At 41.9% G+C, this 230,686-nt stretch carries 198 protein-coding genes, 3 tRNA genes, 2 rRNA genes and 1 other RNA gene (2 of these 204 cut by a window edge); 76 read left to right on the top strand and 128 right to left on the bottom strand.

Going from position 1 to position 230,686, the window contains the following annotated elements:
* Positions 1–66: transfer RNA gene (locus PP2015_RS02090), tRNA-His, on the top strand (it extends 10 nt beyond the left edge of the window).
* Between the two features lie 319 nt (positions 67–385).
* On the opposite strand, the gene PP2015_RS02085 is transcribed toward PP2015_RS02090, so the two are convergent.
* Positions 386–2,578 (bottom strand): bifunctional diguanylate cyclase/phosphodiesterase, encoded by a 2,193-nt coding sequence (locus tag PP2015_RS02085; protein WP_058028698.1) that lies wholly within the window; start codon positions 2,576–2,578, stop codon positions 386–388.
* Between the two features lie 257 nt (positions 2,579–2,835).
* Between PP2015_RS02085 and PP2015_RS02080 the strand changes: the two genes are divergently transcribed.
* Together PP2015_RS02080 and PP2015_RS02075 are read left to right on the top strand one after the other, a co-directional pair.
* Positions 2,836–3,354 carry a hypothetical protein gene (locus PP2015_RS02080; RefSeq protein WP_058028697.1) on the top strand — a complete coding sequence of 173 codons (519 nt, stop codon included), beginning with the start codon at positions 2,836–2,838 and terminating at the stop codon, positions 3,352–3,354.
* Positions 3,351–4,226, top strand: coding sequence for a TIGR03899 family protein (locus PP2015_RS02075; RefSeq protein WP_058028696.1), 876 nt, complete (start codon positions 3,351–3,353; stop codon positions 4,224–4,226). Before PP2015_RS02080 ends, PP2015_RS02075 begins: the two co-directional genes overlap by 4 nt.
* A 345-nt stretch (positions 4,227–4,571) precedes the next feature.
* Here the strand turns inward: PP2015_RS02075 and PP2015_RS02070 are convergent, their stop codons facing one another.
* The 9 genes from PP2015_RS02070 to PP2015_RS02030 form a co-directional block, all read right to left on the bottom strand.
* Positions 4,572–5,333, bottom strand: coding sequence for a TIGR04219 family outer membrane beta-barrel protein (locus PP2015_RS02070; protein ID WP_058028695.1), 762 nt, complete (start codon positions 5,331–5,333; stop codon positions 4,572–4,574).
* Between the two features lie 3 nt (positions 5,334–5,336).
* A complete protein-coding gene (locus PP2015_RS02065) occupies positions 5,337–6,323 on the bottom strand; it encodes a DUF2333 family protein (protein WP_058028694.1) in 987 nt (328 codons plus the stop codon).
* 9 nt (positions 6,324–6,332) lie between these two features.
* Positions 6,333–6,836 carry a copper chaperone PCu(A)C gene (locus PP2015_RS02060; protein ID WP_058028693.1) on the bottom strand — a complete coding sequence of 168 codons (504 nt, stop codon included), beginning with the start codon at positions 6,834–6,836 and terminating at the stop codon, positions 6,333–6,335.
* A gap of 77 nt (positions 6,837–6,913) precedes the next feature.
* Positions 6,914–7,237: a hypothetical protein gene (locus PP2015_RS02055; protein WP_058028692.1), complete on the bottom strand. Its 324-nt coding sequence runs from the start codon at positions 7,235–7,237 to the stop codon at positions 6,914–6,916.
* A gap of 38 nt (positions 7,238–7,275) precedes the next feature.
* Positions 7,276–7,476, bottom strand: coding sequence for a PspC domain-containing protein (locus PP2015_RS02050; RefSeq protein WP_058028691.1), 201 nt, complete (start codon positions 7,474–7,476; stop codon positions 7,276–7,278).
* Positions 7,477–7,556: 80 nt separating this feature from the next.
* Entirely contained in the window at positions 7,557–8,246 is a 690-nt protein-coding gene (locus tag PP2015_RS02045) for a PspA/IM30 family protein (protein WP_058028690.1), read from the bottom strand.
* A gap of 404 nt (positions 8,247–8,650) precedes the next feature.
* Positions 8,651–9,628: a tRNA dihydrouridine(20/20a) synthase DusA gene (dusA, locus tag PP2015_RS02040; protein ID WP_058028689.1), complete on the bottom strand. Its 978-nt coding sequence runs from the start codon at positions 9,626–9,628 to the stop codon at positions 8,651–8,653.
* Positions 9,629–9,805: 177 nt separating this feature from the next.
* The gene (galE, locus tag PP2015_RS02035) at positions 9,806–10,816 is read right to left on the bottom strand and encodes a UDP-glucose 4-epimerase GalE (RefSeq protein ID WP_058028688.1); all 1,011 of its coding nucleotides are present in this window, start codon (positions 10,814–10,816) and stop codon (positions 9,806–9,808) included.
* Between the two features lie 75 nt (positions 10,817–10,891).
* On the bottom strand, positions 10,892–11,758 hold the full coding sequence (locus PP2015_RS02030) for a hypothetical protein (protein ID WP_058028687.1): 867 nt from the start codon (positions 11,756–11,758) through the stop codon (positions 10,892–10,894).
* A gap of 224 nt (positions 11,759–11,982) precedes the next feature.
* Between PP2015_RS02030 and PP2015_RS02025 the strand changes: the two genes are divergently transcribed.
* The 3 genes from PP2015_RS02025 to yjjG all read left to right on the top strand — a co-directional run bounded on the left by PP2015_RS02025 (position 11,983) and on the right by yjjG (position 14,214).
* Entirely contained in the window at positions 11,983–12,882 is a 900-nt protein-coding gene (locus PP2015_RS02025; RefSeq protein ID WP_058028686.1) for a phosphoribulokinase, read from the top strand.
* Positions 12,883–12,983: 101 nt separating this feature from the next.
* Entirely contained in the window at positions 12,984–13,520 is a 537-nt protein-coding gene (gene yjjX / locus PP2015_RS02020) for an inosine/xanthosine triphosphatase (protein WP_058028685.1), read from the top strand.
* 7 nt (positions 13,521–13,527) lie between these two features.
* Entirely contained in the window at positions 13,528–14,214 is a 687-nt protein-coding gene (gene yjjG / locus PP2015_RS02015) for a pyrimidine 5'-nucleotidase (RefSeq protein WP_058028684.1), read from the top strand.
* Positions 14,215–14,515: 301 nt separating this feature from the next.
* On the opposite strand, the gene rlmB is transcribed toward yjjG, so the two are convergent.
* The 5 genes from rlmB to PP2015_RS01990 all read right to left on the bottom strand — a co-directional run bounded on the left by rlmB (position 14,516) and on the right by PP2015_RS01990 (position 21,935).
* On the bottom strand, positions 14,516–15,253 hold the full coding sequence (gene rlmB, locus PP2015_RS02010) for a 23S rRNA (guanosine(2251)-2'-O)-methyltransferase RlmB (protein ID WP_058028683.1): 738 nt from the start codon (positions 15,251–15,253) through the stop codon (positions 14,516–14,518).
* A gap of 5 nt (positions 15,254–15,258) precedes the next feature.
* Entirely contained in the window at positions 15,259–17,805 is a 2,547-nt protein-coding gene (rnr, locus tag PP2015_RS02005) for a ribonuclease R (protein WP_058028682.1), read from the bottom strand.
* Between the two features lie 112 nt (positions 17,806–17,917).
* Entirely contained in the window at positions 17,918–20,092 is a 2,175-nt protein-coding gene (locus tag PP2015_RS02000) for an ATP-binding response regulator (protein ID WP_058028681.1), read from the bottom strand.
* A gap of 137 nt (positions 20,093–20,229) precedes the next feature.
* Positions 20,230–20,832 (bottom strand): response regulator transcription factor, encoded by a 603-nt coding sequence (locus PP2015_RS01995; RefSeq protein ID WP_058028680.1) that lies wholly within the window; start codon positions 20,830–20,832, stop codon positions 20,230–20,232.
* On the bottom strand, positions 20,829–21,935 hold the full coding sequence (locus PP2015_RS01990; RefSeq protein WP_058028679.1) for a sensor histidine kinase: 1,107 nt from the start codon (positions 21,933–21,935) through the stop codon (positions 20,829–20,831). Before PP2015_RS01990 ends, PP2015_RS01995 begins: the two co-directional genes overlap by 4 nt.
* A 147-nt stretch (positions 21,936–22,082) precedes the next feature.
* Between PP2015_RS01990 and PP2015_RS01985 the strand changes: the two genes are divergently transcribed.
* The 3 genes from PP2015_RS01985 to PP2015_RS01975 all read left to right on the top strand — a co-directional run bounded on the left by PP2015_RS01985 (position 22,083) and on the right by PP2015_RS01975 (position 24,921).
* The gene (locus tag PP2015_RS01985) at positions 22,083–22,946 is read left to right on the top strand and encodes a DMT family transporter (protein ID WP_058028678.1); all 864 of its coding nucleotides are present in this window, start codon (positions 22,083–22,085) and stop codon (positions 22,944–22,946) included.
* Complete coding sequence (locus PP2015_RS01980) at positions 22,946–23,638, top strand: glycerophosphodiester phosphodiesterase (protein WP_058028677.1); 693 nt, start codon at positions 22,946–22,948, stop codon at positions 23,636–23,638. The genes PP2015_RS01985 and PP2015_RS01980 overlap by 1 nt, the downstream gene beginning before the upstream one ends.
* Positions 23,639–23,712: 74 nt before the next feature.
* Entirely contained in the window at positions 23,713–24,921 is a 1,209-nt protein-coding gene (locus PP2015_RS01975; protein WP_058031517.1) for a methyl-accepting chemotaxis protein, read from the top strand.
* Positions 24,922–25,077: 156 nt separating this feature from the next.
* Here PP2015_RS01975 and epmA read toward each other — a convergent pair whose 3' ends face one another.
* Positions 25,078–26,052, bottom strand: coding sequence for an elongation factor P--(R)-beta-lysine ligase (gene epmA / locus PP2015_RS01970; RefSeq protein ID WP_058028676.1), 975 nt, complete (start codon positions 26,050–26,052; stop codon positions 25,078–25,080).
* 86 nt (positions 26,053–26,138) lie between these two features.
* Entirely contained in the window at positions 26,139–26,705 is a 567-nt protein-coding gene (gene efp, locus PP2015_RS01965) for an elongation factor P (protein ID WP_058028675.1), read from the bottom strand.
* A gap of 42 nt (positions 26,706–26,747) precedes the next feature.
* Here efp and epmB point away from each other — a divergent pair, with 42 nt between their 5' ends.
* Positions 26,748–27,761, top strand: coding sequence for an EF-P beta-lysylation protein EpmB (gene epmB / locus PP2015_RS01960; protein ID WP_058028674.1), 1,014 nt, complete (start codon positions 26,748–26,750; stop codon positions 27,759–27,761).
* A 15-nt stretch (positions 27,762–27,776) separates the two neighbouring features.
* Here epmB and PP2015_RS01955 read toward each other — a convergent pair whose 3' ends face one another.
* Positions 27,777–27,986 carry a hypothetical protein gene (locus tag PP2015_RS01955; RefSeq protein ID WP_058028673.1) on the bottom strand — a complete coding sequence of 70 codons (210 nt, stop codon included), beginning with the start codon at positions 27,984–27,986 and terminating at the stop codon, positions 27,777–27,779.
* 72 nt (positions 27,987–28,058) lie between these two features.
* On the opposite strand from PP2015_RS01955, the gene PP2015_RS01950 reads away from it, so the two are divergent.
* On the top strand, positions 28,059–28,352 hold the full coding sequence (locus PP2015_RS01950) for a hypothetical protein (RefSeq protein WP_058028672.1): 294 nt from the start codon (positions 28,059–28,061) through the stop codon (positions 28,350–28,352).
* A 71-nt stretch (positions 28,353–28,423) separates the two neighbouring features.
* Here PP2015_RS01950 and PP2015_RS01945 read toward each other — a convergent pair whose 3' ends face one another.
* From PP2015_RS01945 to secA, 5 genes are all read right to left on the bottom strand, one after another.
* Positions 28,424–30,637, bottom strand: a complete 2,214-nt coding sequence (locus PP2015_RS01945; protein ID WP_058028671.1) for a YgiQ family radical SAM protein — start codon at positions 30,635–30,637, stop codon at positions 28,424–28,426.
* A 211-nt stretch (positions 30,638–30,848) separates the two neighbouring features.
* On the bottom strand, positions 30,849–32,177 hold the full coding sequence (gene nagP, locus PP2015_RS01940) for an N-acetylglucosamine MFS transporter NagP (RefSeq protein ID WP_227009199.1): 1,329 nt from the start codon (positions 32,175–32,177) through the stop codon (positions 30,849–30,851).
* A 321-nt stretch (positions 32,178–32,498) separates the two neighbouring features.
* Positions 32,499–35,090, bottom strand: a complete 2,592-nt coding sequence (locus tag PP2015_RS01935; RefSeq protein WP_058028670.1) for a family 20 glycosylhydrolase — start codon at positions 35,088–35,090, stop codon at positions 32,499–32,501.
* 348 nt (positions 35,091–35,438) lie between these two features.
* A complete protein-coding gene (gene mutT / locus PP2015_RS01930) occupies positions 35,439–35,831 on the bottom strand; it encodes an 8-oxo-dGTP diphosphatase MutT (protein ID WP_058028669.1) in 393 nt (130 codons plus the stop codon).
* A 61-nt stretch (positions 35,832–35,892) separates the two neighbouring features.
* A complete protein-coding gene (gene secA / locus PP2015_RS01925) occupies positions 35,893–38,601 on the bottom strand; it encodes a preprotein translocase subunit SecA (RefSeq protein ID WP_058028668.1) in 2,709 nt (902 codons plus the stop codon).
* 350 nt (positions 38,602–38,951) lie between these two features.
* Here secA and PP2015_RS01915 point away from each other — a divergent pair, with 350 nt between their 5' ends.
* A complete protein-coding gene (locus PP2015_RS01915; protein WP_058028666.1) occupies positions 38,952–39,437 on the top strand; it encodes a DUF721 domain-containing protein in 486 nt (161 codons plus the stop codon).
* 35 nt (positions 39,438–39,472) lie between these two features.
* Here PP2015_RS01915 and lpxC read toward each other — a convergent pair whose 3' ends face one another.
* The 16 genes from lpxC to mraZ form a co-directional block, all read right to left on the bottom strand.
* Positions 39,473–40,384: a UDP-3-O-acyl-N-acetylglucosamine deacetylase gene (gene lpxC / locus PP2015_RS01910; RefSeq protein ID WP_058028665.1), complete on the bottom strand. Its 912-nt coding sequence runs from the start codon at positions 40,382–40,384 to the stop codon at positions 39,473–39,475.
* An 84-nt stretch (positions 40,385–40,468) separates the two neighbouring features.
* Positions 40,469–41,704, bottom strand: a complete 1,236-nt coding sequence (ftsZ, locus tag PP2015_RS01905) for a cell division protein FtsZ (RefSeq protein WP_058031515.1) — start codon at positions 41,702–41,704, stop codon at positions 40,469–40,471.
* Positions 41,705–41,725: 21 nt separating this feature from the next.
* On the bottom strand, positions 41,726–42,958 hold the full coding sequence (gene ftsA, locus PP2015_RS01900; protein WP_058028664.1) for a cell division protein FtsA: 1,233 nt from the start codon (positions 42,956–42,958) through the stop codon (positions 41,726–41,728).
* Complete coding sequence (locus PP2015_RS01895) at positions 42,955–43,734, bottom strand: cell division protein FtsQ/DivIB (RefSeq protein WP_058028663.1); 780 nt, start codon at positions 43,732–43,734, stop codon at positions 42,955–42,957. The genes ftsA and PP2015_RS01895 overlap by 4 nt, the downstream gene beginning before the upstream one ends.
* Position 43,735: 1 nt before the next feature.
* Positions 43,736–44,644: a D-alanine--D-alanine ligase gene (locus PP2015_RS01890; protein ID WP_058028662.1), complete on the bottom strand. Its 909-nt coding sequence runs from the start codon at positions 44,642–44,644 to the stop codon at positions 43,736–43,738.
* Positions 44,641–46,098, bottom strand: coding sequence for a UDP-N-acetylmuramate--L-alanine ligase (murC, locus tag PP2015_RS01885; protein WP_058028661.1), 1,458 nt, complete (start codon positions 46,096–46,098; stop codon positions 44,641–44,643). Before murC ends, PP2015_RS01890 begins: the two co-directional genes overlap by 4 nt.
* A complete protein-coding gene (gene murG, locus PP2015_RS01880) occupies positions 46,099–47,160 on the bottom strand; it encodes an undecaprenyldiphospho-muramoylpentapeptide beta-N-acetylglucosaminyltransferase (RefSeq protein WP_058028660.1) in 1,062 nt (353 codons plus the stop codon).
* Positions 47,157–48,329, bottom strand: coding sequence for a cell division protein FtsW (ftsW, locus tag PP2015_RS01875; RefSeq protein WP_405127330.1), 1,173 nt, complete (start codon positions 48,327–48,329; stop codon positions 47,157–47,159). The genes murG and ftsW overlap by 4 nt, the downstream gene beginning before the upstream one ends.
* Positions 48,329–49,654: a UDP-N-acetylmuramoyl-L-alanine--D-glutamate ligase gene (gene murD, locus PP2015_RS01870; RefSeq protein WP_058028658.1), complete on the bottom strand. Its 1,326-nt coding sequence runs from the start codon at positions 49,652–49,654 to the stop codon at positions 48,329–48,331. Before murD ends, ftsW begins: the two co-directional genes overlap by 1 nt.
* A complete protein-coding gene (gene mraY, locus PP2015_RS01865; protein ID WP_058028657.1) occupies positions 49,655–50,737 on the bottom strand; it encodes a phospho-N-acetylmuramoyl-pentapeptide-transferase in 1,083 nt (360 codons plus the stop codon). It abuts the gene before it with no gap.
* The gene (locus PP2015_RS01860) at positions 50,731–52,134 is read right to left on the bottom strand and encodes a UDP-N-acetylmuramoyl-tripeptide--D-alanyl-D-alanine ligase (protein ID WP_058028656.1); all 1,404 of its coding nucleotides are present in this window, start codon (positions 52,132–52,134) and stop codon (positions 50,731–50,733) included. Before PP2015_RS01860 ends, mraY begins: the two co-directional genes overlap by 7 nt.
* Positions 52,131–53,615, bottom strand: coding sequence for a UDP-N-acetylmuramoyl-L-alanyl-D-glutamate--2,6-diaminopimelate ligase (locus tag PP2015_RS01855; RefSeq protein WP_058028655.1), 1,485 nt, complete (start codon positions 53,613–53,615; stop codon positions 52,131–52,133). Before PP2015_RS01855 ends, PP2015_RS01860 begins: the two co-directional genes overlap by 4 nt.
* Positions 53,605–55,422, bottom strand: coding sequence for a peptidoglycan D,D-transpeptidase FtsI family protein (locus PP2015_RS01850; RefSeq protein WP_058028654.1), 1,818 nt, complete (start codon positions 55,420–55,422; stop codon positions 53,605–53,607). The genes PP2015_RS01855 and PP2015_RS01850 overlap by 11 nt, the downstream gene beginning before the upstream one ends.
* A complete protein-coding gene (gene ftsL, locus PP2015_RS01845) occupies positions 55,419–55,742 on the bottom strand; it encodes a cell division protein FtsL (protein ID WP_058028653.1) in 324 nt (107 codons plus the stop codon). The genes PP2015_RS01850 and ftsL overlap by 4 nt, the downstream gene beginning before the upstream one ends.
* Positions 55,742–56,677: a 16S rRNA (cytosine(1402)-N(4))-methyltransferase RsmH gene (rsmH, locus tag PP2015_RS01840; protein ID WP_058028652.1), complete on the bottom strand. Its 936-nt coding sequence runs from the start codon at positions 56,675–56,677 to the stop codon at positions 55,742–55,744. Before rsmH ends, ftsL begins: the two co-directional genes overlap by 1 nt.
* A gap of 24 nt (positions 56,678–56,701) precedes the next feature.
* The gene (gene mraZ, locus PP2015_RS01835) at positions 56,702–57,160 is read right to left on the bottom strand and encodes a division/cell wall cluster transcriptional repressor MraZ (protein ID WP_058028651.1); all 459 of its coding nucleotides are present in this window, start codon (positions 57,158–57,160) and stop codon (positions 56,702–56,704) included.
* A gap of 480 nt (positions 57,161–57,640) precedes the next feature.
* On the opposite strand from mraZ, the gene PP2015_RS01830 reads away from it, so the two are divergent.
* The gene (locus PP2015_RS01830; protein ID WP_227009200.1) at positions 57,641–60,637 is read left to right on the top strand and encodes an EAL domain-containing protein; all 2,997 of its coding nucleotides are present in this window, start codon (positions 57,641–57,643) and stop codon (positions 60,635–60,637) included.
* 191 nt (positions 60,638–60,828) lie between these two features.
* Here the strand turns inward: PP2015_RS01830 and PP2015_RS01825 are convergent, their stop codons facing one another.
* Positions 60,829–63,570: an ATP-binding protein gene (locus PP2015_RS01825; protein ID WP_058028650.1), complete on the bottom strand. Its 2,742-nt coding sequence runs from the start codon at positions 63,568–63,570 to the stop codon at positions 60,829–60,831.
* Between the two features lie 231 nt (positions 63,571–63,801).
* Here PP2015_RS01825 and PP2015_RS01820 point away from each other — a divergent pair, with 231 nt between their 5' ends.
* From PP2015_RS01820 to PP2015_RS01805, 4 genes are all read left to right on the top strand, one after another.
* Positions 63,802–65,004: a hypothetical protein gene (locus PP2015_RS01820; RefSeq protein WP_058031514.1), complete on the top strand. Its 1,203-nt coding sequence runs from the start codon at positions 63,802–63,804 to the stop codon at positions 65,002–65,004.
* Positions 65,005–65,184: 180 nt separating this feature from the next.
* On the top strand, positions 65,185–66,048 hold the full coding sequence (locus tag PP2015_RS01815; RefSeq protein WP_083496487.1) for an alpha/beta hydrolase: 864 nt from the start codon (positions 65,185–65,187) through the stop codon (positions 66,046–66,048).
* Positions 66,045–66,644 (top strand): TetR/AcrR family transcriptional regulator, encoded by a 600-nt coding sequence (locus tag PP2015_RS01810; RefSeq protein ID WP_058028648.1) that lies wholly within the window; start codon positions 66,045–66,047, stop codon positions 66,642–66,644. The genes PP2015_RS01815 and PP2015_RS01810 overlap by 4 nt, the downstream gene beginning before the upstream one ends.
* A gap of 162 nt (positions 66,645–66,806) precedes the next feature.
* Positions 66,807–71,078 carry a PAS domain-containing protein gene (locus PP2015_RS01805; protein WP_058028647.1) on the top strand — a complete coding sequence of 1,424 codons (4,272 nt, stop codon included), beginning with the start codon at positions 66,807–66,809 and terminating at the stop codon, positions 71,076–71,078.
* A 70-nt stretch (positions 71,079–71,148) separates the two neighbouring features.
* Here PP2015_RS01805 and PP2015_RS01800 read toward each other — a convergent pair whose 3' ends face one another.
* From PP2015_RS01800 to PP2015_RS01790, 3 genes are all read right to left on the bottom strand, one after another.
* On the bottom strand, positions 71,149–73,134 hold the full coding sequence (locus PP2015_RS01800) for a flavohemoglobin expression-modulating QEGLA motif protein (RefSeq protein WP_058028646.1): 1,986 nt from the start codon (positions 73,132–73,134) through the stop codon (positions 71,149–71,151).
* Positions 73,118–74,164, bottom strand: a complete 1,047-nt coding sequence (gshB, locus tag PP2015_RS01795; protein WP_058028645.1) for a glutathione synthase — start codon at positions 74,162–74,164, stop codon at positions 73,118–73,120. Before gshB ends, PP2015_RS01800 begins: the two co-directional genes overlap by 17 nt.
* 137 nt (positions 74,165–74,301) lie before the next feature.
* Positions 74,302–74,646, bottom strand: a complete 345-nt coding sequence (locus PP2015_RS01790; RefSeq protein WP_058028644.1) for a MaoP family protein — start codon at positions 74,644–74,646, stop codon at positions 74,302–74,304.
* A gap of 218 nt (positions 74,647–74,864) precedes the next feature.
* On the opposite strand from PP2015_RS01790, the gene PP2015_RS01785 reads away from it, so the two are divergent.
* The 5 genes from PP2015_RS01785 (at position 74,865) to PP2015_RS01765 (ending at position 79,549) form a co-directional block, all read left to right on the top strand.
* Positions 74,865–75,695 (top strand): LysR family transcriptional regulator, encoded by an 831-nt coding sequence (locus PP2015_RS01785; RefSeq protein WP_058028643.1) that lies wholly within the window; start codon positions 74,865–74,867, stop codon positions 75,693–75,695.
* Between the two features lie 125 nt (positions 75,696–75,820).
* On the top strand, positions 75,821–76,525 hold the full coding sequence (locus PP2015_RS01780; protein WP_058028642.1) for a spondin domain-containing protein: 705 nt from the start codon (positions 75,821–75,823) through the stop codon (positions 76,523–76,525).
* A 10-nt stretch (positions 76,526–76,535) separates the two neighbouring features.
* Complete coding sequence (locus PP2015_RS01775) at positions 76,536–77,246, top strand: spondin domain-containing protein (RefSeq protein ID WP_058028641.1); 711 nt, start codon at positions 76,536–76,538, stop codon at positions 77,244–77,246.
* Between the two features lie 93 nt (positions 77,247–77,339).
* On the top strand, positions 77,340–78,074 hold the full coding sequence (locus PP2015_RS01770) for a response regulator transcription factor (RefSeq protein WP_058028640.1): 735 nt from the start codon (positions 77,340–77,342) through the stop codon (positions 78,072–78,074).
* Positions 78,071–79,549, top strand: coding sequence for a sensor histidine kinase (locus tag PP2015_RS01765; RefSeq protein ID WP_058028639.1), 1,479 nt, complete (start codon positions 78,071–78,073; stop codon positions 79,547–79,549). The genes PP2015_RS01770 and PP2015_RS01765 overlap by 4 nt, the downstream gene beginning before the upstream one ends.
* Here the strand turns inward: PP2015_RS01765 and PP2015_RS01760 are convergent.
* Together PP2015_RS01760 and PP2015_RS01755 are read right to left on the bottom strand one after the other, a co-directional pair.
* Positions 79,546–80,556, bottom strand: coding sequence for an AraC family transcriptional regulator (locus PP2015_RS01760; RefSeq protein ID WP_058028638.1), 1,011 nt, complete (start codon positions 80,554–80,556; stop codon positions 79,546–79,548). The genes PP2015_RS01765 and PP2015_RS01760 overlap by 4 nt on opposite strands.
* Positions 80,553–81,464 (bottom strand): GGDEF domain-containing protein, encoded by a 912-nt coding sequence (locus tag PP2015_RS01755; RefSeq protein ID WP_058028637.1) that lies wholly within the window; start codon positions 81,462–81,464, stop codon positions 80,553–80,555. The genes PP2015_RS01760 and PP2015_RS01755 overlap by 4 nt, the downstream gene beginning before the upstream one ends.
* A 323-nt stretch (positions 81,465–81,787) precedes the next feature.
* Here PP2015_RS01755 and PP2015_RS01750 point away from each other — a divergent pair, with 323 nt between their 5' ends.
* Both PP2015_RS01750 and PP2015_RS01745 read left to right on the top strand, forming a co-directional pair.
* Positions 81,788–84,574, top strand: coding sequence for a TonB-dependent receptor (locus tag PP2015_RS01750; RefSeq protein WP_058028636.1), 2,787 nt, complete (start codon positions 81,788–81,790; stop codon positions 84,572–84,574).
* A 46-nt stretch (positions 84,575–84,620) separates the two neighbouring features.
* Entirely contained in the window at positions 84,621–85,913 is a 1,293-nt protein-coding gene (locus tag PP2015_RS01745; protein WP_083496485.1) for a metallophosphoesterase, read from the top strand.
* 75 nt (positions 85,914–85,988) lie between these two features.
* Here PP2015_RS01745 and PP2015_RS01740 read toward each other — a convergent pair whose 3' ends face one another.
* The 5 genes from PP2015_RS01740 to PP2015_RS01720 all read right to left on the bottom strand — a co-directional run bounded on the left by PP2015_RS01740 (position 85,989) and on the right by PP2015_RS01720 (position 90,592).
* Positions 85,989–87,650 (bottom strand): H-type lectin domain-containing protein, encoded by a 1,662-nt coding sequence (locus PP2015_RS01740; protein ID WP_128724197.1) that lies wholly within the window; start codon positions 87,648–87,650, stop codon positions 85,989–85,991.
* Positions 87,651–87,863: 213 nt separating this feature from the next.
* A complete protein-coding gene (locus PP2015_RS01735) occupies positions 87,864–88,553 on the bottom strand; it encodes a substrate-binding periplasmic protein (protein ID WP_128724196.1) in 690 nt (229 codons plus the stop codon).
* 118 nt (positions 88,554–88,671) lie between these two features.
* Positions 88,672–89,097 (bottom strand): group I truncated hemoglobin, encoded by a 426-nt coding sequence (locus PP2015_RS01730; protein ID WP_058028633.1) that lies wholly within the window; start codon positions 89,095–89,097, stop codon positions 88,672–88,674.
* A gap of 2 nt (positions 89,098–89,099) precedes the next feature.
* Positions 89,100–89,933 (bottom strand): DUF3034 family protein, encoded by an 834-nt coding sequence (locus PP2015_RS01725; protein ID WP_058028632.1) that lies wholly within the window; start codon positions 89,931–89,933, stop codon positions 89,100–89,102.
* Positions 89,930–90,592, bottom strand: a complete 663-nt coding sequence (locus PP2015_RS01720; RefSeq protein ID WP_058028631.1) for a methylamine utilization protein — start codon at positions 90,590–90,592, stop codon at positions 89,930–89,932. Before PP2015_RS01720 ends, PP2015_RS01725 begins: the two co-directional genes overlap by 4 nt.
* Before the next feature lie 196 nt (positions 90,593–90,788).
* Between PP2015_RS01720 and PP2015_RS01715 the strand changes: the two genes are divergently transcribed.
* Both PP2015_RS01715 and PP2015_RS01710 read left to right on the top strand, forming a co-directional pair.
* A complete protein-coding gene (locus PP2015_RS01715; protein WP_058028630.1) occupies positions 90,789–91,844 on the top strand; it encodes a YjgN family protein in 1,056 nt (351 codons plus the stop codon).
* A gap of 4 nt (positions 91,845–91,848) precedes the next feature.
* Positions 91,849–92,874 carry a M48 family metallopeptidase gene (locus PP2015_RS01710; RefSeq protein WP_058028629.1) on the top strand — a complete coding sequence of 342 codons (1,026 nt, stop codon included), beginning with the start codon at positions 91,849–91,851 and terminating at the stop codon, positions 92,872–92,874.
* Positions 92,875–93,019: 145 nt separating this feature from the next.
* Here PP2015_RS01710 and PP2015_RS01705 read toward each other — a convergent pair whose 3' ends face one another.
* Positions 93,020–100,186 (bottom strand): LamG-like jellyroll fold domain-containing protein, encoded by a 7,167-nt coding sequence (locus PP2015_RS01705; RefSeq protein ID WP_058028628.1) that lies wholly within the window; start codon positions 100,184–100,186, stop codon positions 93,020–93,022.
* A 378-nt stretch (positions 100,187–100,564) separates the two neighbouring features.
* Between PP2015_RS01705 and PP2015_RS01700 the strand changes: the two genes are divergently transcribed.
* Both PP2015_RS01700 and PP2015_RS01695 read left to right on the top strand, forming a co-directional pair.
* Complete coding sequence (locus tag PP2015_RS01700; RefSeq protein ID WP_058028627.1) at positions 100,565–103,885, top strand: MHYT domain-containing protein; 3,321 nt, start codon at positions 100,565–100,567, stop codon at positions 103,883–103,885.
* Between the two features lie 9 nt (positions 103,886–103,894).
* Entirely contained in the window at positions 103,895–104,881 is a 987-nt protein-coding gene (locus PP2015_RS01695) for a response regulator (protein ID WP_193330494.1), read from the top strand.
* Between the two features lie 45 nt (positions 104,882–104,926).
* On the opposite strand, the gene rnpB is transcribed toward PP2015_RS01695, so the two are convergent.
* Positions 104,927–105,287: RNase P RNA component class A (gene rnpB, locus PP2015_RS17340), an RNA gene on the bottom strand.
* Between the two features lie 49 nt (positions 105,288–105,336).
* Entirely contained in the window at positions 105,337–106,197 is an 861-nt protein-coding gene (gene rsmI, locus PP2015_RS01690) for a 16S rRNA (cytidine(1402)-2'-O)-methyltransferase (RefSeq protein ID WP_058028625.1), read from the bottom strand.
* A gap of 64 nt (positions 106,198–106,261) precedes the next feature.
* Between rsmI and PP2015_RS01685 the strand changes: the two genes are divergently transcribed.
* The 4 genes from PP2015_RS01685 to dolP are packed head-to-tail and all read left to right on the top strand — an operon-like array spanning position 106,262 to position 109,697.
* Positions 106,262–108,148, top strand: a complete 1,887-nt coding sequence (locus tag PP2015_RS01685; RefSeq protein WP_058028624.1) for a penicillin-binding protein activator — start codon at positions 106,262–106,264, stop codon at positions 108,146–108,148.
* A gap of 27 nt (positions 108,149–108,175) precedes the next feature.
* Entirely contained in the window at positions 108,176–108,541 is a 366-nt protein-coding gene (locus tag PP2015_RS01680; RefSeq protein WP_058028623.1) for a YraN family protein, read from the top strand.
* Between the two features lie 2 nt (positions 108,542–108,543).
* On the top strand, positions 108,544–109,131 hold the full coding sequence (locus PP2015_RS01675; RefSeq protein WP_058028622.1) for an SIS domain-containing protein: 588 nt from the start codon (positions 108,544–108,546) through the stop codon (positions 109,129–109,131).
* Positions 109,131–109,697 carry a division/outer membrane stress-associated lipid-binding lipoprotein gene (gene dolP / locus PP2015_RS01670; RefSeq protein WP_058028621.1) on the top strand — a complete coding sequence of 189 codons (567 nt, stop codon included), beginning with the start codon at positions 109,131–109,133 and terminating at the stop codon, positions 109,695–109,697. Before PP2015_RS01675 ends, dolP begins: the two co-directional genes overlap by 1 nt.
* 365 nt (positions 109,698–110,062) lie before the next feature.
* Here the strand turns inward: dolP and PP2015_RS01665 are convergent, their stop codons facing one another.
* From PP2015_RS01665 to zapE, 8 genes are all read right to left on the bottom strand, one after another.
* Positions 110,063–110,488, bottom strand: a complete 426-nt coding sequence (locus tag PP2015_RS01665; RefSeq protein ID WP_058028620.1) for a ClpXP protease specificity-enhancing factor — start codon at positions 110,486–110,488, stop codon at positions 110,063–110,065.
* A complete protein-coding gene (gene sspA, locus PP2015_RS01660) occupies positions 110,488–111,114 on the bottom strand; it encodes a stringent starvation protein SspA (protein ID WP_058028619.1) in 627 nt (208 codons plus the stop codon). The genes PP2015_RS01665 and sspA overlap by 1 nt, the downstream gene beginning before the upstream one ends.
* A 100-nt stretch (positions 111,115–111,214) precedes the next feature.
* Positions 111,215–111,952, bottom strand: coding sequence for a cytochrome c1 (locus PP2015_RS01655; RefSeq protein ID WP_058028618.1), 738 nt, complete (start codon positions 111,950–111,952; stop codon positions 111,215–111,217).
* Positions 111,949–113,247, bottom strand: a complete 1,299-nt coding sequence (locus PP2015_RS01650) for a cytochrome b (protein WP_058028617.1) — start codon at positions 113,245–113,247, stop codon at positions 111,949–111,951. The genes PP2015_RS01655 and PP2015_RS01650 overlap by 4 nt, the downstream gene beginning before the upstream one ends.
* Positions 113,247–113,834, bottom strand: coding sequence for a ubiquinol-cytochrome c reductase iron-sulfur subunit (gene petA, locus PP2015_RS01645; protein WP_058028616.1), 588 nt, complete (start codon positions 113,832–113,834; stop codon positions 113,247–113,249). Before petA ends, PP2015_RS01650 begins: the two co-directional genes overlap by 1 nt.
* Before the next feature lie 499 nt (positions 113,835–114,333).
* The gene (gene rpsI, locus PP2015_RS01640; RefSeq protein ID WP_058028615.1) at positions 114,334–114,723 is read right to left on the bottom strand and encodes a 30S ribosomal protein S9; all 390 of its coding nucleotides are present in this window, start codon (positions 114,721–114,723) and stop codon (positions 114,334–114,336) included.
* 11 nt (positions 114,724–114,734) lie between these two features.
* Positions 114,735–115,163 (bottom strand): 50S ribosomal protein L13, encoded by a 429-nt coding sequence (gene rplM / locus PP2015_RS01635; protein ID WP_058028614.1) that lies wholly within the window; start codon positions 115,161–115,163, stop codon positions 114,735–114,737.
* A gap of 245 nt (positions 115,164–115,408) precedes the next feature.
* Entirely contained in the window at positions 115,409–116,497 is a 1,089-nt protein-coding gene (gene zapE, locus PP2015_RS01630; RefSeq protein WP_058028613.1) for a cell division protein ZapE, read from the bottom strand.
* 155 nt (positions 116,498–116,652) lie between these two features.
* On the opposite strand from zapE, the gene PP2015_RS01625 reads away from it, so the two are divergent.
* The 3 genes from PP2015_RS01625 to PP2015_RS01615 all read left to right on the top strand — a co-directional run bounded on the left by PP2015_RS01625 (position 116,653) and on the right by PP2015_RS01615 (position 119,844).
* Positions 116,653–117,111, top strand: coding sequence for a Z-ring associated ZapG family protein (locus PP2015_RS01625; protein WP_058028612.1), 459 nt, complete (start codon positions 116,653–116,655; stop codon positions 117,109–117,111).
* A 160-nt stretch (positions 117,112–117,271) separates the two neighbouring features.
* Positions 117,272–118,624, top strand: coding sequence for a Do family serine endopeptidase (locus PP2015_RS01620; RefSeq protein WP_058028611.1), 1,353 nt, complete (start codon positions 117,272–117,274; stop codon positions 118,622–118,624).
* Positions 118,625–118,758: 134 nt separating this feature from the next.
* The gene (locus tag PP2015_RS01615) at positions 118,759–119,844 is read left to right on the top strand and encodes a trypsin-like peptidase domain-containing protein (protein ID WP_058031512.1); all 1,086 of its coding nucleotides are present in this window, start codon (positions 118,759–118,761) and stop codon (positions 119,842–119,844) included.
* Positions 119,845–120,123: 279 nt separating this feature from the next.
* Here the strand turns inward: PP2015_RS01615 and murA are convergent, their stop codons facing one another.
* From murA to PP2015_RS01580, 7 genes are read right to left on the bottom strand one after another with little or no spacing between them, the layout of a single operon-like run.
* Positions 120,124–121,383, bottom strand: a complete 1,260-nt coding sequence (gene murA, locus PP2015_RS01610; protein WP_058028610.1) for a UDP-N-acetylglucosamine 1-carboxyvinyltransferase — start codon at positions 121,381–121,383, stop codon at positions 120,124–120,126.
* A 10-nt stretch (positions 121,384–121,393) separates the two neighbouring features.
* A complete protein-coding gene (gene ibaG, locus PP2015_RS01605) occupies positions 121,394–121,651 on the bottom strand; it encodes a BolA family iron metabolism protein IbaG (RefSeq protein WP_058028609.1) in 258 nt (85 codons plus the stop codon).
* Between the two features lie 5 nt (positions 121,652–121,656).
* Positions 121,657–121,953: an STAS domain-containing protein gene (locus tag PP2015_RS01600; RefSeq protein ID WP_058028608.1), complete on the bottom strand. Its 297-nt coding sequence runs from the start codon at positions 121,951–121,953 to the stop codon at positions 121,657–121,659.
* On the bottom strand, positions 121,943–122,617 hold the full coding sequence (locus PP2015_RS01595) for an MlaC/ttg2D family ABC transporter substrate-binding protein (protein WP_058028607.1): 675 nt from the start codon (positions 122,615–122,617) through the stop codon (positions 121,943–121,945). Before PP2015_RS01595 ends, PP2015_RS01600 begins: the two co-directional genes overlap by 11 nt.
* A 2-nt stretch (positions 122,618–122,619) precedes the next feature.
* Positions 122,620–123,165: an outer membrane lipid asymmetry maintenance protein MlaD gene (gene mlaD / locus PP2015_RS01590; RefSeq protein WP_058028606.1), complete on the bottom strand. Its 546-nt coding sequence runs from the start codon at positions 123,163–123,165 to the stop codon at positions 122,620–122,622.
* A gap of 15 nt (positions 123,166–123,180) precedes the next feature.
* A complete protein-coding gene (gene mlaE / locus PP2015_RS01585; RefSeq protein WP_058028605.1) occupies positions 123,181–123,960 on the bottom strand; it encodes a lipid asymmetry maintenance ABC transporter permease subunit MlaE in 780 nt (259 codons plus the stop codon).
* On the bottom strand, positions 123,957–124,763 hold the full coding sequence (locus PP2015_RS01580; protein ID WP_083496624.1) for an ATP-binding cassette domain-containing protein: 807 nt from the start codon (positions 124,761–124,763) through the stop codon (positions 123,957–123,959). The genes mlaE and PP2015_RS01580 overlap by 4 nt, the downstream gene beginning before the upstream one ends.
* A gap of 189 nt (positions 124,764–124,952) precedes the next feature.
* Between PP2015_RS01580 and PP2015_RS01575 the strand changes: the two genes are divergently transcribed.
* The 12 genes from PP2015_RS01575 to mgtE all read left to right on the top strand — a co-directional run bounded on the left by PP2015_RS01575 (position 124,953) and on the right by mgtE (position 134,202).
* Entirely contained in the window at positions 124,953–125,912 is a 960-nt protein-coding gene (locus tag PP2015_RS01575; RefSeq protein WP_058028603.1) for a calcium/sodium antiporter, read from the top strand.
* A 14-nt stretch (positions 125,913–125,926) separates the two neighbouring features.
* The gene (locus PP2015_RS01570; RefSeq protein WP_058028602.1) at positions 125,927–126,898 is read left to right on the top strand and encodes a KpsF/GutQ family sugar-phosphate isomerase; all 972 of its coding nucleotides are present in this window, start codon (positions 125,927–125,929) and stop codon (positions 126,896–126,898) included.
* Complete coding sequence (kdsC, locus tag PP2015_RS01565) at positions 126,899–127,450, top strand: 3-deoxy-manno-octulosonate-8-phosphatase KdsC (protein WP_058028601.1); 552 nt, start codon at positions 126,899–126,901, stop codon at positions 127,448–127,450.
* Positions 127,447–128,001, top strand: a complete 555-nt coding sequence (lptC, locus tag PP2015_RS01560) for an LPS export ABC transporter periplasmic protein LptC (protein WP_058028600.1) — start codon at positions 127,447–127,449, stop codon at positions 127,999–128,001. Before kdsC ends, lptC begins: the two co-directional genes overlap by 4 nt.
* Positions 127,991–128,515 carry a lipopolysaccharide transport periplasmic protein LptA gene (lptA, locus tag PP2015_RS01555; protein ID WP_058028599.1) on the top strand — a complete coding sequence of 175 codons (525 nt, stop codon included), beginning with the start codon at positions 127,991–127,993 and terminating at the stop codon, positions 128,513–128,515. Before lptC ends, lptA begins: the two co-directional genes overlap by 11 nt.
* 2 nt (positions 128,516–128,517) lie before the next feature.
* Positions 128,518–129,243 carry an LPS export ABC transporter ATP-binding protein gene (lptB, locus tag PP2015_RS01550; protein WP_058028598.1) on the top strand — a complete coding sequence of 242 codons (726 nt, stop codon included), beginning with the start codon at positions 128,518–128,520 and terminating at the stop codon, positions 129,241–129,243.
* Positions 129,244–129,290: 47 nt separating this feature from the next.
* A complete protein-coding gene (locus PP2015_RS01545; RefSeq protein WP_058028597.1) occupies positions 129,291–130,811 on the top strand; it encodes an RNA polymerase factor sigma-54 in 1,521 nt (506 codons plus the stop codon).
* Positions 130,812–130,839: 28 nt separating this feature from the next.
* Positions 130,840–131,127, top strand: a complete 288-nt coding sequence (gene hpf / locus PP2015_RS01540; RefSeq protein WP_058028596.1) for a ribosome hibernation promoting factor — start codon at positions 130,840–130,842, stop codon at positions 131,125–131,127.
* 2 nt (positions 131,128–131,129) lie between these two features.
* Positions 131,130–131,582 (top strand): PTS IIA-like nitrogen regulatory protein PtsN, encoded by a 453-nt coding sequence (gene ptsN, locus PP2015_RS01535; RefSeq protein WP_058028595.1) that lies wholly within the window; start codon positions 131,130–131,132, stop codon positions 131,580–131,582.
* A 17-nt stretch (positions 131,583–131,599) separates the two neighbouring features.
* Positions 131,600–132,448 (top strand): RNase adapter RapZ, encoded by an 849-nt coding sequence (gene rapZ / locus PP2015_RS01530; RefSeq protein ID WP_058028594.1) that lies wholly within the window; start codon positions 131,600–131,602, stop codon positions 132,446–132,448.
* Position 132,449: 1 nt separating this feature from the next.
* Positions 132,450–132,725: an HPr family phosphocarrier protein gene (locus PP2015_RS01525; RefSeq protein ID WP_058028593.1), complete on the top strand. Its 276-nt coding sequence runs from the start codon at positions 132,450–132,452 to the stop codon at positions 132,723–132,725.
* 118 nt (positions 132,726–132,843) lie between these two features.
* Entirely contained in the window at positions 132,844–134,202 is a 1,359-nt protein-coding gene (mgtE, locus tag PP2015_RS01520) for a magnesium transporter (protein ID WP_058028592.1), read from the top strand.
* Between the two features lie 58 nt (positions 134,203–134,260).
* Here the strand turns inward: mgtE and pmbA are convergent, their stop codons facing one another.
* Entirely contained in the window at positions 134,261–135,610 is a 1,350-nt protein-coding gene (gene pmbA / locus PP2015_RS01515) for a metalloprotease PmbA (RefSeq protein WP_058028591.1), read from the bottom strand.
* 130 nt (positions 135,611–135,740) lie between these two features.
* On the opposite strand from pmbA, the gene yjgA reads away from it, so the two are divergent.
* A complete protein-coding gene (gene yjgA, locus PP2015_RS01510) occupies positions 135,741–136,262 on the top strand; it encodes a ribosome biogenesis factor YjgA (protein ID WP_058028590.1) in 522 nt (173 codons plus the stop codon).
* A 987-nt stretch (positions 136,263–137,249) separates the two neighbouring features.
* Here yjgA and PP2015_RS01495 read toward each other — a convergent pair.
* The 3 genes from PP2015_RS01495 to PP2015_RS01485 are packed head-to-tail and all read right to left on the bottom strand — an operon-like array spanning position 137,250 to position 139,612.
* Positions 137,250–137,576: a hypothetical protein gene (locus PP2015_RS01495; protein WP_058028587.1), complete on the bottom strand. Its 327-nt coding sequence runs from the start codon at positions 137,574–137,576 to the stop codon at positions 137,250–137,252.
* A 14-nt stretch (positions 137,577–137,590) separates the two neighbouring features.
* On the bottom strand, positions 137,591–139,078 hold the full coding sequence (locus PP2015_RS01490) for a DEAD/DEAH box helicase (RefSeq protein ID WP_058028586.1): 1,488 nt from the start codon (positions 139,076–139,078) through the stop codon (positions 137,591–137,593).
* Positions 139,079–139,081: 3 nt separating this feature from the next.
* Entirely contained in the window at positions 139,082–139,612 is a 531-nt protein-coding gene (locus tag PP2015_RS01485) for a hypothetical protein (protein ID WP_058028585.1), read from the bottom strand.
* Between the two features lie 165 nt (positions 139,613–139,777).
* On the opposite strand from PP2015_RS01485, the gene PP2015_RS01480 reads away from it, so the two are divergent.
* Positions 139,778–139,957, top strand: a complete 180-nt coding sequence (locus tag PP2015_RS01480) for a helix-turn-helix domain-containing protein (protein WP_128724216.1) — start codon at positions 139,778–139,780, stop codon at positions 139,955–139,957.
* 36 nt (positions 139,958–139,993) lie between these two features.
* On the opposite strand, the gene PP2015_RS01475 is transcribed toward PP2015_RS01480, so the two are convergent.
* From PP2015_RS01475 to PP2015_RS01465, 3 genes are read right to left on the bottom strand one after another with little or no spacing between them, the layout of a single operon-like run.
* The gene (locus tag PP2015_RS01475; protein WP_058028583.1) at positions 139,994–142,903 is read right to left on the bottom strand and encodes a type III restriction-modification system endonuclease; all 2,910 of its coding nucleotides are present in this window, start codon (positions 142,901–142,903) and stop codon (positions 139,994–139,996) included.
* Positions 142,903–144,873 (bottom strand): site-specific DNA-methyltransferase, encoded by a 1,971-nt coding sequence (locus PP2015_RS01470; RefSeq protein ID WP_058028582.1) that lies wholly within the window; start codon positions 144,871–144,873, stop codon positions 142,903–142,905. Before PP2015_RS01470 ends, PP2015_RS01475 begins: the two co-directional genes overlap by 1 nt.
* A 27-nt stretch (positions 144,874–144,900) precedes the next feature.
* Positions 144,901–145,188, bottom strand: coding sequence for a hypothetical protein (locus PP2015_RS01465; protein ID WP_206646019.1), 288 nt, complete (start codon positions 145,186–145,188; stop codon positions 144,901–144,903).
* A 312-nt stretch (positions 145,189–145,500) separates the two neighbouring features.
* Here PP2015_RS01465 and PP2015_RS01460 point away from each other — a divergent pair, with 312 nt between their 5' ends.
* Both PP2015_RS01460 and PP2015_RS01455 read left to right on the top strand, forming a co-directional pair.
* Positions 145,501–146,325: a hypothetical protein gene (locus tag PP2015_RS01460; RefSeq protein WP_058028580.1), complete on the top strand. Its 825-nt coding sequence runs from the start codon at positions 145,501–145,503 to the stop codon at positions 146,323–146,325.
* A gap of 184 nt (positions 146,326–146,509) precedes the next feature.
* Complete coding sequence (locus PP2015_RS01455) at positions 146,510–146,866, top strand: low molecular weight phosphatase family protein (RefSeq protein ID WP_058028579.1); 357 nt, start codon at positions 146,510–146,512, stop codon at positions 146,864–146,866.
* 294 nt (positions 146,867–147,160) lie between these two features.
* On the opposite strand, the gene PP2015_RS01450 is transcribed toward PP2015_RS01455, so the two are convergent.
* From PP2015_RS01450 to gmtY, 4 genes are all read right to left on the bottom strand, one after another.
* Positions 147,161–147,871 (bottom strand): metallophosphoesterase, encoded by a 711-nt coding sequence (locus tag PP2015_RS01450; protein ID WP_227009202.1) that lies wholly within the window; start codon positions 147,869–147,871, stop codon positions 147,161–147,163.
* Between the two features lie 191 nt (positions 147,872–148,062).
* Positions 148,063–148,746, bottom strand: a complete 684-nt coding sequence (gene gmtX / locus PP2015_RS01445; protein WP_058028578.1) for a gamma-mobile-trio protein GmtX — start codon at positions 148,744–148,746, stop codon at positions 148,063–148,065.
* The gene (locus PP2015_RS01440) at positions 148,739–151,627 is read right to left on the bottom strand and encodes a VPA1269 family protein (protein WP_058028577.1); all 2,889 of its coding nucleotides are present in this window, start codon (positions 151,625–151,627) and stop codon (positions 148,739–148,741) included. Before PP2015_RS01440 ends, gmtX begins: the two co-directional genes overlap by 8 nt.
* Complete coding sequence (gene gmtY / locus PP2015_RS01435) at positions 151,620–153,128, bottom strand: gamma-mobile-trio recombinase GmtY (RefSeq protein WP_058028576.1); 1,509 nt, start codon at positions 153,126–153,128, stop codon at positions 151,620–151,622. The genes PP2015_RS01440 and gmtY overlap by 8 nt, the downstream gene beginning before the upstream one ends.
* Positions 153,129–153,498: 370 nt before the next feature.
* On the opposite strand from gmtY, the gene PP2015_RS01430 reads away from it, so the two are divergent.
* The 5 genes from PP2015_RS01430 (at position 153,499) to PP2015_RS01410 (ending at position 156,245) form a co-directional block, all read left to right on the top strand.
* Positions 153,499–154,170: a YiaD family glycine zipper/OmpA-like lipoprotein gene (locus PP2015_RS01430; protein ID WP_058031510.1), complete on the top strand. Its 672-nt coding sequence runs from the start codon at positions 153,499–153,501 to the stop codon at positions 154,168–154,170.
* Between the two features lie 164 nt (positions 154,171–154,334).
* Positions 154,335–154,706 (top strand): rhodanese-like domain-containing protein, encoded by a 372-nt coding sequence (locus PP2015_RS01425; RefSeq protein WP_058028575.1) that lies wholly within the window; start codon positions 154,335–154,337, stop codon positions 154,704–154,706.
* A 142-nt stretch (positions 154,707–154,848) separates the two neighbouring features.
* Positions 154,849–155,283 (top strand): transcriptional repressor, encoded by a 435-nt coding sequence (locus PP2015_RS01420; protein WP_058028574.1) that lies wholly within the window; start codon positions 154,849–154,851, stop codon positions 155,281–155,283.
* Between the two features lie 69 nt (positions 155,284–155,352).
* Positions 155,353–155,820: a chemotaxis protein CheX gene (locus tag PP2015_RS01415; RefSeq protein WP_058028573.1), complete on the top strand. Its 468-nt coding sequence runs from the start codon at positions 155,353–155,355 to the stop codon at positions 155,818–155,820.
* The gene (locus PP2015_RS01410) at positions 155,817–156,245 is read left to right on the top strand and encodes a secondary thiamine-phosphate synthase enzyme YjbQ (protein ID WP_058028572.1); all 429 of its coding nucleotides are present in this window, start codon (positions 155,817–155,819) and stop codon (positions 156,243–156,245) included. The genes PP2015_RS01415 and PP2015_RS01410 overlap by 4 nt, the downstream gene beginning before the upstream one ends.
* Positions 156,246–156,282: 37 nt before the next feature.
* On the opposite strand, the gene alr is transcribed toward PP2015_RS01410, so the two are convergent.
* From alr to orn, 17 genes are all read right to left on the bottom strand, one after another.
* Positions 156,283–157,371, bottom strand: a complete 1,089-nt coding sequence (gene alr / locus PP2015_RS01405; RefSeq protein WP_058028571.1) for an alanine racemase — start codon at positions 157,369–157,371, stop codon at positions 156,283–156,285.
* Positions 157,372–157,417: 46 nt separating this feature from the next.
* On the bottom strand, positions 157,418–158,797 hold the full coding sequence (dnaB, locus tag PP2015_RS01400; RefSeq protein WP_058028570.1) for a replicative DNA helicase: 1,380 nt from the start codon (positions 158,795–158,797) through the stop codon (positions 157,418–157,420).
* Positions 158,798–158,987: 190 nt separating this feature from the next.
* Positions 158,988–159,926, bottom strand: a complete 939-nt coding sequence (locus PP2015_RS01395; protein WP_058028569.1) for a DUF4097 family beta strand repeat-containing protein — start codon at positions 159,924–159,926, stop codon at positions 158,988–158,990.
* A 10-nt stretch (positions 159,927–159,936) separates the two neighbouring features.
* Positions 159,937–160,413 (bottom strand): hypothetical protein, encoded by a 477-nt coding sequence (locus tag PP2015_RS01390; RefSeq protein WP_058028568.1) that lies wholly within the window; start codon positions 160,411–160,413, stop codon positions 159,937–159,939.
* A complete protein-coding gene (locus PP2015_RS01385; RefSeq protein WP_058028567.1) occupies positions 160,406–160,969 on the bottom strand; it encodes an RNA polymerase sigma factor in 564 nt (187 codons plus the stop codon). Before PP2015_RS01385 ends, PP2015_RS01390 begins: the two co-directional genes overlap by 8 nt.
* Positions 160,970–161,142: 173 nt before the next feature.
* Positions 161,143–162,981: a DUF7305 domain-containing protein gene (locus PP2015_RS01380; RefSeq protein WP_227009203.1), complete on the bottom strand. Its 1,839-nt coding sequence runs from the start codon at positions 162,979–162,981 to the stop codon at positions 161,143–161,145.
* The gene (locus tag PP2015_RS01375; protein ID WP_058028566.1) at positions 162,978–163,514 is read right to left on the bottom strand and encodes a PilW family protein; all 537 of its coding nucleotides are present in this window, start codon (positions 163,512–163,514) and stop codon (positions 162,978–162,980) included. Before PP2015_RS01375 ends, PP2015_RS01380 begins: the two co-directional genes overlap by 4 nt.
* Positions 163,498–163,923, bottom strand: a complete 426-nt coding sequence (locus PP2015_RS01370; protein ID WP_083496483.1) for a type IV pilus modification PilV family protein — start codon at positions 163,921–163,923, stop codon at positions 163,498–163,500. The genes PP2015_RS01375 and PP2015_RS01370 overlap by 17 nt, the downstream gene beginning before the upstream one ends.
* The gene (locus PP2015_RS01365) at positions 163,914–164,378 is read right to left on the bottom strand and encodes a GspH/FimT family pseudopilin (RefSeq protein WP_058028565.1); all 465 of its coding nucleotides are present in this window, start codon (positions 164,376–164,378) and stop codon (positions 163,914–163,916) included. Before PP2015_RS01365 ends, PP2015_RS01370 begins: the two co-directional genes overlap by 10 nt.
* Positions 164,362–164,787, bottom strand: coding sequence for a type IV pilin protein (locus tag PP2015_RS01360; RefSeq protein WP_058028564.1), 426 nt, complete (start codon positions 164,785–164,787; stop codon positions 164,362–164,364). Before PP2015_RS01360 ends, PP2015_RS01365 begins: the two co-directional genes overlap by 17 nt.
* A gap of 268 nt (positions 164,788–165,055) precedes the next feature.
* Entirely contained in the window at positions 165,056–165,508 is a 453-nt protein-coding gene (gene rplI, locus PP2015_RS01355) for a 50S ribosomal protein L9 (RefSeq protein ID WP_058028563.1), read from the bottom strand.
* Positions 165,509–165,544: 36 nt separating this feature from the next.
* Positions 165,545–165,772 carry a 30S ribosomal protein S18 gene (gene rpsR / locus PP2015_RS01350; protein ID WP_010386263.1) on the bottom strand — a complete coding sequence of 76 codons (228 nt, stop codon included), beginning with the start codon at positions 165,770–165,772 and terminating at the stop codon, positions 165,545–165,547.
* Between the two features lie 11 nt (positions 165,773–165,783).
* Complete coding sequence (gene priB / locus PP2015_RS01345; protein WP_058028562.1) at positions 165,784–166,107, bottom strand: primosomal replication protein N; 324 nt, start codon at positions 166,105–166,107, stop codon at positions 165,784–165,786.
* Positions 166,108–166,136: 29 nt separating this feature from the next.
* Positions 166,137–166,478: a 30S ribosomal protein S6 gene (gene rpsF, locus PP2015_RS01340; protein WP_058028561.1), complete on the bottom strand. Its 342-nt coding sequence runs from the start codon at positions 166,476–166,478 to the stop codon at positions 166,137–166,139.
* Between the two features lie 189 nt (positions 166,479–166,667).
* Positions 166,668–166,743, bottom strand: a tRNA-Gly gene (locus tag PP2015_RS01335).
* Between the two features lie 132 nt (positions 166,744–166,875).
* Positions 166,876–166,951: transfer RNA gene (locus PP2015_RS01330), tRNA-Gly, on the bottom strand.
* Positions 166,952–167,141: 190 nt separating this feature from the next.
* Positions 167,142–167,687 carry an oligoribonuclease gene (orn, locus tag PP2015_RS01325; RefSeq protein ID WP_058028560.1) on the bottom strand — a complete coding sequence of 182 codons (546 nt, stop codon included), beginning with the start codon at positions 167,685–167,687 and terminating at the stop codon, positions 167,142–167,144.
* A gap of 202 nt (positions 167,688–167,889) precedes the next feature.
* Between orn and rsgA the strand changes: the two genes are divergently transcribed.
* The gene (gene rsgA, locus PP2015_RS01320; protein WP_058028559.1) at positions 167,890–168,948 is read left to right on the top strand and encodes a small ribosomal subunit biogenesis GTPase RsgA; all 1,059 of its coding nucleotides are present in this window, start codon (positions 167,890–167,892) and stop codon (positions 168,946–168,948) included.
* Positions 168,949–169,008: 60 nt separating this feature from the next.
* Positions 169,009–169,866 (top strand): archaetidylserine decarboxylase, encoded by an 858-nt coding sequence (gene asd, locus PP2015_RS01315; protein WP_058028558.1) that lies wholly within the window; start codon positions 169,009–169,011, stop codon positions 169,864–169,866.
* A gap of 143 nt (positions 169,867–170,009) precedes the next feature.
* Here the strand turns inward: asd and rpmG are convergent, their stop codons facing one another.
* The 3 genes from rpmG to radC form a co-directional block, all read right to left on the bottom strand.
* On the bottom strand, positions 170,010–170,165 hold the full coding sequence (gene rpmG / locus PP2015_RS01310; RefSeq protein ID WP_005493124.1) for a 50S ribosomal protein L33: 156 nt from the start codon (positions 170,163–170,165) through the stop codon (positions 170,010–170,012).
* An 11-nt stretch (positions 170,166–170,176) separates the two neighbouring features.
* A complete protein-coding gene (rpmB, locus tag PP2015_RS01305; RefSeq protein WP_058028557.1) occupies positions 170,177–170,413 on the bottom strand; it encodes a 50S ribosomal protein L28 in 237 nt (78 codons plus the stop codon).
* 272 nt (positions 170,414–170,685) lie between these two features.
* Positions 170,686–171,360 carry a RadC family protein gene (gene radC / locus PP2015_RS01300; RefSeq protein ID WP_058028556.1) on the bottom strand — a complete coding sequence of 225 codons (675 nt, stop codon included), beginning with the start codon at positions 171,358–171,360 and terminating at the stop codon, positions 170,686–170,688.
* Between the two features lie 132 nt (positions 171,361–171,492).
* Between radC and coaBC the strand changes: the two genes are divergently transcribed.
* The 3 genes from coaBC (at position 171,493) to PP2015_RS01285 (ending at position 176,772) form a co-directional block, all read left to right on the top strand.
* Positions 171,493–172,680: a bifunctional phosphopantothenoylcysteine decarboxylase/phosphopantothenate--cysteine ligase CoaBC gene (gene coaBC, locus PP2015_RS01295; RefSeq protein WP_058028555.1), complete on the top strand. Its 1,188-nt coding sequence runs from the start codon at positions 171,493–171,495 to the stop codon at positions 172,678–172,680.
* A gap of 181 nt (positions 172,681–172,861) precedes the next feature.
* Positions 172,862–173,452, top strand: coding sequence for a nucleoid occlusion factor SlmA (gene slmA, locus PP2015_RS01290; protein ID WP_058028554.1), 591 nt, complete (start codon positions 172,862–172,864; stop codon positions 173,450–173,452).
* A gap of 563 nt (positions 173,453–174,015) precedes the next feature.
* Positions 174,016–176,772, top strand: a complete 2,757-nt coding sequence (locus PP2015_RS01285) for a S9 family peptidase (protein ID WP_058028553.1) — start codon at positions 174,016–174,018, stop codon at positions 176,770–176,772.
* Positions 176,773–176,831: 59 nt separating this feature from the next.
* Here the strand turns inward: PP2015_RS01285 and PP2015_RS01280 are convergent, their stop codons facing one another.
* The 7 genes from PP2015_RS01280 to PP2015_RS01250 form a co-directional block, all read right to left on the bottom strand.
* A complete protein-coding gene (locus PP2015_RS01280) occupies positions 176,832–177,317 on the bottom strand; it encodes a DUF3016 domain-containing protein (RefSeq protein WP_058028552.1) in 486 nt (161 codons plus the stop codon).
* A gap of 156 nt (positions 177,318–177,473) precedes the next feature.
* Positions 177,474–180,527: an efflux RND transporter permease subunit gene (locus PP2015_RS01275; protein ID WP_058028551.1), complete on the bottom strand. Its 3,054-nt coding sequence runs from the start codon at positions 180,525–180,527 to the stop codon at positions 177,474–177,476.
* Positions 180,527–181,591: an efflux RND transporter periplasmic adaptor subunit gene (locus tag PP2015_RS01270; RefSeq protein WP_058028550.1), complete on the bottom strand. Its 1,065-nt coding sequence runs from the start codon at positions 181,589–181,591 to the stop codon at positions 180,527–180,529. The genes PP2015_RS01275 and PP2015_RS01270 overlap by 1 nt, the downstream gene beginning before the upstream one ends.
* 246 nt (positions 181,592–181,837) lie before the next feature.
* A complete protein-coding gene (locus tag PP2015_RS01265; protein WP_083496482.1) occupies positions 181,838–183,097 on the bottom strand; it encodes an endonuclease/exonuclease/phosphatase family protein in 1,260 nt (419 codons plus the stop codon).
* A 182-nt stretch (positions 183,098–183,279) separates the two neighbouring features.
* A complete protein-coding gene (groL, locus tag PP2015_RS01260) occupies positions 183,280–184,926 on the bottom strand; it encodes a chaperonin GroEL (RefSeq protein ID WP_058028549.1) in 1,647 nt (548 codons plus the stop codon).
* A gap of 46 nt (positions 184,927–184,972) precedes the next feature.
* Positions 184,973–185,260, bottom strand: coding sequence for a co-chaperone GroES (locus PP2015_RS01255; RefSeq protein WP_058028548.1), 288 nt, complete (start codon positions 185,258–185,260; stop codon positions 184,973–184,975).
* Positions 185,261–185,409: 149 nt separating this feature from the next.
* Positions 185,410–185,952, bottom strand: coding sequence for an FxsA family protein (locus PP2015_RS01250; protein ID WP_058028547.1), 543 nt, complete (start codon positions 185,950–185,952; stop codon positions 185,410–185,412).
* A gap of 188 nt (positions 185,953–186,140) precedes the next feature.
* Between PP2015_RS01250 and cutA the strand changes: the two genes are divergently transcribed.
* The 5 genes from cutA (at position 186,141) to accC (ending at position 190,769) form a co-directional block, all read left to right on the top strand.
* Complete coding sequence (gene cutA, locus PP2015_RS01245) at positions 186,141–186,461, top strand: divalent-cation tolerance protein CutA (protein WP_058028546.1); 321 nt, start codon at positions 186,141–186,143, stop codon at positions 186,459–186,461.
* Positions 186,461–188,227: a protein-disulfide reductase DsbD gene (dsbD, locus tag PP2015_RS01240; RefSeq protein WP_058028545.1), complete on the top strand. Its 1,767-nt coding sequence runs from the start codon at positions 186,461–186,463 to the stop codon at positions 188,225–188,227. The genes cutA and dsbD overlap by 1 nt, the downstream gene beginning before the upstream one ends.
* A gap of 231 nt (positions 188,228–188,458) precedes the next feature.
* Entirely contained in the window at positions 188,459–188,920 is a 462-nt protein-coding gene (aroQ, locus tag PP2015_RS01235) for a type II 3-dehydroquinate dehydratase (RefSeq protein ID WP_058028544.1), read from the top strand.
* Between the two features lie 17 nt (positions 188,921–188,937).
* Positions 188,938–189,402 carry an acetyl-CoA carboxylase biotin carboxyl carrier protein gene (accB, locus tag PP2015_RS01230; protein ID WP_058028543.1) on the top strand — a complete coding sequence of 155 codons (465 nt, stop codon included), beginning with the start codon at positions 188,938–188,940 and terminating at the stop codon, positions 189,400–189,402.
* A 23-nt stretch (positions 189,403–189,425) separates the two neighbouring features.
* Positions 189,426–190,769 carry an acetyl-CoA carboxylase biotin carboxylase subunit gene (accC, locus tag PP2015_RS01225; protein ID WP_058028542.1) on the top strand — a complete coding sequence of 448 codons (1,344 nt, stop codon included), beginning with the start codon at positions 189,426–189,428 and terminating at the stop codon, positions 190,767–190,769.
* Between the two features lie 75 nt (positions 190,770–190,844).
* Here accC and tldD read toward each other — a convergent pair whose 3' ends face one another.
* The 9 genes from tldD to PP2015_RS01180 form a co-directional block, all read right to left on the bottom strand.
* On the bottom strand, positions 190,845–192,284 hold the full coding sequence (gene tldD / locus PP2015_RS01220; protein ID WP_058028541.1) for a metalloprotease TldD: 1,440 nt from the start codon (positions 192,282–192,284) through the stop codon (positions 190,845–190,847).
* Complete coding sequence (locus PP2015_RS01215) at positions 192,277–193,101, bottom strand: carbon-nitrogen hydrolase family protein (RefSeq protein ID WP_058028540.1); 825 nt, start codon at positions 193,099–193,101, stop codon at positions 192,277–192,279. The genes tldD and PP2015_RS01215 overlap by 8 nt, the downstream gene beginning before the upstream one ends.
* Entirely contained in the window at positions 193,101–197,069 is a 3,969-nt protein-coding gene (locus PP2015_RS01210) for a YhdP family protein (RefSeq protein ID WP_058028539.1), read from the bottom strand. The genes PP2015_RS01215 and PP2015_RS01210 overlap by 1 nt, the downstream gene beginning before the upstream one ends.
* Positions 197,070–197,084: 15 nt before the next feature.
* On the bottom strand, positions 197,085–198,557 hold the full coding sequence (gene rng / locus PP2015_RS01205; RefSeq protein WP_058028538.1) for a ribonuclease G: 1,473 nt from the start codon (positions 198,555–198,557) through the stop codon (positions 197,085–197,087).
* Positions 198,550–199,128: a Maf family protein gene (locus PP2015_RS01200; protein ID WP_128724644.1), complete on the bottom strand. Its 579-nt coding sequence runs from the start codon at positions 199,126–199,128 to the stop codon at positions 198,550–198,552. The genes rng and PP2015_RS01200 overlap by 8 nt, the downstream gene beginning before the upstream one ends.
* Entirely contained in the window at positions 199,125–199,604 is a 480-nt protein-coding gene (mreD, locus tag PP2015_RS01195; RefSeq protein WP_058028536.1) for a rod shape-determining protein MreD, read from the bottom strand. The genes PP2015_RS01200 and mreD overlap by 4 nt, the downstream gene beginning before the upstream one ends.
* The gene (mreC, locus tag PP2015_RS01190) at positions 199,597–200,436 is read right to left on the bottom strand and encodes a rod shape-determining protein MreC (protein ID WP_058028535.1); all 840 of its coding nucleotides are present in this window, start codon (positions 200,434–200,436) and stop codon (positions 199,597–199,599) included. The genes mreD and mreC overlap by 8 nt, the downstream gene beginning before the upstream one ends.
* Positions 200,436–201,479: a rod shape-determining protein gene (locus tag PP2015_RS01185; protein WP_058028534.1), complete on the bottom strand. Its 1,044-nt coding sequence runs from the start codon at positions 201,477–201,479 to the stop codon at positions 200,436–200,438. Before PP2015_RS01185 ends, mreC begins: the two co-directional genes overlap by 1 nt.
* A 68-nt stretch (positions 201,480–201,547) precedes the next feature.
* A complete protein-coding gene (locus PP2015_RS01180) occupies positions 201,548–203,614 on the bottom strand; it encodes an SUMF1/EgtB/PvdO family nonheme iron enzyme (RefSeq protein ID WP_058028533.1) in 2,067 nt (688 codons plus the stop codon).
* Between the two features lie 213 nt (positions 203,615–203,827).
* On the opposite strand from PP2015_RS01180, the gene PP2015_RS01175 reads away from it, so the two are divergent.
* Positions 203,828–204,742 (top strand): 1-aminocyclopropane-1-carboxylate deaminase/D-cysteine desulfhydrase, encoded by a 915-nt coding sequence (locus PP2015_RS01175; protein WP_058028532.1) that lies wholly within the window; start codon positions 203,828–203,830, stop codon positions 204,740–204,742.
* Here PP2015_RS01175 and PP2015_RS01170 read toward each other — a convergent pair.
* The 4 genes from PP2015_RS01170 to PP2015_RS01155 all read right to left on the bottom strand — a co-directional run bounded on the left by PP2015_RS01170 (position 204,728) and on the right by PP2015_RS01155 (position 209,469).
* Entirely contained in the window at positions 204,728–206,383 is a 1,656-nt protein-coding gene (locus tag PP2015_RS01170) for an EAL domain-containing protein (RefSeq protein ID WP_083496481.1), read from the bottom strand. The genes PP2015_RS01175 and PP2015_RS01170 overlap by 15 nt on opposite strands.
* Before the next feature lie 176 nt (positions 206,384–206,559).
* Positions 206,560–207,222, bottom strand: coding sequence for a single-stranded DNA-binding protein (gene ssb, locus PP2015_RS01165; protein ID WP_058028530.1), 663 nt, complete (start codon positions 207,220–207,222; stop codon positions 206,560–206,562).
* Between the two features lie 17 nt (positions 207,223–207,239).
* Positions 207,240–208,607 carry an MFS transporter gene (locus PP2015_RS01160; RefSeq protein WP_058028529.1) on the bottom strand — a complete coding sequence of 456 codons (1,368 nt, stop codon included), beginning with the start codon at positions 208,605–208,607 and terminating at the stop codon, positions 207,240–207,242.
* A gap of 67 nt (positions 208,608–208,674) precedes the next feature.
* Complete coding sequence (locus PP2015_RS01155) at positions 208,675–209,469, bottom strand: substrate-binding periplasmic protein (RefSeq protein ID WP_227009204.1); 795 nt, start codon at positions 209,467–209,469, stop codon at positions 208,675–208,677.
* A gap of 113 nt (positions 209,470–209,582) precedes the next feature.
* On the opposite strand from PP2015_RS01155, the gene uvrA reads away from it, so the two are divergent.
* From uvrA to PP2015_RS01140, 3 genes are all read left to right on the top strand, one after another.
* On the top strand, positions 209,583–212,402 hold the full coding sequence (gene uvrA, locus PP2015_RS01150; RefSeq protein ID WP_058028528.1) for an excinuclease ABC subunit UvrA: 2,820 nt from the start codon (positions 209,583–209,585) through the stop codon (positions 212,400–212,402).
* Positions 212,403–212,543: 141 nt separating this feature from the next.
* Positions 212,544–213,656 (top strand): hypothetical protein, encoded by a 1,113-nt coding sequence (locus PP2015_RS01145; RefSeq protein ID WP_058028527.1) that lies wholly within the window; start codon positions 212,544–212,546, stop codon positions 213,654–213,656.
* 23 nt (positions 213,657–213,679) lie between these two features.
* The gene (locus tag PP2015_RS01140; protein WP_058028526.1) at positions 213,680–214,852 is read left to right on the top strand and encodes a hypothetical protein; all 1,173 of its coding nucleotides are present in this window, start codon (positions 213,680–213,682) and stop codon (positions 214,850–214,852) included.
* Here PP2015_RS01140 and PP2015_RS01135 read toward each other — a convergent pair.
* On the bottom strand, positions 214,833–215,222 hold the full coding sequence (locus PP2015_RS01135; protein WP_058028525.1) for an acyl-CoA thioesterase: 390 nt from the start codon (positions 215,220–215,222) through the stop codon (positions 214,833–214,835). The genes PP2015_RS01140 and PP2015_RS01135 overlap by 20 nt on opposite strands.
* A gap of 29 nt (positions 215,223–215,251) precedes the next feature.
* Between PP2015_RS01135 and PP2015_RS01130 the strand changes: the two genes are divergently transcribed.
* Complete coding sequence (locus PP2015_RS01130; RefSeq protein WP_058028524.1) at positions 215,252–215,968, top strand: 2OG-Fe(II) oxygenase; 717 nt, start codon at positions 215,252–215,254, stop codon at positions 215,966–215,968.
* 20 nt (positions 215,969–215,988) lie between these two features.
* Here PP2015_RS01130 and PP2015_RS01125 read toward each other — a convergent pair whose 3' ends face one another.
* Positions 215,989–216,360 carry a YacL family protein gene (locus tag PP2015_RS01125; protein ID WP_058031506.1) on the bottom strand — a complete coding sequence of 124 codons (372 nt, stop codon included), beginning with the start codon at positions 216,358–216,360 and terminating at the stop codon, positions 215,989–215,991.
* A 31-nt stretch (positions 216,361–216,391) separates the two neighbouring features.
* Here PP2015_RS01125 and PP2015_RS01120 point away from each other — a divergent pair, with 31 nt between their 5' ends.
* Positions 216,392–217,411 carry an AEC family transporter gene (locus tag PP2015_RS01120; RefSeq protein ID WP_319593338.1) on the top strand — a complete coding sequence of 340 codons (1,020 nt, stop codon included), beginning with the start codon at positions 216,392–216,394 and terminating at the stop codon, positions 217,409–217,411.
* On the opposite strand, the gene PP2015_RS01115 is transcribed toward PP2015_RS01120, so the two are convergent.
* Positions 217,394–217,633: a hypothetical protein gene (locus PP2015_RS01115; RefSeq protein ID WP_058028523.1), complete on the bottom strand. Its 240-nt coding sequence runs from the start codon at positions 217,631–217,633 to the stop codon at positions 217,394–217,396. The two genes, PP2015_RS01120 and PP2015_RS01115, sit on opposite strands and share 18 nt — an antisense overlap.
* Positions 217,634–217,924: 291 nt before the next feature.
* Between PP2015_RS01115 and PP2015_RS01110 the strand changes: the two genes are divergently transcribed.
* Positions 217,925–219,235, top strand: a complete 1,311-nt coding sequence (locus PP2015_RS01110) for a short-chain fatty acid transporter (protein ID WP_058028522.1) — start codon at positions 217,925–217,927, stop codon at positions 219,233–219,235.
* Between the two features lie 59 nt (positions 219,236–219,294).
* Here PP2015_RS01110 and PP2015_RS01105 read toward each other — a convergent pair whose 3' ends face one another.
* A complete protein-coding gene (locus tag PP2015_RS01105) occupies positions 219,295–220,308 on the bottom strand; it encodes a site-2 protease family protein (RefSeq protein ID WP_058031504.1) in 1,014 nt (337 codons plus the stop codon).
* A 139-nt stretch (positions 220,309–220,447) separates the two neighbouring features.
* Here PP2015_RS01105 and PP2015_RS01100 point away from each other — a divergent pair, with 139 nt between their 5' ends.
* Complete coding sequence (locus tag PP2015_RS01100; protein WP_058028521.1) at positions 220,448–221,656, top strand: EAL domain-containing response regulator; 1,209 nt, start codon at positions 220,448–220,450, stop codon at positions 221,654–221,656.
* On the opposite strand, the gene PP2015_RS01095 is transcribed toward PP2015_RS01100, so the two are convergent.
* Entirely contained in the window at positions 221,646–222,722 is a 1,077-nt protein-coding gene (locus tag PP2015_RS01095) for a hemolysin family protein (protein ID WP_058028520.1), read from the bottom strand. The two genes, PP2015_RS01100 and PP2015_RS01095, sit on opposite strands and share 11 nt — an antisense overlap.
* Positions 222,723–222,831: 109 nt before the next feature.
* Here PP2015_RS01095 and PP2015_RS01090 point away from each other — a divergent pair, with 109 nt between their 5' ends.
* Entirely contained in the window at positions 222,832–225,282 is a 2,451-nt protein-coding gene (locus PP2015_RS01090) for an alpha/beta hydrolase family protein (RefSeq protein WP_058028519.1), read from the top strand.
* 178 nt (positions 225,283–225,460) lie between these two features.
* On the top strand, positions 225,461–226,165 hold the full coding sequence (locus PP2015_RS01085; RefSeq protein ID WP_058028518.1) for a response regulator transcription factor: 705 nt from the start codon (positions 225,461–225,463) through the stop codon (positions 226,163–226,165).
* Here the strand turns inward: PP2015_RS01085 and PP2015_RS01080 are convergent.
* The 4 genes from PP2015_RS01080 to PP2015_RS01065 all read right to left on the bottom strand — a co-directional run.
* Positions 226,162–227,673 (bottom strand): YifB family Mg chelatase-like AAA ATPase, encoded by a 1,512-nt coding sequence (locus tag PP2015_RS01080; protein ID WP_058028517.1) that lies wholly within the window; start codon positions 227,671–227,673, stop codon positions 226,162–226,164. The two genes, PP2015_RS01085 and PP2015_RS01080, sit on opposite strands and share 4 nt — an antisense overlap.
* Before the next feature lie 18 nt (positions 227,674–227,691).
* Positions 227,692–228,300, bottom strand: coding sequence for a trimeric intracellular cation channel family protein (locus tag PP2015_RS01075; protein ID WP_058028516.1), 609 nt, complete (start codon positions 228,298–228,300; stop codon positions 227,692–227,694).
* 422 nt (positions 228,301–228,722) lie between these two features.
* Positions 228,723–228,836: ribosomal RNA gene (rrf, locus tag PP2015_RS01070) — 5S ribosomal RNA — on the bottom strand.
* Positions 228,837–228,930: 94 nt separating this feature from the next.
* Positions 228,931–230,686 (bottom strand): 23S ribosomal RNA (locus PP2015_RS01065); it runs 1,125 nt beyond the window's last position.

The following is a 230,686-nucleotide window of genomic DNA, read 5'->3' as shown; positions in this document are numbered from 1 at the left end:
CTCAGTTGGTAGAGCCCTGGATTGTGATTCCGGTTGTCGTGGGTTCGAGCCCCATCAGTCGCCCCATCTTTCCTTCTGTATTTCATATCACAAATCTAATTTAAAATTCCTAACTCACATCTTTTTAATTTTAATCGTCGTTAAAGTATTACACTGGTTTTCTTGTTGCCATAAATTACGTTCTTCAAAAGACTAAACCAAACACCCGTAGGTTATGCTTTAGTGCAACAAAATTTTGATTTGTCGTTGTGAGTGACGACAGAACTACAGATTGAGTATTCCATTGCAGCTGGTAAGATTACTCATTTCACCTTGCGCAAAAGTAACCTTGCTTCACAACGTGTATTTTGCACGGTAATTTGAAAGTTAGCGTTGGAAATAATACCTAAGAGCCAAGCTTATTCTGTGCAAATACCATCAGTTCATCAACCGGCATTGGTTTAGCAAGTAAGAAGCCTTGAATTTCATCACATCCCATTTGTTGTAAACGCTCCAATTGAACCTGTGTTTCAACACCTTCAGCAATCGTTTTTAAGCCAAGGTTCTTTCCAAGAGAAACGATTAATTCAGCTATCGCGCCTGTGTCGCTCTCTGGTATATCTTTGATAAAAGCCCTATCAATCTTAAGACGTGATAAAGGAAGTTTTTGTAAATAGCTTAATGAAGAAAAACCGGTACCAAAGTCATCTATGGCCACTTCAATGCCATAACGCTTTAGTTCATCTAATGTGTTTATTACACTGCTGATCTCGTCCATCACAACGCTCTCTGTTACCTCAAGCTCAATCTTGCTACTTGGTACCTGATACTTTTCTAGTGTACTCATCACTGTTTTAGCGTAATCTGGCGTTTTAAATTGAGGCACTGATACATTAACAGCAACACAAATATCCAGCCCTAGTTGAGCAAAACGTTTTTGCTGTTGGCAAGCTTGTTCAAGTACCCACTGCCCTATTTCCACAATTAGCCCTGAACTTTCAGCAAGGGGAACAAAAATGCCAGGGGAGATATAGCGGCCATTACCTGATGGCCAACGTAGCAAGGCTTCACAACCTATAATTTGTTGGGTCTTTAGAGAAAACTGCGGTTGATACCACACTTCTAATTTACTTTGCTCAAAGTCACTTCTTAATTGTCGTATCAGGCCTAAGCGCCATGCCATTTTTTCTTCTAGGTCTGATGTATACCAATCAAACACTTTATGGCTCTGCTTAGCTTGGTTAAGTGCTATATAGCCTTTCTTTAATGTCTCAAGGCCAGTCTCACTAAAATCTTCACACTTGCATAGGCCAATATGAAAATGAATGGATAGTAAGTGCTCTTTCAACTGGTAAGGTATTGTAAGCGCATCAACCAACAACTCTTCATTGAAAGAAGCTGTTGGTAATAAGAATGCAAACACATCAGCACCAATCCTGGCCAAAGCTTTAGCATTAGGAATGTCTTGATCCAGACGCTGCATCACAGCCATCAATAGTTGATTACCCACTTCTTGACCTAGACCATTATTGATATCTGAGAACTGAGCAATATCTAGCAAAATCAGAGATAAACCATCATCACATGGAGTCTTCTCTAAATGCTCTACAAAACTGGTGCGATTAGCTAATTTTGTTAGGGGATCTTTATATGCCACTTCTCTGATCTGGCTGAATAGCTTGATGTTATCTAAACCCACACTGACATTAGCTAAGAATATCTCAGCAAACTGAATTTGTCGCGGCATCGGAGGCAGAGCTAATTCGATAAAAATCGCCGCCTGTTCATTATTTTTTTCTAGGAACAGAGTAAGATCATGCTCTGTTTGCTGGTGACACTGCTGCTCAATACAAGTTTTAACTTGCATGATGGCGCGGCCATTATCGAGTTGTTCAACACCTTGTCCAATAAAGTCATGATATTGCGTTGAGCCGCCTAACAATACCAACGAATTCGTACCTGAAATCTGAGCACACACAAAGCCATTGGCATCATTAGCCAGAATGTTAGCCAGTTGCATTACAACAGCCTGACTAAAGCCACTGATATTGTTGTGGCCGAGAATAGCATTAGAAGCACTTAAAATATTAGTTAGCCCTTCGCTTTGTGCTTCTAACTCACAAATTTGTTGGAAGGAACGCAGAGCTGTCATTAAAGAAGTTACCAGCTTACTACGTGTAAGCTCTGTTTTCATTTTGTAATCATTGATGTCGTATTCACGTATGACCTGTTCTTCTGGCGCATGCCCTGGCTGACCAGTTCTTAAAATAATGCGGACATTGTGATTATCAAGCTCATCACGAACCGTTTTCACAACTTTCAATCCAGCATCATCAGATTCCATAACTACATCTAATAATAACAAGCAAATTTCTGGGTTATGGATTAACTCATGGATCGCTTCTTCACCAGAATAAGCGTGATGAAAGCGCAAAGCTTTACCCCAAAACTCAACGCCAGACAAAGCAAGTTTGGTCACAGAGTGTATTTCAGGATCATCATCCACAACCAGAATGTCCCAGAAACTCTGAGGTTGATTATTATCTGGTGTATCATCTTCATGATCTAAAAACAAAAAGTCATCTTGCTCAGACGCCATTCAAATTCCTTCAACTTCTACCGCTTTAGTTAAAGTTTTATTATTTTTTAATAAAACGTAAATGAAGTGGGTATGTTCGCTTGCTTTAAGATATAACTTAATTGTTAGCTGAGGTAAACCCTAATGACTTCAACATCAATTGCTTAATTGCAACTTATTTATTTAGGCCACTGAATTAGTATAGACTATCTTACCGAAATAAAAGTAAAACAAGTCAATATCATTCGAGGAGTACTATTATTTCTATTCGAGCAAAAATGCTAAAAACAAGCTTACTTTTTACGGTATCTGTACTCCTTTTATTGGTGTTTTTGCCGCGTCATTTTAATATTCAACAAACTAGCGAAATCAGTGGCTCTTACAAACAAATTAAACCTTTACTGTTTGACTTAACACACTGGCCCCACCTAATGGCTTGGCATACATTCAGTGAACAAAAAAGGATTGAGATTTCAACTCCGAGCAATGCCTTAGGCGCTAATGCATTTTTGCAAACTTCAAATGCCAATATTGAGATCAGTATTACTGAATTATCTCAAAACCATCTACAATACTCTGCCTTGGTTAATAATGAGCATACATTATTGGGTATCATCACATTAAATGACAATGGCATGTCATTTACTATTAGCCACTCACTTAAAGGGACTATTCACTCACCAATAAGTGGCGGTGTTGTTGTTTTATATATTCGCTCTTTAGCCGATAAAATGTTCACATCAAGTGTAAATAACTTACGCTCACACATTCGACTTGAATATAAGGACATACAATGACGGTGAAAAAAGCCAATTCAAAAGCAAGCTTGGCCTTACTCATAGAAGAAAAGCTTGGTTACCCTATGGTAAAAAAAGCCTCGTTTAAAAAAACATCTGAACAATCTGAATACTCTTCTCAAGGAAAACGCGCCGTTGAGTATTCAGTTCAATCAAATAACTCGGCACTTAAACGTGCTTTAAAACGAAAGCAGCTACAAAAAATACAGCGGCAGATTAATATTGAAGCCATTATGGCAGGAGCACTAAGCCTGTGCCCTGATGTAGTTAGTAAGGGACGTCCAGATCCCGATTGGCTTGATCACTTTATATCTCTCGCTGAGGATATTACTAACCAAGCAATGCAAACTCTGTGGGCCAAGATTTTAGTGGGTGAAACCTTGTCCCCCGGTACATTTTCAATAAAAAGCCTACAAACATTGAAACAGATGACACAAAAAGAAGCCAATGCATTGCAAAGATGTGCTCCTTTATGCGGTTTTGTTGAACATGAGGGTAGTTACCTTATTATGCTAGGTTATTACAAAAAACCATCTTTCTTTGACCTTTTGCGAAAAGGGAATAAGGAATCAGTGAATTTAGCTCAATCAGGTTTAAGCTTTCCCAATATTCTTACATTAATGGATATTGGTTTGATGTACAGGAAAGAAATCGAATCACCCAGCCTTAAACAAGGGCATAGCTTTAATTTAAGTTTTCAAAATCAGAAGTTAACACTAACAGCTAAGAGCAATGAACTGGTTTTAAGTTATTATAAACTGACTCAAACTGGAGAAGAGTTAAAACGCCTGATCACCGCACCTGTAAATAAACAATATAAGCAGTTGTTAGAACAAGCTATGCAGGAAGAGTTTAGCTTTGAGTGGAGTTAGGTTTTAGAGTCGTAAGCAGTAAGCGAGTGATAGTTTGCTAGCTGAAGGTCAAAGTATAATTTTAAAGATCGCTGTAAATAACGTCTTATACAACACTTAACTCAATCACCTGCAGGTTGTGCTTTAGCGCAACAAAATTTTTAAATTGACGCCATAAATAACGTCCTACAAAACTACAAATAGAGCACTCCATTGCGGCGGCTAAATTGCACATTTCACCTTGCGTAAAAGTAACCTTGCTTCACAACGAGTATTTTGCACGATTGTAGGCGTTGATTTTATGTCACGCATCAAAAACGCGGGATTAACCCGCGTATGAAATTTAGCTGCTCTTATTTACTAAGGTTAGAAGTGAACCTGAATACCCGCAAATGGGCCAGATACATCTAAATCTGTGCTAATGTCATCTACGTCATCTAACTCAATAATGAATGAACGGTAACCTGCACGGATTGCTACATCAACAGCTAAATTATCAATTACCTCCCAAGCAATACCCACTTGGTAATCTTGAATTTTACTATCATCAATAGCCAACAAATTACCTTCAGCAAATACACTCAAGCCTGTTAATGGTAAGCCTACTTCACCACGTAAGTAACCTAGTGGGATTGGCGCAGAGAAATCAATAGATTCTGTTCTCTCATCACCTTCTACAGTGCCTTTTACCGTCGCGTCACCATCAAAATGCTTAACTGTTACACCAAAATCAAGTGACACTAAGTCGTTGTCAAACAGTTCGTAGTACAAAGTGTAATCCATGTGACTGAAATCAGTCATTAGATCTGCCCTAGAATTAACGGTGAAGTTTTGACCATTGAACTCAAATGTTTCAGATAGCGTTGTGTAACCATCTAGCTCTAGCTGCGTATACTTCAGCTTGATATTTGGAATTAATGGCACTGGGTGCTCAAAAGCCGCATAATAACTTGAAAATGTCTTATCTTCGAAGTTAAAGTTTTCTGCTTGACCTTTACCTGCAAAGCTACCTGTGTTGTCGCTCTGCCAGCCATCAGCCCCTACGTATAAGCCTAACAACATATCTGCTTTTGCAACTGGTGCTAAGAAAGCCATTGATAATGCTGCAGCTAAACAGTACTTTTTCATTTTTTATCCTTGCGCTAAAAGTTCACTAAGTTCAATAAGAGCGGCATTTGCTCTTGATATATAGTTTGCCATTACCAACGAGTGATTAGCAACAAAACCAAAGCCACTACCATTTAAAATCATAGGACTCCATACTGTTTCTTGTGTTGATTCAAGCTCGCGAATAATTTGCTGTAAGCTAACTTTAGCATTCTTTTTATCAAGTACATCAGCAAAATCATGCTCAACAGCCTTTAAAAAGTGCAATAATGCCCAAGTAGCACCTCGCGACTCATAAAAAACGTCGTCAATCTTCCACCATGATGTCTTCACAACATGATGACTAGGCGCATAAGTTGCCTGGTTTGCAGCTGAGTCACCAGCTAGATCAGTGTTAACTCTATCTTGTCCTACACTGGCACTTAGTCTCTGACTTAAACTGCCTAGACGTTTTTCAGCTTCTTTTAACCAACTGCGCAAGTTATCTGCGCGTGCATAAAACTGACTCTCTCTGTCTTGTGGGTTCGCGATTTGTGTACGATAACGCTTTAAATGCTCAATCCCTACTTGATACTCACCTTCAGCACTTGGCCAAACCCATGCAGTTGAACTGATGTTAAATTGCGGTTGTGCTTTTTTTAGAGCTTGATGCTCAGTAGATTGAGATTGGGAACGGCTAAAGTCTTTTCGCATAGACAAAGCTAGATCACGCACCATTTCAAGGGCACCATATTCCCAAGCCGGCATATTATCCATCAACACGCTAGGCGGCATTTTATCATTTGATAGATACCCACCAGGCTTATTAAGTAAAGTTTCACTTACTTCAATAAGTGCTGTTGATGTGACATAGCCAGGTACCATTTTAACCTGTTCTTGCTCAGCAGTTTGCTTCGCTTTTTCAACAACATTAAATGCTGATGGCTCAATACTCCAATACACGGCAATGATATACCCGACTAGAAATAAACCGGCTACTCCGCCTGCAATTTTTCCAAAGTGCTGTTGCATAAACCCTCCTTAATGGTGGTTATGATGAGAATGTTTTGGCTTTTCAAAAGTATCCTTTAAAGATACGACTTCCACAAAACTATATAGCCTGTCACCATTATCAAAATATAAAGTTAGTTTACGTTTTTCACCGACCTTCAGTGTATTCTCTGGTTCGAAAGCCATCAAATGGAATCCACCTGGTTGAAAAACAACTTGTTGATTAGCTGGTATTTCTACCAAATCCACTTGCTGCATACGCATCATGCCATTTTTATGAACATGTTCATGGATTTCAACTCGACCAATACCTCGAATTGTTGCCTTCTTTAGAGAAACTAATTTATCCGTAGGATTATGAATGGTGAAATAAGCTGCGGTTGATTTAGCTGCAGGTAAGAATGTGCGAATTTGTGCCTCTGTCACCATGAGTTCTTTTTGTACGTGACTATGGTCGTGACTGTGGCCTTCATGCGCCTGCGATAAACCCGCAAATAACAGTGCTGCCGCCAGAGAAAGGGTTTTTAATAACATGCTTATTCCTTTGAAAAAAGTTTAACTTGCAACATCATAGCATGAAAAATCAAGAAACCCTTTGATCAGGTAGAGAACTAATATGCTGGAGACTCCTCTTTAAGTAACCAAGCTAGTCCAACTAACATAAGTAATGGCAGAGCAATAAAGATGGAATTAAATAATAATGCTAACACTAGCCCAATGAGCACAACTAACACCAATCCAATTACTCCGACACTCACTAATGCCACTAGCGCGATCACAGCAATAATTCCTGCTAAAAGCGCGAATAACTCGATACCAACCCAGCTTATTTCCCAAATAAATTCAGGCATAGCAAAGAACATAACAGGTGTTTGAACCCAGCTTAATGCGCTTATAAATAGTAATGCAGCTAATAAAATCAATGCTGTTTTCATAATTACCTCCTTCGCCTTTACAACTTAATATCTAGCAATTACTGCTTTGGCCACAGCACAGCGCATAATCCGTATGCCATCACCGTCAGCATTGGGAACTTTAAAAATACCAACAAAGTTAATACTCGAGTTAGCCATACTGGTAAATCAAAACGTTCTGCTAACCCAGCGCATACACCTGCAATTTTCTTTCTCGCTAAAATACGACGACATGTTTTCGTTGTTTGTTGCATATTCATAACCTTACTCCTGAAAAATTAGGGAGGCGCCTCGTTGCGCCGAGCCTGTCAAAACGAATTGGTACCAAGCAAACGTTTACTTACTGCGCAGAAGTCGATTGCTCTACAGTTTGCTTACCTGAGATTTTCTGCTTCAGTGCAGCAAGTTCTTCACTCAGTTTTTCGTCTTGTTCCATTTGTTTGAATTCTTGATAAACATCATTTTTACCAATGTCGTAGCTTTCAACTTGTGCTTCGATACGCTCTACTTTCTGTTCGAGTTGTGAAAAGCGTGCGCAAACATTTTGTACTTCTTCACTATTTAACGTGCTTCGCACTTTCAATCTTGCTACTGCACTATTTTGTGCTCTGTAAAATTGCTGCTGCTTTGCTTTCACTTCAGCAATTTTATTACTTAGCCTAGCTGCATCTTCATTAAGCTTGTGTAACGCATCTTCTAGTTGTGCCGCTTGTTTTTGATTTTCTTCCTGAGTATCTACAAGCTTTTGCTTTTCGATAAGAGCCGCTTTTGCTAAATCATCACGACCTTTACTTACGGCTAGCTCAGCTTGTTGCTGCCAATGTTCAATACCTTTTGCTAGATCTTCATGCTGCCTTGATAAGCCTTTTTGCTCTGCAATAATTTGTGCAGCAGTTGAACGACATTCAGCCAAGGCATCTTGTAACTCACTCTCAATCTGCGCAGTCATTTTTTGTGGATCTTCCGCTTTGTCTAAAAACGCATTAATTTCTGATTTTATAAGATCTTCAATTCTGTCGATTAAGGCCATTTTCTGCTCCTATGCATTTGGCAATTGGGTTACTAAAGCTATTCCAATCTTTGTGCCAAAATATAAAATCAACTAAAAACAATCACTTAACATTTTTAAGGAGTTTTTATAGAAGAGACAAATTTCATGATTTCGTTAAATAAACTAAAAAGTAGTCAATTTAGTTAACATGAAATTTTTTGTGGATTATTGTCGGGCTAAAGCCACGACCTATAGGTAAGACCCATCACGCTATTGTTGTAAGTCGTCGTTTACGGCGACAATCCAAGAACAGAAAACCCCTGATATGTAGGCGCGGGTTTACCCCGCGCATTTTCGCGCATTACGCAAAGTCATAATATATGAAAACAAAGAAGCCGCTTAGTTAAGCGGCTTCTCTTAGTATGTTTAAACTCTAGAAATTTTTACAGTTCAGGCACAAACGTTAGTGCTTTTTCCATTACCTCAATACCCGAGCCTTTCTTATGTCCATTCTCTGATAAGTGACGACGATATCCTCGCGCACCCGGTTGGTTTTGGAAAATACCTAACATGTGGCGAGCAATATGCCAGAAGTTCGCACCTTCGCTCATTTGCGCTTCAAAGTAATCATACATGCTGCGAACCACTTCATGGCGAGTCTGCGTAAACGCTTCACCACCGTACAAAAGCTCATCAACCTGCGATAACATAAATGGATTGCTGTAAGCTTCACGACCAACCATCACCCCATCAATATGCGTTAAGTGATGCTGACACTCTTCAATGGTTTTAACGCCACCATTTATACTGATGTGTAAATCTGGGTAATCTTTCTTCAACTGATAAACACGAGGATAATCAAGCGGTGGGATCTCACGGTTTTCTTTCGGGCTTAACCCCTGTAACCAAGCCTTACGCGCATGGATGATAAAGTCATCACAACCTACATCTTTAATCGCCTCAATCAACGTGGTTAAAAACTCATAACTGTCTTGCTCATCAATACCAATACGTGTTTTTACCGTAACAGGCACATTAGTTTGCGCTTTCATTGCTGCAATACACTCAGCCACCAGCTGAGGTTCAGCCATTAAACACGCACCAAAGCGACCGTTTTGTACCCGATCAGACGGGCAGCCTACATTTAGATTAATCTCGCTATATCCATATTCATCGGCTTTCTTCGCACACTTTGCCAATGCTTCAGGGTCTGAGCCACCTAGTTGCAGCGCCACAGGTAACTCATGTTCACCAAACGCCAAATAATCCCCTTTACCAAATAAAATGGCACCGGTCGTGATCATTTCTGTATACAACACAGCATGTTTAGACAATTTTCTATGGAAAGTTCTGCAATGACGGTCAGTCCAATCCAGCATAGGTGCAACAGAGAAACGGCGGTCTAGTGCTTGAGTCGTCACAAATTACCTCTAACTATATGATCTTAATGCAAAGCATTTAGCAGCTTTGATTGTATAAGGTTTGAATTAGGCATAGCCTAAAATTAGCGGCAAATTATACCATTCATTAATAGATATAAAAACGGCCACATAATATGGCCATTTTTATTTAGGTAGTAAGTTAACTCTAGCAAAACATTAATACCCATTAGGATTATTGCTTTGCCAGCGCCAAGTATCTTCCATCATTTCATCGATGCCACGCTCTGCTTGCCAACCTAGCTCACTGAGGGCTTTTTCTGGCGCTGCGTAACACGCAGCGATGTCACCAGGACGACGCGGTTTAACTTCGTAAGGTACTGGTTTGTCAGCCGCTTTCTCAAAAGCGGTAACCATTTCAAATACCGAATAACCATTACCTGTACCTAGGTTGTAGATATGCGCGCCAGCTTCTGCGTTGATTTTATTTAACGCTTTTAAATGCCCGATGGCTAAATCAACGACGTGGATATAGTCTCGAACACCAGTGCCGTCTTTAGTATCGTAGTCGTCACCAAAAACACCTAGCTGTGCAAGTTTACCAACCGCAACTTGTGAGATGTAAGGCAGTAAATTATTAGGGATGCCATTTGGATCTTCACCAATACGGCCTGACTTATGCGCGCCGACAGGGTTGAAGTAGCGTAAAATTGCAAACGCCCAACGTGGGTCAGATTTGGCAACATCTTGCAGTACCATTTCAACCATCAATTTAGACGTACCATATGGGTTAGTTGTGCCACCCACCGGGAAGTCCTCACGAATCGGTAGGCTTGCAGGGTCGCCATAAACGGTTGCTGATGAGCTAAATACCAACTTAAATACACCCGCATCACGCATAGCATCAAGTAAACTGAGCGTACCTTGAACGTTATTTTGGTAGTACTCAATAGGCTTTTGAACCGACTCACCGACCGCTTTTAAACCAGCAAAATGGATAACTTGCTCAATACTATGTTGTGCGAATACTGAATCTAAGAATGCTTTATCTAAAATATCACCTTGGTAAAAGCTTACTTCTTTACCTGTGATCTCAGCAACACGCTTCAATGATTCTGACGATGAATTACTTAAGTTATCGACAACAATCACTTCGTCGTCTTGGTTTAGTAGTTCTAAAACTGTGTGGGAACCAATATAACCCGCACCACCTGTTACTAAAATTGCCATCACTAGCCCTTAAAAATGTTTATCCTAAAAGTAATGCTTAATTGTAACTAACAACCAAAAAGATTGCTTTGAGAATTACAATTTTTGACAAACAAATGCCATCTTGCCTTGTTTGTAACTTAATCGGGTAATTTGCGAGTCACAATACGAAGTAAAGTTATGCCACTGAGACACTTGCTTTGGCTGCTCAATGTTGCGTGTATAAATGCGGTTATCAATGGCATAAGCAACGGTGTCTGAATCAATCCAGGTGTAATCTCGCACTTGCTGTGGCATCACAAAATGTTGTTTAACTTGCTGGGTGTTAGGCGAGAAAGTCGCAAACCAATGCTGGTTACCTTCTTGATACGTGAACGAGTAAAGCGAACGTTTTTCGTTAAACGCCAAACTTCTGCCAATATCACCCGCAACTACTTTCGGTAAATGACCAGTTAAATCTGTGTACTGCAATGTATGTGGCTCACCGAGGATAAACATCACTAAATCTTCAGTCTTACCCCATGCGTGGTAACCAACCGGTTCAATATGGTCAAAAATGCGTTTTGGTGCTTGGCTTTTATCGAATGGATAAAACCATAATTTCTGTTTGCCATCAGCTTCAACAACAATGCTAGATAAACCCGCTTCATGAGGATATAACGTCGGTGAGTACTCAGAAACCGGCGAGTTCGTTAAATTCTCAGCGCTGGCTTTATTAAAATCATAAAAGAACAAGTCCATCTGACTTTTATCACCGTCAGTGACCGATTGCGTAAAATATATGCCGTCTTCTGTCACTAAGGGTTGATTGTGGTAACCCTTTGCACCCGTGATTGGTTTCACCTTAATGCCATTTTCAAGTTCTGTCGCCAAATAAATCTGGCTACTTGGGAACGTATTTGCAAGTACTGAACCCGCGAAAACTAAACTGCAACTGACAGCTAAAGCCATTTTTTTATACATGGAAATCCCTTAATTGGTCATGCTTTTTTATTGCTCTTTTTAGTAAATGAGCGGCGTTATGCCTCTATCATAACGAGGCTTTTGCATTTCACCAAAAACAAAACACAACCAAAGCACTCTAATAACACTGAATTTGAAATGCTTGCTATCTCTTAACCTTCAGGTAACATCAAATGGGTAAATCACCTATTTGCGCTTATAATTACAATCATTAGCAGGTTAATATGTCTCAAAAACACCCGATCATTGCGATAACTGGTAGCTCAGGTGCTGGCACTACCACTACCACTAATGCGATTAAACATATTTTCCGCAGCCTTGAGGCGAATGCCGCTTTTGTAGAGGGTGATAGTTTTCATCGTTTCACTCGCCCAGAAATGGACAAGCTAAAGCGAGAAGCCTTACAAGAAGGCAAACACATCAGTTACTTTGGTCAAGAGGCCAATGACTTCGAAGGTCTTGAAACCTTATTTGCTGAATATGGTGAGCATGGTACCGGTAAACTAAGGCGCTATTTACACACCTTTGATGAAGCTGTGCCATATAATCAACTCCCCGGTACTTTCACGCCCTATCAGGACTTAGAGCCTAGCTCTGATATGTTGTTTTACGAAGGGTTACATGGTGGTGTGGTAACTGATGAACACGACGTTGCTAAGCATGTTGATTTACTGATCGGCATGGTGCCTATTGTTAACCTTGAGTGGATCCAAAAAATGATCCGCGATACTAATGAGCGTGGCCATTCTCGTGAAGCTGTGATGACCTCAATTGTTCGAAGTATGGATGATTACATTACCCATATTACGCCACAGTTTTCTCGCACACACATTAACTTTCAGCGCGTACCAACCGTTGATACCTCAAACCCATTTAGCGCGAAAGATATTCCTTCTCTCGATGAAAGCTTTGTGGTTATTCGCTTTCGTGGCATCGACAACGTAGATTTTCCTTATTACTTGCAAATGATCGATGGCAGCTTTATGTCTCGAGTCAATACTTTGGTTGTTCCAGGTGGAAAGATGGGTCTGGCGATGGAACTGGTCTTAACCCCGCTGATAAAAGATCTGCTGGTAAAAAAGCGTGCGCTGGAAAATATGGCACCGGTTGATTTACCCATTTAGAAATCAATTCAACGATTCATTATTTCTAACATTTAAAACATAGTTAAGTCGCTCATAAAGCATTAGACTAGCTGCTCAATTGATAAAAGGAGCACGGGATAATGCCTTCTTTAAAAATACTTGTTGGCTCACAAAATCCGGTCAAAGTAGCCGCTGCCAAAGAAATTTTCACACAGTACTTTCCTGAGCACACGCTTGATTGCCAAGGTATGCATGCCCCAAGTGGTGTACCCGATCAGCCTTTAGGAGAAAACGATACTCGTATCGGTGCTGAAAACCGCGTTAAACATCTTATAAAACATCATCAGGCAGACTTTTACTGTGCAATGGAAGGCGGTGCAAATCAGTTTAGCTACGGCCCCGCCACCTTTGCTTTTGTGGTTATTTCAAACGGAAAACACACCAGCATTGGTCGGAGTTGCAACTTGCCTCTACCACAATCGGTTTATGATAAATTGCTGGCGGGTGAGGAGTTGGGCCATGTGATGGATGATTTATTCAATACCGAAAACATCAAACAAAAAGGCGGTGCAATTGGTTTACTAACCAATCATCTAGCAACGCGCGAAAGTAGCTATACACAAGCTTTATTACTTGCGATGGCGCCATTTAATCACCCTGAACTCTACAATAAGTGATAGCACGATGCAGTACACACATATTTTATTTGATGCCGACGAAACCCTATTTAGCTTCAACGCCTACCTAGGTTTGAAAACCATGTTATTAAACTATGGTGTTGAATTCAGCGAGAAAGATTATCAGAGTTATAAAGACGATAACGCAGCACTCTGGGTGCAATATCAAAATGGTGAGATTAACGCTGAAACATTGCAAGTCTCTCGCTTCACAAAGTTAGCAGCAGAGCTTAATGTTAATCCTAAAGAATTAAACGACGCATTTTTGGATGCCATGGCGGAGATCTGTCAGCCATTATTAGGTGCTAAAGCCCTGCTTGAATCACTACATGGCAAAGTAAAGCTTGGGATCATCACCAATGGTTTTACCAAATTACAGCAAAAGCGTTTAGCCCATACCGGCTTTGCCGATTACTTTGAAGCTTTGATCATTTCTGAGCAAATAGGCAAGGCTAAGCCGGCACCTGAACCTTTCGCCGCAGCATTAGCAAAACTGGGTAATCCAGATAAAAGTAAAGTGCTAATGGTAGGTGATACTTTAGAAAGCGATGTGCTAGGTGCAAATCGTTTTGGCATAGATAGCTGTTGGTTACAACATGCGGGTGTTGAAGGTAAAGAAGGTATTAAACCAACCTATACGGTTAGCTCCTTGTATGAATTAGCAGAGCTATTAGCAGATAAGATTGTTGCATAGGTAAAGATATAAACACTGCGCGATATAAAATCGCGCCTACAAATCCACTGCAGAAGACTATCTGTAGTCTTGGCTTTATGCCACGCGCAGAAACACAAAAAGTCATTGTCGCCATAAATGACGACCTACATTAGAAATGTGATATAAAATCGCACATACGTTTCTAATGCCTGTTTTAAAATGTAGGTCGAGGCTTTAGCCCGACAAATTATATCGGGATAACTCAAATATTAACGCTACCAATGACGACACAAAAAAAGCACGATACCAATCGTGCTTTTTCATGTGGTTATCTGGCTTATTAAAGACTACGTTGACGTAGCACTTCAAATAAACAAATGCCCGTTGCTACTGATACGTTCAAACTTGATACCGTACCAACCATTGGGATTTTAACTAACACGTCGCAATGCTCGCGCGTTAAGCGGCGCATGCCGTCACCTTCGGCTCCCATAACAATCGCCATCGGGCCTGTTAGATTCGCATCGAACACATGGGTATCGGTTTCACCTGCGGTACCAACTACCCATACACCGGCTTCTTTAATGTCACGTAATGTACGCGCTAGGTTTGTCACTTGAATAAGAGGCACGGTTTCCGCTGCGCCACAAGCAACTTTACGGGCTGTGCCGTTAAGCTTTGCAGACTTATCTTTTGGCACAATCACGCCATGCACACCAGCCGCATCTGCACTACGCAAACATGCACCTAGATTATGTGGATCAGTAACACCATCTAATACTAAAAAGAAAGGCGTTGCTTCACGGGCAATGATCTCATCAAGATCTTTTTCGCTGTACTGACGCGCAGGTTTTACACGTGCCATGATGCCTTGGTGCTGCTCACCATTGGCTTTGTTATCTAATGCTTTACGCTGCATAAATTGCACTGAAATGCCAAATTTACGCGCTTCATTAATTACAGGGTTCAAACGCTTATCTTCACGACCTTTTAATGCAAAGATCTCTAAAAAGCGCTCAGGTTCATTCGCTAAAATTGCTTCGATAGAATGAAAACCAAAAATTAATTCACTGCTCACTGTCTTTATTCTCCTGCGCTCGGTTTATTACGCTTGCGGGCATTTTTACCTGGGCGCGTTTTCTTTGCTTTGGTCTTTTTAGACTTTTTAGCACCCGTTGGGTTATCGAGTGCTGCCTTTTTGGCTTTTTTTAGTTTGCCTTTAGGCGTCGTCTTTTTGCCTTTTTTAGGCTTTTTACCTTGTTCGTTACGTTTTGAGCTGCGCTTGGTATCATGGCTCTCGCCTCGTGTTTCACTCGCTTGCTCACCCGACTTAGTCGATTTACCCGGGATTTTACCTGCTTTAAGCTGCTCTCGCACGCTTGGTTTACGACTCGGTTTATCTGTCGATCGACTTGTTGAAGGCTTAGCTCTTCGGCGCGCATAGCGGTCTTGCACTAACTCACCCGCAAGCACCAGATTGATGCGGCGTTCGTCTAAACTGACTGACGACACTTGTACTTGTAACTTATCACCTAAGCGATAAACCTGATGACTGTGCTCACCCACAAGGCAATGTTTCGCGCCATCAAAATGGAAGAACTCATTACCCAGTGTCGACACATGGATCATGCCATCGATTTGTAACTCATCTAGACGAACGAATAAGCCAAAATTAGTGACAGATGAAACGACACCGCTAAACTCACTGCCAACATGATCTTGCATAAACTCACATTTCAGCCAGTCCGCTACTTCGCGAGTCGCATCGTCTGCACGACGCTCTGTCATTGAACACTGCTCGCCTAGTTGATCGGCTTCATCATTTTCATAGGCATATTCGCCAGATGTTTGCTGACCTTGAGATGCTAAAATAGCTTTGATCGCACGGTGCACAACCAGATCAGGATAACGACGGATTGGCGAAGTAAAATGCGCATAGGCTTTTAATGCCAAACCATAGTGACCGATGTTATCAGGCTGATAAACCGCTTGTTTCATTGAGCGGAGCAACATGGTTTGAATCAGCTCTTGCTCAGGGCGCTCACCCAATTGTGCAAGTGCTTCGGTCAGCTCTAACGGAGATGGATCGTTAGCAAGATTACTTTCAATACCCAAGTCATTTAAAAACTGTCTAAAGTGGCTCAATTTTTCTTGATCAGGCTCGTCATGCACACGATACAGCGCTGGCGCTTCGTGCTTTTCAAGCAGTTTAGCTGCAGCGACGTTTGCTAAGATCATACACTCTTCAATGAGTTTGTGTGCATCGTTACGAACAACAGGCACGATTGATTCAATCTTACGATGTGCATTAAACACAAAGCGTGTCTCAACCGTTTCAAATTCAATCGCCCCGCGCTGCTGACGAGAAGACTTAAGCGCCATATACATTTGATGCAAATCAGTGAGATGCGGCACTTGCTCTGCATATTGCTCACGTAGCGCTTCGTCGCCTTGCAAAATGCTGTGTACTTTGGTGTAAGTTAGTCGAGCATGTGAATTCATCACCGCTTCGTAAAAACGATAACCGGATAAATTACCGGCTTCTGACACAGTAATTTCTGCGACCATACATAAGCGGTCTACTTTCGGATTCAGTGAACACAGGCCATTTGATAACACTTTTGGCAACATGGGGATCACTTGCTCAGGGAAATACACTGAGTTACCACGCTCTATCGCTTCTTTATCAAGCGGGCTGCCTTTTGGCACATAGTGTGAGACATCAGCAATCGCGACCCATAAACGCCAGCCACCTGACTTTTTACGTTCACAATAAACTGCATCATCAAAATCTCGAGCGTCTTCACCATCTATGGTCACTAGCGGTAAATGACGTAAATCGACACGACCTTTTTTATCTGCTTCTTCTACAAATTCGCCATGCTTTGCAACTTGATCGACTACTTTGTCTGGCCATTCATGAGGAATATCGTGATTGCGAAGTGCCACTTCGATTTCCATGCCCGGTGCCATATGGTCACCCAGTACATCAGTCACACGACCTACAGCATTCATTTGACGACTTGGACGCTGCGTGATCTCCACTTGCACCATTTGGTTGTGACGTGCACCGCCTTCGGAGCCTGGCAGAATAATAATATCTTGCGTGATCCTTGGATCTTCTGGCACTACCACTGCAGAGCCATACTCAACGAAATAACGCCCTATAATAGGCGCGCGCTCACTCTCTAACACACGAACAATACGCGCTTCGACTTTACCACCACTGCCGCGACTGGCTGCTTTTGCAAGTACGATATCGCCGTGTAGTACCGAGTTCATCTGGTGCTTAGCAATAAACCAATCTTTTGGCTCACCCTCAACGACTAAAAAACCAAACCCATCACGATGCCCAATCACACGACCTTTCACTAATCCATCATCAGTTGGGATCACATAACGTTTAAATTTATTAAAATGCAGCTGACCGTCACGCTCCATTGCACGCAAGCGACGCTTAAATGCAATTTGACGGTCTTCTTCAAATACATTCAAACTGCTACAAAGATGGCTAAACGTCGTGGCTTTCGCTGGGGCTTTTTTGATGTGCTCTAAAATAAACTCGCGGCTTGGTACCGGGTTATCATATTTTTCTTGCTCTCGTTGGAGATGGGGATCCTGTTTTGTCATTCACTGCTATTTTCAAATAAAGTTACCTTTATTCTAACGCACTTCTGAATAATGACCTAACTATCAAGATGAAGCTTTTATAAACAATTTCTTTTTTCGAGAAATATTTTTATTATGCTGTGAATTGTTTTTGATAGTTTTGCAACGCAAGGGCGTTTTGCTTTGCATAATGATGTAAAGCACGCCAGTCAATCACTTGTTTTGCTTGCACAGCCTGTTTTGTCTCTTCAAGCGCCTGAGCAAGTGCTTTTAACCCCATCTCAATGCACTCTTGTGTCAAAGTTTGCAATTTCACTTCCAATTGATCGATCGCTTGAATGTCTGCCAAACCTTGTAACTGAGCAAACTCATAATCAAAGGTATCTGCCAAATACATCAATTTCGTATTTAAAAAATGACTGTCAAATTGCTGATTCAAACGATGTATTAAGGCTTCGTCTAATAACTGCAAAGGATTTATTTGTGTTGTCTGTGCAGTGCCTACATGCTCTAAAACAGATAACAATGTCGAACCTGATACTGGCTTTTCTAAACAATAAGCAATACCTTGTTGTAAATACCTTTGTTGTGCCTGTTCATCGGCATCTCCTGTTAACGCAATAACAGTTGGTGCTTGTGCTGGTTCAAATTGGCTTTGTAAACTTTGCCACCATTCAAGGCCATGGCCATCAGGCAAATGCATATCTAATAAAATCACATCAAACTGCTTATCAGCTATATAGCCACTCGCATCCTTAAGTGTTCTAACATACTCACATTGCATCTTAGTATCTTGCAGGTAGTGCTTTAGCACTTCTTGGTTCAACAAGTTATCTTCAACAATAAGAATACGATTCGATGCAAGTTGCTCAGGCGATTTCATTTTTTCTTCACCTAATTGAGACACAGGTGCATCACAGCTTGATAAAACTAAATCAAAAGTAAACACTGTGCCTTTACTCAACTCACTGCTCACTTCTAATTCTCCACCTAAGTTTTCGACTAATTGCTTACTTAAACTCAAGCCGAAACCTGCACTATTACTTATATTATGCTCAAATTGGCTGCTTGCGAACGGCTCGAAAATATAATCCAGCGCATTTTTGCTTAGTCCAACCCCTGTGTCTGAAACTGAGAACCTAACGACTTGCAGGGTATAGTCCTCTTTCACCTGCTGCTCATGTAGACTTGCAGATAAAATTACCTCACCATAATCGGTATATTTAATCGCATTTGAGACGAGATTTTTTAAAACCAATGGTAAAGATTCTTTATCAGTCAGAAAATAAAGCTCACTCAAACGCTCATCAATACGAAGTTTAAAGTCCAAATCTTTATTTTTAGCTAGCGGTAATAATAGTTCATGCACAGAATGAGCTTGCTCAGCAAGATTTGTCGGCTGAAGTTGTGAGCTAACTTGCTCTCCTTTTGCCTGCAGTAAAACTTGATTAGCCAGATCTGACAACGAAAGCGCAGCTTCACTAATCACATCGCACAATTGTGCATGCTTTTGCGGTTCGCGCGGAATGCGCTTTAACATATCTGCATGACCGACAATTGCATTTAATGGTGTTCTTAATTCATGGCTGAGCATGGTTAAGAAGCGTCCCTTTAATAAGCTTGCTTGCTTATTTTTTTGCGCAAGAACCGCCATTTTTTCAAGTTGCTGTGCACCACATAAAAGGCTAAAAGCCACACATAAAATAATTGGTAAGCACACAGTTGCTGCAATTACTAACACTTGAGCAGTATTTAAACTAGTCAACACAACGGTCTTTGGCTGCGCGTCTAATGTTAATAGGTGAATTGATAAAACGGCAAACACACACAAACATGATACCAAAAAGCCCCATCGCGATAAGTTAGTACGCTGATGTTGGCTAGGAGCACAAATCATCAATGAGCGAATTGATAGTCCCATAGCAACCGATACCAAAGAGTAGGACGCGATATAGCGCATCGCTCTATTCGAATCAACAAAGCTAAACCAACTACTCAATGCAAAGTAAATAACACCTATAACAACCCACAACCTATAGGAGTGCGCTAATCTAAAGAACTTTTCAGTACCGTTTACAAAGAAATAAAAAGAAGCGAATAAACTTGTTAAAGCGATAAAAGTAATGATTTCTGGTTGATAGCTAATGCCAATTAAGAGCAAACAGGTCAGTGCCATCAACTGCATAGAGTACATCCATTGCTTTACGCCATCGGCACTCTGATACATGAACCAATTCAGGGTCATTACACCGGCAGAAATGATCGCTGTTAGCGACATAATTGGCATCGCGAAATGTAGCTCTTGCATAATCCACTTATTTTGAACTAAGAAATTAGGATGAGTTTAATATTTAAAAATATGATTTTAAAGCTTTTTAATAGAGTAAACACATTACTCTAGATGACTTTTATTCATCTTTTAACAACGCTGTACATCGTCAATAATTATAGCCAGCCTTTTTGTCTAGCTATTCGGGCCGCGTCAACACGGTTTGTTGCATTTAACTTTGCAATCGCTTCTGACAAATAATTTCGAATTGTGCCTTCACTCAAGAACAGTTTTTCTGCAATTTCCGCTGTTTTTAATCCATCGCTGGCAAAACGTAATGCTTTACGTTCTTTCTCAGTGAGAGGATCTCTGTCTTCTAAAGCGCTCATTGCCAACTCAGGGTCAATTACTTTTTGTCCTACCATGACTTTTTTAAGGGTGTTTACTAAATACTCGCTGGGCGCTTCTTTAAGCACAAAACCTTTCACCCCCATAGACATAGCCCTTCTGATATACCCAGCTCTAGAAAAGGTAGTCATAATAACCACTTTGCAGTCTGTAAATCTTTCTATGACTTGCTCAGCAAGTTCGAGCCCTGTCATATTTGGCATTTCAATATCAGTCAACACAATGTCAATATCTTGCTCGTGAAGTACTTTCAAACCTTCTAAGCCATCTTGTGCTTGCGCAACAACTTCTATTTGTACATCTAATCCAAGTAAAGCACTGATAGCCCCTCGGACTAACCCTTGATCTTCGACCACTAGCACTTTGATCATACAATGCGCTCCTTAAATTGAATATTAATGGCCATACCTGAATCAGTGCAAATGTCGCACTGTCCCTGAAGTGTCGCTACTCTGTCTTTGATCCCTTCGACGCCATTTCCGCATTGGTATTTTTTAACGATACCATCATCTTGGATCAACAACTCCACAACCCCATTATGGGAACTTACATGTAATTTAACATACTTTCCTTTGCTATGGCGGATAATATTAGTCACCGCCTCTTTAAAAATAAAACACAAATTAGATTCTTGTTCTGCACTTAATGAAACACGCTCAATTGATTGCTCAACAATAAAACCCGCATCTTGCAAGCGAGTAACTAACACATCTATCTGTGCATAGAAGCCTACTTGCTTTAATCCTGAAACTGCTTGGCGCACTTCACTTAATAAATCTCGAGCTAATTGCGCAACTTGCTCTGACTCTTGTGAAGCCTGCGCATTAGCTCCTGCCGCTGTTAATTTACTGGCAAGCTCTGCTTTAAGTGCAATAGATGAAAGAGAGTGGCCTAATAGATCATGTAAGTCTCTAGCTATACGTTCTCGCTCAGCAATCGCACCTAACTGCTCTATTTGCTGTTGATCTTTTTCTTGCTGGTCACGATAAAGTCGCTCTCTTTGCTCCATCATGCCAAAAATAAACAAGCCGATACTGACAATCGCAGCAGGAGAAACAAAATAGAGTGATTTCACAGGCACAAATAACAATGCACTAATAATAATTACCACCAGCAATGCTGCCATCATCATGAAACTTTGCTTTCGGCGATAATTAAAACCACAGAAAAAGCCAATAAAGCCAAATAAAGAATGAGTACCATAGGTCACATATGTACCTAAACAACAGAGTAAAGCCATAGCCGCCAAGCTAGGAGTGACCGACTCACCTTTTTTATAAAGTGCAATACCATATAAAAAGACAAATAACGCATAGATAGCTAGCTGTGCCGCGATATCGCTCAAAGATAACTCTTGCCAATTAGTCAGCAAGGGAAAAAAGAAAAAGCTTGAGAAAAACAGCGGCCCCCAATTCCAAAACTTTTTCTTAGGGTGAGCCAGCGCCATGTTGTGAGGTTTATTAAGCAAGTTCATCTCTTTTCCAAATCAAATCATCAATTATGGTATTAGGCTAAATATAATAGGTACATATACTTATCATAGACTAACTGCTATTCATAATTTGTTTAGTGACAAGTGTCATCAATGATAGACTCGGAAAAAAGACAATACGATATATTCATGCGCTCAGAACAATCAGCTCTTATTCAGCTACATACTGCGGTACTGCTGTTCGGCGGTACTGCGCTGTTTTCTAAACTCATAGGCTTATCAGCGCTTGATATCACGGTGTACCGTACAGCTATCGCCTTTATTGCCCTCGTTTGTTTACTCAAATTTCAAGGCAAAGCCATCGCCCTAAATCACAAAAAAGATTACGGTATTGCCATAATTTTAGGCATTGTGGTTGGGTTACACTGGGTTACTTATTTTGCTGGCATGCAATTAGCTGGCATTGCAACTGGCATCATCGCTTTCTTTACCTACCCGGTGATCACGGTCTTCTTAGAGCCCTTTTTCAATAAACAGAAACTTAAAAGCAAAGACATCATCAGTGCCATAACCGTTTTATTCGGGATTTATTTATTGGTACCAGAGGCCAGTTTGGGGAATGACGTGACGCTAGGAATAATCACAGGTGTATTCTCTGGGCTGTTATTTGCATTAAGAAACCTATTACAAAAACAATACTTCTCAAGCTATGGCGGTCCTCAAACCATGCTCTACCAAACCATAGTAGCTTGTTTAATGTTATGTGCCTTCGTTGATGTTGGGCCGACAGACTTGCCCGAACAAGATATATGGTTACTGTTATTGGCTGGTATTATTTTTACCGCAGCGCCGCATGCACTATTTGCAAGCAGTTTAAGGTTCTTATCTGCAACTACAGCCGGGTTAATTTCTTGTTTACAACCCTTGTACGGCACCGTATTGGCTTTTATGCTATTGTCAGAACAGCCAAATATGATGACCTTAATCGGCGGTTTACTGGTCGTCAGTGCAGCCTGTTTTGAAACTTGGTCAATCACAAGGAAAAAAGCCTAATGCAAATATTTGCGCACCGAGGTGCAAGTGGTAATTATCCTGAAAATACAACTTTAGCCATTACTGCTGCTTTGCAAGCACAAGTCGATGGCATAGAGCTCGATGTTCAAAGTTGTGCCGATGATTTTGTCATTATTCATGACTCTTGGTTAGACCGTACAACGAATGGTCAGGGACGAGTCGTCGATACACCATTCTCTGAAATTAACACTCTTGACGCTGGCGATGGCCAAAAAGTTCTTAACTTGCAGCAAGTGCTTGAGTTAATAAACACTCAAACTCAAATCAATCTTGAGCTAAAACATACTTTTGGCCTGGATAAACTAGTCAGTACGCTCGAGAAAAACGTAGCTGAGGGCATCATTGAGCGTGAGCAACTGCTCATCTCTTCATTTGATCACCATCAGCTAAAGTGGCTTAAACAAAACCTGCCTTGGGTAAAAATAGGTGCTTTAACCGCGTCTATTCCCCTTAACTACGCTTACTTTGCAGAAAATCTCCATGCTTACAGCGTTCATCTAGATAAAAATTTTATTAATCATGAGTTTGTCGCTGATGCAAAGCAAAGAGGGCTAAAGGTGATGACCTATACGGTCGATAAACAACAAGAAATAGAAGAAATGCAGCGCTTAGGTGTTGATGGGATTTTTAGTAACTTTCCATGTTACGCAAAAATGATTTTGTCGCGATAATGCAAGAAATCCCTAGTATGTTCTAAGATTAAAAGAAAATGGCGACAATTAAGAGCCAAAATATGAGTCTATACATGAGTTTATATAATCAAATTGAACAGAGTTTCTTTTTTACTCTCTCTAGAAAGATATTCGGTAACCTAAGCTTTTTGTTTGCTTTTCAGCTCATCACTTTATTTTGGCTGTATGCTGAGCTAACAGAAGATAGTCAAGGCACAGGTCTATTTTGGCTAATGTCACTTGGCGCCATAGGTGGCTTTATCTTTACGCTATTCTATATGCGTTTTTTAATAGTTCGCCCGATAAAAGCTATGCGCGATACGTTGGAACAAATAAATAGAGATGATGGCAACCTTGAGGCTAAGTTACCGCAATTTACCTACGATGAATTTAGAGAAGTAAGCGAACAATATAATCATTTTACCAGTCGTTTGAGTGAGTTACTTAACACAACTTATCGCAGTGCAGAAGTTGCAGCTAACTCTAACCAAGAAGTCACTCGCTCAATGCAACAAACTTCTGAATTGGGTGCACAACAAATTTCTAGTAGCGACTCAATCATTGCTGCCAGTGACCAAGTTACACATAGCCTACAAAGCATTGTTGGTAATACTGATAATGTATATCAAGCCAACACCGAAAGCCTGCACTTTGTTCGTGGATCATCGCAGTCTTTGTCTACTTTAGTAGGCGAAATTCAGCATATTACGCAATTGCTTGGTAATTTCGCAAACACTGTCGCTGGGTTAAAAGAGAACAGTGACAATATACGTAGCATTCTCAAAATGGTTGAAGAGTTTTCTGATCAAACTAACTTACTGGCACTGAATGCTGCCATCGAAGCAGCTCGTGCAGGCGAAGCTGGTCGAGGTTTTGCGGTGGTTGCGGATGAAGTACGCAACTTATCAGTTAAAGTAAACGATGCGACTCGTCAAATCAGTGACTTCATTAACCAAATGGATGTGCTAGTCGGTGAAACACATCAAGAGTCACAACAACTTATTAATCATTCGGGTGCTGCAGAAAAAGCCATCAGCGAAACATCTGGTGGATTTGCTAGCATGTGTGACGACTTTGAGCATAACCAAACACAGCTCGAAGCCATCGTCGGTGAAGTGCATCAACTTGAAACAACGCAAAACCACACTCATCAAACGGTGCTCAATATTGTTGAACTAGCGCAACAAGCAAAACAGCAAATTGATGCGGCTTCAGAGCAGTGCCAACAAGCTCAAAAGCTCACCCAAACGACGCAAGATGAATTACGCCGCTTCGTGAGGTAAGAAGAAGTAGCTTTATATATTCCCTATAGATTTCAAATTATACCGAGGCGGCAAGCAAGTGAGTTCATGAGCATAGGTATCTATGTGATTGAACTCGGACTGGCGCTCCAAAATACAACTTAGCCAACAAAGGTAAGGTTTGAAAGATGGCGGGGATTAGGCACGTGTGACATCGAAGGCTATCACCTCTTTAATTGACGACTTATCCGTCGCTAACATCACTAACCTGTCAATGCCTAGCGCCACACCCGAACATTGTGGTAAACCATGTGCGAGCGCCGCTAAAAAGCGCTCATCTGCAGCCACTTCTGGCAAGCCCATTTGCACCCTTAACTGGTTATCTTCCGCAAAACGCGCTGCTTGCTCTTTGCTATCCGTGAGTTCATTGAAGCCATTGGCCAATTCCATGCCTTTAAAATACAACTCAAAGCGCCCTGCTACGCGAGTGTCATCTGGATTTAATTGCGCCAATGCCGCTTGCGAGGCTGGAAAGTGATACACAAAGCAAGGCGCTTCAATACCTATTTTTGGCTCGACTTCCATACAGAATAACAACTGTAACAACGTGTCTTTGTGTGTTTCATTTGCAGCAATATCGCCATAGCCTTTTTCTGTTGCGAGTCGCTGTAGCTCGCTCAATGTTGCTTCAAGTGGATCTAGCCCTAATACATCAATAAAGATTTGTTGATAACTCACTGAGGTGGCTTTTTTGCAGTTTAAAATCAACTGCATCAACTCATCAATCTCGTTCATTAGATCAAATTCATCAAATCCAGGACGATACCATTCCAACATAGTAAATTCAGGATTGTGATGACGACCCGATTCTTCGTTACGAAATGCTTTGGCTAATTGATAAATGGCGCCACTGCCAGCGGCAAGTAAGCGCTTCATGGCAAACTCAGGAGAGGTTTGCATGTATAAAGGCAAACCTTCGGCATTGCCTGGGCCCACAAACTCAGTCGCAAAAGTCGCTAGATGAACATCTGTCACACTGGCAGCTGATAAGCTTGGCGTTTCTACTTCCATCACATCACGCTCGGCAAAAAACTGACGAATTTTCGCAATAATTACCGCACGCTGTTTGAGTGTTTGAATATCCGCACTCGGTGCCCAGTTAATTTCAGACATACTATCTAACTCTTTCAAAAATTCATTTTAACCATAAAAAATCCCAGCATAAGCTGGGATTTTTTGGTCTCAGAAATAACTCAAAGTTACTTCACACGACCTACGTATTCACCGCTACGCGTATCTACTTTCACTACTTCGCCGATTTGAACGAATAGTGGCACACGTACTACAGCACCTGTAGTGAGTGTTGCAGGCTTACCACCAGTACCCGCTGTGTCACCTTTAAGACCTGGATCAGTATCAGTGATCTCTAGCTCTACGAAGTTTGGTGGTGTTACTGCGATTGGGTTACCGTTCCAAAGTGTAATTGTACATACGTCGTTTTCAACTAACCACTTTACGTTATCGCCCATTGCTTTTTCGTCAGCCGCGATCTGCTCAAATGTGTCGTTGTTCATGAAATGCCAGAACTCACCGTCTGTGTATAGGTAAGCTAGCTCAGTTTCCATTACGTCAGCACCTTCTACTGAATCACCAGACTTGAAAGTCTTCTCAAGTACTTTACCTGAGATCAGTTTACGGATCTTAACGCGGTTGAACGCTTGGCCTTTACCCGGCTTAACCATTTCATTTTCTAAGATGGTGCACGGCTCGCCATCGATCATAATTTTTAGGCCGCCCTTGAACTCGTTGGTGCTATAATTCGCCATCGGTATCCTCTAATCTTCTTTTATCGAGTAATAAACCTGCTAATGATACAAACAAATGAAGTAAATTTGCATAGTAACTGGCAAAAAGAATTGGCAAATGTGGTCACTTGCCCAAAAACGTTAGTAAAAATGCTTGGCATCAACAGTCATTTCAGTGAAAAAGACCTAGAAGCGCGTCGTTTATTCCCGATGCGTGTACCGCTGCCTTTTATAAAGAAGATGCGTTTTGGCGATCCCAATGACCCATTATTACTTCAGGTGCTACCTCAGCACCAAGAATTTATTACTCAAATCGGCTACAACAAAGATCCTTTAGAAGAACAACAAAGTGCCATACCGGGCTTATTGCATAAATATCGCTCTCGCGTGCTAGTGATGTTTAAAACTGGCTGCGCGGTGAACTGTCGATACTGCTTTAGGCGTCACTTCCCGTATCAAGATAACCAGGTAAATAAGCAGGCTTTACTTGAAGTCATTGAGTACTTAAAAAATCACACGCAAGTGAATGAAGTCATTTTAAGTGGCGGCGATCCTTTAATGGCCAAAGACAACGCCATTAGCTGGTTTTTAGAACAATTAGAGCAACTACCACAAATCAAACGCCTGCGTATTCATAGTCGCTTGCCTGTGGTGATCCCTGCACGTATTACGCCTGAGTTATGCGAGCGCTTTAAAGCGAGCCCACTAAAAATCATCTTTGTGAATCATATTAATCACGGCAACGAAATTGACGATGACTTTGAACGCGCTATGCAAATGCTTAAACAAGCGAATGTCACGCTACTTAATCAAGCTGTCTTGCTAAAAGGGATAAATGACACTGTAGAAGCGCAAGTGGCTCTGAGCGAACGACTATTTGAGGCGGATATTCTGCCTTATTACCTACACTTACTAGACAAAGTTGAAGGTGCCAGTCATTTTGATATGTCTGAAGAAGCAGCGCTTACTTTGATGGCGGGTATGCTAGCTGAGCTACCTGGCTTTTTGGTACCCAAGTTAGTAAGAGAAATCGGCGGCAAAACAAGTAAGACACCGATTGATTTACAGCTGCGCTAATATCAAAAAGTACGATTAAACGTACACGTTAATATTATTGCCTAAAGTTGCTGTGGTTGATTTTGCAGGACTTTGCGCAGCAGCGCTCGACCCTGCGGCTTCAATCAAAGCAAGTGCAGCTTTACCATCTGCTTGTTGTTGCGACTTGGCAAGTTTAGCGCTGTATACTTCGCCACTCTCGCCCGCACCAGACATAGCAGGTAGGTTACTTCCGGAAATATTCATAAGCATATACCTGACTTTTTAGTTGAATCCTCGTACACTATCGGCCGATTTACCGACAACTTTAGGAAAAACATGCAAGCTGTTATTGAAAAACTCAATGAAAATCTAAAAGTCGTTTACCGTCAGGCACTTGATGCTGATAAAAAATTAGATGAATTACAGCAACAAGGGCATGGAAAATTCACTGCATTATTCGATAAAAATGCGGGCTTTGATTTTGAAGCAAAACGCTTCAAGCCTTATGTGCTAGATACAGCCGCAGATGTTGAAGCACTCAGCAAAATGGAAAATTTAGACGAAGAGAAATTAAAAGCCGTGGTATTTAAAATTCAAAACTTACTGCAATTGCTGGCTACATTTAAATAAGTCGCGCCAATCTATTCTCATAGTTACAAAAAAGCTGTCTTGCGACAGCTTTTTGATTTTTATTATACCTATTATTTAGGCTTGTTGGCTCTTTGCTTATTCGCCCCAACTCTCGGTTTGGTATTGGCCTTTTTAAACTGACTAAACCCAGTATGACGTGTCAGTGCAGGTTTGCCGCCCTTACGAGCTTGTTGCCCATGACCTGTGCCTTTTTTGCCACGCTGTGCTTTTTCTTGTCTGGTTTCGTCTGGCACCAAACAATTTGGTCCACCACCAATTAGATTCGCTTTACCCATGTTTCGAAGCGCTTCACGGATCATCGGCCACCCCGCAGGATCATGGTAGCGCAAGATGGCTTTGTGTAAGCGGCGTTGCCTAGCCCCTTTCGGCACACTTACCACTTCTTTGTTGTTCTTTATATTACGCAGCGAGTTCATCTCTGTATGGTAAATCGTCGTCGCATTTGCCATTGGAGAGGGATAGAAGTTTTGCACTTGGTCGAGTTTAAAGTCGTGGGCTTTTAGCCATAGCGCCATGTTCACCATATCTTCGTCGGTCGTACCTGGATGGGCCGAGATAAAGTACGGGATCAAATACTGCTTTTTACCCGCTTCTTTGGAGTACTTATCAAATAGCTCTTTGAACTTGTCATATGCCCCCATTCCCGGTTTCATCATTTTTGAAAGTGGACCCGACTCGGTATGTTCAGGCGCAATTTTCAAATAGCCGCCAACGTGGTGTGATACCAACTCTTTTACATAGCGAGGATCTTCAATCGCTAAGTCGTAACGCACACCGGATGCAATAAGGATTTTCTTAATGCCCTTCACATCACGCGCTTTACGATACAAATTAATCGTTGGCGTATGATCGGTATCCATATGCTTACAGATATCAGGGAACACACACGATAAACGTCGACAGGTACTCTCGGCCTTTTTGCTCTTACAACGCAGCTTGTACATATTAGCTGTTGGACCACCAAGGTCCGAGATAACGCCAGTAAAACCCGGCACTTTGTCACGAATTTGTTCAATTTCATCTAAGATTGATTCTTCTGAACGGCTCTGAATAATGCGTCCTTCATGCTCTGTAATAGAGCAGAAACTACAACCACCAAAACACCCACGCATGATGTTTACCGAAGTTTTGATCATGTCGTATGCAGGGATCTTTTCATTGCCATATTTAGGGTGAGGCACTCGCTGGTATGGTAAACCAAACACCATATCCATTTCTTCCGTTTCTAAAGGAAACGCAGGTGGGTTCACCCATACATAACGGTCGCCATGACGCTGATATAACGCACGAGCACAGCCCGGGTTGGTTTCTTGGTGCAAAATACGTGAAGCGTGAGCATAAAGCGGTTTATTCACGCTGACTTGCTCAAAAGCGGGCAGCTTTACATACGCTTTTTCCCATGGTTTTAATTTAGGCGGTTGAACCACGATTGGTTTGGCTTCTTCGGCTTTTAAATCTATGCCAGCTTTAGCAAATTCAGATTTGCTACAGCCAACATCATCGGCACCATATGGGTTTGGAATTGGGTCAATTTTGCCCACTTTATCGATAGCCGTTGAATCACTGCCGCGCCATCCATCTAACGGCTCTTTACGGATAACCGCAGTACCGCGAATATTCTGGATCTGGCTAATGTCATCACCAGCAGCAATACGATGTGCCACTTCAACTAAGGGTCGCTCAGCATTACCATAAATAAGAATGTCAGCTTTAGCATCAAAGATGATGCTGCGACGCACTTTTTCTTGCCAATAATCGTAGTGGGCAATACGACGTAAACTGGCTTCAATGCCGCCAATTACAAGAGGTACATCTTTATAAGCTTCACGACAGCGTTGGCTATATACCACAACCGCCCTGTCTGGACGTTTACCACCGACATTACCCGGCGTGTAAGCATCATCGTGACGCATGCGTTTTTCAGCCGTATAACGGTTGATCATCGAATCCATATTGCCAGCGGTTACACCAAAGAATAAGTTTGGTTTACCCAGTGACATAAAGGCATCTTTATTTGACCAATCGGGCTGCGCAATAATACCAACTCTAAAGCCTTGTGCTTCTAGCACACGACCAATGACGGCCATGCCGAAACTTGGGTGATCTACATACGCATCACCGGTTACTAACACAATGTCACAGCTATCCCAGCCTAGTTCGTCCATCTCTTGTCGAGTTGTCGGAAGAAAAGGTGCATTGCCATAACATTCCGCCCAATATTTGGGATAGGAAAACAGTGCTCGTTCCGCTTTTAACGCGTTCATGTAAATTGCCCCAATAGAAAAAAGGCGCCGATTATACCGCATATCACATCGTGCTGGAATCTGAAACAGCCGCTGTGAATGTGCTTGGTTTTCGTTTGACTGCTAGGGTATTGAAAATAGGAAAGATATTTAGAATGAATTTTAGACAAAAAAATGCCACCTTACGGTGGCATTACACACGGGATTATTTCTACTTTTAGATAGAAATGCTTTACTTCCAACTTCTCATTTTATGACCTTTTAGGGCATAGAAGAGGATAAATAGGTAACATGGTAATAATACTAGGTATGCCGTTTGGCTAGATGCAACCGTTGCTTCAGAACCTTTTGCTAAACCTAGGAAAAGTGGACCAAAAGCACCACCAGCAATACCCATAACTAATAAACCAGAAGCTACACTAGTTAGCTTGCCAAGTCCAGACAAAGCTAATGGCCAAATTGCCGGCCACATGATTGCGTTTGCTAAACCACATAGTGCCAAAAAGAAAACGGCAAGAGGCACATCACCTACAAACGCAACAGTTCCAAAGATTGGTAGTGTAATTGTGGCTGGTAATCCAATTACAGCTGAAGAGTCGGCAAAAACAATGCAAACTGTCAATAACAAGCCCAAGACTGCTGAAATAGTTAAGGCCTTTTCCTGGGAAATAACTTTAGGGATTAGGAAAATACCTAGTATGTAACCAGTAACCATAAATGTCATGGTTACTGATGTCATAATACTATAATTAGATGCACCAAATTCTAATGCAAAAGAACCGATAGTATCGCCTGCAATTACTTCAACGGCTACATATAAAAATAGAGCTATTACACCTAGGGCTAAATTTGGGTGAGCTAATGCTTCTTTTACGGTACCTGACGACTTGTCTTCACTTTCTTCTTCAATCTCAGGTAGTGGCGCAAATTTAATACCCAATGCAAACAAACCAATAAATGCAGCAAGTCCTAGGTAAGGCATCACTAAGTTGCCTGCCATAGCATCTTTTTCAACTTGTGATAAAGGCGCGCTTGAAGCCGCTTCACTAAAGCCACCTAACACAAGTGCTGTAAACGCTAGAGGTGCTATAACACCGGCAAACTTGTTAAGAATACCCATGATACTTACACGTGCCGCTGCCGACTCTTCAGGGCCTAAACGTACTACGTAAGGGTTAACCGCGGTTTGTAGAATTGTTTGCGCGATACCCATAGTAAACTGCGCCACTAGGAACAACGCAAATACCTGAGTTTTCGCTGCAGGGATATATAACAGAGCTGTTGCCATCATCATACCGATACTGATGGCCATACCGTTTTTGTATCCCACTTTCTTAACAAATTTTGCCGATGGGATAGCAGTAAATGTCACTGCAATATAAAAAGAGAATAAGATCAAAGACGCCTGAATAGGTGTCAGATCAAAAAGTTGCTTTAGATACGGCATTAATGAACCATTCAACCAGGTAACAAAACCCAGAATAAAGAACATCGCCGCAACGATAGCCAAAGGAATGGCATTGCTTTTAGTCGTCGTTGAATTTGACACAGTTGCTTCCATAAACTTCTACTCGTTGTGTGATTTTAATTATGTCAGATTGGCACAATGCCATAAAATCTTTTCAGCTTTTAACATCATGTAAACAAAAATGACAGCGCTGACATTTTACTTTACGTTAAAATTTGTTCTATTACTAGCCTTACCAGCTAATTAAAAAAGGGCCATTCGGCCCTTTTTCCCGTCGTCTTTTAATATTGTCATGTGTTGGCTGCGATCATTCGGACCATCTCATAGACTAGCTATGTTCAGGCCCCTCATGATTTTTGCCGCCTGTGCCAATACTAAAATCCATAGGGGTATTTCTTTATTTTCAACTCTTTACTAAAGTGTTAACTGCGTAACACGGCTAAACTTTTTGCCGTTTAATGTTGTGCGTAATTGCACTGCATTTTTACCACTTACAGAAACAGGTGAGGTGTACTCTGACCAAGATTGACCGCCATCTGTACTGTATTGAATCTCTAAATGTGGGAACGCAGAATTAGCCACTAGCTGACCGCTTTCAACTTTTGCGCCAGGTACAGGTAAATTGACATTAACACCATCACGCTCAAGTTTAGCGAGCTCTTTCACACTCAATGCAGCAGCATAAGTGTGCCAGTCTTTTGCAAATGCCTTTGGTTCAATCTTACTGCCTTCCCAGCTTGCTTTGTGCCAAGCACGCTCAGCAACAGCAAGGATACGCGGGAATACCATGCGTAATACTTGATCTTCAGTACGGATAGTTTCACTCCAAACCTGACCTTGAATACCTAAAATATTTTCTGGCTTTTCAAGTTTCGGGAGCTCACGACCGACTAATGCTTCTAAATTAACAATTGGCTCACGGCTGCGGGTATAGTCGGCATTAGCATAGACATCATCCGGCATATAGCTAAATGTTTTCTTTGTGTCTGTATAACGCGTCGCCCAGTAGTAGCCACGTTCTTCAGGATGCGCTTCATAAGGGTGGTCAAAGTACAAGTGCGTACCATGAGATAAAATAACCTGATAGCCATTGTTTGCTAGACGGTGTGCTCTATCTGCCACACCCCACTCCCAGATGTTATCCCATACGTTGGCAGTAAATACCTCATTAGGGAATTCATCACGCTTAAACGGGTTAATTTTGTCGTACATTAACCCATCTTCCCACGCACCTGGTGCAATGCCACGTTTAGCAAACATAGTTGCAACACGCTGAGTGAAGTAAGGTTTTAAATCATTTGGACCTGCTACGCCATTATTCGGATCAGCGAACATTGCCTGACACGCCGGTGAACCAACCCAAGAGCCAGCACCGACTTCGTCACCACCAAAGTGAAGATTAGTTAAACGCGTACCTGCTTCGCGATACATGTTTTGCAGTTCGTAAGTAACTTTTTCAATAAACGCGTAAGTCGAATCCATACACGCATTCATTGAATTGTCTGTGTAATTTTGAACCGTTAAGTACTGAGACGTGTCTTTAGGATCAGATAATAGATACGTTTTAGCCTCTTCAGGTTTACCTTCTGCCATTAAGCGATCATAACGCGCTTCCATCGCGATAATTGAGGCACGCGCGTGACCCGGACCTTCAATTTCAGGAATGATGTCAATATGGCGCGATTTAGCAAATTTTAATAACTCAACGAAGTCCTCACGGCTTAAATAACCATTACCTGTGCCCGACTTAAATGGCCCAGTACCTAACTGAGTTAACAAACAGCTACGCTCTTCTAAATCGAAACAACGATAACCGCCAATGTCTGTTAGCTCAGGTAACCCGGGGATCTCTAAGCGCCAGCCCTCATCTTCAGAAAAGTGCCAGTGGAACTTATTCATTTTATAACGACCCATCTGTTCAACCATTTTGAACAGCGCATCTTTACCATGATAGTTACGACCATTATCGTAATGCATACCACGCCAAGCAAAACGCGGCGTATCTTCAATCTCTACGTTTGGCACTGACACTGTATTTTTTGCATCTGCAGGGATTAGCGCTAAGAAGCTTTGAATACCGTAAAAGACCCCCGCGTTGTCGCTACCTGTAATAACTACTTTGTCATCATCAATTTCTAGGTGATAGCTTTCAGAAGCCACTTTACCATCAACTTTTAGTGCATCATTCACTTTCAAGAAAATAGTCGGCGTTTTGCCTGCTGAAATATGATCGGCTTCAGCCTTGAGTGTTAAACCATAGTCGGCAAGATCTTCTTGGAAAACGGCCACTTCTGACTTTAATCGTCCAGCGAAACGAATCTGCCAACTGCTATCAAGCTCTGCAGTCCCGCGGTTGAAGTCAACCGAGTGAGGCTTTGGAATAATACGTTTTAGCGCATCTTCTTTGCTTACTTCAATATTGCTTTGATTACGCTCAAAACGTAGCGCTGGAGTGGCAAGCTTTGTCTGATCTTTTGGCTCGTTGTAACGATAAAGCTGATTATCACGTTCAAATGGCGCAATAAATGTAGTGAGGTCTTCGGTGTCAGTATTAGCAAAAATTGCTGGTTTTTGTTTGTTACTGACTAAGAAAGCACGTGGCATAAAGTCTGAATATGAGGCCACCCAAGCCCCCGCTTCAAACTCGACATTTAAACTTTCACCAGCCTTTAGGCCTTTAAACTCGTTTGTTGGTACAAAACGGTGTAAGTCACCATTGATGTGTTCAATAGCAATACCTTGCGTATTGACCTTTGAAATTTTACGCACTGAATGCACGTAAATTTGCCAATCACTTTTGCCTTTTGGCAAAGCAACTGACGAATTATTTTGTAAACGCATAGAACCGATAAAACTGGCTGCACCGTTATGAAAGTTGTCTTCAACTGCAAAAGTCAGTTCTGTACCTTTTGCGAAATTATCTACTTGTTGTTGAGATAAACCAGCTTGAGCAAATAATGGCATTGCAGCCATGATACCCGCTAGAGCAAATTTCTTGTTTATCATTTTAGCTCCTTGGTAAACGTAAAATACGGTCGACTCGCCACTACAGTTAGCTTAGGACGACAAAGTAAGAACTGCACGCCCATGTTTATTGCGAGTGCGATTTTCAGTTCAATAATTTCATCATAGTAAATGCAAAATGACAGCGCTATCAAATATTTTCCATGAACAGCTCATAAAATAAAAAAACCCGCAATTTCGCGGGTTTAGATAAATTAAATTTTATTAAATTACGGTTATATCTGACTTTTTAGCTCTCAGAAGCAGTATTATTTAGCCACTTTTTTATAAAAGCGCTTTCTTGCTACTGTCAATTCAAAACGCTGAAGCCATCACTCTTTTATTAGCTAGTTACTGTTTTTGTAACGCATCAATAATGGCAACATTTGCAGCAGGAAACGCCCAATTGTTCAGATCATTGATTGCAACCCACTGTGATGCCTGCCCTTCGAGTCCAGTTGCCTCGCCAGAGAAGTCGTCAACGATATGAATAAACAACTTCACACACTTATCACCATAGTCATGTTCAATATCTAGCAAACTTTGTGAACTATGCACGTCGATATTCACTTCTTCTTTTAATTCTCTCGTCAGCGCTTCAGTGACTGATTCACCTGCTTCAATTTTACCGCCAGGGAATTCCCAAAGACCACCTTGATGTTGAGACTCATCACGCTTAGTAATAAATATGTGCTCATCACGCTTTATTACGCCAACCGCGACTTCGACTACTTTCTTTGTCATTTTCTTCTCCGATAAAAAAAGCGACTATAAAGTCGCTTTTTAATAATTTACGCGTGTGTGATTATTTTAACTTGCCACAACACTGCTTAAACTTTTTACCTGAACCACAAGGACAAGGCTCATTACGGCCAACTTTTGGCTCTGTGCGTGAAGCCACAACTGCACCTTCAGGTACGTCACCACCAACATGCTCAGCTTCAGCATGCTGATATTCACGCGGAGCTTGCTCTGCACGACGGTGTTGCTCTTCTACTTTCTCAACATCTTCTTCTGCACGAACTTGTACTTTCGCAAGAATTCCCACTACGTCAGTTTTAAGGTTTTCAAGCATTGCAGAGAATAACTCGAAAGACTCACGCTTATATTCTTGCTTCGGATTCTTCTGAGCATAGCCACGTAAGTGGATACCCTGACGAAGATGGTCCATTGCAGCTAAGTGATCTTTCCAATGTTGATCTAAGCTTTGTAGCATCACTGCTTTTTCGAAATGACGAAGTACATCTGGGCCTACCATCAATTCTTTTTGCTTGTATGCGCTGTCGATCTCTTCAGTGATACGCTCACGTAATGTCTCTTCGTAAAGCTTGTCATCATCAGCCAGCCACTGAGAAATTGGCAGTTCAATTAAGAAGTCAGCTTTAATACGCTCTTCAAGTGCAGGAATATCCCACATTTCAGCTAAGCTTTGCGGCGGGATGTATTGATCAATCATGCCATTCACAACATCGCTGCGGATAGCTGTAATTGTTTCTGAAATATCGCCTTCTTCAAGTAACTCGTTACGCTGCTCGTACACAACTCGACGCTGGTCATTTGCAACATCATCGTACTCAAGTAACTGTTTACGAATGTCGAAGTTACGTGCTTCTACTTTACGTTGTGCGTTTTCAATTGCACGGTTAACCCAAGGGTGCTCAATTGCTTCACCACGTTGCATACCTAGCTTACGCATCATGTTTGTCATGCGCTCACCTGCGAAGATACGCATTAGCGCGTCATCCATTGATAGATAGAAACGGCTTGAACCTGCATCACCTTGACGACCAGAACGACCACGTAGCTGGTTATCGATACGACGAGATTCGTGACGCTCTGTACCAATGATATGAAGACCACCTGCCGCAATAACAGCATCGTGAGTTTCTTGCCACTTCGCTTTAATTTCAGCGATTTGTTCTTCAGAAGGGTTTTCTAGCTTAGCCACTTCGCTCTGCCAGTTACCACCTAATACGATATCGGTACCACGACCTGCCATGTTAGTTGCGATAGTCACTTTACCCGGTAAACCTGCATCAGCAACGATGTCTGCTTCTTGGGCGTGGAATTTCGCATTCAGTACGTTGTGTTCGATTTTTTCTTTACGTAAGAACTGAGATAAGTATTCTGAACTTTCGATTGAAATCGTACCCACGAGTACTGGCTGACCACGTTCTTGACAGTCTTTAATGTCTGCAAGAATGGCTTCAAACTTTTCATCTTGAGTTAAGTAAACTAAATCAGCACGATCATCACGGATCATCGGGCGGTTAGTTGGAATAACAACAGTGTCTAGACCATAAATTGACTGGAACTCGAACGCTTCAGTATCCGCAGTACCTGTCATACCAGATAGTTTTTCGTAAATACGGAAGTAGTTCTGGAAAGTAATAGACGCAAGTGTTTGGTTTTCGTTTTGAATGCGCACACCTTCTTTCGCTTCAACAGCTTGGTGTAAGCCTTCAGACCAACGACGACCTTCCATTGTACGACCTGTGTGCTCATCAACGATGATAACTTCGTTGTCTTTTACAACGTAGTCTACGTCTTTTTGATATAGCTTATGTGCACGAAGTGCTGCATATACATGGCTTAAAAGCGAAATATTACCTGCAGAATACAGTGAGTCACCTTCTTCAATCAGGCCATTTTCAGTAAGAAGCTCTTCAACTTTTAACTGACCACGTTCTGTAAGATGTACTTGCTTTGATTTTTCATCAAGCGTGTAATCACCGTCACCTTCAACGCCTTCTTCATCTTCTTTCTCTTGCAGAGTCAGTGATGGCACTATGGTGTTAATACGAGCGTAAAGTTCAGAACTATCTTCAGCAGGACCAGAGATGATAAGCGGCGTACGTGCTTCATCGATTAGGATTGAGTCAACCTCATCCACAACCGCAAAGTGCAGTGGACGTTGTACACGCTCTTCAATGCTAAATGCCATGTTGTCACGCAGGTAGTCGAAACCAAATTCGTTGTTCGTACCATATGTGATGTCTGCAGCATACGCTTGCTTCTTCGCATCTGGCATCATACCAGGCACATTACAGCCAACAGTTAAGCCTAGGAATTCAAATAGCGGGCGGTTTGTTTCGGCATCACGTTTTGCTAGGTAATCATTCACCGTAATAACGTGAACACCTTTACCTGTTAAACCATTCAAGTAGGCAGGTAGAGTCGCTGTAAGCGTTTTACCTTCACCGGTACGCATTTCTGAAATGCGACCTTGGTGCAACACCATACCACCGATCATCTGTACATCGAAATGACGCATGCCATAGACACGTTTTGAAGCTTCACGTACCGTCGCAAATGCTTCTGGCAATAAATCGTCAAGGCTAGTGCCTTGCTCATAACGCGCTCTGAAATCTGCTGTTTTTGCTTTTAATTCTTCATCAGAAAGTGCGCTAAGTTGTTCTTCTAATGCATTAATTAATGCGACCGTCTTTCTTAGTTTTTTAATCGTTCGGTCGTTACGACTACCAAAAATTTTGGTAAAAATGTTCGCTATCATGTTTAAACCATTTCACTCTAGTGATGGCTGACCGCATATCCACTTTTAGCATTGGATATCAATGGCCACCCTGCGTCCTGTTGGCAGTAAAAGCAATCAAGCCCTACTGAATGCCGAATATAAAATTGCCCCTATCATACCAGACTCACGCTGTCTGCAAACCTTTGAAATGCAATCAAGCAAAAAAGCCTTGGCAATTCATTTGTTCCGCAAGATGGTCCAACTGGTAATTCTCTTTATATGGTGACGACAGGCATAAATTTCAAGCATTTTCACTGACAAGAATCACTTCTCGTCTGTCGTTATGCTGGTATACTTGGGTAAGTTAATTTTGAAGTGGTATCTGTTGTATGGCTAAAAATCGCTATGATCCAAAATCCATAGATGAATTGATGGGCAAATGGTCTAACAAGATCACCCAATTCGGTGCAAAAACCGATAGTCTGCAAGTTTTACAAGCAGAGCTTGATAAAGCGCTGGGTCCTATATTGAGTAAAAAGTGCCGCGTGGCAAATTACCGAGATGGCACTTTAGTGATTGAAGCCGTTTCTGCCACATTAGCAACTCGACTTAACTATCTGAAACTAGATATTTTGTCTCACCTTAGACAAAACGGGTTTGCTGAATGCGGACAAGTGAAAGTCACTTCTAACCCCGATGCACAGTTAAGATTAAGTGAGCCCAAACCTAGCTTCAAGACACAAAAAAGTAGTCGAACCATGAGCGAAAGCACTGCAGAACAATTAACAGAGCTTGCAGCGCATGCACCGCCGAGTTTACAAGCAAAACTACTCAAGCTCGCAACCCACGCGGCAAAAAACAAGCAAAAAAAATGACGCTAAAAAGCGTCATTTTTTATAATTAATCTGTATTAAGCTTTCGCAAGCTCCATACCTGGTGCAGGCATATGAATTGGCTCTTCAAATGTTGCCCATTCCCACGCTGATTCAGTCGCCATAATTTGACGTAGCAGTTTATTATTTAGACCGTGACCTGACTTGTAACAGGTGATCTTACCTAGAATGTTATGGCCAGCCATAAACATGTCGCCCACACAATCTAAGATCTTATGTTTTACAAACTCATCATCGTATCGTAAACCGTTCGGATTAAGTACTTTGTACTCATCTAAAACAACCGCGTTATCCATGCTACCACCTAACGCTAGGTTGTTGGCATGCATATACTCGATGTCTTTCATAAAACCAAACGTACGTGCGCGACTGATTTCTTCAGTAAAGCTTTGTGCCGTAATATCAAGACCGATACGCTGACGGCTGTCATTGATTGCTGGATGATCAAAGTCAATCTCAAAATCAATGTGGAAACCATCGTAAGGGGTAATTTCTGCCCACTTATCACCGTCTTCAACGCGTACAGTTTCTTTAATACGAATAAAACGTTTAGCAACTTGCTGCTCTTTGATACCGCCTTTTTGTAATAAATAAATGAACGGTAATGCACTGCCGTCCATAATCGGTACTTCAGCACTATCTAATTCAACAACAAGGTTATCAATACCCAGTGCAGCAACAGCGGCAATAAGATGCTCTGTGGTCGATAAACGCACACCATCTTTGTTAGTCAAACATGTACATAACTGCGTATCGCCAACAGCTTCTGGTGTAGTTTCAAAATCAACAACAGGATCAAGGTCGACACGACGGAATACAACACCGGTATTCTCGCTCGCTGGTCGGAGAGTAATGGTAACCTTTTCACCTTTATGTAGACCGACACCTGTCGCTTTAACAACTTCAGCAATTGTACGTTGTCTAATCATAACTTCGCCTATTCATGTCACTTGGACCGCGGATTGTATCACAGATACGACCAGCTGCCAATCGTTTAATATGTAACCAGTTTGTTAGTCAGACTGTTTACGTAAAAAGGCAGGAATATCAAAGTAATCGCCTTTTTCAGTCTCACCAGATGCCGCTGGCTTATTCTCAGAAGCCGGTGTCTTAGGAGCTTGAGTCGCTTGAGTCTGCGTTTGCTCCGGTGCACTTGTCGGCTGCTCAGTGCTCGTTTGCGTAAAGCTTGGTACAAACATACCTGGCTGGCTTGATGCAGGCGCAGCACTTTGCGCATCACTACCTGAAACCTGCTGCATACCGTTATCAATAATGCCAAACTGAGGACGACGGTCGCCACCTAAACCAGTTGCAACAACGGTTACACGGAGCTCATCACTCATTTCTGGGTCGATTACTGCACCGACTACCACAGTCGCGTTTTCAGACGCTAATGCTTTAACATGGTTACCAACCACTTCAAACTCTTCGATGGTGATATCCATACCTGCTGTGATATTAACCAAAATACCTTTTGCACCGGTTAAATCGACGTCTTCTAATAGTGGGCTTGAGATAGCCGCTTCTGCTGCTTCTTGCGCACGATCTGGACCAGACGCTGACGCTGTACCCATCATTGCAGTGCCCATTGCCGACATAACTGTACGTACGTCTGCGAAATCCACGTTGATAAGACCTGAACGGGTAATAAGTTCAGCAATACCTTGTACCGCACCGTATAGTACGTCGTTCGCCTTCGCGAATGCGTCTAACAGTGTAGTGCCTTTACCTAAAACCTTAAGTAATTTGTTGTTAGGAATTGTAATAAGTGAATCTACAATTTCTGACAACTCACTGATACCTTGATCAGCTGCAGCCATACGCTTTTTACCTTCAAGGTCAAACGGACGTGTTACCACTGCTACAGTCAAAATACCTAAATCTTTTGCTACGCGCGCAACAACAGGCGCTGCACCCGTGCCTGTACCACCGCCCATACCGGCAGCGATAAAAACCATATCAGCGCCATCTAACGCTTCTTTGATCGTTTCAATATCTTCTTCCGCAGACTTACGACCTACTTCTGGGTTTGCACCCGCACCTAGACCGGATGTAATTTGCGTACCTAGTTGTACCGTTACATCTGCAGATGATTTACGTAACGCTTGCGCGTCTGTGTTAGCAGCAATAAATCGCACACCTTCGATTTCTTGTTTTACCATGTGCTCAACAGCGTTACCGCCGCCGCCACCAACACCAATCACTTTGATCACAGCTTCTTCGCTGTGTTGTTCCATAATATCAAACATCATTCACTCTCCGACTCGAGTTTAAAACTCACCTTGGAACCACTTTGATACGCGGCTCCACCAACTCACGTCCGTATCTACTCTCGACTTTTGTGCATTAACCGAGTGTAGAGAACGACCGTATTGTAACAAACCTACGGCTGTTGCATATGCAGGATCGTCAACATAATCTGTTAAACCTGTGATATTTACAGGTTTACCTATTCTAACTGGCATTTGGCAGATATCTTCAGCCACTTCTAATGCGCCAGCCATCTTTGCAGTACCGCCTGTTACAACTAAACCTGCGGCTATTTGATCTTCAAAACCAGAACGGCGAATTTCTTCTAACGCCAGTTCAAATAATTCTCTGAATCTTGGCTCAACCACTTCAGATAATGTATGGCGCGACATTAATCGCGCTGGACGGCCACCAACACTTGGCACTTCAATGGTTTCTTCACTGCTTGCCATTTGGCTGCTAGCGCAAGCATATTGCACTTTTAGCGACTCAGCATGAGAAATTGGCGTTCTGAAAATCTTAGCTATGTCGCCCGTGACTTGGTTACCTGCCACTGGGATCACTGCGGTATGGCGCAATGCACCATTGACATAAATGGCTAAGTCCATGGTACCACCACCGATATCAAGCACTGCGACGCCTAACTCTTTTTCATCATCAGTTAAAACCGCATAGCTTGATGCCAATGCGCCAAACGTTAATTGGTCCACTTGAAGACCGCAACGCTCAACACACTTCTCTATATTTTTGGCCATATCATTTGAGCAGGTGATGATGTGAGCTTTCGCTTCCATACGCACACCACTCATGCCAAGTGGGTTTTTAATGCCCTCTTGCATATCGATGCTATATTCTTGCGCCAATGAATGAAGCATTTTGCGTTCTGCAGAAATAGGCACTGAACGGGCAATATGCATCACATTGTCCATATCGTCTTCAGTCACTTCTGCGTTATTAATCGCAACAACACCACTCTCGTTTTGACACTGAATGTGCTTACCTGAAATACCAAGGTAAACTGAACCTATTCGGCAATCAGCCATTAATTCGGCTTCGTCGACTGCGCGGCGAATGGAATCAGAAACCAGGTTGAGATCGTTTACTCCTCCCTTATCCATTCCATGAGATTCCTGACACCCCACGCCAACGATACTGAGCTGATTGTCTGCTGTTATCTCACCTACTGTTGCTACCACTTTTGAGGTACCAACATCGAGGCCGATTACTAAGTTTCTTTCTACTGACTTAGTCATGCTTCACTCTTATTTTGTTGTTCTGTTTGTGCTGGAAACTTCCAGCTCACCGCAAGGCCGGTGTCATACCTTAAATCTACCGTATCAAGTACGCCTCCCTCTGGGATTTGCATACTCGGATACACGTCTATAAATCTTTGTACTCGTTTGGCTTTTTCTTCGCGTCCGAGATTAAGTCGCACGCCATCTTCAAGCCATAGTTGCCAAGCAAAACGCTCAGACAGCGCTAAACTCACCAAATTAAAATCATTTACTGCCAGCATATCTTTAAACTGTAAGAATGCTTGCCAGGCTTCTAGCTCACTGCCTTCCGGCCCGTATAGCTGGGGCAAGTGAGCCTGTAAGGTTTCGTTGTCTGCCTGAAACACTTGGCCTTTGGCATTTAACAACAGGTCGCTGTTCCAAATGGCCACGGGTTTGTGCTCAACAATGTAAACCTGTAATTCGTCAGGCCATTGTTTTCTCACCGATACCGTTGCTACCCAAGGTAAACCCTGCACCGAACGCTGCACTGCTTTCACATTCAGTTGAAAATAACTACTTAAATCAACCTGTTTAATAGCAGCGACGACCTCTTTGTCAGTGGTGTATTTAGGTTTGCCTAACACCACTATTTTCTTTATTTGTGCATCTTGGTTTTCAACCAACCAATCAGATACCCAGTAGCCACCGCGAACCAATAAGCCAGCCACTAATACGAAAAAGCCCACACTCAATATCTTTTGCCAATTGAGCTGTGAATTAACTACTTGAGCTTTCTCAAAAAGAGCACGCATATTAAAGCGTTTGCTCCAAAATGCGAACAACTAATTGCTCAAAAGTTACGCCAACAGCTTTGGCCGCCATAGGCACCAAAGATTTCTCTGTCATGCCCGGCACAGTATTCACTTCTAATAAGTAAAATTGACCATTTTCATCTTGCATTGCATCAACACGACCCCAGCCTTGCGCACCAACTAAAGCAAAAGCATGCGTTGCCATAATTTGCAATTGCTGCGTATGGGCGTCACTCAATGCCGCTGGGCAGTGGTATTCAGTACTATTTACTTTGTATTTGGCCTCGTAGTCATAAAAGCCGCGCGGAGTTACCATTTCAATAACAGGCAATGCTTCATTGCCTAACATGGCAACAGTAAACTCACGGCCGGTGATCCACTGTTCAACTAACACTTGGTCGTCATACTTAAAGGCATTATTTAAGGCGTCGGTTAATTGCTCTGCCGTTTCGGCTTGAGCCATACCAATGCTTGAGCCTTCATGGCTTGGCTTCACCATGACCTTGCCAAACTCATTAATAATGTTGGCTGCATCAAAACCCGCTTTCGCATCAACAACCGCAAATGCCGCAGTGCTTAATTGTGCTGACTGGAACAGCTGCTTACAGCGAATTTTATCCATTGCCAATGCACTGCCTAATACGCCACTTCCCGTGTAAGGAATACCCATAAATTCAAGCGCACCTTGGATGGTACCATCTTCGCCACCACGACCATGCAAAGCGATAAATACACGATCAACGCCTGAAGCCTTTAACTCTGAAAGCGCACGTTCTGCTGGGTCAAACGCAAACGCATCAACGCCAGCTGCAATCAGAGCATTCAACACGGCATTGCCTGAGTTTAATGACACTTCACGTTCAGCAGACGTTCCGCCTAGTAATACTGCTACTTTACCAAACTGTTTCATGATTCACCTTTTAACGCAGCGAGTGACATTTCGGTTGCTGCCAACTTCTTAACGATCTGACCGATGTTGCCGGCACCTTGCGTGATCACAAGGTCGCTGTCTTGTAAAACATTCGAAAGAACTTTGCCCAATTCTTCATTGTCTGCAACATGAATTGGCTCTACACCTCTTTGACGTAAGCTACGGCATAAACTCTTACTATCAGCACCTACAATAGGTGCTTCGCCAGCACTGTATACATCTAACAAAATAAGTTGATCAACTTTAGAGAGTACTTTGACAAAGTCTTCATATAAGTCACGAGTACGTGTAAAACGATGCGGCTGATAAATCATCACTAATCGACGCTCAGGCCAGCCTGCTTTTGCAGCCTCAATGGTGACATCAACTTCTGATGGGTGATGACCATAATCATCAACCAGCATCACATTACCTTGTTCATTCTCAAATGTACCGTAATGTTGGAAACGGCGACCAATACCTTCAAACTCTGTGAGTGCAGCTAAAATCGCAGCATTGCTGATATTGTGATCTTTCGCCACGGCAATCGCTGCAGTCGCGTTCAGCGCGTTGTGTTTACCTGGCATATTTAAATGTACGGCGATCTCTTCGCCTGACTTAGTCACAACTTTAAATTCACTGCTGTTTACCGTTTGCTTGAAGTCCACTAAACGATAATCTGCCGCGTCGTGCTCACCATAAGTAATGGTTGGGCGTGCAAAGCGAGGGATGAGCTCAGCGGCAACGTCCGAGTCAATACACACCACAGCCAAGCCATAAAACGGTAAATTATGAATGAACTCTACATAGGTATCCTTCATCTTCTCGAAGTCACCTTCGTAGGTATCCATATGATCCGCTTCGATATTGGTGACAACCGATACCATTGGCTGTAGATGTAAGAAAGAAGCATCACTTTCATCGGCTTCAGCAATTAGAAAATCACTGCTCCCTAACTTAGCATTGGTACCCGCGCTATTGAGCAAGCCGCCGATGACAAACGTGGGGTCAAGTTCTGCTTTAGCAAAAATGCTAGCGATCAAACTGGTTGTCGTTGTTTTACCATGCGTACCCGCAATGGCAATACCATGACGATAACGCATGAGCTCAGCCAACATTTCAGCACGACGAACAATTGGAATGCGTGCCGCTTTAGCTGCTTTTATCTCAGGGTTATTGACATCAATCGCTGTAGACACCACAACCACATTGGCATCTTTAATGTTATTTTCGTGATGACCAATAAAGACTTCAGCGCCCGCTTTAATCAAACGCTCTGTCATCGCGTTTTGTGCTATATCGGAGCCTGTAATACGATAACCTTCATAGGCGAGTACCTCGGCAATACCGCCCATACCAGCACCACCAATACCGATAAAATGTATGGTATTGATACGTCTCATTGCTCTTCGATTATTCGCTTCGTTCACTTGCGTCTCTTTCTCTAAATTCATCTATTTTGCCAACTCACCACACACCTTCGCGACGCGTTCGGTGGCATCAAATTTCGCCAACTGCTTTGCTTTATCAGCAATCTCAGACAATAAACTTGGCTGTTCAAAATACGGTGTTAATAACTCAATTAATCGCTCAGTCGTAAAATCATGTTGCGGCATCAGTAAGCCACCTTGTTGATCTACCAAATAACGGGCATTCGCTGTTTGATGATCGTCAACCGCATGAGGTAATGGCACAAACAAAGCTGCTTTTCCAGCTGCTGCTACTTCACTCACAGTTAAAGCCCCTGCACGGCAGATGACTAAATCAGCCCATGCATAGGCTGCATCCATATCGTGAATAAATTCATCAACTTGTGCATCAAATTCGCGACCAACATAAGCACTTTTGAGTTTATCTTGGTTATTTCGCCCACTTTGATGGCGTACACTCAACGAAAAGTCTTTTGCCAATGTCGAAAATACCTCTGGCAAACGCTCGTTTAATACTTGCGCACCCAATGATCCGCCAACAACTAGCACATTCAATTGTTCTGTCTGTGACTTTTTATCAATCGCACTGACACTGGCTCGAACCGGATTGCCAACCACTTCAGCATTATTTTCAAAGGCATTAGGAAAAGCTGCCAACACTTGATTAGCGACTTTTGCCAAAAGCCTATTACTAAACCCAGCCACTGCATTCTGCTCGTGAATCACCAAAGGCACACCAGATAATTTTGCGGCAATACCAACAGGGCCCGTGACGTATCCGCCCATAGCTAAGATCACCGCAGGCTTGCGCTGTTTGATTATTTTCTTCGCTGCTAAAATGGCTTTTAGCACCATAAATGGCGCTTTGAGTAAACGAGTTATCCCGTTACCACGCACCCCTTGCACTTCGACAAAATCAATCTCGAAACCGTGCTTTGGTACTAATTGCGCTTCCATTCTGTCGGCAGTGCCTACCCAAGACACTGTCCAACCTTGTTGCTGCATATGCTCTGCAACCGCGATACCTGGGAAAATGTGACCACCCGTGCCACCGGCAACCACCATTAAATGTTTATTGGCTGTCATCGTCGCCCACTCCTCGCCGTTGCTTGTCGGCTCGATAACTTGGTTTCAAAATCAATACGCTGCAGCACACCGGCTGCAATCACCATAATTAAAAAGCTCGACCCGCCGTAAGATACAAACGGCAAAGTTAAGCCTTTGGTTGGCAAAATGCCGGCGCTTGCCCCAATATTCACCATGGTTTGAAACGCAAACCAAATACCAATGGCAAGCGCAAAATAGCCTTCATATTCCTTACCATGCTTTAAGGCTTTCTGACCGATTAATAAGGCTCTAAATACCAAAACACCGAGCAAGAGTAAGATACTGGTTACACCAACAAAACCTAACTCTTCTGCGATAACCGCAAAAATAAAGTCATTGTGCGCTTCGGGTAGATACTGCAACTTCTGCACACTATTACCTAAACCTTGGCCAAACCAACCCCCTTGGCTATAAGCCATTAAAGACTGGACCAATTGATAGCCTGCACCAAATGGATCATCCCAAGGATCTAAAAAGCCAGTAACACGTCGCCAGCGGTAAGGTTCGAACACGATGAGTACCACTATCAAGCCGATCCCCGTTAAGATCAGCATAAAAAACTGCCATAACTTAGCGCCCGCCAAAAATAGTAACCCCACCGTCGTAACGAACATCACCACCACGGTGCCTAAATCAGGTTGCTTCAAAATAAGCAATGCATAAACCGCGAATACTGCAATGGGCTTAGCAAAGCCTTTTAAGTTTTCTTGAACTTCTTCGCGCTTACGAACCAAGTAACCGGCAATGTAGCTAAAAAAGTAAAGTTTGGCGGCTTCAGCGACCTGAAAACCTATCGGCCCAATGGGGATCCAACGTTTCGAGCCATTGACTTCTCGACCAACGACTAAAACTAGGCACAATAAAAATAAGCCGAAGAATAATAAATACGGATTGCACTTTTTCCACCAACTCATTGGCACGCTGGTGCTGAACCAAAAGAGCACAAAACCAAGTCCTAAGAAGACCCCATGGCGCATCGCTATGCCATAAGGATTATTATAAAGTCGTTCAGCCACTGGCATAGAAGCACTGGTTACCATCACAAAACCAATGCCTATCAGACACAGCATGGCGTACATCAAAGGCACATCAAAAAGTGCATTTGACTGTTTTGGTGTGAGTTGCATTCTTAGCTCAGCGAACGTCATCATGGTGCAAGCTCCGCTACGGCTTTACAAAAAGCTTCGCCGCGAATCATATAATTTGGGAACATATCAATGCTCGCACAGGCCGGTGCTAGTAAGACAGCATCACCGTTTTGTGCCAGTGACTGCGCCTTTAAAATGGCGTGTTGTAAATCAGCAACAAGGTGACTTTGCTCATGTAATGGCAAAAACTTTGCACCATCTTGACCAAAACAAATCACGGCTCGACACGCTGCTTGCAAAGGCTCACGTAAAGGCGATAAATCAGCGCCTTTAGCATCACCACCGGCAATAAGCACGATCTTGTTTACATCATCCGTTAAGCTTTCTAGTGCCGCGACTGTCGCGCCTACATTGGTTGCTTTAGAATCATTGAAGTATTTAACTCCTGCTACATCAGCCACTAACTGACAACGATGCGCAAGGCCTGTAAAATTTTTAAATGCTGCTGCAAATGCCGCTTTATCAAGGTTAAGTGGCTCAAGTAATGCCATTACAGCCAACGCATTAAACTGGTTGTGTTTACCTACCATAGTCAAACTAGAGACAGGTAAGATAGGTTGTTGATGTGCAGCGAAATACAAATCGCCTTCATGTGTCTGCAGACAATAATCTGCTTGCGCTAATGCCACGCTCACACCAACACCTGCATTAGCCAATGTATTGTTATCTGTAGCATTAAACACCACATGCTGGGCATGTTGATAAATACGCTGTTTCGCTTGGCAATAGGCGGCGAAATCTGGGTAACGATCCATATGATCTTCAGTGACATTTAAGATCATAGCACTGGTACAAACTAGGCTTTTCGTGGTTTCGAGTTGAAAACTTGATAGCTCCAATACAAATACATCGAAATTTTGTTCAAGCAAATCGAGTGCTGCTGTGCCTATATTACCACCTAGTCCCACTTTATAACCGGCTTGGGTAAGCACTTCAGTAGCAAGGCTCACCACCGTCGATTTACCATTTGAGCCAGTTACAGCTATCACAGGTTTCGTATTCAAACGTGCAAACAATTCAATGTCACCAATAACTTCAACGCCATGTGCTATTGCCTCTGCAACACTTTGCTCAAACAGAGCAATACCTGGGCTGATAATAATTAAATCAGCGCTCGGTAGGCTTGCTTGCGCAAGTGGTCCGAATACCGCTTCGCAATCAGGCGCATTATCAGCAAGCCACTGAGAACCAGGCGGTACTGCACGACTATCCACCACACGCGGCGTTATGTCATGGGACAATAAAAAACGCACAATGCCCAAACCAGTAATTCCCAGTCCGAGCACAGTGATATTTTTATTTCTTAATTCGTTTAAATACTGCATTTATCTGATCTTCAGCGTTGCCAATCCTGCGAGTACTAATACAATCGAAATGATCCAAAAGCGCACAATTACACGTGGCTCTGGCCAACCTTTTAACTCATAATGATGGTGAATGGGTGCCATTCTAAAGATACGTTGGCCGCGAAGCTTGTAAGAACCAACTTGTAAAATGACTGACAGGGCCTCCATCACAAACACACCACCCATAATCAATAACACTAGCTCTTGGCGTACTAAAATCGCAATAATACCCAGCGCGCCACCCAGCGCCAATGAACCCACATCGCCCATAAATACTTGTGCAGGATAGGTGTTAAACCATAAAAAACCTAAGCCTGCGCCAACAATGGCGGTACACACAACGACCAGCTCACTGGCCAGTGGTAAATGTGGTAGATGTAAATATTCAGAGAAATTAGCATTACCCGTTAAATAGGCGATAATCGCTAAAGCAGCGGCAACTAGAATAGTCGGTACAATCGCCAAGCCATCAAGACCGTCTGTGAGATTGACCGCATTAGACGTACCAACAATCACAAAGTAGCTCATTACTAAATAGAAAATACCAAGCTGTGGCATCACTTCTTTTAGGAAAGGTACAACCAGTACAGTTTCATTTGGGTCCAGTGAAGTGAAATATAAGAAGCTTGCCACAGTCATTGCGATCACTGACTGCCAAAAGTACTTCCAACGAGCGATTAAACCTTTTGAATCTTTGCGGATCACTTTGCGATAATCATCGACAAAACCGACAACGCCCAAACTACCTAAAACAAAGAGTGTCACCCACACATATTTATTGCTTAAGTCACCCCACATTAAGGTGCTGGTAAAAATGGCACCTAAAATCAACACCCCACCCATGGTCGGCGTACCAGACTTAGATAAATGTGACTCTGGACCATCATCACGTACCGTTTGACCAATTTGCATGCGCTGTAGTGCGCGGATCAAAATCGGACCGAAATAAAGCGATAACAATAACGCGGTTAAAATACCTAAAATCGCACGCAGCGTTAGGTAAGAAAAGACGTTAAAGCCACTGTAATACTGGGTTAAATATTCAGCCAACCACACTAACATGCTGATACTCCATTTGTGGCTGCTTGTTCACCACTTGTTGTTATTAATTCTTCTACTAGTAATTCCATGCGTGCACTGCGAGAGCCTTTTACTATCACAGTACATGGACCATTTTGCACCGCTAAAGTTTGATTAATTGCGGCCAATAAATGCGAGCGTGTCGAAAAATGCCTGTCGGCAATTTCAAACACATCACTGCTATAACGACTCAATACCCCTAAGGTAAATAACGCATCAATACCCTGCTGTTTGGCATATTCACCCACTTCTTGATGGTATTCACGAGCATGCTCACCAAGCTCGCCCATATCACCTAACGCAAATACCTTATAGCCTGGCATTTTAGTTAATAAATCGATTGCCGCTTTGACCGAGCGCACATTGGCATTATAGGTATCATCAACCACGGTTAGGTTTTCATTAACCTTAATAAGATTCACTCGACCTTTGACCGCGCTCATGCTCTCAAGTGATGATGCTACCTCGCTTAAACTAGCACCAAGCTCAGTTGTGAGAGCCGCAGCAATCAAGGCGTTGGTCACATTATGTTCGCCTGGAAGTGCAAGTGTTACTGGTACTTTTTGCTCGCCGTCACAAAGTAAAAAACTCGCGTGAGCGGTGTCGTTTAGCGTCACTTGTTCAGCCCAAATATCTAGCTGTTCATGAGTGGCAATGCGTTTGATGCGCTTATCAAACATGCTGCTATCCCACACCTGGCGATATTCAGGATTAATATCGCAGTTAAAAACTGCACAGCCGTTTTCATTTAAGCCAGAGAAAATCTCACCTTTGGCTTGCGCCACACCTTCGATTGAACCAAAACCTTCAATGTGTGCTGGTGCAACATTACAGATTGCCGCAACGTCTGGCTTGGTCATTTGCGTGGTATAAGCAATCTCGCCAATATGATTGGCACCGAGCTCAATCACAGCATATTCATCATCTTCCGACAAACGAATTAACGTCAGCGGAACACCAATGTCGTTATTGAAGTTGCCATTGGTTGCCAGTACTTTGCCTTTTTGTGACAAAATCGCTGCGCACATTTCTTTTACTGTCGTTTTGCCCACACTACCCGTAATGGCAATGGTTTTTGGCGCTACTTGTGCCATTACGGCAGCACCAATATGCCCTAAAGCCAAGCGGGTATCGGCTACCACAAACTGAGGAATATCGCATTCCACTGGTTTATCAACAATCGCTGCTACGGCGCCTTTTTCATACGCTTGCTGAACGAATTTATGTCCGTCAAAGTTTGGCCCTTTCAGCGCTAAAAACACCTCATCATTTTTTATTGTTCTGGTGTCGGTATTGATATTGCTGACAGATAAATTCTCGCCACAACTTACTGGGGTGTTTAATACGGCTGTAAGCCAAGCAAAATCCATTGTGATCATGCTTTATCCCCTTTTAAAATTTTCATTACCCATGCTCTGTCACAGAAGGTGATCGTTTGATCACCGATAATTTGATAATCTTCGTGTCCCTTGCCGGCTACCAGTACAACACCTGAAGCAGATGTTTGCTCTACCGCATATGCAATGGCTTTAGCTCGGTCAGGTTGGCAATAAGCATACTCAGGTTGACTGAGCCCAGCCTTAACGTCTGCGATAATATCATCGGGATTTTCACTGCGCGGGTTGTCGCTGGTGATCACCAGCTTATCAGCGTTTTGCTCAGCCGCTTGCGCCATCATAGGACGCTTACCTTTATCGCGATCGCCACCACAGCCAAACACACAAGTGACTTGGCCAGGTACATGTTGCTGAAGTGCTTGTAACGCCAAAGCCAGCGCATCAGGGGTGTGCGCATAATCAACCACGCACGCCGGCTTGCCTTCGACCGAAAATGCCTGCATACGACCCGCAACAGGCTTCAAAGAAGAAACCGCGTGACACAAGGCATTAAAGTCATACCCTTCAACCAAGAGTGCCGCCATCGCAGCAGCTAGGTTGTAAAGATTAAATTGACCAAATAGCGGTACATTAATGGTCGCTTCCCCCCAAGAAGTGGAGAGCGTTGCACGAATACCAGTTTGATGGCATTCAACCTCATCAAACCAAACAAACTGAGAAAAGTCGTGTGCCGTTGGTTTTTTGCCATATACCACTAGATTGCTAAAACTAGATTGTGCGATCCAGCTTTGGGCAACTGCATCGTCATGATTTAAAACACAGTGTTTTGGCATGCAATCTGTAAACAGCAAGCGCTTTGCTTCGGCATAACTGTGCATGTCACCGTGATAATCTAAATGGTCACGAGACAGATTGGTAAAAACCGCCGTACTGAATTGTGTTTCTTTTACACGGCCTTGAACTAAGCCATGAGATGAAACCTCGATGGCCGCAAGTTTATTATGTTCTACAATAGTTGCAAAAATACGTTGTAAATCCACAGCCGACGGTGTGGTATTTTGCAGTGGCGTTAACTCATCTACTTTGCCATAACCTAAAGTACCTACAACCGCAGCGGGCACATCAATGGTATCTGAAAGTGCTGCTATCATGGCTGTCGTGGTTGACTTACCATTGGTGCCTGTTACCCCAATTACTTTTAAACGCTCGGTCGGACTTTGATAATAAGTTTTGGCAATTTCAGCGATGCGCTCAGCCAAATTTACAACAGGGATCAACAAACCTAAACTTTGATCCAGTGCAGCAAACCCCGAGGCGTCAACCAAGGCACAGCTAGCACCATTGGTAAAAGCCGCAGCAATAAAATTTTCGCCATTACTTACATGGCCTTTAATGGCAATAAATACATCATCGGATTTCACAGCACGACTATCGAGCTGTAAGTCAGCAGTTTGTGTAGGGATATTTGCCCCTGAATGTTCAATGTTTAACGCTGCTAATGTGTGAGATAAATTAAAGTGCATCTTTTTTCTCCGACAAATAAGCAACGCGGCCTTTATCTGGTGCTACATTCAAAATACGTAATGCGTTCGACATAATTTCAGCAAAAGCTGGGCCTGCTGTTTGGCCTCCATAGTAAACATCACCACCGGGTTCGTTTATCATCACCACCACAGCTAATCGAGGGTTAGAGACAGGAGCTACACCGGCAAAGTAACCAACATATTCATCCCCATAGCCGCCAGCGACAGCTTTCTCAGAAGTACCGGTTTTACCCGCAGCACGGTAACCATCGACTTTAACATTTGCCGCAGTGCCACCTTTTTCGAACACTGACTCCATCATTCCTACAACCGCTTTAACATCTTCTTCTTTGAATAGACGCTCCCCTTCAGGCGGCGTATCTTGTTTTAAGATGGTTAATGGACGAGAAATGCCCCCTGCGCCAAATGTGGCATACAAACGCGCTACTTGCGCAGTACTCACTGAGACTGCATAGCCGTATGATAAGGTTGCAATTTCAAAATCAGACCAACGACGATTTGGGTAAAACAAGCCACTGCTCTCACCCACCATCAAAGTACCTGTATCTTCACCAAACCCTACTTTTTGGTATAAGCCAACGAGATATTCTTTAGGCAGCATTTGGCTAATTTTAGCCACGCCCATGTTCGAAGATACTTTAAGAATTTCTCTGAGTGTCATTTCACCGTGATTACGCTCATCTTTAACTAGACTGCCACCAAGGCGCATCCAACCCGGAAAGGTATTGATGGTGTCATCAGCTTCTATCACATCATGATCAAGCCCTGCTAATACGGCTAGGGGTTTAAGTGTTGAACCGGGCTCAAATAAATCAGTAATAGCACGGTTTCTTCGTTTATAAGGATGTGCATCACGCATATCGTTAGGGTTGAAACTTGGACTATTTACCATGGCAAGTACTTCGCCAGTTTTCACATCTACAACCATGGCAGAACCTGAAGTAGCTTGATAACTCAGCACTGCACTTTTTAGCGCTTTATAGGCAATTGCCTGAATACGTAGGTCGATACTGAGTTGAATATCTTCAGGTTCAACACGTTGCTCTTCAGATAGCACTTGGATCTCACGACCTCGCGCATCTTTGCGAATCGTTCTCTTTCCTTCTGCACCCGTTAGAGCATTCTCAAATAGCTTTTCGATGCCTTCGATGCCTTTGCCATCAATATTGGTAAAGCCCAAAACATGCGCGGTGACTTCACCACTTGGATAATAACGTTTTGATTCGTCCAATAAGTGAATACCTGGCAACTTTAACTGACTAATATAATTAGCAACCGCAGGCGTGACCTGACGTTTCAAATAAACGAAACGACGTGCAGGATTATCTCTTAAACGTTCATCTATCTCTTCATTATCAACTTGTAAGACGTCGGCAAGTTCACGCCAGCGAATATCGTTGTCATAACGCACTTGCTTGCGGTATGTCATTTCTTCTTGATTTTCAGCCAGCGCTTTGTGATCTTCTTTGTTTTTACGAGCAGCACGAAGCACTCTTTTACCAAGCGCTTTATCGAGTGCAAGCGGATCGGCATACACACTCACTACAGGCACACTGACAGCGAGCTCTTTACCATTTCTGTCGAAAATCATGCCGCGTTGCACTTTTAATGTTTCTACACGCACAGTGCGTTTTGCACTTTCTTTACGGGCATGATCAGGCTCGATCACTTGCAAGTATGCAGCACGGGCCATCAACGTTAAGAACACCATGACTAATACAGTGCATACCAGTGCGAAGCGCCAAGTTATCAGTGTTTTTGAGTTATTGGCTTTAGCTTTTTTCATGGCAACACCACCACTTGCTCATCTTTACTGGTTGGACGCTTCATTTCCAATTGCGTAGTTGCGACTTCTTCGATGCGCGCATGTTGGGAATAGAACTCTTCTTCAACCAATAAATAACGCCACTGCAAGTCCAATTCATCACGCTGCTGTAACAACTTGTCTTGTTGGATAACTTGTTGGCGAGATAGGTAAGTAACCTGAACAACACCCAAAGCCGAAGCAAAGATACAAACAAGCAAAAAGCCCGTTAGCTTGTTCGCTAAAAGGCCCGCAAATATCTCATTAAACAGCTTAGGCTGTCGGCTTTGTGGTTTATTCATTATAGTTTTTGCGCTACTCGCAATACTGAGCTGCGTGATCTAGGATTAGCAGCGATTTCTTCAGCTGTTGGTTTAATTGCTTTACCCAACGCTTTCAATGTTAGGTTTTTATTTAATTGCGCTTCTGTTAAAGGTAAACCTCGTGGGACAGCTTCACCTTTACTTTGCTTTTTGATGAACTGCTTAACGATGCGATCTTCTAACGAATGAAATGAAATCACGACTAAACGACCACCAGGCTTTAATACCGACAGTGACGCTTGTAATGCCGTTTGAATTTCTTCTAACTCACTGTTGATGTAAATACGAATAGCTTGGAAAGTACGTGTCGCAGGGTGTTTGTGCTTGTCTTTTACAGGTACCGCTTCATCTACTAAATCAGCTAACTGCTTAGTAGTCGTAATGGGTGTTTCATCGCGGGTTTCAACAATTTTATGCGCTATGCGACGGCCAAACTTTTCTTCACCATATTTTTTGATCACAAACGCGATGTCTTCAAGCTCAGCTTCGGCTAACCACTGCGCGGCACTGCGACCAGACGTGGGATCCATACGCATATCAAGTGGACCATCTTTCATAAAGCTGAAACCACGATCGGCATCATCAAGCTGAGGAGACGAAACACCGATATCTAATAAAATACCGTCAACTTGCCCCAAAATACCAGCTTCTGTGGCGACTTGTTCAATGTTTGAGAAACGCGTATGTGCGATATTAAAACGGGTATCGTCAGCAAATTTCTTAGAGGCTTCGATCGCCTGCGGATCTTGATCTATGGCCTGTAAACGGCCTTGTTCGCCCAAACGACTTAAAATTTGACCCGAATGGCCGCCTCGGCCAAATGTGCCATCGATATAGGTGCCATCGGCTTTGATATCTAACGCGTCTAACGTTTCATTCATCAAAACTGATACATGAGTAAATTGCGCAGTCATGCGTTATGTAAGCCTTTTTGTTTGCTAAAGCGAAAAGTTTTCAAATTCAGGGGTCATCTCAAAGTCACCTGCACGTTCGATTTCAGTATCAAGCTGCATCTGCTGATGCCATTTTGACTCATCCCAAATCTCGAATTTATTTAATAGCCCAATTAGCATGATCTTTTTCCCCAGACCTGCGTAATTACGTAGTGCCGGAGAAAGTAAAATGCGGCCATTCTTATCTAATTGGTACTCAGTGGCATGCCCGACTAGCATTCGCTGCAGTCGACGAGCTCTAGGATTCATACTGGAAAGCTTTACAAGTCGAGCGGCAATTTCATCCCACTCGCTGCGAGGATATAACCAAAGGCATGGTTCATTAATCGCAATAGTGCAAATTAGCGACCCCTGTTCTTCAGACAAAAGCGGCTGACGATACTTAGTTGGTATCGCAAATCGACCTTTATCATCCAAATTAAGCGCACTTGCACCTGAAAACATGGAACAACCAACCTTATCGTCTTTTTAACCCTTCAGATCCAATTTGATCCACAAAAAACCACTTTTTCCCACAACTGCACAGTCTATGACTTGAGGTGCGTTTTTGTCAAGCCGAAAACTAAGTCGAAAATCTCAAAAAACCCAGATAAAATGCGGCTTTGCTGAAAGCCTATGAAATGGTTAAGAAAACCAGAAAGGACTGTTGTAAAACTTTTTTATAACAAAATATTCATCTATTTTTCGCATCGTGAGGATTTCACAAGAATGCCTTTGCGCCAAGCCATGAAATGAAAAAAAACGTTTCTGAGTGCTGTACAAAGAATCACCATAAAATTCATTGCTAAACTTGGCGATAGACTGGATTTTTTATACACTTAAGAGTCTTGCTGCTGTGATTAGCTGAGCTTTATTATTTTAAATTTATCAATACCACGTCGTTTTAATCGCTTACTTTTTTTGCTTTGCTTACCAGGTTTAGCCGTGATCCTCTTTCAATTACTTGAAGAGCGTTCGGATATTTTGAAAGAGCATGAGCAGCAAGCTCGTGCCCTTGCTTTACAGATCTCTCAGCTTCAACGTGCAGATATCAACGCTACCAAAAGGCTACTTACTCAATTAGCTAAGCATGATAAATTATTAAAAGCCGATAATGGCCAATGCAGTAATCTACTTAAAGATGCCAGTTTAATTACGTCAAATATTGCTAATATTGGCTTGGTAGATCTAAATGGAGATGTACTCTGTACAGTTAAGAACAGCACCCAACGTATAAATATAAAGGACAGGCGCTATTTTAAAACGGCTTTGAAAACCCAGCACTTCACCATTGGTCAGTTTCAAATTGATCGTTCAATTCATCGTTTGACTGTCAATTTTGCCATGCCCATTTTTGACCAAAATGGCAGCTTAACCCATATATTAGTGGTCGCTAAATTATTGGAGCAATGGAGTCAAAGCCTTAGCCAGCTAACTCTTCCTCCTCGTTCTCAGGCCATAATTACCGATGCTGATCATAATATTGTCGCAAACTATCCATTTGATTATGCTCAACTCGGTAAGACAGCAAATGAACACTGGCCTGATATAGACTTTAAAGGAATTGTGCAATTTGAAGTGCCAACGGGAGAGCGCAGAATTTACTTAAGACAACACATTGTCAAAAGCAGCCTCAATGACCAACTCACGCTGCATATATCCATTCCTTTTGAACATGCAATTGCTGCCGCAAATCGCAAAGTCGGTCTGACCTTTGTATTATTTATTGCAGCGCTGCTCCTCTTATTTTGGCAAGCTAGAAACCAGTTGAATAAGGTCCTATTACAGCCTTTGAAATCATTACAAAATGCGTTAGATGCCTTTGCAAAAGGTAACAAAACTAGCTTGCAACAGACAGCCCTATCACCAGAGTTTAAAAATATCGCCGAAAACTTTGAAAATATGGCAACACAAAGGCTAACTGCTGAGAACGCGCTGGCACATAAACATGCCGAATTAGCCAGCCTCATCCGAGCCCTACCCGATACTTATTTGCGTATTGATAAGCAAGGTAAAGTACTCGCATCGAATGTTGTGTTTTCACGTCCCCCCAAACAGATTAATGACTTAATACCTCAACAAAGTTGTGATCAATTACTCAAAGTGCTTCAAACACCGTCTGACATAGAGATCAATCAGTTTGAATTCACTTCACAGATAGATGGCAATCAGCATATCTTCGAAGCACGCACCAACCTTTTAGACAGCCATCAACAAGCCATTGTCGTTCTTAGGGATATTACTGCGCGCAAAGAGCAAGAAGAGGCGATGAAATTAGCTGCCATGGTGTATAAAAATTCAAGTGAAGGAATGACCATCACTGATGAAAATGGCACTATTCTCGATGTGAACCCTTCGTTTGAAAAAGTCACCGGCTACTCAAAAGCCGAAGTTTTAGGCAAAAATACAGCTTTATTGGCTTCAGGCAAGCATACCAAGCAATTTTATGATGATATGTGGCAACAGCTCCAATCAAAAGGCGCATGGCAAGGTGAAGTTATCAACAGGCGTAAAAATGGGGAGTTATTTACCGAATGGCTCACCATCAACACTGTGTATGATAGTAATGGTAATCCTTATCAAAGAGTTGCAATCTTCACCGACATTAGTGAGAAAAAGCGTCAGGATGAATTAATTTGGCGGCGCACACATTTCGACCAACTCACAGAGCTAGCCAACCGCTTAGAATTGAAACGTCACTTAAAGCAGCAACTTAGTGAAAATGTATCACTTGCAATTTTACTACTCGATCTTGACCACTTTAAAGATATTAACGACAGTTTAGGTCATTACCATGGAGACAAACTACTCAGAGAAGTTGCTAATAGACTCAACCAACTCACAGGTAAATGCAGTCTAATTTCTCGTATTGGAGGCGATGAGTTTGTTTTGGTCATTTCTGAGAACTCTCAACATGAACATTTAATGCAAGTGAGCGAGCAAGTACTCACTCTGCTAAAACCAGCTATTTACATAGATAACGAAGCCTGTCATATCAGTGCGAGCATCGGCATTGCAGCAGCGCCTAAAGATGGTAATAGCAGTGGACAGCTTCTCAAAGCCGCAGATCAAGCCATGTATTTAGCTAAAAAACAAGGTCGTAATGGATTTGCTTTTTTTGATGCTCAAATGCGTCAAGCCACTGAACAACGTATGCAACTGCTTAAAGATTTGCGCATCGCTATTCAAAAGCAACAATTTGAATTGTACTTTCAACCCATTGTAGACATGGCATCACAAAAAGCCGTCAAAGCGGAAGCCCTGATAAGGTGGCAACATCCTGGTAAGGGCATCATTAGCCCCGCAGTATTTATTCCACTTGCTGAAGAGACACAACTGATTTTAGAAATTGGCGAGTTTATTTTTGCTTCAGCTTGTCGAACACAAAAGAAACTCATGTCAGCAAAACATCAAGTACAGCTGAGTATCAACGTCTCACCGATACAGTTTTCTTCTAAACATAGCCGCTTAGTCGATTGGAAAACTCACCTTGATGAGCTGTCTTTAAACGCTGAGCAATTTGTCATTGAGATCACTGAAGGCTTAATGATGAATGCACAGCAACGCACTCAGTCACGCTTAAATCAACTATCGAAACAAGGCTTTGCATTGGCACTTGATGATTTCGGGACCGGTTATTCTTCATTGGCTTATCTAAAGCAGATGGACACCGACTTTATAAAAATAGATAAGCGATTTGTAGATGGCATCGCCGATAGCGCTGATGATCTTGCCCTATGCGAAGCCATGATCATGATGGCTCATCAACTAGGTTTAAAGGTCATAGCAGAAGGTATCGAAACCGAAGCGCAACATAAGCAGCTACTCGCTGCTGGTTGCGATTACGGACAGGGATATTATTATGCCAAACCAATGCCCGAGAAGGTTTACTTAGATTTCATGAACAATGCAACTTACGGTGATCACCTACAAACTGATTAATACCAATCCGCTCAGCTAAGTGGTCTATTTTGAGGCAAGAAAACCTTGTTGGTAGCACCGCTCACACGTCCTGCTATCGCTGAGGCACCTACCCCCATGTAGGCAAGGCAAATATTTCGTTATTTAGTTGTTCTAAATAAGAAATCTTTAACGCAGCTGTCATCAGGTTTAATCCCTCAGATGATTAAGTGTTATTGCCGATTGGTATAAGACTCCAAAAGATGCTTAAGTAAGTTCATTAATCCATCTATTTCAATCGGCTTACCCAAATGTGCCGTGAAGCCTGAGCTAAGGTATGTATTTACGTCTTGTGCCATGACGTTTGCAGTCAGGGCGATAATTGGTAATCTCGGTAACTGCTCTTTGATTATTTGGCATGCCTGTACACCATCCATCTCTGGCATTTGTATATCCATAAGCACTAAATCGTAATGCTGACTTGTCGCCATCTGTGTAGCTTGTAAACCATTTTCGGCAAAATCAACGCTTGCTTGTGTAGGTGCTAACATCGCATTGATTACCAAGCGATTTACCTGATTATCTTCAGCAACTAAGATCTTATATTCTCGTAGGTCAGGGACATCAGTATGTACTTCTTCCCTTTCATTGACTTGCTCAGATGAGATTTTAGTTAATGGTAAAATAACTTCAAAACTGCTCCCTTTATGGAGCTGACTTGATACCGAAATCTCTCCCCCCATTAAGTCAACTAATTGCTTCGAAATAGATAACCCCAGCCCTGTCCCACCATACTTTCTGGTTGTAGATGCATCGGCTTGTTCAAAGCGATTAAAGAGGCGAGTAATCTGTTCTTCACTTAGCCCGATCCCAGTATCAGTGACTGTAATGACAACTTGTTCATCACCATGTTCTGAAATCATCACCTTTACTTCCCCTTCAGATGTGAATTTGATGGCATTTGAAATAATATTCTCTAAGACCTGTTTGATGCGCGTGCTATCTCCCTCTCGAAACAAACACAATTCAGGTGCTAACTCACATGTTAGTTCTAAGTTTTTCGCTTTAGCTGCACGTGATTGATTTTTTAGCACCTGGTCAATCAGAGTCTTGATTGAAAGTGGTGTACATTCAATCGTTACCTTGCCAGCTTCAAGCTTAGAAAAATCAAGTATGTCATTTAATATCGCTAATAATGATCGACTTGAACTAAGTGCACTGGCAACAAGTTCATGGTGCTTTTCGCTTAATGCCGTCTTCAGTAATAGTTGCAAAGTGCCCAAAATCCCATTCATTGGCGTACGAATTTCATGGCTCATGTTTGCCAAAAATTCACTTTTAACCTTATCAGCCTGCTTCAGTTCAACCACTAGCTCTTCAAGCTGCGCAGTTTGTTTATCCACACGGACTCTTAACTGCTCATTAAATCCCGCGAGAATCATGGTAAATGACATGCCCAATGCCGCAATTACCAACCCAATGGTCAACGTTAGCCAACTCAACCAATCTTTATTATTATTCTCAAAGGCTTCTGTACTTTCAAAACTCAGCTTCCAACTTCGGCCAAACCAATCAATCTGATATTCTGAATTGAAATGCAATTCATGGGATTGATGGGATATTTCAGGTGTATAGCTGTACCAAGTATCTTGTTTTGATAAGTCACTCAAGGTGTAACTGAAACTATTTTTGTAGCGACTCGACGATAAAATTCGCTTCACAATCACGTCAATTTCCAGAACAACTTCACTCAGACCCAACAACTTATCGGGATCGTTTTTATCAAAAACAGGCAAATACACTACGTTTCCCGTTGCCTTATTTGTTTGCTGTGCCAAGACTAAAGGGGCTGTCGCAATAGGAACTTTTTGCTTAATGGCTTTTTCGGCAGCCGCTCCTGCTATTGGATGACTCATAACATCTAAGCCTACAGCTGGCGCATTGGCTTTGTAGGGTGCAATTAAGCTAATAGGTAAGAGGATATCTTCAATTTCTTTGCTACCTGGGGCCTGTTTAATTTGTGCCTCAGCAATCCCTGCCTCTGCCAGCGATTGCTGCCAAGAGGATATATTTTCACTTGGCACAAAACTAACCCACCCCAAAGCACGATATAATTCAAAGTCATCACTTAAAAAGTGACTATAATGCTCAAATTCGTCAATGGTCATCGCATGACCTGTTTGCATCAATACACCCAACGCTTTCAAGTCATTTTCGATGGAGTTTTTTAGTAACTGCATCGACACTAACTTTTGCTCTGTGATATTCGCAAAACGAATGTAATGATTATCGTAATAAACACTACGAGAATAGTTAAAGGTCCAACATACAGTTATAAATAGAAGTATCGCTGACGCCAAAATCCATGATTTATGGCTGACTTCTGTATAACGTTCACTTTTAAATAAAAAAGTACACAGAGGTAAAAAAAACAGCACCCCAACAGTATCACCGACCCACCAAGTAAACCATACGAACATTAGGCTACCGGAGTGAATAAAGCCTTGTTGAAGTAAACTCCAAGCTCCCAGCGAAGACGATACAATACTGGCGATAGGCCCCGCCAAAAAGAGTACTTTGATAAGTGTTTCTGCATTTTGAAAGTTGAGTGGAAAACGACAAAAATGCTTAATTAAGGAATATGCGAATACGCATTGCAATACCGCCCCAGCACTTCGTAAGGTGTTCCAAAGAACATGAGATAGCTCGAAAGATGTGCCAAAAAAGCCTGAATTATATAAATTGACTAATAACGTGCCTACGAACAAAGGCAACAATGAAAACCGGCCAAATGCCAATAAACAGGCGACAGACCACCCTGCAGCAGGCCAAATAGCACTCGCAAAGCCAGGCTCAATATTAAATAGCGTGCCAAATAAGCCCAATAAAAAGCAACTAAAAGCAATACCTAAAAAATACCCACTTTTAATGGCAAAAGGCGCGTCTTGTATACCTTTAGCTTTGAGCATAACCATAAATATATAATTTCAAACATGTTAAAAACATAGCATAAGTTATCAAACTAAGCGGTGTTTTACATCAAAGCCTAAAAAAGCAAATTGTATACAATATTTATTTCAGCTATGATCGAATGCCTTTTAATTAAGCAAAAACTTACTATGCGCATCACATTCGTTATTTTTTGTGTACTGGCCTTGCTAATGGGTTGTCAGCCAAAAACGCAAAACGCCAATGAGGACTCCTCTATGACCTTAGACAATATCGCAGAGCAATATGTCAAACTCGTTTTGGCCGTGGGCGAACACCACCCTTATTATGTTGACGCTTATTATGGCCCCAGTGAATGGCGAACAGGAGAAAAGCGACCACTAAGTGACCTTAAAGCTGATATTTCTCTACTTCTCAAACAATTAGAACAAGTAGAGCATACTCAAGACGACTCGCAACGAAAGGCATTCCTGCAAGTACAAACCAGATCTATGTTGACCTTCATAGAAATCATCAACAATGAAAAAATTAGCTTTGATGATGAATCTTTACGTTTATACGACGCTGTGTCTCCAAACATTACCGAAGCCGAGCTAGATAAAGCACTGAAAGAATTAGACTTAATGCTACCAGGTAAAGGCTCTGTTAGTGAGCGCATGAATGACTTTATCGCACAATTTGTTATCCCCAAAAATAAGCTAGATAGTGTATTTAAAGCCGCAGTGGTTGAATCTCGCAAAAGAACTAAGCAGTACATTCAGCTTGATGAACAAGAAAGCTTCACCATAGAGTATGTTCAAGATAAGGTTTGGAGCGGCTACAATTGGTACAAAGGAAACAGCTATAGCCTAATTCAAGTGAATACTGACTTCCCTATTTATATTGCTCGAGCCATTGATTTAGCAAGTCACGAAGGCTACCCCGGCCACCATGTTTTTAACTCTCTTATGGAAAAACACTTAGTGAATGGTAAAGGCTGGATTGAATATTCGATTTATCCGCTGTTCTCACCGATGTCATTACTCGCAGAAGGCAGTGCGAATTACGGTGTTGATGTGGTTTTCCCTCATGATGAACGAATCCAATTTGAAAAAGGTGTTCTATTTCCACTGGCTGGATTAGACGCCAGTAAAGTTGAACTGTATTACCAAGTACAAACAGTAAAACAGCAACTATCATATGCCGATAATATGGTGGCAAAACGCTATCTAGATGGCGAAATTGATGATCAAAAAGCGATTGAATTACTTGTTAAATACACATTAGTCACTGAGAAAAAAGCGCAACAGCGACTCGGCTTTATTAATGCAAATCGCGCGTATGTGATTAATTACAACTTAGGCCAAGATATCGTCAAAAACTATATTGAAAAACAAACTAAAACAGGCACTCAAACTGAGCTATGGACATTGTTTAGCGATCTGCTTGCCAACCCAAAAACAGCAAGCATGATGCAATAAAGTTTGTTTGAAAGCGATTTTTCAAAAGCTGCCTTTGGCAGCTTTTTTTCTTTCTGATTTTAATTACTTCTTTTTTTCACTTAATTTAAACGCCTAGTCTCCATTTCAAAATGATCCTTTACAAAATAGTACAGTTGGACCATTTTAAAAATATAACACTTGTACTATTTTGAGTTTAAAATGAAATTTAATTACTTTAACAACAAACGAAGACGCATTGGTTTACAGAGTATTACCCGCTTTCTTTCTAGCGGATTGACATCGCTGCCTCCAAAAATGAGCCTTTCAGTGGGCAGCAAACTACTGTTAAATCCATTTGGAAAAAGAAATTATGACTTTGAATTGGTCAGCCCAGATGAAGTGCATAACATAGAGACATCATTAGGCCTTGCTCATGTTGCTGTATTTGGTGAAGGAGAGCAGCTTATTCTGATAAGCCATGGTTGGGCTGATAACAGCTCAGGATTTGAAGCTATGATCGCCCATTTTATTGAGCAAGGTTTTAAGGTTGCGGCCATCGATCATATTGCTCATGGAAAATCTTCAGGTAAACAATCTCACTTACTAAACTTTATTGAAACAATAACCGCCACGGTTCAATATTTCGAGCAACGCAATGACCATATACACGCGATTGTTGCTCACTCTATGGGTGCTGTTGCTACACTTAATTTACCTATTCACTTACTAGAAGATAAAAAGCTGGTTTTGATAGCAACACCTGTTAAGTTCTTCGAATTAATGTTTGAAAAAGTAGATGCAGCGGGTATTTCACCCAAATTACTGATCCATGTTTTAGAGGGTATTAGTGCTCAATTTGGCAAGCATTGGAAAACCCTATGCCTAACTCAACACACCGAAAAGCTGACAGATAAACTCTACTTCATCCACGACGAACAAGACAGATTCGCCTGCTATAAAAGTGTGTCAGCATTTTTAAACAACCAAAAACCTTCATTATTTACCACTCAAGGACTTGGTCATAGAAAACTTTTAGGTGATACTAAAGTGATAGAGCATATCACCAAGGTAATTACTTCTTGAGTAGTAAAGGCGAGCGTACCCGTAACGAGATTTTAAAGCAGAGCATTATGTACATCAGTCAATTTGGATTGGCCGATGTCACAATTGGGAGTGTTGCTAAATTATGCGACTTATCTCGTACAGGTGTTATTTCTCATTTCAAAAATAAAGAAGATATGCAAATTGCTATTTTAGAATATGGTGAAACTTTATTTATAGAAAGAGTTATCACGCCTGCTCGCTGTCAAGACCCTTTAGAACACTTACTCACACTACTTGATTGCTGGAGTTCTTGGATCAATGACATGTTTAACGATGCCAAAATGAGCTGCCCTTTTATCAAAGCAATCGTCGAGTTTCAAAACCGTCCAGACTCCGAAGTTAGAAGCTTTATTATCAACCAACAAGAGCGCTTATTAGGTTACCTGACCCATCGTATTGAACGTTGTATCGAGCACAAATTACTGTCTCCAAGCATTTCTAGCTCTGTCATAGCCTACGAGCTTTACAGCTTGTACCTCGGTCATGCCATCACAAAATACACACTTTCGGAACATAAAGCGGGAGAGCTGTTTAAACAAAGTGTTTTAAGATTGGTCGAACAATATCGCGCTTAAAATAATACCGTTCAGATCAAATTGTGCTGTATTCATAGAATAATTAACTGCACTCAAAGCAGGTTTACTGTGATAGTTTATACTCTTATTTCACAGCTGATTTAGTTTTAACTAAATTAAGTATCTAATAACTAAAAAAAGAATCAAAAAGGTGTGCTTAATATGTTGAGTACAGAGTCTTTCATTGCGACTTTTTCTAGGCGCTACAAAATCGCTCTAATCGTCATCGCGCTCGCAATTACGACAACATTTTTCATACTTAACGAACAGCAAATCAAGCAAAAAGACAGTGCACACATAATCAACATTGCTGGAGAGCAACGCATGCTCTCTCAAAGATTAGCTTTGCTAGTACAACTTTCATATAAGACTCAATCACAAAAAAATAGTCAAAAGCTTAAACAAGTTGCTGAGCGCCTGCTGGAAAATCAAGGTTTTTTACTCAAAAAAGTGTCTTCAAAAGATGCCTCGGCACAAGCCGAATTATCAAAGCACTTTCAAGATACGAGACTGTTAAAACGCCTCGAACAATACACAGGTTTGGCAATTGAAAACTCGCAAAGCTATTCACCCGAAACTTTACAACAGTTTGAACAATTTGATAACGAGCAGTTGTTAATTGATCTAGACCACACCGTCAAACTGTTTGAAAAAGCCACGTTAGCACAACAGCTCACATTACAAAGGATCAATTTAGCCTTATGGGCTATCTCGTTGCTTGTCATATTATTTCTAGTCTTTGCTATTTTCAAACCAACGCAACGCTGGCTTTCTGATACGTATCAACGACTATTATTAGAAAAAAATCGTGTTAAAGATGTGCAATTTGCAATCAATAAGCACTCGGTTGTTATGCGTGTTGATAGTGATACTAATCTACTATTTTATAATAAGAAATTCTCCGAACATTATGGCTATGAACAAGATGAACTCATTGGCCAACCGGTTAAAGTGTTAAGAAGCGGTATTCATGATGATAGTTTTTACGACACCCTAAACCAAGCAATTCAACAACGAAAAGTATGGCAAGGGGAAATCTGCAATAGAGCTAAAGATGGACGACTATATTGGTTTGATACCAGTATCGTGCCAATAAAACACTTTGAAAATGAAGCTGAAAGTTCCATTGTCATTCAAAATGACATTACAGAACAAAAGCGCACCTTGGGAGCACTCACACAGATCCATGTGATAACCAGTGATTCTAATGCATCACTCGACGATAAAATTAATAAGCTTCTTGTTTTAGGGCGACAAATTTTTAATTTACCTTTAGCTATCATCAGCAATATCAATGAAGAGAAAAACACTTATCTTGTTAAATATGCCTCAACGCCCAATGATGCTATAAATCCGGGTGATATATTCGATTATAAAAACTCTTATTGTATTCATACACTCAAAGCTAACCATGCTATTGCTTATCACCATGTCGGGCAAAGCGACATTGCCCATCATCCATGTTACGAGAGCTTTGCGCTAGAAAGCTATATTGGCTGCCCACTTATTATCTCAGGACGACGTGTTGGCACACTCAACTTCTCTAGCCCTGAAGTGTCTCCCCATGAATTTTCAGATACGGACCTTGAAATAGTGCAATTACTTGCACACTGGATCAGTCACGAATTTACTCGAGAAGAGCAAGAAAATAAGCTGTTATTACAACAGCAGCTTATGAATCAAATGAGTGAGCAAGCCAATATTGGTGCTTGGGAAGTCGATTTAGTCTCTGAGAAAGTGTATTGGTCAGACATGACCAAACAGATCCATGAAGTTGATAGCGACTTTGAGCCCCAACTTAGTACTGCAATCAATTTTTATAAGCCAGGCTTTAGCCAAGAACGCATCTCTGAATTAGTAGCCCAATCAATGCAAACCGGCGAGCCCTATCAAGAAGAGCTGCAAATTATTACGGCTAAAGGTAATGAGGTTTGGGTTGAAGCCAAGGGTCAAACAGAGTTCAGAGACGGACTTTGCATTCGTATGTTTGGCTCATTCCAAGATATTACCGAACGTGTCGAAGCACAAAATAAACTCAAGTTCAGTAATCAAAGATTAGAGTTTGTTCTAGATTCTACCGGCGTTGGTATTTGGGACTGGGAAATTGACTCAGGTATCACCACTTATAATGAACGCTGGGCCAATATTTTAGGTTACAAACTAAAAGAACTTGAACCCACCAACACTTTAACTTGGGTTGACCTTGTTCACCCTGAAGATTTTAAATATTCAGAACATGCACTACGAGAACATTGGAACCGAGAGAACGAGATATACCTGTGTGAAATTCGCATGAAACACAAGCTCGGTCACTGGGTCTGGATATTAGACACAGGTCGTGTCGTTGAGTGGAATATAGATGGCTCTCCAAAGCGTATGATTGGTACCCATTTAGACATCAGTGCCTCTAAGAAAGCCGAGCAAGAAATCCAAGATAAAAATGAGCGCATGGCCCTGGCAGCCGATTCTGCAGGGATTGGTATTTTCGACTACAACTTAGAGGATGACTCCTTAAGCTGGGATAATTGGATGTTTAAATTGTATGGCATTCCGGAGTCTGATTTTTCGGCCGCGTATAACGCATGGGAGCAATCTCTTCACCCTGACGATAAAGAAAAAACAGAAGCATTATTAAGTGACGCGATTAAGCATGATAGTAAATTTGACACTCAATTTAGAATTATCTTGCCCAATGGCCAAATTCGACACATAAAAGCGTCTGCCATCAACAAAGTCAATGAACACGGTCTAGTTACAAATGTCGTAGGTGTGAACTATGACGTAACAGAACGCGTGCAATACGAACAAGCATTACAACAAGCGAAAACCGTTGCAGAAACCGCTGTGGTTGCCAAAAATGAATTCTTGGCCAGTATGAGCCATGAGATCAGAACACCGATGAACGGGGTGATTGGTATGCTTGATTTACTCACAAGCAGTGAGCTTTCGGATGAACAGCAGCATCGCGTTTCAATTGCGCAAAGTAGCGCCAACTCTCTACTGACTTTAATTAACGACATTCTAGATTTCTCAAAGATTGATGCTGATAAACTCGAATTAGAAAATATCCCCTTTAACCTTACCACTATGCTTGGCGAGCTATGCGAGTCATTCGCCATGACAATTGAAGCCAAAGGATTAGAGTTAATCCTCGATACAACAGAGTTACCAAACCAGCTTATTATTAGTGACCCAGGAAGAATTAGACAAATTCTCACAAACCTAATCGGAAATGCGATTAAATTTACCCATACCGGCGAGATTTTAATTTCAGCTCACTTACAAGGCACAGACTTAGATAGTCTAGATCTTATTTTAAAGGTTAAAGATACCGGCATAGGTATCGCGCAAGACAAACAAGCACATGTCTTTGAAACTTTCAGTCAAGCGGATTCCTCTACAACTAGAAACTATGGGGGAACAGGTCTTGGCTTAGCCATTGTTAAAAAGCTATGTAATCGTATGAATGGCTCAATCTCTTTACAGAGCTCACTAGGAGAAGGCAGCGAGTTTACCTGTTTGCTCAAAGTCTCTAGTTGTGAAAAGAATCACACCAAAGTGCCTGATGTAGATATTTCATCACTCAATATATTGGTTGTTGATGACAATGAAACCAATAGAGAGATATTAGATAAGCAATTATCGCAATGGGGAGCAAAAGTCACTACTAGCCATAATGGTGAGCACGCCTTAACCGTTTGTAAGAGCCAAACTGAGGCTATGTTTGATATTGCTATTTTGGATATGCAAATGCCAAATATGGATGGAGCACAACTTGCACAACACTTGCAAAGTATTCCTGAATGCGAGCAGATGCAGCTTATCATGATGACCTCAATGCAAACCCGAGGAGACGCCAAATATTTCGCCGACTTGGGCTTTAAAGGGTATTTTCCAAAACCCACAACGACACAAGATTTATTAGGTGCACTTAAGATTATCTCTGATAAGGGAGACTCATTAGAAAACGCAAAACCACTTGTCACACATCATTATATTAATGAGCTGCAGCAGGCTGATGAAAATCCGGAATTAAATGACAATAAGCCACTGCCATCGTTAAACATTCTGCTTGTAGAAGATAACCCAGTGAATCAAATTGTGGCTAAAGGTGTGCTAAAAAATCTTGGTCAAGCATGTGATAGCGCCGATAATGGCCAGCAAGCAATTACGCAGTTAAAATCGTGTGACACTCCCTACGATGTCATCTTAATGGATGTACAAATGCCAGAAATGGATGGCTTTCAAGCAACTCAGTTAATCCGACAGGGTAAAGCTGGGGCACACCACCAAAATACGGTCATTATTGCCATGACAGCCAATGCGATGAAAGGTGACAAAGAAAAGTGCTTAGATGCTGGCATGGATGAATACATTGCTAAACCAATCAGTTTAAACGCTCTGAGAGAGAAGTTATTGCAGTCAACCTCTTAGTGGTATTTTATGTTGAGAATTGGTATTAAAAAACGCCCACATATTGTGGGCGTTTGCATTGAAAGTGCGTTTAACGGATAGACTGCACAATAAAATCGAGGACTTCATCACCTGAAGGTCGATAACTTAAATCAAACAGCGACATAGGTTTATGCACTAACCCTCGCTCTACCACTTCGTTGGTAATCGCAAAATCGAGTAACCCAGTTTTACCGACCAACAAATTATCGAGCGGTTGTGTCTTTGCCAGTTCAACGATATCTCTAAAACCACTAAGATATAGATAATCTTTAGTAAAACCACCACCCCGATATACACGGGTTGTTAAAGTAAACGCAAACTCTCTGTCTAATTCAAATTCACTCACTAAAGTGTGGAAAGTTTTCACAAAATCGCGATGCTTGAGCATATAGTTCACAGCAATAACACGAAGCGCCAAAGTTTGCAGGCGCGATAATGTCAAACTCCCAGAGCAATACTCACTGTAGATTGCCAAACCTTCTTGAGTATGGGTATTACCCGACAAACCTAACCCAAATACCTTCAACGGCTGCTTTTTAGCATTCAATGTCGTTACCATGTGAATGCCTAATTCATGATACGCAAAGGCATGAATTTCTTTTTCGGTAAAGCTAGCGTCTCGGTTAACCAATAACAGCGCTTTGTCGTTATTGACCATGGCCTTGGCAACTATTTTTGCCGACTTTTCGATACGACAGTTCAAACCCCATTCTTGTGCCTGCGCTTTAAAGCAAGCGATTGCCTCATCCGCATTTAGCACTTTTTCATTTTCATCAATTTGTGGCTTTAAGTGCAGTAAGAATCGTGCATTCGCGATGTCTTCTTCACTCGGCTCACCATAGTATTTTAATGAGTTATACATAAACTCATCGGTACCTATGGTGGCCAACAAATCAATTTTGTTCGCCAAATTATCGATGATATGACGATACAACTGCTGAATATCAGCATCGAGAATATTATCAACCGGTAACTTATATAGCTTCTCTCTAAACTTATAAGGGTTCAGGTCTAGCTGCTTATAGTTAAAACTCGGCGCAACATAGCTATTTTTCAAAAACCTCTTACGCTGCGCTTGCAAGTTAACTGGGTTAATAAAGTTCAGCGTTTCAATATGACGACATAACGAGAATAACGCTTTATCAACCTCTAGTACCTCTGGGCTGATACTGGAAGACAGCATATCGGCTTTTTGCATGCGCTTTTTACTGCCAAAACGGCGAATAAAATACGCAGCGGTTTCAGAGATAGCACTCTTAAAACCTGCTTTTAACTCTTCAAGCACCAAAGGATAAACATCACCCGATGTTTCATCCATAAATACTTTTTTGACTTCAGTTGGTAGCACTAAGGTGTTATCAAAGTGTGCATTCACATGACTAATTAAGTAACCACGACCATGAAACACTTCGTCTGTCGCAGCGCGCACTGACAAGTTAGGCAACTCAATCTTATTCAATTGCTTCTCAAAGTGCTTAACCACACTGCCCCAGCGTTCGACATCAATTTGTCCAGAGCCGACATTAAACGTCGGCGTGTCTTTTTCGATACGCTTGTAGTTGTACGAGTGAATATCAAACACAATTGCGCGACTAAACAGTGATTCTACTTTGGCGATGATTGCCTCAAGCACATTGTAAAAAGACTCATGCTTAGCTTGGCTAATTGCACGCTGCTTTGCACTCAACGGCTTTTGCCACACCTGTTTATTCCATGCCGTTTTAAAATACGTAGACAGAGTTTTTGCACGGTTTAAGTCATATTCAAAACGTGAGTCGTTCCCTATTAATTGAATAGGAAACGACGAAATAAGCTCATCGGTATAAGGATCTTCTTCGAAAAAGCGCTCGTCTTGACTAAGCATAAAGCTTTTTTCGAGATCTTTACGCAAACGGTGGCCGTTATGAATGGCTGCACAGATCACCGGCGTATATTCATCAATTTTAATAATGAACGCACCGCCTTCAACCTCTGCATGAAAGCATTCACCTTTGCTTATTTTCGCGATACACGCCTGTTCAGACAGCGTTAGCATTTTCAATTACCTGTCTGAATTCAGTTTTACGGTTGCGTACTAGCTCTTTGGCATGCACGACGCTTTCAACAAAATCAATAACCTGTGCTTGTAACTTCACTCGGTTGAGTTTATTGATACGAACAATGCCGCCTGGGCTTAATACATTCACTTCAATCAACTTGCCGCCGATAACGTCAATGCCTGTTAAATACAAGCCATCGCGCACCAGTTTAGGGCCAATGTACTTACACAGCTTTTTCTCTTGCTCAGTCAATTTATGCTTCACAACGCGGCCACCCGCATGCACATTTGAACGCAGATCACCATTTGCTGGCACACGCTTCATTGCACCTATTGGTTCGCCGTTGAGCATCATAATGCGCACATCGCCCTCTTCTGCACCTTCAACGTAATCTTGCAAAATAACGTAGTTTTCACCTTTGCCATTTTCATCACCGCCGATATAAAAATCGAGTAACGATCTAAAGCTCTGACGTGCAGACTTTTCTATGACAATCACACCACGGCCACCAAACCCATCAAGAGGCTTTAAGATCATGCGATCGCTGTCAGATTCATCAAAAATACGTTCTAAGTATTCGCGGTTTTTTGATACATGTGTAGCTGGAATAAACTCGCTCTCAGTATCTTGAAAAGACGCCGTGTAGATTTTGTTGTTCGCAATACGCAAACCATCTAAGTCATTCATGATAAACGTATCACCGCGCACTGAGTCTAAGAAATTCAGTGCTAAGGTATCTAGCGGTGGATTCGCACGCATGATGATGGCATCAAAACCTGCAAGTGGTAGCTGAGTGCGCTTTAAGTCAGCATTTTTGTAAAAACTTACGACATTGTCAGAACACTTTGTTTTACGCGTAAATACATCACAGAATGCACTCGCCACACTGTCTCGAATAGTCAGGTTATTCACCGTTGACATAGCAACGGTATGACCGCGTTTAACACACTCATGAATTAAGCGAAGCGTGGTATCTGTCTCAGGCTCAACACGATCCCAAGGGTACATAATAAAACAAATTTTCATGGCTATATGTCTTTAAGATTTGAAGTCTCCCCATTTAACTCAACATTATTAAGGGGAGGTATATCAGTAACAGAAATAAAATTAGCCAGTCGAAACTGGCTAATTGGCAATCAGATAATTAGATTGGGTTGATATGGCTAATCAGCTAAACTGAAGTCATTCCCCATGTCTTGCACTGTACGGCCGCTGCTTCTTGAGAAGCTGTGACCCACTTTGCTTTTATCGATTGCTTTTAAGTATTTTTTCCAAAGTTTGGCAGCATGTAAGGTGCTCTCACTTTCGTCTTTCACCTGCGCTACAAATAATTGCTCTTCTTCATTCTCGGGCTGTAAGGTCTCATTCGCCAGTGCACTTAACGTATGGCCGTAGCTTTCTAAAAACTCAGCTTCTTTCAACGTAAAATGACCGCTTCTTGATAACCCGTGTGAAAATGAGTGGTCGCCATAAAACAGTGTTTTACCTTTACGAATCGTCGTATTCATATGTTCCCCTAAGTGGTTTGCCATATAACGGTTATATAAAGTTAGATACAACTGATTAATCTATACCCAGCTTTTATGAACAAATTATTGCCAAGAGCAAAGAAAGCTCTTATTTGCGGAATGTATGCAAAAACTAATAAGAAGAAAAACAAAAAATATTTGTCGTGAAGATAATATTTATTTAAATTGAGGCCATTAACAGAAGAGAGCCATGACACATGGATATTAGAGTCTTTAAAACTTTTATTGCGGTTGCAGAAAATCGCCACTTTGGACGCGCTGCAGAAACTTTGTATATCACCCAAGCCGCTGTCAGTGCAAGAATAAAACAACTTGAAGAGTTTTATAATACGGCTCTTTTTATTCGAGAAAAAAACAATTTGAGACTAACCCCCGCCGGTGAAGCCTTGTTATCTCATGCGCATTTGATGGTGAGCCAAATGGCACAGTCTAAGCTCTCTTTATCCATTGCCGCCATGCAGAAAAACACCTTTAGTGTTGCAGCCACGCCCAATGTATGGGACGCGTTTTTTAGCTCACGCATTCAAGACATGCTGGCACTCTTTGACGACCTAGTTGTTGGCGCTGAGCTCTCTGTTCGTGAGGCGATACAAAGAAAATTAGAAGACCGCTCATTAGATGTGGGCTTACTTACCGATCCGATCAAAGACAGCGATTTTTGTAATGAGTTAATAGGTCACTTTGATTTATCTCTCGTAGGTAGTCGCGCGGAATTCGACGCCAAAGTAGAAGATTATGTGTTAGTTGATTGGGGCATCACCTTTCAAAAAGAACACGCTTTACACCATAAAGTCACCCCCAACTTTAAAACCTCTGCCGCAATGATTGCGCTTGAAGTGTTGCAAACTAAAGGTGGGTTTGCCTACTTGCCTTACCCTCTGGTTCAAGCATTAATTGAAAACGGCGAGTTATTTGAAATCGAAACACCGTTACAAATTAAGCGACCAATTTACTTGGTTTATCGTAAAAATAACCCTCAGGAGCAATTAATTACTGAGTTTAAGGCATTGTTTTCTAAGCTTCAGTAGTAGAAATCTCCGCTGCGATAAATTTAAAACACTCTTGTGATAAATTTGTGAATAATTAGCCATAGTTTCGCGATAACTGTCTTGCAAACTAGATTTGTGTTTAACAAAACTATAAAGAGCAAGACATGAACAAAGCAACAAGTGCACTCATCGCAGGACTAACATTAATGGCAGGCGGTACAGCAATGGCCGCTGATGTAGAAGTAAAAATTACCAACCTCACACAAGGTATTTATTTCACCCCGCTCCTTGTCGCAGCACATAGCAGTGACGCGCACCTTTACCAAATTGGCAGTAAAGCGTCTGAACCATTACAAGCAATGGCTGAAGGCGGTGATATTTCAGGTCTTGCAGATGTCCTATCAGGCATCAATGCTAGCGCTGCAGCAAACCCAGCTGAAGGGTTATTAGCACCTACCGCATCCACTATGGCGATGGTTGAAAGTTCTGAAACTAATTCAACCCTGTCTATTGTCGCCATGATGTTACCAACCAACGATGGCTTTGTGGGCCTGGATGCATGGCCTATTCCAACCGAAGCAGGCACATATCATATCTACCTAAATGCCTATGATGCAGGCACAGAAGCAAACAACGAACTGGTTGTTGATGGCTCTGGTGCACCTGGCTCATTGGGTATTCCAGCCTCTCCGGGTATGGCACCGGGTACGCAAGGCAGTGGTGTCACCGATGAAGAAACCAACATGATGGTACATATTCACCGCGGGAATTTAGGTGATGACGAAGCAACAGGTGGTAAAAGCGATTTACACAACACAGTACACCGTTGGTTAAACCCAGTAGCGAAAGTGACTGTAACAGTAAAGTAAGGGGCCTAACATGAAAGCACTCAAATTATGTGCGCCTGTATTTGCAGGCCTATTACTCGCAGGTTGTGGCAGTGACGACAATGATGTGATGTTAGAAACACCTATGCCAACACCACCAGCCGCAGAAGAAATTATGCTAAAAGTCACCGCGGTTAACCTCACTAATGGACAGCCACTTTCGCCAATTGGTATTGCACTACATAAAGAAGGACAATTTTGGCAAATCGGTGAGGCGGCCAGCGCCGAATTAGAAACCTTAGCTGAAGGCGGGGATAATTCAGGGCTACTCGGATTAGATGTGGTTATGATGTCAAGTTCAGCAGATGCTCCACTTGCACCTGGCGCGAGCCAAGAGTTAATGCTCACTACCGAAAGCCTTGAAGACTATAAATTGTCTGTAATCACCATGATGGTGAATACAAATGATGGTTTTACCGGTCTTAATGCTATGGACGTATCAAACCTAGCCGAAGGCGACAGTATTTCTATGCGTACCCATGCGTATGATGCAGGTACCGAAGAAAACACTGAAGCACAAGGGACTATTCCTGGCCCTGCCGATGGTGGAGAAGGCTTCAATAGTGCCCGAGAAGCCATGGATAAGGTCGCGATGCATCCTGGCGTTGTCGGTAATGATGACGGGCTCTCTAGCTCAGTGTTAGATAGCACGCATAAATTCGATAACCCACTGATGATGGTCACAATTACAAGAATGAAATAAACCCTACATGCCCATTTCACGGTGTGTGGGGTGGGCAATACAAAGTAAATCATAGCTTATTAGAGCTGAGATTTACTTTAAGAGGGTTGAAATATGCAGCATAAAGTATTGGTCGTTGAAGACGATCTCGATATTGCAGGGTTAGTTCAAGTGCATTTAAAAGAATTGGCACTTGATGTTGAGCACGTAAGCGATGGGGAAAGCGCCATGGCAAAATTAATGCAAGACCACTTCGACATCGTGCTACTCGATATTATGTTGCCTGGCATGGACGGTCTCAGTGTTTGCCGAGAGATCAAATCTCTATTTCCTCATATCAGCGTGGTATTACTGACCTCAAAAAGCAGTGAGATGGACAGAGTAATTGGTCTAGAGATTGGTGCCGATGACTATATTTGTAAACCTTTTAGCTATCGAGAATTCCAAGCAAGGATCAAAGCGCAGATCCGCCATATTAAATTACTCAAAATGCAGCAACAGCCAACCGATACAATCGCAACAGCGCCAACAGCCTTGATGTTAGGCGCGCTGCAAATCGATACGGGAGGTCATGAAGTCTTTATCAACAACCAACTTATTGACCTTACAGCTACCGAATTTGATCTGATCCACTTCTTTGCTAAACACCCCAATCAAGTATTTTCACGTGCCCAATTACTCGAATCAGTTTGGGGTTATGACCACTCAGGTTACGAACATACCGTTAATTCACACATAAACCGTCTTCGCAGTAAGTTAGGTAACTTATGCCAACAAGACATTATCGAAACCGTGTGGGGTGTGGGTTACAAACTTAACGCCAAATCATTGCAACAGGCATCATTATGATCCAATCTCTTTATCAGCGCCTCAGTCTGACCATTTCAACGGTGCTTTTCATCATACTCATTTCGTTTGTGACTTGGACACAATGTGTGTCTGAAGTGTCTCGATCTCAAGCTGAGCAAAAACTACATTTAGGCCTTGCGGAACACCTCGCCAATGACAACCCCTTGCTAAAACAAGGCGTTTACGACTATAAGGCCCTTGAAAGCCTATTTCATACCTTAATGGTACTGGGCCCGTCTTTTGAGTTTTACTTTGTCGATCCCAGCGGAAAATTAGTCACCTACTCAGCTAAACCTGGTGATATTAAAAAGCAAAGTGTCGATTTACGCCCTCTGTTACAGCTAATAGAAGAGCCACACAACTTACCAATTTTTGGCGATGACCCGCGCAGTTTTGATCAACAAAAAATCTTCTCTGTTGCACCGGTTTATAACAACGACACGCTTCAGGGGTATTTATATGTGATTATCGGCTCTTCCGCCTATGACTCTATTTTTACCCAGATCAGTAGTTCAGATCATTTATTTCAACATTCTGCTGGCTTGTTGATCTTAGTGATCATTTTAATGTTCGTAGCGGTGTTATTGTTTCGCTATATCACTTCGCCTCTTAAACAACTTGGTGACTTTATTCACAAAGCAGAAGAAGCGAAATTTGATTTAACTGAGTTGACTATGCCGCAGTGGTCAAACTCTGATAACGAAGTCCACCAGCTTGGCAACAGTGTTAATCAGATGCTGGTGACCATTAATCAGCAGATGGCACAACTCACAGAACTTGACTCACAACGTCGTCAATTATTGGCCCATCTATCTCATGATTTGCGTACTCCGCTTGCTTCATTGCAAGGTTACTTAGAGTTAATTGAAAAACAGCATGCTAAGCCTGAGCAACAGATGCATTACCTGCAAGTTGCGCTCAAGAATTGCACCCAATTGAAAAGCTTGATCGACCAGATATTCGAGCTTGCACACCTTGAATCAGGTCATGCCAATGTACAATTTGAAGTGTTTAATTTAGGTGAATTGATTTATGACATTTTGGCAAAGTTCGCACTAAAAACTGAGCAAGCCAACATTACTTTAACTGTGCAGCCCAAAACCTTTGATGCCCAAGTTTACTCTGACATCGCTAAATTAGAGCGGGTGCTAACGAACTTGATTGATAACGCCATTCGACATACGCCGTCTGGAGGAAACATCACCATTGAAGTCAGCGAACACAATAAACAATATGCGTTAGCTGTACGTGATACCGGACTGGGTATCAATGCCAAAGAGCTGCCTTATATCTTTGAAGCCCGTTACAAGGCAAGCAACAGTCAGGGCTGTAAAAAGACCCATGCTGGTCTAGGGCTGGCGATAACCTCCCGCCTTATTCGTTTGTTAAAATCAGAGATCAAGGTTGATAGCGAATTAGGCAAAGGCACTGAATTTACCTTTGCTGTGCGTAAAGCCACAGATGCACTTAATTAACCAAACAACTTTCTTAGTTCGCTGGGCGTCATGCCCGTCCAGCGCTTAAAGTTACGGCGGAAGTTTGTCACATCTGCATAATCTAGTTGTTGCGCAACTTGCTCGTTTGAACAACCTCGCTCACTAATATGGATCACTGCTTGCTGCTTTTGCAGCTGATCTTTCAATACTTGCAAACTGGTATTGTGGGCTTTTAACTTCCTTTTTAAAGTCGCTATACTCACACCTAAACACTCACTGAGCTCAGTTGCAGATTGCTTAGGGTTTAGAGCGAGTAATGAACAAACATACTGTAAAAACCCAACATGAGCTTGTGCATGTTTTGATTGTTGTAAATAGAAACCACGCATAGAAGTTAACGCTAAAGTTTGTGGCCGATACATGTAAGTAGTGGGCACACTCACCATAAAACAAGGCTGTGAAAAATGATATTGCAGCTGCAGATGCGATTGATATTGTTCCACATGTTTAGGTTGACTATAGGGCAGCTTGACTGTCAAATGCGACACCATGTCAAAACGCCATCGGCATAATTGGTCAATCACTGCTGTCAGAAATTCGGCCATAAACTCCATGCAAGGTGCTGACACCTGAGCTATCGCAGGATTCACGACAAAATGGCGCGCATTTGCGCTACGATAACTTTGAAAGAACATCAATGGCCAAATTTGCGCTTGCCTAACTTGTAAGACTCGGCTCATATCCAACAAATTCCGGCTATTAAGAAGTGCTTGAAAAGCCGCTTCAGGCTGGCTAAATAGCCAATGTCTCGCCACTAAAAAGCTCACGCCATCTTGACTTAGGAGCGTTTGAGCATTGTCAAAAATTTGCGCCACCTGCTTAAAACTCACTCGCTTGTTAGGCTGATGTAAGTCTTCATTAAACAGACGACTGCCTTTAAGTAACTTATGACTACTCACACCTCTTTGTTCAGCCATCTCAATCAAAGGCAGTAATAATGGCTGCATTGCCAAAATAGGACTGTCATTTTCAAATACCTGCCTCATGCCGCCACCGCCTTGAGTTCATTTAAGCTTTGGCTTAAACGCTGTAACAAGGTGTTGTGATCGTCATCTTTGCGCCCTGCCATGCATTGCCATTGCACACCTTCAAACCCCAGTGCGCTATTGTGATTATCATACGGCGTATGACTGGCCACCATTTGCGCCACCTGCTCAATCACGGCGTGTGCTTCCACTAAATCAGTATCAGGTAACAACACAATAAACCTATCAGAGGCATAGCGACAGGCCAAATCGGACTCTCGCAAGTTAAGCGTGATGATCTGACCAATATCTGAGAGCAAACTATTGCTTCGCACGCCCCCATACTTACGATTAAATTCACTGAACCCTTTGATATCAAGTAAAGCCATACAAAATCCAGTATCACTCTCGCGGTAAGTGTATAACTCGCGCGCGACCTGTTTTTTCATATAATCAGCGCGGTACAAGCCAGTAATAAAGTCCGTTAAGCCATGCTCACGGTAAAAGCGTTCTTTCTTTTGCAATAGATGATTTAAGACCTGTTGCTCGTGATACCAAAAATACATTGCTAAGCTCATTAGCCCCATACCTAAAGTCGCAGGAAGCGCCTCTAAACTCGTTAACCAGTCATATTCAAGATCAAAGCGATAAAATTCATCTAAGAAGTCGAGCAACAAAGAAATGTGTAAGGCACTCAAGCCAAGAAACAATAAATTCGTTACCTTGCCTTTGGGCCGAGTGAGCAAGGTGGCCAGCAACCAAATCAAGGTCATCACCGCGATACCGCCCTCACCAAAGCAGTCAATCCAATCTATCTCGCTGGCAGGCTTGGCACTACCAAAGAGGCTAACTAAGCATATTGCAGCGGTAATAAATGACCCAAGCAATAGCAATAGTCGCGTGTGAAGTTTTAAAAATGAATCGGTCATAACAGCAAATAAGTGCTTAAAAGTATCACCATGCTACAAAGCTGGCAGGTTTTATCGTAGGGTCACTTTAGCTCATCAAAGGTGCTGCGATTATGACAACTCGGCACTTTTCCTTATGTTTTATGGCACTTAAAACAATCACATCAAGATTGTAGGGGGTCATATTGGCTCAATAAGGCAAAAAATACCGACGAAAAACCTCGTTTTAAGCGAATTTTGACTGCTTTGCTTTTGTACTGACATATTTCTTTAATCTGAGTTCTCTACTTTTGCCGTCGTTATCAATAAACCCAAATACTCCTGTGCAAACTGAGAAGAGAAAGATGAAAACACATAAACCGTCTAGATTTACTCGTTCTAAAATCGCATTAGCTACCACTTGTGCATTATTAAGTTCACACGCTTTTGCCAATACCCTTGAAGGTCGTATTACCGATGCCAATAATTCGGTGTACTTTGAAGGGGCTAAGATCAGCATAAAAGAATTAAACCGCACCATCAGCTCTGAGCGAGATGGTCGATTTCGCTTAACAAACCTGCCAGCTGGTCAATATACCTTGGTCGTGGATTATCTGGGCGCGAAAAGTGTCGAACGTCAAATCACCATTAAAGAGAACGAAGTACTCACTCAACGTATTGCACTTGAGAACCAAGACGCCTACATCGAAGATGTCATTGTGGTGGGTCAACGCGCAGGACAGGCTGGCGCGCTTAATCGCCAGAAAAATGCCATGGGCGTAAAGTCTATTGTCAGCAGCGACTCTATAGGCCAGCTTCCCGACCAAAATGCGGCTGAAGCGTTACAGCGTTTACCCGGCATGTTTATTCAACGCGACCAAGGCGAAGGCCGATTTGTTGGCATTCGTGGTATCGACCCCAGCTTGAATAATGTCACCATCAATGGCGCAAATGTGCCCTCACCTGAATCTGGTGTTCGTAGTGTCGCGATGGATGTGATCCCAAGCGAGCTGGTACAAAGCCTTGAAGTCAGTAAAACCGTTACCCCAGATATGGATGCCAGTGCCATAGGTGGCAGCATCGAAGTAAAAAGCTTAAGTGCCTTTGACCGTGAAGGTCAAAGCTACAGCGTGAGTGCACAAGCCACTTACAACAAACAAGTTGAAGCCAGCAGCCCTAAGCTCTCTGCCAGCTTTACCGACGTTTATACCCTTAACAAACAGTTTGATCTGGGTATAGCCACAGCCCTATCTTGGTCTGAACGAGAATTTGGCTCACACAATATGGAGACCGATGGTGGCTGGCAAATGCTCGAGCTTGAAACCGACAATGGTGAAGAAGTAGAACTATTTGGTGCTGAAGAAATTGAACAACGCCACTATAAAATTAAACGAGAACGATTAGGTGCAGCCCTAAACCTTGATTTGCACAGCAATGATTTCAGCAAATACTACCTGCGCACACTGTATAGTGAGTTTTCAGATGATGAGTTCCGTCTACGTAATGAATATAAGTTTGATAAAGGCGAATTAGTTTCTGGTCAGTTTAACAACGCAAGCGCACAATTTAGTGGCGCAGAAATGGATCGTGACACCAAAGACAGATATGAGTCGCAAACCATTTTGTCATTAGTAACAGGTGCCGAACACCAACTAAGCGATTGGTTTGTGGAGTATAGCGTGGGATATTCTAAGTCTTCTGAAGAAGAGCCCAATCGCATTGATGCCGATTTTGCGGGAGAAGACTTTACACTCGGCTACAGCCACTTAGGCCAAGCCCCTGCCCTGACACAATCAGCCAATGCCCACCAGCTCGAAAACTTCGAATTAGATGAGTTAGTTTGGGAAAACAACAATACCGAAGATGAAAGCTTGAGTTTAAAGCTAGATTTAAGCAAGGACTTTACCTTAGCTGGCTACAACACCCAACTCAAATTTGGGGCAAAATATGCGCAACGTGAGAAATTCAATGATGTGCGCACGACAGTGTTCGATGGTGGCTTTAACGATGCCACAGCAGCACAATTTGCTGCGCCATCGCCCGATTGGTCACTCAGTGCTTTTGGTCCGGGTTTATCTCGTTCTGAGATTGCTCGATTTGTCGCAACCAACCGTGCTGAGTTTGACGTTAATCAATTAGATTCTGACATCGAAACAAAAGGCAAAAGCTTTACCAGCAACGAAGATATCTTTGCCGCTTACGCCATGTTCACTATCGATATGGGTGCTTGGCAAGTGATCACTGGTCTGCGCTATGAAGCGACTGATTACAGCACATCAGGTAACAAAGTTGAGCTAATTAAAGACGAAGTAAACGATGATGAGCGTGTTGAGATTAACCCTTGGGCGGTTGATAAAGACTACAGTCATTTATTACCGAATTTAACTGTTCGCTACGATATTAATGACAAACTCGTGACGCGATTTGCGTACACTAACACCCTAGCAAGACCGGGCTTCTCAGATTCCGCGGCATTTCAAATCATTGAATCAGAAACCACCGAAGAAGACGGCCAGATTGAAACCGAGCGTAAGGCTGAAGTCGGTAATCCACATTTATACCCATATGAATCGACAAACCTCGATTGGTCAATTGAATACTACCCGGGCCATATTGGCGTAATTTCAGCCGGCGTGTTCTACAAAGACATAGATAACTTTATCGCCACTGAAGAAGTGCAAGATAACGGGCAATGGGATGGCTTTAAAGAAGTGATGCAAGCAGTCAATGGGGGTGAGGCCAGCCTTTCAGGTGTTGAGCTTGCTTATACAAAGAACTTCAAAAATGGCCTGATGCTGTCAGCAAATGGGACTTTTATTGATGCCGACGACCAACTACCAAACCAGTCTGACACCGTTGCGAATTTAATGTTCGGCTATGAAAGCGATCATTTTAGTACGCGTTTAAGCGCAAGCTATAAAAGCAAAAGCTTCTCTCATGAAGATAACGATGCCCGCGTGATGCAAGATGCACACACTCAGTTAGATTTCAGCGCCAAGTACTATTTTAATGACCAAACGCAGATCTATTTCAATGCGGTCAACTTAACCGATGAGCCTTACTACCTTTACCACGGCCAGAGTCAATATAACTATCAATACGAAACCTATGGTCGCTCGTTCGAGCTTGGCTTCACATTGACCTCTTTTTAAATTTTTAACTTTATGGAGCCGCAAGTAAAAAGCTTGCGGCAGCAGTATGAAAAAGTCTCAGTTAACCTCTCTCATCACAGCCACTTTGCTTACGCTCGGTTGTAGCTCAGTCGCGCTACACGCTCAAGACACACAGCAAAATATCGCCTTTTTAGCTTTTGGAGATGGCGGCTACCATGTCGATTACCCAAAACAAAAGCACATTGATAAACCGAAAACCAAAGAAGAGTTCATCGCCGCAGAAAAAGCCGACTGGCTTGCTGAGCACCGCCCGATTGAGGAATTTGGCCATGCACCTATTTATATTTATCCCGGTACAAATATAGCCACAGAGCAAGGCGGTGCGTTACCTGTCGGTAAAGCCATGGCTGAATTTTGTCAGACCGCACAGTGCCAATTTGGCATTCAGTTGGGCGACAACATTTATCCCGATGGCGCAGATGCAAAAGATGGTAAAGACGATCAACACCGTATGAACGATCTGATCAAAGCACCATTACAGCCATTATTTGATCAACAACCGGATCTTATAGTTTACTCAGCGCTCGGTAATCACGATTGGAAAACCTCTCGTAAAGGCGTGGCACTGCAAACAGAATGGATGAAAACACAGCCGAACTTTTACATGGCTGAGCGCGGCTATTACAGCTATAAAAAAGGCTCACCAGGTAACGATGTTGAGTTTTTTGTGCTCGACACCAATATGTTACTGTCGGGTCAGCACTTCTATGAAGTACCACTGTTACCTGATGGTTCAGAGCAAGGACTCGCCTCAGCTTTGGCATCCGGTGCTGCCAGCGTGGAAGACATTGAAAAACATGAAGCGCCTGTAAATGGAGAAGATCACAAGCAGCTTGCTTGGCTTGCCAAAGGCTTAAAAAACTCAAAAGCTAAATGGAAAATTGTCTACGGCCACCATATTTTATGGTCAATCGGCGGCACCAAGTATGATGAAGGCCATGTATTACGCCGCTTAATTTTGCCGGAGTTGTGTCAGTATGCGGATGCTTACATTGCGGGTCATGAGCACGACTTAGAGCTACTTACCGATGATTGCTCACGGGTACTGCCAGACAATAACAAACCTAAGCTACCACTTATCATCAGTGGCGCAGCTTCAAAAATGCGTGGTACGCATACCCCCTTTGCCGAACAGCAAGAAAAGCGTTATCCAGAATATGACTTAGTGTGGTCAAAGAGTTTTACATGGGGCTTTGCTCACATAGAGCTGGATAATCAAGTGGATGAACTGAAAGTACAGTTTTATTCCACACCAACCGATGGCAGTGGCAAACCAGTAAAAGAGCAAGGTTTTAGCTTCGAGCATCGTAGTGACTAACCTTTTATTTGGTTAACAAGCGCACACAAAAAAGCCAGTTTGACACTGGCTTTTCAATTAAATTACAAGAGATAATTACTGCTGAATACGACGTATACTTAAGTTATCACCACCATTACTACTCACTTGCTGAACTAAGCTAACGCCTGCAACATCCAGAACATGGAGTGTCTCCATTGTATGCGCTGTTTCAGAGTCTTTAGATGTCTCTTCAGCTAACACATAGAAATGTTCACCAATTTGACCACCGTTATGATCTATATCCGCACTGAATAGGCTATAAGCTTTGCTGCCTGATTGCGTTTCAAGTGACCCCGTCGATCCTGTACCTGGCACAATGGCAATGTACGACACAACTTCTGTAGTATGCCCTTCGTTCAGTGTATCTTGTTCGAAAAATGCAGCTTTAAAACCAGTATTTGAGATGTCTTTCACACGAGTCGCAATCGTATGACCCCCCTCATAAGTTTGTACTTGCAAGAAGACATACGGGTTATTCGCGAAGCTCTCAGCAAAGCTGATGTCTTTGAATGTTTTCGTACCATCAAGTTCAAAGCTGCCCACCTCTAAAATGGTACCGTCAGCCATCGTATAACGGCCTTGTTCGAGCGCCATGTAATCAAATGACTCTTTATTTGGATGCACTTGGTCTAAGTAATTCCACTCTTTAAAAGCCACTTCAAAGCTTGTTGGCGTAACATTCTGAAGACGATTCACACCACCATGACCACCATTAAATGTCGGTGCAGATGTAAATACAGCAGGGGCATAAAAGTTCGTATCAGCAAAACCATAAGTACGCCAAGTGTGATCTAAGTCGTTCACTATCGTATTCGATAATAGCGTAATCGTGTTGTCTAATGCACAAGGGTCTTGCGAATAGCATGCTACTGCGCTATCTGTTTTCGTTGCTAAGTCATTAATACGTAGCGGTAATGTAGCGACTAAGCAGGTGCCCCCTGTTTCTGGATTCAACTTATACAATTCAGATTGGTTTTTATGACCATGGTCGTTAATAACTGTACGACTGATTAGCATGTCACCATTTTGTGCCAACGTCGCACCTGTCACAGCGATAAGGTTGTGATCAGATAACTTACTCATGCTGTAGTTTTCTGGATCTGAACGATCAATTAGGTAAGTTGAGCTCGATGTAACGAGGTAAAGCTCACCATCTTTAAACACTAAGTCGCCACGATATTGCCCATCAATGTCATCAAAGTGCATGAGTGTTGTCGCGTTACCGTTTAATTTATCAATACGATACAACTTGCTATAACTATTCGCGATAAGTTGATCGTTTTCAGCATCATATGCCATACCAATAACCGACTTAGTGATACCGTCAATTCTGTGATGTGTTTGTGTTGCAAAGTCATAATAAGCCAGTCGGCTGTATTTAAAGCGATCACCTTGAACAGGTATTTGCGCGAGCACTTCTTCCGATACATTCAATCCGCTTAAATCCACTTTATATTCAAAGGGAATTGGCGAAGACGCATAGTACATACGATTTAATGTAGAATCATACGCCATGGCAGCTGAACTGAACTCTGCCATTGAAAGCGCTTTAGCCGTTTTATCTTGCTCTTGCAGGCTAAATAAAACCCCCGGCGCACCTCGACCAGAATTGATAGAAAACAGCTCCCCCTGACAACTATTCGCACTAGCCTGAGTAGCCAGCGTTGTTGCTGAAAGCGCAAAAAAAGAAAGAAGTGAGTGTGACATCTTAAGCATAATTAGAACCCTAATTCATATCCTAATAAACAAAATGACACAAAGAAATGACACATACATCCTAAATATGTGGGCCTTAATCCGTAAAGGTAGGTGCTTCCATTATAACTTTGTAACCAAGGTAGAATATGCCAATAGAAACGGGGAGTTTCAAATATTTTATTAATGTAAATAATTAAGTGGTCGATTTAAGAGGTTAAACGGTTATTAGCTCTACTCAAAACTATCTGAATCATGATATCGCAACAACTCTGGCTTAGATAAGACCACTGAGTTAATCGCTTTATCTAATTTCTGTAAAACAGACTTTGGCACACTTTTGTTGCATGCATAGCCTAGTTTAGAATCTACCAGAGGCAATAATAAGCGGTAATTGTTGGGATCTATATCAGCACGCTTAAATTGAAATCGCGCTATTGCATCACCATAAGCAATTAAATCAACACGCTTATAATCAATCATTCTAACTAGCTCTAAACCAGTTTTAAGATACACGAATTGAGATTCCGGAATACCATACTCTAAAAGAGATAAGTGCCCGATGTCATTTTTTACCACACCGAAAGTTAAACTCTTATCCCGTGTCAGTTGTTCAGCCTTAACACCACTGTCTTTATGGGCAATAACAGCAATCGTATTTGGAATAACCAAACCTACAAAGTTGAAAAGCTTCGCCCTTGGCTTGGTATATACCATTGAAAAAACACATTTATTCTCATATTGCTGTATTGTTTTGTATACTCTGGGCCAAGGTGCTAAAACAATATCAGATTCATCTAAAAACCAACCTAAGTCATGATAAGCCGATTTAAGAACATTAAAGGCCAAACCATGTAGCTTTCCTTCACTTTGATAATTAAATGGTGGGTACTCTTCGGTATACCACTGTATATCTGGAGACATTAGATGAAGCCCAGAAGACAAAATCAACGTATTAAAAAGCGAACCCCACATACACCCAACTCAAATTGATGTACCGATAAGAAAAGTATAGGTCACATCATTAAATTCAGCTTAAGAATTAACGTTTAAATACCTCACCTCTGAGGGGCGCCAGTTTAGCTAATACTTGATTTTGCTTACGGTAACTTATACCCGCATCTTCCATTGCCAGTATTAATAGTTCGACTACTCGGTTAAAGTCCGCTTCATTGATATTCATACCGGTGTGAATATCAATCATAGAGTCTCCAGTGTATTTGCAAGGCCCATCGCTAATATCACACATATGGGCAATAAAACCTGCCCGAAAATGACTCACACTCGATTTGGCAAAGTACGGTAAAATCGCTTTATCTTTTGCTATACGTTTAATAAACGCATCAACGATACGCTCTATACCTTGCTCAGCACCGAGTTGTTGATACAAACTGAGCTTAGGCTTCGACGAACATCCGCTAAGACTAACTATTAATAAGACGCCTATGATGAAAAGGACTCTACGCATGATTAAAAATATCCTGTAACAGATAAATACCAACCGGTTTGCTTCGGTAATGCTGCAATCGTGCCTAAATCAATATATGCCAACGTCACATTAGCATACTTGTTAGGAAACCAAGCCACAAACACATCGCGCCAATTACTTTCTTGCAGCCCCAAATTATCTGGCTTCTGACGATACTCAACGCCCACCGCTAAATGCTTATTTAATAAAACGGCCGACGATAACTCTAGCTGCACACTGCGATTATGCTTCGCGGAACCAAAGCCAAGTAACCCCATTTCATTTGCTGAAGTACTGCGTGCCGTGGCACTCCATAACAGGTTATACCCAAATGCAGCACCAAGGTGTAATTTACTGGCTGAGAGATAATAGTCATAACCCGATGTATCAGTTGCGCCCAACGCATTGGCAACCGCAGGGGTATCAAGCTTTTTATATTGCACACCAAACGTCAATTGCGGCCATTGACTATAAATCAAATCACCATAGAGTCTGACCTTAGCGCCGGTAATACTCTGTGAAAGCTCGGTATTCAGCGGGTTAACTTTGAAGTTTTGTTCAGCATAACTCAGCTCAAGCCTGTCGAAAAAGTTTGCTTGTGCGCCACATACTTTTAAAGAGAAGTCATCAACATCAGCTTTAGTACAAAACCCTGATATTGCCCATTCATCTTCTGTGGCATAACCTGCTAACTGCGCCCATGGCACCAAGCCGCCACCTGCAGCCCCCTCTACTTGTGATACACCCGGCGTGCCTAGCAATTTACCATTCGCGTGCGATGCAAAGCTCGTTAAAAGACAAGCAAGCAGTAGTGTGCTAACTATCGTTAGTTTCATAACTTATCTCCGCTATCTAAGTCAGAAAATAAGTTTTCGAAACTATCGCGTTTTTCGGGCGGGTTAACCTCAAGCGTGATCTTAATATTGCCATCAACAATCGCTAAGGCGTCCGTTTTAATTGTACGAATGCGGTTTACACCTATTTTTGCTCTCGCATGCCAAACAGTGATCGCTGCTAGTTGCTCAACGGCATATGGCATAGTCACTAAGCCTGACACTGAGCTTTTTATTGCGGGCTTGTCATCATAAACATAAATGTAACCCACCATTGCATCGTGAATATTACAGCCAAGAACCACAATGCCTGACTCTGAGAACTCTAACGGCGCCTTTGGTTCGCCATGGTATAGCTTTAACTCAAATGTTTTAGCCTTCGAGAATGAGTACACGTGATGTCGAATATCATCACTATTTGGAAAGCTCACCTTCGCGCCTTTAGGCACAACAAGTACGTGAGGCAAAAATGCTTTTTCTACTTGATCCATAACATAAAGAGGCGACACCACCGTTGGCTGAGTGAGTGTGTTTTTTAATTCAAAGTTAATTACCGCATCTGCAAGTGGCTGATTAAATTGATCAACCACCTTGATAACGGTTTTGGCGGAACAAAAAAAGCAAGTGAACAACAGCAATACTGAAACGATTAGGCGAGGCATAAGAAGTGCTTATGATGCAATAATAATAAAAGAATAGGAGTTTACATATGAAATGTCTATATAAAGTATGCCGAACTACCGAAACCAAAATATCTTTAATTATAAGGAATTATCTTAATTTCCCATCGTTAAAGCCTTGGAATTTAGGGACACATGGTATATTTTATGCCCGAATCACAAAGCATGGATAATTCTTATGGAAGAAATAAATAATCTATCTGCTCAATCTGAGCAGCAAACACATCAAGTCCTATTCACAGGTAATGCTAAAGACTATTTTGGTATTTGGATCGTGAACATTTTACTCAGTATTGTCACTCTAGGTATTTACTCAGCATGGGCAACGGTAAGAACAAAGCAATACTTCTATGGTCACACCTCAATTGATGGACATCGCTTCAATTATTTAGCAACACCGATACAGATCTTAAAAGGTCGTATCATTGCCTTTGCTATTTTCGCACTATATGTCACTTTAAGTACTTACAGCCCAGTCATGGCAGTGGTATTTTTCTTAATGTGGGCAGCTGCTATTCCTTGGTTAATCAATCAAAGTTTACGCTTTAACTTAAGAATGACGAGTCATCGCAATGTGCGCTTCGGTTTTAAAGGCAATTACTTTGATGCATTAACACATTTTGTATTATTACCAATCGTTGGTGCATTAACACTGTATATTGCAATGCCTTGGGTATTGAAAAAAATCGATACATATATTCATAATAATATTGAATACGGCAATAAAGCCTTAAAAGTCGAGCTTTCAGCCGGCCGCTACTATGGCGCAGTTTTAAGGTGTTTAGTCGTTGCAATTGGCTTTGGTGTTATAAGTGCCATTATTGCTGGCATTATGGGCGGTTTTGGTGATCCTGACTCTCTTGGCGTAGCCATGGTATTTATCTCTCTAGGCTTTAACTTCCTAGCGATTAGCTTACTTACGGGTATTTATCAAAGTAAAGTTCGTAACCATATTTTTGCGAACGCTCAGCTTGACGATGTGGCAACATTTGAATCAAAACTAGGGTCTGTTGAATACTCAATATTACTTGCAACAAATGCGCTAGCCATTATCTTCTCGCTTGGTCTTGCCTTCCCTTGGACAAAAGTACGTAAAGCGAAAATGCTTGCAGCAGCAACCACTGTCACTTTATCTGAAAATGCAGAACACGTAATGGAAGTATATCGAGAGTCACAATCTTCTTTAGCAGAAGAAGCGGCGAATGTGTTTGATGTTGATATTTCTTTAACTTAAGCATATGAAGATATTAGGTACTTTATATCCGACAGGTAGCAGCAAAGCTGTTACCTGCTCGGCAGCTGTGTTTGATACTAAATTAATGTTGACTTATGAAAGTGGCAAACAAGACAGCTACGACTTTGCAGATGCAGTTTTGGGGGAGCCTATTTTAGGCCAGTCCCAAGAAATTACATTCAGCGATGGTAGCCGTTTTCTACCTGAAGACGTTAAGTTTCGCTGGCCGACCAAGCGTAAACGTCTAAAAGTAGTCGAAAAGCTAGAGCAGAACTTACTTTCTGTGCTCGGCGCTATCGTGCTAAGCCCTATTTTAGTCTACGGTATTTTGTTTAAAGCCGTGCCTGAATTTGCTGTACAAACCTATGACTTAGTACCTGATTCTGTGGTGAAAACAATGGGTGAGCAATCTATGTATGCCATAGAAAAAACAGCGCTTGAACCCACCACATTATCAGTGCAAGAACAGCAAACAGTCATCCAGCTTTGGGACGATAGTTTGCAAAAACTGTCTCTACCAGCAGATCAGTTTAAGCTGAGTTTCTATCAGTCAGATTTCTTTGGTGCGAATGCGTTTGCGCTCCCACATGGTCAAATCGTCGTTACCGATGACCTAGTAAAAAGCATGCAAGATCACCCCTTAGCACTTCAAGCGGTGTTACTTCATGAAATCGGTCATGTTGAAAAACAGCATAGTATTCGTATGGCAGCGCAAGCCGCTGCGGGTGCAATTGCTTTTGCCATGATATTCGGTGATTTAGAAGGCTTTGCAGAAGTATTACTTGGGACTGGTTCAACTATTCTGCAACAACGCTTTTCGCAAGATATGGAAAAAGAAGCGGATGATTTCGCCCTACACCATATGAAGCAGCACGGTATCGACCCTAAAGAATTTGCCAAAGCACTAGAAATTATTGTAGAGCAAGCAGGCATTGAACTAGAGAATGATGAAGAGGGTGCATGGAGTAAATACTTATCTACTCACCCAAGCATTAAATCTCGTATCGAAAATGCAAATAACTTTAAGTAATCAGATTTGAAGCTCTGTCCAAGCTCTTTTTTAACAAGAGCGGCAAACAGCGCCAAGTTCAATTGCGATTCTTTTGGTGAGCAATTATAAAAAAGCCGCGATACTCAAAAAGTATCGCGGCTTTTATTTTTATTGACCACTAAGCTTATTCGAACTCAATGGTGACAATCTGCTTCTGGCTTTGACCGTTATCACTCGTGTAAATGTAATAACTAAATGAGTCGCTTGCACCATTTGCACTGCCATTTGGTGTATAAATAAATTCACCAGAGTATTCGCTGATGGCGACGTCGCCGAAGGCAGGCGCATCTGCTAATCCGAATGTGACGCCAGTACCGCCAGGCAGCTTGCCAGCAAAAGCAGCATACTCAGTCGTAGTAAACTTAACATCAAGGCTGTTATCTACTTCAACCGCACCAAAAATAGTACCGTTGTATCTATCAATCGCTTTATTTTTTCGGACATCTTGTTCGAAGTCGTGATACAACAGTAAATCTTGCTGGCAGCCTAGTTCCATTTCCTCTTTACAAGCATTTATCTCATCTTCAGATAGTGCACGAGTCCATATCGCAACATCATCAATGTGACCTTTAAAGGTGTTTGTTGTTGTGTCTGTCGAACTGTAAGCGCCAATACGAAGTGGTACGTGGTTGTTTAAGTTACGTTTTGTACCTAACCCACTGCTACCAACGTTCTTGCCGTCTAGATACATTGTCACTTTAGCGGCATTTTCCCAATCAACAACAACGGCAGCATGGTACCAACGTCCAGTATTAAGTTTTTGACCCGTTGCTTCATATCCTTTTTTGCCATTGTTGTATGCATCATGGTTCCACGTTAAACGGTTTCTTGTGTTAACACTCCACGTCCAACCTTTATAACCATTGGCGCCACCAATTTTCTTATTAAGGATGATACGTGTTTGGTTGCCAGAACCTGGTTCTAAATAGATCCAAGCTTGTGCGGTGAAGTTGTCACCACCGAAGTCAAGTGAACCATCGACCGGGTCACCAAAGTCAACGTAGTCACCATTGCCATCAAGCGTTAAGTATACGTTGTGTTTTTCAAGCACTGGTGCATTAACTAACTCCATAGTGCTTTCGCCTGTTAGGTCTTCTACTTCACCGTTAACCATACTGTCAAAGTGATAGTAAGAAACTAGGTTTGAGTTACTTAATGAAGCGCCTAAGTAACGATTTGCCGCGATAGACTCTTGTGATTTCGCGTAATCCCAAATACGAACTTCGTCAATATTCGCATCTAACTTCTTGCTAATACCATCGTTGCCAGAACCCCACACAAAGTAAACGTTACTATCTTTAGCAGCATCTACTTCAGAAATGATTAGTTCACCGTCTAAGTATACTGACAACTGTTGAGTCGGCTGATCATAACTCACAGCATAGTGCTGCCACTGACCAACAGTGATTGTCTTAGTCGACTTATACGTGGTGTTTGTTGCTTTCACACGTAAACGACCATCAGAGAATATTCTCACCGCAGCCTTTGAAGAGTTTGCGTCTTCTGAAAAAGTGAATAAATTAGAGTTTTCTTCTGGGTTCAACGAGTTCACTTTTACCCACGCTTCAATTGTGTATGAACTGTTTGGATTAAAACCAGAGTCCATAGTTTGAATCATGCTCTGATCGGTACCGTTGATTACAATAGATTGACCAAAACCGTTCATGATAGATAAGTCTTGATGATATGGGCTTTCAACAGAGGTCCACTCACTACACTCAGGGTTACCAAAATCAGTACCATCATGCGGGGTGACACAGAAAGCCACAAAGCTATCAATGTCTTCCAATGACAAGGTGTATGATTGGTAGAATTCACCATCAATAACTTGCGCATCATCATTACTGCCTGTCGCAGAACGATACCACTGATAACGTGAGCTCTCTTCAAAATCACTTTCATGATCAGTATAAGTGTATGACGCTGATACTGTAGATTTACCGATAAAATCGCCAGTTAATATTACCTCAGAAGCCACAGGGGCATTGTTGCCATATGACAGCACCGGTTCACCACATGCTGCGCTATTACTACATAAGTCAAAAGATAATTGAGTCGTGAACGAGTTTTGCGCGATCGTGATTTCCGTTGGTCCCCCAAAGTCTGTGGTGTCATATTGGATCTCTTTTTCGCTGTCTAATAGTGGGCCATAAGAACCTTTTTCAAACATCAAACCTTGGTTACCCATAGTGTAGATGTTATCTGCGGTACAAACGGCCTCTTGGACATTGTACTCAAACTCAAGCAATTTAAATGGCATTCTAAAAAATGCATTCATTTTTGTGTTGTTAACAAATTTTGATGCAGCATTGACGGTTAATGTCGCGTCAATCATACCGTCGTTATTAACGTCATGCGTAAGCTCTGGAGTAAAGGTAATGTCTTCTTCTGGGTCAAAGTAAACCTCAGTGCCATCTTCAAGAACTAAAATAGCCGTAGATTCAATGTTCAACTCAAAGTCTTGGTGTAAATCTAGCGCTGCACTTACAAAAGTATCAAGTGTACTGAATTTGTATCTGCGATATAAATCTTCACCAGCAGGTGCAAAATAGTTATCAATACATTGTTCAGACGTGCCTTCCATTGACTCCATGCCAGCTTGTGCGTGCCACTTGGTCCAGTTAGAGCCCCAATAAATTTCTTCAGATACCCAGTCAGTTAAATCGTGACCCGCTAAGAAACGCAGTTTATCTACTTCTAAACCAATCGCTTTTTCAATCGCCTTTCTCGCATTTGAAGGCAATTCTGCTAACGAATCACGAGTTAGATTTTTAACAACTGATGAAATTTGTTCAACCGTCATATTGGCTGGAATGAAAGAGATTGTTGTGGCAGTTGGATCTGAGACATCAGTACTGATAATTTCAATACCATCAACTGCACCTTTATGAGCGTATACAACGTCAATAATATCAACGCCATTAACAAAACTCGTACCATGAGTGATATTGTCACTAACGCCTCTAGCGTGATCTTCCGCTGTTACAACAGATAACTCGTAGAAGTTGTTTTCAATTAATGAAGTTAATTTCTCATCGGTCAACTCACGCGTTAAATCGTAAACTTCAACACCATCATCTAACTTGTAACATTTAGAACGATTGAGTGCATTGGCACAGTTATCACCGTATACACCAAACGATTCTGAACCGACCGTTTTCTCATAAGATGCGTAATCGATTTTGGTTTGACCATTTAATTTTTCAAATAACGCTGATTCATATTTAATTAAATAGTCTTCAAAGATTAACTCAGCAGAGATTTGCACACCAGGAGAGGACGCAATGAAGTTTGCGTTTTCACCTACGGTAAACTTGGTTGCTAAATTAACTGGCTGACCAGCTGCGATTTCATCCGGGAAGCGTAAATCCATAGAAAGAGGAATGTCAGCTTCAACCCATCCACCGAATAGGTCCATGCCACCCACGTAATGGATTTTACCGTGTGATTCAATTCGAATAATCGCAGGATCATCAGGCAGATTTTCTTCTGGCACATTCCAAGTATGCTTCGTTTCAGTTGACGCCCACTGCGGAGAGCTCATACCTAATAATTCAAGTACTGTATTTTCGCCCCAATAACTCCCTTCACCACTTACATCACCTTCTAAGGTAATTTCCATTGAGTCCATATCTAATACGTCAACTGTAATCTGTGCGGTGTCAGTCGTATTGTATTGGTCATACACAATCACTTGTAATGTGTAAGTTGCGGTTTTTTCAAAATCTAAACGAGAGATAGCCGGGCTAATACTTAATACACCTGTTTGTGCATCTAATACGAGGTCACCATCTTCATTACCGCTCAAGATTTGGAACGTCACGAAGTCACCAACATCATTTGCATCGGCTGCAAGTATGCCAATTCCTGTACCACTGGCAGCAATTTCACTGACAGTAAACGTTTGGTCTTCTATCGTTGGAGCATTATTAACCGTAACTGTTAAACCATCTTGCACTAACATAGTCGCTGAGCCAGACGTAAATACTTTATATGTTACATTATCGATAACTTGTGTTGTTTCAGCGTCAATCCATTGGTTATTTGCGGCACCAACATAGTCGTCGTTGTCACCTAAAATACGTAAGTTTGAATTACTACTCACGCTCTTATTAAGCGTAATTGAGTTAGCGCCTGAACCACGGATATCAAACACTTCAACGTTACGAACACGAGAAGCTTGAGTTGCAAGGTCTAGATTAATACCTGAACCGTCAAATACTAATGTATCTGTGTTACCGCCTGCATCAATACGAGTGAAGGTGTTGTCAGAAATGTAAATAGTATCTTCACCAGGGCCTGCGTAAACGGCATCAGTACCACCGTTAGTTCGAATGACGTCGTCACCTGTACCAGTGGCAATATTATCTGCAGAAGCAGTACCTGTGATTGTGTCGTTACCGTCAGTCCCCCAAAGCGTTACTAACTTGCCGTCACCATTTAGAACATACACAGCACCTGTGTTGTTTAAATTGTTTTTGTTCGCAGAAGGTGTACCAAATTGAATGTCTTTGATACCGTCACCATTAACGTCACCAGCACTTGCTATGAATTGCCCAAGTTGCTCACCACCATTACCTTCTGAGTAAAAACCTTGTTGGGTTTCAATGATCTCACTAAGATAAACAGGCTCTGTACCTGCACGGCCATAAACAGCGTATACGCGACCCTTGTTGTCCTCTGCAAACGGGTCGCCAATGATGATGTCGTCAAAACCATCGCCATTTAAGTCGCCTGCACCACCGATTGAACCTAAAATAACTTGTAAGTCACTGTGGTCGATATTTGAAGCGTCGTTGTGAATTACAAAACCGCCATTGCCATTGGCAATATCCGCTAGATTGATTTCATCAGCAACGTCAACACCGCCAAATAAGATGTATGCACGAGGGTGATCAATACCCGAGCAGCACCCTGTGTCTGTCAATAATAATGCGATATCGTCAACACCATCTGCGTTCACATCACCTACATGAGAAGTAGTAAATGAAGGAAGTGCATCAAGAGTTGCATCACCAAAATCGAAACCATAATTGCCGCTGCCTTGTGGCGTGATCTTGATGCCATTGCCTGCAGATTTAATGCTGTTATATTTAACAGCCTCTCCGCCGATACGGCCATGAACAACATAACTTGTACCTGAGGTATCAACAAATAAACCATGGCTAACAATAAAGTCTGTTAAGCCATCGCTATTAAAGTCGCCCGTTGGTAAAACTTGTGCGCCATAATACCAATCGCTAAATAACTTTCTGCTTGGGCGAGTAATCGCAAAACCTTGCTCGTTGTAGTCAGTCGCAACATTAGCTAACTGAACAACATTGTTGTCTTTTTTACCGTAAACAACATACGCTAGGTTTGGATCAGCTGTACCATCTTCAAGTAAATCTCTTAATGCAAAAGAGCCTGTGCCTGCTAAGAAACGAGTTACCGTTTCACCAATAACAATATCACCTAGACCGTCACCGTTAACGTCACCAACAACTAACGTACCACCTGCATAATCTTCTGTGTATGCACCGTGAATGGCAAAACCATAGTCGCTCCCGCCAGCATTCATATCAGACAATGGCACATAGTTAGTACCAGCTTTACCAAATACAACATATACTGAGCCAGAGTTATCGCCATTGGTTCCCGCATAAGGCGCACCAACTACTACGTCTGATAATCCGTCGCCGTTAATATCAACACCACCAGCAACAGCGAAACCTGCGTTGTCGCCAGATTCAGCTCCCATGATACCAAAACCGCGAGTACCACCGATCACTTCTGTTAGTGATGGGAATGTGCCCGTTGCATCACTGAACAGAACGTAAGCTGCACCATTATCTTCATACATAAAGGTGCCATCATTTCTATAAACATCTGCTTGAGGAGAGCCAACAATGATATCGTCGAAACCGTCACCGTTTACGTCTCCAGCAGGAGCTACTGACCAACCTGCCCAATCATCCGCAGCCAGACCATCAATGGATTGCGCATTGTTGTTTAGTGAATCGTTTATGTCAGTAACATTAATCGTAACTGGCGTGTCATAATGATTACCCGCACCATCTGTAGCTCGAACAGTCAATGAATACTGGTTATTACCTAGTTCAAAATCTAATTGCGTTTGGTCAGCAACTTTAATTTCACCTTTAATCTGGTCAACTGAGAATACCCCTGCGTCGTTACCAGACACGATTGAATAGGTATAATGCTCAAGGGGAATATCCCAACGACCAGCTTCAAAAATTTGATAATGAAGTTCAAACTCACCAAAACGATTTGGTACAAGGTTTTCATTATTTGAATGCAAATAACCTTCTAGCATCATAGGTGCAACGAAATTTAAGCGCACAGCAGCGTCAAAAATCTGTTTGTCTTTACCAACCGCTTGAACGAATACAACCGGGTTGTTATACGATTTTGAGAAAGTAATCGAGAATGGATTTTCAATGTCAGTGTCATCAACCGTGATAACACCTGTTTCACCAACAATAGCCATTGTCTCAGTAAACAATAAACCTGTTCCTTGCAATGCAAAAACGTTTACGTTTTCCGCAGCATGTGACGCATCATCAAGGTTATCAATATGAACTTTTACTTTATTTGCAGACAATTCATCAACTGCCACACCACTTTGCGAAGTGCCGTTGTACGTCGATAAAGAAGTTAAAATATTCGGAGTATCTGTCATCGGCACACTAAACGCGTGTCCGTGAGTATTGTGTGTTACCGAAGTGCCAGTGCTTGACACGTCGATAGGCTTGTCGTTCCAAAAAGCTGAAATAGGCTCAGCAAATGCAATCCAACCTAGCGTTTCACCTTCGCCAGTGTCAAGGAAGCTTTGGATAACACTAGTGCCTTTTTTGTCTAACTCTGATTCTAATACCGCTTCAAAACCAAGGGCTGTTACATTGTCTAGACGATGACGCATTAACAAGCGGTTATTATTCTTGCTTGTTACGCCAGAATAAGAATAAGTACTTACTTCGTACTCTACCTGATAATCACTGTTTGACTGGATTTGACCAAACACAATTGGCGCTTGTGTGAAGGTTGAATTAAATGAAATAGGTTCAAACGCTTCACCGTTTGTTATCCAGTTTTTTATATCAGTTGTACCAACCTCTAAACGCACCGTTTTATCCGATACGCCATCTAAAAAACTAACACTACCAATGGTTGTATTAGTTTTAGTATTCTCATCAACATGTATTGTTAATGGCGCCAAGCTTGACTGAGCAATACTGGAGAAACTTGCTCCCAAAGTCAGCAATGCTAGGTACAATTTGTTCCGCGTCATAGTATTAACACCCCTCTTTTAATTGGCAAATATAGCTCAAGATAGGGGTTTATGACATGCAAATAAGGTTTAAATATGGATAGATTGTGGAAGTGAAGTTATTCCCCAAAAGCACTCCAGTTTTTCAATAATTTAGTACCAGTTTCATTCCGTTTAATATTTAACTTAACTGAACAACGGAACTGTTCACTGCTATTAAAATAAGAGCGATAAACGGTTTTCAGCCTGGCAAATTATGACAGCTAACATATCAATAAACGCAATTATTCCTAACAACGCACTATATGAATAATTACTTATTTGTAAACTTAACCTATTATGTTAGGGTCACCCTTATTGACTATTATCAGGCGTCGTGTACGTCCTTAGAGTTATAATATGCCTACTTCTTCTTTGCTCGACCTCTTCGTAATTCCTTCCGAGAGTATTCTCATATACGGGCACTATCATGGCTGGTTAGTTATACTTTCAATATTCATTGCTATTTTTGCATCATTCATGGGACTGCAAGTAGCCTCCCAAGTGACACCAGAAACCAAGCCAGCAAGACGACATAGCATGTTATTAATTGGTAGTTTTGCACTCGGTGGAGGAATTTGGAGTATGCATTTTATTGGCATGCTCGCTTTCGATCTGTGTACCAATGTTGAATATAACGGACAACTCACATTTATTTCTATGCTACCCGGTATTTTTGCTTCCTGGGTCGCACTCAATTTTCTTACCCAAAACAGGAAAGGGTTCATCCCCTTATTAATTGGCGGTGTGCTCGTTGGTGCAGGGATAGGAGCGATGCATTATACAGGGATGGCAGCAATGGAAATGGCACCTCTCCTTCGCTACGATACTTTCTTTTTTATTTTGTCTATTGTCGTTGCCGTGACATTGGCAATGCTATCTTTGTGGATCCATTTTGGCTTAACTTCGTTAAATAAACCGTACTTCAAACGACCATTCCCCGAGCTTCTAGCAAGCGCCATAATGGGGTGCGCCATTACCGGCATGCATTATACTGGGATGGCAGCAGCACGCTTTGTAAGACCCCCAGGTCTAGAACTCAGCGAGCAAACATCTGAGATCTCAATGTATCTTGCATTAGGTATTTCAGTGACCACAGCTATCATCATTTGTTTAGTCCTCGGCTTGAATTTGATCCTTAAATATAAGGATATTTCTATTGTCGCATCAGAAAACGAACATCGTTTACGTGCCATGATGGCCACAGCCGTAGATGGCATTATTAGTATCGATAGCAATGGCATTATATTAAATATTAACCAAGCTACTGAGAAACTATTGGGCTGGCAAAGTAATGAACTGATAGGCAAGAATGTTAATATTCTTGTGCCTGCCCCATTCCATGGTGAGCATGACGGCTACCTCAAACGTTATTTAGAAACAGGTGAAGCCAATATTATTGGTAAAGGAAGAGAGGTCAGTGCTGTTCATAAAGACGGGTCATTAGTAGCCATTAGGCTCGCAATAGGGCACGTTAATTTAAACAGCGGAGACATTTTTGTCGCCTTTATTTCAGATATTCGACCGCGTCTGAAAATGGAACAAGCGCTACGAGAAAATGAAGAAAAGTTCCGTTCTTTGATAACCAATATTCCGGGCATTGCTTACCGCTGTAAAGATACACCTGAGTGGCCAATGATTTATATCAGTGATGCCGTCGAAAACTTAACAGGCTATGCCCCTGAAGACTTTTTACTCCCAGATCCAACAATTAGCTTCTCACAGCTTTATCACCCTGAAGACAAAGAAAAGATCATCGATAAGTTTAATTTTAATGGGCCATTTAAGCTCGAATATCGAATTATCGATCGCGCAGGCCAAGAGCGCTGGATGATGGAGCAAGGTACTCACATCAAAGATTTAGAACGCAATGAAACTTGGATAGATGGCTTTATCATGGACATTACCGAGCGTAAAGAAATGGAACAAGCTCTAAGGCAAGCTAAAGATCGTGCTGAACAAGCTGCAACAGCGCGAGCAAACTTCATGGCGAATATGAGTCATGAGATTAGAACGCCCATGAATGCCATTATAGGGTTCAGTGATATCTTGATTGAAAACAATACTCAACTTGAACAACAGCACCATTTAAAGACAATTAATAACTCAGCAAAATCTCTATTGCACTTACTCAATGATATCCTAGATAGTGCAAAACTTGATAAAGGCAAGTTAGAGTTAGAAAAGCGCAACTTCTCTTTATATCAAGAAGTGGACGAAGTCATCTCGACACTTTGGCTGCAAGCAAGAAATAAAAACCTTCAATTATCTGTCGAAGTATCACCCAAATTAAGAGATGCTTACTACGGCTCTCCAGAGCGTATTCGCCAAGTGCTAACAAACTTGCTCAGTAACGCGATTAAATTTACAGAACATGGAACAGTAAAAGTCTCGGTAGAACCTCAGGAAAACAACATAATAAACTTTGTGATTGAGGATACTGGCATAGGGATGACGCAAGCGCAGTTACAAAGAGTATTCGATGCTTTTACCCAAGCAGATGCCTCTATGAGCCGTCGTTTCGGTGGAACAGGCCTTGGCACGACAATCAGCAAACAACTTGTTGAATTGATGGGGGGGACAATAACAGCACAAAGTACGAAAGGTGTCGGTTCACAATTTAGTTTCACCTTACCTCTTAAACCCGTTTCAACCCCTGAAATTGAACAAAAACAAGAAAATATCGCTTTACCTAAACTCACAATTCTCGTTGTAGATGACATTCAACAAAATATCGAGTTACTTACATTATTGCTAGAACGCGAAGGTCATCGGGTCATTACGGCTCGCGATGGGCAACAAGCACTCATCAGAATGGCCTCTGAAGACAATCTAGATCTCGTTATTATGGATATTCAGATGCCTGTCAAAGATGGCTTAACGGCCTCTAGAGAAAGGCGAGAATACGAACTCAACAAACGACTAAAGCGATTACCTATTATCGCCTTCACCGCCAGTGTGCTCAAAGACGATAAATTGGCAGCTAAACAAGCTGGCATGGATGGTTTTGCGAAAAAACCCGTCGACCTTCATGCGTTATTCTCCGAAATCGCTCGCGTACTCGATATCACAACCGTAGAAGAACCCCTGTCGGTTCAAGACAACACCCAAGGCAAACTAATCGATGAACGAAAAGGGATTGCTTTATGGGGCAGCAAAGAAGATTTTTATAACCAAATAAACTTATTCATCACACAATATGAATCAAACTTAGCGAACTTGGCAACATTGTTTGAACAACAACAGTGGCCAACTTTACAAGCAGAATTACATAAACTTAAAGGGATCTGCGGCAATCTATCACTTACAAAATTAATGCGACAATTAGAAAAGCTAGAAACGGTTGCAACAACAGAACAGCAACAAGCCAAAGCGACACTGCATGACATTGCTGAGTCAATAGATCAATTGAAGTCTGAAGTTACAACACAAATACAGCAAAAAGCGATTGCTGATGTTAACAATAAGAGTGACAACCTTTGTGGTTTAACGGAGGCATTGAAAGCTCTAAAGAGCACCTTAGAGCAGAATGAGATAGACGAAACGATTTTAGACCAATTAACTCAGTATCAAATGCCTCAGTTTGCCTCTGAAGTTGAAGCGATTACTTCAGCAGTTAATGATTTTGAATTCTCCCAAGCAGTCATGCTAACCGAGCAGTTAATTAAAAAGGTTTCTTAAATTATGGCGATGCAAGACACTAGACCACTAATTTTAGTAGTTGACGATGAACCCGCAAACCTTCGCGTACTTAAACAGATATTACAAGACAACTATCGTTTAGCATTTGCTAAAAGTGGCGAAGAAGCACTTAAGCTCACAGCAAGTAAGCAACCAAACTTAGTATTGCTTGATATTATGATGCCGGATATGACTGGGCTAGAGGTCTGCAAGACACTGAAAGCATCAGCTTTAACAAGTGCGATACCAGTTATTTTTGTCACTGCACTTAACCATGAAACCGATGAAACTCAAGGATTTGAACTTGGCGCTGTAGACTATATTACCAAACCCGTTTCGAGCGCGGTTGTAAAAGCCCGAGTTGCCACTCATTTGTCATTAGTGAGAGCCGAAGAATTAAAAGCAACACGCCTGCAAATTATTCAGCGCCTAGGCCGAGCTGCTGAATATAAAGACAACGAAACTGGCATGCACGTCATGCGAATGAGTCATTATGCCAAAGTCATTGCGCTCGCTTATGGTTTCGATGAAGCACGCGCAGATCTATTACTGCACACTGCACCGATGCATGACATTGGAAAGATTGGCATACCAGATCACATCTTACTAAAGCCAGGTAGGCTTACCCCAGAAGAATACGAGGTGATGAAAGGACATCCGCAAATCGGAGCAGACATATTAGGAGAAGATGAATCAGAGCTTATTTCATTAGCAAAAATCGTTGCCCTCACCCACCACGAAAAGTGGGATGGCAGCGGTTATCCAAATGGGCTAAAAGGTGATGATATTCCAATTGAAGGCCGCATTGTTGCGATCAGTGATGTATTTGACGCACTTACCAGCAAACGCCCTTATAAAGAAGCTTGGAGCATAGAAAAAACACTTGCGTTTTTAGATGAACAAAGCGGACTACATTTCGATCCAAAACTGGTGCAAATTTTTAGACAACAACTAGATAAAATTTTAGAAATCAAAGAAAAATATCAGGAAGAATAAAGAAAACCCAACCGTAAATATTTAAATCTTAAACATTTACGGTTGGGTGTGAGTCAGCCTGTAAGCCGGGTTCTGTCCCTCTTGCGAGGTGATAATCATTCGTCTAGGCCTAGCATTGCTACTAGGCTCAAGCAACCTACCCGGTTCCGATGTGGGCCACACCATAAGGAACCCTATTTGGTCTTGCTCCGGGTGGAGTTTACCTTGCAACCAACTGTTACCAGTGGCCCGGTGCGCTCTTACCGCACCCTTTCACCCTTACCAACCGAAGTTGGCGGTCTCCTCTCTGCTGCACTTGTCGTAGGCTCACGCCCCCCAGCCGTTAGCTGGCACCCTGCCCTGTGGAGCCCGGACTTTCCTCCCCCTGATCATTTTCGTCACAGGCAGCGATTATCCGGCTGACTCAGGCGGGCGATTATACGCAAGAATGTTGCAAAGCACACGCTTTTTAAAGATTAATCGTCTTTATCGGCAATCACGGCTTTGTAAAGCGCGTTTTTCTTTAGGCCAAAGTATTCAGCAACCACGCCACAGGCTTTTTTCAATGGCATTTCAGGCTCAAGTAAACTCAGCATTTTACGTGCATCTGCAGGTATTTCATCTTGTTGTTTGGCTTTGCCTGGCAGCATTAAAACTAGCTCTCCACGCTGTTTTTCAGGCTCATTATTTAAATATTCAATTAACTCGCCCACCGAACCACTGAAGAAAGTTTCGTATGTTTTAGTCAGCTCTTTTGCAAATACCACATGTTGCTCTGCGCCTAACGCCGTTTGCATATCTTCGAGACTTGCCATAATACGGTGGGTACTTTCATACATGATACTTGTAATACCACTTTCAAATGCATCTACAAAGAATTGCTGGCGAGCTTGGCTTTTCGCCGGCGTAAAACCAATAAACTGGAATCTATCTGTTGGTAAACCAGAACAACACAGTGCCGTGATCGCAGCACAAGCGCCTGGTACAGGTGTGACATCAGCCCCCTCATTTCGACATAAATTTACAACCGCATAACCGGGATCGCTGATAAGTGGCGTGCCGGCATCCGACACCAATGCAATATTAAGTCCTTCGTTTAGCCAATCTAAGATCTGTTGTGCTTTTTGCTTTTCGTTATGATCATGCAGCGCAAAAGTTTTTGCTTTGATATTAAAGTGGCTTAATAACTTACCAGTATGACGGGTATCTTCAGCGGCAATTAAGTCAACCTCTGCTAAAGTTGTTAAAGCACGCTCACTGATATCGGCCAAGTTGCCGATCGGCGTTGCGACCACATAAAGGGTACCAATTTTGTCTGTATTCTGTGCTTTTGTCATTGAGCTCTCCAGTTTCAGTCAGTAAGATATCCCTTTGAGGAATGTTTATCGTTAGGAAGTTGCGGTGCGACTGAAAGTAATTTGTCTTGTAATAGGTGTATTGTCGGGTTTATCGGCGTGTAGTACAACCGAAAAATCACCAGCTGATCCTCGTGTTGTGCAGAATCAGCCGCAAACTAAAGTACCAGAAGTCCTCAATGCAGAAGGACTACTGAACAAAGCGCGCACAAAACAAGGGGCGTCTCGTATCCAGCTCCTTTACAGTGCCCGTGAAAATGCGATAAAAGAACAAAACTGGCCTATTTTAGAACAAGCCTGCTTAGCTTTAGAGCGCAATGAAACCGTCGATTATGTGCAAAACAAACTCTATATCGCATTGGCAAGAACCGAGCTAAATAATTACAGCACTGCATTAAACATTCTTAAAGCCTTAAATGAGCGCCTGTCTTTACCTGAGCATAAAGCGTGGCATCAGTATTTAATGGGTCGTATTTATGCTTCTCAAGGTATGCCAAAAAAAGCGCTGACTTATTACTTTAAAGCGGCTGATTTAAGCTTCACAGATAACCTTAAGGTGGCAAACCTTAATGATGAAATCTGGCAAGCATTACAACAACTGTCTTCGTATGCATTAGAACGCTTCGATCGGGGCACTGTGATCCAAAGAGGTTGGGTAAAACTGGCAAAATATCAACAGATTTATATAGGTTCTGGCATACAACTTCACCAAGCCCTTAATAACTGGCAACGCCGTTTTGTGAATCACCCTGCAACTTACATTCTGCCAAAGAAAGTCCAAAATGCGGTAAACCTAGCCCCCTATCAAGCAAAGCGTATCGCTGTACTACTTCCACAAAGTGGCTCCAGCAAACGACTGGGCAGTGCTCTAAAAAATGGTTTCTTGGCAGCGATGGACCACAGTGAGATTAATGATATCACTTTCATTGACGAGCAACTTAGTGCCGAAGACATAGAAAGGCAACTAGCCACCCAACAGTTTGACTTCATTATTGGCCCATTACTCAAAGATAATATTGAGAAAGTAAGTAACAGCAGCGCCATTCAAAGCACGCCAACTCTTCATCTAAATATTGCAGAAACGCCGAATTTAAACGCAGAGCAATACTTTTTTGCCTTAAATCCAGAGCACGAAGTTGAGCAAGCTATGGTGCATTTTTTATCACAAGCGTTTCAAAAACCAATGCTATTAGCACCAGATACACTGTCGGGTCTGAGACTTGTTAACCATTTTAAAAATGAATGGCAAAACTATAGCCTAATCGAACCAGAAATTGGCTTATATACGGATAGCAAAGATATGGCGAAAGTCGTAGCAAACCTACTCGAGGTGGATGCTTCTAAAGAACGTATTAAAACCGTAAAGAGTTTATTCAGAAAAGAAGTAGAGAGTGAAACGCGCTCTCGCATGGATATTGATGTTATTTATATTCTTGGTGACGCCATTGAGACACGTTTATTAAAGCCTTACCTTGACGTCAATGTCAGTACTTTTGCCAAACGAATTCCCCTTTATGCAAGCTCTAGAAGTTACTCTAAGCGAATGGATCACACTGACAAAGGTGACCTTGAAGGCTTATTTTTTACTGAACAGCCTTGGATGCTAAATAAATCAGTTGATAAATTTAATTTAAGAGCACAATACGATGCATTATGGCCGGAGCAAGCTGATATAGAACAACGCTTATTTGCTATGGCCTTTGATGCCGTTCACCTTATTCCTGAACTCAAGCAATTAGCCAAGATACCTGGTAAAGCATATTCAGGTCTAACAGGTAAACTTAGTATTAAAAACAATAATACCGTTGAAAGGCGTTTAGAGTGGGCACAATACAAGCAAAAGCAAATTCAACTTGTACAACTAGAAGAACAAAAACCAACACCACTGTTTATGCAAAATCACAACCGCTTCCAAGAAAGCTTAAAGGATTAATTCAATATTTAATAAATAAGGGATCGTATGCTAAAAGGATTGTTTGCCAATACGCGTGCCAAAGGCATGCACTATGAGCAACTAGCAGAGCAATATCTACAAGCGCAAGGGCTAAGTGCAGTTTCTCGCAACTATAACTGTAAATATGGTGAGATAGACCTCATCATGAAAGAGCAAGATACACTTGTTTTTGTTGAGGTAAAGTATCGAAAAAGCAATAACTTCGGTGGCGCTATTTCAGCTTTGAGCCCGAGTAAGCTTCAAAAACTTCAGCGAAGTATTTATCATTACTTAGAATGCAAAAAACTGAAGAATTTACCGATAAGGATAGATTTTGTTGCTATCGAAGGGTTGAGTTCGGACAATATAAAGTGGATTAAAAACATATCTTAATTATGCAAGAATCAATTAAAACAATTTTCACTGAAAGTATCCAAGCACAGATCGCAGCGGGAGAAGTTCTTCCGGAAGTACTTGAAGCTGCCGCTATGACAATCGTGCAAGGCTTAATCAATGGTAATAAAGTAATCTGCTGCGGTGAATCTAGCTGCAATATACTTGCAGAGCACTTTGCAGGTTTGCTCGTAAACCATTACGAAACAGAGCGCCCTTGTCTACCAGCCATCGCTTTATCACAAAACCATGTTCATTTAGACATGCATAATACTGAACATGATAGCGACAAGTTTTCACGTCAAGTTCGTGCCTTTGCACAGCAGGGCGATTTACTTGTTGTATTTGCCATTGATGGTAATGAAAAGAATATAATCTCAGCCGTCGAAGCAGCTCTAACTAAAGACATGACAGTCATTGCGTTAGTGGGCGATGAAGGCGGAGAGTTAATTGGCCTGCTCGGCCCCAATGATGTTGAAATATTGACGCCAAGTAAGCGCCCTAGCCGTATTATTGAATCACACTTATTCAATGTGCACTGTCTTAGCCAATTAATTGATAACACCTTATTCCCTCAGGATGATCAGTAATGCCATTTAAACACCTAGCAATTATAGCCATTCTTACACTCCTTCAAGGCTGTGCTGCTGCCGTTGTAGCTGGTACAGCGGGTGCGGTGTCTGCAGCCAATGATAGACGTACTATAGGCTCGCAAATAGACGATAACAACATTGAAATTAAAGCGACCTTAGCGCTTAAAAGGGTACCGAACCTAAGTGAACAAGCTAACATCAGTGTAGTCAGTGTGAATGGCACTATTTTACTTGTTGGCCAAGTACCTTCAAATAACTTGATGTCGCAAGCAGCACAAGCTGTCAGAAATGCCGTTACCGTCAAGAATATTCACAACCAATTGCGCATTGGTACACGCATTGGCATCGCCACACAAACCCACGACACCTGGCTGACTTCAAAAGTAAAAACTAAGCTGCTCACTGCAGAGACCATCACAGGTAATAACATCAAAGTGGTCACAGAGAACAGTGAAGTCTTTTTAATGGGCTTAGTGTCAGAGGCTGAAGCTGATATGGCGGTTGAAATCGCTCGTCATGTCAACGGCGTAAAAAGAGTCATCAAAGCATTTGAATATTTATAGTGCAAAGGGTTAATGACAAGTGCGTAGCACTTCATTTCCTTTGCGCAAGGTGAACTGATTTCGTGATGAAGTCACGCTAATCACCTCCGATTGCGAATTTACGTGCAAAGGGTTAATGGCAAGTGCGAAGCACTTCATTTCCTTTGCGCAAGGTGAACTAATTTCGTGATGAAGTCACACTAAACACAAGCAAAACAAAATCAAAAAGCCCTCCACTTCAACACCAGCTAAAACAGCTCATTTCACCTTGCGCAAAAGAACCGTACTCACTTCGTTCGCAGTCGGTAACCTTTTGCACTATGCACTACAATAAAAAAACCCGCTGAAGCGGGTTTTTAAAATACATATAAGCGACTTTAAAGTACTTATTTAACAACGCGAAGATGAGCGCCTTTTTTCTTTTCAGGCTCTTTGGGCTTCTCTTCAGTGGCTTCAACAACCTCTTCAAGTTCACCTTGCGGCTCTTCTTCATACTCAGGAAAAGTTTCTTGAGTAAAAACGGTGCCTTCACCGTTCTCACGCGCATATATTGCCAACACAGCGCCCATAGGCACATACACCTGCATAGGTTGACCAGAAAAGCGTGCATTAAAGCTAAGCTGCTGGTTATCCATATCAAAGTGGGTCACTGCACTTGGACTAATGTTTAAAACGATCTGACCATCTTGTACAAACTGAACAGGTACTTGAACCGCTGGAAACTCAGCGTTCACTACCAAATGTGGTGTGCACTCATTATCGACAATCCAATCATAAAACGCTCTGAGCAAATATGGGCGATTTGGCGTCATTATGCTCTGATCTCACGCTCTGCTTCTGTTAGAGAAGCTTGGAATGAATCACGCTCAAATAAACGTAGCATATATTCTTTAAGCTCTTTTGCACCAGCACCATTAAGGTCGATACCCATTTCAGGCAGACGCCATAATAGGGGCGCTAAGTAGCAATCTACTAGGCTGAACTCTTCACTCATGAAGTAAGGTGCTTCCGTGAAGATTGGCGCAATTGCAAGTAGAGCTTCTGTTAACTCTTTGCGAGCCTGATCTGCATCGCTGCCACCTTGCTTGATTTTAGCTGCTAATGTGTACCAATCAGTTTCAATACGGTGCATCATTAGACGGCTGCGACCACGCATAACTGGATAAACAGGCATTAATGGTGGATGCGGGAAACGCTCATCTAAATATTCCATGATGATGTTCGCTTCATATAAACCCAGCTCACGGTCGATCAATGTCGGTACTGTGCCATATGGATTAATTTCGTGAAGCGCTTCAGGCAGGTTATCTTTTTCTGCTAAGTGAATATCTACACTCACACCTTTTTCAGCTAAAACGATGCGTACTTGATGGCTATACATACAGTTAGCACCTGAGAAAAGCGTCATTACAGGGCGCTTATTGGCAGCTACGGCCATGCCTACCTCCATTAAAATTACAATAAGTAATAAATCATTATAAACAGCAATAGGGGCATTCGCCCCTATTACAAAATTACTTTAAAAATGCGTCACTATATTAGTGAACATCTCTCCAGTACTCTTTCTTCAAGAAGAAGGCCAAGATAAATAAGATTACTAAGAATCCTAACACCTTATAACCTAGCGCTTCTGATTTTAAGCGAGTTGGTTCACCAACATAAGCCATAAAGTTCGTTAAGTCACGTACTGCTTGATCATACTCGTCAGCACTCATCTCACCAGAACCATCTGTTGTGATTTCAACTACTTTTTGAACTTTAACACCGTGCTCTTCAACCTCTTCAAAACGTGCAGTTGGCACACCTTGAAGTTCTTGAAGTACGTGTGGCATACCCACTGATGGGAATACTGAGTTGTTTACACCAAACGGACGGCTTTCATCTACATAGAAAGACTTCAGATAAGTGTAAATCCAATCAGCGCCACGTACACGTGCAACCAGTGTTAAATCTGGCGGTGGAGCACCGAACCAAGTTGCAGCATCTTCGATCTTGATTGCGTTATTGATATGACTACCAACTTTAGAACCATCAAAGATAAGCGTTTCTTGACCAATCTCTACAGGAATACCGATATCACGGAAAGTACGCTCATAACGTTGATACTGCATTTGGTGACAACCAAGACAGTAGTTCATGAACAACTTAGCACCGCGCTGTAAAGACGCATTGTCAGTTAAGTCATGGTTTGACTCAAGTAGTGGTACCGACGGGCCTGCTGCCATTGCAAAAGTAGGCAGCAATGCGAATAAACCAATAATTAGCTTCTTCATCATTTCGTTAACCTCTCAGGCAATGGTTTAGTCTGCTCATTCTTCGAGTATACGAATAGTAATACGAAGAACATGAAGTAAGTTACAGTCGTAATTCTCGAAAGCACTGTAGACAAATCAGTCTGTGGTGTCGCACCAGCCCAACCAAGGATGATGAACGTTACTACGAACTGAGCAATGTTTAGCTTGTGCCACTTACTACGGTAACGAATCGAACGAACCTTACCACGGTCTAACCACGGCAATAATGCCAGTAGTACAATCGATGCACCCATTGCAATTACACCCATTAGCTTATCAGGGATAGCACGTAGAATTGCGTAGAATGGCGTAAAGTACCAAACAGGGAAGATATGCTCTGGTGTCTTCAGCGGGTTAGCAGCTTCAAAGTTTGGCGCTTCTAGGAAGAAACCACCCATTTCAGGAGCAAAGAACACAACCCAACAGAAGAAAATTAAGAAACCAGCAACACCTAATACATCTTTAACTGTGTAGTATGGGTGGAACGGGATTGCATCAACAATGTCTTTTTTGTTTGTGTAATATTCATGGAATTGGAACTTCGGCTTATCTTCTTCTGCCACAGAACCTTTCTTACGCTTAATTTCAACACCGTCAGGGTTGTTTGAACCCACTTCGTGAAGCGCAACAATGTGAAGGAATACTAGAATAACGAGTACAAGTGGTAGTGCAATTACGTGTAGTGCAAAGAAGCGGTTAAGCGTCGCACCTGAAATTACGTAGTCACCACGGATCCACTGAGTTAGGTCATCACCAATTACCGGGATCGCACCGAATAATGAGATGATTACCTGAGCACCCCAGAATGACATCTGACCCCAAGGTAATAGGTAACCCATGAACGCTTCAGCCATTAATGCTAAGAAAATTAGCATACCGAATAGCCATAGAAGTTCACGTGGTTTTTGGTACGAGCCATAGATCATACCGCGGAACATGTGTAAATACACGACCACGAAGAATGCCGAGGCGCCCGTTGAGTGCATGTATCTCAATAACCAACCATATTCAACATCACGCATGATGTATTCGATTGAAGCAAATGCGCCTTCAGCAGAAGGAACATAGCTCATTGTTAGCCAGATACCAGTTAGAATTTGGTTTACTAGTACTAAAATTGCTAAAGAGCCAAATAAGTACCAGAAGTTAAAGTTTTTTGGCGCAGGATATTGCGCGATGTGCATGTTCCAAACACGCGTCATCGGAATACGGTCATCAATCCAGTTGATGACGTTACCAACAACACCTGTTGAAGCGTTATCTTGTTTACCAGCCATTATGCAACCTCTTCTTCACCAACCAAAATGGTTGTATCATCAATAAAGGTGTAAGGTGGGATTTCTAAGTTTAGAGGTGCAGGCACCGCTTGGAATACTCGGCCGGCCATGTCGAACTTAGAACCGTGACAAGGACAGAAGAAACCTGATTCAGTACCTTCAACATATTCACCAAAACCACCATTAAGGAAACTAGGTGAACAGCCTAAGTGAGTACAAATACCAACCGCCACGAAAATTTCAGGGCGCTTAGAACGGTATTCATTCTTAGCTGAATCTAATTGTTGAGGCTCTTCAGATTGCGGATCACGAAGTTGTCCTTCGTGAGCTTTCATCTGCTCAAGCATTTTTGGCGTACGATTGATAACCCATACAGGCTTACCTCGCCACTCAACACGAATTAATTGTCCAGGCTCAAGTTTGCTGATATCTACTTCTACAGGCGCACCCGCAGATTTAGCTCGCTCACTTGGATTCCAAGACGCAATAAAAGGAACAGCAGCTCCAGCCGCACCAACACCACCTACAACAGAGGTAGCTATGGTCAAAAAGCGACGTCGGCTGTTGTCTACAGGCGCATTGCTCATCCACTTATCTCCACTATGATCCTCAACACTTGCTATATTGAGAACATCAGTTACAGCAGGTTAAATTAAGAAACTACAAAATAGACGCGATCATAAATAATTACCTTGATGAAAACAAGGTTATTACCCGTATCAAGACTAATAAAGCATGGATTTTACTACCCATTTTAGTCGTAGCCTCGAAAGCTAGTTAGTTATGATAACGTTTTTATAACCACAATATACTGACCAAGATCAACCCCATCTATGAGGAGACGAGGGTACCCAAAAGGGCATCAAACCTTACTCACTTTACTTGCCCCGCAATTGTAGCAAAAAAAAGCGCTGATTTATCGTCAGATCTTCACTAATTACAATAAATATTGAAAATATTAGGTAAACAATAAGTCGAACACGGGTTGTTTGAGGTGGGTTTGGATCGGAAATGAAAAATGTTTGGACTTTTAAAACAAAAAACCCAGCATAAGCTGGGTTTTTGAATTCTTGTAAACGTAAAAAATTAACGCTTCGAGAATTGAGTGTTCTTACGTGCTTTCTTAAGACCCACTTTCTTACGCTCAACTTTACGAGCGTCGCGAGTAACAAAGCCAGCTTTACGTAGAGTAGGACGTAGTGACTCGTCAAACTCCATAAGCGCACGAGTGATACCGTGACGGATAGCACCAGCTTGACCAGTTGAACCACCACCAGCAACAGTGATGTATAGGTCAAACTTTTCAGTCATTTCAACTAGCTCTAGAGGCTGACGAACAACCATGCGAGAAGTTTCACGACCGAAGTATTCTTCGATAGAACGTTGATTGATTACGATGTTGCCAGTACCTGGGCGTAAGAATACGCGAGCACTTGAACTTTTACGACGACCTGTACCGTAGTATTGATTTGCCATGAGTTAGCTCCTTAAATGTCCAGTACTTGAGGCTGTTGAGCTGCATGAGCGTGCTCAGAACCTGCGTATACTTTTAGTTTGCGGTACATTTCACGACCTAGAGGGCCTTTTGGTAACATACCTTTAACTGCTTTTTCGATAATCATTTCAGGCTTTTTAGCTTGAAGCTTATCGAAAGTGATAGACTTAAGGCCACCTGGGAAACCAGAGTGAGCATAGTACACTTTATCAGTTGTTTTGTTACCAGTTACAGTAACTTTCTCAGCATTGATTACGATGATGTAATCACCAGTGTCAACATGAGGTGTGTACTCAGCTTTATGCTTACCGCGTAGGCGACGAGCGATTTCAGTAGCGATACGACCTAAAGTTTTACCTTCAGCATCAACTACGTACCAGTCACGTTTTACAGATTCTGGCTTAGCAACAAACGTTTTCATTAAATAAAATCCAATGTTTCAAATTAAAACCACAGGTAACAAAAAGTTACCGCTTTACTATGAGTGCTTGAACCCCTTCGAGTTTAAGACTTTTATGCCGCTCAAATCGGTGGCTAAGCCGACGAGGGCTATAGAACGCAACGTGGCAGGCCGCGGATTATAGCAACACAGAAGAGGCTTTTCCAGTGTGCGACTGTTTTTTCTACAAAAAAAATAATCGCGTTGATTTGAGCGAGAAATTTACCTTAGGCGAGATGTTCTCTTGCGAGGTATTCGTGCGACTGCATCTCTTGTAAACGACTGATACAGCGTCTAAATTCAAAATTAAGCGTGCCGTCTGTATATAACTCTGTGATCGGTGCGGCGGCTGAGATAATTAGCGTTACATTACGCTCATAGAACTCATCCACTAAAGCAATAAAACGTCTAGCGGCATCATCATTTTGTTGCCCCATCTGTTTTACATTAGAAAGGATCACAGTGTTGTATATGCGACTAATCTCCATATAGTCTACTTGCGAACGCGCTGTTTCACAAATTTGTGCGAAGTCGAACATCACAATGCTATCGGCAACTTTTCGGGTTTTGATCAAGCGCCCTTCGATTTCGATGGCTTCATCAAGTTTGCCCGGTTCAGGTGACAGTTTATCGAAATACTCAAACAAGTTTTTATCTGCTTGTGCGTCAAGCGGGCTATGGAAAATTTCTGCTTGCTCTAACGTTCTCAAGCGATAATCAATGCCAGAATCGACGTTGACTACTTCAGTATTTTCTTTCACTAAAGCGATAGCTGGTAAGAAACGAGCACGCTGTAAGCCATTTCGATATAACTCATCAGGGACGATATTTGACGTTGCAACTAAGATTATGTCTCGAGCAAACAACGCTTGCATCAGACCTCCGAGTAACATGGCATCCGTGATGTCTTGTACAAAAAACTCATCAAAACAAATGATATCAGTTTCTTTTTTGAAAATATCGGCCACAGTTTCGAGTGGATCTTTGACTTCTTTTAGCTTTTTAAGCTCATCGTGAACACGGTGCATGAAACGGTGGAAGTGCACACGCATTTTTCTGTCTGTTGGTAAGGCCTCATAAAAGGTATCAACCAAATAGGTTTTACCTCGCCCTACCCCTCCCCAAAAATAGAGGCCTGTAATTTTTTGTTTAGGCTGTCTATTGAATAAGCGCGAAAAGAAACCTTGGGGCTGCTCAGGTTGATTTACGATATCATCATACAAACGCTGCAAGTGCTTCACTGCATTTTCTTGTGCTGCGTCATATTGAAAGTCATCTCTTTGTAGATCTTGTTGATATTTTTCCCAAGGTGTCATCATTTTTCACAAACTAAGCGTTTTTATTTGAGACATATATTAACACGCATCAAAACTCCGCGTATATTTAGCTGATAGTTTGAATTACATTTTTTTATTACGCAGCTGAATATTTGCCTACACTTATAGAGCGCGTATTTTTAAGGAGACTCTCTATGACAACATTTGCTTGGTTAGGATTAATTGTAGTGGTTGCAATTGCTGCATTTTTCTTGGGTTCTATGTTTACCAAGAAGCAACTTAAGCATGACGATTTGGAGCAACAAGTACAATCAGCGAAGCATGAACTAGAACAATATCGCCAAGAGGTGGCAGATCACCTTGCAAGTACGAAGAAGTTGATGACAAAAATGCAAGACAGTTATTCTCAGCTTCTTACCCATGTAGAAGAAACAGATAAAGCACTGCTGACTGTCAAACCATCTGTGCCTGAAGATCCTTTCTTCTCAAAAGAAACCACTGAACAGCTACAAGCCTCGCTTCAAAGTCGCCCTGAGCGCCGCCGTGAAGCTAAAAATGATTCACTGTCAGCTCAACCTAGTGATTATGCCGAAGGTGAAACAGGTATCTTTTCAGGTGACAGTTCAGAAATTGAGCAACCAAAAGCCTCTTGATGAACTTTTTTTAGCCCCCATAGTCAGTAAGTACAGTTACCAAAAATGACGAACTGGTAAGTAAGCCGAAAATTTACTTACCTATCATCAATGATATATGCCTGCTTTTAAATGATTTATAGAAAGTCGGCATTATTACTTTTCGGAGTACTTATTGACTATGAAACTAAAATTATCGTTATTATCTGCTGCTATTTTTTCAACTGCACTCTTCCTGTCTCCTACAGCCGTTGAAGCCAAACTCCCTATCGCGGTCGACGGACAGTCTTTACCCACCCTTGCGCCAATGCTAGAACGCGTTACGCCCGGAGTTGTAAGCATTCGAGTATCGGGCGCAAAAGAGGTTCGCCGTCGTGTAGACCCATTCGATTACTTTTTTGGTAACCCACAACCTCGTAATCAAAAGCGTCCATTCAGTGGCTTGGGATCAGGTGTTATTATTGATGCTAATGAGGGCTATGTCGTAACCAATAGCCATGTTATCGATGAAGCCGATAAAATTATTGTTACTTTAAAAGACGGGCGCGAATTTGACGCCAAGCTGGTTGGCCGCGATAAAGAGTCAGACATCGCGTTACTGGAAATCGACGCTGATAATTTAACCGAAGTAAAACTTGCTAACTCAGACAAGTTACGAGTGGGTGATTTTTCTGTCGCAATCGGTAACCCATTTGGATTAAGCCATACCGTAACTTCAGGTATCGTCAGTGCGTTGGGTCGTAGTGGTTTAAATATTGAAGGCTATGAAGACTTCATTCAAACCGACGCTGCTATTAACCAAGGTAACTCTGGTGGCGCTTTGGTAAATTTAAACGGTGAGCTAATCGGCATTAACACTGCCATTCTTGGCGCTTCAGGCGGTAATGTCGGTATTGGTTTTGCAATCCCTTCAAATATGATGAAAAACCTTGTAGACCAAATTATTGAGTTTGGACAAGTACGCCGAGGGTCATTGGGTATTATTGGTCGTACATTGGACGCAGGCCTTGCCAAAGCTCAAGATTTAGAAGTTCAGCAAGGTGCCTTTGTTATGCAGGTTGTCAAAGACTCTGCAGCAAGCGAAGCGGGTATTAAAGCCAATGATGTGATTGTTAGCCTCAATGGTGATGACATCCAAAGCTTCGAAGAACTTCGAGGTAAAATCGCTACCATCGGTGAGGGTCGAACCATTGAGCTAGGTGTCTTCCGTGATGGTAGAAAACGCACCATAGAAGTGACGCTAAAAGGTCAAGGGGAACTCCAAGCCCAAGCTGATAAAGTTCATCCAATGCTACGTGGTGCCGTACTTGAAAGTGGCGAACGAAACGGTAACCAAGGTGTGATTGTATCTAGTATCGAAGAGCGTTCACCCGCAGCGCGAGTTGGCCTTGAAGAAGGAGATGTAATAATGCAAGTTAATCGCCAACGCGTTAAAAACATTCGCGATATGAGCAATTTAATCGAAGATATTCAAGGTAATATTGTATTAGGTATTAAGCGTGGGCGAGACTCAGTGTTTATTCTGATCCAATAACCATTATTCAAATAAACTAATAAAAATGCAGCGTCTTATTGTCGCTGCATTTTAATTTGTGCCATCATTACTATTCTGCTTTCAGTAAGATAAAATAATAGATCGTTGTGTAATGAATAAAAATGAGCGATGGCGTGCTAAAACTTTTTAAATTTATTCTTCCCCCTCTTTTTGTTGGTCTCGGGATTGCATTTTTAGTAATTTGGTTTTCACCCAATCTAAAAAGTGCCGTTTTACCGAAACTGGCCATGCCCAGCCATTACACTAGTAGCCATATGAGCTTCGCTGATTCAGTCTCTAAAGCCTCACCAGCCGTAGTGACCATTTTCTCTGAGAGCATTTCATCTATGCCACGCTACCAAAGACGCAACACCACTCAAGAGCTTGGCTCTGGTGTGATTATGTCAAGCGATGGGTACATTCTAACGAACTACCATGTTGTAAATGACGCAGACCAAATCATGGTTATCCTTACCGATGGTCGTCGCTTTTATGATGTTCAAGTTATCGGCTTTGATACCATTACAGACTTGGCATTATTAAAAATTCCCGGGCAACACTTGCCCGTAATACCAACCGACGATGAGTTTATTCCCCGAGTTGGCGATGTGGTTTTGGCCATAGGTAATCCGCTTAATTTAGGTCAAACCATCACACAAGGTGTGATCAGTGCCACAGGAAAACAAACATTAACAGAAAGCCAATATAACAATTTGCTACAGATGGATGCTGCAGTGAATGTCGGTAACTCTGGCGGGGCCTTAATTAACTCAAATGGTACTCTCGTTGGTATTACTTCTGCACAATTTAGAACTCGTCTAAACATAGATATACAAGGGATCTCTTTCGCTGTGCCTTATCAATTAGCTAAGCAGGTCATGCAAAGGCTGATTGTGGATGGCCGAGTTGTGCGTGGTTATTTGGGTTTTAAAGGCACAGCTGTTGATAGTTCAGGCAATGAAGTAACTGATTTATATACTCCTATAGTAGGCTTACTGATAAGCGAACTAGACCCACTGGGCCCAGCTTGGCAAGCAGGTATGCAAGATAGAGACATCATAGTGAAAGTTGCAGGCCAGTCGATTTCTAATCCACAAAAAACTCTGCAATTTATTGGCAATACTAAACCCGGGACAGCTCTTGAGTTTGAGGTGCTGAGAAATGGTGAGCATCGCACTATTACTCTGACTGTCGCTGAGCTGGAAATTAACACGAACTAATCTAAATTCAGAGTACCTTGGCTATTATCAAGTTGGATAATAATACCAATCCAAAAAAAACTATTATTTTGAGGGACTATTACGGGCGCTAACTTCTTTGAAAACTGCTTATTTAGAACAACTAAATAGCAAACTTCCGCCTCGTTATCGACTAGTTTTCCTTGCCACAAAATAGAACGCTTAATGAATGGGATAGGTATAAAACAAACGGTCTAAGCGCGCACAAAAAAGCGACCTGTTAAAAAGTCGCTTTCTAAGTTCAGAACAAATAAGCAGTAATTAGTTGTGACGACGTTTAATATTCGCACCTAATTTGCTGAGCTTATCTTCGATACGCTGATACCCTCTATCTACATGATAGATACGATCAACTACCGTCTCACCTTGCGCTACAATCCCTGTCAAAATTAAGCTGGCAGAGGCGCGTAAATCAGTTGCCATCACCTGTGCTCCTGATAACTTTTCAGTATCACCACAAATGGCCGTATTACCTTCTAGACGAATATTTGCACCCATACGCTGTAGTTCTGGCACATGCATAAAGCGATTTTCAAAGATCGTTTCTGTGATTGTTGCACTGCCATTTGCCACCACATTCATCGCGGTAAACTGCGCCTGCATATCTGTAGGAAAGCCAGGGTGAGGCATGGTTTTAATGTTGACTGCTTTTAATTCACGCTGACGCATATCGATGTAGATACTGTCTTGTTGAACCTCAACTAGCGCATTGGCATCTCTCAACTTTTCAAGCACAGGCTCTAAGCTTTGGTGGTCAGTGTTATGACATAACACCTCACCTTTTGCCATCGCCGCTGCTACCAAAAAAGTACCCGTTTCAATTCGGTCAGGTAAGATTTTATGTTCACACCCAGATAGTTGCTCAACACCTTCAACTTCGATGCGGTGTGTACCCGCACCTGAAATTTTTGCCCCCATAGCGACTAGGCACTCTGCAAGATTAACAATTTCTGGTTCACGTGCAGCATTTTCTAAAACGGTTTTACCATCAGCAAGCGTTGCTGCCATCAGTAAGTTTTCAGTCGCGCCCACACTCACGGTTTCCATATAGATGTCAGCGCCCTGCAACCGACCCGAAGACGTCGCATTGATATAGCCATTTTCAACTACGATGGTTGCACCCATTTTTTCGAGGCCGCGAATGTGTAAATCAACCGGGCGGGCACCAATGGCGCAACCACCTGGTAATGAAACCTGAGCTTGGCCAAAGCGGGCTAATAAAGGTCCCAAAGCTAACACCGATGCACGCATTTGCTTTACAAGCTCGTAAGGTGCTAGCACCTTATCAACCGTGCTACCGTCTACTTCAAGCTTATCTCCGTGCCATTTTACCTCTGCACCAAGTGTCTTTAGTAACGCTTCAGTTGTGCCTATATCACGCAACTGAGGGACATTTGAAAATATGCTCTTGCCATTACCTAGTAACGCAGCAAAAAGGATAGGAAGGGCGGCATTTTTTGCGCCCGAAATTGTGACTTCACCAGCTAGGGTGGTGCCACCTTGGATTACAAATTGATCCATTGTGGCTCCGTTATTGAGGAAGGATAAATTTACGTTCTCTTTGCCACTCTGTAGGCGTGAAGGCTTTAATACTTAAAGCGTGAATGGTGCCATCTTTGATCACATCCATCAAAGGACCGTATACTAGCTGCTGCTTCTTAACTCGACTCGCCCCGTCAAAACATTCACCAACTGCAATCACCTCATAGTGACTACCATTGGCTTTAACTATGACTTCTTCTAGTGACAATGCTTCTTGTAATACCGCTTCGACTTGGTTTGTTTCCATTAGATTCACTCAAATAAGTTAGATACCTGACCCAACTCCATTAGCTTATGCAGTTGTTCAGGTATATTTTTCAGCTCAAGGCGCTTACCTTGGCGTTGCAAAAGACCTAAAGAGTGAATTAACCAAGCTAAGCCCGCCGTGTCAACCCTAGACACCTCAGAAAGGTCAAAATATAGGACTGACTGCGTACTTTGTAGCTGTTGGTTAAGAAGGCGTTCATCAATTAAGCTATTTCGGGTTAATTCTCCCTTAATGGCAACCACACCTTCTTGTTGTGGTGAAAACTGCAGATTAGTTGCCATCGTCACCTCTAAATTGAACTGGTAAGCGGCTCTTCTTATCCAAAAGTTCGATGACATGTTCAATGCCTTGCTGACGAAGAACACCGTGCAGTTCAGTTTGTTTTGCATCAAGTAATGAAATACCCTCAGCCATCATGTCATATGCACGCCATTCATTGTCTTTGCCTTTGCGCACTTTAAAGTCAATTTTAATATCTGGCTTACCCGATTCAACAATGCGAGTTTTTACCACCGCAACATCATCACCTTCAAAACTACGAGCTTCGCCAAACTCCACCTTTTGATTTTTATACTGTGTAAAAACGCCTGCATAGGTCGCAACTAAGTAGCGCTGAAACACATCAATGAAAGTTTTAATGTTCTCAACAGCCTGCTTTTTCTCTGCGGGATCGGTCATAGTACGTACTTTTTGAATGTAACTACCAAGCACGCGATAAGCAGCATATTTATAATCAACATATGGCATCAATTCTTGTTCGACGATGACACGTAAATGCTCTTTATCAGTGGCAATAATCTGCTGATCATTCGCCACACGTTTAAAGGTATTATCGGCAACCTGCTCAACCATTTTGTACGGGTCGCTCAAATCTACTGGTGATGAAGCAAGCGCCTGTGCAGACATGACTACACCAGCTACGACCATAAGAAACTTTTTAAACATGATTATTCCCCACCTTGGTTAAACAGAAATTGACCAATCAATTCTTCAAGTACTAATGCTGATTTTGTGTCTGTCAGCATGTCGCCATTTTTAAGCGCAACACTCTCGACACCAAAAAGGTCATCTAGCTCAGAACCTGCATTACTAGTCACTTCATTCCCCATACAGCTTTGCTTTGCTGACTCTGCTGCAATAACAGGTGAAATGCCAAGATACTGCTCACCTAAAATACCTGATGTTAAAATAGAGACCGAAGTCGTATCAGAAAACTGACACTCGTAGCTCGCATCGATGCTCATATTCACAACTGGTAAGAATTCTTGCGGATGAATGTAGATACTCTCAACGCGACCAATCACAACACCACCCACTTTAATTGGCGCACGTGTTTTTAAAGAGCCAATATTTTCAAATTTAGCGCTCAGTGTATAAGTATCTCCACTACCACTGATCCCTGAGTTGGCGACTTTAAGCGCTAAAATAGCAAACGCTGCAACGCCAAGTGCGACAAATAAGCCAACTAAAATTTCTATTTTCCGTGTATTCATAATTTCTCAAAACCCTTAACTTGAAAACATCACCGCTGTTAATAAAAAGTCGAAACCTAAAACGGCCAGCGACGAATGAACAACTGTTTCTGTGGTCGCTTTACTGATCCCCTCTGATGTAGGAACACAGTCGTAACCTTTGTAAAGCGCAATCCATGTCACGATCAGTGCAAAAACGAAGCTCTTAATCATGCCATTTAAAATATCTTGTTGGAACGACACCTGAGACTGCATAATTGACCAGAAGCTGCCAGAGTCGACACCTAACCAATCAACGCCCACTAAGTGCGCACCTATAATTGCAACTGCTGAGAAAATAAGTGCCAACAGCGGCATACTGATAAAACCAGCCCAAAAACGAGGCGCTACCACCCTTTTGAGTGGGTCAATTGCCATCATTTCTAAACTTGATAACTGCTCGGTTGCTTTCATCAAACCTATTTCGGCCGTTAAAGCACTGCCCGCTCGACCTGCAAATAGTAATGCAGTAACAACTGGGCCAAGTTCTCGAAGCAGGCTCAAGGCAACCAGCGGGCCTAAGCTGTCTTCAGCACCATAACCCACTAGAACGGTATAACCTTGTAAAGCCAGTACCATACCGATGAATAAGCCCGACACCATGATGATCAATAATGACTGGTGCCCAACCATATATAATTGCTTGATTAATAGCGGAGTGCCTTTTTTAAAATTAGGCATGCTAAGTAGTGCCCCCAATAGCATGCGTGTTGCACGCCCTAACGAGGCAAAACGACTGAGAGTTTTGTGACCAATGACTTGTAAAAAATCCATTATTGCTGAGCTCCTAGTAAAAGTTCATCTTCATAAGGCGCAGCTTTAAAATGAAAAGGCACCGGTCCATCAGATAGACCTTTTAAGAATTGCTGAACCAGTGGCGAACTATGTTGCAACATTTGCTCTGGCGTACCTGTACCTATTACACCTTGTTCAGCAATAATCACAACATGATCAGCAATACTCAGTACTTCTGTGACATCATGTGTCACAATCAATGAAGACAAACCTAATACTTGATTAAGCGACTTAATTAGACGTACTAATACCCCCATTGAAATGGGATCTTGTCCTGCGAATGGCTCGTCATACATTATAAGCTCAGGGTCTAGAGCAATTGAGCGAGCTAGAGCTGCTCGTCTTGCCATACCACCTGATAGTTCTGATGGCATTAAATCTCTCGCACCACGAAGGCCGACGGCCTGAAGCTTCATAAGAACAACAAGTCGAATTAGTTCTTCGCTAAGTTGTGTATGTTCCCTGAGAGGGAAAGCTATATTGTCAAACACCGACATATCTGTGAATAACGCACCGCTTTGGAAAAGCATGCTCATTTTTGTACGGGCTTCATACAATTCTGCTCGAGTCATGCCCGGTACGCTTTGCCCTTCAAAAGTAATATCGCCACTATCAGGCTTTAACTGACCGCCAATAAGGCGCAGCATGGTGGTTTTACCAATACCACTCGGGCCCATAATTGCGGTTATCTTCCCCTTTGGTACCGAGAAACTCATGTTCTTATAGATGGTCCTATCACCTCGAGAGAAAGTTACATCCTTGATTTCGATAATTGATTGCGACAAGTCGCGCTCCACATTCTGGTTCACCAATCTGCATATCATACTTTTTTTTAGTTTTAGTGTGAAAAGGGAATTCGTAAAATTTTGTAAGTACCTTGAATAAAGCTTTTACCTAGCGTTTTGTTTATACTTTTTTTTATGCTTTTGATACTATTTGCCCAATTTTGTTTTCGTTGTTGGCATATTCTTTTTATGGTTTTATCTTTCATCATTTTGATACTTGGTTTTGCCGCGTTAGTTTGGAGTGCAGACCGCTTTGTCTTTGGCGCGGCTGCATTAGCGAGAAATTTTGGCGTACCTACTTTAATCGTAGGTTTAACGATAGTGGCAATGGGCTCATCAGCCCCAGAAATGATGGTTGCAGCACAGGCTGCCCTTGCAGATAAAACGGATACAGCGGTTGGAAATGCCATTGGTTCGAACATCGCCAATATATTACTGGTATTAGGCATTACCGCGCTGTTGCGTCCTCTCTCTGTAGGTTCAGGAATCTTGAAACGTGAGATGCCATTACTTGTAGTCGTTTCTCTGGGTGCTTGGTTTATCGTCAGTGATAACCATTTTAGCCGCACTGAAGGCTTTGTATTATTTGCCGCCTTCATCGCCTTTCTCGCGACCCTACTTATTTTAACTAAACGTTCTGGTGGCCAAGGTGATGACCCTTTAGTGTCTGAAGCCTGTGATGAAGTGCCGAATGATGTGCCAACCAGTAAAGCCATTTTGTGGTTAGTAGTCGGTATGGTATTACTGCCTATAAGCTCAAGCTATCTTATCGACGCAGCCGTAGACATTGCAAAGTATTTTGGCATGAGCGACTTATTAATCGGTTTAACGATTATTGCCATAGGTACCAGTTTACCTGAACTGGCAGCCTGTATTGCTGGTGTACTTAAAAATGAAGATGACCTAGCAATGGGTAACATCATTGGCTCAAATATCTTTAATATTCTCGCGGTCCTTTCTATTGCGGGGATTTTAAACCCAGCAAATATAGATGCCAATATCGCACATCGCGATATTTATATTATGCTTGGCGCGACATTTATATTGATCGCGATGAGTTTAAGCCTCAAAGGCACTCGACGTATCAACCGCATTGAAGGTGGCCTTCTACTTGCGGCGTTCATCGGATACATGTATTACATTATTTAGTTGTTGGAGTGCACATGACTGCTGAACAATTCACCAAAACCGCTTTAAATGTCATCAATATTGAAAAGCAAGCCATTGATGAAATTGCACAATACATTGACGATAGCTTTATAGATGCTTGCCAAACTATTTTTGACTGTCAGGGTCGTACTATTGTCATTGGTATGGGTAAATCAGGGCATATAGGTAATAAAATTGCAGCTACACTCGCCAGCACAGGTACTCCCGCTTTTTTTGTGCACCCAGGTGAAGCAAGTCATGGTGATTTAGGTATGATCACCAAAGACGATGTGGTCTTATTGATCTCAAACTCAGGAGAGACCAGTGAAGTGGTCAATATTATTCCTGTTATTAAACGTATTGGCGCAAAAACTATCTCAATGACAGGTAATCCAACCTCCTCAATGGCTAACCTGTCAGATATCCATTTATGTATTGCGGTTTCAAAAGAAGCCTGTCCACTTGGTTTGGCTCCTACCGCAAGCACCACTGCAACACTCGTCATGGGCGATGCACTCGCAGTAGCATTGCTTGAAGCTCGCGGGTTTACCGCAGATGACTTTGCACTTTCTCACCCTGGAGGTTCTCTAGGAAGACGTTTACTGCTTACCCTCGAAGACATTATGCATAGAGGTGAACAACTGCCTATTATAAAAACAGGTAAGCTCATTAAAGATGCATTATTTGAAATCTCGAGTAAAGGTCTAGGCATGACAGCGATCGTTGATGAGCAAGGTATCTTAGCGGGTCTTTTTACCGATGGTGATTTACGCCGTATTATTGAACAAAAGCTAGATTTGCACAGCGCTAAAATTGATGATGCAATGACTGTTAAATGTACAACTGCAAAAGCAGATATGTTGGCAGCTGAAGCATTGAATATTATGGAAAACAAACGCATTAATGGTTTAATTGTGGTTGACGAAACTAATCGCCCTATTGGTGCTCTGAATATGCAAGACCTATTAAAGGCAGGAGTAATTTAAATGCAGTTTGCGGATTTGTATCAGCCAATCAGCCAAGATGTGGTATCGAGAGCAAAGCAGATTAAGCTGCTAATTTGCGACATTGACGGTGTATTCTCTGATGGCCGAATTTATCTTGGTAATCAAGGTGAAGAGCTTAAAGCATTTAACACCAAAGATGGCTTTGGCATAAAAGCCCTCATCAACGCTGGAGTTGAAGTTGCCGTGATCACTGGGCGTCATTCACAAATTGTTCAGCAGCGTATGACTAGTTTAACCGTTAAGCATATTTACCAAGGACAAGAAGATAAGGTGCAAGCCTACGAAGAGTTGAAAGCAAGCTTAAGCTTAACAGATGCCGATATTGCTTATATTGGTGATGATGGTCCTGACCTACCCGTTATGGAACAAGTTGGTTTTGCTGTTGCTGTTAACGATGCGCATCCAATTATTCGAAACCTTTCGCACTACACCACATTATTACCAGGTGGATTTGGTGCTGTGAGAGAGTTAACTGACTTAATTATGTTGTGTCAGGGTCAGACCCTAGGGACATCAGGAACAAGCGCATGACGGTGAACCGTGCCATATTACTGGTTATTTTTGCACTGACCATGTACTGGATATGGTCACCTTATTTTAATCAACCTGAAAAACAAGATGCCACTGATGAAGAGAGCATCGCCACACCAGATTACATAGCGACAGATCTGAAACAAACCAAATATTCAGAAGCGGGCTTACGAAATTATTTAGTCGAAGCCAATAAAATGGAGCTTTATCAACAGCTGGGGTTCAGTCATTTTACCGCCCCCACATTTACCCTGTTTAATGGGCCGCAAAATTGGCAGCTTACTGCCAATGAAGCGACATTATATGAAAATAACATGCTGATATTAGAGGGTGATGTAAAAGCGCTTAACCTCACTGAAGGCGCAATGATCAGCCAAATAAGCGCAGACCATATTCAAGTAGATATTACTCAGCGTTCAATGCGCTCAGATCTACCCGTAGAAATTGTTGGGCCTCACTTAAATATTAAGGGACAAGGCCTCAATGCAGATCTCAATACTGAAATTATTGAGCTCATTAACCATACGCGAACCATTTATTATGACCAATAAACTATTTCTTTCACTTCTGTTACTCGGCTTTTCTAACCTCAGCTATGCTGAAGAAGCATCTATGTCTCAAGTGTCAATAAAAGCTGGTAAACAGCAAGCACAATTAAAGACAAACATTGGCATCTTTGAAGAAAATGTTGAAATAATTCATGGCAATCGTGAAATTTACGCCGATCGACTTGAAGTTCATCAACGTGAAGAACTAGGTGAAAACAAACAGCTTTTAGTCGCGACAGGTAAACCCGCACGGTTTATTGAAAAGCAAGCCGATGGTACTTTGTTAAGTGCTAGCGCTGAAGAAGTAAGATATGACGTTGCAAATAGACTGCTTACTATCAAAGGCAAGGCCGAAATAAATCAAGCAGGTCAGGTTATCAAGGCTGAAGCGATTATTTATGACATCGAAAAACAATTGATCAGTGCCGAGCGAAACGAGCAAAACCAACAACGAGTGCACACGATTCTTGTGCCCGAGAAAAAGTCTCCAAAATCTAACCCTGAACAAGGTCAATGATCATGAGTGTGTTAACAGCTACGGCCTTAGCTAAAAGCTATAAGGGTCGCCAAGTGGTGAAAAATGTGAGCCTGAGTGTAGAAGCAGGAAGCATTGTTGGTCTACTTGGTCCTAATGGGGCAGGTAAAACCACCAGCTTTTATATGATTGTCGGTCTTGTTCCAAGTGACAAAGGTAAAGTCACCATAGATGATGAAGATATCACTTTACTACCTATGCACAGTAGAGCACGTATGGGTATTGGTTATCTTCCTCAGGAATCTTCCATTTTTAGAAAATTGACCGTGTATCAAAATTTAATGGCTATTTTAGAAACACGTAAAGACCTCAACAAAATCCAAAGAGAGCAAACTTTAGACGACCTACTTGATGAGTTTAACATTCAGCATATTAGGGACAGTCAGGGCATGGCTTTATCTGGCGGTGAGCGTCGACGAGTAGAAATTGCTCGCGCTTTAGCCGCTAACCCTAAATTTATCCTCTTAGATGAGCCTTTTGCTGGCGTTGATCCAATTTCAGTGTTAGATATAAAGAAAATTGTTGAGCATTTAAAAAATCGCGGCATTGGCGTACTCATTACAGATCACAACGTAAGAGAAACTCTTGATGTTTGTGAGAAAGCTTATATTGTTTCACATGGTGAATTAATCGCGTCAGGTACACCTGAATCAGTTTTAGCTGATCAAACCGTTAGAGACGTCTACCTAGGTGAACAATTCCGTCTATAGTTAATGCAAGACATTATCCAAATAACAAAAAGGATTGTTAGAAATACATGAGGCAATCGCTACAGCTGCGCATGGGGCAGCAACTAACCATGACACCACAATTGCAGCAAGCAATTCGCTTACTGCAATTGAGCACATTAGATCTGCAACAAGAGATCCAAGAAGCGCTGGATAGCAACCCTTTACTTGAAGTTGATGAATCAGAACTAGAACCAAGTGCTGATGACAATGATTCAGACAAAGCAGCCAAAGATACTGACTCTGGCGAGCAACTTTCTAATTCTGCTGATGATGGTCACGGTGAGGAGCCGACCAGCGATTACGAGCTTGATAGTGATGCAGCACTTAGCAAAGAAACGGTCAGTGACGATCTAGCCATGGATGTGACTTGGGACGAATACATGAGCGCTGCTCCAAGCTCCAGCAGTGGTCCAATGCCTGAAGACGAAACCATTTATCAGGGTGAAACCACTGAAACACTGCATGAATACCTGATGTGGCAATTAGAGCTCACCCCGTTTAGCCCTACAGATAAAGCCATCGCCGTTGCCATCGTAGAAGCAGTTGATGATGCAGGCCTACTGACTATCAGCACTGAAGAGCTTCTCGAAAGTATTAATGAAGGCAATGATGAAGAGTTAATCGAACTCGATGAAGTTGAGGCTGTATTAAAACGCATTCAACTATTTGACCCTGTAGGCATTGCGGCTCGCTCTTTACAAGAATGCTTATGTATTCAACTCAATCAGTTTGATGCAGATACGCCTTTCATTGCTGAAACAAAAATGGTGTTAAGCGAACATATTGATTTACTCGCTAGCCGTGATTACCGCACCATCATGAAAAAGACCAAGCTCAAAGAGCCTGAGTTAAAAGAAGTGATGACGCTTATTCATAGTCTTAACCCTAAGCCTGCCGCCAGTATTATCCGTGAAGAATCTGAGTACGTTATTCCTGATGTGTCAGTGAAAAAAGTGAAAGGCCGTTGGATTGTCGAACTAAACCCTGAATGCATGCCTAAAATAAGAGTTAACGATCATTACGCGGCAATGTCTCGTTCAGTTAAATCAAGCTCAGACAGCCAGTTCATACGTTCTCACTTGCAAGAAGCCAAATGGTTCATCAAGAGTTTAGAAAGTCGTAATGACACTTTAATGAAAGTTACTAATTGCATTGTGCAACAACAACAGGCATTCTTTGAACATGGACCAGAGGCAATGAAGCCTATGGTTTTAAATGATGTTGCTGAGATGGTCGAGATGCACGAGTCTACCATTTCTCGTGTCACCACTCAGAAGTACATGCATACACCCCGTGGCATTTTTGAGTTGAAGTACTTCTTCTCAAGTCACGTAAGCACTGAAAACGGAGGTGAATGCTCATCCACTGCGATTAGGGCATTGATCAAGAAGCTAATTGCTGCAGAAAACACTGCTAAGCCATTGAGCGACAGCAAGATTGCAGATATATTGGCAGAACAGGGAATCAAAGTGGCACGTCGTACAATTGCAAAATACCGCGAGTCACTCTCTATTCCACCGTCAAATCAGCGTAAAAGTCTGATTTAAGACGTAAACCAAGAGAAGGAAAATGCTTATGCAACTAAATTTAACTGGTCGTCACGTAGAAATTACAGATTCATTAAGAGACTATGTAAACACGAAGTTTGCAAAGCTAGAAAGGCATTTTGATCACATAAACAACGTTCATGTGATCTTAGATGTTGAGAAGCTGGTACAAAAAGCCGAAGCCACTGTTCATTTAAATGGAGCTGAAATTTTCGCTTCAGATGAACATTCAGATATGTATGCAGCCATTGATAAACTCGTTGATAAACTCGATCGCCAAGTTATCAAACATAAAGAGAAATTAACTCGACACTAACCATGAAACTTAGCTCGATTATCAACAAGGACTGCAGTAAAGCTGCGGTCCTTTTTAATAGCAAAAAACGTGCGCTAGAGTACATTAGTGAATTAGCGAGCCAGCACCTTCCTGAACACAATGCTCACGAAATCCTTGATGCCTTCCTGACTCGAGAAAAATTAGGCAGTACGGGCATAGGTAAGGGTATAGCGATCCCTCATGGCCGACTTGCAGGAATAGACTCTATCTTTGCCATCTTAGTGACCAACCAAAATGGAATTGATTTTGACGCAATAGACAATAGACCTGTCGATATTTTGTTGGCACTACTTGTACCTGAAGGTAATAATGCAGAACATCTAAAGACCTTAGCTGCAATTGCTGATAAACTAAACAATAAAGAGTTTTGTAAACAACTTCGTCATGCACAAGACGATGACGCACTCTATCAACTTATTGCGCTTCAAGATTAATAAATAGAGAGGAATCCATGGAACTGATCATCATTAGTGGTCGCTCAGGGTCAGGTAAATCAGTAGCCTTAAGGGTATTGGAAGACCTAGGATATTATTGTGTTGATAACATTCCCGTTAACCTCCTCCCTTCTTTGGTCAGAAGTGTCTCTGATAACTACGACAAAATAGCTGTCAGTATTGATGTGCGAAACCTGCCAAAAGAGCAACAAGAATTTAATGACATTCTTGAATACTTACCCGGCTTTGCAAACCCAACACTTTTCTATTTAGACAGTGATGATCAGGCACTGATTAAACGCTTTTCAGAAACGCGTCGATTACACCCACTTTCTTTAAATAATTTACCGCTTGATTTAGCGATTAAAGAAGAAAAGAAATTACTCGATGTATTAATTACACGCGCAGACGTTCTGCTTGATACCACTGATTTAAGTGTTCATCAGCTTGCAGAAACTATTCGAGAACAAATTCTTGGTAAAAAAGATAAGCAGCTCATCATTACTTTCTTATCTTTTGGTTTTAAACATGGCATCCCTAAACAAGCCGATTATGTATTTGATGCACGTTTTCTGCCAAACCCGCATTGGGAACCAGAACTAAAACCACTTACTGGGTTAGATCAACCAGTTAAAGATTATCTAGCAAGCCATAGCATAGTGCAGAAGTTCACTTGGCAGATACAAACCTTTGTGCAGACTTGGCTACCTCACTTAGAGCGCAATAACCGCAGTTACTTAACCATTGCAATTGGTTGTACAGGCGGCCAACACCGCTCTGTTTACCTTGCACAAACCATTGGTGAAAGCTTTGCCAAAACGCATAACAATGTGCAAATTCGTCACCGTGAGCAAGACGCAGACTAATATGGTCAAAGTAGAAGATACATTTTTAATTCAGAATAAATGTGGTTTGCACGCACGTGCTGCCACAGTACTTGCGCAGTTAGCCCTGCAATTTGATGCGCAAATCACGCTATATCAAGATGATAAAGAAGCCCCTGGTGACAGTGTCCTTGCTCTACTCATGCTTGAAAGTAGTCATGGCAAGCAACTCCGAGTTTGCTGCGAAGGCCCTGATGCCGAGCCCGCACTGACCGCCATTGGTGAGTTAATAGCACAAAAATTTCATGAAGATGAATAACCAAGCACTTGGTAACTCTGCAAAAATTACGTTAAACTTAAGGTACTCTTTTTAGGCATTCATAGTAACTGCCTAAACCTTTATTCTCGGTGCACACCACTCAATAAATGGATTGCCTATGCCAGAAGCCTTAGAACAAGACTATACGTTGCAACAATTACAACAAGTAACGCACGCAATAAACAATGGTCAGTTTGTTCAGGTTAGGCGTATTCTGGCTGAAACTCCACCGTGCGATACCGCATTACTACTAGAGTCATCCCCACATAAAGTCCGTACGCAATTATGGCAGTTAGTTGACCCAGACATCCAAGGTGATGTACTTGAAGAGCTATCCGAAGACGTTCGTATTGGTATTATCAACCAAATGGATCCTGAACTCATTGCAGCCGCAACTGAGGATATGGATGACGATGACTTAGGTGAAGTTCTAAGAAGCTTACCTGAAGACGTCTATCAAGACGTTGTCGGAGCAATGGACGCACAAGACAGAGCAAGAGCAACACAAGCACTGTCTTATCAGGAGCGCTCTGCTGGTGCGCTAATGAGTACAGATACGGTCACCATCAGACCTGATGTGACGCTCGACGTGGTGTTACGTTATTTACGTCTGCGAGGCGAGTTACCCGATGGCACCGATGACTTATATGTTGTAGATAAAGAGAATCAATTTATTGGCGCGCTGCCTATTTCAACTTTATTAACTAATCCACCTGATAAAGTGGTTGCCGACCTCATGGATGATGAGAAAGAAACCATTCCCGTTTCAATGGATGAAAGTGACGTGGCGCAACTATTCGAGCGTCATAACTGGATTTCAGCTGCGGTTGTTGATGATAACCTGCAACTGCTTGGTCGTATCACCATCGATGACATCGTAGACGTTATTCGTGAAGACGCCGAACACAGCATGTTAAGCATGGCAGGTCTAGATGATGAAGAAGATACCTTCGCACCGGTTTTAAAAAGTAGCCAACGCCGCTCTATTTGGCTTGGTATTAACCTTTTAACCGCTTTGCTTGCTGCCTTTGTCGCAAGCTTTTTCGAAAGTACCCTAGATATACTCCCTATTTTAGCGGTACTTAATGGCATCGTACCGAGTATGGGGGGCGTCGCTGGTAGCCAAACCCTAACGCTCGTCATTCGTGGTATTGCACTCGGGCATATCAATAACACTAACCAAAAGTTCTTACTTGGTAAAGAGCTCGCTATCGGGGCATTAAACGGTGTACTTTGGTCTATCTTAATTGCCGGTGTTGTTGCTATTTGGCAGTGGGATTTTGTACTCGGTGGCGTGATCGCGTTCGCCATGTTCATGAACTTACTTGCAGCCGGTATTGCCGGAGCCAGTATCCCAATCATCTTAAAGCGTATGAACATAGATCCAGCGCTTGCGGGCAGTGTGGTACTCACCACAGTGACAGACATTGTGGGTATTTTTGCCTTCTTAGGCACCGCAACCTGGTTCTTAGTTTAACCTACTTCAAATACAAAAAAGCCCGCTCAATATCGCGGGCTTTTACTTTAATTAAGGCCTATTCACCTGCGATCTGCATTGACTCTATTAATATCGACCCCGTTTGCACACTACCTCGGGCCTCAATGTCTCCACCAATGGCCTGCACATTCATGAACATTTCTTTTAGATTTCCCGCAATGGTGATCTCACTTACTGGATATTGGATTTCGCCCTGCTCAACCCAAAACCCAGCAGCGCCTCGAGAGTAATCTCCCGTCACTGTATTCACGCCCTGCCCCATAAGCTCAGTAACTAATAATCCTGTGCCCATTTCACTAAGTACAGCTTTTAGATCATCATGAGTTTGTTGCACTAACCAATTGTGAATACCGCCAGCATGGCCTGTAGCTGTCATGCCCATTTTTCTTGCGGCATAACTTGCGAGCAAATACGTTTGCAACTCACCACCATGAATGATTTCACGGTCCAGTGTTTTTACCCCTTCACTATCAAAAGGGCTAGACGCTAACCCTTTTAATAAATGAGGACGTTCAGACACGTTTACTTTGTCACTAAAGATTTGCTTACCCAAAGAATCTAACAAGAAGCTCGACTTACGATATAACGCACCACCGCCTATTGCTGAAACTAAATGCCCAAATAAACTATTTGCAACATCTGCTCTAAACACCACAGGCGTCTTCATAGTGGCAATTTTTCTGCTATTCAAACGAGAAATTGTAGACTCAGCTGCTTCTAAACCCACAGAATACGCCGATTTTAAACCAGATTGCTCACGACTGAGGGTATAAGCATGATCGCGCTGCATTTGCTCGCCATCTTGACCAATCACCATGGTACTTAAACTGTGACGCGTTCTCGGGAACCCCGCTAGAAAGCCATGAGTGTTACCATAAACTCTCAAGCCTTCATGGCTAGAGAAGCTGGCACCATCTGAGTTAACAATACGCTCATCAAACTCTAATGCCGCTTTTTCTGCTTCAATACACAGCTCAACACCCTGCTCTGGCGTTACTTCCCAAGGGTGATACAAGTCTAAATCTGGTGGAGACATCTCAAGCAGCGCTTTATCAGCCACACCATTACAAGGGTCATCCGAAGTAAACTTTGCAATATCAATGGCTTTTTCTACCACTGAGCGTAGCGCTTTTGGACTTAAATCTGCAGTAGATGCAGAGCCTTTATGATTACCCACATACACACTGATCCCAAGCCCGCCGTCTTGGTTAAACTCAATAGTTTCAACCTCCCCCATTCGCGTACTCACAGACAGGCCTGAGGTACTCGACATTGCAGCTTCTGCAGCGGTCGCACCAAGTTTAGTCGCGTGGGACAATGCCTCTGATACGGCCTGTTTGACTTCATCTATTTGAGTAAAAATCGCACTTTGCTGCTCAGATTTCATAGTTATGCTCTCTAAAAACACCTTTAATATCTAAATGCTAACACACATATTAGACTTCGCCTTATCCAGGCACAGCATTTATGACGTATAATTGTTATAATCAGCAAAATTTTTATAGAAACTCCGCACCATGGCTAAGAAAAAGAAACCCGTTATTGAAGAAGAAATTATTTACGTTTCAAAAAGCGAGCTAAAACGTGACGCACAGCAATACCAGCAGTTAGCTATCGATTTAGCAGCTATGAGTAACAAGCAGCGCGAAAAGTTACCACTGAGCGATGACCTTGTAGAAGCCATGGTTGTTGCTGACAAGATCAGAGCGAAGTCTGAAGCCTACCGTCGCCATATTAACTACATCAGTAAAACACTCCGCTTAACCGACAATGTCGCTGATATTGAAGCTGCGATTGAGCTAATGCTTAACAAAAACAATCAAGCAGATGTATTACTTAATAAAATTGAAACGACCAGAACTGATCTAATTAATCACGGTGATAGTGTAATTAACGAGCTTCTAGAACAACACCCCTCTTTGGAAAGACAAAAGCTTCGTCAACTAGTACGCCAAGCAGCAAAAGAGGCCAAAGTTGAAAAACCAGCAAAAGGTTACAAAGATCTATTTCAATATCTTAAAGAAGTCATGATGCCTTAATTGCGAAGTGTGCTTGCTGCGATTGATAAGTTGATCGCAGCTCCACACTTAAAAATGACTCTTTATTAAGCAATTGAACAAGATAAGTCGAAATTTTCAGCTTTAAGTGGTGACAAGCCTTATAAAAATTTTTATACTGCCTGCGCTTTTTACGATTCCATTCGATTTCAAGCACTTCTAAATGGCCCTATAGCTCAGTTGGGTTTTCTTTTGAAAAAAGAAAACGTCGAGGAAGCGAAGGGATGTTAGCGAAGCGACCTTGAGCGTTGATTCCGAGACCGGAGACAGCTTCAGGACGAAATAGAAAAAGCAAAAACTTCAAATGGCCCTATAGCTCAGTTGGTTAGAGCGGAAGTAACCCCCTAGTGAGTTACTAAAAAGATAACCAGCCAGTTAAAATAAGGGCTGATGGTATAGTAAATTTACTAAATGTAATTTACAATTTACCAAAAGAAAGAACTAGTGTTCAGTCTTCTCACTAGTATAAATTAAAAAGATGCGACAATTTGTAAGAAAGTGGCCCCATAGCTCAGTTGGTTAGAGCATCCGACTCATTGGAAGCCAGTGACCTATAGCAGTAATGCTTTATGGAAAAACCGGATGAACTGCTGGAAAGCTTCGTTTCAATAGAAACATGCCAATCAGCAGCCAAGCTCCAGAGGCGTCTGGAGAAGGTTCAGAGACTAGATGGCTCAGCACGAACTTGCTGTGTAATACATCAATAGCGTCCGGCACCCCACCGTATAATTTATTATTCGAGGGTGATGATATAGTCCACGCCTTAGCGAAAGCTATGGATAACGTGAATCGGCAGGTCCCCTGTTCAAGTCAGGGTGGGGCCACCATTTTCTTACTACATATCTTCTTAAACCTGCTTATACTTTATAAGCAACGGCCTAATTTTATTAAAAAATTAGCTACTATACTCTGAATTTAAGTTCATCTAAATCAAACAGATTACTAAAACACAAATCAGTATAAATTTAGCTATTCCAATATTGCTGACAACTTTACTCTTTCAATAAAAACACCGTTTACTCCAGACTGAATGAGAATACTTCCTAAGATCTGGGCAGTATAGTGTGAATACCCATCTTCACCTTTAACTGGAAGGTGATAACACGAACCCGATTCTTGATGCCAAATCCAATACCTCCCGCAATCAGATAAAACAGGAGGTTCATTTGAACCAGAACTGAATCTCCAAGAATCTCCATCTAAATAGCCACCTCGCCAACTTCCAAAGATTTTAAAAAATACATCATCTTCATTGGTAAATTTTAAAATCACCCAACCATGTGGTCTATGAATCATAACAACTCCAACTTTTAAAATACTTCAGAACTAAATTGATTTAGCTTTGCCATTGATTGTTCAGATATGATCAACTGCTCGAAGCCATCAATTTCAAGCTCTTTATGGTAAAACTGACCAAAGATCCCCATGATTTTATCGGTTGAAAAAACCATTTCACTAGGTGGTATATCATTAAACGGCGTTAGGCTTTCATCAGTATTAACGATTACATCACCAATACTGATAGTTGGTTTATTAGCAGTAATTATTGTATGACTGCCAGCATCAAAAATGTCGTCGTTTTCATTTAAAACAGGGGCTTCAGCTATCATTTCTTCATCCATTTTAGCGAACTTAACTTTTGCTAATTCAGCGGGGATGTCTTGCGCCACACGATAAGCATACTCAACAAGTTTTGGCTCTGCTGGGATAAATAGAATAGCCTGCTGATTTGGCGATTCAGTAATTCGGAGTATACGTCCCATTACTTGACGATAATTCATCTCTGTTTTCACGTTTGAAAGGTAACAGCACACCTGAAGCCGAGGGATGTTGGTGCCTTCTGATATCATACCAACGCTGATGATCCACTTATCTTGGTTATATCTAAAAGACTTAATGAGATCATTTCCATTGCCTTCATCACTCGTGACAACAACAGCACTTTCTCCAATAGTTTGCTTCAAAATTAGCTGTATTTGCCAAGCATGAGCAATAGATGAGGCAACGATTAACCCTCCTGCTTCTTTATTTATGGCTCGAAGCTCATTTAGCTTATGACTAGAGTGAATTAAGAGTTGCTCTATCACGCTCATGTTAGTCACAATCTCAGAATATGGAATAATTGATTGTGATAGCAGGTCTATAAAGCTTGTGAAGTGGCTCGTTTCATCACCCTCAACAACGGTAATCTGATCATTATCTAATGCGACTACTTTCGGTATTCGGCATACATTGTCTGCAATCGCTTGTTTTAAGCCATATACATAATCACATTGTATTTGCCCTGACTCATTACAGTATTCCGCAAGTGCGATAGGTAGTGAATCTGATCGCCACGGTGTACCAGTTAGTGCGATTGTATAAGCCGCTTTTTCTTTAATCGTTGTTATGATCGGCTTACCCCAAGCGTTAGCATCTTTTATATTTGAACCTGCGCAATGATGGATCTCATCAAAGATTACAAACACGCGATACTTTTCAAATAAGCGCCATATCTTATTGTCTAGTGTGCCCAGTGCCTGATAAGTGAATGAATTACCCAATGCGCCAATAGTACCATCAAAATGCGCTTCGAATTGTTCGCTTAACGCTTCACTAAAATCATGCGCGACGATTGAAGACGGAGAAAAGCAAAGTACAAGATCAATATCACCTTGGTCATACATCAGTTTAGCTAATACTGAGGCCATCACTGTTTTGCCAGCACCAGGAGTAGCAAGAGCTAAAAAGTGTTTCTTTGACTTATATTTAGAAATTGCAGAGTGAATACACTCTGACTGCCAATTTCTTAGTTTCATTTACTAGTTCTCTTTTGTTGATTTAATAAGTTCGTTTAAAACTGAAATCTTCCCTTTTAAGATATGGTTGTTTTCCTGAACAGCCATGTAACGACCTTTTAAATCGTCATGCTTGTCGGGGTATATGTCTTTCAAAGCGACATACTCTTTTACCGCCCCTAAACCTTCCAATAACGCAGAATTATATTTATTTAACCTTTGAATAAGCATTTGGGAGTAATTGACAGGTGAAGCTGCGTCTATCTCTTCATACGGCATTGGCGCTTCCATTTCTTTTAAAATTGCATGATCGAACAAGTCACTTTTGGTGTAACGAGTAAGCCCTTTCTTCTTAGTTGTGCTTCTTATTAACCAACCCCTCCTAGTTAATTTTAAAAGCTCCTCATAAACGAAACGACGGGATACCGTTGGGTTAAGTTCAGAATCCTGCTTTATCGCTATATATGCCGTTCTTATTTCAGTTGCAGTGAAGTGATTGACGTTGGGCATAGACAAAATTTGGATGACAGTTTTGTCTAATTCGAATTTTTCCATGCATAAACCTCAAAAAATATAATGAAAACGCCTCATATATGCATATATGCATTTTTTAGGATTATATGCAATCGTGCCAGTCAACGCAATGTGGGATATTTAACCTTTTATGTCTGAGATATTCCTGTGGATGATTTTGCGAAAAAATTAGGTAAAAATATCAAGATGATGAGAGTCTATAAAGACCAAAGCCAAGCCGAGTTATCATTTAAATCGGGCTTAGATCAGAGCTATTTGAGTCGAGTTGAGAACGGCACAGTAAACGTTACTGTTGTTAAATTATGTCAAATTGCTAAGGCTTTAGAGTGCAAGGTGGATGCATTAATTCCTGAAATTGATGTTTAAATAGGGAGGCTTGAGCCTCCCTAGAAATTAAGCTATTTAAACTTTAATGGATTGTTTTATTAGATCAAAAACAATGTCGTCAGCAAACTGAGTTTTGAACTCGACCTTTACATCTTTACTGATCTGGTTAAACAGCTCTTTAGCGTGCTCAATTTTACGCTCTTCTTCTTTTCTAAGCGTATCTTTTCCGTCAACATTTTTAGTTTCAATGATAAAGTTTAAATACTCACCTTCACTGGTCTTTACGACATAAGCGAAGTCAGGTGAGTAAGTATAACCACCTGCTACAGGAATCTTTATTGAGTTTTTAGGGATCTTAGTAAACACAGATACAGATTCAATTTCACCATTGGTGATATTTAGTTTTTCCAGCTCAGAATCATAAAAAACATCTTCAAAAAGATAACTATCCAGTGGTGTTAAAGAATGATCTGAATTGACACCGAGATCGCTTGCTGCAACATCCTTCAGAGCTTGACCAGATTCATCTGTAAATTTAGTTGGATGTAGGCTGTTGGAGATGATGTTATATCCAAGACCAAATTTATTAAATGAGTTATACAACAAGAACTTACTAAAGCCTGATTTTATCTTTCTGATGGTTTGAATATTTAAATAATCAGTAATATCAATCGTGCCTTGCACCGCTACAAATGCTTTGTGCAGCGTTGATGGTTTGATAAATGCCGTTTGCGATAGGCGATTAACAAACTCTTTGTATGTCATAGTGCAGAACTTAGTGAAGTCATCATCATTACCAAATAGTGTTTTTGACATTGCCGTATCATTGCTCACATACACCTTTTCAATACGGGTTTGAACACCAGTCTTTTTAAACTTCTCAGACTCTGTAAGCAAATAGTTTGTAAAGAGCTTTAGAAAGTCATTTTCACTAGCAATTTTATATTCTAACACTGCTTTTTGATTGATCATTTCCCACAGTTGTTTTAACTCATCAAACTTACCAACTCGCATTTTCGAGCGAGTTTTATCATCAGTGGCAACTTTAATTTTTCCTTCTTTAACACCTTTAGAGAAAGCTTTAGGGTAAAACTCTTTTAAATGCTTATATGCTGTTGTTCCAAGCAAGTTTTTACTTTTGTCGATAATCCCTTTTTCCAGAAGATCCATCATTAAATCCAAAGCTTCAAGATCAGGATATTTCGCTAAGATTTTATCTTCAAGTTCCTGAGTCAACATAGATGGAGCACTCTCTTTAAAAGAAGTATCGTTCACTTCCTGCACTAAAGACGCAACAAAATCTTTCTCAGTAAAATCTACAAAGTAGTTAAGTCTAAATTCACCGTTTACACGCGCCATAAATTCATTAACAGGCAAACGTAAGCCTCGACCCACTTCTTGAAGCTTTGAGGTTGTGCTACCACTCGAACGTAACTTACAAAGCGTAAAGATGTTTGGATTATCCCACCCTTCACGCAGCGTCCACTTCGAGAAAATGAATCGTCTTGGGTTATCTAAAGATAAAAGCAGTTCTTTGTCGTGCAAAATTTCATTAATTTCTTGCTCGATTTTTTCGTCTTTATCACTGTTGTCCTTCGAGAAATATCCGCCATGAACACTACTTATATCAGCAATAGTTCTTTCCAAATACTGCTTGTAGAAATCATCTTTTTCGGTCTTTAATAGTGCCTTAGCTTCTGCCAAAGCCCATTCTTCAAACTTGGTTTTCAAGCTTCCAGAGATGTTATTTCCGTCACGATAACCCTCTATATCATCTATGAAAAACAGAGTTAGAGGCTTTATTCGAGGACGTTGTGTCAGCATTTCTTTCTCAACTTTGAAATGCTCCTTAATCGCCCTACGCATCATATTATCTTCTAGCGTATCTGAGTATGAATAGGGGTTGATTGATTCATTGACTTTAAGCTCAACACCATTACTAAGAACGACCATCTTTGTGTTCATAGATTCAATGTATAGGTCGTGAATTTCAGTGTGAGCCTTGGCTAATGATTCACCTTTACCAACTTTGATGGTGCTCTTTTCACCGTTTTCATTTAATTCAAAACTCGCCTCTATTGTGGTCGACTTTTTGAGTGTTAAACTAGCTACATCGTCACCTACCATCTCCTCAATAAAGGTATTTATGCCTTTAACGAGATCATCATTAAAAGCGTCAACGGCTGTCAAACGATAGACTAGGTTTTCATAATCTTCATTAAAAGTTGCACCATAGCGGATGATGCTTTGAGCATTGAATTTTTTAATGTTATTCCACGTTGTCTTTGCCTTAGGAAATTTATGAGGTTCATCAATTATTACGAAAGGTTTTACGGCAGCTATTGCTTCTATCGGTGTTCTATACCTATTGCCTAATAAGCCACGATCATAATCTTCCGTTAAGGAAGGTGAGTTAACCATTCCAGAATTAATCACCATTACATGAATATATTTTTTATTGCAATTATTAGCTTCCACAAAATCATGGATCGCTTGAGGCATAAACTTTTTGGTGCTTTTCTTAGATGATTTTTTACTTTCAACAACATAGGTTTTAAGTTCGCGCTCTGTCTCTCTAAAGTGCTCTTTAAGTGCATCACTTTTAAGAAAGTTTACCGTACCAGCCTTGATAGAGAGTGTTGGCACAATGATGATAAACTTATTAATACCAAAAGCTTTGTTTAGCTCGAACATCGTTTTAGTATAAGTGTAAGTCTTACCTGTCCCCGTTTCCATTGAGACATCGATCACATTACTATTTTCGTTGTAATGCTCTTTAATGTGCTCAATCCCATTAAATTCCTGAATAGCTTTTATGTTTGCACGTTGCTGTGGTTTGGTAATAACGAGTTCTGGATTCGCTAAAAACTGAACATTTTGAGCGTCATCAATTTGTGTCTCTGCACCGATAAACATACTAAGAACTGCGTCAACACCTGCTCTTTGGTGTGGCAAATTCTTTTCAAAAGTAAAACCTTTGCTCATTAGTTACGTACCACCACATCAATTTCGATAGACTTCTTATTTGTATAGCTCTTAAGTGCTTCGTTCAACTCCATCTGCTTAACGCTGTCGAAGTTATTGGCGTAGTAAACGATCTTATTTGGATCAAAATCTTTGTCATCTATATCATCAAGCTTATGTAATAATGTTTTAAGTGCACTACTACTGAAATCTGGTGCAATCATATACAAGCGTCTATCACATAGGTGTGCTGTATAACCATCAAGATCAATATCGTAAATAGGGGTTGTTAAATCACTGCCATCATACAATGCCCAAGTGGTTAGTAAGGTTTGATATTGTTCATCAGTCAAAAGAACATCATCAAACATAGTAAGGTTAGTTAAGGCTAGTTCTTTACTATCTTCTTCAATACGGAAATCTTCAACGGTTTCAAATATTTTGAAGCCTAGATCCCCCCCAAATTCTTTATATTTGCTCTTGATTGATCTGGCTGAGAGAGTAATTCTCTGTTTGGTAACATCAAAAATTGTCTTATAACCAGCTTTAAAAGCACCGGACTTCTCTTTAGTTGCTTCTGCCAACTGAACAGAGATGAAGCGGTTAGCCTTACCATCTTCCGCATTTACTAAATATGTCGCTTCAGCAAACGAACCTGAGCCAGCAAAAAAATCGACAATAATATCTGATTCTTTTGCAAAGATTCTAATGAGCTTTGCAAGAACATTAACATCTTTAGGAAAATCGAAAACTTCCGCTCCCATAAGTTTTTTCAAGCTCTTTGAGGCCGCTCTTCTATCTTTATAGATATGTGTTGAGGGAGTCCAAGTTTCAGTATGTTTCAAGTAGCGTTTGTACTGAACGCGTTTGCTACTATCTTCTGGGTAGATGAGAAGCCCTTCTGAATCTAATCTAGCCATTGCTTCCCTGTTATACCTCCAGCCATTTGTTGGAGGCGAAAACCCTTTCCATTCAAAAATTAAATTTTCCCTGTAATTAGGGCTGCTAATATTGTCTCCGTAATAAGGGCCTCCAGCATCAATTTTGTCGTAGTGATTATGCTCCTTGGCTGGTTCATCACTCGGAAGGGACTTAAACCACGCCTTTAATTCCTTACTAGCTTCCTTAAAATTATCCCCATACTTTTCTAAAAGTTGCTCACTCTTGTCATATATTGTGTTTAAACCTTCTTTCTTTTCTTTCCACTTGATGTTATTTCTTTTAAGGTAGTCGTCACTTTTTACATAAACTAAAATGTAATCTTGAACAACGGATAATCGCTTGGCATCATTCTTTCTCCCTCCTTCCCATATAAAACATCCCATGAAATTTTCTTCTCCGAAAACCTCATCTGACATTAGTTTTAGCTGGCTGTATTCATCATCTCCAATAGACATCAGAATAACACCGTCAGGCATCAATAACTCGCGCGCAACTGTTAACCTTGGATACATAAATGTCATCCATGCACTATGACTGCTAGAACCTTTATCTGCAAAGCTCAATACATGCTTAGCTTCTTCTAAATCGATACCTGCAAGCTCAGCAAGCTGTTCTTTGGTAAATTTACGGTCATCATTATAAACAAAGCCATCAGAGCCAGTATTATAAGGTGGGTCAATATAAATCATTTTGACCTTTTCACTATAGGCATTGACTAGGTGCTTCAACACTTCCAGGTTATCGCCTTTAATAAGCAAGTTTTTACTATCCTTGTGTTGTTCTTGAGTATTATGCTCCACGTCTTCATGAATAAGTGTTTTAGGTGGCAGATTCGCTAACAAACGTGAATAAGACTTACCTAACCAATTTAAAGAGTAACTTTCTTTTGATAATTCGACTTCATTCGCGTTAACAACCTCAAGCATTCGCTCTTGAATGAAGTTACCATCACGGTCAAAGCAATTTGGGAAATGTTTCTTGAGAATTGCAAGCTGTTTGCTATTGGCTGTCTCAACGTTTGAATATACTGTTTCTTCTTTAATGTTCATTTTTATTCCAAATTCAATGATTTGTGATTAATCGTTATCTGCTTTAGCTATAATTTTAATAGATGCTTCTGTAAGCCCAATGCGCAATAATTCAGCGATGGCACCGTCTAAGCTTTTGAAGATACGGGCCTCGTAAGGTTGCCTGGAACTACTCAGTATAAGCGGCTCACCATTCCACTCCATACCATTAAAAACAACCGTGTACTCACCTTTACAGCCCACAACTTGCGCTTGATCTAGAATGCCGCTCTTAACTCTTTCTTTCGCCATAGAGCTAAGAATGCAACTTCCACCATTTAATCCTGAAATCATCACATCTCACTCATTAATAATTTCCGTAACAATATCAAATATTGTGTCAAAACCACAGTTTTGTTGAGTTTATTAAACCAATTTCTGAAAACAAAGAATGAGTTAACTGCATTCAGATTGAATTGATAATTGATTTTGAGCAATATTTGGGTCACATGTATGGCACATATGGACATTTCATTAAATGCTCCGGTCTTAGAGTTGGGAGCTTTCGCATCTTCGATCTGAAGCTTATAGAATTTTTATTTTTGAGATACGGAGTAACTTTTTCGACTTGGATAACCTAAGAAAAAATAAAGATAAAGGAAATTAAATATGACTCTACCAAAAAGCAATCCGGTACAATTTTGTAAAGCTTTTATCCAAAGAGAGCTTGATGAATATAGAAACGATGGCCCCATTTATATGACGTATTGGCCAGTAATGGAAAGAATGATTAAACGAGCTGACGAGCTAAAGTTACCTTTTCAAGAGCTAATAGAATCGTTCGGGTACTCAGATAGGACTGAAGGGTATCCCCCAAGCAACGCTTATATATGGTTAACATTAGAGCATATTTGGTTCAGCTCTGATTATTGTCAAGAAGACATAGTTAAAGTAAGAGAAAATTACAAAGAACTTAAAACTCTTCAAGAGGATATTGTTGAATTGGCATCAAGGCTTTCAACAAAGTTACAGAGGCAATCAGATTTATATGAAACATCTGGATTCTCAAAGCCAGAATACCAATCTCTAAGTGGGCTAGTTGAATTAGCCAGCAAAAAGAAACCTTTGTATAAACAACACGTTTCTAAAAAGCTAAAATCTTTGACATATCAATATGACCTTAAATATTGGCCAAGTAAAACAGAGCTGGTATCTGCTATAGCAGACTTTGAAAAAGCGCAGCTAAGTCCAACCCATTGTCAGTTTCCTGAAGATGTTATCAATGGAAGACGGTCAGATTTTAAGGACTTTGTATTAGCTTTTGACAAAGCTTTCGATGAACAAAATGATTTAAAAACAGGATTCCGATTTAGTAACAATGCTCTCGCTGATATTATTAATGTTGTACTTGATTTACCTTTTGATAAATTGGCAACAGGTGAGGCTGTTCGAATAATACGAAACAGATTTAAAAATATGGTTACTGTCATTTAACTTGATAACCTCAGGCTTAATATCTTATCTCACTCTCAGTAACCTAAAAGTTTGTCACTTTTTAGTTTTGCCCCTTAGCTTGAGATTTTACCGTGTACTTTTTAATGAATTGGCAGGTGCTAGAATTGATGAGAGATGCTTTAGGCGCCGCTACTTTTTGACTTTACTTAGCTTAAGGGGTTGTATGAATATCCTTTTCCTATGCACTGCTAATATCCAACGTAGCAAGACAGCAGAAGAGTTGTTTGGTGCCGCAGATAAATCAAATACTTATCGCTCAGCAGGGCTCAGCAAAAAATATGTACAAAAAGCAGGCTCGACTCTTTGTACTGAAGAGATGCTGGAATGGGCAGATGAAATCTACGTGTTTGAACAAATGCATATTGAACGGATTAGGGAATATACTGGTGATACATACCTTCATAAAATCGCTAATCTCGCAATCGCAGATAACTATCAATACTTTCAACGCGAATTGGTTTTGCAGCTATTAGAGCGGTTGCCTTTAAAACATATGCCGCCCGTATACCCAAACATCTAATTACTTAGTGAATAAATCCGCGCTTCAGTAACTGTTCACATGCTACTTTGCTTGTTTCATACTCTAGGTTTTAGTGTTACATCATTTATAGGTTTTCATGATTTGGTTTTGCAATTATAGAGTGAAGGTGAGGTTCTCTAATGTGGGTTTGGCTTAATTAATTTAGCACTGAAGAAGTCATTGTGAGTGGTTATGAAAAACCTATTATAGGTTTTTCATTATAGGTTTTTCATAACTACTACAAGATATTGAAATTATTAATTATTTATCTATTTCAACTTAGTTCTGAGATGGTTAAACCTTCGAATTTTCTTTTTCATCAATCAAATTGCTGAGATTTACCACAGTAGGTCTACCATAATAATTAGTATCAATATGGTATGTGTTACCTATCCAAATAGGCATTTGCGTTGAGTTATGTCCATGAATCGAAAAATTAATCCCAATATTGCTAGACTGCTTCTGAGATTTAAATAATTCACGGCTCCAAAGTAAAGACTCTACAGTACCCTCTGAATTTTCAGGTGAAGATGACCAGTTCCAACTCGGCGGTATTGTATGTGACAGGCCAATCTTTTTACCTCTGTATTCCAGTAATAAAGAGAGCGAACTGTTTAAAAGGTGGTTACAGACTGATTTTAATTTTGTCTTATCAACATCATGATGCCATGCTCCACCATTTGCAGTCCAAAGACGCATAGCAGTCTCATCTTGAGAGATAATTGATTCGAGCATTAGATGTTCGTGATTACCTAATAAAAAATCTGCATTAATATCTAGAAGGTATTGAATCAGTTGGATTGACTCACTTCCTCGGTCAATTATATCGCCAAGGCAGATGAGGTGGTCAACATGCTCAACAAACCCTTTCCTGTTTAGCGCTTTCAGGAGTCCCGACAAACTTCCATCCAAATCACCAACGACAAAGACATTCTTGCTAGGTTCGATGACTAACGTTTTTTGTACAGCGACTTTTTTAATTGCATTAGCACCAATTTTCAACATTTTTTAATGCCCAAAACTTAAAACACAAAGCCAATTTTAGCATTATCTCATTAGTAATATTGATACTAGGTTCGTTTGCAAAAACATTGAATGGGCTTCTTAGGTGAATGTTAAAACTATACGAAAGAGCAGTGCTAAATTGGCTGGAGTTACAGACTCTCCACAAAATAATCATCAATCCCTTAATTATCTTACAGGCTACTTCTACCATAGCTTTTAAGCACTTTTTCTAACACAGTTTTAAGGTCATCAGATGACAAGCTAGTCTCGCGTTTAATGGCTGTTTTAGCGAACAACCTGCCATTATCATCGAAACCGATAGTGCCATCACTGTTAACAAAGCTTTCTAATACATCAACTTCATAATCATCGAGCATGATATCGTTTGTTTCAAGTTGCTCTAGCTCTGGCGCTGTCACAGTCTGAATAGCAGGTAATTCTTTAACACTACGCAGCATATCATTTTGATTTCGTAGACCAGTCACCTCCCCATAAAGCAAGCTCACTTTGTAACGCAGCACTGGATCGGAAATTTTTGCTAAATCGTTTTCCGATACTAACTCTTCCTGAGCGATGATTTCCCTTTTATCAGACTGCTTGTTTGCTCTTTCGTATGTTGCATTTTCTGACCAAGCATCAACCAAACGTCTGTATGGGTTGCGCCCACCCTCTTTGTTGTAAATTGACTGTGAGCTCATGTTAACTCCTTGCTGCATCAATAAATCAACAAGGTTAGTTATCTCAATAGCGATACCTTTTTTGGCGAGTTTTTCACAAATACTGTTTATTGCTGCAAGTTTATTTAGCTTTGTAGCTTTACCTTCATTTTCCGCTGTTAAAAGCTTATATAGCTCGGTTACTTGGTCTTTAGTCATCTTGTTGGTCTTTATTGTTTTCTAGGGCTTTAGTATGCGTTTTTGCCATATTAATAAGCTGCTCGGTTGACTGTATTTTTACGCCAAGCTGCTGCAAGGTAACGGCATTAGCATCAAGCTGGTTAAGTTCTTGGTCGGTAAATTTATAGGTCAGGTAAGAGGCTAATGCGTCACTCGCATTTTTAACTTCTGTTTCAGTCAATGAACCCATCGTAATTGGCATCATGCCTGCGTTTAACATGACTTTATCAATAAAGTGGTTTCGCTCTTGTTCAAGGTCGTTATCTCTCACATGGGCATATAAACGACTTGCTTGTACGAGTAAATCTTGTTGGCGAAATTTGTTTTGTTCAAAAAACTTAGTTTCTTCTGGACTATCAACTAATCGAATCGGGATATACTTGTGAGCCTCGCTAGTATCAAAATCAGCGTTGGCTAAGCAACGAACACCTTCTATTAAACGGTAGGTGGCATGAGCATCACAAAGCTTTTGATCAAGCGTTTCAGTTTTTCTAGCTAGTAATGCTTCGGCACTTTTAATTTCAGCTTTTAAGCTAGATGTTATAAAGGCTGCGCCTTTTTCTTTGGCAATAGACTTTCTCTTGCCATATAAAACCTCAAGCTCAGTTCTTGCTTGTTCTACATCAATAGAAAGCTTTTGTGCATCAGCTAATAACTTGTTGCCATGCAACCATAATGGTATTAGCCAAGGCTTGCCTGAGATGAAGAAACGACAACGAACACAGTTACCTACTCCTCCGGGCACTTCACCGTATACGTCTTTACCATTTTTACCTGCTTTACGTAGAAGTTCACCACCAATATTACAAAGCGTTCCTGCGTTGGGGCATAAACCTAGTTGATTGCTTTCCCACAGTGCTCTAACACCTTGCTCAAATACTCCTTTTGCGGTTTGTTCATCGTTAAAAATTGAATATTTTTGAGCATCTGCCCACGCAGATGATTTAAGCCAGTTGGCAAAGTCTATCTGCTGATTATCTTCAATCTGTTTTTGTGCGGACGTTAAAATTTCTGAGACGTGTGCAGGAGTATGTTTGATATAATACAAGGTCATTAATATTGAAGCGTGACCTGCAACAATTTTACTTAAAATATCAATTGGTACACCGTTTTCAACAAACGCTGTTAAGCCTGTGACTCTGAGGCCATGAGGCGTGAATATAGATGCTTTGGGCACACCATTTTCTTCTCTGTCAGTGATTATCTCAACGTCTTCACCTTGTTCTTTTAAGCGCTTTTCTAACTCATCCATTAGCGCTAACCAAAAGCGATTCAACAGCCAATCTGCAGGTGGAGAATCTACCGAAGGATTCAGTGGCGAGCGAAATAAATAAAACCTGTCTGGTATTATTTCTTTGACTAATTCAGTAGGTCTGGTTGACCAAACATTCTTAGGAATATCTTTGTATTTTTTAGGGGCTTTAACGGGGTTATATTTTTCCTGCCAAGCTAAAAGTTCATAGGCATATTTGATGATCGATTCGTTATGCCAAGGAATTTCATAACCTGATGTTTCAGAAAAACCCTGTGCTCTGTCTTGCGTTTTGTTGGTGTTAATATATATGCCAACAGTTTCTTTACCCTGACTATGTATTTTTCTAATAAAGCCACGCTCTGCAACTTTGTTGCCTAACTGCTTCCAGTAGCCAGCATGTAGTGAAGTGTTCGTCACCCACTTTTTATCTTCTTGAGAGTAAATTTGGCTATCGCCTTCACCAGAATCTGATGATTTGACCTGTATTCTGCGTACTGGTAGTTCACACATTATAAGATATAGATGAGTAGAGACTGGGCACCATATTCTTTCTATTTTGTTGGTGTCTGAGTTTACTACCTCTATGTACTCTTTTTCTTGAGACTTGGGCCAAGCGTATTCGTCTTCAGATAGAATTTCTTTGCAAAGCATTAACCATTTAGTAGGCATAGATTGCTTAACACTTTCGGGTGGCTTAGACTTGTTATCGTACTTAGTATCAATAACCAGTTTTATTTCTTTCGCTGTTAATAGTGGATAGCCAATGCTTGTTCCTCCACCATCTTCATCTTCTTCAGTAAGATGACCTTCAATGATCCAGTTAGCAAAATCATTCATGTTAAGAGCTGCCGCTCTTTTATTGTTTACATCATTGTCGTCAAGATACTTCCAAAAGGTATATTTTCTTTCAGTTGCCAGAAATACAAAGGGATCATTGGAATTTTCAATTGTGCGCAAATAATTTAATAACTTAGAAAAGGAAGCGTTTCTATCCTTGGTACTTTTGAGTAACAACCCATCACGCCATTCTTCAAAAAGGCTATGCCACTTCTCATATCCTGCGGCTATCGAGCCAAAATGGTAGTCGCTACGTTTGATAGAAATAGCGGCAATGTACTCATCATTGTTGTGAACTTTTGCAAGTGTCTTGGCTAATATTCTAGTAGCGTTAATGAACCTTTCAGCTAATTGCTCACGATAGCTGGTGTCTTCATTTTTGAGCTGAGCTACAATTGAATTCCAAACTTCAAGTGTGATTTCTTGTAGAGAAGTAATTTGAAAATACTTAGCTATATAACTGAGCAATATGATAATTGCGTTTCTCTTAGTTGTTTGATTTTTTTTTAATGACTCGAAGTGATACGCCTGTTTTAAAGCATCTTTTACCAACTCAATAGCGTTATCAGCTTCCAGCACTTTTAAGTTTTCTTTATAGGGAATTCCCCCTCGAAAAGTTAGCACTTCGACTAATGGTAAAAATTCATCATCAGCTTTAGAGCGTTCATTTAAGTAGTCAATAACATCTTGATCAACAGGATAATGCTGCAATGCTAAAAAGCTAATTGCTAACTCGTCTGTCAGCTCACTAATTATTCCTTTAGCCATTATTCCACTCCAATACTGCAACGTCTGACTTACCCAACGATGTACAACCATTTGACTCAATTAAGTGTTTAGCCTTTTCTAGCTCGCTTGTAACATGCTTAAATGTAGGTTCAGTATAAATGCCTTGAGACAGCACACTACGATGTCTGAGACTATTTTGAATAACCTTTTGGGGTACTCCTGCTTCAGCTAAAATCTGCCCATACAAGTGCCGAGGGCCATGCGGAGATGTGCCCTCAAGCTTTCCATATTTGATTGGCCTACCTAATCGCTTTTCTAAACGCTTGTAAGCACGTTTTAAAGCATCTTGATAGGCTTTAATGCTATATGGTTCCCCTGCATTATCAGTTTGCTTTACAAACAGGAATGGGTGCTCTGTACCGTACCTATCGGTATAACTTTTCATGAGCCGCTCACGGTAGCTGAGGTAGTAAATGTACATTTCCCTAAATAGAGCTTCTGCTGCGGGATGAACAAAGAAGACTGGGGCTGATAATGTGTTATCAACCTTTAGATTTTTCCAACCTGCCTTATAGCTTTTAGAGTTATTATCATCATTTCTTGGTCTTAAATTTCGCTGCGCCAAATAGGTTTTACGTAGCATATTTTGTTCACCAACCATGAAAGTATTAGCATCGGCAGGATGCCGCAAAAATACCTTACAAGAGCCATCAAACTGAGGCACAACATCGTTATACCAAATATGAAATGGTTCGCTTACCCGTGTGCCACCAAATATCAGCAGCAAGGTGATCATCTTAGCGGTTAAGTCTTCTCTCTCTTCAGGTAAAGAAGCGCTCTCATCTTTAATGAAGCCATATTCCATTAACGGTGCGACTAGTTCAGCAGGGAATTTTTTAACCTCGCCAGATCCCTTGCCAACTCCACCTAACTCGATAATTTTATTGGCCTGCCGATTAGCTATACCCTGTGCTAACTCAGAAGCTGTCACAGTGTGAGATAAGAACATAAAGGCTTTAGCTTTAACTGCTTGATTCAAAAAACGTAGCGTTGTTCTTTCATCACTTGGACGAGTTAGCAAATTGCTAGACTGCTGCTCAATTATTCCTTCAACTTCACACCAATCAATAAAAGTTTGTAATGCTGATAGTATTGATTTTGTGCTTTCCATACTTGCAGGAGGCCAATACAAACTTAACTTGTCGTTATGCTCATCAACATCAATTGTTCCTTTGTGCAAAGCCAAGGCAAACTTTCTAATTAATCGTTTATGAAAGTTAAATGTTTTTGATGATCGGTAAACGAGATTGTAAGAAATACAGAAGTCGTAAAACAAACCCAATGCTCTAGAAACTTTGCGCTTCCAATTTAAACTTCGAGTTGGGTAAGCCATGAAGTAATCAACCAATGAATGAACTAACATTGTTTGATCACCGACTTTGATATAAAGAGCAGGTATTTTTAGATCAGTTATTCCAGTGATTTGCTGGATCACTACCACATGATGTTTAGCAACTGCTGATTGTTGTGCTCTAGCCATACCCCCTCCCTAGTAACTTAGTAAGTTTTACTATGAGGGTTACATAAAGTCAACCACCCATTTTTTAGGTCTACTTTTAACAGTTAAAGTTTACTTTATAGTAAATATTAGTAAGTAATAGACAGGGTGTTAAATGAGCACACGACTCATAATCGTTAGGTCCCTGGTTCGAGTCCAGGTGGGGCCACCATTTACTCCCAGATTCATATTTCATTCAAACTCATCGTTTTAAAATCAAAGCTTTGTAAGCGCATAACTCATATTACAATATGCACGTTTTTAAATGGTTTAAAGTCTAGTATCTAGGCCTTAGCTCATTTCTAACTCTATGCGTTTATTTTTAACCAAAACATCAAGTCGAGAATATTACGTGAAAAAATTAGCAGTAGCACTGAGTGCATTAATTTTAGTTTCTGGTTGTCAAATGTCGCAGCGTCAGAATGCTACCACAGGTGAAAGTGAAACAAATTCAGCGACAACAGGTGCTATTATTGGCGTTGTTTCTGGGGCTATTGTTGGTTTAGCTACAGGTAAAGATGCTGATGATCGACGCAAGCGTGCGCTTATAGGTGCAACAACCGGAGGTGCAATCGGTGCAGGTGTTGGCTATTACTTTGATAAGCAAGAAGCAGCACTTCGTGAAGAGTTAATGAACTCTGGCGTTCAAGTAAAAAGGGTCGGTGAGGATAAACTCGTATTAACTATGCAAAACGGTATAGGGTTTGATTCTGGCTCTGACAAACTGAGTGCTTCAATTTTTAAGACATTAGATGGGGTTGCAAAAGTGCTTGTTGAGTACCCTGATACTCAGCTTTTAATTGAAGGCCATACTGATAGTTCTGGCAGCGAGTCTTTAAATAAAGCTCTCTCTGAAAAGCGTGCGAACTCAGTAAAAAATTACCTACAAAGCCAAAAGGTGACTGCAGATCGTTTATTCACCGAAGGTCTGGGTGAGTCTCTGCCCATTTGCGATAACAGTACCAAAGCTGGCCGCACTTGTAACAGGCGAGTTGAGATCAGTATCTTCCCTGCGAAAAAATAATATCATTCAACCCTTAGCCCAGCTCTTAAGCTAAAGCTGGGCATACTAGGCTACAAACAGCTTTGCTCTATTTTCACACACTTAATTAAAATTTACTTTTTAAGTTATAAACTTTTTTTGCATTTTGTATGTATGATTAATTTATATTTGAATAGGAGATAACCATGCGTTTTGTACTGCTACTTTCATTATTGCTTTGTAGTTTTATTACTTTAGGTAAAACTGAGCAAATCTCTCAACAGGCGCTTCTAATTAACCAAATGTCTGCAATACCACACAAGATCATTGATGTAAGAAGCCCTGAAGAATTTGCAGCGGGGCATGTCAAAGGCGCTATTAACATCCCTTTCAATCAGATAGATCAACACCAAGATTTGCTTAATACGCTAAAAGAAAACACGCTTGTTGTTTATTGCCGCTCTGGTCGCAGAGCTGGTATTTTTGAACGTGCCTTATCGAAAGATGGATTTACTCTTTTACACTTAACAGGTGATATGAATAGCTGGCAAGCTGAAAATTTGCCAACTGTGAAATAATGTATTGAGACGTTTTAAATAGCCTCAGTATCAAGTCTTAAAAATGGTTAAACTTGCTGAGATATCGGAATAAATCATCACGAAAACAAGACTATTTAAAAGAATGTGATAGTATTGTTTGGCAGTGTAAGGATTTTAAAGTATGAATGTTGAACAATTAGTCGATAAAGCAAAACAAGTCTGTGATAACCGTGGCGCGCGTTTTACGGCGATCCGTGAAAAGGTATTCCGTCTACTTGCTGCTAAGCAAGGTGGAGTTGGGGCATATGATCTTTTAGAAGAGTTAAAAGTGTCTGAGCCAGGTGCTAAACCTGCGACTATCTATCGTGCATTAGATTTTTTATCTGAACTTGGTTTTATCCATAAAATTGAAAGCACTAATGCATTCATGCTTTGTCATCATTTTGATCACATTCACCCCGTACAATTACTGATCTGCGATGATTGCGGACATGTTGACGAGCTTCACTCAAGTTTAATCTCACATGAGCTGAATAACTTAGCCTCTGAGCGCGGTTTTCAGGTAAGTAACCAAACAATTGAAGCACATGGTAAGTGTGAAAAGTGTAAAGACTAAGTGCAGTTATACAATTAAACCACTACACTTAATCTAGAATTGAATAATTAAGAATCAAGGGAACAGCACATGAAAGTAGAGTTCATAAACCCTTTTTTATCATCATTAATAAATGTCTTAGCAACAATGGCTCAGACTGAACTGACGCCAGGAAAACCAAAAATCAAAAAAGGCGAAGTGGCTCAAGGTGATGTGTCGGGTTTAATTGGTATGGTTGGCCCTCAAACGAAAGGCTCTTTCTCAATTACATTTGACGAACAGCTCGCATTGACAATCATGGAACGCATGTTAGGTGAAAGGCCTGACGAAATTAATGAAGAAGTGACTGATATGGTTGGGGAAATTACCAACATGGTCACTGGCGGAGCTAAAAACTTACTGGGTGAAAAAGGTTATGATTTTGACATGGCAACGCCGATTGTTGTGTCTGGACCTGGCCACACCATTACACACAAATGTGAAGGGGCAAAAATTATTATGCCATTCACATCTGCAGACGGTAATGCAAATATCGAGGTGAGCTTCGATAAACTATGAGTTGGCAGCAAGCTAAATTCACTCTAGCCGCGAAGTCTCGCGGCTTTCATCTAATTACAGATGACATTATCAAGCAAATTCCAGAGATCCATAACTATCAAGTTGGCATTTTACATTTATTTTTGCAGCATACGTCAGCTAGTTTAACCATCAATGAAAATGCCGATCCGACTGTACGTATGGATATGGAAAGCCACTTTAATCACTTTGTGCCTGAACGTCAGCCTTATTATAAGCATGACTATGAAGGTGATGACGATATGCCTGCACACATAAAATCAAGCACACTAGGTTGCCAAATCAGTATCCCAATTAGTCAAGGGCGACTCATGTTAGGTACTTGGCAAGGCGTGTATTTAGGTGAGCACAGAGATTATGCTGGCGGTAGAAGTATTGTTGCCACCTTGTCTGGCGAACTTTATTGATACTTCATACCAATAAAATAAGCGGCACATTGGCCGCTTACTTTTTATCTTTTATGTATTGATAACTCACTCTCGGTGTGACATTACATAGCAGTTCGTATGGTATCGTCCCTGCACATTGTGCAACTTTTTCAACAGGCAAGTTTTCCCCCCACATTTCTACTTCATCACCGACCTGAACTGAGTCATTTTCTGCGCCAATATCAACCGTGATCATATCCATCGACACACTGCCGACAATGCCATATCGTTTGCCATTGATCACAACCGGCGTGCCTTCTTGCGCATGACGCGGATAACCATCACCGTAGCCCATAGCAACCACTGCAAGTTGCGTCGCTTCTTGACTCTGCCAACGTCCGCCATAGCCCACTCGCTCTCCCGCTGGAATAGAACGTTTGGCTATCACACGGGTTTTTAAAGACATCACTGCCGATAAGCCATGATCTGAGCCGACTGAATCAAGCATCGGCGAAACGCCATACAGCATGAGTCCAGGTCTTATCCAATCACCATGGCTATCTGGCCAAGCAATAATGCCCGCAGAATTAGCCAAACAAATTTGTTCGATTTTATCTCCGACCAATTTGGAAAAATGCTGAATTTGCGACAACGTCTTGTTGTTTTTAGTATCGTCAGCACACGGAAAGTGCGTCATTAAGCGCACATCTTGCTTCGCATTTTGTGTGGCTTTGAGGCGAGAGTAAAACTGCTCTAGCTGTTCAGGTTCAATGCCTAGACGGTGCATACCTGTATCTATTTTTAGCCAAGTAGCTATCGGAGCATCTAAATTTGCCTGCTCTAACGCAGCCAATTGGTGCTCGTCATGTATGATGGTTTCGAAGTTATTCGCCAATAAGATCGGTAAATCACTTGCTTCAAAGAAACCTTCTAATAAGACAATGGGTTTAGTCAGCCCACCAGCACGAAGTGCCAAGGCCTCATCGATTCTAGCCACAGCAAACGCATCGGCCCCCTGCAAATGCTGTGCTATCGTCACCAGACCATGCCCATACGCATTGGCTTTTAATACCGCCATCACTTTGCTGTTTGGCGCGATTTGCTTGATACGAGCGAGGTTAGTCGCCAGTGCGGTTAAGTTAATTTCTGCGGTTGCTAATCTCATACAGCCTCTCGTGTGCGACCTGCAAAAAGTATTAAGCTACCAGCGCTTAATACTCATCATCAAATGCAGGTCCTGCATAATTGTCAAAACGAGAGAATTGCCCCTGGAAGGTTAACCTAACCTTACCAATCGGACCATTACGCTGTTTACCGATGATTATTTCTGCCACCCCCTTATCTGGGCTGTCTTCGTTATACACTTCATCACGATAGATGAACATGATTAAGTCGGCATCCTGCTCGATTGAACCCGATTCACGTAAGTCGGAGTTTACTGGACGTTTATCGGCACGTTGCTCTAGTGTACGGTTAAGCTGAGACAGCGCGATAACCGGGCATTGTAGCTCTTTTGCCAGCGCTTTTAGTGAACGGGAAATTTCAGCAATTTCTAAGGTACGATTATCTGATAAACTAGGTACACGCATTAGCTGTAAGTAGTCGACCATGATCATACTGATACCGCCATGGTCACGAGCAATACGACGTGCGCGAGAACGAACATCGGTTGGTGTTAGGCCTGATGCATCATCGATGTACATCTTACCTTTTTCCATCAATAAACCCATGGTTGACGATAAGCGTGCCCAATCTTCGTCATCTAATTGACCTGTACGCACTTTAGTCTGGTTAATTCTACCTAAAGAGGCCAACATCCTCATCATGATCTGTTCTGAGGGCATCTCTAGTGAGTAAATCAGTACAGGCTTGTCTTGGGTCATCGCTGCATGCTCAGCCAAGTTCATCGCAAAGGTGGTTTTACCCATTGAAGGACGTGCCGCAACGATGATTAAGTCTGACGGCTGTAAACCTGCTGTCATTTGGTCTAGGTCGTTATACCCAGAACTTACCCCTGTAACACCATCTTGCGGTGACTGATAAAGCTCTTCAATCTTATCGACTGTTTTTTCTAAGATTGAGTGGATACTTTGCGGACCTTCGGTACTCTTAGAGCGCTGCTCAGCTATCTTAAATACTTTACTTTCAGCTAAATCGAGTAGTTCATGGCTATCACGCCCTTCCGGATTAAAGCCCGCTTCGGCAATTTCATTCGCTACCGTGATCATCTCACGAACAACAGCACGCTCACGTACAATCGCAGCATATGCATCGATATTGGCTGCACTTGGCGTGTTTTTAGCTATTTCTGCCAAATATGCAAAGCCACCCACCGCACTGAGTTGATTATTCTTTTCAAGGCTTTCAGAGATCGTGATTAAGTCGATTGGTTGACTTTGCTCAACCAGCTTTTCCATCGCTTCAAAAATTAACTTATGGGTGCGGGTGTAAAAGTCTTGCGACACCACCAATTCAGCAACACGGTCAAAGGCCTGATTATCTAGCATTAAGCCACCAAGCACGGACTGCTCAGCTTCAATGGAATGAGGAGGAACTTTGAGGGTATCGACTTGATGATCTGGTTTAGCCATAGCACTACACAATCTAAAAGAATTAAGAGGAGTATTTTAGCTCCTAGCGAAGCAACTTAAAAGCGTAAAGCGACTTTCTAATACCAACCCTCTTAATTAAGTGATCTATTTTGAGGGTTGGTATAATTATTAGAATAGCTGAAATAAAAAAGGCCTCACTTGGAGGCCTGTTATCGACTTTACGATTTATTTAGTTTTTCTTTAACTCAATACGACCACTGACGGTATCAATTTCAACATCTGCATCACCGCCATTGAGAATAAATTCTAACTCACGTGACGGACCATACTTGGCTTTCTTGACTTTATCGCGACTCAATTCATTAATAATACGACCACCAGAGTGCGCATCAATATCAAAGCGAGCTGATACGTCGCTCGGGAAATACAAGCGAACATCACCACTTACGGTATCCATATTAATGCGAGCATTAGACTGTAGCGCTTTGACTTGCACTTTAATCTCACCATTCACTGTATTTAATCGTAAGTCCCTTAATGAGGCGACTTTGAAGTCTACTTCACCGTTAACATTTTCAAGACGTATATCTGTTGCCTCCGTATCACTTTCAATATCACCATTCACAGCATTGAATCTCAACTCACCTTTAGAGTTCATATCATTAATGTCACCATTAACCGTTTCAAAGCGTAAATCACCCGATAACTTGTTTGCATCAACATCGCCATTAACCGTTTCGAGGCTTACTTTACCTTCTAGTTGCGTCGCTTTGATATCACCATTGACCGTTTTAATGCGTGCACCTGCTAATAATTCCGTCGCAGAGATATTCACGTTTATACCTTCAAAGCTCAGCTCACTGTTTTTTGGCATATAAATCGTCAGTTTAGAGCCATCGCCTTTGTTCCAGCCTTTATAACGCTTAGGCATTTCAACAATAAACTCTGTGACAGAGCCATTGTTCTCAAGTTTGTAGCCCTTAGCAATCTCATCGAGTGAGCCTGTAACCTTAAATTCTGATTTATCCCAAGATTTGATGTCTACTTCACCGCGTTGGTTTTCAATCACGATCTTGCCATTGGCTGGTACTGAAATCTGCTTATCGATAGCTTCACCTGCAAGACAAGCGAATGGGAAAAATAATAGTCCTGTTAGTAGTTTATTCATCTTTTTTCTCCTAAATTTGTTGCCAACTTGGTGCATGTACACGGTTGATTAAATCTAATTGCTGCTGATAGACCTGCGCGAGCATTTTTAGCAGCGCGGCATTTTCAGGATCATTTTGTAAGGCAAGCTTCACAGCTTGCTCAGCCTGTTCTAATTCATCAAGTTGTTGCTGCCAGTCATTTGTTAAAGCTGGTTGAGCTTCATACTGTACAAGTAATGCCTGCTTTTGCTGTTCGAACAGTACGCTTAAGTCACGCATGGTGTTTTGCTCAGGGTGCGTCATACTGACATTCCATGCCAATAACCCCGCTATAAAACACGCTGCAATGCCGGTGACTTTCGGCCAATACTGCTTCTCACTAAGAGGTGTTTTGGCTGGTTCAGCTATTGCGCGTTCAATCCCAGGCCATAAATCACGGCTTGGCGCGGTATCACTTGGCTTTGCCAGCTCTTCTTTTAAGAAGTCGTCAAAGTTGACTTTACTCATGCTCGTACCACTCCTGTAATAATTGTCTAGCGCGATGGTATTGAGACTTACTTGACCCCACTGCCATACCTAACATATTGCCGATTTCTTCATGCCGATACCCTTCAACAGCATGGAGAACAAACACTAAGCGAGCACGTTCTGGTAAGCGCAAAATTAACTTGTCGAGTCCGTTTAAACCACTGCACATTGCAAGGCTCTGTTCATCCATACCGCTTTGCTCAAAGCTCACAACTTTTTGCAGCCAATTCTTATGTTTGCGCAAATAACTAATGGCAATATTACTTGTGACACTGTGCAACCAAGTCGAAAACTTTGACTGCCCCTGAAACTGCGAAATTTTATGCCATAACTGTACAAACACTTCTTGTGTAACATCTTCTGCATGCTGTTGATCGGCAAGCAGTCTTAAACACAAAGCAAATACCGGTTTCTCATGCTGTCGATAAAGCTGGGCAAACGCCTCCTGATCACCCTGCTGTACTTTATGCACTAGGTCATCTGTTTGCTCATCTCTATTCGTGTTCGAAAATGCCTCTTTGGCATCGATTAACATGACACTATTCCTTTATCGGGTTTTACCCAGTTTGGCGTTTTGCTTAATTGTTATTATCTAAGACGCCATCTTGGCTTAAAAAGGTTTAAAAGAATTAAAAAAAATTTGAAGAGACAGCATTACAAAGCAAAGTCTATTTTGCAATGAAATGCTGCTAGTTGCATCTTGTGGTGTTAGTCGTCCGTACTTCCGCTATCAGAATTGCTCGTTTCACCTTCATCAGTCTCTAAATCAGGCAGTGGCTTGGCAGGCTCAAAGAACCAACCTTTAAAAATAAGCTGAGATTTCTCATCGCTGCCACCACCAGAACCAAAATTCACATCTTTAAGAGCTGAGTCAAAATGCACGCCACTGCCCCCAGAGGAATCAATAATAGAGCCTCTCACAGTACCATAGAGTTGCCCACTACCTGAGAGTTTTACTTGTGTTAAAGGTGCATAGATTGTTGCATACATGTCTGATGCTCCCTTCACTTGAAATCCATCTCTGCCTGAATATGAAGAGAAAAAATTCAAACTAGGTATGCCGCTTGAAGTCATACCTTCTTTTTCTGTGATCACTTGCCCACTGGCGCCTAAAATCACTTTGCCTGTGGTAAACACAGTTAAACTACTGCCTGACTTGATAGTTAACTTAGCATTTCCATCTAACACAAAGTCGCCATCAACTAAAAAAATCACATCGCCACCAGTGATAGTCATCTTACCATCACTGTATACCTTAAAATTTTTCATGCCAAACACACGCTCTTCTGTCGTGTCTGAAATGCCATGGCTTTGACTCAAGTTATCAAACAAATAAATCTCTGCTTTTTTTGAATCTAAAGCGACAGCCTTTTTGATGCCAACTTGAGATGTCATCAAGCGGCCTATTTTAGGAGTAAACATATAGGTTTGTGTCGCACCGACCGCGAAATCCTGATCCCGCTCAGGGTTCTGCTCCATCACATCTGGCATATTTAAAGGTAATTCAAAGGGATCACACTCTTTATTTGGTTTTGCAGGATCATAATCAGGAGAGCTTGGGTCATATACTTTTACAGGCTCTATCTCTGGTGTTTTTCTAAAATAAGCATCAGAGTAAGACACATTCTGCCTTGTAGTGCCATCATCTAGCTGAACAGATTCTTGCGCGTGATAACTCGCAGGAAAGTTACCTGTCCCACCATACATAATGTCGTAGGGATCATTGTTTGCATTAATGATCTTACTACCCCATTTCATCTCGACATTGCCTACAGCTCTTACATAGCCCTTAACCTCACCACCTCGATGAGTAAAAAAGCCCCCTGAGTAAACATTGCCCTCAACACGATAACTCGTTCCGCCACCACCGCTGATCTCAACACCAGTATTTGAGTGTACATCTCCGATAATGGGTGAAGAGCCTTTAAGATATATTACCCCCGATGCTTTCACATCGCCTTTAATCGGCGAATTACCAGTAATCGTGACACTCGAATCACCAATCACAGTATTTACATGCCCTGAAGAGTCTCGATTAGTCTCTGAATATGGGCCTTTACTGGAGTCATAACTATCAACCACACCACTACCAGATAAATTAACGCCTTTACATCCCGTAACAGCATGCTGAAAGGGGGATTTAATATCTGCTGGTTTTAATTCAAAGCGAGCAACAAGCTGTTGATTCGCATCGCCATAATAGCGCTGACCTAGACTCGTAATTTCAAGTAACCCTTCCGCACTTTTACTCAGACGTGCTTTATAAACCGTGTCATCGCCTATTTCACCGTTTCCAACATGTAAACCATGCTGATTGACTAAGTCATCAACGGAAAAGCTACTGTTATCTGATACAATCTTTTGCAAGTTATTTGCCGCAGTAAAAATACCTTTTTCAGCGAGCAGACGTGCATTCATGTCTTTTTGAAAGTTGCCCGTTAAACGTTCTTGAATAACGGTTTCTTTAAGGGCACCAATCACCACCACACTCGCCATAGTGCTCATTAACATGACTTTAATTAAGGTAAATCCTGATTGCTGCTTCACACGCTTTCCTTAAAAGCTTCAAGCAGAATGAGTTGTGTCGTGGCAATATCTATTTGCAACCCATCTCCAAAATGACTTGGCATATTCATCGGTTTGACAGTCACGCTGACTAGATGATTATCATATGCAAAGTTAATGGCTTCTATACCCTTGAGTAGTTGTACTGCACCGTTACCATCGCCAATGTCACAGGTTAAAAAACCGTTTTCAAGCGCATACGTTTCAATGTAATCCACAGCTGGGGTCGTACCTTGGCAAGATAGTACATTGGCAAGTTGCTGAAATTGAATGCTTAAAGGAGCTGCGCTAATAACGGGCTCACTGTTCGTCTGCTTAACACTTCGCGTAAATACTTGGCTGGTATAACGGATCACCTCTTGTGCATCTGATAACTCTTGCGTCATTCTCACCGTGCTTTTTATCGCTGAATAAGACATGGCAACCCCTGCCAGTAAAAATAACCCGACTGCCATCGCAACCAACATCTCAAGTAAGGTATAACCCGATTGTCTCGCTTTATGTGTTACACACATTCGGTACCTCTACGAAACTTGCATTCAATGTAACCTGATTAAGCAATTGTTTTTCTGCTTCCTCTGGCACACGCAAATCTTGCCAAGCCACTGTCATTTGCATCTCAGCACTGTAATTTTCTGGCAGTGTTAACACATACCTAAAAGATAAGCTGTTAGGTGGCTGTAACGACTCCCTAAATGCTTGCTCGGTAAATTTTGATGGGGAGCTATGTTGTATTTCACAAAGTTCTGGCCACATACGCTCAATAGCATTCTGTGCCTGTACCAAAGAAACCGTATAATCAAAGCTATTATTAGCGAACTGCAATGACTTAAGCTGGGTAACACCCAGACCAATTAAAGCAATGCTCGCAATAAACATTGAAACCAGTACTTCTAGCAATGAAAAGCCTGCATTTACGCGCAATTTTCTTCTGCCTTACCTAACCAACTTTGACCGCTTTGTAGAATACACAAACGATAATCTTTAGTATTTCTATCGTTATCAGTGATTAAAATATTGCTTTGTAAATTCAGCTCGCCAGTCGAACGTATCATACGATCAACCAGATCTGCGTTAACTGTTGGGTAGATTGAATCAAATTGCCTTAAAACCTCTCTACCATCTGGCACTTCAATTTCTACTAACCAGGAGTTGTCTTGTTTGGTGAGGATCACTGTCTGTGCTCGCTTTACTGCCTCACTTCTCGCATATCGATATATTGCATTTAATTGATTAGCTGTTTTAGTCAGGCGCTCTTGCTTTATAAACTGTGCGAATGAAGGAGCTGCAAGCATGGCTAAAATACTCACAAGGCCAAGCGTGATTAATAATTCAATCATAGTAAAGCCATGAGACTTTTGCTTATTTCCAGCAATCATTACCGTTCCCACTAGCAGTCGTTTGACCAGCCTGATTGATTGATAGATCACCACATCTGTCAGTCGTTTGTACACTTCCCGCTTTTGGTCTTGCACTTAACACAAACCCCAAACTTCTGAAGTTTGCTGCACCTGCTGGCTTGTTAGTGTGCCGATAGGTGAAATCATAAACTGCTGAATTTGGCAAATCATTAAACAGTTCGCTATCTGGATAACCACCATTTCTTGAGTAAATACGTTCTAAAATTGCCGCTGTTTGCAGCATTGATTGCTGTGCATCTGAACGATGCCCATCTTGTATATATCTTTGATAAGACGGATACGCTAAAGTCGTAGTAATCGCAATAATTGCGACAACAATTAGCAGCTCAATAAGCGTAAAACCTTTTGTATTTACTCTAGAATTCATACTCTACCCAAAACAAAACAGCGCTGTCATTTTTAACACAAACCTAACAAGAAACAAAAGCTTAACTTGTTATTAGGTATGACAAAACCCGCAGTTAAAATACCACATAATATATGTTTTTGAAAAAGGAACGGATTACATGTAGTTACACAGTGTACCGTTTGCTCAGATCCGTGAGATGTTTAAACGAAGAGAGAGTTTGATAGTTTTTTATTTTTATATAAAAACCGCGTGCATAACACGCGGTTTTTTAAAACTTAATCAAAGATTAAGCTTCAGCAATAACGATTACTTTGATAGTAGCAGTTACGTCTGAGTGTACAGCGATTGCAACGTCAAATTCACCAGTCTCACGGATAGTACCTAGAGGTAGACGAACTTCTGACTTAGCAACTTCAACACCAACAGCTGAGATAGCGTCAGCGATGTCACGAGTACCGATAGAACCGAATAGCTTACCTTCGTCACCAGCTTTAGATACTAGAGTAACTTCAGCTAATGCTTCTAGCTTCTCAGCGCGTGCTTGAGCAGCTGTTAGTTCTTCAGCAATCTTCGCTTCTAATTCAGCGCGACGAGCTTCAAAAGTTTCGATGTTAGCTTTAGTCGCTGGAACTGCTTTACCTTTAGGGAATAAGAAGTTACGAGCGAAGCCAGATTTAACTGCAACTTGGTCACCTAAGTTACCAAGGTTTGCGATCTTGTCTAGTAGAATAACTTGCATGTTTCTACACCTTTTAAAAACGAGTTAATCCGCTGCTTACTTATGTAAGTCAGTGTATGGAAGAAGGGCTAAGTAGCGAGCACGCTTGATAGCTGTTGCTAGCTGGCGCTGGTATTTAGCGCTAGTACCTGTGATACGGCTAGGTACGATTTTGCCACTTTCAGTTACATAGTTTTTAAGAGTAGCTAGATCTTTGTAATCGATTTGTTGTACGCCTTCCGCTTTGAAACGGCAGAACTTACGACGTCTGAAATAACGTGCCATGAGTAATTTCCTCAATTAATTCTTTCAATATGTTGTGCATGTAAAACAAGTTGACTTAAACCATTTCGGTTTTCGTGACGATTTAAAAAACCGCGTACTTGTATTGCCTGCCCAACGTATAAATGCTGTGTTTGATTCTGTAATTGTGCACCGCTTGCAACCACACTTAGACGAACATAACTATTTCTATTTAGTTCGGCTTCGACTTGCATTGATTTGTGTTCAACAACAAACGTGCAATGTGGAATACCAGCTGGGCTTTGACTAAATTTGGGTGTTTTACAAACCGTACCCGAGAGCACATATTGATTTGTATACAGATCTGGCTGTGTCACCTATTTAATCAATCCAGATTCAATAACGATTAAGCAGAAGCTGCTTCTTTTTTCTCTTCTTTAACAAGAGGAGACGCTTCAGTTACAGCGTTTTTAGTACGCATAACTAGGTTACGTAGCACTGCATCGTTGTAGCGGAAAGAAGTTTCAAGCTCGTTGATTACTTCAGTTGGTGCTTCAACGTTCATTAGAACATAGTGTGCTTTGTGAAGCTTTTCGATTGGGTAAGCCAGTTGACGACGACCCCAGTCTTCTAGACGGTGAATTTGACCACCAGCTTCAGTGATAGAACCAGTATAACGCTCGATCATACCAGGTACTTGCTCACTTTGATCTGGGTGAACCATGAATACGATTTCGTAATGACGCATGGATATTCCTTACGGTTAATATAGCCTTGTCCCGTTTCGGCCAGTCGGGGGAAGGCAAGGAACTAAATGTGATAGCCGAAATGAGCGCGTATTCTACGTCGAGTTGGGAGTTTTAGCAATGAAAAAAGCAAGAAAAGACTAATTATTAATCAGATTCTAAGTGAGTAGGATATATTTGAAATAGAAGATTGGAGCGGCACACGAGGTTCGAACTCGTGACCTCGACCTTGGCAAGGTCGCGCTCTACCAGCTGAGCTAGTGCCGCATTCCATATTTAGCTCTTGATTTGTTTGTAATATCGCAAAGGTCGCGTCTATTACCCGACGCAGCTGAGCTAGTGCCGCATCATGACAGTTATTTATATAACTAGTTTGCTTGTAAACAAGACTTGAGGAGTTGGAGCGGCACACGAGGTTCGAACTCGTGACCTCGACCTTGGCAAGGTCGCGCTCTACCAGCTGAGCTAGTGCCGCATTCCATAGTTAGCTCTATATTTTAGGTAACATTGCAAAGGTCGCGTCTATTACCTGAAGCAGCTGAGCTAGTGCCGCATCACAATATTTAGCAATATAATTGCTGCGCTTTAAAAAAACAAACCCCGCAGAGTTACTCTCTTAAGCGGGGCAGGATTCTACAATAATGCAGGTGCTTTGCAAGCAATTTTTAAAGATTAAAGAACTTTTCTTTATAAACCTTTAATTCCATTATTGAATCTTTTATGTCGTCTAGTGCAAGGTGTGAGCTTTTCTTTTTAACTTGACCTAGTAATTCTGGTTTCCAACGACGAGCTAGCTCTTTCACTGTACTCACATCTAGGTTGCGATAGTGAAAGTAAGCCTCAAGTTCAGGCATATACTTATTTAAAAAGCGGCGGTCTTGACCAATTGAATTGCCACACATAGGCGAACTGCCTGGTGGTACCCACTCTTTTAAAAACTCTAAAGTTTGTGCAATGGCATCGTCTTCAGTGAACTTACTGGCCTTACAGCGTGCTGTCAAACCTGAACGACCGTGTTGATTGGTACACCATTCGTCCATGTTATCTAACAACTCATCGCTTTGATGAATAGCAATAACAGGGCCTTCAGCTAATACATTTAAATCACCATCAGTAATAACTGTAGCAATTTCTAAGATTTTATCTGTTTTAGGCTCTAAGCCCGTCATTTCAAGATCTAGCCAGATCAAATTTGATTCATTAAAAGACATAAACTACCTTAGCGGTACTTCCTTTAGATCCAATGCAATTAGATATATCATATTAGCTTCACTTGTTTACCTAAAGCTTTTTTTTTAAAAGCGCTTAATTTAATTGAGTTATAGCCCATTTAAGCCATGCTCACAAAGTAAACAGAGTGATTTTAGGCAATTTTATTAATTGCAATTTTGATCAGTGACAAGCTAAGTAACTATGGCAAAACAAAAGAAACTCAGTAAAGGCCAATCCCGTCGGATCAGTGCCAACCATCAAAAACGCTTGCGTAAAGCTAAACAACAGCATAGCGAGCAACAAGATACCCAGTGGCAAACCGACAATTTAGGTCCGACTGAAAACGCAATAGTAATAAGCCGTTTCGGCCAACATGCCGATATAGAAACCATCGATGGCGAAGTTTTGCGCTGTAACATTCGCAGAACAGTTGGCGGTCTAGTGTGCGGTGATGAAGTATTCTTTCGTCGTGCCAAAGTCAGTGATGGCGACTTAGCTGGAGTTATCGAAGCCATTGAAGAGCGCCGTTCACAGCTTACCCGTCCTGATTTTTATGATGGCGTTAAAGTTGTTGCAGCGAACATTGACCAAATCTTGATGGTGTCTGCAATTTTACCTGAATTCACCCCACAGATTATCGACCGATATTTAGTGGCTTGTGAAGATATGGGTATCGAGCCTATTTTAGTGCTCAATAAAATCGACTTGATCGATGACGAAGGTCTCGAGTTCATTAACGAAATTTTAGATATTTATCGTGAATTAGGTTACAAAGTTCACCTTGTCAGCACCAAAACCGGCGAAGGTATTGACGCGCTGAAACAAGTATTAGTGGGTAAAAATAACATCTTTGTAGGTCAATCAGGGGTAGGTAAATCTACACTGGTCAATACCGTGCTCCCTAATGCTGATATTCTTACCAAAGAAGTGTCTGAAAATAGCGGCCTAGGTCAACACACCACAACCGTGTCACGATTACACCACTTACCTAGTGGAGGAAACCTGATTGATTCACCGGGGATCCGTGAGTTTGGCCTATGGCACCTAGATGTTGAACGTGTAACTTGGTGCTTTAAAGAATTCCGCGAGTATATAGGCGGCTGTCGTTTTAGAGATTGTAAACACCTTAACGACCCTGGGTGTATTTTGGTAGAAGCCGTTGAGCAGGGTAAAATTACCGAGTTACGTTTTGACAGCTATCACCGTATTCTCGAATCAATGGCTGATGGCCGCGCAGGTGCTCGCGCGCCAAGAGTTTAAAAATTTTACAGTTTATATGTTAGTATCTGCGCTAATTATTTTTAGGAATTTATAGTCCCCATGGATAAATTTAAAATTGCCATGCAATACGCCATGCCTAAGCATGGGATCTCTCGCCTAGTTGGTAAATTAGCTGCTGCGGAAGCAGGCTCCGTGACAACTTCTTTGATTAAGGCGTTTATCAAGCAGTACAAGATTGATATGAGCGAGGCACTTTACGAAGATCCTGCGCACTATAAAACCTTTAATGAGTTCTTCACTCGCCCATTAAAACCAGGCATTCGTCCATTAACAGAAGATGAGAGCATTATTACTCACCCAGTAGATGGCGCTATCAGCCAATTAGGCGATATTGTTGATGGTCAACTTATTCAAGCTAAAGGCCACAACTACAGCGTGCAAGACTTGCACGGTGGTGATAAAGACGATGCAGACCCGTTTATGGGTGGTAAATTTGCCTGTATTTATTTAGCACCAAAAGACTACCACCGCATCCACATGCCAATTGATGGCACGCTACGTAGAATGATTTATGTGCCGGGCGATCTATTCTCAGTTAATCCACTCACAGCGAGAAACGTGCCGAACTTGTTTGCACGTAACGAACGTGTCGTAGCGATTTTCGATACCAAAGTGGGTCCACTTGCGATGACTTTAGTCGGTGCAACGATTGTGGCAAGCATCGAAACGATTTGGTCGGGTACAGTTACACCACCTGCCGGTCGTGATGTAATGACTTGGAATTACCCAGTTGAAGGCGACAAAGCCATTCACTTAAAGAAAGGCGATGAAATGGGCCGCTTTAAGCTCGGCTCAACGGTCATTTTAGCTTGGGGTAAAGATCAAGCTGACTTCTTAGATAGTGAGCAGCCTGAAACAGTGACTCGCATGGGCACGCCATTCGCAACAATTAAATAATACTCATTGAATTTTAGGCAATTGGTATAAACAGAAAAGCCATCATACTTTGTATAGATGGCTTTTTTAGAATCTAAAAACTCGCTTTATTAAAAACAAAAAACCCAGCCAAGGCTGGGTCTTTGAATTCTTTAAAACTAAAATTACTTGATTTTAGCTTCTTTGAAAATCACGTGCTTACGTACTTTAGGATCGTACTTTTTGATTTCCATTTTTTCAGGCATGTTACGCTTGTTCTTGTCGGTAGTGTAGAAATAACCAGTACCAGCAGTTGAAACTAAACGGATCTTATCACGCATGATTCAGCTCCTTAAACTTTTTCGCCGCGAGCACGGATATCTACTAATACCGCGTCGATGCCTTTTTTATCGATAATACGCATACCTTTAGTAGTAGTACGTAAAGTAACAAAACGTTTTTCGCTTTCAACCCAGAAACGGTGTGTTTGTAGGTTAGGTAGGAAGCGACGCTTAGTAGCGTTGCGCGCATGTGAACGGTGGTTACCTACCACTGGGCGCTTACCTGTAACTTGACAGACTTTAGACATGTCTATATATCTCCAATAACTTCGCTCGAGCTTAATTTTCCCTTGGGCCTTAACTGTTTGCCCTGGGGTAAATCAGAGGGCGCTCTTTATACAGCATTAGCAGGCAAAGATCAAGGATCTAGTCCTATCAATCAGCTCATATGTAAATTTGATAGCGGCCAATTATAATGATCGAATCGTGCTTAGGAAAGTAAAAACTGCATTTAAATTAAACTAATTTGCAATATTTTGAGCAAAGCTGCGTTTTTTAACGTTTTCTTTCTGTAAATCACTTAAATCAAGCCTCGCTGTGCAAAAGATATGCAGCGATTTCCTGCCACAATAAGGTGATCTAATACATGAATGTCCACTAAAGCGAGCGCTTTTTGCAATTTTTGGGTAATTAACTTATCAGCTTCGCTTGGCTCAGCAATACCGCTAGGATGATTATGGGCAAAAATTAATGACGCCGCATTGTGCTTCAATGCCGCTTTGACTACTTCCCTAGGATAAACACTCGCTGCGTTAATAGTGCCATTAAATAAGATCTCATCATGAATAAGTTGATTCTGGTTATCTAAATACAGCGCCATAAACACTTCGTGTTCTAACCCTTTTAACTGCAAGCACAAATAGTCATTTACCGCATCAGGTGACGTAAATACCGTGTCGCGTAAGCATGCTTCACGCATATAGCGCTTACTCAATTCAAGCACAGCTTGTAATTGTACATATTTAGCTTCTCCCAAGCCCTTCAATGCTGAAAACTCTTTTAGACTGGCATTAAACAAGTTTTGTAATGACCTACTTTGTGTTAACAGTGATTCAGCCAGCTCTATGGCATTCATGCCGGCGATACCTGTTCTTAAAAATATTGCCAAAAGCTCTGCATCACTCAATGCATGCGGGCCTTTTTTTAGTAACTTTTCTCTCGGTAGGGTGTGTTTGGGTAATGCACTCAATTGCATAATTAGTCCTTCATTCCTTTATTATTCAACGCTAAAGTGTAGTCAAAGGAGTATAAAAGGCAAAAGCGGGTTACCCCTCTGACACTTCTCTATGGTAGAGTTTAGGCAAGTTTTCACTGGATTTATCAAGCTATGAAACAGGCAAAAAATATTGTTTTGGGGATCAGTGGCGGTATTGCTGCTTATAAATGTGCTGAATTAGTACGACGCTTAAAAGAGCGTAACTGCAACGTCAAAGTAGTCATGACCGACTCTGCCAAGCACTTTATTACCCCACTGACTATGCAAGCAGTATCTGGAGAACCTGTTTCTGACTCATTACTCGATCCAAGCGCAGAGGCGGCCATGGGCCATATTGAATTTGCCAAATGGGCAGATTTAATCCTCGTAGCCCCGGCTAGCTCAAACATCATCGCAAAAATGGCAGCGGGTATTGCCGACGATTTACTCACTACTTTATTACTTGCCACGCCAGCTAGAATCGCGGTTGCGCCGGCGATGAACCAACAAATGTATGCGCACGCAGCAACACAAGCAAACTTAAATACACTGGCTGAACGAGGTGTAGATATCTGGGGTCCAGGTAAAGGTGAGCAAGCATGTGGTGATATAGGTGCAGGTCGAATGCTAGAGCCAATGGAGCTGGTAGAATTATGTACAAGCGATAACATTGAGCCAGTACTCGCTGGCAAAACCATTACGATTACAGCAGGTCCAACGCGAGAAGCCCTCGACCCTGTTCGTTATATCAGCAATCACAGCTCTGGCAAGATGGGTTATGCCATTGCAGAAGCCGCTCTTAAATTGGGTGCAAAGGTAACCCTTATTTCAGGCCCTGTAATTTTAACGCCACCAGTCGGCGCAGAGGTCATTAAAGTCAGTAGCGCATTAGAGATGCGAGACGCCGCGCTTGAGCATGCGCAATCCTCAGATATTTTTATCGGTTGCGCTGCCGTTGCTGACTATCGTGCCGCGAATGTGGCTGAGCAAAAAATCAAAAAACAAGGCGACGAAATCACCCTAACTATGGTGAAAAATCCTGACATCATTGCCGAAGTTGCCGCCCTTCAAAGAAATCGTCCTTATACAGTAGGTTTTGCCGCTGAAACACAAGATGTTGAAAAATATGCCAAAGGTAAGTTACAGAAGAAAAATCTTAATATGATCTGTGCCAATGATGTCTCTCAAGAAGGACTTGGCTTTAATTCAGATCACAATGCGTTAACATTATTCTGGCAAGATGATCAGCGCAATTTAGGGGTTAATAGTAAAGCTGAGTTAGCAATGTCTCTACTAAAGGCACTTGCCGAAAAGCTATAAAAACACTTAAAACAAAGGCTTACAAAGGTGTACTTTTTTCAGTACAAAACATGAATGAAAGTCACTTTAAAACACTGGCACCAAGCTGAATAAACCATTAACATAACCCCAACAAAGTGTAAGCTAGTTGGGGTTTACATCAGAAAAATGAACATAATAACGATAAATTAAAGGACCATTCATGCCAGCGACTAAGCGCAGTAATCGCAAAGAGCAAATACTACAATCTCTCGCACAAATGCTTGAAACGAGCCCTGGTCAACGTATCACAACAGCCAAATTAGCTGCTGAGGTAGGGGTATCTGAAGCGGCTTTATACCGCCACTTTCCAAGCAAAGCACGCATGTTTGAAGGTTTAATTGAATTCATTGAAGACACTCTACTTTCTAGAATCAATATTATTTTGGATAACGAGAAAGAAACCCAAGGTCGTGTTTATAATATCTTACTTCTCATTCTGGCTTTTGCAGAGAAAAACCCTGGGATCACACGTATTTTAACAGGTGATGCACTTCAAGGTGAACAAGAGCGTTTGCGTGAACGTATTCAAGGCCTATTTGAAAAGTTAGAAACCCAGTTCAAACAAGTTCTTCGTGAACGTAAACTTCGAGAAGGTAAAGCCTTTACCACCGACGAAGCTGCATTGGCCAATTTCTTCTTAGCTTATATCGAAGGCAAGATGAATCAGTTTGTTCGCAGTGATTTTAAAACCCGCCCAAGCAGCCAATTCGAAGCACAGTGGCAAGAGTTACAAAAAATCTGGTTGGCTTAATCGCCAATTAATCTCTAGAAAAGCGACGGATGTCGCTTTTTTTGTGTCCAAAAATCACTGTTTCACCTCTCATACCAATCCTCTTAATTAAGTGATCTATTTTGAGGCAAGTAAAACTTGCCGGTAGCACCGCTTACGCGCCCTGCTATCGCTGAGGTACCTACTTCCATGTAGGCAAGGCGAAATTTTGCTATTTAACCTGAGGTTTGGATAAGAAATAAGATAAACTTTGTTTTGCAGACTTTTTAACTTACCTTCTCGTCTAGCCTGAAATTTTTAGGGATAGCAAGGCGAATTTATGAAGCAATAGCAGGCTATTGAAAATAAATTCAACGCAGCTAGCGTTAAAAATGACAGCTAGAGAGTTGTTAATTATCCGAAGCTCAGGTTATTTAGTTGTTCTAAGTAAGAAATTTTCAACGAAGCTAACGTCAGTTTTAATCCCTCAAAATGATTAAGTCTTATTGAGGATTGGTATCTTACTGTTATTGACCGCATCGCTCTTTTGTCTTTACCTGCTGCGTGATAAAAAAAACCTTTATAAGTAAAATTAGGTTTGCACCATGAAGGCGTTCCACTCTCTAATTGCAGCCAGTGTGCTGTGCTGCTTGCCTGTTGCGGCGAAATCAAATCTTGAATTTAAAGATGTATTTGATTTTCGTTATGCACAAGGTCAGCAACTTTCTGACAACGGCCGATTACTGACTTTTTCTGCCAAGCCCTATCGCGGAAACAGTGAAGGCTTAGTCTATGACTTAACAACAAACAAAATTATTGCGCGTGTTCCGCAAGGCACTAAGCCACAGATCAACAAGGCTGCAAACTGGGTGGCATTCACGCAAGTGCCTACCCTATTAGAAAAAGAAACCACCAAGAAAAAAGATAAGAAAAAATTAAAAAATCATCTTATTTTGATTGATACACAAACTCATAAGCAAACCACCTTTGCTGAAGTAGTTGATTACCAAATCAGTGATGACGGTAACTGGCTGGCTTATCGCACCAAAGAAAAACCAGAAGACGATAATGCAGACAAAAAAGCTGACAAGCCTGAAAGCGAAATTAAGGCAGATAAAAAAGACAAGTTTTATTCTCTGGTTATCGTAAACCTGCGTGATATGAGCAAAACGACCATTGAACATGTTGGTAAGTTTGCGCTAAGCCCTAAAGAATATGGCGTACTATTTAATATTCATGCTGAACATGGCGCAAAAAACCACATTGGCTTTTTTGATTTAAACACGCAAACGCAAAGCAATTTATTCGACGAGCCAGGGGTCACCTTAAGCCAAGCAATTTGGCACCCTAAAAAGCCTATTGTTGCTTTTAACATGGCCAATTATGTAAATGATGATACACGTCGTCGCGACCATCAAATTACTCTATGGCACAGTGATACCAATACCCTAAAAGAGATTAATAATCCAACAGGGTGGTTCACAGGAAAAACGGCTAAACTAACCTGGTCTGAGCAAGGCGAGCGCTTATACTTCCAAAACCGTCCAGAACTGGAAGCGAAAGTAAAAGAACTAAATTACGACGACGAAGCGTCACTCACTGACTTTGAGACGATTCGAGCCCAAAAAGGCCTACAGGTTTGGCACAATAATGATGCTGAAATTAAAACTCGTGAAGCCAAAACATGGCAACAAGCGAACAAAAACCGCCACTATCAAGCGGTTTACCATCTAAATGGTGAGCAAGTTGTGCAGCTTGCTAACGAGCAAGCACCAAATATTCGCTTAAACACCGAAGCGAATTTCTTATTAGCAAGTAACGATAAGCCACATTTAGAACGTATTATGTATGAAGGCTTCTTCAACGACTATGCAGCCATTAATGTGAAAACAGGTAAGCAAACTCAAATCATCAAAGGCTCACCGTTTAGACCAAGTCTGTCTCCAACAGGAAGCCATGCTGCATTCTTTAAAGACCAGCAGGTTTGGTTAAAAGACTTATCATCGCAATCTATGTCACCTCTAACCAAAGCTGTCAGAGAAGCGATTTTCGCCGATGACAAGCATGATTACCCGAGTGAACAACCGGGCTATGGCTTTGCGGGTTGGCAACTTGACGGCTCAATTGTTTATGTATATTCAAAGTTTGATATTTGGGCATTTGATGTAAACACGCAGCAAGCTACGCGTTTAACAAAAGGCAGAGAAACAAACACCCAATACCGCGTAAAGTATCTTGATAAAAATCAGCTTGGTTTTGCTGCAAATGACACCTTAATGCTGCATACCCACAACACTGAAAATAAACAGTCGGGCGTAGCAACGCTGAACCTAGCGACAGGTAAAGTAAAAACAGTACTAAAAGGCGAAGCCCGCTATGCGCTGGTCGCTAAAGCTAAGCACGCAGACAAGCTCATTTTCACCAAAGAAAGCTATCATCAGTTCCCTGATTTTTGGCAAACCACCAGCACATTCTCAAAAACCAAAAAAGTGACTGACTTAAACCCGCAAGTGAAAAACTTTGCTTGGGGTGGTAAGCCTGAATTAGTGCAGTATAAAGGCTATAACGGCGAAGACTTACAAGGTGTGCTAATCAAACCTGCAGGCTACAAAGAAGGTGATAAAGTACCTACGGTTATTTATTTCTACCGCTATATGAGCCAACGCATGTATAACTTCCCGAAAATGGAGTTAAACCATAGGCCAAACTTCCCAATGTTTACCTCGAACGGTTACGCATTATTCTTACCTGATATTCGTTTTGAAATTGGTAAGCCGGGCCCGTCATCAACACAAACCATGATCAACGCCGCACAAAAGCTGATTGATATGGGGGTCGCACATCCTGAAAAGATTGGTTTACAAGGTCACTCATGGGCAGGCTATCAAAGTGCCTTTATGATCACGCAAACCGATATGTTTAAAGCAGTTGTGTCGGGTGCTCCTGTATCAAATATGACCTCAGCATATAGTGGCATTCGCTTAAAGTCGGGGCTTGCCCGTCAATTCCAATATGAAACAGGCCAAAGTCGAATCGGCAAACCACTGACGCAAGCGCTTGATTTATACATTGAGAACTCACCAGTATTCTTTGCAGATAAAGTGAATACTCCTGTGCTGATTATGTTTGGCGATGCTGATGGCGCGGTACCATGGCAAGAAGGTATTCAATATTACCTAGCACTACGTAGACATAATAAAGATGCTATCTTCTTACAATACGAAGGAGAACCTCATCACCTGAAGAAGTTTCCAAACCAAGTTGATTTCTCAATTCGTATGATGGAGTACTTTGATCATCACTTGAAGGGAAAGCCTGCTGCTGATTGGATTAAGAGTGGGGTTAAACACCAACCAGAGTAGTTAACACAAATAATAAAGCCTGCAATTGCAGGCTTTATTATTTAAGTGTATTTAAAAGCTTATACGTCAGTATTAACTAAAATTTGCTCTTCAAACCACTCATTTAATAACCGTTTCTCATAATAAAAAGACGTATCTCGACCTTTCTTTATGCGATCCATAAAGTTCATATCTTTTAATACGAGCTTCTCTGCACTGCTGATCGTTGCACCATATTTATCTTCAACACTGTAACTGATGGTCAACTTTGGAAAATATATTGGCTTTATCACACGTATATCTTGCATATTCATTCTTGAGTCGCCTGCAAGATCGATATCGTCAAAAGTCACATTCAGCTTGTAACCTTCAGGGAGCTGCTCCGCCAGTTTGCTCATATGTTTTTCAAACTGCTTAGCTACACGTTTGTGATATGACCCTTTTACTTCATTTGCAGGGTGCACATCGCGGTAATCGTTAAAGTCTTTCCAAGTAACTTTCGCCTCACCAGCGATACTTAAAAATGGCATACTCAAAGCGAGTAAAGTAAAACATAGCTTTTTCATGATGATCTCCTAAAGACTTTCATAACCACACCAAATCATCTAAACAGATAAGGTTTAGTAGTTTGGACATATAATGGTCAAAAAAGTGCGTAATGGGAACCTTTTTAGGGTCAGAATTACACACTTTTACACTTAGACACGCTCGATGCTAGTTTGTTACTTTTTCATACGGAAAAGTAACGCATACAAGACAGGCACGACTCCTAAGGTCAAAAGGGTCGAAAACAACAGCCCACCCATAATAGTCAACGCCATAGGCTCCCACATTTCGCCGCCGCCTAAGTACAATGGAATTAAGCCCAATACTGTTGTTGCTGTCGTCAGTAAAATTGGTCGCATACGTTGCTGTGCTGCATAAATAATGGCTTGTATAGGATGACTGCTGTCTTCATCTAACTCCATCTTAATGCGCTCAAGCAATACAATCGCGTTGTTGATCACAATACCCGCCAGCGAAATTACACCCAGTAGTGTCATAAAACCAAAAAATGACTGGCCGAGTAATAATGCAGCCACTACACCGACAAAACCAAGTGGGATAGTTGTAAGCACAATGACCGACTTACGAATCGAGTTAAATTGGCCAATTAATAGAATCACAATAATGAAGACGGCTATCGGCATCTTATCAGCAATTGATTGATTGGCCTTGCCTGATGACTCTGCTTCACCACCGAGCTCATAGTCATAGCCATAAGGCCAATTTGCTTTTTGTTCCTCAAGCCAAGGGAGCAACTGGGCAAATCCTTCATTAGCGGTGATACCTTCGATTTGCGCCCCAACTTTAACGGCTTTTAGGCGATCACGACGTAAAATCTGTGCGCTTTCCCAAACAACTTCGATGTCAGCAACTTGCTTCAGAGGCACTGAACGACCTGTTGCTTGCGAATACACTACCATAGCCTCTAACTTGCCAATATCTTGTCTATCACCTGCAATCGAACGCAAGGTAATCGGAATAAGCTCATCGCCCTCTCGGTATTTGGTAAGCTCCATGCCACTCAAGCCCGTTTGCAATGAATTTGCAATATCTCGGCTAGACAAGCCCGCTCTACGCGCTCGTGCTTGGTCGATTTTGATTTGCAGCTTTTTAATTGGTAAACCCCAATCGTCGCTGATTGACTTTAAGCCCGCTGTTTCGCGCATTTTCGCTTTTAGCTCATCAACAATCCCCATCAGTACATTGATGTCATCACCAAGTAACCTCACTTCAACCGGGTTTGCTATCGGTGCACCATTTTCGATTTTACGCAGTTTTAAGAGCAGATCTGGGTGACGCGCCAACGCATAGCCTTCAATTTGCTTCATCACTTTATCGATATGTTTGTACGACGTCGTGGTAATGATCATTAAGGCATAGTTCGAGCTGGTTGGCTCAGGACTGTGTGTTAACAAAAACCTAGGCCCACCATTACCGATATAGCTCACCCAATCAGTAACGCCTTGATCTGTTTGTTCGTTGACTTTTAAGTTGTTAGCAATAAACGATTCCACATCACGCACCACCGACTCTGTCGTAGTAATGCGCGTACCAATAGGAAGCTCTAATTCAACTTTGAAATAATCACGGTCTGACGGAGGGAAGAACAATTTAGGCACATACTGCATACCTTGGATAGCAATAAACAACATACCCACACAACCTAGAACCGTGAACCAACGGTACTTAATCAGTCCTGCTAAAATGTTTTTATAGAACAGATAAAAGCCTGTGTCGTAATTGGCTGACTCTTTTTTCACTTTAGTAAAGTACACACATAGCATGGGGATCATGGTCATCGCCAATAACCAAGAACATAACAAGGTAATGGTCACCACTTTAAATAGCGACGCGGTATATTCCCCCGTCGTCGATTCTGCTAAAAAGATAGGTAAAAACGCCGCGCCCGTTGTGAGAGACGACACCAGCAATGGAATTTTCAGCTCTTGTGCCGAATCAACGGCTGCATCTATGGCCGCTTTCCCTCGTTCCATCTGAACCATGATGTTTTCAGACATCACAATACCGTTGTCTACCAGCATGCCTAATGCGATGATCAATGCTGCCAAAGAGATTTGGTCTATGCTGATATTGAAAAACGACATCACCAAAATGCCTAACACCATACTCATTGGAATAAGACTCGCGACAATCAAACCTGTTCTTAGGCCAAGACTAAACAACATAACCACAGTCACGACTAAAACCGCTTGCAATAAGTTAGACACAAAGTCCGAGACTTTCTTTTCAACTTCTTTAGGCAAAAATGACAGCAGCTTGAACTCAACTCCAATCGGATAAACCGACTCAAGGTGATGTAAAGCGTTAATCACTTGCTCACCGAGTAGCAGGTTGTTACCGCCTTGACGCATAGAAATGGCGATGGTCATGCCGCTTTGCTGGGCAACTCTTACCTTGCTCTTCGCTGGGTCGACGTAATCACGATAGACACGGGCAATATCACTGAGCAAGATCACTTGCTGGCTACCCGATACATTGATGATGGTATTGGCAATATCTTCAACTGACTCAAAGTTACCACTTGGTTCTAACGCCAAAGTTTCATCTTCAATATAAATTGAGCCACCTGGGTTGACTATATTACGAGCCGCAAGTTGATCTTTTAATTGATTTGGGGTGATGCCCAATGCTGCCATTTTGGCATTTTCAAATTCAATAAAGACACGCTGTTCTTGCACCCCAAAAATGTCGACTTTAGCAGCCTCTGGTAAGCGTAGCAGTTGATCTCGCACTTGCTCAGCCACTTCTTCCATTTCGCGATAGGTATAGCCTTCGGCAGTTAAGCCAATAACTACGCCAAACACATCTCCAAACTCATCATTCACGATAGGCGTTTGCGCGTCACTTGGTAGATCTTTTTCTATGGATTGAATTTTACGACGCAAGTTATCCCAAATCGGCCGCATTTCTTTGTAGCTTTCTTTAATATTGACGCTGACAATTGATACCCCCGTTTTTGAGGTGCTACTGACAAAATCAAGCTCAGGAATTTGTTGCACGACTTTCTCGATTTTATCTGTCACTAGCTCTTCAACACGCTGTGGGCTAGCACCAGGAAAGTAAGTCACCACTTGTGCAGTACGGATAATAAAACCCGGATCATAGTCTTTCGGCATTTTTTCAAAGGCGAGTATACCCGACAATAAGAGCACCAAGATCAACACCCATGTGGTGCGATTATTTTCTAGAGCGAGGCGAGTAATATTCATTACTTACCTCCTGAAAACTTCACTATTTGCCCGTCGGTTACCTTGCTCATACCCGCAGTCACGATGAAAGTGCCTTGCTCAACACCCGATATAACAGGAAAACCTAACGATGAGATTTCGCCAATGACGACTGGCGTTTTAGTTATTTTGCCTTTATTAGCCCCTTGAGACTCGACCGTCCACACATAATTACCCTGATTATCTTTTAGTACGGTCGCTAAAGGTAAATATAGATTTGCAGCTGTGCGACTTGGCGTCCCCGCCATCACTTTTGCCGTCATACCAGGTAAAATATTGTAGCCCTCAGGCGGCAACATACTGAAAGTCACTTCATATGTTTTTGTCGCTTCATCAGCCTGTGTGCTTACTTCGACAAACTCCAGCGGAAAACGCTCTTCTTTTATCGCTGCAAATTCAGCAAAGACTTGTTTTGGTGCATCTTTACTCACGCGGATCATGATGCTTTCAGGCACATTCACTTTTAAGTTAATATGTTCGATATCTTGTAATGTCGCTATGGCCTGTTTGGCTTGTATCTCTTCAAATTGTTCTACATGAGTTCGCGATACAACACCGGTAAATGAGGCTTTTAAAGTGGTATATGCAAGATTGTTTTTCGCATTTGCTAATTTGGTTTTAGCGCTCGTAAATTGCGACTTTAATTTATCGTAATCTGACTGACTAATGGTACCCGAGACAATCAATTGTTCAGCTCTAGCAAAATCAGCTTTAGCCTTATCAAAATTTGCCTGAGCTTCGTCTACTGCCAGTTTATAATCTGTATCATCTATATGCGCTATAAGATCACCCGCTTGTACCGGTTGACCTTGCTTTACATATAAATCGGTAATAGAGCCTGACACTTTAAACGACAAGTCTGCGGTACTCGCTGCATCCACAACAGCCGGAAACTCCTGTAATGGTCCTTCAGTTTGCTCAACAAGTTGCAATGTTCTGACTGGCCTTAGTTGTTCTTGATTGGCCATATCACTTTGCGGCTCAGAACAGCCAGCGAGTATGATCGTCAAAGTTGCGACCATCATAAGCATTTGTCTTGTTTTCATTGTCTTATCACCATGATGTAGTTGTTATTCCAAAGGGCGGGATGTAACACTCTATAATTACATGCCATTAATTCTAGTCGACTTTTCAACTTTTATGAGAATAACAGGCTGTATTCTAAAAATTTTATTATCGATTTAGATGCCATATTTTACGTTTTCAGGCATAAAAAAACCGAAGCCTTTGAGCTTCGGTTTGCAAGAAAGTTTTAAAATAAATAATGTGGTGCAATAAATTATTTTATCGCTTTACTTAGTATCGTCAGTTGCCTGCTTACTTAATGTGATATCAGACCAAACTAGACGATGATCTGAACTTTGCAGGCCCGGCCCGACTAGATGATAGTTCGTATCGCTTTTACTCGGCCAAAACACCGCAGTTTGCTCAACCTGAATGCCAAATGTTGATGGGATCACATAATCAGCACGCATCTTCCAATCGGCAGTATGGGTTGCAGCAAACTGATTATTTGGCGCATTCTCAACGCCGCCCACACTAATAGGCGTAAGGTTGCCATTGATATATTCACTGGCAAATAATTTAGCCATTGGGTTACCCGTGCCATTACCTTCATCAGGAGACGCATTTAAATCGCCCATGATCACAAAGCGCTTATTCTTACCTAACCCGCCCTTTTGACCGTGATCGTCATAAATGTAGTCTGATGCATTTGGATCCACATAATCCCACCAAAAGCGAATTTCATCATGATTACGTAAGCCATTGCGGTCTTCTTTACCGTCAAACACGGGCGGTGTTGGGTGACTGGCAAGCACATGAATGACTTCATTACCCACTTTTACTGGCACATCCCAATGGCTTTTCGACGACAACCTAAATATTTCAAGCTCTTCCTCGTTATACCAGGCTTCGCCTGTCTCAGGGTTTACTGGCAACGTGACATTAGGCATGTCTTTCCATAAAAACTTTTGAAAGGTGCGCACTTCATCAGTGATGATTGGATACTGCGATAACAACACCATGGCATATTGCCCAGGAAAGACCCCAAAGCCATAAGCGTCGCCACCGCCGACACCCGCTTTGCCATCATTGTTTAGATCAAATTCAGTGACAATACCTGTGTTAGATTCTGCAAGGTAAAAATAAGGATAATCAATGCCTTTTACGCCATTTTGACTGACGTTTAAGTAATTTTTAATTAGCGCTTTTACTGCACTGCCATCGGCTACATAATCGAACTCCGCCAGTAATAACACCTCTGGGCGAACGCGTTGGATGATCTCTGCCACTTTTTTAATTTGTGTATCGTCACCGCTTTGTACATCGGCCAGAATATCGCCGGCATTTTTGCGATTTAAGTATGCATTAAAAACAGCAACTCGAAGCTCACCTTGCTTGGCAGGCACACCCAGATCACTGGTTTGTGTTTGGCTTTGTGTTTCTTGAGATGACAAGTTTGCTGACTCTGCAGTGTCTAAATTATTCAGAGAACACCCCGCCACACTTAAACTCGCCAACAGGCAAAACGCCAATGCACTTTTATTCATGAGAATATCCTTTACGTGCTGAGCCTGGTTCTCAGCAGCTGTTAGAATTTAAAATCGCCTTAGAGTAAATACTTAATTTCAATAACTCAACGCATTACGACGAGTCACTAAGCATAGCCCTTAACGCAAAAAACCTCGCAAATGCGAGGCTTTTTTAAAAGCGTTTAGTGCTTGGGGGATGATTACATCATGCCGCCCATGCCACCCATTCCGCCCATGCCACCCATGTCTGGTGCAGCTGGAGCTTCTTGCGGGATTTCAGAAACCATTGCTTCTGTTGTGATCATAAGACCCGCAACTGATGCAGCGTACTGAAGTGCTGAACGCGTTACTTTAGTTGGATCTAGAATACCCATTTCAAGCATGTCGCTGTAAGTACCGTTCGCCGCGTTGAAGCCATAGTTACCTTCGCCCGCTTTAACGTTGTTTACAACAACTGATGCTTCGTCACCTGCGTTTGAAACGATTTGACGAAGTGGTGCTTCCATTGCACGTAGTGCAACTTTAATACCGTGGTTTTGGTCTTCGTTATCACCTGTAAGCTCTGCAATCTTGCTTGCTACGCGAACTAATGCAACACCACCACCTGGTACAACACCTTCTTCAACCGCTGCGCGAGTTGCGTGTAGTGCATCTTCAACACGGTCTTTCTTCTCTTTCATTTCAACTTCAGTTGCAGCACCTACTTTGATTACTGCTACGCCGCCAGCTAGTTTAGCCATGCGCTCTTGTAGCTTTTCTTTGTCGTAATCAGACGTTGCTTCTGCGATTTGTGCTTTGATCTGCTCAACACGACCGTCGATTGCAGCTTGCTCACCAACACCGTCGATGATTGTTGTGTCATCTTTAGTGATAACAACGCGCTTAGCTGTACCTAGATCTTCAATCGTTGCTTTTTCAAGCTCTAGACCAATCTCTTCAGAGATAACTGTACCGCCAGTTAGAATCGCGATGTCTTGTAGCATTGCTTTACGACGGTCGCCAAAACCAGGTGCTTTAACCGCTGCAACTTTCACGATGCCACGCATGTTGTTAACTACTAGCGTTGCTAGTGCTTCACCTTCAAGGTCTTCAGCAATAATAAGTAGTGGCTTGCTTGTTTTAGCAACCGCTTCTAGCGTAGGCAGTAGCTCACGGATGTTAGATACTTTTTTGTCTACCAGAAGAATGTGTGGGTTATCTAGCTCAACTTGGCCTTTTTCAGCGTTGTTGATGAAGTACGGAGATAGGTAACCGCGGTCAAACTGCATACCTTCTACTACGTCTAGTTCGTTCTCTAGAGACTGACCTTCTTCAACTGTGATAACACCAGACTCACGGCCTACTTTTTCCATTGCTTCTGCAATGATGTCGCCGATTTCTTTGTCTGAGTTAGCAGAAATAGTACCTACCTGCGCGATTGCAGTTGCGTCAGCACAAGGAACTGAAAGCGCTTTTAGTTCTTCAACTGCAGCAACAACTGCTTTGTCGATACCACGCTTAAGATCCATTGGGTTCATACCCGCAGCAACCGCTTTAAGGCCTTCATTCACGATAGCTTGTGCTAGTACCGTTGCAGTAGTTGTACCGTCACCTGCAGCGTCATTTGCTTTAGACGCTACTTCTTTAACCATCTGTGCGCCCATGTTTTCGAACTTGTCTTCTAGTTCGATTTCTTTCGCTACAGATACACCGTCTTTAGTGATAGTTGGTGCGCCAAATGACTTGTCTAAAACAACGTTACGACCCTTAGGACCTAATGTTACTTTAACTGCATTTGCTAGTACGTTTACGCCCGCTAACATTTTTGTGCGTGCGTCACCTGCGAATAATACTTCTTTAGCTGCCATGTTTTATATTCCTCTAAATTCTGTATGTAAAAACCGTAAGTTCGACTTATTCAACAATACCTAAGATATTGTCTTCGCGCATGATCAGGTACTCTTGACCTTCGATCTTCTCTGTTTTCTCAATGTATGAGCCAAACAGTACAGTGTCGCCTGCTTTTACTTGAAGTGCTCTTACTTCACCATTGTCCAACACGCGACCGTTACCAACAGCAACGATTTCACCACGTGTTGATTTTTCTGCTGCAGAACCAGTTAGTACGATACCGCCAGCAGACTTTGTTTCTTCTTCTAGACGCTTAACAATAACGCGATCATGTAAAGGACGAATGTTCATGTGTGTCGTTCTCCTAACAATTTGAACAATGACAGAATGTTAATTTTCTACCAATTAGCCCAATTGCCTTGGGCTAAAACTTTAAATCTTTGTTGCAACTCTTTATGGGGATGTATTTTTCAAAACCCAAGAGAAAAAATTAAAAATTTTTAATCTTTACGCTTATATTCACCTTCAAAGGTGTTCGAGCCGTCAACGTTACGCTCTGGTTGACGAGGTTGAGCGTCTTCAAACGGACGATTTGCTTGCTGCTCAAAAGGGTTGTTTTGCTGCGTGCTTTGTTGGCTGCTTTGACCAAAGCCTGCGCCAAAACCACCACCAAAGCCAGTTTGTACTTTTACTGATGCTTGTGCCAATAACGCTTTAGATAATGAGCGGCGCACAGCTGGAGTTAATAAAAGAAAGCCAAGTACGTCTGTCATGATACCCGGTGTCATTAATAAAACACCTGCGATGATCACACACAGACCAGTAAAAATATGCTCGCCCGGCAACTGGCCCTGCGCCATTTGTTGTTGCACATTGGTATACGCGCCTAAACCTTGTTGTTTAACACACTTAGCGCCAATGATGGCGGTAATAATGACTAATGCGATGGTCGCAAACCCACCAATCACATCACTCACTTGAATAAGTAGCGCAATCTCAATAATGGGAACCACAATAAAAAGCAAAAATAAAATACGGAACATAGGGTCTCCTAAAGTCAATGAAAGAGAAATATGGCTAGTTCGGTCTATTTTCAAGTAATCTGGCGCAAAATACACCTTTATAAAGCAACTATATTGTAAGTTTGCGTAAACGAGCGTTTGGGCTAGCCCATTCATTGCGCTAGTATGATACGTGGTTTTGGTGAACAGGTTTTAGAGAAAAACACCTTATGACAAGCGATTATAAAATTGTGCTCACCACATGTGAGACTAAAAATGACGCGCGCAAACTTGCTGCGATACTCGTTGAGAAAAAATTGGCTGCCTGTGTAAACATTTTGCCCGAAGTGGAGTCTGTCTATGTATGGCAAGGAAAAGTTGAACAGCAAACAGAAAGTAAACTTTTCATTAAGACCAACGTACAACGCTTGGAAGAATTAATGGCATGTATTAAATGCCACCACAGCTATGATGTGCCTGAGATCCAAGTTCTTGATGTATCGACTGGCAACCCTGACTATTTTAATTGGATAAATGAGGTACTGAGTTAATGCGCATAGTGGCATTTTTGCTTTGCTTGCTGTTTATGCTTCCCGCACAGGCAGCGAACAACACGGTGTTAAATAGCCTTTTAGCCCCAAAACAACAAACCTTCTTACCGGTAAACGAAGCTTTTCAGTTCGATTTCGATCAACAAGGCACCGTCTTATTCACTGGCTGGGACATTGCACCTGGTTACTACATATATAAGCATAAGCTCGAGATCATTGCGAAGAATGCCAAAATCAAAGTGCCGGAACTCGACCCAGGTGTTGAAATAGAAGATGAGTTCTTTGGTAAAACCGAAGTGTATTTTGATGAGCTGGTTGTTGTTTCTAGACTGAGTGAAATTGGTGAAGATGCCGTCGTTAAAATTCGCTACCAAGGTTGTGCCGAAGCTGGACTCTGTTACCCACCTGAAGTGATCACTATTCCGCTTTCTATGCTGAACAAAGCATCAGATAAGCCAAGTAAAATCACTGAGACGACTGCATCAGCAGGTAATAATAGTAACGACTTCGTCAATAAGCTCGCTGAGCAAGATTTTTTAACTAATCTTGCTGTGTTTTTTGGGGTTGGCGTGCTGTTAGCATTTACACCTTGCGTGTTTCCTATGTTCCCTATCTTGTCGAGTTTGATTGCCGGTCAATCAAAATTATCGACGAAAAAAGCATTCGCACTGTCATTTGTGTATGTACAAGGCATGGCCGTCACTTACGCTGCGCTTGGTCTAGTTGTTGCTGCGGTTGGTGGGCAAATTCAAGGTTACTTACAAAGCCCTGCGGTACTGATTAGCTTCAGTTTACTGTTTGTATTACTAGCTTTTGCCATGTTTAGTTGGTATGAAATTAAACTGCCAGAGAAGTTTATGACGCGTTTAACTAACGTCAGCAACCAACAAAAAGGGGGGAACTATACGGGCGTATTCTTTATGGGTGTGCTGTCTGGCCTAATTGCTTCACCGTGTACCACGGCTCCGCTCTCTGCTGCCCTACTTTATGTTGCGCAAAGTGGCGACTACCTCGTGGGTGGTTTAACTCTCTATGTGCTAAGCCTTGGCATGGGTCTACCACTGTTACTATTGGGTACTTCTGGCGGTAAATTGCTGCCTAAAGCAGGCGCTTGGATGGAACAAGTGAAAATGCTGTTTGGCTTCGTAATGCTGGTAGTGCCTTTAGTTTTGTTAGAACGTATTCTTGAATGGAATACCATTCTTTTACTTGGCAGCGTATGGCTGGTTATTACTGCACTCTTTTTGCACCATTGGCAAAGCCAAGAGCAAGCCAGTAAGCTTAAAACAACACTTTGGGCTGCTGCCGTGTTATTCATGATAGGAGGTGTATTAACGGCAAAGCATGTATTAATGCCACCAGCCAAAGTAACAGCGGTTGCTACCGCATCTGATGGTAAGTTTAAACTGCTTCCTGATTTAGCTGCACTGCGTGAAGAAGTTGCCCAAGCTAACCAACAGGGCAAAATTGCCATGGTCGACTTATACGCTGATTGGTGTGTCGCCTGTAAAGAGTTTGAGAAATACACCTTCTCAGACGACAAAGTGAAGCAAGCGTTTGAAGATTTCTCTTTACTAAAACTTGATCTGACCGTGACCAATGAGGTGAGTAAAGAGATTTACCAAACCTTTGATGTGGTTGGTTTACCTGCCATCCTATTTTTTGATGCGCAAGGCAACGAGCTGAGCAATTTACGGATCACCGGCTTTCAAAGCGCAGAAGAATTTACCGCCCATCTAGAAAAAGTCCGCCAAACGGTACAATAAACACACAAACATTAGGCTGTGCGCAGATAAATTCAGCAAGCAGCCTACACTATTGACCTACCTCATCACCTTGCTGATTAGACCAGTATTTTGCTGCTATTTAACACGAACTCTCTATAATAGTCTGCGAACGTGAGAAAAAGTTGCTATTTTCAATCGAACAGCTTAGTTTAACGAACTGAATAGAGTGAATTTTTAGTTTGTTATAGCTTTTAAGGAATTTCGCGAATTATGTCTGCAAAATTTAAGATTTTAGTACTCAATGGCCCAAATTTGAATATGTTAGGCCGTAGAGAGCCTGAGAAATATGGCACACAGACTTTGCCTGACATTGTGAACAACCTTGAAAAGCAAGCTGAGCAACTGAATATCACGCTGACACATGTACAAAGTAATAGTGAAGCAGAACTAATAAATACAATTCATGGTGCATGGCAAGCTATCGATGCCATTGTCATTAACCCTGCCGCTTTTACGCATACCAGTATTGCGCTTCGCGATGCACTGTTAAGTGTCAGCATACCGTTTTTCGAAGTGCATTTATCTAACGTACATGCACGCGAACCTTTTCGTCATAAGTCTTATTTTTCTGACGTGGCCGAAGGGGTGATATGTGGATTAGGCGCACTAGGTTATGAAGCAGCATTAAATGCCGCACATCATCTACTGCACAACAAAAATAACGCAAATTAACTAACAGGCGGGCCATTATGGACATTCGCAAAATTAAAAAACTTATCGAATTAGTAGAAGAATCAGGCATTGCAGAGCTAGAGATCACTGAAGGTGAAGAGTCGGTACGTATTAACCGTCACAGCAGCGCTCCAGTTATCGCAGCACAACCACAGCATTATGCTGCAGCACCTGCACCTGTAGCAGCGCCTGCGGCGGCACCTGCGCCAGCAGCTGAAGCGGCTCCGGCAGCAGCGGCAGAGCCTGCTGGTCATAAAGTACTTTCTCCAATGGTTGGTACTTTCTACGCAGCAGCTTCTCCTGAAGCACCTAAGTACGTTGAAGTTGGTCAGTCTGTAAACGTTGGCGACACACTATGTATCGTTGAAGCGATGAAGATGATGAACCAAATCGAAGCTGACAAAGCAGGCGTAGTTAAAGCTATCCTAGTTGAAAACGGTGAGCCAGTAGAGTTCGACCAACCACTATTCATCATCGAATAATCACGCAATAGAAGGCAAATGCTATGTTAGACAAAGTAGTCATTGCGAACCGAGGTGAAATTGCACTTCGCGTATTGCGTGCCTGTAAAGAGCTAGGTATTAAAACGGTTGCTGTGCATTCAACAGCAGACCGTGACTTAAAGCACGTGCTACTTGCAGACGAAACGATTTGTATCGGTAAACCAGCTGCTGCTGAGAGTTACTTAGATATTCCTCGTATTATTGCTGCGGCTGAAGTAACTGACGCAGTTGCAATTCACCCGGGCTACGGTTTCTTATCTGAAAATGCTGATTTTGCAGATCAAGTTGAGCAAAGTGGCTTCGTATTTATCGGTCCTAAAGGCGACACAATTCGTCTAATGGGCGACAAAGTGTCAGCCATCGAAGCGATGCGTAAAGCGGGTGTACCTTGTGTACCAGGTTCAGACGGTCCACTGACTGAAGACAACGAGCGTAACGTTCAAATCGCTAAGCGTATTGGTTACCCAGTAATCATCAAAGCAGCTGGCGGCGGCGGTGGTCGTGGTATGCGTGTTGTTCGCTCTGAACAAGAGTTAATTGATTCAATCGCATTAACTCAACAAGAAGCAAAACAGTTCTTTGGTAATGGCATGGTTTACATGGAGAAATTCCTTGAAAACCCTCGTCACATCGAAGTTCAAGTGTTAGCTGATGGTCAAGGTAATGCAATTCACTTAGGTGAGCGTGACTGTTCAATGCAGCGTCGTCACCAGAAAGTCGTTGAAGAAGCACCAGCGCCAGGTATCACAGCTGAAATGCGTAAGTTCATCGGTGATCGTTGTACACGTGCATGTATCGAAATCGGTTATCGCGGTGCGGGTACGTTCGAATTCCTATACGAAAATGGCGAATTCTACTTCATCGAAATGAATACACGTATTCAGGTAGAGCACCCTGTAACTGAAATGGTTACTGGTGTTGACCTAATCAAAGAGCAGTTGAAAATCGCTGCGGGTCAACCTCTGTCAATTACACAAGATGACGTTGTGATTAAAGGCCACGCAATTGAGTGTCGTATTAACGCAGAAGATCCTGTGAGCTTTATTCCTTCACCGGGTAAAATCACACGCTTCCACCCTGCAGGCGGCTTAGGTATTCGTTGGGACAGCCACATTTATGCTGACTACACTGTACCACCACATTACGACTCAATGATCGGTAAGCTTATCACTTATGGTGAGAACCGTGATGTTGCAATCGCGCGTGCGCGTAATGCTTTAAATGAATTAGTGATCGATGGTATTAAAACCAACACACCATTACATAAAGACATCCTTGCGGATGAGCATTTCCAAAATGGTGGCACAAACATTCATTACCTAGAGAAAAAGCTAGGTCTTCAATAAGACACCGCTTTTACAAAAAAACCGATATCAATGATATCGGTTTTTTTATGTCTTTAATTCAAAGCTAACTGAAATTTAAGCTGTACCGCCAACTGTGATTTCGTCGATTTTCAAGCTTGGCTGGCCCACACCAACCGGAACACTTTGACCATCTTTACCACATACGCCAACACCGCGATCTAGCTCTAAATCGTTACCGACCATAGAGATCTTATGCATTACATCTGGTCCATTACCTATCAATGTTGCACCTTTAATCGGTTGCGTAATCTTGCCATCTTCAATTAAATACGCTTCAGAGGCTGAGAATACAAACTTACCCGAAGTAATATCAACCTGACCACCCCCAAAGTTTGAGGCAAACACGCCTTTTTTCACGGTACTGATGATCTCTTCTTGGCTGTGTTCACCCGGTAGCATATAGGTATTGGTCATACGTGGCATGGGTAAATGCGCGTAAGACTCGCGACGACCATTGCCGGTTGGAGCCACGCCCATCAGTCGCGCATTCATCTTATCTTGCATGTAGCCTTTCAGAATGCCATTCTCAATAAGCACGTTGTAACCTGCTGGCGTGCCTTCGTCATCAATGTTTAAAGAACCTCGACGATCTGACATAGTGCCATCATCGACTACGGTACATAAGCTAGAAGCCACTTGCTCGCCCACTTTTCCGCTGAATGCCGATGCGCCTTTACGGTTAAAGTCGCCTTCTAAACCATGACCTACCGCTTCATGCAACAGTACGCCCGGCCAACCAGCGCCTAATACAACCGGCATAGCACCTGCTGGTGCGTCAATGGCTTCTAGGTTTACCTTTGCCATACGAACTGCTTCTTTGGCGTATTCCATCCAGCGCGGTTTGCCATCGACTAGCTCTTTAAAATAGCCATAATCTAGACGAGCACCGCCACCCGCACCGCCACGTTCACGGCGACCATTTTTCTCAAGTAATACAGAGCAATTGAGGCGGATCAGCGGACGAATATCGGTTGCAAAAGTACCGTCACTGGCTGCCACTAACACTTCTTCATAAACAGCAGACATGGAGCTGACAACCTGCTGTGCATCAGGCGCAAGCTCACGAATGTAGTTTTCAATCTCTTTTAATAGTGCAACCTTATCGTTATCACTCATGCTGGTGATTGGTTGCAGTGGCGCAAATTGCTGCTTAGCTGAGACATCACTAAATACTTGTACAGTTTTGCTTTCACCCGCTTGCGCGATACTACGCGCCGCCATTGCCGCTTTATTTAATGCTTCAATGTTGATGGCATCTGAGTATGAAAAACCTGTTTTTTCTCCTGATACCGCACGCACACCGACACCACGCTCGATGTTATAACTGCCTTCTTTTACGAGGCCATCTTCTAACACCCAAGTCTCGTTATAACTTGATTGAAAGTATAAATCTGCGTAATCAACTTGATGTTGGTGAATATAGCTTAGAGTTTGCTCCAGTTGCTCTCTGGTAAGCTGGCTATCCGTTAATAAGTTCTGCTCAACATTATTCATAAAACGTGCTCTTAAATCGGTTATGTTGGTGCACAGGTAAACTGGCACGAACTTGTTGGAGTTCTGATAAATCTAGCTGACACTCTATGTTTGTCAGCTCAGTTTTGGCATTCACTAACACCTCACCCCAAGGTGAGATAGCAACACTGTGGCCGTAAGTCGCTCTGCCATTGTCATGCTGTCCTACTTGTGCTGCCGCCAATACATAGCACTGTGTTTCTATGGCTCGGGCTTGTAGTAAAGGCAACCAATGCGCTTCGCCAGTGACTGTGGTAAATGCGCTAGGGACTAAAATAATATCTGCACCCAGTGCCATCATCTGCTGATAAAGGCCTGCAAAACGCACATCATAACATACACTTAAACCAATTCTGCCAAAGGGCGAATCGACAACTACCACATCACTGCCCGCTTGGGTAAACTTGGACTCTCGATAGCCACCACTACCATCTTGTACTTGCGCATCAAATAAATGGATCTTGTTGTATTGCGCGACAACCTCACCCTGCTCATTAAAGAGTAGGCTGGCAGCATGGTATTTACCAGTATTTTCAGAGGGTAATGCTATAGTGCCTGCTGCAAGCCAAATACCAAATTGGCGACACAGTTGCGCTAACTTCTCAACCCAAAGGTGATTGCTTTTACTCTGCTCAAGCGTTGTTACGCCGTCTTTGTTAAAACATAACCAAGTTTCGGGTAAACAGACTAAAGTCGGTTGTTTTAAATTTGCTTGGGTAAGTTGCTGTTGCAGATAGTTGAAGTTTTGCTCTGCGCTCATGGTTGAGCACATCTGCACAATAAAGGCCTGAGGATGCATTAATTTCCTCCTTCGTTCGCTTTATCTGTGTTTTTGCTTTGTTCGTTTTGTTGCGTTTCTAATGAAGCTTGATTCGTTTCTAACTTCTCACTCTGAGTAAGGCCTGCATCCGAAGGCGGCTGAATGACAGTCCCACCTTCTGCAACTGGCTGCGAAGCAGGTTGCTCGCTCGGAGCTGGGGGCTCACTTTGCGCAGGTTTAGGGAGCTCGATCTCTCGACTCTTTCTATCAATCTCAGTTACCACTGGTTCTTGCATAGTGCCTGTAACTTTAAACTTAATTTCAGAGATAACCCTTGCCGAGTGCAATACTTGGTCGAGTGCCAAAGCGGCAATACCCGTTACTGGGTTCACCATCCACCCCACAATCACAGGCAAACTCGACGTCACTTGAGGCGCAACCGCTAAATCATAGTTAATTTCTTGGGTGTCTAAATTGGCAAAACCTTGAATGGTCAAATCAGCAGGAACCCCATCCATTTTCGTGTCTTTGGTGTACGCGATCCCCTCTGCGATTTGCATACTTCCTTCCATGCTGTTGTAAAAGAAACCTTTTGAAAAGACATCGCGAAAATCGAGTTTTAATTTACGTACTAGTGAATCTAAACTCAACAATGAGAACACTCGTGCGCCTTTGTCACTTACCTCTGATAAATGACCTTCACCTAACTCCCATTGAATGTCACCAGCTAAACTCGGCACATGAACTTTATAGGGCGCACCTTGCCAACTAAGCTGGTAGTGCATATTGGCTTTTGAATCTTTAATTGACGAGGTTAAGTCGAATTCAGAAAGCAGCTCACCAATATCACGACTATTCATGATCCCGCTGATCTCCGTCATGCCGTCTTGCCAACTTCCTTGACCTCGAAATACATGATCCTGCTTATCAACCACTAACTCTGAAATATTAAACTTTTCCCCATCACCGAACATAGAAAGTGATACCTTATCTAATTGATAAGTCTTCACTCTACAATCAGCACACAACATTTCAATGGCAGGCATGCGAGTTAGCCATTGTAACGACTCAGCACTATCAGGTTCAGAGGTGGCAGCATCAGATTCTGATTCTGGTACATTTAAACGTAAAAAATCACTCTCAATTTGAATTGGTCGGCTAGAGCCCCCCTCTGGTACCGCAACCGTAGCACGTAACTCTTTGGCATTGAGACGAATTTGAGTGCCTGCTGCCACGGGCTTTAAGCGCATCTCAAAATCATTAAACGGTAAACCTGAAATCGTTAGCGCATTTATTTGTGCTGAAATTTCATGGAGCTTGGGCAACATACTAGGCTTGTCTGAAGGCTTGGCACTGAGTTGAATTAATCGGTCAATAAAGTCGATCCAAGGTACTAACGCAACTTCAGGAAGCTCAATAGATACTTGAAAATCTTGTTGCGCTAAACCTCGGTCTTGTCTTGCTGCAATAATGTGAGTATTGCTAAAGCGACCGGTTTCATTCTCTAAAATGGCATTAAAGAATAACTTTTCTTGAATACTTGCCGTAATGAGATTTGAAATATCGTCACCACGAACTTGACCAGATAAGGGCCAACTGGTCTCTGCTTCTTTGCTATAAGGTAGCGGCAGAAGACTTTCTAAGCCAACCAAGTCAGATTTAAAGTCAGCGTTATAAGTAAATCCTTGTGGTGCAAAGTCTAATGTGACATGCGTCTTTAAGTCGGTTGCTCCATCCAAGTAACCGTACATGATCCCATGCCCATAAGGTAATAGCTTATCCGTACTCGCTTTAAGTAACGTATCTATTTCAACCTTGTAAGATTGTGCGTGTGATGCACCATGCACCGATAAAGTGATCGGCATATCTAACCAAGATGCAGTTGCCGCTTTTAAATCGATAATTTCGTCATTAAAATCTAATGTACCATTCACCTGGTTTAACTGCATGCCCGGTTGAGCTAAATATACTGAGTTATCATCCAATAGCACTCGGCCAGTGGCATTTACGGCGAGACTTTTTAGGTCGATATCGAGTAACACGTCTCCTGTCACAGAGCCTTGCGCTTGTACGACATCGAATACATTTGTTAAAGGATCTTTTAGAGGAGTTTCAGCAAAAAATGCGCCTAAGCTTTGCGCTGGTGTTGTTTGTTTTATATCGACAATTAGGTTATTTGCCTGCTCTAAGTTTGCCAGACTCACTTGTACGCCGCCATCGATAGATTGGTTAATTAGCTTGCCCTCATCAACATAAATATCCATGCGCTCGTTAACAAAATGCAAGGTCGCAGCCGCTTCTTTAACCGCGGGCCACTCGGGCGCAAATGCAAATTCTGCCTGAGTGAGTTCTGATAAAACTTCGAACCGACCTGTTTTATCTATATACGGAAAATCTGCTAGCTTACCTGACAATAATACTTGAGAGCCAAGGTGCTGACCCGCTTTGATGGCGTCATTTAAATAGTTGATGAGTGACTCAGCCATTAAAGTCTGTGGAAAATAATTTTTTGCGATTTTCCCATTGCCACCTTTCACTTCAACATATAGATCAAGTTCGGGGTGCTCTAGTAACCGCAACTGCATTTCTGCTGCAAGGGTAAGGTCTTCATTATCGAGCCAAATCGAATCACTGGTAACACGCCAGTGATCATTAAATTTATAAATATCAAAGCGCCCAACTAACTGCTCATAGGCTATCGGTTTAGCAAACATATCTGCTGTATGAAGCTGCCCTTGTTGTGCAGATAGCTCTATCACTGCCTGTTCTCCAATTGCGTTCATTTCTAATCGCATTGGCTCAGTGGCTGGGATACCTCGGGCATACTGCCACTTTAGTTTGTCAGAGTAGAGCCACACTTTAGGTGCAGCCTTAGCCTGAAATTCGAGCTTACCTTGCAGTGCGCCTTCAGGGGCTAACTCAGCAATTAAGTCTGTATTTGGTAAATTAGTTAATTGAATAAACTCTGAAATAAGTGGTAAATCTAGCCCCTTAAACCATACGGATTGGCGCTCTGCCAATTCAGCAACTATCGAAATATCTGTGTAAGCAAGATTATTACGGGTGAAGTTTATCTCTGAACTTTGTAATGACCACCCAGATTCACTTGGCAACATCAAGCCTTTTGCCTGCATTAAACTGAGTTGCTGTGCTTGATCATTTTGCTGCCAATGAATATGGCTCGGCTTCATATTCAACTGAATGTTTTTGACCTTACCATGTGCCAATGACAACCACATTTGACCGTTTATATCAGTGTGTAGGTCTTGTTTATTTTCATCTAGATAAGGCGATAGCCAATCTTGCAGATCTACTTGGGACGCTTGAAAGTAAACCTCTCCAGCTAATTCAGCCAATGTCTTACCCGTTAAAAGTAAATCAGCACTTAATTGCCCTTCGGTGAGTCCTGGGATCCCAACCACACCTGTGCCTCGGTGTGCCAACACATTGTTTTGCCAAATAACATCCTCAAGCAGCAAGGTATGCTCTTTGCCATTGCGCATCGTGAGGTTAAGGCTGCTATTTTTGATTGCAAAGTGCCCTGACTCACCCAGAAATAAGCTTTCTATTAAAGCCTGTTGTTCAAACTCGGTATCGCTTTGTTGAGTTGAGATATCTAGTGCATTTAAATCGACATCTGCGGCAAAACCTTCTAAAACAAAATAGTCAGATCTCAGCTGCAGAAAGCGTAACGACTCAATAACATTAATTTGCAGACTGGTGTTATCGATACGCAGTCGGATTGGTGAATTATTATTATCATCAAAGGTTACGTTTTCTAGAACAAGGGCTGGACCGACGCCTTCCCAACTTGCAGTGATAGAACCAATACGCAAGTCAACATCGAATTGCTCATTAATGAGCACTTCTAGGTCGTGTTTATAGTCATTCGCATAAGGCAGGCTATAACGAAAAACAGAGACCAAAACGGCAAGCAAAACCAGCGTGACAGCAATTAGCTGCCACACTTTTCGCAAACAAAAAAAACATACCGCTTTAACCTGCATGGGTAATGAATCACCTTACATCATGACAACATCAAACTGCTCTTGGCTATACAAGTTTTCAGTTTGAATACTGACTTGTTTACCAATAAACAGTTCAAGCTCTGCAAGGTTGTGATACTCGTCATTAATTAATGCTTCACTCACCGCAGCAGATGCATAAACCATGAACTTATCGGCATCGTAGGCGCGGTTTACTCGAACGATCTCACGCAGGATCTCATAACAAACAGTTTCAACTGTTTTCAATGAGCCGCGACCTGAACATGATGGGCATACATCACATAAAATATGCTCTAAACTTTCACGCGTTCGTTTACGTGTCATTTCAACTAAGCCTAGAGCCGACAAACCGTTAATATTGGCTTTTGCTCTGTCTTTAGAAAGTGCAGTTTCTAGAGAATGTAATACACGGCGCTTATGTTCATCTGACACCATATCGATAAAGTCAATGATGATGATACCACCTAAATTACGGAGTCTTAGCTGACGAGCAATGGCTGAAGTTGCTTCGACATTGGTATTAAAAATGGTTTCTTCTAAGTTTCGGTGACCAACAAACGCGCCAGTATTTACATCAACTGTCGTCATTGCTTCAGTTTGATCTATGATTAAATAGCCACCCGATTTTAGTTCTACTTTCCTGTGTAGCGCTTTTTGAATTTCACTCTCAACGTCAAACAAGTCGAAAATCGGTCGCTCACCTGGATAGTACTCTAAAGCATTAGACAACAGCGGTACGAACTCTTCAGTGAAGGTTTTGAGCTCTTGATAGGTCAGCTTTGAATCAACGCGAATTCGCTCCATGTCTTCGCCGACATAATCACGTAATGTTCTAAACGCCAGAGTCAGATCTTCGTGCAAAATGGCTGCTTTACTGGTTTTTCGACGACGTCCAATGATTTTCTGCCATAGCTTTTTCAAAAACTCAGCATCGTGTTGCAGCTCGGCTTCGGTCGCGCCTTCTGCTGCAGTCCTGACAATAAAGCCACCATTTTCATCATTATATTGCGCCACAATTTTTTTAAGGCGACTGCGTTCCTCTTCGGTTTCAATACGCTGACTTACGCCAACATGTGTGGCATCTGGCATAAACACTAAATAACGCGAAGGAATGGTAATATCTGTGGTTAAACGTGCCCCTTTGGTGCCCAGAGGGTCTTTTACCACTTGTACCATGATATATTGGCCTTGCTTAACCAATTCACGAATATCTTGTACTTTTTTGACGGGCTGATCATCCACACCTTCCTCAACAGAGGCACTGTTGACGATATCAGAAGCGTGCAAAAATGCGGCTTTTTCTAGGCCTATATCTACAAAGGCAGCCTGCATACCTGGTAACACTCGGCTCACTTTACCCAAGTAAATATTGCCTACAATACCTAGGTTGCCCACTCGCTCAACTTGTATTTCTTGCAGCACGCCATTTTCGATTAATGCGACACGGCTCTCACTTGGTGTCACATTAATTAATAATTCACTACTCATGCGCCCCCGCTATAAATGCTTTTATTAATTCATCTGTCTCATATAAAGGTAAGCCTACTACGGCAAAATAGCTACCCGACATCTGGGTAACAAAACGACCTCCGAGACCTTGGATCCCATACCCGCCAGCTTTGTCTTGTGGTTCACCCGACTGCCAATAAGCGGCAATTTCTTCATTTGTTAATGCTTTAAACGTCACATCCGTCACCACCACCTGACTTAATATTCGATGTTTGTTGGCAACGGCAATGGCGGTTAATACTTGATGTGTTCGACCCGATAAACGCTGCATCATAGCTGTAAAGTCAGCTTCATCTACAGGTTTGCCCAGTGCTAAATTATCCACCACAACAACGGTATCACTGCCCAACACAGGTTTGTCATCATAGCCTAAAGCAACCCCTGTTTGAGCCTTAAGACGGGCCAAACGTTCAACTAATTGTAGAGGTGTTTCACCAACTAACTGCGATTCATCTGCATCAACTGAAAATTGTGTGAACTCATAGCCCAATTGCGCAAGCAGTTGTTTACGTCTTGCTGAAGCTGAAGCGAGGTAAAGCATGGTCATTATCTGATCCTAAATTGTCTTCGATATTTACGCAGCAATAAGAAAATCCATGGCCAACAAAACATTCCCGTCAAAGCAGGCCATAAGTACTCAGGATTGAAATAAATATCGAGTAAAAAGTGATTCAACCAAAATTGCAGTAAGTGATACAAGGCTAAGAATAACCCCACAAGTACAGCTTGTTGCCAAATTGAGAAGTTACGAATTTTTTGGAAGTTACTTACGGTGATGTAAATACATACTGAATAGCACAATGAATTAACGCCGAGCGGTGAACCTGTTGCTAGGTCTATAATGAGACCAGTCACCCACGCCCAACCAATATTCACGCGATGTGGCAAGGCCAATGACCAGTACATCAGTACCAACAGAACCCAATCAGGTCTAAAGATATCTGTCGACAAAGGTAACGGCATCAGTGCCATAACCAAAGCTAAAAAAAGTGAAAAGCAAATTAATAAATAATGACGTTTAATCATTACGAGTTTCCAGGCTTTGTTTTCCTAATACCACCAATAAGCGGACTCGGTCTAATTGCGCAATTGGTTCCGCATACACTTTAGCAAAAGGTACGCTTTCATCACGATCTATAGAAGTTACAACAGCAACAGGATACCCCTCAGGAAAAGTACCGCCTAACCCTGAAGTAACCAACACATCACCAATTCTCACATCTAAACTATGGGGTACATGAGACAGGGTTAACTGATTTAATTTACCCATGCCTTCAACAACTGTGCGTACATCATTTCTTAAAATACGCACTGGTGTCGCATGCGTGGTATCTGTCACGAGTAAGACGCGAGAAGTTGTGGTGCCGGTATGCGTAACTTGTCCGACAATGCCGAGTTCATCAATAACCGCTTGGCCTATTTGCAAACCATCAATTGTGCCTCGGTTTATCACCACCTGATGACTATAACGGTTTGAATGCACAGAAAGTACTTGACCAATAAGACGCGAGCTTGCTTCTCGTGAAGAGGCATTTAACAGTGCTCTAAGCTCTTGGTTTTCTTTTTGGAGGAATTGTAGTTGCTGCAGTTGCTCACTCTGAAGCAACTGTTTTTCTCTGAGTGCTTGGTTCTCATCAAGCAATTGATCTCGAGTTTGTAAGCTACGCGCACCTAAGCTTAGTACCTCATACGGCACATTAGCAAAGTACAACAGTGGGCTTACCAGAGTGTGCAAACTGGTACGCAACACCGTACCGCCACTCGTATAGCGATCACCAAGTATCAGTAAAATACTTAAAATGACCGCTACGGTCAGCCTAAATTGTAGTGATATCGTACGGCCAAATAATAGATTCATTAGTCGTAGCTAAATACATCACCACCATGCATATCAATCATTTCTAACGCCTTACCACCGCCACGAGCAACACATGTGAGAGGGTCATCAGCAACAACTACTGGAATACCCGTTTCTTCCATCAGTAGTCTATCTAGATCTTTTAGTAGCGCTCCACCACCCGTTAGTACCATACCGTGGGCTGAGATATCAGAAGCAAGCTCTGGTGGAGATTGCTCTAGTGCAACCATTACCGCACTCACGATACCCATTAATGGCTCTTGTAGTGCTTCTAAGATTTCATGTGAATTTAGAGTAAATGAACGTGGCACACCTTCCGCTAGGTTACGACCGCGAACTTCAATTTCAATAGGCTCTTCGCTCTTAAATGCCGAACCAATTTCATGCTTGATAGTCTCTGCGGTCGCTTCGCCGATTAAACTACCAAAGTTACGACGCACATAGTTGATGATCGCTTCATCAAACTTATCACCACCGATACGCACAGATGATGAATAAACCACACCGTTTAACGAGATAATCGCAACTTCGGTTGTACCACCACCGATATCGACAACCATAGAGCCGGTTGCTTCAGATACTGGTAAGCCAGCACCAATCGCCGCTGCCATAGGCTCTTCAATTAGGTAAACCTCACGGGCTCCAGCCCCCATTGCTGATTCACGAATAGCACGCTTTTCAACTTGCGTTGCACCACAAGGTACACAAATAAGTACGCGTGGACTTGGACGCATAAAATTATTATTGTGCACTTGCTTGATGAAGTGCTGCAGCATTTTTTCAGTCACATAGAAATCAGCAATCACCCCATCTTTCATTGGGCGAATGGCTTTAATGTTGCCAGGTGTACGGCCTAGCATTTGCTTAGCCGCAGTACCTACCGATGCCACACTTTTTGGACCACCAGCACGCTCTTGGCGAATAGCCACTACTGAAGGCTCGTTTAATACAATACCTTCTTCTTTAACATAAATAAGGGTGTTTGCCGTACCTAAATCGATTGATAGGTCGTTAGAGAATAATCCGCGTAATTTTTTAAACATGAGGTTGAATAACCTTAAAGAATTCTTTTAAACACAGTGGCAGCCAACTAGGCTGCCACTAATAATTTTTAGCGCTCTCGTACTAGACGAAAGCCAATATAATTTGCTCTGAAATCGGGCGCTAACGCCAAACGGGTCGATACACGCGCAAGACTTGGTGCAAAGTTCCAAGCGCCACCGCGTACAGTAACATCATTCTGAGAGGCGCGTTTTTGTGTCCACTCCCACACGTTACCTACCGTGTCATATAGGCCATAGTTATTAGGTGCAAACTCACCAACAGGAGCTGCACTCTTATTTGACCATTCACTGCCACACCAACCACAGTTTGCTAGGTTTTTACCAATCTCATTACCCCAAGGGTATTCTGACGTTGTGCCTGCACGCGCTGCGTACTCCCACTCAACCTCATTCGGTAAACGATACTGTTTACCTTCTTCACCAGATAACCAGTTTGCATAGGCTTTGGCGTCTTCATAAGACACACAAACAACCGGAAAGTTCTCACTTTGCTCATAACCTGGATTTTGCCAGCTATAGTCTAGCTCCCAAACAGGCTCGCCATTTCTGTAGTAAGCACACCCTTTTGCTTTTTCAGCTTCGGTGACAAACCCTGTGCTTTGTACAAAGCGTCTAAATTCAGAAACTGTCACTTCTTTGCTTTGCATCGCGTATGAGTTGCTCAGCACTTTCTCAACCACAGGCCTCTCATTCGCCAAACCGTTGCCCGTTAGGTCTCCCATTTTAAATGAGCCGGCAGGAATAATACTGATTTGGTTGTTCACTGACTGATTAACCAAACTCACTGCCTGAGATGTAACTGGCGACTCTGAAACTAGACTTACTGCAGGTTGCTCTACCTTTTTAGTCTCGACTTGTGGGTTCGACGACAAAGGTTGAGCTACCTTTGCCGCTCTAGGCTTTTTTACAAGCTGCGCATGGATTGTTTGTGCGCGGCGAATATTCACACGCGTTTTATAAGGTTCATACCCCAGCTTACGTACTTCAATTTCATGCATACCAACCGGAATTTGTAAATTCAGTTTTGTTGAGCCATAGCTCACACCATTTATGAATACTTCATCATCATAAACATTTGAGCGTAACGTTAATTCAACCAATTTATCAGCCTGTTTCTGAACCGGTGCTGATGCAATAGGTGTTGGCGCACGCTCTACAACAGGCATAACAGCCCGCTGTTGCGCCACTGCATTCTCTTCTGAGTAATTAAACTGAGTGTCAGAAAATGTTGTTGGATAACTGTTTTGATAACCAATACCACCTGACAATGGTGTGCCGTACTCTGAACAGAAGCGGTTATCAACACTCAATAAACCACAAAGGCGGCTAGCATTCACATCGCCTCGCATAGTGACACTCAAGTTGACACTGTAGTTACCTTGACCACTGAAAGAACTTGCAGTCACGTGACTACTCACTACTTTTACTTGCGCACCAGCAAGATTACGTTTTGGCTCAACCAAACGTTGCTCAGTTAAATTCGCAAATAATTGATCGATAAATCGCTGAGTTGATTTTTGCAGACCCATCTGTTGTCCACGTTGCTCACACGCTGCAAGCGTTTCTGTGCGCTTACAGTTAATGGTATGTTCGATTTCTAGCGTGCCTTCTCGGCTAAACTCATTTCTCAAACGCTCGACTCGAGCAGTACTTAGCTGATCTTTTAAGCTTTCAAGGGTGTTTACTAACGTGTGTTTGGTAATACGAATCTGTTTGATATCTTGTCGATGAGATGCAATCGCCGCCAATTGCATAGTGATATCTTCTTTATTTTGCTTATGCAGCGCAACCGCTTCTTGGTATCGTGTTTGGGCGGCTGAGATGTTCAAGGAAGGATCATCAATAAGCCTACGATACAGCTCATTCATTGCATCGAGCGCTTGGTTCTTTTCTTTATCTAGCTCGGTGGAACGGTTTCTTAATAGATCTAGTTGTGACACCAAGCGAGTTTCTTCACTTAAGTGTTTATCTAAAATCTGCGTATAATTTTCTAATTCATTTTGCTTGACTGACAATTCAGCTTCAATGGCTGTAACGGTCGCGGTATCTTGTGCAAATACATTAGCTGCCAGTAACGTAGCAGATATCAAGAGAGATAAAGGAGCGATTCGCATATTTTCCATTCCCAAAAGCGGCGATTATTTGGTCTTTGTTATTTTTTATATTTAATGCTTTATGCTATGTACTTAAACAGTAAAACACAAGCTTTGAACACACTAATATGTGAGTTTACAACTATTATCCACCCGCTTGCTACCTTTCTAGAAATATTTTCATCTCAAGATCTCAGCTGTTAGACTGAGGTTTTACACTCTTTCTTCATCAGTATGGATAATAATCAGTTTGCATTGCCTGAATCTCCCGTTCAAGAAATTAAGCACCCATTACTTGAACAAAAAAAAATCAAACTCTCAATTAAACGAGATGATTTATTGCATCCTGTTATTTCTGGTAATAAATGGCGTAAGCTCAAATACAACTTGATCAATATGAAAAGCAAAGGCTATGACTCTTTCGTCACCTTTGGCGGTGCTTTCTCGAACCATTTATATGCAAGTGCAATGGCGTGTAAAACTTTCAATTTAACTGGCCACGCAATAATTAGAGGTCCTGAGATTGATGAAAGTAACCCTACGATTAAAATGGCTCGAGCCTGTGGTATGAACTTATATGCGGTAAACCGAAAAACGTATCGATCGCGCCATGCTCCTGCTTATTTGCAAACCTTACAAACTGAATTTCCTAACAGCTTTATTATTCCTGAAGGCGGTACTAATCATGCAGCACTGCGTGGTGTAGCTGAACTAGCAGCAAGCTTACCACAGTCAGACTATGTCATTTGCGCAACAGGCAGTGGTGGCACAGTGGCTGGGCTTGCAAAAGGATGCACTCATAATACCCAAGTGATTGGTATTGCTGTACTAAAACAAGCCGAGTATCTCAATCAAGAAATCGCTCAGCTACTTACAAGCACACACTCAGGGGCTCCATGGCAATTGTTAACCAATCATCATTATGGTGGATATGGTAAATTTACCGATGATGTTTGGGCATTTTGTCAGTTCATGCACCAAGCTTATAAATTACCTCTTGAGCCGGTATATACAGGTAAAATGCTATTTGCCGTTTGGCAACTCATTAGCCAAGATTATTTTCCACAAGGAAGCCGAATAACTGCCATCCATACGGGTGGTTTACAAGGTCTTGATGGTTTACGGTATCGTGGCCTAATAGCCCGCTAATTCTAATTGCTGAAGAGGCTCAGAGAAGTAATAACCTTGCGCCCCCTTAACACCTAAACGCTGCAAGCATTGAAGTTCGGTTTGGGTTTCAACACCTACTGCATAAACAGGTAGTCCTAGCTGTTTACCCTGCCTAACGATATGGCGTACAACTTTTTGTTGTGTATGTGACTCATCGATGTTGTGAACAAGGTCAAAAGATAACTTGAGTGCTTTGATACATTTAATGTGTTTTAAATCTTTCACGTTAAACGACTCTGATACTTGATCAAGTACTAAGCCCGTACCAACAATGTCTAGTTTAAACACGATATCCTCAAGCAAAACACGCTGCTGACAAAAATCATCTAAGGTCATTTCGAAGAGTACACGATTTGCTAATTTGCTTTGTTCTAACTTACTCAAAAGCCAATTTGCAAACTTTGGGTCGCACCAGTTAATAGTATGAATATTCACACTGGCCAACAAATGGCTTTTGTCTTTATCCAATACTTTAAAAGTATGTTCGACAATAAAGGTATCTAACGTCCATAGACTTTCTTTGCTATGTAACTGAGGTACGAATTGCTTAGCCGCAATTAAACCTAGCTTCTCATGCCTCACTCTCAATAACGCCTCGCTTTGCGTAATTTCTTGGGTCGCAAAACAAAATAAAGGCTGAAAGAAGAGAATGAATTGCCCATTCTCAATATATTTGATGAAATCTGATTCCGAGCTTTGCATAGTTATTTCATGCGTTTTATTGAGTGGAGTAAGGTGAATATGTTGCCACACATTATTAGTCGCGACACTCAAGGCTGAGCGTGCAAGTTGATATACTTGGGTTTGATCGCTTTTTGACTGGTAGTAACAGCCGCCTAATTTCACCACTTTTCTAGACAAGTCACCACGAATAGCAAATAGGATCTGATACACAACTTCATGCATTTTTTTACTCACTGCAGAAACATCCCCCCATGCAACCTGCTCAATGGTTACAGCTAATGCCCCTGAGTTTAAATACTTCACCGAGCATGTAGCATAACCTGAAAAATGCTTCTGAAATTGAATAGAAAAGTGCTGTTGGGCATCGATGCTCTCCCCAAGGTGATAGCTCCATTTTATTAACGCGAAAATGTTGAATAAACTCTCGTCCGTACTCCTAGGCTGTTGAATTGATGGCAACACAGTTTCTCTTTCAACGGGTAAAGCTCTGTGTGATTGTCGCAGAAATGATTTGGGCCTGACTTGGTAAATCAACCACCAGCGATAAGCAAATACAATTAACCCAACAAATAACAGGTTAAACATCAATAGCGTGCTGGCATACTCCTGTAGCACCTTTGGATGCTTTACGTATAAAGTTACATTCGCAAATTCAAATACATCTAAATCATTCATTTGTGAGATGCGTTGAGGTCCCAATGAAACATACTGCAAGTTGAATTGTCGCGCTAATGTGTCGAGTTTGTCGTCTGTTCGTTCTGCTTCAGAAAGTAGGCTCACTTGCTGAACAAACTGCATGCCTCTTTGATGGATCTGTAGATGAAATAGATGAATGAGTAATGCATTCAGAAAGCATACGAGTAATATCGAAGCTATTGCTAAATACCACTTAGATAATGTGTCTGTTACGCGTTTAAATAACGGCTTCATCACCATACAACACCTCAATCAACATTGACTAAGTGTTGTCTACAAGTCTTAAAAACTCAAGTTTAGCCCGCTAAAAGAGACACCTTCGTTAACTAGCAAATTTTTTTTCAGTATTATAAAAAATAAAACCCTGCAAAAGCAGGGTTTTATTAAATCTATTTCGTTTCTAAACGAGTTACTCGTTAAAACGGAATATCATCATCAAAATCGATTGGTGGTTCCATCGGGTTTGAAGCACCGCCTTGTGGCGCTGATTGAGGTTTAGGTGCAAATCCACCTTGCTGCTGACCAGACTGCTGCTGAGGTGCAAAACCGCCCTGCTGAGACTGCTGCTGTTGCGGTGCAAAACCGCCTTGTTGTTGTGCAGGTTGCTGCGGCGCAAAACCACCTTGCTGTTGTGAAGCCTGCTGTTGCTGTGGCGCTTGGTTGTACTGAGACTGTTGATTATTAAAACCACCAGACTGCTGACCTTGATACTGGCCACCGCCTTGCTGCTCGCCACGACCACCTAGCATTTGCATTTGACCGCCCATGTCTACAACAATTTCAGTTGTATACTTTTCTTGACCGCTTTGATCTGTCCATTTACGTGTCTGTAAACGGCCTTCGATATAAACTTGTGAGCCTTTACGTAAGTATTCACCTGCAACTTCAGCTAATTTACCGAATAACACAACACGGTGCCACTCAGTACGCTCTTGCATTTGCCCTGTGTTTTTATCTTTCCAGCTATCTGTTGTAGCAATGCTAATATTTGCTACGCCGTTACCATTTGGCATGTAACGAACTTCTGGGTCTTGGCCTAAGTTACCAACCAAAATTACTTTGTTTACACCGCGTGCCATGACGCACTCTCCTCACACTAATTCAAGCCAAGTATTTGCTTTGCTTGGTTTATATCAAATTCTTTATCATTTACTTTTAGGTAACTACGATTTTCGTCGTTCACCATTGTTGCTTCAATCACTCCCGGTAGCGCCACCAATTGCTCGGCTAACTGCTCGGCTCTATATGGATCGGATAAATCAGCCATTAAGCTAATCACTTTACTCTTAGGAGGGATCTGCATTTTCCATGCAATAAATAGCCATATTACCCCAACTCCTGCTGCAGCCGCAAACACTGTATTCGCTTCACCTATTTGCGCAAGATAACCCCCTAAAATACCACCTAAAAACGCACCGAAGAATTGCCCCGATGAAAACACGCCCATGGCAGAGCCCTTTTGATTAGCTGGTGCTATGCGTGATACCAAAGCCGGCATCGTCGCTTCAAGGAAGTTAAAGGCAATAAAGTAAAACAACATACATATAGCAATATTCATAATAGACGCAGGCAATAAAATAAGGCCTAACGCACTAAAAACTAGCACAAAAATTGAAAGTAGAAAGACCTGTTTTTCTTTTTGTTTTTTGATGGCAATGATCATTAAAGGCGCCATTAAAATAAATGCAGCTAATAAAACAGGGATATAAAGCTGCCAATGACTTTCTGCCTCTAGACCGCCAATAATTAACTGACCTGGCAAGACCACAAATAAAGTTGTAAGCGTGAGGTGAAGTAACATAACACCAAGATCTAAGCGAAGTAACTGCGGATGCTTTGCCAGTCGTTTTATATCAACAACAGACGCGACTGTATCGCCTTTTGGGGCGCGGTTTAATGCATTAGGGACCACAAAAGACACAATCACAATACCTAAAATTGCCAACCCAGCCGTTAACCAGAACACTCCAGAAATTCCAAATGATGCTGCGACCATTGGGCCTAGTAACATGGCAACAGCAAAACTTAGACCGATACACATACCAATCACTGCCATTACCTTAGGGCGCTGCTCATCTCGACTAAGATCTGCAGCTAAGGCCAACAAAGCACTGGCTATTGCCCCCATGCCTTGCAACGCTCTACCTGCAGTCACCCAATAAATTGAATCTGCGACGGCGGCAATCACTGAGCCGATAGCAAACACGACTAAGCCACCAATAATGACAGGCTTTCTGCCTACTTTATCGGATAACCAGCCCATCGGGATCTGTAATAAAGCTTGCGTTAAACCGTACGCACCAATAGCCAAACCAATCCACATTGGCGAGACGTGCTCAAGCGACTGACCATAAATAGCTAACACAGGCATAAGCATGAATAAACCGAGCATTCTGAATGCAAATACACTGGCTAGCGAAAAAGCAGCGCGTTTTTCTAAGGCGTTTAATGATTGATTTGACATATTTCTCGTTATAACTGTCCGCAGATGCGCGCGACAGTTTAACAAAAAAATAGCTGTTGCAAAAAACTTAATCTAATTTGTATTTTTTCAAAATAGCTTGGATTTTGCCCGACTGCTTCAATCTGGTTAAGGCAGCTTCTAAACGTGCTTTAAGCTTAGGCGAGACACTTTGTTTGCTCAGAGCAATATAAACAGGCGTTTGATTAATCACAAAGGGGTTAATTTCAACTTGCATGTAGTCTGGGTTATTTTCTGCTTGATAGAGCATATTGTATTTTTCGGCAAAAAAGCCTGAAATCCGTCCATGTTTAAGCATGCTAATACGCAACTTATTGTTTGTTATAACCGTAAAACGGTCTTCCACTTGCGCTGTATTTTTCAGTAGTGAATCAATGTCAGGGCCATATACTGCGTCTCTGTGTATCGCCACAGGTGCCGGCAACGTCAGTAAATCTTGATACTTATGCAGTGTGTGAGGACGAGATTTATGCGTTACAAATACAATCGTCTCATTTCGTTGCGGACCGATAAAATAAGCAAACCGTTCACGTTGCTTGGTTGGTGACATACTCAGCATCATGGCAATTTCACCACTTTCGAGCATTTTTATTGATCGACCCCAAGGCAAGCTTACAAACTTGTAGCTGCAATTCGCCTCTTTTAATAGTGCTTTAGCAAAATCAACATCTAGACCATGCCAACTTAAAGCATCTGACGAACTGCTATAACGAGCAAAATTTTCAAAACGCACAACTAATTCGCAGTCAGAGCCAAGTTGGGTACTCGAAAGTGCCTGCACATTGAGACTGAAAACCAAAAACAAAAGAAGTACGTATATTCTTTTCAAAATTTTATTAGCCACATTTTTACCACCTATTCAGTGTAGATGCTTTTACAAAGAAGCAATAATTTTCACAAAAATGTGCGATACTGTGGCGAAGTTTGATTATACCCTCAAGCAGTTACTGGAGCATCATGGATAATATAGAAGTAAGAGGCGCCCGCACCCATAACCTGAAGAATATTTCACTGACTATTCCACGTGATAAACTGATTGTTATCACTGGGTTATCTGGTTCAGGTAAATCCTCTCTCGCGTTCGATACTTTATATGCCGAAGGCCAACGTCGTTATGTCGAATCGCTTTCAGCTTATGCGCGCCAATTTTTATCTTTGATGGAAAAGCCCGATGTAGATCATATTGAAGGTCTGTCACCTGCCATTTCTATTGAGCAAAAATCGACATCTCACAACCCTCGCTCTACTGTCGGTACGATTACTGAAATATACGATTACCTACGATTGCTATTTGCGCGTGTTGGTGAACCTCGCTGTCCGACTCATGATTTACCTTTGGCAGCACAAACCATCAGCCAAATGGTCGATACTGTTTTGGAGCAACCTGAAGGTAGCAAGCTGATGCTGTTAGCGCCTGTGGTAAAAAATCGTAAGGGTGAACACGTCAAACTATTCGAGCAATTGAGTGCTCAAGGCTACATTCGCGCCCGTGTTGATGGTGAAGTCTGTGATTTAAGCGATCCACCGACTTTAGAATTACATAAAAAGCATACTATAGAAGTAGTTGTTGACCGCTTTAAAGTAAAAGATGGCTTGCAACAACGTTTGGCAGAGTCATTCGAGACCGCCTTAGAATTATCGGGTGGTGTGGCTGTTGTTGCGAATATGGACGATACAGAACAAGCAGAGCTTACTTTCTCTGCTAACTTTGCCTGTCCGACTTGTGGCTATGCGATGACTGAACTAGAGCCTCGTTTATTTTCATTCAACAACCCGGCTGGTGCTTGCCAAAGCTGTGACGGCTTAGGTGTAAGACAATACTTCGACCCAAGTCGCGTGGTGCAAAATCCTGAACTTAGTTTAAGTGGCGGTGCAATTAAAGGCTGGGACAAACGCAGCTTCTATTACTTCCAAATGCTGCAATCTGTGGCTGAGCATTATGAGTTTGACTTAGAAGTCCCTTTTGAAAAATTATCTAAAGACGCGCAAAAAGTTGTTCTAGAAGGCTCGGGTAAAACCAAAATTGCTTTTAACTATCGCAATGACCGCGGTGATGTAATCACCCGTAATCACGAATTCGAAGGCGTACTAAATAATATGAGTCGTCGTTATCGTGAAACTGAATCCAGCTCTGTTCGTGAAGAGCTTGCCAAGTATCAAACCAATCAAGCCTGTCCTAGCTGTAATGGCTCGCGTTTGCGTGAAGAAGCACGTCACGTGTTTATTGGCAAAACAACACTTCCTGATGTGACATTAATGAGCATTGGTGATGCGATGACTTTCTTCGATGAGTTAGAGCTTACAGGGCAACGTGCACAAATCGCTGAAAAAATCTTAAAAGAGATCCGTGACCGTTTATCTTTCTTAATCAATGTTGGTTTGAACTATTTATCACTAGAGCGTAGTGCCGATACCCTTTCAGGCGGTGAAGCGCAGCGTATTCGTCTTGCCAGTCAAATTGGTGCAGGCCTCGTTGGTGTTATGTATGTGCTAGACGAACCGTCAATTGGTCTTCATCAACGCGATAACGACCGTTTGCTTAGCACGTTAACTCATCTACGTGACTTAGGTAATACCGTAATTGTGGTTGAGCACGACGAAGACGCCATTCGCGCGGCTGATCATATTATCGATATCGGCCCAGGTGCAGGTGTACATGGCGGTCATGTTGTTGCACAAGGTTCACGTGACGATATTCTTAATTCACCTGAGTCTTTAACAGGTCAGTATTTAAGTGGTGCAAAAGCCATTGTCGTACCTGAGCAACGCCACCAGCCAGAAGATAAATGGCTAGAACTCTTTGGCGCCACAGGTAATAATTTAAAAAATGTCGACCTGCGTATTCCATTTGGCTTAATGACCTGTATCACCGGCGTATCAGGTTCGGGTAAATCAACCCTTATTAATGACACGCTATTTAAGCTGGCTCACACAGCGCTGAATGGAGCGACCACGGCTGAGCCTGCCCCTCACAAAGACATTCAAGGCCTTAAACATTTCGATAAAGTGATCGACATTGACCAAAGCCCAATAGGCCGTACACCGCGTTCAAACCCTGCAACCTATACAGGTATCTTTACGGCTATTCGTGAATTATTTGCGGGCACACAAGAAGCGCGCTCTCGTGGCTATAAAGTGGGTCGTTTCAGCTTTAACGTAAAAGGCGGTCGTTGTGAAGCGTGTCAGGGCGATGGCGTTATCAAAGTAGAAATGCACTTCTTACCTGACGTATACGTACCATGTGATGTGTGTTCAGGTAAACGCTATAACCGTGAAACCTTAGAAGTACTTTATAAAGGCAAAAACATCCACGAAGTACTAGAAATGACGGTTGAAGATGCTCGTGAATTCTTCGATAAAATCCCAGCGATCAGTCGTAAGCTGCAAACCTTAATGGATGTAGGCCTGACTTATATTCGGTTGGGGCAAGCAGCTACTACGCTTTCTGGTGGTGAAGCGCAGCGTGTGAAACTCGCTAGAGAGTTATCTAAGCGCGATACCGGTAAGACTTTATATATTTTGGACGAGCCGACCACAGGTTTGCACTTCCACGATATTCAGCAATTACTGGCGGTACTTCATCGCTTGCGCGACCACGGTAATACCATCGTAGTGATTGAACACAATCTCGATGTGATAAAAACCGCAGATTGGATTGTCGACTTAGGTCCTGAAGGCGGTGCCGGTGGTGGCCAAATTCTTATCTCTGGCACACCTGAAGCCGTTGCTGAATGTGACGCATCACATACGGGTCGGTATTTAAAACCCTTGCTTTAGCGACTCTGTACTAATTAGCATAGTGTTAAATTTTATTTAATTTTTTAAGGCTTGCCTTCATAATAGGGCCAAGCCTTTTTCTTATCTTTGAAAGATTGAAAAGCCAGAATAAAAAAAATAAAACGAATAACGGATGTATTCATGCAAGCTCTAGCAAATATTAAAAGCGCCTCTATAACGATAAAAAATTTAGCCAGTAAATTTGTGAATTTTTGGCAGTCTTTGACACTCCCACAGAGATTTTATCTAATTGCTTTTCTAATTTTTTCTCCTGAGATGCCTGATTTTATTTCAGGGCTTTTTGGAGACCATGACGCACATAAAAATAGTGAAAGTATAGTTTGGGCCGATTCATTCAGCGCGAGTACTTACTTGCTTACGCTGGCTATTCTTGTTGGATTAATATGCGAGCTTTGGCCAAGAATTGTAAAATTTTGGGAGAGTACTGTCGGTAAAAGCGTTACTTTTATTTTTTATGCTTTTTTAGCTAACTATGCGCTGGCTTATGCCTCAGGCACCATTAATGATATTACGGGTGTCAGTGCTGAACACTTCCCATATACCCATAATTTAAGCTTAATCCTATCAATACCTACTTGGTTTATGCTCAGCACCTTCATGGTGCTTGTTCTGATACCATTATTACAACCTATTTATATGGCCTTTTTATTGTTAATGAGACCCTTCGGGCTACACACTCGCTGGCATTCACCAGAATATAGGTTCCCTATCATAACGAGTGTTGTTCGTATGTTTTTATGTACACTTCTCGCAGCCCTTTTTTTCTTTATAACTATGTCTTCTGGTGTTGCTGGAAGTATGAATACCATTTTCAGCACTCTAGTCAGTAATTTTACGCCGGTAAAAGTAACCTATGGCATAAGCAATTTTGACCAAGGGCAGCCTTCAGCTATCGAAAACTCAGCTATGTCAAATCCTGAAAAAAGTAAAGCAACACTTAATACAGACTCTGATGAGGTTGATAGAGAGCTAACACTCTACAAAGAACGCGTTAACAGCTACGACAACCGTATCAAGCAAATTCTTGCTTACTTTATTTATGAACTAGAAGCCGATAGCTACTCTCGATGTAAGGTCACACCAGGAAGACGTGTTGTAGAGCTCAATGATTACGATATTTTAGAGATCTGGCCGGTAGATGGTAAAGAAAAAGCCTATCACTTTGAAGTGAAACCTTGTATTTCACCCGGCATAAAACTTCATTTGTCTAGCCAAGCAAAAGCGCTATATTAGTTAAGAATAAAGAGGTGCTAACAATGAACAACAATAAGAAAATGGACCAACTCATGGAAAAGCTCCCCTCTCCCAAGCACTTATCAGGTTTTTACTATAGTTTAAAAACTCGGTGGCTGACCTTCTGGCGATCTTTGACCTTCGCCCAACGCTTATACTTCACTGCCATTGTGTTATTTTTCCTACTATTAAATGGTGAATCTGAACCAGTTCCAGGTGTCCCTGATGACGAACAGTTTTTAAATGATTTGTTTTCTCCTTCTACATTTTTAATGGTTACGATCATTATTATCGCGCTTTTAAGTGAGCTGTGGCCAAAATTAATGAAGTTTTGGGACAGCTTACCTGGTAAAGCCGTGGTATTAATCTTCTATGCGTTTATTGCCAACTATGCATTAGCCTACGCTGCAGGTGCTATTAATGACATAACAGGAGTCAGTGCTGACCACTTTCCTTACACTCATAACCTAAGTTTAATGCTGTCTTTGCCGTCTTGGTTCTTTATCAGCACTCTCAGCATCTTGCTATTAGTACCGCTGCTACAGCCTTTCTATGTCTTACTATTATTATTTATGCGCCCCTTTGGTTTACATACCATGTGGCACCCACCTGAATACCGCTTTCCAATTATTACCAGTTTTGTGCGTATGACGCTGTGCGTTATGCTCTTCGTATTTGTACTTATGTTTACATTTACCTCAGGTATGTTTGGTGGAATGAGCACCATGTTCACGAATGTAATCGAAAGTTTTAGCAATACCACAGTAAGTACCAACGTAACCGAAGAAGTTGACAAGGAACTCGCGGATACAGCAAAACTGGAAAAAGAAAATACGGAACAAATGGAGCAGGCTATTACCAACTCAGAGGCAGAGCAAAGCCCAGGGCTTTCTTTCAATATTGGAGAAAGCGACGCATCATCTCTTTCTTTATCCGAACGTACAGAAGCGTACGATAATAAAATAAAAACCATACTAGCTTATTTTATCTACGAGCTAGAAGCCGATAGCTATTCTCGCTGTCAGGTCACTGAGGGGAGCCGCATGGTAGAGCTAAATGATTATGAGATTTTAGAGATCACGCAACTGTCTGAACAAGAGCGTACTTATAAATACGAAGTCAAACCGTGTATTTCGGTGGCCATTGGCCACCAATTTAAATCTTCGGCTTCAAAACCTACAGAAGAAAAGCAGTAAGCTGCTGTTTTTCTTCTTCACTTAATGGTTGTGAGCTTTTATTCGCAAAATCATAACGTACCATCACGGTTTTGCCCTCAGCGCAGCACGCTCCGTGCTGCCAAGCTTGCTGTAAAATTACAAATGAGCTTGACCCTATGCGCTCAATGGCAGTTTTAACTTCGACTTCTTGACCATAAAACAACTCACCTTTGAAAGTCACTTCAACCTTGGCAACAATCAATTTCCATTGTTTTGGATCTAGGTCTGGGGTAAAAATCTTAAAAATAGGCACACGCGCGGCTTCAAACCAAACCGGTAGTGCGGTATTGTTGATGTGTCCGAGCACGTCGGTTTCACTAAAACGCGGCATGAGTTTTTCTGACAACATAATAATTCTAATATCCTGTAGGTACTCAGATGACAGATTTTATTCGCGTTTACGACAACGCACTCTCAACTGACTTTTGCGATACATTTGTGCAGCAGTTTGACCAAAGCCCTCACCTAAAGCAAGGGATCACGTCTGGTGGTGTCGATCTAAGCAAAAAAATTAGTCATGATCTGTATTTAAATGCGCACCCTGAGTACGCACAAACTTTACAACACATTCAACAAGTCACCGCACAGCATGTGTTTAAGTATATTGAAGAGCACTTCTTTATGATGATTGGTGCGTTCGGTTTAAAGGTGTACCACCCAAAAACAGGACAACCAGTCGACTTAACCGTTGATAATTTCGAAGAAGTTGGTAAACCACAAATTCATGTACTTACCCAACAGCTATTTCGTTTGGGCAACATTCAAGCGCAAAAATATCAAGCAGGAAAAGGCGGTTATCCATACTGGCATAGCGAAGTTTACCCTCAAGTTGGTCATAATGAAGCGCTTCACCGCGTGCTGTTATTTATGTTTTATTTGAATGATGTTGAAGAAGGTGGAGAAACAGAGTTTCACTATCAGAATAAAAAAATAGCCCCTAAAAAAGGCGCTATGGTTGTCGCACCGGCTTATTTCACCCACACACATCGAGGCTGTATTCCAGTTTCTAACGATAAGTATATATTAACGTCTTGGGTACTGTTTAACAGAGCCGAACAAATCTACGGTGCGCCACCAGAGCAGGCTACAATGTAAAGCTGAATTTGGAAGACGCCCTAGCGGCCTCTTCCAATAAAGTCATTCCAAGCTTCTAATAACTCAACAAAATCTTCAAAACCACACACCGCCATTAGGCCATGCTCGTCGAGTTCAAGCGCATCATCTTGGTATTGCGCTAAGTCATCGTTGTTATGGAATAAGCTATGCGCTTCAAATAATGCCTCTTGCTCACACAGCTTAAAGCGTACTTCTTTGCCCAGTCTGACCAAAGGCGTGTTTAATGACTTAATACGACGACATTGCGCGAGTAAATCTTTAACTTCATTGTGAACCAGCTCTTCGTTAAACCAGCGACCAATCAAAGCTTGCTCGTCACTGATCTTGACCCTGAAACCACTGATTGGGTCACGAATAAATTGATACTCCATATTTTCTTTCATCTCAAATAAACATTTCTCCATGCTATTATACGTGCCGTGTCAAAAGCTGCCCAGTGACTTGAGCTTTACTAGCCAAAGCTGGATAATTCGCTACCCAAAAGCACCGCTTATTATGCTAGAGCAAGCCATGAACCCAATTGACATTATTTTCCCTCTTATTTTTGTTGTTGCAGCTGGGTTTATATGCGCCAAGATAAACTTTTTATCAGTAATTCATTTTGATGGACTTCGTACTTTTATATTTAACTTGGCCATTCCTGTTTTTCTTTTTCTCAGTATGTACAAAGCCGATTTGCAACAGGCGTTGTCACTCAACTTGTTACTCAGTTTTTATCTTCCTGTGGTACTTGTGTATTTTGCAGTGTGCATTGCTTTTAAAGTGTTTGGTAAGGTTTCATTTTCTGACGCTGCGGTGCTTGCGCTGTCGGGGTGCTATTCAAATACGGTATTAGTTGGCTTACCCATCATCATCATGGCACTCGGTGACCGTTACGGTGCATTAGTGTTTATGGTGATCACTTTTCATAGTGCACTCTTATTTGCATTGACCTTTGCTTTAAGCAGTAACGTAAAAGGGAGTTTGGGAGAGTTATTAAAGCCTTTACTGCTCAACCCAGTCGTGCTGAGTATTAGTCTTGGTATTGTGGCAAATGCCATGTCACTTCCACTTCCGACAACGCTCATCAATGGGCTGAGTTTACTGAGTGAACCTGCAATCGCAGGGGCTTTGTTTGTGTTAGGTGCAAGTTTAAATCAATATTCGGTGAAAGAGGCTTGGAAAGGCGCATTAATAATCAGTGTTATCAAGCTAGGGCTTTTACCTGCCGCTGTTTTTACTTTCGCAACTTGGGTGTTTAACCTACCTGCAGCGCATGTTGCTGTCGTCACCCTGATGGCTGCATCACCTCTTGGTGTGAATGCTTATTTGGTAGCAAGACAATTGAGAGTGAAGCAAGATGTTGCTGCCAGCAGTGTTGTGCTATCAACACTGCTCAGCGTCTTTACTTTAAGTGTATGGTTGCTAACGCTCATACCGTGATCGATAGCTGGTGTATTTCGCTGCATCGATAATTGCCCATAAATGCGCAACCCCTGCAATAATTGCAGGAATAACTAAGAACCAAAGTGCGTAACCACCAAACACAATGATCGCAAAAATAAGTGCTGGAATTATACGACCTTGTACCAGCTGGCCTAAACCAGGAAAAAATATATTACAAATTGCGGCGATTACATTACCGCCTGAACCTTGTTCTGCCATGGTAACCTCTCTTATTTAAGATTTCTGTTATTAACTAAACAGTAATCGTGCCAAAAATATTAAGTCATACAAATCAGATAGTTAAATAAATCCCATTCTATTTTAAAGATATAAAAGTGGTTTAATAAGCCATTTATTGGTTTTTTTACTCACTTTATTAGACGTCATTCAACATACTGAATTTTAGATATAAATAGTAAGGCAGTCCACCTGATATTTAGTTATGCTTGATACATAACAAAGCAAACTATACATGGCTTTGCATAGAAAAAATAATAACAGGATTTCATCATGCTTTTTAAACTCTCTCGACCCGTTACTAAATTGGTTGAACGTTACTTACCCGACCCCTACGTTATCGTACTTTTATTAACACTGGTTGTTTTATCACTCAGTATCACCCTGACCCCTTTTTCATTTGAACAAGCCGTCACGTCTTGGGGCCAAGGCTTTTGGGCACTGCTGACCTTTGCTATGCAGATGTTAATGGTACTCGTTGCGGGCTTTATGCTAGCCAGTACACCTGTTTGTAAGTCGCTGCTTGATAAACTCGCGCAAAAAGCCAACTCAGGTTCTACGGCAATTGTCATGGTGACCTTAGTATCGATGCTTGCCAGTTGGATAAACTGGGGGTTTGGGTTAGTTATCGGGGCATTATTTGCAAAAGCGCTCGCTCGCCATGTGCAAGTAGATTACCGCGTATTAGTCGCCAGTGCCTATTCTGGTTTTATTGTTTGGCATGGCGGGTTATCGGGTTCAGTGCCTTTAACCATTGCGACTGATGGCCACTTTTCTAGCGACAGTATTGGAATGATTACAACGCAAGATACCCTGTTTGCGCATTTTAATTTAATCTTAATGGCAGTTTTACTGATTGTACTCCCTATTCTAAATGCTTTACTACTTCCTCCTAAAGATCAACAAATCATTGTTGAAAAAGATAAGCTTGAAGAAAAAAAGGCTGCGGTTGTTAGCATCAATACCCCAGCTGAAAAACTAGAACACAGTAAGTTACTTGGTATACTCATTGGCACCTTAGGCTGTGGTTATATGGGCTATTACTTTATTGCGCTCGGTGGTGGGCTCAATCTAAATAGTGTGATCGGCTTATTCTTATTTTTGGCTATTTTGCTTCATCAAACGCCTGCCAATTTGCTAAAAAGCTTACAAGAAGCAGTGAGCGGCGGTGCCGGTATTATTATTCAATTCCCTTTTTATGCTGGGATCATGGCTATCATGAAAGACTCAGGTCTTGCTCAACAAATTTCCAATGTCTTTGTCTCAATGAGTAGCGCAGATACATTGCCGTTTTGGAGCTTTATTAGTGCCGGCTTGGTGAATATTTTTGTCCCTTCAGGTGGCGGTCAATGGGCTGTGCAAGCGCCGATTGTTTTACCTGCAGCGATAGAGTTAGGCGCTGAGATAAACCGCGTGGCGATGGCTGTGGCTTGGGGTGACGCTTGGACTAACCTCATTCAACCATTTTGGGCATTGCCTGTGCTAGCAATTGCAGGCTTAAAGGCCAAAGATATCATGGGTTTTTGTCTGATCCAGTTAGCAGTGAGTGGCATTATCATTGCTGCAATACTCACCTTCGCTTAAATAGTGCAGAGTGACAGAAAAGATGTCGCCGTTAAAATCATCAACGGCGACATACATACCTAATTCGATAAGATCTTCATTGGTAAGCTTAAAATCACATTGTCTGAATCTGCAAAGTGCATCATCACTGCAATGTGCCCTACAGCTACCACCACATACATCAGCGCTGAGACAATCTGGCCATATCTATCAAGGGGTAACAGATGAGAAATATGACGCTCACGCCACTCAAACACTATCTCTAAACAGCCTATAAAGATAAAAAATACCAGTAGCATCAAACCAAATGTCCAACTGATGTAGAGTCCCAGTAACACCCCACCAAAACAGGCTAAGAGACCCACCCAAGAACGCATAGAGAAGCTGATACTTTTTAGTACGTGACCGCCATCTAAAGGTAGAATAGGTAATAAATTAAATAAGTTAAGTAGTGCACTGAGTACGGCAACACCGGCAAAAATTTCCATCTCAGTGGCATAATAAAGCACCACTCCCAACACTGATGTTATTAAACCAAATGCAGGACCCATTAAAGAGATCACCACATCTTGCCAACGTGTAGTAATCTTCTCATCGCTGACAGCTAAGCCCCCAACGAAAGGAATTAAATAGATACCTTTTGTCTTTATACCAAAGTACTTCATCGCACGCACATGACCATATTCATGTACCACTAAACAGGCAATGATCATCAGAGCAAACTCTAATGAAAATAGCCAGGCATATCCCGCAACTGACGCACCTGCAAGTGCTGCCTTTACAACCTTAGCACTTTTGAAAATTTTAAAGGTAAGCATCGCCAACCCTAGCCAGCCGCGCTTATTTTCGGTTTGTTGGTGAGGTACCTCTAGCCACTGAGGGGGCTGTGCGTTTACAGCAATACCTAGCAGCCCTTCTGCAAGCTGTGAGGTATTAAAATTCACAGCATGTTCGTTTATCTGACAACTTTGTAGATGCTCAGATTCCGATTCTAATACTAAGGCTTGCTGTTGGTGAAAAACCTGAATGATTTGTTGTTGATTGAAAATCAGAGAAATTGGCTGTCCAGCCACATTAAGTTCGATCCGAGTCATGATGGTAAAACTGAAGTTTTTTTCTATTATCCCAACAAAAACCATCAGTGACAAACCATCATTTTTTGATCTCAACTTGGTTATTTTTATTTCGCTGTTCTAAACTTAATGATCTAAACCAATCTCAGGGAGTGATTTTATGAGCTTTAAAACACAGCGTATTTTGGTTGTTGACGATTCACAAGCAATACTTATGGTCATGCAGGCCATCTTGGCTGAGTTGGGAGTTGAACATGTGACCTGTTGCGAGTCAGCGCAAGACGCTTTATCACTTGTCGAAAAACAAGCTGAGCCATTTGATGCCATTTTCACCGACTTAAACATGCCTGAAATGGATGGTATGGAGCTTATAAGACAGCTTGGTCAGAATGGCTATCAAGGCGGTGTAATAATTATTTCAGAAATGGATCGCCGTATTATTGATCTCGCGTCGAATCTTGCAAGGCAAAACCGTGCTTTACTGTTAGGTAACATTGCTAAACCAATACAACTGGTTGAAGTCGAGAGACTACTAAAAAAACTCAATACATTGACTCGACCTCAAACTGAAGATGGTCAACTCATCAGTGAAGCTGAGTTACTCCATGCATTGAGTAATAGTGAGATCACCCCTTTCTATCAACCTAAGGTCAACCGTGCAACCCAGCAGATTGAAAGCCTTGAAGTGCTCGCTCGCATTGTTTCAGAGCAACATGGTTTTACCATTCTGCCAGCAAGGTTTATTGACGTTGCAGAAGATTTAGATTTAATCAACCTAGTGACATTTCAGCTTTTTGAAAAAGCCACAGCAGAATATGAAGCGCTTAAAGAAGAACTTCCCAACCCATGTAAGCTGGCATTTAATTTATCTCCTATTCAATTGGAAGATATGAACTGCCCGGCTAAACTATCTCTCATACTTGAACTGAATCACCTCAAGCCTAGTGATATCATTTTAGAAATTACGGAACAAAAGCCTCTTGCAAATGCAAATCAACTAGAAACACTCAATCGACTCAGAATGCATGGATTTGACATTTCTCTTGATGACTTCGGCACTGGCTTTACAAACATCAACCAGTTAAAGTCTCTGCCTTTTACAGAAATAAAAATAGATCGCTCTTTGATCACTCACATTGACTCTGATTACTTCTCCCAAGTCATCACTAAAAGCTTGGTCGATTTAGCAATAAAAGAAGGCTTCAAAGTCGTTGCCGAAGGGGTAGAAAGAATTGAAGAATTACAATACCTAGAGCGATACAAGCATGATTTACTGATGCAGGGGTTTTTAATTGGCAAACCTAAAGCCAAGAACGAACTCATCCGTTGGATACATTCTTGGCTTAGGATGACAAACTTTAATTCTTAGGCTGATCTTCCTCTGTATCAGCTTCAATTAAATGTGAATGCCCGTCGACACGGTCACGCCATTTTTGTTTTGCGGCTTGCTGCATATTGGTCGATTGCTCACGTTCATCAACAATATCCATGCCCATTAATGACTCAATCATATCTTCAAGGGTGACGATACCTTGCACATCACCATACTCATCGATGATCAGCGCAATATGGATACGCTTTTCTAATAATGCTTGGAACAGCACTGGCGCACCTAGCGTCTCAGGCACAGTATAAATCGGCTTCACTAACTTTCCGATTTTGTAGTCTTCCCCTAAGCGATGGAAGGCCAACATAATGTCGTTCTTATGCACAAAGCCAATAATGTCATCGGTATTCTCTGAATAGACCAAAATACGAGAGAATGACACCGAGCCATGCTCAGATAAATACTCGTTAACCGTCATATCTTTGTGCACTTTAAAAAGCACAGTTCGTGGTGTCATAACGTTTTCAAGTTTGGCATGTCTGAACTGTAATAAACTACGGATCGTCTCGCTTTCTTCTTGTTGCAGTGCACCTGCCTCGCTACCCATTTCAGCCATAGCTTCAATTTCTTGACGAATAAAGTGCGCTTCGTCTTGTTTAGAACCAATTAATTTAGTGAGCTGATCTGACAACCACACAAATGGCTTAAGAATACGAACCATCCAAGTTAGGGCTAACGACACAATTGGCGTTAACCCACGCCAATAAGTTGCACCCAATGTCTTAGGAATAATTTCTGAAAGCACCAATACCAATAACGTCATCACAGCAGACGCAATACCCACAGCAGCATCACCAAATACCGCGGCCGCCTGCGCACCAACACCCGCAGCCCCCGCAGTATGCGCAACCGTATTTAAGGTTAAGATAGCTGATAATGGCTTATCAATATTGTCTTTTAAACGTTGTACTCGCTGAGCCAGTACCGGTTTATCTTTTTTTAATATAGCCACATGACTTGGTGTAATACTGAGTAACACCGCCTCCATCACCGAACATAGAAATGAAATGGCAATGGCCAGAAACATGTAACTGAATAACAGAAACAACCTAAACTCCTTAATTTCGCAGACTCTCGCGACTTAATCGCAACTCTGCTGAAGATTTAATTTGATGTGCTATATTGGGGCAATTATTTTCCCTACAATAGGTGCATCAATGAAATTAACAACGGTCGCCACTTTACTATTTTCGGCACTGTCTACGCAACTTGTCGCTGCAGAGCTAGACGCAAATAAAGTAAAGTTTATTGGACCTCTTGCTGATACAGCAACAATCAAGCCAAATAATACGCCTTACCAAGCTGCTATCATTAATAACTTATTACCTAAATTACAAAGTGATTCAAAAACACTGTCGATATTAGGAAAAAAAGTGACTTGGCAACCGCTTGGTGACGTGAATGATCTGACGATTGCGGGACTGCAAGCGATTAAATTCAACTTCTCGGCAGAGCGTTTTGTACAAGGTAAGTTAAAGCTTAATGGTATCGAAAAAGCCCATGTATTTTTAAATGGTGAAACCTTATCTGGCAGTAAAGAATACGACATCAATGCGGTCACAGGCGACCACCAAGTTGTGATCGTGGTAGAACAAGCTGATGACTGGAAAAAAGTCTCGCTAGAATACCTACCTAAAGCAGAACATGACATTATTACATTGACGACAAAAGAAACTCGTGCGCTTTCAGCTAAGCAACTTTTTGATGCGCCAACGATCAACTCTGTATCGATTTCTCCAAACGGCGAATACTATGTTGTTACTGAGCGTCATTACCAGAGTAATCATGGTAATAAAGCCATTAACAAAACAACGTTAACCGATGAAGAGGGTAAAGTGCTTTACCGCTTTGACGGCTTATCTGCAAATCAAATTAAATGGCGCGCAGATAGCAAACAGGTCGTATTTGTTCGCAATAAAGCCGTTACAGTTTTAAACCTTAAAGACTTAGAAGAGAAAGTGGTCGCTGAACAACTAGATGGCGCATATGGCTTCCAGTACTTCGACAACAACACGCTTGTATTTGCTTGGTCTAAGTCAGATAAAAGTAAGCACACATTAGTTAAACACTTCAGAGGGTTAGAAGACCGCTGGTCTTATGCACGTAATAACAGCCAAATCTTCATGTTAGACATTAACTCCGGTTTTATTAACCCAATCACTGAAGGCAAGTTGAGTCACTCATTGGCCGATTTTGATAATAAAGCAGGCACAATCTTAGTGACGCGTAATCCTAGCGATTATGCTAAACCGCCTCACATGCTGACAGAGCTTGTAGAAGTTAATTTAAAAGACAACCAGCAGACTGTACTTGGTCAATACCGTACATTTAGCTCAGCGAAATATGCAGATGATGGCATTTATGTGGTTGCTGGCCCTGATTTTGCGAATGGTTTAGGCCGTGCTATTCCAGAGAATATGCTTGCGAACAACTACGATGGCCAGCTATATAAGCTAGACCGCCAAGGTAAAAATGCCAAAGCATTGAGTAAATCGTTCGACCCTGCCATTGGTTCAATGCAAGTATTACGCAATGATGATGTCGTGATTAAAGTGACTGAGCGCGATACGCAACAACTGTATTTATACGATGAAAGCAAAGCTCGTTTCACTAAACTAAAAACAGGCTTTGATGTCGTTGGCAGATTCAGTATTTCTGACGAGCGCAACCCTGATTTACTTGTGACTGGCACACAAGCATCTCACCCTCAGCAATTAAAACGCTTAGATATTTCTAAAAACCGCGCTAAAACACTGTGGGATTCAAAAGCACTAGCTTATGACAATAGCGAAATCGCAACCCTATCTGAATTTAACTTCACCAATAAAGAAGGTGTTGAGATTAAGGGTCGCGTATACACGCCTCATAACCTAGATGAAAATAAGCAGTACCCTGCTCTAGTTTACTACTATGGCGGTACATCACCTGTTTCTCGAGGCTTTACGGGTCGTTATCCGTTTAACCTATGGGCAGCACAAGGTTATGTTGTGTATGTTCTACAACCAACTGGTGCGACAGGCTTTGGTCAAGAATTCTCTGCTAAGCATGTGAATGCATGGGGTGAGTACACTGCAAACGATATTATCGAAGGCACGAAAAAATTCTTAGCGGCACACCCTTATGTAAATAAAGACAAAGTAGGTAACTTAGGTGCATCTTACGGCGGCTTTATGACGATGTTGCTTGCAACTAAAACAGACCTATTCAGCGCGTCGATTTCTCACGCAGGTATTTCAAACATTACCTCTTATTGGGGTCAAGGTTGGTGGGGCTACCTATACTCTGGCGAAGCTTCGAAAAACAGTTTCCCATGGAATAACCCGAAACTTTACTCTGATCACAGCCCAGTTTTCCATGCTGACAAAGTAAACTCACCGTTATTACTTATCCATGGTGATGCTGATACCAACGTGCCTCCAGGCGAAAGCCACAACATGTATACGGCACTTAAGTTACTTGGCAAAGACGTAGAATTGATTGAGTATAAAGGCACAGATCACCAAGTATTTGCCCGTGACCGTCGCTTCCACTGGTGGGATACCATGCTGGCTTATTTTGATATGCACTTAAAAGACCAACCACAATGGTGGCAGTATATTTATAAATAAGTATGCATAATTTATGTTCGCCTAAGGGTATGCACTCTAAGGCGGACTATTTTTATTACACCAAGCAGATCCAATTGCATAAATGTTTATGCAATTGTTACAAATTGTCATTATTCACTTCTCAGCAATGTTTTCACAGTGCTAATATATACGTAATTATTGAATAGATAGCTGACCTATGAGTATCAAAGTATTATTAGTAGAAGATGATGAACTTTTAGCAAAACGCATTATAAGCCATTTTGCTGAAACAGAATTTAGCATCGAAATTGATAGTACCGGTGCAACTGCGTTAGACAGGGTCCAGAAAGCTACTCAAGTACAAGATCGCTTCGTACTTGCTATTGTCGATATTGTGCTACCAGCAATTGATGGTTTAGCATTAGCAAAAGAGCTCAATACCTTGACAGATATCGGCGTTATCATGCTATCCAGTCGAGATTCACAAGCTGATAGAATTGCAGGCTTGGCACAAGGCGCTGATGACTATGTTTGTAAACCTGTTGACCTGCTAGAGCTTGAATTAAGAATGCGCGCTTTATGCAAACGCTTAACGATTGCAAATGATGACGATGAATCTGAAGAGTTTATTGAATACGCTGACTTTAAACTTCACCCTGATAATCGCACATTAATTAATGGTGCAGCTGAAGAATCACGATTAACTGAAGCTGAGCACAAAGTACTTATTTGTTTAATCGCGAATGCAGGTAAGGCGACTTCTCGAGAAAAAATCTCTGAAGATATCGGCCAACCAGACTGGAGCCCTAGTGACCGAACGGTTGACGTACTTATCGGCCGATTACGTAAGAAGCTAGGCGACGAAAAAGAGCAAAAACGCATCGTTACTGTTCGCGGTAAAGGCTACATGCTATCTACTTAATACGCGGTTAACTGAGCAAGTAATCGCTCAAAAGCGCGATAGCTTAACGCCTCTTTAAGTGAGGCCAGATCTATCTCTTCCTGTAAGTTCAGATCAGCAATAGTGCGTGCTACTTTCAAAACTTTATGATAAGAACGTGGTGATAAAGCTAACTTATCAGCAGCCTTCCCCAAAAATATTGAGTCAGCTTCTGATAAAGCACAATGCAATTGCAGCTCTTTAGTTGACAATGAGACGTTGTTTTTCCCTTGTCTTCTATAAGCAAACTGAACCGCTTTCTCTACCCGAATACGGATTTCTGCGCTCGACTCTTCTGGTTGAGTAGACTGAAGCTCTTCAGTTGTTAGCCTTGGTAATTCTACTTGCAGATCTATTCTATCCAGAAATGGTCCAGATACTTTAGATAGGTATTTTAACACTTGATCAGGTGTCGCACGCTTATCGCTATGATGCCCTGTTGGGCTAGGATTTAGTGCAGCAACCAACTGAAAATTAGCAGGAAAATCGACTTGCCTAGCAGCACGAGAAATGGTGACTTCTCCCGTCTCCATAGGTGTTCTTAATGAATCTAATACTTTTCGATCAAACTCAGGCAATTCATCTAGAAACAAAATTCCGTTATGCGCTAATGATATCTCACCCGGCTTCGGATTTGATGACCCCCCCACCAATGCCACTGCAGAACAAGTATGGTGCGGAGATCTGAATGGACGGTTCAACCAGTTTTGATGTGTAACCGACTGCCCTACTAAAGAATATACTGCTGCTGTTTCAAGTGCCTGTTGCGTGGTCATTTGAGGCATGATAGTTGGGATACGTTGAGCCAACATAGATTTACCGGTACCAGGAGGCCCTAAGAAAAGAAGGTTATGTCCACCTGCCGCAGCAATTTCTAATACCCTCTTTGCTATTTTCTGACCTTTCACATCACTCATATCCAACTGCTCGATAGGCTCTTCAGAAATAAAGTCATATGCGATATTCAAAGGGAGAGATTGCTGCCCTTGCAAATCTAACCAAATTTCTTGCAAGCTAGTTACCGATTTTCTATTTGACTGAGACACCAAGCTTGCGAGTTGATCATTATCTTTCGGGATATAAGTCACATGATTTTCTTGTGCCGCAGCCATTACTGAAGGCAAAATTGCCGTGATAGCAGAAAGCTCCCCACTTAAGGCGAGCTCTCCAAAAAATTCAAAGTTACTTATCTCTGTATTTTGTATTTGACCAGAAGCAACCAAGATACCAATGGCAATAGCAAGGTCATATCGTCCGCCTTCTTTTGGCAAATCTGCAGGGGCTAAGTTTACTGTTATACGTTGGTCAGGGAACAAAAAGCCTGAATTAACAAGTGCAGAGCGTACTCGCTCCTTAGACTCTTTTACAGAGGTTTCGGGTAGACCAACAATGACAAAGGCAGGAAGCCCATTGCTTAAATGAACTTCCACTGTAACCTTTGGGGCTTTAACACCCACTTGTGCACGGGTAAGAATTTTTGCTAAAGACATATCCTTGTCCATATCAAGTTAATATTTAAAAACGTGTATCACCCAGTTATAACGCATCGCCATCAATCGAACAACTAAGGTAGTTAACATACCAAACAACATGCTTACTTCTATCGCAATAGAAAAAGACATTAACTGAGTATAGACGATCCCGCCTAAAATACAGGTAATAGCATAGAGCTGCCCTTTTAAAAGTAGGGGGATATCACCAGCGAGTACATCACGGATCACCCCACCAAAACACCCAGTCAGTACACCCATAATCACTGAGGTTGTAGCAGGCATACCGATAGACATGGCTTTTTGTGTACCCATCACAGCAAAAAGTGCCAAACCGAACGCATCTGCCACCTGTAAAAATTTGCTAGGGATTTGCTTTTGCTGGTTTAAAACAATAATGCTGATTAATACTGCGCTGAAAATAGCAATGAAATAGCTTGGATCATGCAGCCAAAAAACCGGCTCATCTAAAATAATATCCCTCAGCGTTCCACCACCGATTCCTGTTACCGCAGCAAGTACGACAACACCAAAACCATCTAAATGCTTTTTATGGGCAATAAGGGTCCCTGAAATAGCAAAAACCATGACACCCAATAAATCGAACCAATGAATGAGGTCGCTCATTAAAATTCCTGAAAATAGATAGATATAAAAAACTGATTGAAAGTAAATTATAAATTAATTTTTTAAATATTGAAGTAAAGTGCAAAAGGTTACCGACATTGAGTGCGGTTCTTTTGCGCAAATCGTGCGAAAGGTTTATGACACAGCGCAGAGCGCTGCCATTCTTTTCGCGCAAGGTGAAATAAGCTTGCTTAGCTGGAGGTGAGTGTTTATGTACTATTATGAAAGGTGTTTCAGAATGAACAGAGTGGCCACTGTAAAGGCTGCTCACTTCACACTGCGCTTATGGTGCAAAATTAGCGACTGCGAACGCAGTGAGAGCGCTTCTTTTGCGCAAGGTGCAGTTAGCTATTTTAGCAATTGCTGAGAGACTTAAAGCAAAAAAGCCCGACTCTTTCGAATCGGGCTTTCTCTAAATAGGTGCTTGGCAATGTTCTACTTTCACATGGGAGACCCACACTATCATCGACGCTGTTTCGTTTCACTTCTGAGTTCGGCATGGAGTCAGGTGGTTCCAAAACGCTATGGTCACCAAGCAAATTTGGTTAAAATCTGGAAAAAATCTGATAATTCTAAAACTTTCTACTCTAGTTCATATTAGCTTCTGAGCTAAAACCACTTTGGCGTTGTATGGTTAAGCCTCACGGGTAATTAGTACTGGTTAGCTTAATGTATCACTACACTTCCACACCCAGCCTATCAACGTTGTAGTCTCCAACGGCCCTTCAGTTAACTTAAAGTTAAAGTGAGAACTCATCTCGAGGCTCGCTTCCCGCTTAGATGCTTTCAGCGGTTATCGATTCCGAACGTAGCTACCGGGCAATGCAATTGGCATCACAACCCGAACACCAGCGGTTCGTCCACTCCGGTCCTCTCGTACTAGGAGCAGCCCCTCTCAATTCTCAAACGCCCACGGCAGATAGGGACCGAACTGTCTCACGACGTTCTAAACCCAGCTCGCGTACCACTTTAAATGGCGAACAGCCATACCCTTGGGACCGACTTCAGCCCCAGGATGTGATGAGCCGACATCGAGGTGCCAAACACCGCCGTCGATATGAACTCTTGGGCGGTATCAGCCTGTTATCCCCGGAGTACCTTTTATCCGTTGAGCGATGGCCCTTCCATTCAGAACCACCGGATCACTATGACCTACTTTCGTACCTGCTCGACGTGTCTGTCTCGCAGTTAAGCTGGCTTCTACCATTACACTAACCGTACGATGTCCGACCGTACTTAGCCAACCTTCGTGCTCCTCCGTTACTCTTTGGGAGGAGACCGCCCCAGTCAAACTACCCACCAGGCACTGTCCACAACCCCGATTAGGGGCCTATGTTAGAACATCAAACATACAAGGGTGGTATTTCAAGGATGGCTCCACAACATCTAGCGACGCTGCTTCAAAGCCTCCCACCTATCCTACACATGTAGGCTCAATGTTCAGTGCCAAGCTGTAGTAAAGGTTCACGGGGTCTTTCCGTCTAGCCGCGGGTACACAGCATCTTCACTGCGATTTCAATTTCACTGAGTCTCGGGTGGAGACAGCGTGGCCATGGTTACACCATTCGTGCAGGTCGGAACTTACCCGACAAGGAATTTCGCTACCTTAGGACCGTTATAGTTACGGCCGCCGTTTACCGGGGCTTCGATCAAGAGCTTCGCCTAAGCTAACCCCATCAATTAACCTTCCGGCACCGGGCAGGTGTCACACCGTATACGTCATCTTACGATTTTGCACAGTGCTGTGTTTTTAATAAACAGTCCCAGCCACCTGGTCACTGCGGCTCCCGTCCGCTTAGAGAGCAAGTCTCATCACAGATAGGAGCGTACCTTCTCCCGAAGTTACGGTACAATTTTGCCTAGTTCCTTCACCCGAGTTCTCTCAAGCGCCTTAGTATTCTCTACCTGACCACCTGTGTCGGTTTGGGGTACGATTCGAAATAATCTGAAGCTTAGAGGCTTTTCCTGGAAGTAGGGCATCATCAACTTCACTACTGTGGTAGCTCGTCTCGACTCTCAGCCTTAGCGACCCGGATTTTCCTAAGTCACCAGCCTACAGCCTTTCACATGGACAACCATCGCCATGCTTGATTAGCCTGCTCCGTCCCCCCATCGCAATTATTCCAAGTACGGGAATATTAACCCGTTTCCCATCGACTACGCTCTTCAGCCTCGCCTTAGGGGTCGACTTACCCTACCCTGATTAACATGGGATAGGAACCCTTGGTCTTCCGGCGTGCGGGTTTTTCACCCGCATTATCGTTACTCATGTCAGCATTCGCACTTCTGATACGTCCACCCAACTTTACAATTGAGCTTCAGCCGCTTACAGAACGCTCCCCTACCCCGCATACAAAGTATGCAGCCGTAGCTTCGGTGGTATGTT

It is taken from the genome of Pseudoalteromonas phenolica (assembly GCF_001444405.1).
GTDB lineage: Bacteria > Pseudomonadota > Gammaproteobacteria > Enterobacterales > Alteromonadaceae > Pseudoalteromonas > Pseudoalteromonas phenolica.
Note: the sequence above shows the minus strand (reverse complement) of the source record. Positions and strands in the feature narration are given on the sequence as shown.

Coding starts and splice junctions, on each gene's coding strand:
- PP2015_RS02085 (WP_058028698.1), bottom strand. CDS start 2,578: ATGGCGTCTGAGCAAGATGACTTTTTGTTTTTAGATCATGAAGATGAT.
- PP2015_RS02080 (WP_058028697.1), top strand. CDS start 2,836: ATGCTAAAAACAAGCTTACTTTTTACGGTATCTGTACTCCTTTTATTG.
- PP2015_RS02075 (WP_058028696.1), top strand. CDS start 3,351: ATGACGGTGAAAAAAGCCAATTCAAAAGCAAGCTTGGCCTTACTCATA.
- PP2015_RS02070 (WP_058028695.1), bottom strand. CDS start 5,333: ATGAAAAAGTACTGTTTAGCTGCAGCATTATCAATGGCTTTCTTAGCA.
- PP2015_RS02065 (WP_058028694.1), bottom strand. CDS start 6,323: ATGCAACAGCACTTTGGAAAAATTGCAGGCGGAGTAGCCGGTTTATTT.
- PP2015_RS02060 (WP_058028693.1), bottom strand. CDS start 6,836: ATGTTATTAAAAACCCTTTCTCTGGCGGCAGCACTGTTATTTGCGGGT.
- PP2015_RS02055 (WP_058028692.1), bottom strand. CDS start 7,237: ATGAAAACAGCATTGATTTTATTAGCTGCATTACTATTTATAAGCGCA.
- PP2015_RS02050 (WP_058028691.1), bottom strand. CDS start 7,476: ATGAATATGCAACAAACAACGAAAACATGTCGTCGTATTTTAGCGAGA.
- PP2015_RS02045 (WP_058028690.1), bottom strand. CDS start 8,246: ATGGCCTTAATCGACAGAATTGAAGATCTTATAAAATCAGAAATTAAT.
- galE (WP_058028688.1), bottom strand. CDS start 10,816: ATGGCAATTTTAGTAACAGGTGGTGCGGGTTATATTGGTTCCCACACA.
- PP2015_RS02030 (WP_058028687.1), bottom strand. CDS start 11,758: ATGTATAAAAAAATGGCTTTAGCTGTCAGTTGCAGTTTAGTTTTCGCG.
- PP2015_RS02025 (WP_058028686.1), top strand. CDS start 11,983: ATGTCTCAAAAACACCCGATCATTGCGATAACTGGTAGCTCAGGTGCT.
- yjjX (WP_058028685.1), top strand. CDS start 12,984: ATGCCTTCTTTAAAAATACTTGTTGGCTCACAAAATCCGGTCAAAGTA.
- yjjG (WP_058028684.1), top strand. CDS start 13,528: ATGCAGTACACACATATTTTATTTGATGCCGACGAAACCCTATTTAGC.
- rnr (WP_058028682.1), bottom strand. CDS start 17,805: ATGACAAAACAGGATCCCCATCTCCAACGAGAGCAAGAAAAATATGAT.
- PP2015_RS02000 (WP_058028681.1), bottom strand. CDS start 20,092: ATGCAAGAGCTACATTTCGCGATGCCAATTATGTCGCTAACAGCGATC.
- PP2015_RS01995 (WP_058028680.1), bottom strand. CDS start 20,832: ATGATCAAAGTGCTAGTGGTCGAAGATCAAGGGTTAGTCCGAGGGGCT.
- PP2015_RS01990 (WP_058028679.1), bottom strand. CDS start 21,935: ATGAACTTGCTTAATAAACCTCACAACATGGCGCTGGCTCACCCTAAG.
- PP2015_RS01985 (WP_058028678.1), top strand. CDS start 22,083: ATGCGCTCAGAACAATCAGCTCTTATTCAGCTACATACTGCGGTACTG.
- PP2015_RS01980 (WP_058028677.1), top strand. CDS start 22,946: ATGCAAATATTTGCGCACCGAGGTGCAAGTGGTAATTATCCTGAAAAT.
- PP2015_RS01975 (WP_058031517.1), top strand. CDS start 23,713: ATGAGTTTATATAATCAAATTGAACAGAGTTTCTTTTTTACTCTCTCT.
- epmA (WP_058028676.1), bottom strand. CDS start 26,052: ATGTCTGAAATTAACTGGGCACCGAGTGCGGATATTCAAACACTCAAA.
- efp (WP_058028675.1), bottom strand. CDS start 26,705: ATGGCGAATTATAGCACCAACGAGTTCAAGGGCGGCCTAAAAATTATG.
- epmB (WP_058028674.1), top strand. CDS start 26,748: ATGATACAAACAAATGAAGTAAATTTGCATAGTAACTGGCAAAAAGAA.
- PP2015_RS01955 (WP_058028673.1), bottom strand. CDS start 27,986: ATGAATATTTCCGGAAGTAACCTACCTGCTATGTCTGGTGCGGGCGAG.
- PP2015_RS01950 (WP_058028672.1), top strand. CDS start 28,059: ATGCAAGCTGTTATTGAAAAACTCAATGAAAATCTAAAAGTCGTTTAC.
- PP2015_RS01945 (WP_058028671.1), bottom strand. CDS start 30,637: ATGAACGCGTTAAAAGCGGAACGAGCACTGTTTTCCTATCCCAAATAT.
- nagP (WP_227009199.1), bottom strand. CDS start 32,177: ATGGAAGCAACTGTGTCAAATTCAACGACGACTAAAAGCAATGCCATT.
- PP2015_RS01935 (WP_058028670.1), bottom strand. CDS start 35,090: ATGATAAACAAGAAATTTGCTCTAGCGGGTATCATGGCTGCAATGCCA.
- mutT (WP_058028669.1), bottom strand. CDS start 35,831: ATGACAAAGAAAGTAGTCGAAGTCGCGGTTGGCGTAATAAAGCGTGAT.
- secA (WP_058028668.1), bottom strand. CDS start 38,601: ATGATAGCGAACATTTTTACCAAAATTTTTGGTAGTCGTAACGACCGA.
- PP2015_RS01915 (WP_058028666.1), top strand. CDS start 38,952: ATGGCTAAAAATCGCTATGATCCAAAATCCATAGATGAATTGATGGGC.
- lpxC (WP_058028665.1), bottom strand. CDS start 40,384: ATGATTAGACAACGTACAATTGCTGAAGTTGTTAAAGCGACAGGTGTC.
- ftsZ (WP_058031515.1), bottom strand. CDS start 41,704: ATGTTTGATATTATGGAACAACACAGCGAAGAAGCTGTGATCAAAGTG.
- ftsA (WP_058028664.1), bottom strand. CDS start 42,958: ATGACTAAGTCAGTAGAAAGAAACTTAGTAATCGGCCTCGATGTTGGT.
- PP2015_RS01895 (WP_058028663.1), bottom strand. CDS start 43,734: ATGCGTGCTCTTTTTGAGAAAGCTCAAGTAGTTAATTCACAGCTCAAT.
- PP2015_RS01890 (WP_058028662.1), bottom strand. CDS start 44,644: ATGAAACAGTTTGGTAAAGTAGCAGTATTACTAGGCGGAACGTCTGCT.
- murC (WP_058028661.1), bottom strand. CDS start 46,098: ATGAATTTAGAGAAAGAGACGCAAGTGAACGAAGCGAATAATCGAAGA.
- murG (WP_058028660.1), bottom strand. CDS start 47,160: ATGACAGCCAATAAACATTTAATGGTGGTTGCCGGTGGCACGGGTGGT.
- ftsW (WP_405127330.1), bottom strand. CDS start 48,329: ATGACGTTCGCTGAGCTAAGAATGCAACTCACACCAAAACAGTCAAAT.
- murD (WP_058028658.1), bottom strand. CDS start 49,654: ATGCAGTATTTAAACGAATTAAGAAATAAAAATATCACTGTGCTCGGA.
- mraY (WP_058028657.1), bottom strand. CDS start 50,737: ATGTTAGTGTGGTTGGCTGAATATTTAACCCAGTATTACAGTGGCTTT.
- PP2015_RS01860 (WP_058028656.1), bottom strand. CDS start 52,134: ATGATCACAATGGATTTTGCTTGGCTTACAGCCGTATTAAACACCCCA.
- PP2015_RS01855 (WP_058028655.1), bottom strand. CDS start 53,615: ATGCACTTTAATTTATCTCACACATTAGCAGCGTTAAACATTGAACAT.
- PP2015_RS01850 (WP_058028654.1), bottom strand. CDS start 55,422: ATGAAAAAAGCTAAAGCCAATAACTCAAAAACACTGATAACTTGGCGC.
- ftsL (WP_058028653.1), bottom strand. CDS start 55,742: ATGAATAAACCACAAAGCCGACAGCCTAAGCTGTTTAATGAGATATTT.
- rsmH (WP_058028652.1), bottom strand. CDS start 56,677: ATGACTGCGCAATTTACTCATGTATCAGTTTTGATGAATGAAACGTTA.
- mraZ (WP_058028651.1), bottom strand. CDS start 57,160: ATGTTTTCAGGTGCAAGTGCGCTTAATTTGGATGATAAAGGTCGATTT.
- PP2015_RS01825 (WP_058028650.1), bottom strand. CDS start 63,570: ATGGTTATGCTCAAAGCTAAAGGTATACAAGACGCGCCTTTTGCCATT.
- PP2015_RS01820 (WP_058031514.1), top strand. CDS start 63,802: ATGACCTTAGACAATATCGCAGAGCAATATGTCAAACTCGTTTTGGCC.
- PP2015_RS01815 (WP_083496487.1), top strand. CDS start 65,185: ATGAAATTTAATTACTTTAACAACAAACGAAGACGCATTGGTTTACAG.
- PP2015_RS01805 (WP_058028647.1), top strand. CDS start 66,807: ATGTTGAGTACAGAGTCTTTCATTGCGACTTTTTCTAGGCGCTACAAA.
- PP2015_RS01800 (WP_058028646.1), bottom strand. CDS start 73,134: ATGCTAACGCTGTCTGAACAGGCGTGTATCGCGAAAATAAGCAAAGGT.
- gshB (WP_058028645.1), bottom strand. CDS start 74,164: ATGAAAATTTGTTTTATTATGTACCCTTGGGATCGTGTTGAGCCTGAG.
- PP2015_RS01790 (WP_058028644.1), bottom strand. CDS start 74,646: ATGAATACGACGATTCGTAAAGGTAAAACACTGTTTTATGGCGACCAC.
- PP2015_RS01785 (WP_058028643.1), top strand. CDS start 74,865: ATGGATATTAGAGTCTTTAAAACTTTTATTGCGGTTGCAGAAAATCGC.
- PP2015_RS01780 (WP_058028642.1), top strand. CDS start 75,821: ATGAACAAAGCAACAAGTGCACTCATCGCAGGACTAACATTAATGGCA.
- PP2015_RS01775 (WP_058028641.1), top strand. CDS start 76,536: ATGAAAGCACTCAAATTATGTGCGCCTGTATTTGCAGGCCTATTACTC.
- PP2015_RS01770 (WP_058028640.1), top strand. CDS start 77,340: ATGCAGCATAAAGTATTGGTCGTTGAAGACGATCTCGATATTGCAGGG.
- PP2015_RS01765 (WP_058028639.1), top strand. CDS start 78,071: ATGATCCAATCTCTTTATCAGCGCCTCAGTCTGACCATTTCAACGGTG.
- PP2015_RS01760 (WP_058028638.1), bottom strand. CDS start 80,556: ATGAGGCAGGTATTTGAAAATGACAGTCCTATTTTGGCAATGCAGCCA.
- PP2015_RS01755 (WP_058028637.1), bottom strand. CDS start 81,464: ATGACCGATTCATTTTTAAAACTTCACACGCGACTATTGCTATTGCTT.
- PP2015_RS01750 (WP_058028636.1), top strand. CDS start 81,788: ATGAAAACACATAAACCGTCTAGATTTACTCGTTCTAAAATCGCATTA.
- PP2015_RS01745 (WP_083496485.1), top strand. CDS start 84,621: ATGAAAAAGTCTCAGTTAACCTCTCTCATCACAGCCACTTTGCTTACG.
- PP2015_RS01740 (WP_128724197.1), bottom strand. CDS start 87,650: ATGCTTAAGATGTCACACTCACTTCTTTCTTTTTTTGCGCTTTCAGCA.
- PP2015_RS01735 (WP_128724196.1), bottom strand. CDS start 88,553: ATGTCTCCAGATATACAGTGGTATACCGAAGAGTACCCACCATTTAAT.
- PP2015_RS01730 (WP_058028633.1), bottom strand. CDS start 89,097: ATGCGTAGAGTCCTTTTCATCATAGGCGTCTTATTAATAGTTAGTCTT.
- PP2015_RS01725 (WP_058028632.1), bottom strand. CDS start 89,933: ATGAAACTAACGATAGTTAGCACACTACTGCTTGCTTGTCTTTTAACG.
- PP2015_RS01720 (WP_058028631.1), bottom strand. CDS start 90,592: ATGCCTCGCCTAATCGTTTCAGTATTGCTGTTGTTCACTTGCTTTTTT.
- PP2015_RS01715 (WP_058028630.1), top strand. CDS start 90,789: ATGGAAGAAATAAATAATCTATCTGCTCAATCTGAGCAGCAAACACAT.
- PP2015_RS01710 (WP_058028629.1), top strand. CDS start 91,849: ATGAAGATATTAGGTACTTTATATCCGACAGGTAGCAGCAAAGCTGTT.
- PP2015_RS01705 (WP_058028628.1), bottom strand. CDS start 100,186: ATGACGCGGAACAAATTGTACCTAGCATTGCTGACTTTGGGAGCAAGT.
- PP2015_RS01700 (WP_058028627.1), top strand. CDS start 100,565: ATGCCTACTTCTTCTTTGCTCGACCTCTTCGTAATTCCTTCCGAGAGT.
- PP2015_RS01695 (WP_193330494.1), top strand. CDS start 103,895: ATGCAAGACACTAGACCACTAATTTTAGTAGTTGACGATGAACCCGCA.
- rsmI (WP_058028625.1), bottom strand. CDS start 106,197: ATGACAAAAGCACAGAATACAGACAAAATTGGTACCCTTTATGTGGTC.
- PP2015_RS01680 (WP_058028623.1), top strand. CDS start 108,176: ATGCTAAAAGGATTGTTTGCCAATACGCGTGCCAAAGGCATGCACTAT.
- PP2015_RS01675 (WP_058028622.1), top strand. CDS start 108,544: ATGCAAGAATCAATTAAAACAATTTTCACTGAAAGTATCCAAGCACAG.
- dolP (WP_058028621.1), top strand. CDS start 109,131: ATGCCATTTAAACACCTAGCAATTATAGCCATTCTTACACTCCTTCAA.
- PP2015_RS01665 (WP_058028620.1), bottom strand. CDS start 110,488: ATGACGCCAAATCGCCCATATTTGCTCAGAGCGTTTTATGATTGGATT.
- sspA (WP_058028619.1), bottom strand. CDS start 111,114: ATGGCCGTAGCTGCCAATAAGCGCCCTGTAATGACGCTTTTCTCAGGT.
- PP2015_RS01655 (WP_058028618.1), bottom strand. CDS start 111,952: ATGATGAAGAAGCTAATTATTGGTTTATTCGCATTGCTGCCTACTTTT.
- PP2015_RS01650 (WP_058028617.1), bottom strand. CDS start 113,247: ATGGCTGGTAAACAAGATAACGCTTCAACAGGTGTTGTTGGTAACGTC.
- petA (WP_058028616.1), bottom strand. CDS start 113,834: ATGAGCAATGCGCCTGTAGACAACAGCCGACGTCGCTTTTTGACCATA.
- rpsI (WP_058028615.1), bottom strand. CDS start 114,723: ATGGCAAATCAATACTACGGTACAGGTCGTCGTAAAAGTTCAAGTGCT.
- rplM (WP_058028614.1), bottom strand. CDS start 115,163: ATGAAAACGTTTGTTGCTAAGCCAGAATCTGTAAAACGTGACTGGTAC.
- zapE (WP_058028613.1), bottom strand. CDS start 116,497: ATGACACCTTGGGAAAAATATCAACAAGATCTACAAAGAGATGACTTT.
- PP2015_RS01625 (WP_058028612.1), top strand. CDS start 116,653: ATGACAACATTTGCTTGGTTAGGATTAATTGTAGTGGTTGCAATTGCT.
- PP2015_RS01620 (WP_058028611.1), top strand. CDS start 117,272: ATGAAACTAAAATTATCGTTATTATCTGCTGCTATTTTTTCAACTGCA.
- murA (WP_058028610.1), bottom strand. CDS start 121,383: ATGGATCAATTTGTAATCCAAGGTGGCACCACCCTAGCTGGTGAAGTC.
- ibaG (WP_058028609.1), bottom strand. CDS start 121,651: ATGGAAACAAACCAAGTCGAAGCGGTATTACAAGAAGCATTGTCACTA.
- PP2015_RS01600 (WP_058028608.1), bottom strand. CDS start 121,953: ATGGCAACTAATCTGCAGTTTTCACCACAACAAGAAGGTGTGGTTGCC.
- PP2015_RS01595 (WP_058028607.1), bottom strand. CDS start 122,617: ATGTTTAAAAAGTTTCTTATGGTCGTAGCTGGTGTAGTCATGTCTGCA.
- mlaD (WP_058028606.1), bottom strand. CDS start 123,165: ATGAATACACGGAAAATAGAAATTTTAGTTGGCTTATTTGTCGCACTT.
- PP2015_RS01575 (WP_058028603.1), top strand. CDS start 124,953: ATGGTTTTATCTTTCATCATTTTGATACTTGGTTTTGCCGCGTTAGTT.
- PP2015_RS01570 (WP_058028602.1), top strand. CDS start 125,927: ATGACTGCTGAACAATTCACCAAAACCGCTTTAAATGTCATCAATATT.
- kdsC (WP_058028601.1), top strand. CDS start 126,899: ATGCAGTTTGCGGATTTGTATCAGCCAATCAGCCAAGATGTGGTATCG.
- lptC (WP_058028600.1), top strand. CDS start 127,447: ATGACGGTGAACCGTGCCATATTACTGGTTATTTTTGCACTGACCATG.
- lptA (WP_058028599.1), top strand. CDS start 127,991: ATGACCAATAAACTATTTCTTTCACTTCTGTTACTCGGCTTTTCTAAC.
- lptB (WP_058028598.1), top strand. CDS start 128,518: ATGAGTGTGTTAACAGCTACGGCCTTAGCTAAAAGCTATAAGGGTCGC.
- PP2015_RS01545 (WP_058028597.1), top strand. CDS start 129,291: ATGAGGCAATCGCTACAGCTGCGCATGGGGCAGCAACTAACCATGACA.
- hpf (WP_058028596.1), top strand. CDS start 130,840: ATGCAACTAAATTTAACTGGTCGTCACGTAGAAATTACAGATTCATTA.
- ptsN (WP_058028595.1), top strand. CDS start 131,130: ATGAAACTTAGCTCGATTATCAACAAGGACTGCAGTAAAGCTGCGGTC.
- rapZ (WP_058028594.1), top strand. CDS start 131,600: ATGGAACTGATCATCATTAGTGGTCGCTCAGGGTCAGGTAAATCAGTA.
- PP2015_RS01525 (WP_058028593.1), top strand. CDS start 132,450: ATGGTCAAAGTAGAAGATACATTTTTAATTCAGAATAAATGTGGTTTG.
- mgtE (WP_058028592.1), top strand. CDS start 132,844: ATGCCAGAAGCCTTAGAACAAGACTATACGTTGCAACAATTACAACAA.
- pmbA (WP_058028591.1), bottom strand. CDS start 135,610: ATGAAATCTGAGCAGCAAAGTGCGATTTTTACTCAAATAGATGAAGTC.
- yjgA (WP_058028590.1), top strand. CDS start 135,741: ATGGCTAAGAAAAAGAAACCCGTTATTGAAGAAGAAATTATTTACGTT.
- PP2015_RS01495 (WP_058028587.1), bottom strand. CDS start 137,576: ATGATTCATAGACCACATGGTTGGGTGATTTTAAAATTTACCAATGAA.
- PP2015_RS01490 (WP_058028586.1), bottom strand. CDS start 139,078: ATGAAACTAAGAAATTGGCAGTCAGAGTGTATTCACTCTGCAATTTCT.
- PP2015_RS01485 (WP_058028585.1), bottom strand. CDS start 139,612: ATGGAAAAATTCGAATTAGACAAAACTGTCATCCAAATTTTGTCTATG.
- PP2015_RS01480 (WP_128724216.1), top strand. CDS start 139,778: ATGATGAGAGTCTATAAAGACCAAAGCCAAGCCGAGTTATCATTTAAA.
- PP2015_RS01475 (WP_058028583.1), bottom strand. CDS start 142,903: ATGAGCAAAGGTTTTACTTTTGAAAAGAATTTGCCACACCAAAGAGCA.
- PP2015_RS01470 (WP_058028582.1), bottom strand. CDS start 144,873: ATGAACATTAAAGAAGAAACAGTATATTCAAACGTTGAGACAGCCAAT.
- PP2015_RS01460 (WP_058028580.1), top strand. CDS start 145,501: ATGACTCTACCAAAAAGCAATCCGGTACAATTTTGTAAAGCTTTTATC.
- PP2015_RS01455 (WP_058028579.1), top strand. CDS start 146,510: ATGAATATCCTTTTCCTATGCACTGCTAATATCCAACGTAGCAAGACA.
- PP2015_RS01450 (WP_227009202.1), bottom strand. CDS start 147,871: ATGTTGAAAATTGGTGCTAATGCAATTAAAAAAGTCGCTGTACAAAAA.
- gmtX (WP_058028578.1), bottom strand. CDS start 148,746: ATGACTAAAGACCAAGTAACCGAGCTATATAAGCTTTTAACAGCGGAA.
- PP2015_RS01440 (WP_058028577.1), bottom strand. CDS start 151,627: ATGGCTAAAGGAATAATTAGTGAGCTGACAGACGAGTTAGCAATTAGC.
- gmtY (WP_058028576.1), bottom strand. CDS start 153,128: ATGGCTAGAGCACAACAATCAGCAGTTGCTAAACATCATGTGGTAGTG.
- PP2015_RS01425 (WP_058028575.1), top strand. CDS start 154,335: ATGCGTTTTGTACTGCTACTTTCATTATTGCTTTGTAGTTTTATTACT.
- PP2015_RS01420 (WP_058028574.1), top strand. CDS start 154,849: ATGAATGTTGAACAATTAGTCGATAAAGCAAAACAAGTCTGTGATAAC.
- PP2015_RS01415 (WP_058028573.1), top strand. CDS start 155,353: ATGAAAGTAGAGTTCATAAACCCTTTTTTATCATCATTAATAAATGTC.
- PP2015_RS01410 (WP_058028572.1), top strand. CDS start 155,817: ATGAGTTGGCAGCAAGCTAAATTCACTCTAGCCGCGAAGTCTCGCGGC.
- alr (WP_058028571.1), bottom strand. CDS start 157,371: ATGAGATTAGCAACCGCAGAAATTAACTTAACCGCACTGGCGACTAAC.
- dnaB (WP_058028570.1), bottom strand. CDS start 158,797: ATGGCTAAACCAGATCATCAAGTCGATACCCTCAAAGTTCCTCCTCAT.
- PP2015_RS01395 (WP_058028569.1), bottom strand. CDS start 159,926: ATGAATAAACTACTAACAGGACTATTATTTTTCCCATTCGCTTGTCTT.
- PP2015_RS01390 (WP_058028568.1), bottom strand. CDS start 160,413: ATGAGTAAAGTCAACTTTGACGACTTCTTAAAAGAAGAGCTGGCAAAG.
- PP2015_RS01385 (WP_058028567.1), bottom strand. CDS start 160,969: ATGTTAATCGATGCCAAAGAGGCATTTTCGAACACGAATAGAGATGAG.
- PP2015_RS01375 (WP_058028566.1), bottom strand. CDS start 163,514: ATGTGTGTAACACATAAAGCGAGACAATCGGGTTATACCTTACTTGAG.
- PP2015_RS01365 (WP_058028565.1), bottom strand. CDS start 164,378: ATGATTGCTGGAAATAAGCAAAAGTCTCATGGCTTTACTATGATTGAA.
- PP2015_RS01360 (WP_058028564.1), bottom strand. CDS start 164,787: ATGAATTCTAGAGTAAATACAAAAGGTTTTACGCTTATTGAGCTGCTA.
- rplI (WP_058028563.1), bottom strand. CDS start 165,508: ATGCAAGTTATTCTACTAGACAAGATCGCAAACCTTGGTAACTTAGGT.
- rpsR (WP_010386263.1), bottom strand. CDS start 165,772: ATGGCACGTTATTTCAGACGTCGTAAGTTCTGCCGTTTCAAAGCGGAA.
- rpsF (WP_058028561.1), bottom strand. CDS start 166,478: ATGCGTCATTACGAAATCGTATTCATGGTTCACCCAGATCAAAGTGAG.
- orn (WP_058028560.1), bottom strand. CDS start 167,687: ATGTCTTTTAATGAATCAAATTTGATCTGGCTAGATCTTGAAATGACG.
- rsgA (WP_058028559.1), top strand. CDS start 167,890: ATGGCAAAACAAAAGAAACTCAGTAAAGGCCAATCCCGTCGGATCAGT.
- asd (WP_058028558.1), top strand. CDS start 169,009: ATGGATAAATTTAAAATTGCCATGCAATACGCCATGCCTAAGCATGGG.
- rpmG (WP_005493124.1), bottom strand. CDS start 170,165: ATGCGTGATAAGATCCGTTTAGTTTCAACTGCTGGTACTGGTTATTTC.
- rpmB (WP_058028557.1), bottom strand. CDS start 170,413: ATGTCTAAAGTCTGTCAAGTTACAGGTAAGCGCCCAGTGGTAGGTAAC.
- radC (WP_058028556.1), bottom strand. CDS start 171,360: ATGCAATTGAGTGCATTACCCAAACACACCCTACCGAGAGAAAAGTTA.
- coaBC (WP_058028555.1), top strand. CDS start 171,493: ATGAAACAGGCAAAAAATATTGTTTTGGGGATCAGTGGCGGTATTGCT.
- slmA (WP_058028554.1), top strand. CDS start 172,862: ATGCCAGCGACTAAGCGCAGTAATCGCAAAGAGCAAATACTACAATCT.
- PP2015_RS01285 (WP_058028553.1), top strand. CDS start 174,016: ATGAAGGCGTTCCACTCTCTAATTGCAGCCAGTGTGCTGTGCTGCTTG.
- PP2015_RS01280 (WP_058028552.1), bottom strand. CDS start 177,317: ATGAAAAAGCTATGTTTTACTTTACTCGCTTTGAGTATGCCATTTTTA.
- PP2015_RS01275 (WP_058028551.1), bottom strand. CDS start 180,527: ATGAATATTACTCGCCTCGCTCTAGAAAATAATCGCACCACATGGGTG.
- PP2015_RS01270 (WP_058028550.1), bottom strand. CDS start 181,591: ATGAAAACAAGACAAATGCTTATGATGGTCGCAACTTTGACGATCATA.
- PP2015_RS01265 (WP_083496482.1), bottom strand. CDS start 183,097: ATGAATAAAAGTGCATTGGCGTTTTGCCTGTTGGCGAGTTTAAGTGTG.
- groL (WP_058028549.1), bottom strand. CDS start 184,926: ATGGCAGCTAAAGAAGTATTATTCGCAGGTGACGCACGCACAAAAATG.
- PP2015_RS01255 (WP_058028548.1), bottom strand. CDS start 185,260: ATGAACATTCGTCCTTTACATGATCGCGTTATTGTTAAGCGTCTAGAA.
- PP2015_RS01250 (WP_058028547.1), bottom strand. CDS start 185,952: ATGTTCCGTATTTTATTTTTGCTTTTTATTGTGGTTCCCATTATTGAG.
- cutA (WP_058028546.1), top strand. CDS start 186,141: ATGACAAGCGATTATAAAATTGTGCTCACCACATGTGAGACTAAAAAT.
- dsbD (WP_058028545.1), top strand. CDS start 186,461: ATGCGCATAGTGGCATTTTTGCTTTGCTTGCTGTTTATGCTTCCCGCA.
- aroQ (WP_058028544.1), top strand. CDS start 188,459: ATGTCTGCAAAATTTAAGATTTTAGTACTCAATGGCCCAAATTTGAAT.
- accB (WP_058028543.1), top strand. CDS start 188,938: ATGGACATTCGCAAAATTAAAAAACTTATCGAATTAGTAGAAGAATCA.
- accC (WP_058028542.1), top strand. CDS start 189,426: ATGTTAGACAAAGTAGTCATTGCGAACCGAGGTGAAATTGCACTTCGC.
- tldD (WP_058028541.1), bottom strand. CDS start 192,284: ATGAATAATGTTGAGCAGAACTTATTAACGGATAGCCAGCTTACCAGA.
- PP2015_RS01215 (WP_058028540.1), bottom strand. CDS start 193,101: ATGCATCCTCAGGCCTTTATTGTGCAGATGTGCTCAACCATGAGCGCA.
- PP2015_RS01210 (WP_058028539.1), bottom strand. CDS start 197,069: ATGCAGGTTAAAGCGGTATGTTTTTTTTGTTTGCGAAAAGTGTGGCAG.
- rng (WP_058028538.1), bottom strand. CDS start 198,557: ATGAGTAGTGAATTATTAATTAATGTGACACCAAGTGAGAGCCGTGTC.
- mreD (WP_058028536.1), bottom strand. CDS start 199,604: ATGATTAAACGTCATTATTTATTAATTTGCTTTTCACTTTTTTTAGCT.
- mreC (WP_058028535.1), bottom strand. CDS start 200,436: ATGAATCTATTATTTGGCCGTACGATATCACTACAATTTAGGCTGACC.
- PP2015_RS01185 (WP_058028534.1), bottom strand. CDS start 201,479: ATGTTTAAAAAATTACGCGGATTATTCTCTAACGACCTATCAATCGAT.
- PP2015_RS01180 (WP_058028533.1), bottom strand. CDS start 203,614: ATGCGAATCGCTCCTTTATCTCTCTTGATATCTGCTACGTTACTGGCA.
- PP2015_RS01175 (WP_058028532.1), top strand. CDS start 203,828: ATGGATAATAATCAGTTTGCATTGCCTGAATCTCCCGTTCAAGAAATT.
- PP2015_RS01170 (WP_083496481.1), bottom strand. CDS start 206,383: ATGGTGATGAAGCCGTTATTTAAACGCGTAACAGACACATTATCTAAG.
- ssb (WP_058028530.1), bottom strand. CDS start 207,222: ATGGCACGCGGTGTAAACAAAGTAATTTTGGTTGGTAACTTAGGCCAA.
- PP2015_RS01160 (WP_058028529.1), bottom strand. CDS start 208,607: ATGTCAAATCAATCATTAAACGCCTTAGAAAAACGCGCTGCTTTTTCG.
- uvrA (WP_058028528.1), top strand. CDS start 209,583: ATGGATAATATAGAAGTAAGAGGCGCCCGCACCCATAACCTGAAGAAT.
- PP2015_RS01145 (WP_058028527.1), top strand. CDS start 212,544: ATGCAAGCTCTAGCAAATATTAAAAGCGCCTCTATAACGATAAAAAAT.
- PP2015_RS01140 (WP_058028526.1), top strand. CDS start 213,680: ATGAACAACAATAAGAAAATGGACCAACTCATGGAAAAGCTCCCCTCT.
- PP2015_RS01135 (WP_058028525.1), bottom strand. CDS start 215,222: ATGTTGTCAGAAAAACTCATGCCGCGTTTTAGTGAAACCGACGTGCTC.
- PP2015_RS01130 (WP_058028524.1), top strand. CDS start 215,252: ATGACAGATTTTATTCGCGTTTACGACAACGCACTCTCAACTGACTTT.
- PP2015_RS01125 (WP_058031506.1), bottom strand. CDS start 216,360: ATGGAGTATCAATTTATTCGTGACCCAATCAGTGGTTTCAGGGTCAAG.
- PP2015_RS01120 (WP_319593338.1), top strand. CDS start 216,392: ATGCTATTATACGTGCCGTGTCAAAAGCTGCCCAGTGACTTGAGCTTT.
- PP2015_RS01115 (WP_058028523.1), bottom strand. CDS start 217,633: ATGGCAGAACAAGGTTCAGGCGGTAATGTAATCGCCGCAATTTGTAAT.
- PP2015_RS01110 (WP_058028522.1), top strand. CDS start 217,925: ATGCTTTTTAAACTCTCTCGACCCGTTACTAAATTGGTTGAACGTTAC.
- PP2015_RS01105 (WP_058031504.1), bottom strand. CDS start 220,308: ATGACTCGGATCGAACTTAATGTGGCTGGACAGCCAATTTCTCTGATT.
- PP2015_RS01100 (WP_058028521.1), top strand. CDS start 220,448: ATGAGCTTTAAAACACAGCGTATTTTGGTTGTTGACGATTCACAAGCA.
- PP2015_RS01090 (WP_058028519.1), top strand. CDS start 222,832: ATGAAATTAACAACGGTCGCCACTTTACTATTTTCGGCACTGTCTACG.
- PP2015_RS01085 (WP_058028518.1), top strand. CDS start 225,461: ATGAGTATCAAAGTATTATTAGTAGAAGATGATGAACTTTTAGCAAAA.
- PP2015_RS01080 (WP_058028517.1), bottom strand. CDS start 227,673: ATGTCTTTAGCAAAAATTCTTACCCGTGCACAAGTGGGTGTTAAAGCC.
- PP2015_RS01075 (WP_058028516.1), bottom strand. CDS start 228,300: ATGAGCGACCTCATTCATTGGTTCGATTTATTGGGTGTCATGGTTTTT.